Origin of the sequence: Rahnella selenatireducens, assembly GCF_046449555.1 — a bacterium.
Taxonomy (GTDB): Bacteria; Pseudomonadota; Gammaproteobacteria; order Enterobacterales; family Enterobacteriaceae; genus Rahnella; species Rahnella selenatireducens.
In genome coordinates, this window is record NZ_JBKEZJ010000004.1 from 57,672 (window position 1) to 288,357 (window position 230,686).

General features: G+C 52.8%; 201 protein-coding genes, 5 tRNA genes and 1 other annotated feature (2 of these 207 only partly in view). Of the genes, 115 read left to right on the plus strand and 91 right to left on the minus strand.

Annotated elements, in window-relative coordinates:
• The 3 genes from rnr to ACLBVC_RS08070 all read left to right on the plus strand — a co-directional run.
• A protein-coding gene (gene rnr / locus ACLBVC_RS08060; protein WP_218522147.1) for a ribonuclease R crosses the window boundary here: on the plus strand, window positions 1-2,199 show its 3' portion. Its footprint begins 300 nt before the window's first position; 2,199 of the gene's 2,499 nt are visible here — the last part of the coding sequence; the start codon falls outside the window, past its left edge; its stop codon occupies window positions 2,197-2,199.
• Between the two features lie 93 nt (window positions 2,200-2,292).
• Window positions 2,293-3,036, plus strand: coding sequence for a 23S rRNA (guanosine(2251)-2'-O)-methyltransferase RlmB (rlmB, locus tag ACLBVC_RS08065; protein ID WP_014411562.1), 744 nt, complete (start codon window positions 2,293-2,295; stop codon window positions 3,034-3,036).
• 138 nt (window positions 3,037-3,174) lie between these two features.
• Complete coding sequence (locus ACLBVC_RS08070; protein ID WP_410149188.1) at window positions 3,175-4,806, plus strand: isovaleryl-CoA dehydrogenase; 1,632 nt, start codon at window positions 3,175-3,177, stop codon at window positions 4,804-4,806.
• Here the strand turns inward: ACLBVC_RS08070 and bsmA are convergent, their stop codons facing one another.
• Both bsmA and ACLBVC_RS08080 read right to left on the minus strand, forming a co-directional pair.
• The gene (gene bsmA, locus ACLBVC_RS08075; RefSeq protein ID WP_410149189.1) at window positions 4,807-5,118 is read right to left on the minus strand and encodes a biofilm peroxide resistance protein BsmA; all 312 of its coding nucleotides are present in this window, start codon (window positions 5,116-5,118) and stop codon (window positions 4,807-4,809) included.
• Between the two features lie 94 nt (window positions 5,119-5,212).
• Window positions 5,213-7,162: a methyl-accepting chemotaxis protein gene (locus ACLBVC_RS08080; protein ID WP_410149190.1), complete on the minus strand. Its 1,950-nt coding sequence runs from the start codon at window positions 7,160-7,162 to the stop codon at window positions 5,213-5,215.
• Between the two features lie 281 nt (window positions 7,163-7,443).
• Between ACLBVC_RS08080 and yjfP the strand changes: the two genes are divergently transcribed.
• From yjfP to ACLBVC_RS08110, 6 genes are all read left to right on the plus strand, one after another.
• Complete coding sequence (gene yjfP, locus ACLBVC_RS08085) at window positions 7,444-8,193, plus strand: esterase (protein WP_410149191.1); 750 nt, start codon at window positions 7,444-7,446, stop codon at window positions 8,191-8,193.
• A 151-nt stretch (window positions 8,194-8,344) separates the two neighbouring features.
• Window positions 8,345-8,737, plus strand: a complete 393-nt coding sequence (gene rpsF / locus ACLBVC_RS08090; protein WP_013573776.1) for a 30S ribosomal protein S6 — start codon at window positions 8,345-8,347, stop codon at window positions 8,735-8,737.
• A 5-nt stretch (window positions 8,738-8,742) separates the two neighbouring features.
• Window positions 8,743-9,060 (plus strand): primosomal replication protein N, encoded by a 318-nt coding sequence (gene priB / locus ACLBVC_RS08095; protein ID WP_101078289.1) that lies wholly within the window; start codon window positions 8,743-8,745, stop codon window positions 9,058-9,060.
• Between the two features lie 4 nt (window positions 9,061-9,064).
• The gene (gene rpsR, locus ACLBVC_RS08100) at window positions 9,065-9,292 is read left to right on the plus strand and encodes a 30S ribosomal protein S18 (protein ID WP_002210155.1); all 228 of its coding nucleotides are present in this window, start codon (window positions 9,065-9,067) and stop codon (window positions 9,290-9,292) included.
• Window positions 9,293-9,331: 39 nt separating this feature from the next.
• Window positions 9,332-9,784 (plus strand): 50S ribosomal protein L9, encoded by a 453-nt coding sequence (gene rplI / locus ACLBVC_RS08105; protein WP_129954277.1) that lies wholly within the window; start codon window positions 9,332-9,334, stop codon window positions 9,782-9,784.
• A gap of 108 nt (window positions 9,785-9,892) precedes the next feature.
• Window positions 9,893-10,252 carry a DUF488 domain-containing protein gene (locus tag ACLBVC_RS08110; protein WP_410149192.1) on the plus strand — a complete coding sequence of 120 codons (360 nt, stop codon included), beginning with the start codon at window positions 9,893-9,895 and terminating at the stop codon, window positions 10,250-10,252.
• Here the strand turns inward: ACLBVC_RS08110 and ACLBVC_RS08115 are convergent.
• Window positions 10,249-10,956 carry an OapA family protein gene (locus ACLBVC_RS08115; protein WP_410149193.1) on the minus strand — a complete coding sequence of 236 codons (708 nt, stop codon included), beginning with the start codon at window positions 10,954-10,956 and terminating at the stop codon, window positions 10,249-10,251. The genes ACLBVC_RS08110 and ACLBVC_RS08115 overlap by 4 nt on opposite strands.
• 255 nt (window positions 10,957-11,211) lie before the next feature.
• Between ACLBVC_RS08115 and fklB the strand changes: the two genes are divergently transcribed.
• Window positions 11,212-11,832, plus strand: coding sequence for an FKBP-type peptidyl-prolyl cis-trans isomerase (gene fklB / locus ACLBVC_RS08120; RefSeq protein ID WP_410149194.1), 621 nt, complete (start codon window positions 11,212-11,214; stop codon window positions 11,830-11,832).
• A gap of 88 nt (window positions 11,833-11,920) precedes the next feature.
• On the opposite strand, the gene ytfE is transcribed toward fklB, so the two are convergent.
• Together ytfE and ACLBVC_RS08130 are read right to left on the minus strand one after the other, a co-directional pair.
• A complete protein-coding gene (ytfE, locus tag ACLBVC_RS08125) occupies window positions 11,921-12,586 on the minus strand; it encodes an iron-sulfur cluster repair protein YtfE (RefSeq protein ID WP_410149195.1) in 666 nt (221 codons plus the stop codon).
• 123 nt (window positions 12,587-12,709) lie between these two features.
• Window positions 12,710-14,659, minus strand: a complete 1,950-nt coding sequence (locus ACLBVC_RS08130) for a bifunctional 2',3'-cyclic-nucleotide 2'-phosphodiesterase/3'-nucleotidase (protein WP_410149196.1) — start codon at window positions 14,657-14,659, stop codon at window positions 12,710-12,712.
• 221 nt (window positions 14,660-14,880) lie between these two features.
• Here ACLBVC_RS08130 and cysQ point away from each other — a divergent pair, with 221 nt between their 5' ends.
• Window positions 14,881-15,627: a 3'(2'),5'-bisphosphate nucleotidase CysQ gene (cysQ, locus tag ACLBVC_RS08135; RefSeq protein WP_410149197.1), complete on the plus strand. Its 747-nt coding sequence runs from the start codon at window positions 14,881-14,883 to the stop codon at window positions 15,625-15,627.
• A gap of 35 nt (window positions 15,628-15,662) precedes the next feature.
• On the opposite strand, the gene ACLBVC_RS08140 is transcribed toward cysQ, so the two are convergent.
• The gene (locus tag ACLBVC_RS08140; RefSeq protein ID WP_410149198.1) at window positions 15,663-16,220 is read right to left on the minus strand and encodes a YtfJ family protein; all 558 of its coding nucleotides are present in this window, start codon (window positions 16,218-16,220) and stop codon (window positions 15,663-15,665) included.
• Between the two features lie 311 nt (window positions 16,221-16,531).
• Here ACLBVC_RS08140 and ACLBVC_RS08145 point away from each other — a divergent pair, with 311 nt between their 5' ends.
• Window positions 16,532-16,738 (plus strand): DUF1107 domain-containing protein, encoded by a 207-nt coding sequence (locus tag ACLBVC_RS08145; RefSeq protein WP_013573785.1) that lies wholly within the window; start codon window positions 16,532-16,534, stop codon window positions 16,736-16,738.
• Between the two features lie 105 nt (window positions 16,739-16,843).
• On the opposite strand, the gene ACLBVC_RS08150 is transcribed toward ACLBVC_RS08145, so the two are convergent.
• Both ACLBVC_RS08150 and msrA read right to left on the minus strand, forming a co-directional pair.
• Window positions 16,844-18,193, minus strand: coding sequence for a polyamine export protein PaeA (locus ACLBVC_RS08150; protein ID WP_410149199.1), 1,350 nt, complete (start codon window positions 18,191-18,193; stop codon window positions 16,844-16,846).
• Window positions 18,194-18,420: 227 nt separating this feature from the next.
• Complete coding sequence (msrA, locus tag ACLBVC_RS08155) at window positions 18,421-19,059, minus strand: peptide-methionine (S)-S-oxide reductase MsrA (protein ID WP_410149200.1); 639 nt, start codon at window positions 19,057-19,059, stop codon at window positions 18,421-18,423.
• 325 nt (window positions 19,060-19,384) lie between these two features.
• Between msrA and tamA the strand changes: the two genes are divergently transcribed.
• The 3 genes from tamA to ACLBVC_RS08170 are packed head-to-tail and all read left to right on the plus strand — an operon-like array spanning window position 19,385 to window position 25,261.
• A complete protein-coding gene (tamA, locus tag ACLBVC_RS08160) occupies window positions 19,385-21,064 on the plus strand; it encodes an autotransporter assembly complex protein TamA (RefSeq protein WP_229893307.1) in 1,680 nt (559 codons plus the stop codon).
• Window positions 21,061-24,876, plus strand: a complete 3,816-nt coding sequence (gene tamB / locus ACLBVC_RS08165) for an autotransporter assembly complex protein TamB (protein ID WP_410149201.1) — start codon at window positions 21,061-21,063, stop codon at window positions 24,874-24,876. Before tamA ends, tamB begins: the two co-directional genes overlap by 4 nt.
• A 31-nt stretch (window positions 24,877-24,907) precedes the next feature.
• Window positions 24,908-25,261 carry a gamma-glutamylcyclotransferase family protein gene (locus ACLBVC_RS08170; RefSeq protein WP_410149202.1) on the plus strand — a complete coding sequence of 118 codons (354 nt, stop codon included), beginning with the start codon at window positions 24,908-24,910 and terminating at the stop codon, window positions 25,259-25,261.
• A gap of 101 nt (window positions 25,262-25,362) precedes the next feature.
• Here ACLBVC_RS08170 and ppa read toward each other — a convergent pair whose 3' ends face one another.
• Window positions 25,363-25,893, minus strand: a complete 531-nt coding sequence (ppa, locus tag ACLBVC_RS08175) for an inorganic diphosphatase (RefSeq protein ID WP_152325307.1) — start codon at window positions 25,891-25,893, stop codon at window positions 25,363-25,365.
• Window positions 25,894-26,209: 316 nt separating this feature from the next.
• Here ppa and ACLBVC_RS08180 point away from each other — a divergent pair, with 316 nt between their 5' ends.
• The gene (locus ACLBVC_RS08180; RefSeq protein ID WP_410149203.1) at window positions 26,210-27,781 is read left to right on the plus strand and encodes a methyl-accepting chemotaxis protein; all 1,572 of its coding nucleotides are present in this window, start codon (window positions 26,210-26,212) and stop codon (window positions 27,779-27,781) included.
• Between the two features lie 128 nt (window positions 27,782-27,909).
• Here the strand turns inward: ACLBVC_RS08180 and fbp are convergent, their stop codons facing one another.
• Window positions 27,910-28,914, minus strand: a complete 1,005-nt coding sequence (gene fbp / locus ACLBVC_RS08185) for a class 1 fructose-bisphosphatase (protein ID WP_410149204.1) — start codon at window positions 28,912-28,914, stop codon at window positions 27,910-27,912.
• Window positions 28,915-29,082: 168 nt separating this feature from the next.
• Here fbp and mpl point away from each other — a divergent pair, with 168 nt between their 5' ends.
• Entirely contained in the window at window positions 29,083-30,468 is a 1,386-nt protein-coding gene (gene mpl, locus ACLBVC_RS08190; RefSeq protein ID WP_410149205.1) for a UDP-N-acetylmuramate:L-alanyl-gamma-D-glutamyl-meso-diaminopimelate ligase, read from the plus strand.
• A gap of 294 nt (window positions 30,469-30,762) precedes the next feature.
• On the opposite strand, the gene yhcN (ACLBVC_RS08195) is transcribed toward mpl, so the two are convergent.
• The 3 genes from yhcN (ACLBVC_RS08195) to argR all read right to left on the minus strand — a co-directional run bounded on the left by yhcN (ACLBVC_RS08195) (window position 30,763) and on the right by argR (window position 32,429).
• A complete protein-coding gene (gene yhcN / locus ACLBVC_RS08195) occupies window positions 30,763-31,026 on the minus strand; it encodes a peroxide/acid stress response protein YhcN (protein WP_104923507.1) in 264 nt (87 codons plus the stop codon).
• Between the two features lie 203 nt (window positions 31,027-31,229).
• Window positions 31,230-31,493 carry a peroxide/acid stress response protein YhcN gene (gene yhcN, locus ACLBVC_RS08200; protein ID WP_410149206.1) on the minus strand — a complete coding sequence of 88 codons (264 nt, stop codon included), beginning with the start codon at window positions 31,491-31,493 and terminating at the stop codon, window positions 31,230-31,232.
• 465 nt (window positions 31,494-31,958) lie between these two features.
• Complete coding sequence (argR, locus tag ACLBVC_RS08205; RefSeq protein ID WP_104923506.1) at window positions 31,959-32,429, minus strand: transcriptional regulator ArgR; 471 nt, start codon at window positions 32,427-32,429, stop codon at window positions 31,959-31,961.
• A gap of 465 nt (window positions 32,430-32,894) precedes the next feature.
• On the opposite strand from argR, the gene mdh reads away from it, so the two are divergent.
• Window positions 32,895-33,833 (plus strand): malate dehydrogenase, encoded by a 939-nt coding sequence (mdh, locus tag ACLBVC_RS08210; protein ID WP_410149207.1) that lies wholly within the window; start codon window positions 32,895-32,897, stop codon window positions 33,831-33,833.
• A 46-nt stretch (window positions 33,834-33,879) separates the two neighbouring features.
• On the opposite strand, the gene ACLBVC_RS08215 is transcribed toward mdh, so the two are convergent.
• Entirely contained in the window at window positions 33,880-34,149 is a 270-nt protein-coding gene (locus ACLBVC_RS08215; RefSeq protein WP_410149208.1) for a helix-turn-helix domain-containing protein, read from the minus strand.
• Between the two features lie 677 nt (window positions 34,150-34,826).
• Here ACLBVC_RS08215 and ACLBVC_RS08220 point away from each other — a divergent pair.
• On the plus strand, window positions 34,827-35,186 hold the full coding sequence (locus ACLBVC_RS08220) for a DNA-binding protein (RefSeq protein WP_410149209.1): 360 nt from the start codon (window positions 34,827-34,829) through the stop codon (window positions 35,184-35,186).
• A 48-nt stretch (window positions 35,187-35,234) separates the two neighbouring features.
• Here ACLBVC_RS08220 and ispB read toward each other — a convergent pair whose 3' ends face one another.
• Window positions 35,235-36,206, minus strand: coding sequence for an octaprenyl diphosphate synthase (gene ispB / locus ACLBVC_RS08225; protein WP_410149210.1), 972 nt, complete (start codon window positions 36,204-36,206; stop codon window positions 35,235-35,237).
• Window positions 36,207-36,465: 259 nt separating this feature from the next.
• On the opposite strand from ispB, the gene rplU reads away from it, so the two are divergent.
• The 4 genes from rplU (at window position 36,466) to cgtA (ending at window position 39,301) form a co-directional block, all read left to right on the plus strand.
• Window positions 36,466-36,777: a 50S ribosomal protein L21 gene (rplU, locus tag ACLBVC_RS08230; protein ID WP_013573804.1), complete on the plus strand. Its 312-nt coding sequence runs from the start codon at window positions 36,466-36,468 to the stop codon at window positions 36,775-36,777.
• Window positions 36,778-36,795: 18 nt separating this feature from the next.
• Window positions 36,796-37,053, plus strand: a complete 258-nt coding sequence (gene rpmA, locus ACLBVC_RS08235) for a 50S ribosomal protein L27 (protein ID WP_013573805.1) — start codon at window positions 36,796-36,798, stop codon at window positions 37,051-37,053.
• Window positions 37,054-37,138: 85 nt separating this feature from the next.
• Window positions 37,139-38,095, plus strand: coding sequence for a DMT family transporter (locus tag ACLBVC_RS08240; protein ID WP_410149211.1), 957 nt, complete (start codon window positions 37,139-37,141; stop codon window positions 38,093-38,095).
• 33 nt (window positions 38,096-38,128) lie between these two features.
• Window positions 38,129-39,301, plus strand: a complete 1,173-nt coding sequence (gene cgtA / locus ACLBVC_RS08245) for an Obg family GTPase CgtA (protein ID WP_101078313.1) — start codon at window positions 38,129-38,131, stop codon at window positions 39,299-39,301.
• A 70-nt stretch (window positions 39,302-39,371) separates the two neighbouring features.
• Here the strand turns inward: cgtA and pmrB are convergent, their stop codons facing one another.
• Genes pmrB through dacB form a run of 3 tightly spaced genes read right to left on the minus strand, consistent with a single transcriptional unit; the run spans window position 39,372 to window position 42,570 of the window.
• A complete protein-coding gene (pmrB, locus tag ACLBVC_RS08250; protein WP_410149212.1) occupies window positions 39,372-40,457 on the minus strand; it encodes a two-component system sensor histidine kinase PmrB in 1,086 nt (361 codons plus the stop codon).
• A complete protein-coding gene (gene pmrA / locus ACLBVC_RS08255) occupies window positions 40,454-41,116 on the minus strand; it encodes a two-component system response regulator PmrA (protein ID WP_410149213.1) in 663 nt (220 codons plus the stop codon). Before pmrA ends, pmrB begins: the two co-directional genes overlap by 4 nt.
• 20 nt (window positions 41,117-41,136) lie before the next feature.
• A complete protein-coding gene (gene dacB / locus ACLBVC_RS08260) occupies window positions 41,137-42,570 on the minus strand; it encodes a serine-type D-Ala-D-Ala carboxypeptidase (protein ID WP_410149214.1) in 1,434 nt (477 codons plus the stop codon).
• Between the two features lie 283 nt (window positions 42,571-42,853).
• Between dacB and greA the strand changes: the two genes are divergently transcribed.
• Complete coding sequence (greA, locus tag ACLBVC_RS08265; RefSeq protein ID WP_104923495.1) at window positions 42,854-43,330, plus strand: transcription elongation factor GreA; 477 nt, start codon at window positions 42,854-42,856, stop codon at window positions 43,328-43,330.
• Window positions 43,331-43,510: 180 nt separating this feature from the next.
• Here greA and yhbY read toward each other — a convergent pair whose 3' ends face one another.
• On the minus strand, window positions 43,511-43,807 hold the full coding sequence (yhbY, locus tag ACLBVC_RS08270; protein WP_095923662.1) for a ribosome assembly RNA-binding protein YhbY: 297 nt from the start codon (window positions 43,805-43,807) through the stop codon (window positions 43,511-43,513).
• Window positions 43,808-43,989: 182 nt separating this feature from the next.
• Between yhbY and rlmE the strand changes: the two genes are divergently transcribed.
• The 17 genes from rlmE to ACLBVC_RS08355 all read left to right on the plus strand — a co-directional run bounded on the left by rlmE (window position 43,990) and on the right by ACLBVC_RS08355 (window position 62,109).
• Entirely contained in the window at window positions 43,990-44,619 is a 630-nt protein-coding gene (gene rlmE / locus ACLBVC_RS08275) for a 23S rRNA (uridine(2552)-2'-O)-methyltransferase RlmE (protein ID WP_104923494.1), read from the plus strand.
• Between the two features lie 56 nt (window positions 44,620-44,675).
• Window positions 44,676-46,619, plus strand: coding sequence for an ATP-dependent zinc metalloprotease FtsH (gene ftsH / locus ACLBVC_RS08280; RefSeq protein WP_410149215.1), 1,944 nt, complete (start codon window positions 44,676-44,678; stop codon window positions 46,617-46,619).
• Between the two features lie 124 nt (window positions 46,620-46,743).
• Entirely contained in the window at window positions 46,744-47,583 is an 840-nt protein-coding gene (gene folP / locus ACLBVC_RS08285) for a dihydropteroate synthase (protein WP_410149216.1), read from the plus strand.
• A gap of 2 nt (window positions 47,584-47,585) precedes the next feature.
• Window positions 47,586-48,926 (plus strand): phosphoglucosamine mutase, encoded by a 1,341-nt coding sequence (glmM, locus tag ACLBVC_RS08290; protein ID WP_410149217.1) that lies wholly within the window; start codon window positions 47,586-47,588, stop codon window positions 48,924-48,926.
• Between the two features lie 259 nt (window positions 48,927-49,185).
• Entirely contained in the window at window positions 49,186-49,521 is a 336-nt protein-coding gene (gene secG, locus ACLBVC_RS08295) for a preprotein translocase subunit SecG (RefSeq protein ID WP_101078321.1), read from the plus strand.
• 84 nt (window positions 49,522-49,605) lie between these two features.
• Window positions 49,606-49,692, plus strand: a tRNA-Leu gene (locus tag ACLBVC_RS08300).
• A 59-nt stretch (window positions 49,693-49,751) separates the two neighbouring features.
• A tRNA-Met gene (locus tag ACLBVC_RS08305) sits at window positions 49,752-49,828 on the plus strand.
• 231 nt (window positions 49,829-50,059) lie between these two features.
• Window positions 50,060-50,512 (plus strand): ribosome maturation factor RimP, encoded by a 453-nt coding sequence (rimP, locus tag ACLBVC_RS08310; protein ID WP_157825410.1) that lies wholly within the window; start codon window positions 50,060-50,062, stop codon window positions 50,510-50,512.
• A gap of 23 nt (window positions 50,513-50,535) precedes the next feature.
• A complete protein-coding gene (nusA, locus tag ACLBVC_RS08315; protein ID WP_410149218.1) occupies window positions 50,536-52,044 on the plus strand; it encodes a transcription termination factor NusA in 1,509 nt (502 codons plus the stop codon).
• 24 nt (window positions 52,045-52,068) lie between these two features.
• Window positions 52,069-54,762 (plus strand): translation initiation factor IF-2, encoded by a 2,694-nt coding sequence (infB, locus tag ACLBVC_RS08320; protein WP_410149219.1) that lies wholly within the window; start codon window positions 52,069-52,071, stop codon window positions 54,760-54,762.
• Window positions 54,763-54,840: 78 nt separating this feature from the next.
• Entirely contained in the window at window positions 54,841-55,254 is a 414-nt protein-coding gene (gene rbfA, locus ACLBVC_RS08325; RefSeq protein ID WP_101078324.1) for a 30S ribosome-binding factor RbfA, read from the plus strand.
• Window positions 55,255-56,199: a tRNA pseudouridine(55) synthase TruB gene (truB, locus tag ACLBVC_RS08330; RefSeq protein WP_410149220.1), complete on the plus strand. Its 945-nt coding sequence runs from the start codon at window positions 55,255-55,257 to the stop codon at window positions 56,197-56,199.
• 122 nt (window positions 56,200-56,321) lie between these two features.
• Window positions 56,322-56,591 (plus strand): 30S ribosomal protein S15, encoded by a 270-nt coding sequence (gene rpsO, locus ACLBVC_RS08335; RefSeq protein WP_014333706.1) that lies wholly within the window; start codon window positions 56,322-56,324, stop codon window positions 56,589-56,591.
• A gap of 273 nt (window positions 56,592-56,864) precedes the next feature.
• The gene (gene pnp, locus ACLBVC_RS08340) at window positions 56,865-58,988 is read left to right on the plus strand and encodes a polyribonucleotide nucleotidyltransferase (RefSeq protein WP_410149221.1); all 2,124 of its coding nucleotides are present in this window, start codon (window positions 56,865-56,867) and stop codon (window positions 58,986-58,988) included.
• Between the two features lie 129 nt (window positions 58,989-59,117).
• The gene (gene nlpI / locus ACLBVC_RS08345) at window positions 59,118-60,002 is read left to right on the plus strand and encodes a lipoprotein NlpI (RefSeq protein ID WP_101078327.1); all 885 of its coding nucleotides are present in this window, start codon (window positions 59,118-59,120) and stop codon (window positions 60,000-60,002) included.
• A 120-nt stretch (window positions 60,003-60,122) separates the two neighbouring features.
• Window positions 60,123-60,197 (plus strand): protein YrbN, encoded by a 75-nt coding sequence (gene yrbN, locus ACLBVC_RS08350; protein ID WP_223499600.1) that lies wholly within the window; start codon window positions 60,123-60,125, stop codon window positions 60,195-60,197.
• Entirely contained in the window at window positions 60,187-62,109 is a 1,923-nt protein-coding gene (locus ACLBVC_RS08355) for a DEAD/DEAH family ATP-dependent RNA helicase (protein ID WP_101078328.1), read from the plus strand. Before yrbN ends, ACLBVC_RS08355 begins: the two co-directional genes overlap by 11 nt.
• A 90-nt stretch (window positions 62,110-62,199) precedes the next feature.
• Here ACLBVC_RS08355 and ACLBVC_RS08360 read toward each other — a convergent pair whose 3' ends face one another.
• Window positions 62,200-63,225: a luciferase-like monooxygenase gene (locus tag ACLBVC_RS08360; protein WP_410149222.1), complete on the minus strand. Its 1,026-nt coding sequence runs from the start codon at window positions 63,223-63,225 to the stop codon at window positions 62,200-62,202.
• 326 nt (window positions 63,226-63,551) lie between these two features.
• On the opposite strand from ACLBVC_RS08360, the gene ACLBVC_RS08365 reads away from it, so the two are divergent.
• From ACLBVC_RS08365 to ACLBVC_RS08375, 3 genes are read left to right on the plus strand one after another with little or no spacing between them, the layout of a single operon-like run.
• Window positions 63,552-64,526: an HlyD family secretion protein gene (locus ACLBVC_RS08365; protein WP_410149223.1), complete on the plus strand. Its 975-nt coding sequence runs from the start codon at window positions 63,552-63,554 to the stop codon at window positions 64,524-64,526.
• Entirely contained in the window at window positions 64,511-65,695 is a 1,185-nt protein-coding gene (locus ACLBVC_RS08370; protein ID WP_410149428.1) for an ABC transporter permease, read from the plus strand. The genes ACLBVC_RS08365 and ACLBVC_RS08370 overlap by 16 nt, the downstream gene beginning before the upstream one ends.
• A complete protein-coding gene (locus tag ACLBVC_RS08375) occupies window positions 65,692-66,855 on the plus strand; it encodes an ABC transporter permease (protein ID WP_410149224.1) in 1,164 nt (387 codons plus the stop codon). The genes ACLBVC_RS08370 and ACLBVC_RS08375 overlap by 4 nt, the downstream gene beginning before the upstream one ends.
• 58 nt (window positions 66,856-66,913) lie before the next feature.
• On the opposite strand, the gene ACLBVC_RS08380 is transcribed toward ACLBVC_RS08375, so the two are convergent.
• Both ACLBVC_RS08380 and ubiU read right to left on the minus strand, forming a co-directional pair.
• Window positions 66,914-67,792, minus strand: coding sequence for a U32 family peptidase (locus ACLBVC_RS08380; protein ID WP_410149225.1), 879 nt, complete (start codon window positions 67,790-67,792; stop codon window positions 66,914-66,916).
• Window positions 67,793-67,806: 14 nt separating this feature from the next.
• Complete coding sequence (ubiU, locus tag ACLBVC_RS08385; protein WP_410149226.1) at window positions 67,807-68,802, minus strand: ubiquinone anaerobic biosynthesis protein UbiU; 996 nt, start codon at window positions 68,800-68,802, stop codon at window positions 67,807-67,809.
• A 314-nt stretch (window positions 68,803-69,116) separates the two neighbouring features.
• Here ubiU and ubiT point away from each other — a divergent pair, with 314 nt between their 5' ends.
• On the plus strand, window positions 69,117-69,638 hold the full coding sequence (gene ubiT, locus ACLBVC_RS08390) for a ubiquinone anaerobic biosynthesis accessory factor UbiT (RefSeq protein WP_410149227.1): 522 nt from the start codon (window positions 69,117-69,119) through the stop codon (window positions 69,636-69,638).
• Window positions 69,632-70,135 (plus strand): GNAT family N-acetyltransferase, encoded by a 504-nt coding sequence (locus tag ACLBVC_RS08395; RefSeq protein ID WP_410149228.1) that lies wholly within the window; start codon window positions 69,632-69,634, stop codon window positions 70,133-70,135. The genes ubiT and ACLBVC_RS08395 overlap by 7 nt, the downstream gene beginning before the upstream one ends.
• A gap of 43 nt (window positions 70,136-70,178) precedes the next feature.
• Here the strand turns inward: ACLBVC_RS08395 and ACLBVC_RS08400 are convergent, their stop codons facing one another.
• The gene (locus ACLBVC_RS08400) at window positions 70,179-70,508 is read right to left on the minus strand and encodes a GIY-YIG nuclease family protein (RefSeq protein ID WP_410149229.1); all 330 of its coding nucleotides are present in this window, start codon (window positions 70,506-70,508) and stop codon (window positions 70,179-70,181) included.
• A 113-nt stretch (window positions 70,509-70,621) separates the two neighbouring features.
• On the opposite strand from ACLBVC_RS08400, the gene ACLBVC_RS08405 reads away from it, so the two are divergent.
• Complete coding sequence (locus ACLBVC_RS08405) at window positions 70,622-71,074, plus strand: YhbP family protein (protein ID WP_208951566.1); 453 nt, start codon at window positions 70,622-70,624, stop codon at window positions 71,072-71,074.
• Between the two features lie 99 nt (window positions 71,075-71,173).
• Complete coding sequence (locus tag ACLBVC_RS08410; protein WP_410149230.1) at window positions 71,174-71,815, plus strand: Rossmann-fold NAD(P)-binding domain-containing protein; 642 nt, start codon at window positions 71,174-71,176, stop codon at window positions 71,813-71,815.
• A gap of 85 nt (window positions 71,816-71,900) precedes the next feature.
• On the opposite strand, the gene ACLBVC_RS08415 is transcribed toward ACLBVC_RS08410, so the two are convergent.
• The 10 genes from ACLBVC_RS08415 to phnF form a co-directional block, all read right to left on the minus strand.
• Window positions 71,901-72,539 carry a DapH/DapD/GlmU-related protein gene (locus tag ACLBVC_RS08415; RefSeq protein WP_410149231.1) on the minus strand — a complete coding sequence of 213 codons (639 nt, stop codon included), beginning with the start codon at window positions 72,537-72,539 and terminating at the stop codon, window positions 71,901-71,903.
• 8 nt (window positions 72,540-72,547) lie between these two features.
• Complete coding sequence (gene phnN, locus ACLBVC_RS08420) at window positions 72,548-73,123, minus strand: ribose 1,5-bisphosphokinase (protein WP_410149232.1); 576 nt, start codon at window positions 73,121-73,123, stop codon at window positions 72,548-72,550.
• Window positions 73,124-73,229: 106 nt separating this feature from the next.
• On the minus strand, window positions 73,230-74,366 hold the full coding sequence (gene phnM / locus ACLBVC_RS08425) for an alpha-D-ribose 1-methylphosphonate 5-triphosphate diphosphatase (RefSeq protein ID WP_410149233.1): 1,137 nt from the start codon (window positions 74,364-74,366) through the stop codon (window positions 73,230-73,232).
• The gene (gene phnL, locus ACLBVC_RS08430) at window positions 74,363-75,070 is read right to left on the minus strand and encodes a phosphonate C-P lyase system protein PhnL (protein ID WP_410149234.1); all 708 of its coding nucleotides are present in this window, start codon (window positions 75,068-75,070) and stop codon (window positions 74,363-74,365) included. Before phnL ends, phnM begins: the two co-directional genes overlap by 4 nt.
• Before the next feature lie 28 nt (window positions 75,071-75,098).
• Window positions 75,099-75,890, minus strand: coding sequence for a phosphonate C-P lyase system protein PhnK (gene phnK / locus ACLBVC_RS08435; protein WP_101078348.1), 792 nt, complete (start codon window positions 75,888-75,890; stop codon window positions 75,099-75,101).
• Window positions 75,890-76,765, minus strand: coding sequence for an alpha-D-ribose 1-methylphosphonate 5-phosphate C-P-lyase PhnJ (locus tag ACLBVC_RS08440; protein WP_195823926.1), 876 nt, complete (start codon window positions 76,763-76,765; stop codon window positions 75,890-75,892). Before ACLBVC_RS08440 ends, phnK begins: the two co-directional genes overlap by 1 nt.
• A complete protein-coding gene (locus ACLBVC_RS08445; protein WP_195813616.1) occupies window positions 76,755-77,837 on the minus strand; it encodes a carbon-phosphorus lyase complex subunit PhnI in 1,083 nt (360 codons plus the stop codon). Before ACLBVC_RS08445 ends, ACLBVC_RS08440 begins: the two co-directional genes overlap by 11 nt.
• The gene (gene phnH, locus ACLBVC_RS08450) at window positions 77,837-78,418 is read right to left on the minus strand and encodes a phosphonate C-P lyase system protein PhnH (RefSeq protein WP_410149235.1); all 582 of its coding nucleotides are present in this window, start codon (window positions 78,416-78,418) and stop codon (window positions 77,837-77,839) included. The genes ACLBVC_RS08445 and phnH overlap by 1 nt, the downstream gene beginning before the upstream one ends.
• A 3-nt stretch (window positions 78,419-78,421) precedes the next feature.
• Complete coding sequence (gene phnG, locus ACLBVC_RS08455; protein WP_410149236.1) at window positions 78,422-78,865, minus strand: phosphonate C-P lyase system protein PhnG; 444 nt, start codon at window positions 78,863-78,865, stop codon at window positions 78,422-78,424.
• The gene (gene phnF, locus ACLBVC_RS08460) at window positions 78,866-79,591 is read right to left on the minus strand and encodes a phosphonate metabolism transcriptional regulator PhnF (RefSeq protein ID WP_195813618.1); all 726 of its coding nucleotides are present in this window, start codon (window positions 79,589-79,591) and stop codon (window positions 78,866-78,868) included. It lies immediately after the preceding gene.
• A gap of 266 nt (window positions 79,592-79,857) precedes the next feature.
• Between phnF and ACLBVC_RS08465 the strand changes: the two genes are divergently transcribed.
• Window positions 79,858-80,019 (plus strand): type II toxin-antitoxin system CcdA family antitoxin, encoded by a 162-nt coding sequence (locus ACLBVC_RS08465; RefSeq protein WP_410149237.1) that lies wholly within the window; start codon window positions 79,858-79,860, stop codon window positions 80,017-80,019.
• Window positions 80,019-80,333: a CcdB family protein gene (locus ACLBVC_RS08470; RefSeq protein ID WP_410149238.1), complete on the plus strand. Its 315-nt coding sequence runs from the start codon at window positions 80,019-80,021 to the stop codon at window positions 80,331-80,333. Before ACLBVC_RS08465 ends, ACLBVC_RS08470 begins: the two co-directional genes overlap by 1 nt.
• A 49-nt stretch (window positions 80,334-80,382) precedes the next feature.
• On the opposite strand, the gene nrdG is transcribed toward ACLBVC_RS08470, so the two are convergent.
• The 5 genes from nrdG to treR all read right to left on the minus strand — a co-directional run bounded on the left by nrdG (window position 80,383) and on the right by treR (window position 87,532).
• Window positions 80,383-80,847, minus strand: coding sequence for an anaerobic ribonucleoside-triphosphate reductase-activating protein (gene nrdG, locus ACLBVC_RS08475; protein WP_410149239.1), 465 nt, complete (start codon window positions 80,845-80,847; stop codon window positions 80,383-80,385).
• 4 nt (window positions 80,848-80,851) lie between these two features.
• Complete coding sequence (gene nrdD / locus ACLBVC_RS08480; protein WP_410149429.1) at window positions 80,852-82,990, minus strand: anaerobic ribonucleoside-triphosphate reductase; 2,139 nt, start codon at window positions 82,988-82,990, stop codon at window positions 80,852-80,854.
• Window positions 82,991-83,337: 347 nt separating this feature from the next.
• A complete protein-coding gene (gene treC / locus ACLBVC_RS08485; protein WP_410149240.1) occupies window positions 83,338-84,981 on the minus strand; it encodes an alpha,alpha-phosphotrehalase in 1,644 nt (547 codons plus the stop codon).
• Between the two features lie 26 nt (window positions 84,982-85,007).
• Window positions 85,008-86,426: a PTS trehalose transporter subunit IIBC gene (gene treB / locus ACLBVC_RS08490; protein ID WP_410149241.1), complete on the minus strand. Its 1,419-nt coding sequence runs from the start codon at window positions 86,424-86,426 to the stop codon at window positions 85,008-85,010.
• A gap of 155 nt (window positions 86,427-86,581) precedes the next feature.
• Window positions 86,582-87,532, minus strand: a complete 951-nt coding sequence (gene treR, locus ACLBVC_RS08495; RefSeq protein ID WP_410149242.1) for a trehalose operon repressor TreR — start codon at window positions 87,530-87,532, stop codon at window positions 86,582-86,584.
• A gap of 365 nt (window positions 87,533-87,897) precedes the next feature.
• Between treR and mgtA the strand changes: the two genes are divergently transcribed.
• Together mgtA and ACLBVC_RS08505 are read left to right on the plus strand one after the other, a co-directional pair.
• A complete protein-coding gene (mgtA, locus tag ACLBVC_RS08500) occupies window positions 87,898-90,600 on the plus strand; it encodes a magnesium-translocating P-type ATPase (RefSeq protein ID WP_410149243.1) in 2,703 nt (900 codons plus the stop codon).
• Window positions 90,601-90,732: 132 nt separating this feature from the next.
• Window positions 90,733-93,135 (plus strand): beta-N-acetylhexosaminidase, encoded by a 2,403-nt coding sequence (locus tag ACLBVC_RS08505; RefSeq protein WP_410149244.1) that lies wholly within the window; start codon window positions 90,733-90,735, stop codon window positions 93,133-93,135.
• 59 nt (window positions 93,136-93,194) lie between these two features.
• Here ACLBVC_RS08505 and ACLBVC_RS08510 read toward each other — a convergent pair whose 3' ends face one another.
• The 4 genes from ACLBVC_RS08510 to ACLBVC_RS08525 all read right to left on the minus strand — a co-directional run bounded on the left by ACLBVC_RS08510 (window position 93,195) and on the right by ACLBVC_RS08525 (window position 96,789).
• Entirely contained in the window at window positions 93,195-94,169 is a 975-nt protein-coding gene (locus tag ACLBVC_RS08510; protein ID WP_305079894.1) for a TerC family protein, read from the minus strand.
• 291 nt (window positions 94,170-94,460) lie between these two features.
• Window positions 94,461-95,207: a glutamine amidotransferase gene (locus ACLBVC_RS08515; RefSeq protein ID WP_410149245.1), complete on the minus strand. Its 747-nt coding sequence runs from the start codon at window positions 95,205-95,207 to the stop codon at window positions 94,461-94,463.
• Between the two features lie 56 nt (window positions 95,208-95,263).
• Entirely contained in the window at window positions 95,264-96,253 is a 990-nt protein-coding gene (locus tag ACLBVC_RS08520; RefSeq protein WP_410149246.1) for a Gfo/Idh/MocA family protein, read from the minus strand.
• A gap of 29 nt (window positions 96,254-96,282) precedes the next feature.
• Window positions 96,283-96,789, minus strand: coding sequence for a M48 metallopeptidase family protein (locus ACLBVC_RS08525; RefSeq protein WP_410149247.1), 507 nt, complete (start codon window positions 96,787-96,789; stop codon window positions 96,283-96,285).
• Window positions 96,790-96,960: 171 nt separating this feature from the next.
• On the opposite strand from ACLBVC_RS08525, the gene rlmG reads away from it, so the two are divergent.
• Window positions 96,961-98,112: a 23S rRNA (guanine(1835)-N(2))-methyltransferase RlmG gene (rlmG, locus tag ACLBVC_RS08530; RefSeq protein WP_410149248.1), complete on the plus strand. Its 1,152-nt coding sequence runs from the start codon at window positions 96,961-96,963 to the stop codon at window positions 98,110-98,112.
• 75 nt (window positions 98,113-98,187) lie between these two features.
• Here rlmG and ACLBVC_RS08535 read toward each other — a convergent pair whose 3' ends face one another.
• The gene (locus tag ACLBVC_RS08535) at window positions 98,188-100,224 is read right to left on the minus strand and encodes an oxidoreductase (RefSeq protein ID WP_410149249.1); all 2,037 of its coding nucleotides are present in this window, start codon (window positions 100,222-100,224) and stop codon (window positions 98,188-98,190) included.
• A 394-nt stretch (window positions 100,225-100,618) separates the two neighbouring features.
• Here ACLBVC_RS08535 and ACLBVC_RS08540 point away from each other — a divergent pair, with 394 nt between their 5' ends.
• Window positions 100,619-101,485, plus strand: coding sequence for a crotonase/enoyl-CoA hydratase family protein (locus ACLBVC_RS08540; protein WP_410149250.1), 867 nt, complete (start codon window positions 100,619-100,621; stop codon window positions 101,483-101,485).
• Window positions 101,486-101,514: 29 nt separating this feature from the next.
• Here ACLBVC_RS08540 and pdeR read toward each other — a convergent pair whose 3' ends face one another.
• From pdeR to malT, 4 genes are all read right to left on the minus strand, one after another.
• Entirely contained in the window at window positions 101,515-103,533 is a 2,019-nt protein-coding gene (gene pdeR, locus ACLBVC_RS08545) for a cyclic di-GMP phosphodiesterase (protein ID WP_410149251.1), read from the minus strand.
• 286 nt (window positions 103,534-103,819) lie between these two features.
• Complete coding sequence (bglX, locus tag ACLBVC_RS08550) at window positions 103,820-106,117, minus strand: beta-glucosidase BglX (RefSeq protein ID WP_410149252.1); 2,298 nt, start codon at window positions 106,115-106,117, stop codon at window positions 103,820-103,822.
• Window positions 106,118-106,497: 380 nt separating this feature from the next.
• Window positions 106,498-106,782, minus strand: coding sequence for a YjcB family protein (locus ACLBVC_RS08555; protein WP_152325242.1), 285 nt, complete (start codon window positions 106,780-106,782; stop codon window positions 106,498-106,500).
• Window positions 106,783-107,038: 256 nt separating this feature from the next.
• Window positions 107,039-109,765: an HTH-type transcriptional regulator MalT gene (malT, locus tag ACLBVC_RS08560; RefSeq protein ID WP_410149253.1), complete on the minus strand. Its 2,727-nt coding sequence runs from the start codon at window positions 109,763-109,765 to the stop codon at window positions 107,039-107,041.
• Between the two features lie 320 nt (window positions 109,766-110,085).
• On the opposite strand from malT, the gene malP reads away from it, so the two are divergent.
• The 3 genes from malP (at window position 110,086) to ACLBVC_RS08575 (ending at window position 116,420) form a co-directional block, all read left to right on the plus strand.
• Window positions 110,086-112,488 (plus strand): maltodextrin phosphorylase, encoded by a 2,403-nt coding sequence (gene malP, locus ACLBVC_RS08565; RefSeq protein WP_410149254.1) that lies wholly within the window; start codon window positions 110,086-110,088, stop codon window positions 112,486-112,488.
• Between the two features lie 9 nt (window positions 112,489-112,497).
• Window positions 112,498-114,585 (plus strand): 4-alpha-glucanotransferase, encoded by a 2,088-nt coding sequence (gene malQ, locus ACLBVC_RS08570; RefSeq protein ID WP_410149255.1) that lies wholly within the window; start codon window positions 112,498-112,500, stop codon window positions 114,583-114,585.
• Between the two features lie 698 nt (window positions 114,586-115,283).
• Window positions 115,284-116,420, plus strand: coding sequence for a porin (locus ACLBVC_RS08575; protein WP_410149256.1), 1,137 nt, complete (start codon window positions 115,284-115,286; stop codon window positions 116,418-116,420).
• Between the two features lie 71 nt (window positions 116,421-116,491).
• Here ACLBVC_RS08575 and ACLBVC_RS08580 read toward each other — a convergent pair whose 3' ends face one another.
• Window positions 116,492-116,707: a hypothetical protein gene (locus ACLBVC_RS08580; RefSeq protein WP_410149257.1), complete on the minus strand. Its 216-nt coding sequence runs from the start codon at window positions 116,705-116,707 to the stop codon at window positions 116,492-116,494.
• Window positions 116,708-117,204: 497 nt separating this feature from the next.
• Window positions 117,205-118,077 carry a phosphorothioated DNA-binding restriction endonuclease gene (locus ACLBVC_RS08585; RefSeq protein WP_410149430.1) on the minus strand — a complete coding sequence of 291 codons (873 nt, stop codon included), beginning with the start codon at window positions 118,075-118,077 and terminating at the stop codon, window positions 117,205-117,207.
• A 215-nt stretch (window positions 118,078-118,292) separates the two neighbouring features.
• Here ACLBVC_RS08585 and ACLBVC_RS08590 point away from each other — a divergent pair, with 215 nt between their 5' ends.
• Entirely contained in the window at window positions 118,293-119,126 is an 834-nt protein-coding gene (locus ACLBVC_RS08590; RefSeq protein WP_410149258.1) for an HNH endonuclease, read from the plus strand.
• 33 nt (window positions 119,127-119,159) lie between these two features.
• On the opposite strand, the gene alsS is transcribed toward ACLBVC_RS08590, so the two are convergent.
• Both alsS and budA read right to left on the minus strand, forming a co-directional pair.
• Window positions 119,160-120,836, minus strand: coding sequence for an acetolactate synthase AlsS (alsS, locus tag ACLBVC_RS08595; RefSeq protein WP_410149259.1), 1,677 nt, complete (start codon window positions 120,834-120,836; stop codon window positions 119,160-119,162).
• Between the two features lie 26 nt (window positions 120,837-120,862).
• Window positions 120,863-121,645 carry an acetolactate decarboxylase gene (budA, locus tag ACLBVC_RS08600; RefSeq protein ID WP_410149260.1) on the minus strand — a complete coding sequence of 261 codons (783 nt, stop codon included), beginning with the start codon at window positions 121,643-121,645 and terminating at the stop codon, window positions 120,863-120,865.
• A 103-nt stretch (window positions 121,646-121,748) separates the two neighbouring features.
• Here budA and ACLBVC_RS08605 point away from each other — a divergent pair, with 103 nt between their 5' ends.
• Window positions 121,749-122,621: a LysR family transcriptional regulator gene (locus ACLBVC_RS08605; RefSeq protein ID WP_410149261.1), complete on the plus strand. Its 873-nt coding sequence runs from the start codon at window positions 121,749-121,751 to the stop codon at window positions 122,619-122,621.
• 1 nt (window position 122,622) lies between these two features.
• Here ACLBVC_RS08605 and ACLBVC_RS08610 read toward each other — a convergent pair whose 3' ends face one another.
• The 3 genes from ACLBVC_RS08610 to ACLBVC_RS08620 are packed head-to-tail and all read right to left on the minus strand — an operon-like array spanning window position 122,623 to window position 124,943.
• Window positions 122,623-123,123 (minus strand): OmpA family protein, encoded by a 501-nt coding sequence (locus tag ACLBVC_RS08610; RefSeq protein WP_410149262.1) that lies wholly within the window; start codon window positions 123,121-123,123, stop codon window positions 122,623-122,625.
• 15 nt (window positions 123,124-123,138) lie between these two features.
• Window positions 123,139-124,419 carry a diguanylate cyclase domain-containing protein gene (locus tag ACLBVC_RS08615; RefSeq protein WP_410149263.1) on the minus strand — a complete coding sequence of 427 codons (1,281 nt, stop codon included), beginning with the start codon at window positions 124,417-124,419 and terminating at the stop codon, window positions 123,139-123,141.
• Between the two features lie 2 nt (window positions 124,420-124,421).
• A complete protein-coding gene (locus tag ACLBVC_RS08620) occupies window positions 124,422-124,943 on the minus strand; it encodes a YfiR family protein (RefSeq protein ID WP_410149431.1) in 522 nt (173 codons plus the stop codon).
• Between the two features lie 652 nt (window positions 124,944-125,595).
• Here ACLBVC_RS08620 and ACLBVC_RS08625 point away from each other — a divergent pair.
• The 4 genes from ACLBVC_RS08625 to ACLBVC_RS08640 all read left to right on the plus strand — a co-directional run bounded on the left by ACLBVC_RS08625 (window position 125,596) and on the right by ACLBVC_RS08640 (window position 132,637).
• Window positions 125,596-126,879 (plus strand): HAAAP family serine/threonine permease, encoded by a 1,284-nt coding sequence (locus tag ACLBVC_RS08625; RefSeq protein ID WP_410149264.1) that lies wholly within the window; start codon window positions 125,596-125,598, stop codon window positions 126,877-126,879.
• 109 nt (window positions 126,880-126,988) lie between these two features.
• Window positions 126,989-128,356 (plus strand): L-serine ammonia-lyase, encoded by a 1,368-nt coding sequence (locus ACLBVC_RS08630; RefSeq protein ID WP_410149265.1) that lies wholly within the window; start codon window positions 126,989-126,991, stop codon window positions 128,354-128,356.
• A 189-nt stretch (window positions 128,357-128,545) separates the two neighbouring features.
• Entirely contained in the window at window positions 128,546-130,198 is a 1,653-nt protein-coding gene (locus tag ACLBVC_RS08635; protein ID WP_410149266.1) for a dihydroxyacetone kinase subunit DhaK, read from the plus strand.
• 180 nt (window positions 130,199-130,378) lie between these two features.
• On the plus strand, window positions 130,379-132,637 hold the full coding sequence (locus ACLBVC_RS08640; RefSeq protein WP_410149267.1) for a YgiQ family radical SAM protein: 2,259 nt from the start codon (window positions 130,379-130,381) through the stop codon (window positions 132,635-132,637).
• Here ACLBVC_RS08640 and rhaM read toward each other — a convergent pair.
• The 5 genes from rhaM to rhaB form a co-directional block, all read right to left on the minus strand.
• Window positions 132,612-132,926 carry an L-rhamnose mutarotase gene (gene rhaM / locus ACLBVC_RS08645; protein WP_410149268.1) on the minus strand — a complete coding sequence of 105 codons (315 nt, stop codon included), beginning with the start codon at window positions 132,924-132,926 and terminating at the stop codon, window positions 132,612-132,614. The genes ACLBVC_RS08640 and rhaM overlap by 26 nt on opposite strands.
• Before the next feature lie 222 nt (window positions 132,927-133,148).
• Complete coding sequence (gene fucO / locus ACLBVC_RS08650; protein ID WP_410149269.1) at window positions 133,149-134,297, minus strand: lactaldehyde reductase; 1,149 nt, start codon at window positions 134,295-134,297, stop codon at window positions 133,149-133,151.
• 258 nt (window positions 134,298-134,555) lie between these two features.
• Window positions 134,556-135,380, minus strand: a complete 825-nt coding sequence (rhaD, locus tag ACLBVC_RS08655; protein WP_104923434.1) for a rhamnulose-1-phosphate aldolase — start codon at window positions 135,378-135,380, stop codon at window positions 134,556-134,558.
• A gap of 54 nt (window positions 135,381-135,434) precedes the next feature.
• Window positions 135,435-136,691, minus strand: a complete 1,257-nt coding sequence (locus ACLBVC_RS08660; RefSeq protein WP_410149270.1) for an L-rhamnose isomerase — start codon at window positions 136,689-136,691, stop codon at window positions 135,435-135,437.
• Window positions 136,688-138,172, minus strand: a complete 1,485-nt coding sequence (rhaB, locus tag ACLBVC_RS08665) for a rhamnulokinase (protein ID WP_410149271.1) — start codon at window positions 138,170-138,172, stop codon at window positions 136,688-136,690. The genes ACLBVC_RS08660 and rhaB overlap by 4 nt, the downstream gene beginning before the upstream one ends.
• Before the next feature lie 342 nt (window positions 138,173-138,514).
• On the opposite strand from rhaB, the gene rhaS reads away from it, so the two are divergent.
• On the plus strand, window positions 138,515-139,342 hold the full coding sequence (gene rhaS, locus ACLBVC_RS08670) for an HTH-type transcriptional activator RhaS (protein WP_410149272.1): 828 nt from the start codon (window positions 138,515-138,517) through the stop codon (window positions 139,340-139,342).
• 79 nt (window positions 139,343-139,421) lie between these two features.
• On the plus strand, window positions 139,422-140,303 hold the full coding sequence (gene rhaR, locus ACLBVC_RS08675) for an HTH-type transcriptional activator RhaR (RefSeq protein WP_410149273.1): 882 nt from the start codon (window positions 139,422-139,424) through the stop codon (window positions 140,301-140,303).
• 57 nt (window positions 140,304-140,360) lie between these two features.
• Here rhaR and rhaT read toward each other — a convergent pair whose 3' ends face one another.
• A complete protein-coding gene (gene rhaT, locus ACLBVC_RS08680; protein ID WP_410149274.1) occupies window positions 140,361-141,395 on the minus strand; it encodes an L-rhamnose/proton symporter RhaT in 1,035 nt (344 codons plus the stop codon).
• A 585-nt stretch (window positions 141,396-141,980) separates the two neighbouring features.
• The gene (locus tag ACLBVC_RS08685; protein WP_410149275.1) at window positions 141,981-143,075 is read right to left on the minus strand and encodes a GGDEF domain-containing protein; all 1,095 of its coding nucleotides are present in this window, start codon (window positions 143,073-143,075) and stop codon (window positions 141,981-141,983) included.
• A gap of 403 nt (window positions 143,076-143,478) precedes the next feature.
• Between ACLBVC_RS08685 and ACLBVC_RS08690 the strand changes: the two genes are divergently transcribed.
• The gene (locus ACLBVC_RS08690) at window positions 143,479-143,760 is read left to right on the plus strand and encodes a DUF1435 domain-containing protein (protein WP_410149276.1); all 282 of its coding nucleotides are present in this window, start codon (window positions 143,479-143,481) and stop codon (window positions 143,758-143,760) included.
• Between the two features lie 115 nt (window positions 143,761-143,875).
• Here the strand turns inward: ACLBVC_RS08690 and ACLBVC_RS08695 are convergent.
• The 4 genes from ACLBVC_RS08695 to ACLBVC_RS08710 all read right to left on the minus strand — a co-directional run bounded on the left by ACLBVC_RS08695 (window position 143,876) and on the right by ACLBVC_RS08710 (window position 145,340).
• Window positions 143,876-143,962, minus strand: a tRNA-Leu gene (locus tag ACLBVC_RS08695).
• Window positions 143,963-144,002: 40 nt separating this feature from the next.
• Window positions 144,003-144,088 (minus strand) — tRNA-Leu (locus ACLBVC_RS08700).
• A gap of 36 nt (window positions 144,089-144,124) precedes the next feature.
• Window positions 144,125-144,210 (minus strand) — tRNA-Leu (locus ACLBVC_RS08705).
• A gap of 191 nt (window positions 144,211-144,401) precedes the next feature.
• Window positions 144,402-145,340 (minus strand): LysR substrate-binding domain-containing protein, encoded by a 939-nt coding sequence (locus ACLBVC_RS08710; protein WP_410149277.1) that lies wholly within the window; start codon window positions 145,338-145,340, stop codon window positions 144,402-144,404.
• Between the two features lie 134 nt (window positions 145,341-145,474).
• Between ACLBVC_RS08710 and ACLBVC_RS08715 the strand changes: the two genes are divergently transcribed.
• The gene (locus ACLBVC_RS08715; RefSeq protein ID WP_410149278.1) at window positions 145,475-146,470 is read left to right on the plus strand and encodes an aldo/keto reductase; all 996 of its coding nucleotides are present in this window, start codon (window positions 145,475-145,477) and stop codon (window positions 146,468-146,470) included.
• A gap of 9 nt (window positions 146,471-146,479) precedes the next feature.
• On the opposite strand, the gene rsmC is transcribed toward ACLBVC_RS08715, so the two are convergent.
• Window positions 146,480-147,523, minus strand: coding sequence for a 16S rRNA (guanine(1207)-N(2))-methyltransferase RsmC (rsmC, locus tag ACLBVC_RS08720; protein WP_410149279.1), 1,044 nt, complete (start codon window positions 147,521-147,523; stop codon window positions 146,480-146,482).
• A gap of 114 nt (window positions 147,524-147,637) precedes the next feature.
• Between rsmC and ACLBVC_RS08725 the strand changes: the two genes are divergently transcribed.
• The 12 genes from ACLBVC_RS08725 (at window position 147,638) to yjjJ (ending at window position 160,304) form a co-directional block, all read left to right on the plus strand.
• Window positions 147,638-148,051, plus strand: a complete 414-nt coding sequence (locus ACLBVC_RS08725) for a DNA polymerase III subunit psi (RefSeq protein ID WP_410149280.1) — start codon at window positions 147,638-147,640, stop codon at window positions 148,049-148,051.
• Complete coding sequence (gene rimI / locus ACLBVC_RS08730; RefSeq protein ID WP_410149281.1) at window positions 148,020-148,463, plus strand: ribosomal protein S18-alanine N-acetyltransferase; 444 nt, start codon at window positions 148,020-148,022, stop codon at window positions 148,461-148,463. The genes ACLBVC_RS08725 and rimI overlap by 32 nt, the downstream gene beginning before the upstream one ends.
• Before the next feature lie 145 nt (window positions 148,464-148,608).
• Window positions 148,609-150,198 carry a peptide chain release factor 3 gene (gene prfC / locus ACLBVC_RS08735; protein WP_195813666.1) on the plus strand — a complete coding sequence of 530 codons (1,590 nt, stop codon included), beginning with the start codon at window positions 148,609-148,611 and terminating at the stop codon, window positions 150,196-150,198.
• A 420-nt stretch (window positions 150,199-150,618) separates the two neighbouring features.
• Window positions 150,619-151,209 (plus strand): molecular chaperone OsmY, encoded by a 591-nt coding sequence (osmY, locus tag ACLBVC_RS08740; RefSeq protein WP_410149282.1) that lies wholly within the window; start codon window positions 150,619-150,621, stop codon window positions 151,207-151,209.
• Between the two features lie 335 nt (window positions 151,210-151,544).
• Complete coding sequence (locus tag ACLBVC_RS08745) at window positions 151,545-151,706, plus strand: DUF1328 domain-containing protein (RefSeq protein ID WP_101075078.1); 162 nt, start codon at window positions 151,545-151,547, stop codon at window positions 151,704-151,706.
• Between the two features lie 327 nt (window positions 151,707-152,033).
• Entirely contained in the window at window positions 152,034-153,146 is a 1,113-nt protein-coding gene (locus ACLBVC_RS08750; RefSeq protein WP_410149432.1) for a patatin-like phospholipase family protein, read from the plus strand.
• Window positions 153,143-153,931 carry a TatD family hydrolase gene (locus ACLBVC_RS08755; protein ID WP_410149283.1) on the plus strand — a complete coding sequence of 263 codons (789 nt, stop codon included), beginning with the start codon at window positions 153,143-153,145 and terminating at the stop codon, window positions 153,929-153,931. Before ACLBVC_RS08750 ends, ACLBVC_RS08755 begins: the two co-directional genes overlap by 4 nt.
• Window positions 153,932-154,470: 539 nt before the next feature.
• On the plus strand, window positions 154,471-155,250 hold the full coding sequence (gene deoC / locus ACLBVC_RS08760) for a deoxyribose-phosphate aldolase (protein WP_410149284.1): 780 nt from the start codon (window positions 154,471-154,473) through the stop codon (window positions 155,248-155,250).
• A gap of 90 nt (window positions 155,251-155,340) precedes the next feature.
• Window positions 155,341-156,669, plus strand: coding sequence for a thymidine phosphorylase (gene deoA, locus ACLBVC_RS08765; protein WP_410149285.1), 1,329 nt, complete (start codon window positions 155,341-155,343; stop codon window positions 156,667-156,669).
• An 88-nt stretch (window positions 156,670-156,757) separates the two neighbouring features.
• A complete protein-coding gene (gene deoB / locus ACLBVC_RS08770; RefSeq protein WP_410149286.1) occupies window positions 156,758-157,981 on the plus strand; it encodes a phosphopentomutase in 1,224 nt (407 codons plus the stop codon).
• A gap of 83 nt (window positions 157,982-158,064) precedes the next feature.
• The gene (gene deoD / locus ACLBVC_RS08775; protein WP_101075083.1) at window positions 158,065-158,784 is read left to right on the plus strand and encodes a purine-nucleoside phosphorylase; all 720 of its coding nucleotides are present in this window, start codon (window positions 158,065-158,067) and stop codon (window positions 158,782-158,784) included.
• A 173-nt stretch (window positions 158,785-158,957) separates the two neighbouring features.
• A complete protein-coding gene (yjjJ, locus tag ACLBVC_RS08780; RefSeq protein ID WP_410149287.1) occupies window positions 158,958-160,304 on the plus strand; it encodes a type II toxin-antitoxin system HipA family toxin YjjJ in 1,347 nt (448 codons plus the stop codon).
• Window position 160,305: 1 nt separating this feature from the next.
• On the opposite strand, the gene ACLBVC_RS08785 is transcribed toward yjjJ, so the two are convergent.
• Window positions 160,306-161,094 carry a YtjB family periplasmic protein gene (locus ACLBVC_RS08785; protein WP_152325203.1) on the minus strand — a complete coding sequence of 263 codons (789 nt, stop codon included), beginning with the start codon at window positions 161,092-161,094 and terminating at the stop codon, window positions 160,306-160,308.
• A 150-nt stretch (window positions 161,095-161,244) separates the two neighbouring features.
• Between ACLBVC_RS08785 and serB the strand changes: the two genes are divergently transcribed.
• The 5 genes from serB (at window position 161,245) to ACLBVC_RS08810 (ending at window position 167,944) form a co-directional block, all read left to right on the plus strand.
• On the plus strand, window positions 161,245-162,210 hold the full coding sequence (serB, locus tag ACLBVC_RS08790) for a phosphoserine phosphatase (protein WP_410149288.1): 966 nt from the start codon (window positions 161,245-161,247) through the stop codon (window positions 162,208-162,210).
• 155 nt (window positions 162,211-162,365) lie between these two features.
• Complete coding sequence (gene radA, locus ACLBVC_RS08795; protein ID WP_101075087.1) at window positions 162,366-163,748, plus strand: DNA repair protein RadA; 1,383 nt, start codon at window positions 162,366-162,368, stop codon at window positions 163,746-163,748.
• Between the two features lie 85 nt (window positions 163,749-163,833).
• Complete coding sequence (gene nadR, locus ACLBVC_RS08800) at window positions 163,834-165,093, plus strand: multifunctional transcriptional regulator/nicotinamide-nucleotide adenylyltransferase/ribosylnicotinamide kinase NadR (RefSeq protein ID WP_410149289.1); 1,260 nt, start codon at window positions 163,834-163,836, stop codon at window positions 165,091-165,093.
• A 389-nt stretch (window positions 165,094-165,482) separates the two neighbouring features.
• Window positions 165,483-167,069 (plus strand): DUF3300 domain-containing protein, encoded by a 1,587-nt coding sequence (locus ACLBVC_RS08805; protein WP_410149290.1) that lies wholly within the window; start codon window positions 165,483-165,485, stop codon window positions 167,067-167,069.
• 17 nt (window positions 167,070-167,086) lie between these two features.
• Window positions 167,087-167,944 (plus strand): DUF2950 domain-containing protein, encoded by an 858-nt coding sequence (locus ACLBVC_RS08810; RefSeq protein WP_410149291.1) that lies wholly within the window; start codon window positions 167,087-167,089, stop codon window positions 167,942-167,944.
• 68 nt (window positions 167,945-168,012) lie between these two features.
• Here ACLBVC_RS08810 and ACLBVC_RS08815 read toward each other — a convergent pair whose 3' ends face one another.
• A complete protein-coding gene (locus ACLBVC_RS08815) occupies window positions 168,013-169,014 on the minus strand; it encodes a zinc-binding alcohol dehydrogenase family protein (RefSeq protein WP_410149292.1) in 1,002 nt (333 codons plus the stop codon).
• A gap of 99 nt (window positions 169,015-169,113) precedes the next feature.
• Here ACLBVC_RS08815 and ACLBVC_RS08820 point away from each other — a divergent pair, with 99 nt between their 5' ends.
• Window positions 169,114-170,025 carry a LysR family transcriptional regulator gene (locus tag ACLBVC_RS08820; RefSeq protein ID WP_410149293.1) on the plus strand — a complete coding sequence of 304 codons (912 nt, stop codon included), beginning with the start codon at window positions 169,114-169,116 and terminating at the stop codon, window positions 170,023-170,025.
• Between the two features lie 61 nt (window positions 170,026-170,086).
• Here the strand turns inward: ACLBVC_RS08820 and ettA are convergent, their stop codons facing one another.
• The 3 genes from ettA to ACLBVC_RS08835 form a co-directional block, all read right to left on the minus strand.
• Window positions 170,087-171,754 (minus strand): energy-dependent translational throttle protein EttA, encoded by a 1,668-nt coding sequence (gene ettA, locus ACLBVC_RS08825; RefSeq protein WP_410149294.1) that lies wholly within the window; start codon window positions 171,752-171,754, stop codon window positions 170,087-170,089.
• Window positions 171,755-171,972: 218 nt separating this feature from the next.
• The gene (rcsA, locus tag ACLBVC_RS08830) at window positions 171,973-172,671 is read right to left on the minus strand and encodes a transcriptional regulator RcsA (RefSeq protein ID WP_410149295.1); all 699 of its coding nucleotides are present in this window, start codon (window positions 172,669-172,671) and stop codon (window positions 171,973-171,975) included.
• Between the two features lie 339 nt (window positions 172,672-173,010).
• The gene (locus ACLBVC_RS08835) at window positions 173,011-175,749 is read right to left on the minus strand and encodes a cation-transporting P-type ATPase (protein ID WP_410149296.1); all 2,739 of its coding nucleotides are present in this window, start codon (window positions 175,747-175,749) and stop codon (window positions 173,011-173,013) included.
• 648 nt (window positions 175,750-176,397) lie between these two features.
• On the opposite strand from ACLBVC_RS08835, the gene sltY reads away from it, so the two are divergent.
• Both sltY and trpR read left to right on the plus strand, forming a co-directional pair.
• Window positions 176,398-178,317: a murein transglycosylase gene (gene sltY / locus ACLBVC_RS08840; protein WP_410149433.1), complete on the plus strand. Its 1,920-nt coding sequence runs from the start codon at window positions 176,398-176,400 to the stop codon at window positions 178,315-178,317.
• A gap of 56 nt (window positions 178,318-178,373) precedes the next feature.
• Window positions 178,374-178,709 (plus strand): trp operon repressor, encoded by a 336-nt coding sequence (trpR, locus tag ACLBVC_RS08845; protein WP_104923402.1) that lies wholly within the window; start codon window positions 178,374-178,376, stop codon window positions 178,707-178,709.
• 36 nt (window positions 178,710-178,745) lie between these two features.
• Here the strand turns inward: trpR and yjjX are convergent, their stop codons facing one another.
• Window positions 178,746-179,279 (minus strand): inosine/xanthosine triphosphatase, encoded by a 534-nt coding sequence (gene yjjX, locus ACLBVC_RS08850; protein ID WP_410149297.1) that lies wholly within the window; start codon window positions 179,277-179,279, stop codon window positions 178,746-178,748.
• Window positions 179,280-179,330: 51 nt separating this feature from the next.
• On the opposite strand from yjjX, the gene gpmB reads away from it, so the two are divergent.
• Window positions 179,331-179,978, plus strand: a complete 648-nt coding sequence (gene gpmB, locus ACLBVC_RS08855) for a 2,3-diphosphoglycerate-dependent phosphoglycerate mutase GpmB (RefSeq protein WP_410149298.1) — start codon at window positions 179,331-179,333, stop codon at window positions 179,976-179,978.
• A 12-nt stretch (window positions 179,979-179,990) separates the two neighbouring features.
• Here gpmB and robA read toward each other — a convergent pair whose 3' ends face one another.
• Window positions 179,991-180,854, minus strand: a complete 864-nt coding sequence (gene robA, locus ACLBVC_RS08860) for an MDR efflux pump AcrAB transcriptional activator RobA (RefSeq protein ID WP_410149299.1) — start codon at window positions 180,852-180,854, stop codon at window positions 179,991-179,993.
• A gap of 206 nt (window positions 180,855-181,060) precedes the next feature.
• Between robA and creA the strand changes: the two genes are divergently transcribed.
• Window positions 181,061-181,543, plus strand: a complete 483-nt coding sequence (gene creA, locus ACLBVC_RS08865; RefSeq protein WP_410149434.1) for a protein CreA — start codon at window positions 181,061-181,063, stop codon at window positions 181,541-181,543.
• Window positions 181,544-181,646: 103 nt separating this feature from the next.
• On the opposite strand, the gene arcA is transcribed toward creA, so the two are convergent.
• Window positions 181,647-182,363, minus strand: coding sequence for a two-component system response regulator ArcA (arcA, locus tag ACLBVC_RS08870; RefSeq protein ID WP_013577079.1), 717 nt, complete (start codon window positions 182,361-182,363; stop codon window positions 181,647-181,649).
• Window positions 182,364-183,028: 665 nt separating this feature from the next.
• Between arcA and ACLBVC_RS08875 the strand changes: the two genes are divergently transcribed.
• From ACLBVC_RS08875 to thrC, 5 genes are all read left to right on the plus strand, one after another.
• Entirely contained in the window at window positions 183,029-183,715 is a 687-nt protein-coding gene (locus tag ACLBVC_RS08875; RefSeq protein WP_410149300.1) for a tRNA/rRNA methyltransferase, read from the plus strand.
• A gap of 216 nt (window positions 183,716-183,931) precedes the next feature.
• Window positions 183,932-184,000: a thr operon leader peptide gene (gene thrL / locus ACLBVC_RS08880; RefSeq protein WP_071823645.1), complete on the plus strand. Its 69-nt coding sequence runs from the start codon at window positions 183,932-183,934 to the stop codon at window positions 183,998-184,000.
• Window positions 183,939-184,055: a sequence feature (Thr leader region), on the plus strand. Its footprint overlaps the gene before it by 62 nt.
• A 34-nt stretch (window positions 184,056-184,089) precedes the next feature.
• Complete coding sequence (thrA, locus tag ACLBVC_RS08885) at window positions 184,090-186,549, plus strand: bifunctional aspartate kinase/homoserine dehydrogenase I (protein ID WP_410149301.1); 2,460 nt, start codon at window positions 184,090-184,092, stop codon at window positions 186,547-186,549.
• 1 nt (window position 186,550) lies between these two features.
• A complete protein-coding gene (gene thrB / locus ACLBVC_RS08890) occupies window positions 186,551-187,480 on the plus strand; it encodes a homoserine kinase (protein ID WP_410149302.1) in 930 nt (309 codons plus the stop codon).
• A 24-nt stretch (window positions 187,481-187,504) separates the two neighbouring features.
• On the plus strand, window positions 187,505-188,794 hold the full coding sequence (gene thrC / locus ACLBVC_RS08895) for a threonine synthase (protein WP_195813688.1): 1,290 nt from the start codon (window positions 187,505-187,507) through the stop codon (window positions 188,792-188,794).
• A gap of 69 nt (window positions 188,795-188,863) precedes the next feature.
• Here the strand turns inward: thrC and yaaA are convergent, their stop codons facing one another.
• Together yaaA and ACLBVC_RS08905 are read right to left on the minus strand one after the other, a co-directional pair.
• A complete protein-coding gene (yaaA, locus tag ACLBVC_RS08900; RefSeq protein WP_410149303.1) occupies window positions 188,864-189,637 on the minus strand; it encodes a peroxide stress protein YaaA in 774 nt (257 codons plus the stop codon).
• A gap of 105 nt (window positions 189,638-189,742) precedes the next feature.
• Window positions 189,743-191,176 (minus strand): alanine/glycine:cation symporter family protein, encoded by a 1,434-nt coding sequence (locus ACLBVC_RS08905; protein WP_410149304.1) that lies wholly within the window; start codon window positions 191,174-191,176, stop codon window positions 189,743-189,745.
• A gap of 275 nt (window positions 191,177-191,451) precedes the next feature.
• Between ACLBVC_RS08905 and tal the strand changes: the two genes are divergently transcribed.
• The 3 genes from tal (at window position 191,452) to ACLBVC_RS08920 (ending at window position 194,570) form a co-directional block, all read left to right on the plus strand.
• Entirely contained in the window at window positions 191,452-192,405 is a 954-nt protein-coding gene (gene tal, locus ACLBVC_RS08910; protein WP_152325183.1) for a transaldolase, read from the plus strand.
• Window positions 192,406-192,530: 125 nt separating this feature from the next.
• Complete coding sequence (mog, locus tag ACLBVC_RS08915; protein WP_410149305.1) at window positions 192,531-193,118, plus strand: molybdopterin adenylyltransferase; 588 nt, start codon at window positions 192,531-192,533, stop codon at window positions 193,116-193,118.
• Window positions 193,119-193,247: 129 nt separating this feature from the next.
• The gene (locus ACLBVC_RS08920; RefSeq protein WP_410149306.1) at window positions 193,248-194,570 is read left to right on the plus strand and encodes an MFS transporter; all 1,323 of its coding nucleotides are present in this window, start codon (window positions 193,248-193,250) and stop codon (window positions 194,568-194,570) included.
• A 65-nt stretch (window positions 194,571-194,635) separates the two neighbouring features.
• Here the strand turns inward: ACLBVC_RS08920 and satP are convergent, their stop codons facing one another.
• A complete protein-coding gene (satP, locus tag ACLBVC_RS08925; RefSeq protein ID WP_410149307.1) occupies window positions 194,636-195,235 on the minus strand; it encodes an acetate uptake transporter in 600 nt (199 codons plus the stop codon).
• Window positions 195,236-195,554: 319 nt separating this feature from the next.
• On the opposite strand from satP, the gene dnaK reads away from it, so the two are divergent.
• From dnaK to nhaR, 4 genes are all read left to right on the plus strand, one after another.
• Window positions 195,555-197,456, plus strand: coding sequence for a molecular chaperone DnaK (gene dnaK / locus ACLBVC_RS08930; protein ID WP_195813692.1), 1,902 nt, complete (start codon window positions 195,555-195,557; stop codon window positions 197,454-197,456).
• A gap of 100 nt (window positions 197,457-197,556) precedes the next feature.
• Window positions 197,557-198,690, plus strand: coding sequence for a molecular chaperone DnaJ (dnaJ, locus tag ACLBVC_RS08935; protein ID WP_165058956.1), 1,134 nt, complete (start codon window positions 197,557-197,559; stop codon window positions 198,688-198,690).
• A 236-nt stretch (window positions 198,691-198,926) separates the two neighbouring features.
• The gene (nhaA, locus tag ACLBVC_RS08940) at window positions 198,927-200,105 is read left to right on the plus strand and encodes a Na+/H+ antiporter NhaA (RefSeq protein WP_410149308.1); all 1,179 of its coding nucleotides are present in this window, start codon (window positions 198,927-198,929) and stop codon (window positions 200,103-200,105) included.
• A gap of 66 nt (window positions 200,106-200,171) precedes the next feature.
• A complete protein-coding gene (nhaR, locus tag ACLBVC_RS08945) occupies window positions 200,172-201,059 on the plus strand; it encodes a transcriptional activator NhaR (protein ID WP_410149309.1) in 888 nt (295 codons plus the stop codon).
• Between the two features lie 81 nt (window positions 201,060-201,140).
• Here the strand turns inward: nhaR and rpsT are convergent, their stop codons facing one another.
• Window positions 201,141-201,404 carry a 30S ribosomal protein S20 gene (gene rpsT, locus ACLBVC_RS08950; protein ID WP_104923385.1) on the minus strand — a complete coding sequence of 88 codons (264 nt, stop codon included), beginning with the start codon at window positions 201,402-201,404 and terminating at the stop codon, window positions 201,141-201,143.
• A 439-nt stretch (window positions 201,405-201,843) separates the two neighbouring features.
• On the opposite strand from rpsT, the gene ribF reads away from it, so the two are divergent.
• From ribF to ACLBVC_RS08985, 7 genes are all read left to right on the plus strand, one after another.
• Window positions 201,844-202,782, plus strand: a complete 939-nt coding sequence (gene ribF, locus ACLBVC_RS08955) for a bifunctional riboflavin kinase/FAD synthetase (protein WP_410149310.1) — start codon at window positions 201,844-201,846, stop codon at window positions 202,780-202,782.
• 62 nt (window positions 202,783-202,844) lie between these two features.
• On the plus strand, window positions 202,845-205,661 hold the full coding sequence (gene ileS / locus ACLBVC_RS08960; RefSeq protein WP_410149311.1) for an isoleucine--tRNA ligase: 2,817 nt from the start codon (window positions 202,845-202,847) through the stop codon (window positions 205,659-205,661).
• A complete protein-coding gene (lspA, locus tag ACLBVC_RS08965) occupies window positions 205,661-206,167 on the plus strand; it encodes a signal peptidase II (RefSeq protein ID WP_104923382.1) in 507 nt (168 codons plus the stop codon). Before ileS ends, lspA begins: the two co-directional genes overlap by 1 nt.
• Before the next feature lie 5 nt (window positions 206,168-206,172).
• Complete coding sequence (gene fkpB, locus ACLBVC_RS08970; RefSeq protein ID WP_165059691.1) at window positions 206,173-206,643, plus strand: FKBP-type peptidyl-prolyl cis-trans isomerase; 471 nt, start codon at window positions 206,173-206,175, stop codon at window positions 206,641-206,643.
• Complete coding sequence (gene ispH, locus ACLBVC_RS08975) at window positions 206,624-207,577, plus strand: 4-hydroxy-3-methylbut-2-enyl diphosphate reductase (RefSeq protein WP_410149312.1); 954 nt, start codon at window positions 206,624-206,626, stop codon at window positions 207,575-207,577. The genes fkpB and ispH overlap by 20 nt, the downstream gene beginning before the upstream one ends.
• 136 nt (window positions 207,578-207,713) lie before the next feature.
• Window positions 207,714-208,277, plus strand: a complete 564-nt coding sequence (locus tag ACLBVC_RS08980) for a glucose-6-phosphate isomerase family protein (RefSeq protein WP_410149313.1) — start codon at window positions 207,714-207,716, stop codon at window positions 208,275-208,277.
• 49 nt (window positions 208,278-208,326) lie between these two features.
• Window positions 208,327-209,055 (plus strand): glucose-6-phosphate isomerase family protein, encoded by a 729-nt coding sequence (locus ACLBVC_RS08985; RefSeq protein WP_410149435.1) that lies wholly within the window; start codon window positions 208,327-208,329, stop codon window positions 209,053-209,055.
• Window positions 209,056-209,129: 74 nt separating this feature from the next.
• On the opposite strand, the gene ACLBVC_RS08990 is transcribed toward ACLBVC_RS08985, so the two are convergent.
• From ACLBVC_RS08990 to ACLBVC_RS09010, 5 genes are read right to left on the minus strand one after another with little or no spacing between them, the layout of a single operon-like run.
• Entirely contained in the window at window positions 209,130-209,951 is an 822-nt protein-coding gene (locus ACLBVC_RS08990) for a PTS system mannose/fructose/sorbose family transporter subunit IID (protein WP_410149314.1), read from the minus strand.
• Complete coding sequence (locus tag ACLBVC_RS08995; RefSeq protein WP_410149315.1) at window positions 209,951-210,748, minus strand: PTS mannose/fructose/sorbose/N-acetylgalactosamine transporter subunit IIC; 798 nt, start codon at window positions 210,746-210,748, stop codon at window positions 209,951-209,953. The genes ACLBVC_RS08990 and ACLBVC_RS08995 overlap by 1 nt, the downstream gene beginning before the upstream one ends.
• 12 nt (window positions 210,749-210,760) lie before the next feature.
• Complete coding sequence (locus tag ACLBVC_RS09000; protein WP_410149316.1) at window positions 210,761-211,255, minus strand: PTS system mannose/fructose/N-acetylgalactosamine-transporter subunit IIB; 495 nt, start codon at window positions 211,253-211,255, stop codon at window positions 210,761-210,763.
• Between the two features lie 9 nt (window positions 211,256-211,264).
• Window positions 211,265-211,693 (minus strand): PTS sugar transporter subunit IIA, encoded by a 429-nt coding sequence (locus ACLBVC_RS09005; RefSeq protein WP_410149317.1) that lies wholly within the window; start codon window positions 211,691-211,693, stop codon window positions 211,265-211,267.
• A gap of 2 nt (window positions 211,694-211,695) precedes the next feature.
• On the minus strand, window positions 211,696-213,456 hold the full coding sequence (locus ACLBVC_RS09010; protein WP_410149318.1) for a class I mannose-6-phosphate isomerase: 1,761 nt from the start codon (window positions 213,454-213,456) through the stop codon (window positions 211,696-211,698).
• Between the two features lie 225 nt (window positions 213,457-213,681).
• Between ACLBVC_RS09010 and ACLBVC_RS09015 the strand changes: the two genes are divergently transcribed.
• Complete coding sequence (locus ACLBVC_RS09015; RefSeq protein ID WP_410149319.1) at window positions 213,682-214,695, plus strand: LacI family DNA-binding transcriptional regulator; 1,014 nt, start codon at window positions 213,682-213,684, stop codon at window positions 214,693-214,695.
• Between the two features lie 21 nt (window positions 214,696-214,716).
• Here the strand turns inward: ACLBVC_RS09015 and ACLBVC_RS09020 are convergent, their stop codons facing one another.
• Complete coding sequence (locus ACLBVC_RS09020; protein ID WP_410149320.1) at window positions 214,717-215,583, minus strand: SMP-30/gluconolactonase/LRE family protein; 867 nt, start codon at window positions 215,581-215,583, stop codon at window positions 214,717-214,719.
• 159 nt (window positions 215,584-215,742) lie between these two features.
• A complete protein-coding gene (locus ACLBVC_RS09025) occupies window positions 215,743-216,888 on the minus strand; it encodes a porin (protein ID WP_410149321.1) in 1,146 nt (381 codons plus the stop codon).
• A 686-nt stretch (window positions 216,889-217,574) separates the two neighbouring features.
• Here ACLBVC_RS09025 and dapB point away from each other — a divergent pair.
• The 5 genes from dapB (at window position 217,575) to kefC (ending at window position 225,934) form a co-directional block, all read left to right on the plus strand.
• Window positions 217,575-218,396, plus strand: coding sequence for a 4-hydroxy-tetrahydrodipicolinate reductase (gene dapB / locus ACLBVC_RS09030; protein WP_410149322.1), 822 nt, complete (start codon window positions 217,575-217,577; stop codon window positions 218,394-218,396).
• A gap of 476 nt (window positions 218,397-218,872) precedes the next feature.
• Complete coding sequence (gene carA / locus ACLBVC_RS09035) at window positions 218,873-220,045, plus strand: glutamine-hydrolyzing carbamoyl-phosphate synthase small subunit (RefSeq protein ID WP_410149323.1); 1,173 nt, start codon at window positions 218,873-218,875, stop codon at window positions 220,043-220,045.
• 18 nt (window positions 220,046-220,063) lie between these two features.
• A complete protein-coding gene (gene carB / locus ACLBVC_RS09040) occupies window positions 220,064-223,288 on the plus strand; it encodes a carbamoyl-phosphate synthase large subunit (protein WP_410149324.1) in 3,225 nt (1,074 codons plus the stop codon).
• A 248-nt stretch (window positions 223,289-223,536) separates the two neighbouring features.
• Window positions 223,537-224,091: a glutathione-regulated potassium-efflux system oxidoreductase KefF gene (kefF, locus tag ACLBVC_RS09045; protein WP_410149325.1), complete on the plus strand. Its 555-nt coding sequence runs from the start codon at window positions 223,537-223,539 to the stop codon at window positions 224,089-224,091.
• On the plus strand, window positions 224,084-225,934 hold the full coding sequence (gene kefC / locus ACLBVC_RS09050; RefSeq protein ID WP_410149326.1) for a glutathione-regulated potassium-efflux system protein KefC: 1,851 nt from the start codon (window positions 224,084-224,086) through the stop codon (window positions 225,932-225,934). Before kefF ends, kefC begins: the two co-directional genes overlap by 8 nt.
• Window positions 225,935-225,991: 57 nt before the next feature.
• Here the strand turns inward: kefC and ACLBVC_RS09055 are convergent, their stop codons facing one another.
• Window positions 225,992-226,606 (minus strand): LysE family translocator, encoded by a 615-nt coding sequence (locus tag ACLBVC_RS09055; protein WP_410149327.1) that lies wholly within the window; start codon window positions 226,604-226,606, stop codon window positions 225,992-225,994.
• Window positions 226,607-227,023: 417 nt separating this feature from the next.
• Here ACLBVC_RS09055 and folA point away from each other — a divergent pair, with 417 nt between their 5' ends.
• Window positions 227,024-227,509 carry a type 3 dihydrofolate reductase gene (folA, locus tag ACLBVC_RS09060; protein WP_410149328.1) on the plus strand — a complete coding sequence of 162 codons (486 nt, stop codon included), beginning with the start codon at window positions 227,024-227,026 and terminating at the stop codon, window positions 227,507-227,509.
• A gap of 72 nt (window positions 227,510-227,581) precedes the next feature.
• On the opposite strand, the gene apaH is transcribed toward folA, so the two are convergent.
• The 5 genes in view from apaH to surA are tightly spaced (at most 5 nt apart) and all read right to left on the minus strand, a layout consistent with a single transcriptional unit that may run on beyond the window.
• On the minus strand, window positions 227,582-228,436 hold the full coding sequence (gene apaH, locus ACLBVC_RS09065; protein ID WP_410149329.1) for a bis(5'-nucleosyl)-tetraphosphatase (symmetrical) ApaH: 855 nt from the start codon (window positions 228,434-228,436) through the stop codon (window positions 227,582-227,584).
• Between the two features lie 5 nt (window positions 228,437-228,441).
• The gene (gene apaG / locus ACLBVC_RS09070) at window positions 228,442-228,819 is read right to left on the minus strand and encodes a Co2+/Mg2+ efflux protein ApaG (RefSeq protein ID WP_152325163.1); all 378 of its coding nucleotides are present in this window, start codon (window positions 228,817-228,819) and stop codon (window positions 228,442-228,444) included.
• A 4-nt stretch (window positions 228,820-228,823) separates the two neighbouring features.
• A complete protein-coding gene (rsmA, locus tag ACLBVC_RS09075) occupies window positions 228,824-229,651 on the minus strand; it encodes a 16S rRNA (adenine(1518)-N(6)/adenine(1519)-N(6))-dimethyltransferase RsmA (RefSeq protein WP_410149330.1) in 828 nt (275 codons plus the stop codon).
• 5 nt (window positions 229,652-229,656) lie between these two features.
• On the minus strand, window positions 229,657-230,664 hold the full coding sequence (gene pdxA / locus ACLBVC_RS09080; RefSeq protein WP_410149331.1) for a 4-hydroxythreonine-4-phosphate dehydrogenase PdxA: 1,008 nt from the start codon (window positions 230,662-230,664) through the stop codon (window positions 229,657-229,659).
• Window positions 230,654-230,686, minus strand: the final stretch of a protein-coding gene (gene surA / locus ACLBVC_RS09085) for a peptidylprolyl isomerase SurA (RefSeq protein ID WP_410149332.1). It continues 1,263 nt past the right edge of the window; 33 of the gene's 1,296 nt are visible here — the last part of the coding sequence; its start codon lies beyond the right edge, outside the window; its stop codon occupies window positions 230,654-230,656. The genes pdxA and surA overlap by 11 nt, the downstream gene beginning before the upstream one ends.

A 230,686-nucleotide genomic window follows, 5' to 3' on the forward strand; every position in this document is an offset into this window, starting at 1 on the left:
CTTGAAGGCGTTAAGAAAGACGACGTATACCTTTCTGCTGAACAAATGAAAATGTGCATCCACGGCGACGTGGTGCTTGCACAACCGGTCGGCACCGATCGTAAAGGCCGCCGTGAAGCGCGTATCGTGCGCGTTTTGGTGCCGAAAACCAGCCAGATTGTCGGTCGTTACTTTACCGATGCGGGCGCGGGTTTTGTCGTACCTGACGACAGCCGCCTGAGCTTCGATATTCTAATCCCGGCCGATGCTATCAACGGCGCGCGCATGGGTTACATGGTCGTGGTGGAACTGACACAACGTCCGACCCGCCGCACGAAAGCCGTCGGTAAAATCGTGGAAGTGCTGGGCGATAAAATGGGCACCAGCATGGCGGTGGATATCGCGCTGCGTACTCACGAAATCCCGCACGTCTGGCCGCCACAGGTTCTGAAACAGGTCGAAGACCTGAGTGAGCAGGTGCCGGAAGAAGCCAAAAAAGGCCGCGTCGATTTACGCAGCCTGCCGTTAGTCACTATCGATGGTGAAGACGCCCGTGACTTTGATGACGCCGTATACTGCGAGAAAAAACGCGGTGGCGGCTGGCGCTTATGGGTAGCTATCGCTGACGTGAGTTATTACGTTCGCCACGGCACGGCGCTGGACGACGAAGCACGCAGCCGCGCGACATCTGTTTACTTCCCGTCGCAGGTTGTCCCGATGCTGCCGGAAGTCTTGTCGAACGGCCTGTGCTCCCTGAACCCGCAGGTTGACCGCCTGTGTATGGTCTGTGAGATGACAATCTCGGCGCAGGGTAAGCTGACCAGCTCTAAATTCTACGAAGCGGTGATGAGTTCTCACGCGCGTCTTACGTACAACAAAGTCTGGCGCATCATCGAAGGCGATCCTGAGCTGCGCGAGCAGTACAGCCCGCTGGTTAAACATCTGCTTGAACTGCACACCATGTACAAAGTGCTGGATCAGGCACGTGCAGAACGCGGTGGCATTGCCTTTGAAACGGAAGAAGCGAAATTCATCTTCAACGCCGAGCGCCGTATCGAACGTGTCGAACCGACCGTCCGTAACGACGCGCACAAACTGATTGAAGAGTGCATGATCCTCGCGAATATCGCGGCGGCGCGTTTTGTTGAAAAACATAACGAACCGGCGTTGTTCCGTGTTCATGACCGTCCAAGCGACGACCATATCTCCGCGCTGCGAAGCGTGCTGGGTGAACTGGGTCTGGTCATGGGCGGCGGTCTGAAACCTGAGCCGAAAGATTATGCTCAGATTATGGATGAACTGGCGGATCGTCCTGACCGCGAAATGCTGCAAACGATGTTGCTGCGTTCGATGAAGCAGGCGATTTATGACCCGGAAAACCGCGGTCACTTTGGTCTGGCGTTGCAGTCCTACGGGCACTTTACGTCCCCAATCCGCCGTTATCCGGATCTGGCCTTGCACCGCGCCATCAAATATCTGCTGGCAAAAGAGCACGGCACTCTGAAAGACCGCTGGACGCCAACCGGCGGCTGGCACAGCGACTACGAAGACATGTTGCAGCTTGGCGAGCATTGTTCCATGGCAGAACGCCGTGCGGATGAAGCCACACGTAACGTGGCTGACTGGCTGAAATGTGACTTCATGCAAGATCACGTCGGCGAGGTCTTCACCGGCATTATCGCCAGCGTCACCGGCTTCGGTTTCTTCGTGCGCCTGAACGATTTGTTCATCGACGGTCTGGTGCATGTGTCCTCGCTGGACAACGATTACTACCGTTACGACAACATCGGGCAGCGCCTGGTGGGCGAATCTTCCGGCGCGGTTTATCGCCTGGGCGATACGGTAGAAATCCGCGTTGAAGCCGTACATATGGATGAGCGCAAAATCGATTTCGCACTGGTTTCCAGCACCCGTAAAGCACGCGGTGAAGGTAAAACAGCCCGCGATCGCGCTAAAAAAGGCGGCGAACGTTCGATGCGCTCTACTGCGCCTGCAAATGCAGGGCGTCGACGTACCGGCAAGAAAAACGTGAACTTCGAGCCGGACAGCGCATTCCGTAAAGACGACGCGAAACCTGCTAAGCCGAAGAAAGAAAAGGTCGTTGGTGCAGTCGGCAAAGACGGCAAACCGAAGAAAGCCAAAAAGCCTTCTGATAAAACGGCGAAAATCGCAGCGGCCACCAAAGCCAAGCGTGCGAAGAAAAAGTCGACTGACAGCTAATCCTTCCCGGCGATTCTTCTATGGTAGAATCGCCCCATAATCTTATTAAAATGCGGACAGCATGCTGCCCGCAAGTCTATTTTAAAGAGCATCATGAGCGAAATTATCTACGGTATTCATTCCGTTAAAGCCTTACTCGACAACGATCCGCAACGCTTTCTGGAAGTTTTCATCCTGAAAGGCCGTGACGACAAACGTCTGAAACCGCTGATCGACGAGCTGGAAGCCAGCGGCATTGTTATCCAGGTGGCGAGCCGCCAGTGGCTGGATGAGAAATCCGAAGGTGCCGTGCATCAGGGGATTATCGCCCGCGTGCGCGAAGGCCGTCAGTATCAGGAAAACGATCTGCCTGCGCTGCTGGAAAGCCTTGATTGCCCGTTCCTGCTGGTGCTGGATGGCGTAACCGATCCGCATAACCTCGGTGCCTGCCTGCGAACCGCTGATGCGGCTGGTGTTCATGCCGTAATCGTTCCGCGCGACCGTTCTGCAAAACTGAATGCGACAGCTAAAAAAGTCGCCAGCGGCGCGGCAGAAAATGTGCCGTTGATCAACGTGACCAATCTGGCCCGTACTTTACGCGTATTGCAGGAACATAACGTCTGGATCGTCGGCACGGCGGGCGAAGCGGATCATGACTTGTTCCAGAGCAAAATGACCGGCCCGATGGCGCTGGTGATGGGCGCAGAGGGCGAAGGTATGCGTCGTCTGACCCGCGAACATTGTGACGAACTGATTAGCATTCCGATGGCGGGCAGCGTGTCTTCCCTGAACGTATCCGTCGCGACCGGCGTTTGCCTGTTCGAGGCCGTACGCCAGCGTGGTCTGAAAAAAAGCTGATTTCAGTTTTCTGATTTCATGCCATAAAGCGGGAGCCTTCGGGCTCCCGTTTGCATTTCTGCCTTTGTGATCTGCGCGCCTGTTAATTCCCCGTTTTTTACCATACTGATACCTCATCCTTTTGAAAGGGAGCTGGCGATGAACTGGGAAACACACCGGGTGTTTAATCAGCCCAAGCCGCTGAGTAACAGCAACTTATTCCTCTCTGATACGCCGTTGCGCGAAGCCGTTTCACGCCAGCAGGCGGGCTGGGACAATGACGTTTTAGCCTCTTTAGGGCAACAACTGGGCTCCGCCGAATCGCTGGAACTCGGGCGGCTGGCAAATGCGAATCCGCCGGATCTTCTGCGCTATGACACCACCGGCGAAAGGCTTGATGATGTCCGCTTCCACCCTGCCTGGCACTTACTGATGCAGGGGCTGGTTGCCAACCGCGTGCACAATTTGCCGTGGCAGGAGGATGCGCGTATCGGTTCCGCCGTGGCGCGGGCGGCGCGATTCATCCTGCATGCGCAGGTCGAGGCCGGAACGCTTTGCCCGGTGACGATGACTTTCGGTTCAATTCCTCTTTTACAACAATATCTGCCTGCGGAATTTCGCAGCTGGCTGAAACCGCTGTTGTCTGACCGCTATGATCCACATTTGCAGCCCGGCGAACAGAAGAAAGGTGTGCTGATTGGTATGGGTATGACCGAAAAGCAGGGCGGTTCTGACGTGCTCAGCAACACGACGCGGGCAGTTGCGCTGGAAGGGCGTGGCAGCGGAAAACCGTATCATCTGACCGGCCACAAATGGTTTTTCTCGGTGCCGCAAAGCGATGCGCATCTTGTGCTGGCGCAGGCCGACGGTGGGCTTTCCTGCTTCTTTCTGCCACGGGTGCTGCCGGATGGCTCACGTAATGCCATCCACATTGAACGACTGAAAGACAAACTTGGTAACCGCTCGAACGCCAGCAGTGAAGTGGAGTTTCAGGATGCGACAGGCTGGCTGCTGGGCGAAGAAGGCGAAGGGATCCGCCATATCCTGAAAATGGGCGGACATACGCGTTTTGACTGCGCGCTGGGCAGCCACGCCATGATGCGCCGGGCTTTATCCGTAGCGTTGTATCACGCCTTCCAGCGGCAGGTTTTCGGCAAGCCGCTGATTCAACAGCCGCTGATGCGTCAGACGCTGAGCCGGATGGCCCTGCATCTGGAAGGGCAAACCATGCTACTGATGCGTCTGGGCGCTGCGACAGGTGCCCGCGATAATCCGGCTGAGCAGGTTTTGTGCCGCCTGCTGACGCCTGCTGCGAAGTTTGAAGTCTGTCGTCAGGGCATGCCTTTTGTGGCAGAAGCGATGGAGGCTTTAGGCGGGATCGGGTACTGCGAAGACAGCGAGTTACCGCGTTTGTATCGTGAAATGCCGGTGAACAGCATCTGGGAAGGCTCCGGGAACGTGATGTGTCTCGACGTGCTGAGAACCCTCAAAAAACTGCCTGCCAGCGGAGAAATGCTGCAACATCTGTTGCATCAGGCTCGCGGGCAAAACCGGATTTTTGACCGCGCTTCACGCCAGTTCCTGCAACGGCTGCGTTCACCGGAAGAAGCGCAGGGGCGCTGGCTGACCGGGCAAGTGTTTAACCTGCTGGCGGCCACGCAGATGCTGGAATTCGCATCGCCGCCCATGGCCGACGCGTGGTGCCGGATGGTGCTGGACTCGCGTGGAGACACGCTGCTGCCGGAGCGTCTGTGTCAGTTGTTGATCAATCGCGCAATCGGTGCTGAATAATTAGCGGTAAAGCGTGGCCTGAGAATACCAGCGGCCGGGCACAATGGTTTCGCTGTTAAACATGATGACGTAATAGTGCGCGCCCGCGGCATTGGCTTTGCGGCGGATTTCCGCTTCGACATCCATCGGGCTGCCAATGGCTTCGGCGGTAATGCTGCCGATTTTGGTCAGCGTTGATGTCTGGGCGCGGGTAATTTCCTGCGCTTTTGCCTTCGGCGCGGGGGGAGGAACGGGCGTTGTTTGCATGACGTTGCTGCAACCGCTGAGCGCAGCCAGCAACAGCAGCGCGGCGGAGATTCGGAGGGATTTCATCGTGATATCCGGTAAAAGGGCGATAGTCTGAGTGTAGCCCTTTCACCGGTGTGCTGGCGAGTCTGCGCGGTATTTATTGCCGCGCACGCACGTCTTATCTTTCGGAAATTTTAAACACGCTCACCAGTTGAGACAGGTGGCGCCCCTGTTCGCTGAGCGCCGCAGCGGTTTGGCGGGAATTTTCCACCAGTGTGGCGTTCTCCTGCGTCGCTTTACCAATCTGCATGATGGCAATATTGACCTGCGAAATCCCTGAAGACTGCTCGTGCGAAGCCACGTCAATGTCACTCATCAGTACTTTGACCTGACGGATCCCGGCAAGAATATCGCTCATATTGGCCTGCGTTTTGGCTGCGCTCTGATGGCCGTCTTCGACCTTGCTCAGGGAATCGGCGACCAGATTTTCAATCTCTTTCACTGCATTCGAACTGCGTTGTGCCAGCGCCCGGACTTCGGCGGCGACCACTGCAAATCCGCGCCCGTGTTCACCGGCTCTGGCGGCTTCCACGGCGGCGTTCAGCGCCAGAATGTTGGTCTGGAAAGCGATGCCTTCGATGACCGTGGTGATATCCGCGATGCGTGTTGAGGCATGTTTGATGGCTTCCATGCTTTCGACGGACTGATTCACCGCATCCACACCGACCGTGGCGGCTTTATCGGTTTGTTGCACCAGCTGCGTGGCCTGTGTGGCGTTGTCTGCGGTGTTCTGCACGGTGGCGGTAATTTGCTCCATACTGGCCGAGGTTTCTTCAAGACTGCTCGCCTGCGTGCCAATCTGCTGATTGATCTGATCGCTGTCGTGCGCCAGCCCGTGCGTACTGGTCATAATTTCAGAAGATACCTGGCGCACTTCGTCGACAATTTTCTCCAGACCGTGGCCGATACCGTCGATGGCGTGCATCAGAGCACCAATCTCATCGACGCGCTGCGTCTGCGCGCGGGCACGTAAATCACCGCTGGCATATTGCTGGGCAATCAGCACGGCGTCGCTGAGCGGGCGGCTGATCAGTTTTCGCGTCAGCCCGATAAAGAGCGCTGCGAACAACGCCAGCGCCAGAAGGCTGATCATCAGGAAGCGGTTACGCGTGCTGTTAACTTGTTCCATCAGACTGTCTTTGTCGGTACTGCCCACGACGACCCAATGCCACGCCGGGACATTCGCATAGACAATAAATTGCTGATGCTGGCTGGCCGGATCGGTGTACTCACGCTCTCCATGCGGTTGTGACATCACCTGCTGCAACTCGCCGTCCGGCCACGCCGGGGTTTTGCCTTCATCCGTGGAGTGCACCAGATACTTGCCGAGGTCTTTCCCCGGCGCGCTGTTGAGCACAAAGAAATAACCTTTCTCCCCGATGCGTTTGGATAAAATTTTGGAGCGCATATCCGCGTACTCCTGCGTGATATCCACACCGACGAACAAAATGCCAATCACGCTGCCCTGAGCGTCACGCACCGGCTGATATTTGGTGATGTATTTTTTGCCGAATAACGTCGCGAGGCCGCTGAAAGATTGTCCGGCCATAATCTGTGTATACGCCGGGCTGGTGTTGTCGAGCAGTGTCCCGATGGCACGGGTGCCATCCTGCTTTTTCAGCGAAGTCGTCACGCGGATAAAGTCGTCGCCGCGGCGGGCGAAAACCGTAGAGATCGCGCCGGTGCGTGCCAGAAAATCATCGGGGATCCGCGTATCAAGGTTCAGGGGATTGCCGCCTGCTTTAATGACGGGTGCAGACTCACTGCCGATCATCATCGGGCTGGCGGTATCCAGCTCGAAACTCTCCGGCAGAAAATGGCTGAACAGGCCCGTGTAGTTGTCCACTTCGGCATTCAGGCTGGCGTTATACATCTCAATCATGTCAACGACGCCGGTCACCTGTTCTGAAATGGCGTTAACGCCCAGTGTGTTGACCTGTCTGCCGGCAGAGTGTGTCAGTGACAAAGTGAAAATAATAAACAGGGTGCCGACCAGCAAAGAAGCGATGCTGGCCAGTTTTGCGCCAATGCTCCAGCGGCGAAATGCACGTTTTGATGCCGTTTTCATGGGGTTTTTCCATTTGCTTATGTAAGCGCACTAACGGCGGCAAACGGGAAAGGATTAATGCTCAAATGTAACCAGTTATTTCATTAAAAATTGATCTGAATCAATGAAATTATCCTCAATATGTGAATTTGAATTAGGTGGAAATGGCTGATTTTACTTTCACACGAGTAAATGGTTATAAATCATACGAAAAAGGTTGTGGCTGGCGGGTGGCAGGCCGGTAAAATGAAAAACAGACTGAAGCCAAACTCATTTGCCAGAAAGCGTAAAGGGAGTATCCGATGGTTGAGATGTACGAAGAAAATATTGACGGGATCCAGGTTATTCACGCCGTTCCTGCCGGGCAATATCAGCAGCAGCTCCCGACAATATTTTTCTATCACGGTTTTACCTCGTCGAAAGAAATTTACTCCTATTTTGGTTACACGCTGGCGAAGTCCGGTTTTCGCGTTATTTTGCCCGACGCCCGCCTTCATGGCGCACGCGCGGATGGCGATGAAGCCCGGCTGCTGGCGAATTTCTGGGGCATTTTGCAGGGCAACGTCGAAGAGTTGCCCGTGCTGAAAGATCACTTTGTCGGCAAAGGGCTGGCGAACCCTGAAAGATTGGGCGTCGGCGGCGTATCGATGGGCGGAATGACGACGATGGCCGCGCTGGTCAAATTCCCGTGGGTAAAAGTGGCGGCGAATCTGATGGGCTCCGGTTATTTTTCAAAATTATCGCACTCTCTTTTTCCGGCTTACGACACGCAAGACTCCGCGCAACGCGACGCGTTTGAACGCGAATTTTCACCGTTACTCAGCCTGGATTTCAGCGGAAAAGCGGCTTTAATAGCCGGTAAACCGTTGTTTGTCTGGCATGGCGAACAGGATGATGTCGTCCCGTTCGGCGAAAGTCAGCGCCTGTGGCAGGAACTCGCAGAGAATGGTGCGGATACGAACCTGACGTTCATTTCTGAAGCGGACGCAAAGCATAAAGTCTCGGTGAATGCGCTGGCGAAAAGTACGGCATTCTTCGCCGCAACGCTGTAGAGAAATTAATCTGCCTTTCTCCTTGAGTTTCCCACAGGCTGTACATATAATTGCGCGTCATTTTTTCGACCGCACAACAAACACGTTCCTTGCTTCCATGGGCCGCGGTTGACCCTGACAGGAGGCTGAATAATCCGTAAGGAGCAATTCGATGCGTCATTACGAAATCGTTTTTATGGTTCACCCTGACCAAAGCGAACAGGTTCCGGGCATGATCGAGCGTTACAGTGCAGTAATCACTAACGCTGCTGGTCAGATTCACCGTCTGGAAGACTGGGGCCGCCGTCAACTGGCTTACCCGATCAACAAACTGCACAAAGCTCACTACGTTCTGCTGAACGTTGAAGCTCCGCAGGAAGCGATCGATGAGCTGGAAACTAACTTCCGCTTCAACGACGCCGTTATCCGTAGCATGGTTATGCGTACTAAACACGCGGTAACTGAAGCATCTCCAATGGTTAAAGCAAAAGACGAACGTCGTGATCGCCGTGAAGACTTTGCTGAAGCTAACGATGATGCTGAAGCTGGGGATTCTGAAGAGTAATTGCCGTGACGGCGAATCGTCTGGTGTTGTCAGGCACTGTGTGCAAGACCCCCATTCGTAAAGTCAGTCCTTCGGGCATTCCTCACTGCCAGTTTGTGCTTGAGCACCGCTCGCAGCAGCAGGAAGCCGGATTTAGCCGACAAGCATGGTGCAGAATGCCCATCGTTGTCAGCGGACAAGCGTCACAAGCATTAACTCACAGTATAACGGTCGGCACGCAACTCACTGTTACCGGATTCATTAGTTGCCATCAAGGGCGCAATGGACTGAATAAAGTGGTGTTACATGCCGAGCAGATTGATTTGATAGATTCTGGAGACTAGCCTAATGGCACGTTATTTCCGTCGTCGCAAGTTCTGCCGTTTCACCGCGGAAGGCGTTGTAGAGATTGATTACAAAGACATCGCTACGCTGAAAAACTACATTACCGAAAGCGGTAAAATTGTCCCGAGCCGTATTACCGGTACTCGTGCAAAATACCAGCGTCAGCTCGCTCGTTGCATCAAGCGCGCACGCTACCTTTCTCTGTTGCCATACACTGATCGTCATCAGTAATCGGCAACTGTCAATTAACGACTCTGAGAGGATAAGGTAATGCAAGTTATTCTGCTTGATAAAGTAGCAAACCTGGGCAGCCTGGGTGATCAAGTTAACGTTAAAGCGGGCTACGCTCGTAACTTCCTGGTACCACAGGGCAAAGCTGTTCCTGCTACCAAGAAAAACGTTGAATTTTTCGAAGCACGCCGTGCAGAGCTGGAAGCTAAACTGGCTGACGTTCTGTCCGCTGCTGAAGCTCGCGCAACTAAAATCAACGAACTGGGTTCAGTAACCATCGCGTCTAAATCAGGCGACGAAGGCAAACTGTTCGGCTCTATCGGTACTCGCGATATCGCTGATGCAGTAACTGCTGCTGGTGTTGAAGTTGCTAAAAGCGAAGTTCGTTTGCCGAATGGCGTTCTGCGTACCACTGGTGAACACGAAGTTGAGTTCCAGGTACACAGCGACGTATTCGCTAAATTGAACGTAGTTGTGGTTGCTGAAGCGTAATAACGCTGCAGTTAACCTGTAAAACGCCGGCCTTGTGCCGGCGTTTTGCTTTTCTGCGTCCGGGAAAATACGCTTGCCTGAAAAGGCATTCATTCATGGAGCGATTCGATGGCAGACATTACTCTTCAGCGCGTTTACGATTTCCACGGTCCGGCACAGCAATATTGCTATCTGACGGATCGTTTATGGCCGCGGGGCATCAGCAAAGAAAGATTGCAGGGCGTTGTCTGGCTGAAAGAGGTGGCACCGGAAACTGAACTACGTCAGTGGTTTCATCATCATACCGATCAGTGGGACGCGTTCACCGCACGTTATCGTCAGCAGCTTGAAGCCAGTGAGCACTGGAAGGAATTGCTGGAGATAGTGCAGCAAGGCCATTCTCTGACCCTGCTGTTTGGCAGCAAAGACGTTCACCATAATCAGGCCGTCGTGCTGCGGGACTTTCTGTATGAAAAGCTGAACGCTTAACCGCCGCGCTGGAAACTGCCGTCCGGCTGACGCGTAAACGTCACCGTCACATTCTGATCTGTCGTCACCTGTAATGCGGTGACCACGCCCTGCGCATCACGCTGAATCTTCACCTGCTGACCCGTTTTGAGCGTGCTAAGCGGTTTATCAGCGCCTTCAACGCGCGCCATCGCGAAAACATCATTCACGGCCATATTATTATCGCGGAACAGCTGAGCCAGGGTCTGACCTGACTGAACCTGATAATTGCGCCAGGTGCTGGTGCTGTCGTTCACCTGCGGTTGTACCGGGTCCGGTTCCGCCATTTGCGTGGTCCGGCCCTGATCGTTACGCAAATCGGCCTGCATCGGAATGCTGGTCGGCTGCTGCGGTTGTGAAGGCGCGTAAGTATTTTCCGGCGTATAAGGCCAGAGCAGTGCCAGAAGGATCACCAGCATACTGATAATCATGCCACGGCGGTGAGCATAAGGCAGGGGCGACATCCAGTGGAAATCGTCGCTCATATGCCAGATTTTGCTGAGCAGCGTTTTGCTTTTCGTCACCGCAGAAGAAGCGCGACCGGTTTGCCCGACGTTTTCTTCCTCTTCGTTTTCAGTTTGCGCTGTCGTGTCTTGCATCGGCCTTTTCATAATGGCAATCCAGGATCTCAACATGGGTTGATAAATACGGACGGCTTTCCTTCTCCTGGGCGGGATTCTGCCCATGACAACCTCTCTTTTTCACTGTCGCAATTTCGACTGCCTGTTGCTGCCTAGTATAGCCGTTTAACTGCTTGATGCGGAAAGGGGCAAAGCATAAATATCACCCAAACGATGTGTTAAATAGCGGCAAATACGAAAAATTTATCGAAAAGTGGAAGGAACTGCGTCAGGCGTCAAGTTGCCTCACAGAGAATTTTACCCAAAAGCCTTGCACTGCTATGCTGCGCGTTCGACATTTTTAAGAGCTAAGGAAAATTCATGACTACCCCTTCATTTGACAGCGTAGAAGCGCAGGCAAGTTACGGTATCGGCCTGCAGGTCGGTCAACAGTTGCAGGAATCAGGTTTGCAGGGCTTAGAGCCTGACGCACTGCTGGCAGGCTTACGTGACGCGCTGGAAGGGAATACGCCAGCCGTTCCTGTTGATGTGGTTCACCGCGCACTGCGTGAAGTCCACGAACGTGCTGATGCTGTTCGTCGTGAACGTCAGGAAGCCCTGGCCGTTCAGGGTCAGGAATTCCTGGCTGCCAATGCACAGCGCGAAGGCGTAAGCAGCACCGAATCTGGTCTGCAATTCTCTGTGATTACTCAGGGCGAAGGCAATATCCCGGGTCGTCAGGACCGCGTACGTGTTCACTATACCGGTAAACTGATCGACGGCACTGTGTTCGACAGCTCCGTACAGCGTGGCGAGCCGGCTGAATTCCCGGTTAACGGCGTGATTGCTGGCTGGATTGAAGCACTGACTCTGATGCCTGTGGGTTCTAAATGGGAACTGTACATCCCTCATAACCTGGCTTACGGCGAACGTGGTGCGGGTGCTTCCATCCCTCCCTACAGCGCGCTGGTCTTTGAAGTTGAGCTGTTAGAAATTCTGTAATTCCTCGCGGAAACCAGAAACGAAAAGGGCGCATTTGCGCCCTTTTTCATCTTTGTCTTTTACGGACTGCCGCTTACGGAAAGCTGAATTATTCGCCGCGTAAAGCCCGTGGGAACAGCAGATTATTTTCCATATGGATATGTTCCATCAGGTCGGTAATGAACTCGTTAATCCCGGCGTACAGCGCACGCCAGGTGACACAGGCGCCTTCCGGCGGCGTCACGTTATTGGTCAGTCGTTTAATCTCTTCCAAAATATCGCCCGCATCATCATGCTCACGTTCCATCACTGAAATCGGACCGGCTGCCTGACGGCCCATTCCGCCGCGGATCATCGGGAACAGGATCTGTTCTTCTTTCATCATATGCTGAGTCAGTTCGTCGAGGATCAATTGCAGCTGGACCGCCAGACCGTGCGGGCAGGGCAGTTTGTCACCGTGAACGCGTTCGACTTTGTCCGCCATCAGCACCAGTTCCGGCAATTCCTGACGGTGACGATCGTGATAACGCGGAATAATGAAATCGATAATCTCCGCCAGTGGCGCGGTTTTCCAGTCGGTGGAAGTGTCCGGTTGTTGAGCAATTTCAGCAAGTTGCTGCTCAATCGCATCAATATCCAGTTCTTTTTTGGTTACGGCGCGCAGAAGCGTTTGTTTGCCACCACAGCAAAAATCCAGATCATAATGACGAAAAAGACGGGTTGCGCGCGGAATGGCAACGGCCAGAGCGCCAAGAGGTTGGTCGCGATAGTCCATGATGAAGCCTCGTTAAATGAAGGTGTCTATAACATGCATTATAAATACATGTTTAAGGCAGGGCTATAGCTCTAAGGAAGTACAGAAAGAAAAAACGCTCCCGGAGGAGCGTTGAGTCAAAGGCTATTTTTGCAAATCGACCTGATAAACCTCGAAGCCGATATCGTCCGTCCCTTTGGCGGTGACCGGATATTGTGCATGAGATTTTATGAAGGCCGCGGCTTTGTCGCCCGGGGATGTTTCGAAACGAATATCCAGCTGCTGCGGCGCTTTAATTGTTGCCAGCTTCCAGTTGTTGTCTGCCGTTGGCGTAACCGCACCGTGCTTTTTGGTTTCTGCGCTGATGTACGCGGCCACCACAGAACGGTTTTCATCCGGTGACGCGAAGGCAATATGTTTATCGCCGGTGCCCGCAAATTTTCCGCCGTACGCACGGTAGTTATTTGTGGCAACCAGGAAAGTCGCTTTCAGATCGATAGGCTTACCGTTAAACGTCAGGTTTTTAATGCGCTCAGCATCTTTGCTGATGAGCGTACATTCGCCGTCATATTTCGCCGGCTGGCTGATATCAATCTGATAATTCACGCCATCAATCACGTCGAAGTTATAGGTACGGAATCCGTCCCAGTTAATCAGCGACTGCGGCTTTGTGCTGTTCATATCAATCTGATTAAACTGCCCGGCAGAGCATTCCAGCCAGTCTTTCACTTCCTGTCCGGTGACTTTCATCACCACCAGCGTATTTGGATAAAGATACAAATCTGCGGCATTACGGAAAGTCAGTTCGCCTTTTTCCACTTCAACATAGCTGGCCGGATCGTTTTTACGCCCGCCCACTTTGAACGGTGCCGCAGCGGATAATACCGGCAGATTCGCTAAATCCGGATCGCCCTGAATGAAGTGTTCGGTATAGGCTTTTTGTGCATTGTTGACGATTTGCACTGTCGGATCGTCCTGTACCAGCGCCAGATAGCTATACATTTTATCGTTCGATTTGCCGATGGGCTTGCTGACAAATTCTCGTGTCGCGTCATGTGAAGGCGAGAGGACTTTCACCAGATCCTGATCTTCAGCGGCCAGCGATTTCTTCTGCGCTTTGTCATAAATCGGGCGCGCTTCTGCCTTTGCGGTTTCCACTTTCCAGCCGCCACCGTCGTTATTTAAGACCATATCGACTACGCCCAGATGGTCGCCCCACATGCCCGGCATCACTGCGGGAATGCCATTCAGCGTCCCCTGTTTTATGTCCGCGCCTTTGATATTGGCGAATTCTTCGCTCGGGAATACGGCGTGTGCGTGACCGAACATAATCGCGTCGATGCCTTTCACCTGGCTCAGATAATACACCGAGTTTTCGGCCAGGGTTTTGTACGGATCGCCGGACAGACCCGAATGGGGGATAGCGACAATGATGTCCGCGCCCTGTTTACGCATCTCCGGGATCCATTTTTTGGCGGTCTCTGTAATATCCTCAACGGTGACTTTGCCCTGCAAATTTGCTTTGTCCCAGACCATGATTTGCGGCGGAACAAAACCGATATAAGCGATACGCAGATTATGCGTTTTGCCGTCGCGATCTTTCACCGCGTTGTCGGTAATCAGGAAAGGTGTGAACAGCGGCTTGCCGGTTTTGTCGTCAATGACGTTGGCGTTTACGTACGGAAATTTCGCCCCGGCCAGCGCTTTTTTCAGGTAATCCAGGCCGTAGTTAAACTCGTGATTCCCCAGATTACCGACTGCGTAATCCAGCGTGTTCATGGCCAGATAAACGGGATGAACATCGCCCTGTTTCAGCCCTTTTGCTGCCATGTAGTCGCCCAGCGGGCTGCCCTGAATGATGTCGCCGTTATCGATTAACACGGAGTTCGTCACTTCGTTTCGCGCGGCGTGGATCAGGCTGGCGGTGCGCACCAGTCCAAATTTGTCCGTCGGTTTATCTTTGTAGTAATCGAAGTCCATCATGTTGCTGTGCAGGTCCGTGGTTTCCATGATGCGCAGATCCACCTGTGCCGCGCCCGCAGATGTTGCGACCAGCGTAGCCAACAGGGATAACGTCAGATGACGCTTATTCATTGCCTTGCCTCCAGAGAACGGGCGACGCCCGGAAAAAAAACCGGATATGTATCTCAAAATTTGCTGAGAATGTAATCAGTTGTCATAAATAAATGTGAGTTGTAACAACTTTATGACGCCTTAAAACCGTCAATACGCAGGCCCGGTAACATTACGGGATGGCTATTCACGGTAAAAAAAACTAGGCTTGAGAAATGAGAATCAAAGCATTGAGGTAAAAGATGTTAGAGCAAATTTGTCAGTTAGCGCGCGAGGCGGGCGACGCCATTATGGCAGTCTATGATGGCGAGCAGCCGCTCGATGCGCGTCATAAAAAAGATGATTCACCGGTCACGGCGGCTGACATTGCGGCGCATAACGTGATTAAGGCCGGTTTGCAAAAATTGGATCCGCAAACGCCGATGTTGTCGGAAGAGGATCCGCAAAGCTGGAGCGAGCGTCAGACATGGACGCGTTACTGGCTGGTCGATCCGCTGGACGGCACCAAAGAATTTCTGAAGCGTAACGGTGAATTCACTGTGAATATCGCGCTGATCGAAGACGGTGTTCCGGTGTTGGGTGTGGTGTATGTGCCGGTGACCCAAGTGATGTACAGCGCAGCCGAAGGTAAGGCGTGGAAGGAAGATCAAGGCGAGCGCCAGCAGATTCAGGTGCTCGAAGCGCATCCGCCGCTGGTGGTTGTGAGTCGCTCACATTTCAGTAATGACCCGGAATTGCAGGATTATCTGGCGCAGCTGGGCGAACATCAGACCGTGGCTATCGGCTCATCGCTGAAATTCTGTTTGGTGGCTGAGGGTTCTGCGCAGCTTTATCCACGCTTCGGGCCGACCAATATCTGGGATACTGGCGCCGGACACGCCGTGGCGCTGGCCGCCGGTGCGCAGGTGCATGACTGGAAAGGACAGACACTGACGTATACACCGCGTGAGTCTTTCCTGAATCCGGGCTTCCGGGTTTCTCTCTTCTGATATTAAAACCCCGGTTTCACGCCGGGGTTTCTTCATTACTCTTTCACCAGCTGAGCCACCAGCGTAATCACCTGCTGCACTTCCTGCGGTGTCAGTTGCCCGTCTTTGACAAATTTAATCACGCCGTTTTTATCCAGAACGACGACCGCTGAACTTTCCGGTTGCAGTTCCCATGCTTTTTTCACCACTCCGTTGCTGTCGACAATCACCTGTGACCACGGGAATTCCCGCTTGCCGCTTTCAATGCTTTTACGCACGAACAGGCCTGTGCCGATGATGGCGTCGTCAGTGTTAACGAGAGTGGTGGTCTGGTAACGATCATGCGGCAAATTTGCGGCGCGGATAGCGGTGATCAGCGGTTCATTGAGCGCTTTGGCACTGCTTCTGCCCGCCATGTGCTGCACGATGCGGACTTTGCCCGGCAATTTCGCGCTGTTCCATTTGCTGTAGCTGAACTGGTCATTGACGTCGTTGAGCTCGCCTTTATCGTCTACGCCGACGGGAGCCACGCGCTGTCCGATCGTGAGATTATGGGCAGAGGCAAAAAGCGAAAATGTCATAAAAGTGATCACTAAAAGACTTCTTAAAAGCATAGATTCTCCGGGGCGCAAAAGAACGGTCCACTCCATCATAGGGTCGCCCAAGTGGTCTGTCCTGTTGGGTTGTTAAATTTGTGTTGCAGGTTACAAAATTGCCACATAAAGCAGGGTTATACTGCCATTTAGCGTCAAGACTTAAGACAATACTGAAAAGCAATGTAAAAGCAGTTAAATATACTGGAAATACCTGACTGCCCTGCTATGTTATAGGTCTCTTCACTGCAATCGACCTTTTTCTGCCCCAGTATCTGTCGCCTTGCGACGTGGCTGATGCATGCAGTGATTTAACGGAGAAAAGTAGAAAAATGAGAATCTTCCAGCGTTACAATCCGATGAAAGTCGCAAAGTACGTCAAGACACTGTTTCGTGGGCGTTTGTATATTAAAGACGTCGGCGCGTTCGAGTTTGACCAAGGCAAAATTCTGTTGCCAAAGGTCCGGGATAAGCGCCATTTCAGCGTGATGTCTGAAGTTAACCGCCAGGTGACGCACCTGCAGGCGGAAATGGGCTGACAGCCCTGCGCGTTGTCGCTGCCGCTTTTTACGAGCAGCTTGCGCAAACAACAACGGCCCCTTTTGGGGCCGTTTGTCTTTTCAGAAAACGCAGAATGAATGACGTTACGCCTGTGCTTTCTTCTCGTCTTTAATTTCCTGCGGCGTTTTTGGCAGCAGCGGAGCAGCAGGCTGATCGACAATCCGGGTCACCAGCAGCTGATCGATTTTGTAGCTGTCGATATCCACGACTTCAAATTTATAGCCGGCGAATTTCACAAAATCCGTACGCTTTGGAATTTTACGCAACATAAACATCATGAAGCCGCCGATGGTTTCATAGTTGCCGGACTGCGGGAATTCTTCGATATGCAGCACGCGCATGACATCTTCAATCGGCGTACCGCCTTCAATCAGCCATGAATGCTCGTCACGGGCCACAATCTGTTCTTCCATGCCCTGACCGACAAGGTCGCCCATCAGCGTCGTCATCACATCATTGAGGGTGATAATGCCCACCACCAGCGCGTATTCGTTGAGGATCACCGCGAAATCTTCACCCGCCGCTTTGAAACTTTCCAGCGCTTCGGAAAGCGTCAGGGTATCCGGCACAATCAGTGCATTACGGATTTGCACGCCGCTGCTCAGCATCAGGCTCTGATTGCCCAGCACGCGGTTCAGTAAATCTTTGGAGTCGACGTAGCCGACGACCTGATCAATATGACCATCGCAGACCAGGAATTTGGAATGCGGATGCGTGGCGATTTTCTCTTTAATACTTTCTTCACTTTCGCGCAGGTCAAAATAGATTACGCTTTCACGCGAGGTCATGGACGACGGAACGGTACGCGATTCGAGTTCAAACACGTTTTCAATCAGCTCATGTTCCTGTTTACGCAGCACGCCCGCCAGCGCACCCGCTTCAAACACCGCATAAATGTCGTCAGTCGTAATGTCGTCATTACGCACCATCGGCAGTTTAAACAGACGGAAAATCATGTTCGCCATGCCGTTAAAGAACCAGACCATCGGGCGGCAAATCATCAGACAGAAACGCATCGGGTTGACTATACGGACGGCAACCGACTCAGGTGAAATCATACCGATGCGCTTCGGTGTAAGGTCAGCAAACAGAATAAACAGGCTGGTGACCAGTGCGAATGAGCAGATGAAACTGATTTGATCCGCCAGTTCAGGCGACATAAAGCGAACAAAGAAGGTCTGGAAAGCGGGGGAGAACGCGGCATCGCCGACGATACCACCGAGGATGGCGACGGCATTCAGGCCGATCTGAACTACCGTAAAGAACAGGCCAGGGGTTTCCTGTAATTTCATTACGCGTGCGGCATTGACGTCTCCTTCGTCTGCCAACTGTTTGAGTTTGATTTTGCGGGAAGCCGCCAGCGATATCTCTGACAGCGAGAAAAATGCACTGATCGCGATGAGTAAAAGAATCAGTAAAATACTGTTTAACATAATCTATCCGTTTAACACCGGGGTAAACCGGCAGGGAAAGGCTCTCATTATTTTTGTTGCTTAAAAGAACATCTTTTTAAATGAAGCCGTAAAAAGCAGTTCATAAGAAAAAGCGTAAGGATGAAAAACAAAGATAATTGCCAGAAATAGTTTTAAAGGGCCACATTTGTGACCCGCATAGTATAGCAGCAGCACTGAGACTGCCGCCAGCGCTTAAAAATCCCGCATTATTGCGGCGGTAAACAGACGCCGATGCCGCCTAATCCGCAATAGCCTTCCGGGTTTTTATACAGATATTGCTGATGATCGTCTTCTGCATAATAAAACGGCAGGGCTTCGGCAATTTCCGTGGTGATGGTGCGCTTATCGTTCGCGTCATCCATCGCCTGCTGGAAGCTCGCCAGACTGGCCAGCGCCTGATCCTGCTGGTCTGCGCTCAGCACATACAATGCAGAGCGATATTGTGTCCCGATATCGCCGCCCTGACGCATTCCCTGAGCCGGATCGTGATTTTCCCAGAAAATTTGCAGCAACTTCGTGTAGCTGATAACCGCCGGATCAAAAACCACGCGGACAACTTCGGCGTGGCCGGTCTGGCCGGTACACACTTCGCGGTAAGTCGGGTTCGGTGTGAAACCGCCGCTGTAACCGGAGGCTGTGCTGTAAACCCCATCCTGCTGCCAGAATAAACGCTCAACGCCCCAGAAACAGCCCATCGCAAAGATGGCGACTTCCATATTATCAGGCACATGCGTCATTGAATGACCGTTTACTGCGTGAATCGTTGCAACCGGCATCGGGGTTGTACGGCCAGGTAACGCATCCTCATGACTGACGGGCTGCGCTTTATCGGAAAGTTGCACCACGGAAAACTCCAGTTGTTGCTTTAATGAACAAGGTTTGTAACAAAAGGTCTGAGTGAATATCAGTGACCAACAGGCCACTCTTAGTTGTATCTGATTGCGTCTTTGCACACAATACGGGGAACGTTGCTTCGTCGTTGAACATTTTCAGGGGATTAGCACTAAAATGCTGTCATCTGACTTTGGAAAGATGAATCTGCCAGAAACGAGCAGAACTACCCCGACGGGTAACGAATTTTTTAACAGGAAAGCAAAATTAGCAGGAGTGCGTGTGCCACGATATCGTGAACTGGGTTTGTTATGTGTACTGCTGGCCCCCTCACTCTCCATGGCAGCGAAAGTGCGTTTGCAGCTGGAAGGCCTGGATGGCGATTTGGAAAGGAACGTTCGCGTTCGCTTATCTTCGATTCAAAGTGACGAAGTCGGGGCTAACGGGCGGTTTCGCGCACGTGTCAGCGCCGCCATTGAGCAGGGGTTGCGGCCATTAGGCTATTATTCGCCAACAATCGATTTCGATTACCGCGAAACCCCTCCGCCGGGCCGCCCGGTATTGATTGCCAAAGTGACACCGGGTACGCCGGTAAAAATCGCTGGCACGAATGTCGTCATTGAAGGGCAGGCAGCCAAAGATGATGAGTTTGAGAAACTGAAGAAAGAGCAGGTTCCTGCGGTAGGCACCATTCTGAACCACGGCACCTACGACAGTTTTAAAAGTTCTCTGACCGGCGAGGCCGTGCGCAAAGGGTACTTCGATGCCAATATGCGCAAAAGCCAGCTTGGCGTGATTGAAGATGAACACAAAGCGTTCTGGGATATCCAGTTCGACAGCGGTGACCGCTATCGCTTTGGCGGCGTTCATTATCAGGGCTCGCAAATCCGCGATGAATATCTGCAAAATCTGGTGCCATTTAAGCCGGGGGATTATTACACGTCTGCGCAACTGGCCGAGCTTAACCGCCGCCTGTCCGCTACCGGCTGGTTTAACTCAGTCGTTGTGTCACCAGATTTTACTGATGCCAAAGCCACAAAAACGCTGCCGCTGAATGCGCTGGTGTCACCGCGTACCGAAAATACGATTGAAACCGGTGTTGGCTTTTCCACGGATATCGGTCCGCGTCTGACGGCTAACTGGAAAAAACCGTGGGTTAACGATCGCGGTCAGAGCTTTGAAACCTCCACGACGCTTTCCGGCCCTGAACAGTCGCTGGATCTCAGCTATAAAATCCCGCTGCTGAAATCTCCGCTCGAACAGTATTACCTGGTTCAGGGCGGCTTCAAACGTGAAGACCTGAACGACACCAACTCCGATTCCACCACGGTGAATCTGGCCCGTTACTGGGATTTGTCCAGCGGCTGGCAGCACGCGGTTAACCTGCGCTGGAGCCTCGACCACTTTACCCAAGGTAGCGTCACCAACACGACGATGCTGATTTATCCGGGTGTGAGCCTGAACCGCACGCGTCAGCGCGGCGGACTAATGCCCACCTGGGGCGATTCCCAACGTTACTCTCTGGATGTCTCTGATACCACCTGGGGCTCGGATGTCGATTTCGCCGTGATTCAGGCGCAGAACGTCTGGATCCGCACGCTTGCTGAAAAACATCGCTTTGTTTTCCGCGGCAATCTGGGCTGGATTGAAACCAACGACTTCGAGCGCGTGCCGCCATCTCTGCGATTCTTCGCCGGTGGCGACCGCAGCATTCGCGGTTACAAATATAAATCTATTTCCCCGCGTGACGATGACGGCAAACTGACGGGCGCCTCGTATCTGGGCACCGGTTCGGTGGAATATCAGTACAACGTGACCGGAAAATGGTGGGGCGCGGTGTTTGTCGATTCCGGTGAAGCGGTGAACGACATTACGCAAAATGATTTCAAAACCGGTGCGGGCGTAGGCGTGCGCTGGGCTTCACCGATCGGCCCGGTGAAATTAGACGTTGCCGCTCCCGTTGGCGACAAAGATGAGCATGGATTGCAGTTCTACATCGGTTTAGGTCCGGAATTATGAGTTTATTTAAGAAAATCTGCCTGGGTTTCCTGATCTTCCTGCTGCTGATCATCAGTCTGGTGGCGTTTTTAGTCGGTACGCAAACCGGTCTGCATCTGATGATCAACGGCGCGAACCGCTTCGTGCCGGGGCTGAATATTGCCAGCACGGAAGGCGGATGGCGCGATCTGACCCTTAAAGGCGTGCATTACGAAATGCCGGGCGTTGACGTGAAAGCGGGAGAATTTCATCTTTCGCTCGATTTTTCGTGCCTGAAAAACAGCGCGCTGTGCGTTAACGCGCTCCGCGTTAAAGACGTTAATGTGGTGGTGAACACCAAAGAAATGACGCCGGCGGCAGAGCAACCTCAGCCAGAGAACAGCGAGCCGCTGACCAATCTCAGCACGCCTTATCCGATTACGCTGCGCGTGCTGACGCTGGACAATATCAACGTGACGCTCGATGACCGGGCGATTTCTCTGGCGTCATTCCGCACCGGCGCGCACTGGGAAGGGCGGGCGATTCAGCTGATGCCAACGCACATCGGCGGATTGCTGATTGCCTTGCCGAAAACGCCGGTCAATTCGTTACCAGAAGTTGTTCAGGCGGCCCAGGACAAAGCGGTCGAAAAGGCCACCGGAAAACCGGTAGAACCGGCCGTTGTGGTACCTGAAAAACCATTGGGTGAAACCTTACAGGAGCTGTTTGCCAAACCGCTGCTGCCTGAATTACCGGATTTCCGTCTGCCGGTTGATCTGGATATTCAGCAAATTCTCGGTGAAAACCTGCGTCTGACCGGTGACACCGATGTGCTCATCAACCGTTTTGAACTGAAAGCCAGTACGCAAAATCAGATCGTTAAGCTCGATAAATTGCAGGTGCGTTCGCCACAGGGTTCGCTGGACGGCATCGGGCAGGCAACGCTGAATCAAAACTGGCCGGTGAACATGACAGTTAACACCGCCGTGAATCTCGAACCGCTTAAAGGCGAGAAGATCAAACTTAAAATCGCCGGGGGCCTGCGCGACAAGCTCGATGTGGGACTGAACCTTTCCGGCCCGGTACGTGCTCAGCTGGCATTGCAGACTCAGCTGGCGGAAGCCGGACTGCCGCTGGATTTGAAACTCAGCAGCGATGCGTTGCAGTGGCCACTGACCGGCACCCCGCAGTATCAGGTGAAAGGCTTCAAAATGAATTTCAGCGGAAAAGCGACGGATTATGCGCTTTCGCTGCGTTCTGATTTCAAAGGCGATCAGATCCCGCCCGCCACACTGACCGTTGACGGTAAAGGCAATGTAGAGCAATTCAAACTCACGTTGCTTCGTCTGGCCGCGCTGGAAGGGAATACGGATCTGACCGGCGTGGTCGACTGGAGCAAAGCGATCAGCTGGAACAGCGAACTGAAACTGACGGGGATTAACACCGCCAGACAGTGGCCGGACTGGCCTGCGAAGTTGCAGGGTAAAATTACCACGCGCGGCAGCCTGTATGGCGGCACGTGGCAGATGCAGGTCCCGGTGCTGGATCTGACCGGTAACGTCAAAAAAAACGCGGTCAAAGCGCAGGGCAACGTGCGCGGAAACAGCTACGGCCAGTGGGATATCCCGCAGCTACACCTTGAACTGGGTCGTAATAATCTGGATGTTAAAGGTAAGCTCAGCGACACCTGGAATCTGGATGCCAAAGTGGATGCGCCGCATCTTGATGGCGCATTGCCGGGGCTGGGCGGCGTGATGAAAGGGATGCTGCAACTGCGCGGTGATCTGAAAGCGCCGAAGTTGCTGGCCGATCTGACTGCCACCGGCCTGAAATGGCAGGCGCTGACGGTGCGTCGCGTGGATGTGAAGGGTGACGTCAGCTCCACCGATCAGATTCAGGGCAATCTTGCTGTGCGCGTCCAGCAACTTAAGCAGGATGCGCTGGATATTTCGGATATCAATCTGGATGCTAAAGGCAATGAAAAGCAGCATCAGTTGACGCTGAAAATTGAGGGTAAACCGGTGTCGGGGCGTCTGGCGTTGACCGGCAGTTTTGACCGTGCAACCGAAGAATGGAAAGGCAATATCAACAATACGTCGTTTGATACGCCGGTCGGGCAATGGCGTCTAAACCGTTCTATTGCGCTGGATTATTTCAATAAAGAGCAGCGGGTCACCGTCGGGCCGCACTGCTGGCAGAATCCGAACGCGGATTTATGCGTGCCGAAAACTATTGATGCCGGTGCCAGCGGGCAGGCCAGCGTGGTGCTGAATCGCTTTGATCTGGCGATGATCAAACCTTTCCTCACTGACGATACGCAACTGAGCGGGACGTTCAGCGGGAAAGCCGACGTGAGCTGGAAAGCCGAAGGTGGTCTGCCGCAGGCCAGCGTTTCGCTGGTGGGTAAAGGCGTGAAAGTGCAGCAACTGGTGCAGGGAAATCCGCTGCCGGTAGCGTTCGATACGCTGAACCTGAATGCCGGGCTGAACAATGGCCGGGCAAATCTCGACTGGTTGATCAAAATTACCCACAACGGTCAGCTCGACGGCAATATCCAGATCGCCGATCCGCAAGGGAAACGTAATCTCAGCGGGAACGTGAATATCGCCCGTGTTTCTATGGCATTGCTGCAACCCGCACTGATGGATGGCGAGAAAGCTTCCGGTATCCTGAATGCGAATCTGCGGTTGGGCGGTGATGCGCAAAAACCGCAGGTCTTCGGCAAACTGGCGCTGACTGGCGTCGATTTCGACGGGCAATTTATGCCGTTTGATATCACGGATGCCAATATCAACATCAACTTCAACGGCATGTCGTCGATTATGGAAGGCGTCATCAAAACCGCTCAGGGCCAGCTGGAGTTGAATGGTAACGCTGACTGGAGTGAAATCAACGCGTGGCGCGCCCGTATTGCCGCGCGCGGGAATAAAGTCCGCGTTTCCGTGCCGCCGATGGTGCGGCTGGACGTTTCGCCGGATCTGGTATTTGACGCCACGCCGCAATTGTTCTCCCTCAACGGCACCGTCGATATTCCGTGGGCACGCATAACCGTTCAGGAACTGCCGGAAAGCGCCGTGGGCGTATCGTCGGATGAAGTGATGCTTAACGATCAGCGTCAGCCGATCGCACCGGTTTCGGCTTCGATTCCTATCAACAGCAATCTGATGGTCAATATCGGACCGGATGTGCGTCTGGACGCGTTTGGTCTGAAAGCCCGCCTCGAAGGTGCGCTGAAAGTCGCGCAGGATAGTCGCGGGTTGGGTCTGAACGGGCAAATCAATATTCCGTCCGGGCGTTTCCATGCGTACGGTCAGGATTTAATTGTGCGCAAAGGACAGCTGTTATTCTCCGGCCCGGCGGACCAGCCACTGCTGAATCTGGAAGCCATCCGTAACCCTGAAGCGACAGAAAATGACGTTGTGGCCGGATTACGCGTTACCGGCGAGGCCGATGCACCTAAACTTGAAATATTCTCAGATCCGGCGATGTCGCAGCAGGAAGCCTTGTCCTACCTGCTTCGCGGGCAAGGACTAGACAATTCTGGTGGTGACAGCGGTGCAATGACCTCAGCTCTTATCGGGTTAGGGGTTGCACAAAGTGGTAAACTTGTGGGTAAAATCGGCGAAGCGTTTGGCGTCAGCAATCTGGCGCTGGATACTCAGGGCGTGGGAGACAGTTCTCAGGTCGTGGTCAGTGGCTATGTTTTACCAGGTTTACAGGTGAAATATGGTGTCGGAATATTCGACTCGTTGGCAACCCTGACATTGCGCTATCGGTTGATGCCGAAGCTTTACCTGCAGGCTGTATCGGGCATCGATCAGGCATTGGATTTGCTCTATCAGTTTGAGTTTTAATTCATGTGACTTTTACTATACGAATATAAACATGCGAATAATTGTTTACGGTAGTCTGCGACGCAAGCAAGGCAACAGTCATTGGATGACGAATGCTCAATGGTTGGGTGACCATGAGTTGGAAGGATATGCGCTTTATAATCTGGGGCACTATCCGGCAGTCATTCCAGGGGACGGGAAGGTCTATTGCGAAGTTTACCGCATTAACTCGTCAATCATGGCTGAGTTGGATGAGCTGAAAAGTAATACGAAAGATTATCGTCGCGAGCTGATCTCGACGCCTTACGGCAGTGCCTGGATTTACCTCTACATTCGCTCACTGGATGGTGTGCCGAGAATTGAGGGTGGCGACTGGGTGAAGCGTAACGAACCGGTCAGCGATTAATCTGAGCAAGGTCGTCAGAAATAGTCGTTGCTAGCCAACGCTTTATACATAAAAAAACACCGTCCAGTGGACGGTGTTTTTTTTCGTGTCGCAGAAAACAATTACTTGTTTTTAGCGCGCTCGAAGGAGCTCACGATTTCAGCTTTTGCAGCAGCGGCGTCCGCCCAACCTTCAACTTTCACCCATTTGCCTTTTTCCAGCGCTTTGTATTGCTCGAAGAAGTGAGTGATCTGGCCGCGCAGCAGCTCTGGCAGGTCGTTCACATCTTTGATGTGATCGTATTCTTTGCTCAGTTTGGTGTGAGGAACCGCAACAACTTTCGCATCTTCACCAGATTCGTCAGTCATTTTCAGAACGCCAACCGGACGGCAGCGGATCACAGAACCTGGTTGCAGCGGGTATGGCGTTGGAACCAGTACATCAACCGGGTCGCCGTCCAGAGACAGGGTGTGGTTGATGTAACCGTAGTTCGCAGGGTAGAACATTGCGGTAGACATGAAACGGTCTACGAACAGTGCACCGGTGTCTTTATCAACTTCGTATTTGATAGGATCCGCGTTTGCCGGGATTTCGATAACAACGTAGATATCTTCTGGCAGTTCTTTGCCTGCCGGCACGTTCAGTAAGCTCATTGTTGGTTTCCTTCATTGAACCAGGAATAGAGTGCCGCACATTATAGCCAACTCTCCCGTGATTTCCCGCCCTTTTCGTCGTATCGCCTCCAGCTATTTTCCGGCATGACCTGCTGCTGAAGATCGGCAAAATCTGCAGAATCGGCAGTAAAAATTACGCATGCACCACTTAACCGTGTAACTGACTGTTTTTGCTTTTCTTATCAAGAGATTCAGGGGATTGCCGATAACAATATTCATACAAAAAATCAGGCAAACCTGATCCCTACCTCATTCGCAGTTTCTCCTTTTCACCTGAATAGCTGGATAACACCGTATGTTGAATAAGTTGAGCGTAAAAGCCGGTCTGATCGGCTTACTGGTCGTGATGACGTTGATTTTGCTGCTGGTAAGCTTCCTTGGCACTAATGCCATCCGGCAAAGTGCGACATCGCTACAAAAAATTAATCAGCTCCAGGGAGATGAACTGGGCTCACTGGCGGACAGTTACAGTTTCTCACTACGAACCCGCGTTGCCAGCGGCGTTGCTGTGCGTCAGCTCGAAATCGGCATGATGGATGACGCTAAATCCACCACCGACCGGATTGCGGGGTATATCAAACAGGCAGATACGGACATGGCAAAATTTGTCAATATTCTGGATGGCACGCCGCGCGGAAGGGATTTATCGGATGCGGTGAAAAAAACCTACGAGGCGTACAAAACTCACGGTCTGGTCCCGCTTCTGGCCGCACTCCAGGCGCAAAGTGCCGACGGTTATTACGACGTGCTGGAAAATAAAATCACCCCTTACAGCAATGCCTACGACAAAGCGCTGGCGGATTTTCGTGCCTACGCAACGGATAGCACCCGTCAGAGAATCGAACAGGCGCGTACCGACGCACGCATTCAGGTGACAGTGATTGTGATCGCTTTCCTTATTGCGCTGGCTATTGCATTGCTGGCCTGGTTTGCGTTGCAAAAAATTATTATGCATCCGTTGAAGTTCTCTATCGCACAGCTCGAATTCATCGCCAAAGGCGATCTGACGCATGACATTGATGACTCACAAAATAATGAAATGGGCCGCCTTCTGAAGGCCATGAAACAAATGCAGGATTCACTGGTGCTTTCTGTCGGGCGCGTTCGTGATGCTGGGAATCAGATTGACGTCGGTTCACGCGAACTGGCCGCCGGTAACGTTCATCTGGCGCAACGCACTGAAGAATCAGCCGCTTCTCTGGAAGAAACCGCCGCCAGTATGGAACAGCTTACGTCCACAGTTCGTATGAATGCGTCGAATTCCGAGCAGGCGAATCAGCTGGCGCAAAGCGTATCCGTGATTGCCGGTAAAGGAAGCGAAGTTGTCCATCAGGTGATGGATAAAATGCAGGGCATTACCGACAGTTCGAAACGTATTGGCGACATTATCAGCGTGATTGACGGCATTGCGTTCCAGACCAATATTCTGGCACTGAATGCCGCAGTGGAAGCAGCCCGCGCTGGTGAGCAGGGGCGTGGTTTTGCCGTTGTGGCCGGTGAAGTTCGCAGCCTGGCGCAGCGCAGTGCGCAATCTGCACGTGAAATCAAAGAGCTGATCGGTGATTCAGATAACCGCGTGTCGGAAGGTTCGGCGATGGTGAAATCAGCAGCGGAAACGATGACCGAAATTTCAAGTGAAGTGACGCGCGTTACCAGCCTGATGCGAGAAATTTCTATCGCGACGACTGAGCAGACGCACGGCATCGAGCAGGTTAACGTGGCGATTACGCAAATGGATCAGGTTGCACAGCAAAATGCGGCACTGGTAGAGCAAGCCACAGCGGCGACACGCTCATTGGAAGAGCAGGCTCAGCTGCTGGCGGAAAGCATGGCGGTGTTTAAGCTGAACCGGACTGAGCATTACTAATACGTCGAATCTGAAACGGATAATAATAAAAAGGTGGCTTAAATAAGCCACCTTTTTTGCGTTTTGGAAACGCTAAGTTACAGAGGTATCACGTTCATTCTTTGATGATTTTTGAGTCGGGTACCGGTTTATTCATCAGGGAATTGGGCGATAAAACGTTCTGCATCTTCAACCATTGAGCTGTTACCGACGAAGAACGGTGCGCGTTCGTGCAGTTTTTGCGGAATGATGTCCAGAATGCGGTTTTTACCGTCACTGGCTTTACCACCAGCCTGTTCGGCCAGGAACGCCATCGGGTTGCATTCGTACAACAAACGCAGTTTCCCGTTCGGATGGCTGGCCGTGCTTGGGTAAATATAGATGCCACCTTTAAGCAGGTTACGGTGAAAATCTGCAACCAGCGAACCGATGTAACGTGAGGTGTAAGGGCGTTGCGTCGCTTCATCCTGCTCCTGGCAATACTTAATGTATTTTTTAACGCCGAGAGGGAATTTGATGTAGTTGCCTTCGTTGATCGAGTACATGTTGCCCTTAGCAGGGAAACGGACTTTTTCGTGAGAGAGGCAGAATACACCGAGTGAAGGATCGTAAGTAAAGGCATGAACCCCTGCGCCGGTAGTGTAAACCAGCATGGTGGAAGAGCCGTAAACCACGTAACCTGCGGCAACCTGACGGTTACCCGGTTGCAGGAAGTCGGCTTCCGTCACAGGCTGGCCGAGCGGAGAAGTCCGACGGTAAATCGAGAAGATGGTCCCGACTGATACGTTCACGTCGATGTTTGAAGAGCCGTCCAGCGGATCCATCAAAATCACGTATTTTGCATTTTCAGCGCGTTCGCCTTCGAAAATGACAATTTCATCTTCTTCTTCAGACGCAATACCGGCAATTTCGCCACGCGCCTTCATTGCCGCTTTCAATTTTTCATTTGCGTACAGATCGAGCTTCATCTGTACTTCACCCTGCACATTTTCTGCACCGCTGGTGCCGAGAATGTCAACCAGACCCGCTTTATTGATATCGCGGTGAATGATTTTAGCGCCGAGTTTTATTGCTGACAGCAAGGCGGTGAGCTCACCGGTTGCATGAGGAAAGTCTTGCTGTTTTTCAACAATAAATTCGCCTAACGTTTTCATAACACGTTCCCTGAATCTAGGATGGATAACGGTTCGTTAATAAAACCTTCACAAGAGCATGGGCAGTTTAGCCCAACTATATGGACGAATCATAGGCAAATCCATTTCTTCTGAGCGATTCTGAGCGGTAGAATAGCGGCTGACTTAAAGGCATTAATGGAAAAATTTATGCGCATTCATATTCTTGGGATTTGCGGCACGTTTATGGGCGGGCTGGCGATGCTGGCACGTGCACAAGGGCATCAGGTAACCGGTTCGGACGACAACGTTTATCCACCGATGAGTACGCTGCTGGAAAATCAGGGGATCGAACTGATCCAGGGCTACGATCCGGCTCAGTTAGATCCTCAGCCAGATCTGGTGATTATCGGCAACGCGATGACGCGCGGAAATCCTTGCGTCGAAGCCGTGCTCGAACAGGGGATCCCTTATGTCTCCGGCCCGCAGTGGCTGCACGATCACGTTCTGCCGGGGCGGTGGGTCATTGCCGTAGCGGGGACGCACGGTAAAACGACGACAGCCGGGATGGTGACGTGGATCCTCGAAGCCTGTGGCTATGAGCCAGGCTACGTCATCGGTGGTGTGCCGGGGAACTTCGACGTTTCTGCACGTCTTGGAAACAGCCCGTTTATGGTTCTGGAAGCGGACGAATATGACTGCGCGTTCTTTGATAAGCGCTCCAAATTCGTTCACTACAGCCCGCGGACGCTGATCCTGAACAATCTCGAATTCGATCACGCGGATATTTTCGATGATCTGAAAGCAATCCAGAAACAATTCCACCACCTTGTTCGCCTGGTGCCGGGTAAAGGTAAAATTATCCTTCCTGAGCATGACACGCCGTTGAAACAAGTGATGGCGATGGGCTGCTGGAGCGAACAGGAATTTGCCGGTGAAGCAGAAAATTGCGCCTGGGATGCAAAAAAAATGACACCAGATGCCAGCTCTTTCGAGGTTTATCTTCATGGCGAAGTAGTCGGTCAGGTGAATTGGAATCTGGTGGGTGAACACAATATGCATAATGCGCTGATGGCGATTGCCGCAGCGCGTCATGTTGGCGTGAAGCCTGAAGATGCCTGCAAAGCGCTGGGTGATTTTATCAATGCCCGTCGCCGTCTTGAGCTGCGTGGCGTGGAAAATGGTGTCAGCGTGTATGACGATTTTGCGCATCACCCGACGGCTATTCTGGCCACACTTTCTGCATTGCGCAGCAAAGTGGGCGGTACTGCGCGCATTCTGGCTGTTCTCGAACCGCGCTCGAACACCATGAAAATGGGCATGAGCAAAAACGAACTGGCACCTTCTCTCGGTCGCGCCGATGAAGTGTTCCTGCTTCAGCCGCAGCATATTCCGTGGCAGGTTGCAGAAGTGGCAGAGCGCTGCATCCAGCCTGCACACTGGAGTGCGGACGTCGACTCACTGGTCGATATGGTGATCAAGGCTTCGCAGCCTGGCGATCATATTCTGGTGATGAGTAACGGCGGTTTTGGTGGCATTCACGGGAAATTGCTGACAGCGCTGACTGCTAAAGCGGAAGCCGCTCAGGAACAGTAATAGGCGCATCAGACGAACTGAAAGCACAGCGATTGCTGTGCTTTTTTTTGCCTGTTATTTGGCAATGTGGCGGTCTGCGGACAAAAAAAAAGCCCTCAAAATATTTGAGGGCCAAAGGGTGTCGTCGGACAGGACGACGAGGGTTACGTTAGCAAGAGAGCGACAGTGGCAATGTCTCCTCTCTTCCCAGCCTCAACAGCGCATGATTTTCGCTGGTAGGTGGCTGTTGAAACCCGGTAACGCTAATTCAAGTTTTCAGACAGTGGCTTTGTATCTGGGACTGACGCAGAAATTTTATTGATAAATCTCTGCGGTGGCGTGATAGGCACCGTCGTTATGCGCTTCGATCACACGGTAAGATTTTGCGCCCTTGCTGTCAGCTTTATCTGACAGTTGCTGGCGGATGTCTGTCGGAACGCCATTAACGCCGCTGACGCTGATAGTGCCCATTGGCTGAAGGTTTTCTGCCTGTTGGTTAGAAACCAGTTGTGCGGCAGACGCCCCGAAAGAAACAGCAGACAGCAGGCTAAGGGCGGCAATAGTGGTCATAATTTTCATGATAATTTCCTAATTTCATAGACGTTGATGCTAAAAATGAGAGAGCAACGTCGGTTGAGATTTGGATTCATCAGTTCTGGAATATCGGAGTCCGACAACGCGAAAAGCGTGGGGAAACATTGATGATGGCAGAGACAAATCCGTCTTGATTCGTTTTGCGCGGGTCTGAATCATTCAGACCCCTTCGCTTCATTTATCCGGGTTTATTGGTAAATTTCAGCGGTAGCGTGGTAGTTACCTTCTTCACGCACTTCGATAACACGAAATGCTTTAGCTCCTTTGGCATCCGCTTTATCAGACAGTGCCTGACGGATATCAGAAGGTGCGCCAGCAACGCCGCTTACGCTGATCATCCCGCGTGGCTGAAGATTTGCGGCCTGATCCTGAGTAACGGGTTGTGCTGCAAAAGCGCCGAATGACAGAGCAGAGAGAATGCTTAATGTTGCAAGTGTAGTTTTAACGTTCATTATTTTGGCCTCGTCGATTTTATTATGTTTCCAACAACTGGTGCTTCACACCACGGAAATGAGTATACATCTAGTCACTTAGAATATTAATAGTTTGCTAATAGTTATTTTGGTGGTTATGTGGGGGCTATTTGAATTTTTAATAACAAAAAGGAATAAAAATTGCGTGAAAATCGATCTTTTTGTGTTAATTTTTCGTAAAATCAACGGATTGAGCGAATTTGACTATTTGTGCTTAATTTTGCAGTCAATCACACCATGGAAATGTTTATGTGACAGGAAAGTGCTTCGTGTGAACAGAATTAACAGGGATAACGACCTGAGGCGTGTGTTTAAAAAGGCGGTACAACGTTAAAGAAGGGTAAGTGATAGACGGATAAGGAAATGCAGGCTGAGGCCAGAAATTGTTTTCTTCTGACCTCAGGCACAGAACTGAAGCAGGAAACAGCGCAACATATCGCCGTATCAGAGTTCTTGTTCAAACAAACTGAGGATTGCGTCGTGAAGCTGTCTGACACTGAATCCCCGTGCGGGCGTGGTAAAAATTGTGTCGTCGCCGGCAATGGTGCCTAGTATCCCCTCGGATTTGCCCAGAGAATCGAGCAGGCGCGCGATCAGCTGTGCCGCACCCGGACTGGTGCGGATAACGACGACGGCATCGTTATGGTCAATATCTAAGACCAAATTCTTCAGTGGGCTGGTCGTTGTCGGCACGCCGATTTCGGCAGGCAGGCAATAAACCATTTCCATCTTTGCGTTGCGGGTTCGCACCGCGCCGAATTTTGTCAGCATCCGTGAGACTTTTGACTGATTGATATTTTCGAAACCGTCTTCCTGAAGCGCGACGACAATTTCGCCCTGAGAACTGAATTTCTCTTCCTTCAACAGTGCTTTGAAGGCTTTGATCAAATCTTCCTGTTTAGCAGGATTACGCATTTTGCACCCTGGTCTCTGTATCATCGTTTCGTTGATTATGCAGATATTTGCATTTTTATGCAACACAGAGCCAGCAGGTAACCGCCAAATTATGCATTCAGACAGGAATGTCAGCGCCAGAGTATAAACAGGTGTGTCATGAATATGCCGAAATTGTGCATCGCAGTGTAATGAGTAGCCGGAATGTTGTTATACAGATGATCTCGATTCAGCTCTCACATTGAACTGAATTTAACCATTTTTTAACCTGGCGAGTTTTGCGGTGCTACTTTTAAGGTGTAGCTTTCCGATAAAAAGTCATAAAAGGCCGGAAAAAAGGCGCTAAGAAGTGTTTTTTTACTTTCTTAACGACCAGGCTCAGTTTTCCAGCAGCTGAGCGATTGTTTTTAGCTGTATAAGTGATTAAGGTCACACCCAAAATAATTCCACGACACTTATAAGTTAGTGATAAAAAAGGAGTATAGGATGAAAGTTGCAGTTCTAGGTGCTGCGGGCGGTATCGGTCAAGCCCTCGCGCTTCTGCTCAAGACCCAGCTACCTTCCGGTTCCGAACTGTCATTATATGATATCGCGCCTGTTACTCCGGGTGTCGCCGTCGATCTGAGCCATATCCCTACTGCTGTTAAAATCAAAGGTTTCTGCGGTGAAGACGCAACGCCAGCTCTGGAAGGTGCGGATATCGTTTTGATCTCTGCTGGTGTCGCGCGTAAACCGGGGATGGACCGCTCCGACCTCTTTAATGTGAACGCCGGTATTGTTCGTAATCTGATTCAGCAGGTTGCGAAAACGTGCCCGCAAGCGCTAATTGGCATTATCACCAATCCGGTCAATACGACGGTCGCCATCGCTGCCGAAGTCCTGAAAAATGCGGGCGTTTACGACAAAAATAAACTGTTCGGCGTGACGACACTCGATGCAATCCGCTCAAACACGTTTGTGGCTGAACTTAAAGGTAAGCACCCGGAAGAAATGGATATTCCCGTGATTGGTGGACACTCCGGTGTGACCATCCTTCCTTTACTGTCTCAGGTACCGGACGTGGCATTCAGTGACGATGAAATCGCTGCGCTGACCAAACGCATTCAGAATGCGGGAACTGAAGTGGTCGAAGCCAAAGCGGGTGGCGGTTCTGCGACTTTGTCTATGGGACAAGCGGCCGCACGCTTCGGACTTTCTCTGGTTCGCGCCTTGCAAGGTGAAAGCAACGTTGTTGAATGCGCCTATGTAGAAGGTAAGGGCGATTATGCCCGCTTCTTCGCACAACCTGTTCTGTTAGGGAAAAAGGGCATCACTGAGCTTATTGATATTGGCAAGCTCAGTGACTTTGAACAGCAATCACTGGATTCGATGCTGGATATCCTGCGTAAGGATATCGAACTGGGTGAAGACTTTATCAATCACTGATTAGCCCCATGTAAAGCCGCCGGGGCATCCGACGGCTTTCCCCATATCATTTGCTCTCATTAGGAATGCGACACCGACGCTCAATAATCTTAAATGTTGTGGCATCGAAGTAGCGGCTTGGCCAGATAATTGAAGGATGGATACCCAGCGCGCTGGCGATGAGGAGTTCTCCTTTTGGCCAGGGTCTGGAAAGTGCATTTGAAAGCGTCGAAGAGCTCAATCCGGCGGAGCGTGACACCGCGGCAAGTGTCGTCCCTTTCTTTCTCAGTGCTGCAATAATATCAGCCTGATGCCAGTCATCATTCCTTGTCATCATGGTATTTTCCTTATTTTTAAACCGTTTTTATAAGACTATTTTTGAAAACATATATTCAATGATTGTTTAGGCGTTTCCCAACCAATCTTATCAATGTTTCCTAAAAATATTTTATGCTCGGATTAAGAAAATACATTCTTATTAAAATTAAAACAAACAAGTAAATTCAGTTTGCTTTTTCTCTTTTCTAACCAATATCACCATATATTTTCAAATCATATAATACGAACGAGTTATTGAAGTGTTGATATTTTGAACCCATCTATAGATATTAGTGATTTGAAATAGGGATATAACGATCTGTGCTAATGATTTGAAGGGGTTAGGTTGGGTGTATGCACCAGTGATTTCATTTTACTCATTGTTTTATATGGATTTAATCTATAACCGGATATTTCAGTCAAGAATCTGATTACATAACTTTCTAAAAAATACTTTTAAGGGTGATATTCTGTTGTTGATAAACATAATTCATGGAAACAATGTCCCTCAACAGTAGACTCATTCCGAAAAATTGAATATCTTCTTTTCGTTAAATAGGCGTTTTCCTAAATGGTCTGTTTTAATACCTTATCTAAAATGGGCTCACGGTGATAAGGGAAAGCATCCGCATAATTCTCATGGATTTATAACAGCAACCTTTCTTATTGGATTATATGAGAAAGACAAGGATCGTTATGAAAAAAGAGTGGTTTGCAGCAAAGGAACTGACCGGAAAAGATGGCCTTCCTACATCAACACAGGGCGTGCATGGGATGGCCCGCAGATTATGCTGGATTAAACGGCGGCGGCGCGGAGTTCAGGGACGGGCAGTGGAATATCACATCGACAGCCTGCCGGGTAACACCGTTGCCAGTCTGGCGATGAATGAACATTCTGCTGAATATGTTTACACGTCACATCAGGATCCGCTGGCGATTTGGATCGAAAGTTATAAGCAACTCAAGGAGCCTGAGCGCGAAACGATGATCTCTTTTATCGTAAGGGAAGGGGTATCGGAATTACTAAGCAGGCTGCGTAAGTCTGACGATTCCTAGATTTGCGACGACTGACGCGCCTGTGCAGACAGGCACGTCAGGAAAACATCAAAAATCGCGTTTAACGGCCAGATGTGCCAAACCTTCCAGCGCGGAGCGATAGTCGGACTCAGGGAGAACCTGAAGTGCCTGAATCGCTTTATCCGCCTCTTCTTCAGCGCGCTGACGGGTATAAGCCAGAGATCCCCATTGATGCATGGCGGCTAAAACCGGTTCCAGCAAATGGCGCCCGTTGCCTTCTTCGATAGCTTTGCGGATCATTGCAGACTGTTCTGCATCACCGTGCTGCATCGCATGAAGAAGTGGCAAAGTCGGCTTGCCTTCATCGAGGTCGTCACCGGTATTTTTGCCAAGTGTTTCACCATCAGCGTCATAGTCGAGCAAATCGTCAATCAGCTGGAATGCCGTGCCCAAATAGCGACCATAATCTTGCAACGCCGTAATTTGCTCACTGCTCCCGCCCGCCAGCATGGCAGAAGATTGTGATGCGGCTTCGAACAGACGGGCGGTTTTGCTGTAAATGACCTGCATATAGCTTTCTTCGGTGATGTCGGGGTCATTGCAGTTAATGAGCTGCTGCACTTCTCCCTCGGCTATCACATTCACTGCTTTCGCCATCAGAGCCAGAACAGGCAGTGATTCCAAATCTGTCATCATCTGGAAAGCGCGGGTGTAGATAAAATCACCCACCAGCACGCTGGCGGCATTTCCGAAAGCGGCGTTAGCCGTTGCTTTTCCACGGCGCATGTCAGACTCATCAACCACGTCATCGTGCAACAAGGTGGCGGTATGAATAAACTCAATCAGAGCGGCGACTTTTATGTGTTTATCGCCGTCGTAGGATAGTGCTTTGGCTGCCAGTACTGCTATCATCGGGCGGATACGTTTGCCGCCGCCACTGATGATGTAATATCCCAGCTGATTGATGAGAGAAACCTCTGAATTCAACTGCTCAAGGATGGATGCGTTGACCGCAGCCATGTCATCCTGGGTAAGATCGATAATCTGTTCTAGGTTCATTGTGTTTTTTCGGCTGTTTTTCTCTTCGCCGCAATGAGGTCTGGCTCACATTGGCACATGGCGCTAACTGTAATGGGGATTGTACTTGAAAAACAGTGTAGATAAATGATATCGAAAGAACTGCGCTTTTTTTCTTCTTTTGTCGTCATTGTGCTCTTGTCTTATGCTGATTTTTTGCGTAGAATTCGCGCCCTATTGTGAATATTTATAGCGCCCTCTGGACTATACAAAGTTGAGTGCGCGGAAAGCGGAGTTTTATATGTACGCGGTTTTCCAAAGTGGTGGTAAACAACACCGTGTCAGCGAAGGGCAGACTATTCGCCTGGAGAAGCTGGACGTTGCAACTGGCGAAGCTATCGAGTTCGATCAGGTTCTGATGATTGCAAACGGTGAAGAAATCAACATCGGCCTGCCATTAGTTGCTGGCGGTGTAATCAAAGCTGAAGTCGTTGCTCACGGTCGTGGCGAAAAGGTCAAAATCGTTAAGTTTCGTCGTCGTAAACACTATCGTAAGCAGCAGGGCCACCGTCAGTGGTTCACTGACGTTAAAATCACCGGCATCAGCGCTTAAGATTAGGAGAGCGGAACAATGGCACACAAAAAGGCTGGCGGCTCCACACGTAACGGTCGCGATTCAGAAGCTAAACGTCTGGGCGTAAAACGCTTTGGCGGCGAAGCAGTACTGGCAGGCAGCATCATCGTTCGTCAGCGCGGCACCAAATTCCACGCTGGTATCAACGTGGGTTGCGGCAAAGACCACACTCTGTTTGCTTTGGCTGACGGTAAAGTCAAGTTCGAAGTTAAAGGCCCGAAAAACCGTAAGTACATCAGCATCGAAGCTGAATAAGTTTTTCGCGTCTTAGTAAATAGATGTAAGCCCCGCAATTCGTTGCGGGGCTTTTTACATTCTGGTTAGCCCATTCTGGCGGGATATGGACACAAAATCACAGGCATCTGTTGGTATTCTGTTGGCACTGATCACTGCCATGAGTTGGGGTTCTTTACCCATCGCTATGAAGCAGGTATTGGTGGTAATGGATCCCTTTACTGTGGTTTGGTATCGGTTTTCTCTGGCAGCAATTGTGCTGGGGTGCATTCTGGCTGTGAAGCGCAGATTGCCGCCCAGAACGATTTTTAATCGTCCACGCTGGCTGGTTTTAGTATTGATTGCCACGTGTGGATTGCTGGGGAATTTCGTTCTTTTTAGTTCTTCCCTGCAGTTCCTAAGCCCGACAGCCTCGCAGGTTATCGGCCAGCTTTCGCCGGTCGGTATGATGTTTGCGAGTGTGATTATCCTGAAAGAGAGGATGCGGATCACGCAAGTTATTGGCGCCAGTATGCTGATTTTCGGGCTGGTATTATTCTTTAATACCAGTCTGATCGAAATTTTTACCCGTCTTACAGATTACACGTTGGGTGTGATTTTTGGTGTCGGGGCAGCCTCGGTTTGGGTGATTTATGGTGTGGCACAGAAAGTATTACTGCGCCAACTCGCCTCACCGCAGATCCTGTTTTTGCTGTACACTTTATGTTCTATCGCATTGCTCCCGCTGGCCAGCCCGGCGGTGCTTTCACAGCTCAGCGGCTGGCAGTTTGCCTGTCTGTTGTTTTGCGGCGTGAATACCTTAGTAGGATATGGCGCCTTAGCGGAAGCGATGGCGAGATGGCAGGCGGCCCAGGTCAGTGCAATTGTGACGCTGACTCCGCTGTTTACCCTGCTATTTTCAGATTTACTGGCACTTGCCTGGCCTGACTTTTTTGCTGCACCCGTGCTCAATTTTATTGGTTATATCGGGGCAATTGTGGTGGTGGCGGGGGCAATGTTTTCCGCAGTTGGCCATCGCTGGTGGCCGCGTCGGACAGAGCAAAACCTGGTAGCTAAACACTAGCGGCCCGGCGAATGATTTACGGAGACGGTACAAATGAAGTTTGTTGATGAAGCCACGATTCTGGTTGTGGCCGGTGATGGCGGTAACGGATGCGTCAGCTTCCGCCGCGAAAAATATATCCCTCGTGGCGGGCCTGATGGCGGCGACGGCGGCGACGGCGGCGACGTTTATCTGCTTGCTGATGAAAACCTCAATACGCTGATCGATTTCCGCTTTGTGAAATCTTATCGTGCTGAGCGCGGTACTAACGGTCAAAGCAGCGACTGTACGGGGAAACGCGGTAAAGATATCACCATTAAAGTGCCTGTTGGAACGCGCGTTCTGGATCAGAGCACCGGCGAAGTTCTGGCCGATATGACCCAAAATGGTCAGATCAACATGGTCGCCAAAGGCGGTTTCCACGGTTTGGGTAATACCCGTTTCAAATCTTCCGTGAACCGTTCTCCGCGCCAGAAAACCATGGGCACCAAAGGTGAGGAGCGTGATATCGCTCTTGAGCTGATGTTATTAGCCGACGTGGGGATGTTGGGTCTGCCGAATGCGGGTAAATCCACATTTATCCGTTCAGTGTCTGCTGCAAAACCGAAAGTGGCTGACTATCCGTTTACGACTTTAGTTCCAAGCCTGGGCGTTGTGCGTATGGATCACGAGCAAAGCTTCGTGGTTGCCGACATCCCGGGTTTGATTGAAGGAGCTTCTGAAGGTGCCGGTCTCGGTATCCGCTTCCTGAAGCACCTTGAGCGTTGTCGTGTATTGCTGCACCTGATTGACATTGCTCCAATCGATGAATCTGATCCGGTCGAGAATGCTAAGGTTATTATCAACGAACTTAAACAATACAACGCCAAACTGGCCGAAAAGCCGCGTTGGTTAGTATTCAACAAAGTTGATCTGATCGAAAAAGAAGAAGCAGAAGCGCGTGCTAAAACGATCGCTGAGGCTTTAGGTTGGGAAGGTAATTACTACCTGATTTCTGCAGCGAACCGTGAAGGCGTTAACGCACTGTGTTGGGATGTGATGAAGTTCATCAATGAAAATCCTAAGCACATGGCCGTTGAAGCCGCTGTGCCAGAGAAAGTTGAGTTCATGTGGGATGATTATCACCGTGAACAACTGGCCGAAGTGGAATCTGAAGCTGACGACGACTGGGATGATGACTGGGATGAAGATGACGACGAAGGCGTCGAAATCATTTACGAACGTTAATTCCCTGTCCTGACCTTGTCATTAAAGTAAAAGGCTGCCTGTTCAGGGCAGCCTTTTTACTGCGCGCTTTTCAGAGGGGAGGGAGGGTTAATGAGGATTGAATTGCCACATCCGGTAACCAGCATTCCGCGCTGAGTCCTTTAGCGCCGCCACGGTTGCGGAGCGTAAGGGTACCACCGTGCAAATTCACAATGCGTATTACGATATTTAAGCCTAATCCGCTACCGCCATACCGTTGATCGCCCCGTTTAAAGGCTTGCGTCAGTTCGCTGGCTTTGGCTTCATCAATCCCGGGGCCTTCATCATCAACCTGTACCAGAAAGCCGTTATTTTGCGGCTCAATGACGATAGAGATCTCACTGTTTTCTGGTCCATACCGGTAAGCATTTTCCACCAGATTCCGTACCATTAGCCGGAGCAGTACCGCATCTCCCTGAATCTCCGCTCGCACCGGCGTCTGCACGAGCAGCCTTTGCTGACGATCGGTAAGCATCTCGCTCATCTCTTCCCGGAGAGGTTCGACGACGTGAGTCACCAGATCTACCTGCTGATATTCACCTTTTGCGAAATTTTGCCCGGCGCGCGAAAGCATCAGTAATTGTTCGATGGTATGCATCAACAGGTCGATGCGGCTTATCAGCGTATCGCTGCCGTCCACGCCATTTTTTTGCATGATTTCAAGGTGCAGACGGACACCCGCCAGCGGAGTCCTCAGCTCATGCGCAGCATCCGCAGTGAACAGCCGCTCCTGCTGAATAGTATTGGAAAGACGTGAAAATAGTTGATTGAGCGTATTAGTGACGGCCACAATTTCCCGTATCTCACTGTTCAGTGGCAGCGGCGTCAGGTTATCCGCGGAACGGGTTTCCAGACGCTTTTGCAACTGATTGAGTGGCCGTATAATCCAGCTGATAGCCCAGAAAGATAAAACCAGAGTAATCGTCATCATCAGCAAGGAAGGCGCAATCAGCGATGCGATAGCTTCTGCAATCTCTTTCTCTACGTGAGCATTGCGGACTTTTGCGGAAAGCGTGTCATTCACCAGCAGGTTTATCTGCTCCTGGCTTTCATGCCAGAGCCAGAAAACGCTGGTGAGCTGGGTGACGAAAAGGATCAGGGCCAGCATAACCAGCAGACGGCGGCGCATACTGGTCATGGTAAAACTTCCAGCCGATAACCAATGCCACGAACCGTGCGAATCACCTCTTTGCCCAATTTCCGCCGCAGATTATGCACATGAACTTCCAGCGTATTGGATCCCAAATCGTCCTGCCAGGTGTAGAGATCTTGCTGAAGCAATTCGCGATTGACGGTCTGCCCTGCACGCATCATCAGACGGGATAAAATAGCAAATTCTTTGGGTGTGACCTCCACCGGTGAATCGCCAAGATAGGCCTGTTGCGACGAAAGGTTGATGGTCAGGTTCCCGACAGATATCTGGTTGTCGCTCTGCCCCTGATAACGGCGGATGAGTGCTCGGACGCGGGCCTGCAATTCCACCAGGGCAAAAGGTTTGATCAGATAGTCATCGGCACCGGCATCGAGACCATCAACACGATCCTCCAGCGCATCGCGGGCCGTGAGAATCAGCACGGGGAGGGAAATATTTTGACGTCGCCACTGACGCAACAGCGTTGCGCCATCTTTATCCGGCAATCCTAAATCCAGGATCACCAGACTGTACTGGCTGGTTTGAATCAGACTTTGCGCTTCAGCGGCTGTAGAAGCGCAGTCGCAAACATAATTATCGCTGGTTAGTGCCAGAGATAATCCCTGCCGTAAAAGTTCATCATCTTCAACTATCAGCAGTTTCATCGTCTGGCACGACTCCGTGGTTAATTATTTTGGTAAATGTCCCTGTAGAGACGGCTCTCAAAGCGTACCAGCGGAGCACGCCGTGTACGCTGGTCTTCAGGCGGAACCGCGTAACCAGAGAGGAACTGGACAAATGCCATGCGCTGTCCGCTGGCTGTGGTAATAAAGCCTGCCAGGTTATAAACGCCAGCCAGTGAACCGGTTTTCGCCGAAACTTTGCCATCTACGCCTGCTTCATGAAGACCGCCGCGATATTGCAAGGTTCCATCATGTCCCGCTAATGGCAGCATAGAGATAAAGTCTAACTCTTTATCGTGCTGTGCGATGTATTGCAGTACCTGCATCATGGTAGAGGGCGACAATAAGTCGTGACGGGAAAGACCGGAGCCATCAACCTGAATTGAGTTACCCAAATCCACGCCTGCTTTCTGACGCAGAATCTGACGAACTGCATCAGAACCCGCACGCCAGGTTCCTGGAACGCCAAAGCGCTGATGACCGATTGTACGGAAAACAGTATCGGCGATCATGTTGTCGGATTTTTTCAGCATCTGATGCAGTAAATCATGCAACGGAGCGGACTGTGTTTGAGCGAGTACAGTTCCGGCAGGCGTTTGCTGAGTCTGGCGTTTTAACGTGCCATCAATTTGGATATCTGCTTGGAGCAATTCGTCTTTCAGAATTGCGCCCGCATAGCTGGCCCCATCCTGAATGGCGAAAGCCAAAGGTAGAGGCTCGCTGCGCTGGGTCAGACAACCTGTCAGGGTATAACGGTTAAACTCGCCCGGCACCACGTCCAGCTCGCAGTACTGAGCATCTGGCGAGCCTTTTGCCAGAGTGCGAACTTCGCTAAACATATGAACAGGGTAATAAGACGCTACGCGGATAAAAGCGTTTTCATCCGGTTTGGGTGCGCTATAAAGAGAAACGGAGAAACAGTTTCTGTCGACAATCGCAGCGGCCGGTGGTGCGCTGAAGCACTGTGTAATGTCGTTCCAGGGCCAGCCGGGCGCTTTATCATGGCTGGCAAACACAGACGTATTAATGACCACATCGCCACTGATCTCTTTGATGCCCTGTTTTTTTAATACAGCGACCATATTCCGAATATTCTGACGTTTCAGTGTCGGATCGCCGGAAAAACGAGCGACCAGATCACCTTTCAGAACGCCATCAGAAACGGAACCTGGAGTTTCGAGTGTGGTGGTGAAGCGGAAATCGGGTCCCAGTTGCAGCAAAGCCGCCAGCGCCGTGAGAATTTTCATCGTACTGGCAGGCAGGGCCATCTGCGAACCGTGATAATCAAGCACAGGAGCAGGGGCACCGATTTTCTGTACCAGCACAGCCAGATTCGTGCCGTCCGGCAGATATTCTGTGTAATTCTCGATCTGGGCCGCATTTGTATTCAGAACAAACGCGCATGCTAATCCACTGACAATTCGTAAAAAACGCATTATTTTGAGTAAAGGCTCTGGGTAACGGCAGGATAAAGTGGTGCCATACTACGATGCTACGAACCAAGGCGCAACGTGGCTGAAAGTAAACGATGATCCTCAGTGAACTCTACGTTAAAATACGAATCATAATGCAAAATGAATCCTGGCCTGGTGGTAACCCCGGGTAAGGTTTTTTTTGTTTTTCGCCAGAGAGAGTCGGTCAGAAGAGCTGGCTTAATTTCTTACCTGATTCAATCAGGACGGTGTTTACCGAAAGGACATAGTTAGAGGTAATAAATATATGAAACCGATTCCGATGACGTTGCGTGGCGCAGAAAGATTACGTGAAGAACTTGATCATCTGAAGGGCGTCCGTCGCCCGAAAATAATTGCAGATATTGCGACTGCGCGTGAACACGGCGATTTGAAAGAGAATGCTGAATACCACGCAGCCCGCGAGCAGCAGGGTTTTTGCGAAGGTCGTATTCAGGAAATCGAAGCCAAGCTTTCTAATGCTCAGGTTATTGATGTCACTAAGATGCCTGCAACCGGTCGTGTCATTTTTGGCGCTACCGTGAAAGTGCTCAATCTGGACACCGAAGAAGAGCAGACTTATCGCATTGTGGGCGATGACGAGGCTGATTTTAAGCAGAATCTGATTTCTGTGAACTCGCCGATTGCCCGCGGTTTGATTGGCAAAGAACAGGATGATGTGGTTGTTATCAAAACGCCTGGCGGTGATGTTGAGTTTGAAGTACTGAAGGTCGAATATCTCTAAAATCTGCATTAAAAAGGGCGAAACGCGTTGTTTCGCCCTGTAAATCTCACATTCATGCAGTGAATTGCTTCACAGTAAATTGAAAACTAAAGTAAAAAGGCCACCTAAGGCCTTTCCCTGAACGTGATTTCGTGGCACCTTTCCGAAAATCTTAAGCGCTTTTCGTTAAACCTTAACGGATTAACGCGGTAAGATAATTTTGCGGTCTTCGGTAGAAGGGCGATAAAGTACCAGCATATTGCCGATGACTTGCACATTACACGCCTTGGTTTCACGCACGATTGCGTCTACGATCAAGGTCTTCGTTTCGCGTTCTTCTGCCGCGACTTTTACCTTGATCAGCTCGTGATGCTGCAGCGCCTGTTCAATTTCGGCCAGCACGCCTTCTGTCAGGCCGTTGTTGCCCAGCATGACAACAGGTTTGAGTGGATGTGCCAGACCTTTCAGGTACTGTTTTTGTTTATTGTTAAGATTCATCGTCTTTTTTGCTTAAGTTGGGATTGAAAACGGGTCATTCTACCGCCATCTCATGTATATCACCAACTCGGACTGCTCCGGGAAGCGAATTATACTGACTTAGCCATAGACGCCATGATGCTAACAGCTTGTTCCAAAAGCTCTAACACAGGGTGGTTGGAAAACTATATGGTTACTAAATAATGTCTATTAAAAAGCGTTCTGCAAGTTCCACCCGTTGGCTGCAGGAACACTTTAGCGATAAATATGTGATTCAGGCTCAGAAAAAAGGTCTGCGGTCTCGCGCCTGGTTTAAGCTTGATGAAATACAGCAAAGCGATAAGCTGTTTAAACCCGGAATGACGATTGTGGATTTAGGCGCAGCGCCCGGCGGATGGTCACAGTTTGCCGCAACACTGATCGGTAGCAAAGGGCGTATCATTGCTCTTGACCTTTTACCTATGGATCCTATTGTTGGAGTCGATTTCCTACAGGGGGATTTTCGTGATGAATTAGTTCTCAAAGCGCTGCTTGAACGCGTGGGAGAAAACAAAGTTCAGGTGGTCATGTCTGATATGGCCCCGAATATGAGCGGTACTCCGGCAGTCGATATTCCAAAATCGATGTATCTGGTTGAGTTAGCACTGGATATGTGTCGGGATGTATTAGCACCAGGCGGAAGTTTCCTGGTTAAGGTGTTTCAGGGAGATGGCTTTGATGAATACCTGCGGGAAATTCGCTCCCTGTTTACGAAGGTGAAGATTCGTAAGCCAGACGCTTCCCGAGCACGTTCGCGAGAAGTGTACATCGTAGCGACAGGGCGGAAACTGTAGTTCCCTAACGCTGTTTGTTAACACAGTTGTAATATGAGGTTAATCCCTTGAGTGACATGGCGAAGAACCTGATCCTCTGGTTAGTCATCGCAGTTGTTTTGATGTCTGTATTTCAGAGTTTTGGGCCCAGCGAGTCGAATGGCAGTAAGGTGGATTACACGACCTTTACTACCGAAGTGGCCCAAGACCAGGTTCGTGAAGTACGTATCAACGGACGTGCGATTGACGTAATCAAAAAAGACAGCAGCAAATACACTACTTATATCCCGGTAAATGACCCTAAATTACTGGATACGCTGCTGAGCAAAAACGTGAAAGTTGTTGGCGAACCGCCTGAACAGCAGAGTTTCCTCGCAACTATCTTTATTTCATGGTTCCCGATGCTGCTCCTGATTGGCGTCTGGATATTCTTCATGCGACAAATGCAGGGTGGCGGTGGCAAAGGCGCAATGTCCTTTGGCAAAAGCAAAGCCCGCATGTTGACGGAAGACCAAATCAAAACCACATTCGCTGATGTTGCAGGTTGTGACGAAGCGAAGGAAGAAGTGAGCGAACTGGTAGATTACCTGCGCGAGCCGAGCCGTTTCCAGAAATTGGGCGGTAAAATTCCTAAAGGCGTTCTGATGGTCGGTCCTCCGGGTACCGGTAAAACCTTGCTGGCTAAGGCCATCGCAGGTGAAGCGAAAGTTCCATTCTTTACGATTTCGGGTTCTGACTTCGTCGAAATGTTCGTAGGTGTGGGTGCGTCTCGTGTACGTGACATGTTCGAACAGGCGAAGAAAGCCGCTCCATGTATCATCTTCATCGATGAAATTGACGCCGTTGGCCGTCAGCGTGGTGCAGGTTTAGGCGGTGGTCACGATGAACGTGAACAAACGCTGAACCAGATGTTGGTTGAGATGGATGGCTTCGAAGGTAACGAAGGTATCATTGTTATTGCCGCGACTAACCGTCCGGACGTTCTTGACCCGGCATTGCTGCGTCCAGGCCGTTTCGACCGTCAGGTTGTGGTTGGCTTGCCAGACGTTCGTGGCCGTGAACAGATTTTGAAAGTTCACATGCGTCGTGTTCCTTTAGCCACTGACGTTGATGCTTCCGTGATTGCACGTGGTACGCCTGGTTTCTCTGGTGCTGATCTGGCAAACCTGGTTAACGAAGCTGCGCTGTTCTCCGCACGTGGTAACAAACGTGTGGTGTCTATGGTTGAGTTCGAAAAAGCCAAAGACAAAATTATGATGGGTGCAGAACGTCGCTCCATGGTGATGACAGAATCGCAGAAAGAATCGACCGCGTATCACGAAGCAGGCCACGCCATTATTGGCCGTCTGGTTCCTGAACACGACCCGGTGCATAAAGTGACGATTATTCCTCGCGGACGTGCATTGGGTGTGACCTTCTTCCTGCCTGAAGGCGATGCTATCAGTGCCAGTCGTCAGAAACTCGAAAGCCAGATTTCTACCCTGTACGGTGGCCGTCTTGCTGAAGAGATCATCTACGGTGTGGAAAAAGTGTCTACCGGCGCGTCTAACGACATTAAAGTAGCAACGTCGATTGCGCGTAACATGGTTACGCAGTGGGGCTTCTCAGAGAAATTAGGTCCGTTGCTGTATGCGGAAGAAGAAGGCGAAGTCTTCCTCGGCCGTTCAGTGGCGAAAGCTAAGCATATGTCTGATGAAACTGCCCGCATCATCGATCAGGAAGTGAAATCACTGGTTGAACGTAACTATGTGCGTGCACGCACTTTGCTGATGGAAAACATGGATATACTTCATTCAATGAAAGATGCCCTGATGAAGTATGAAACCATCGATGCACCACAAATTGACGACCTGATGAACCGTACAGAAGTTCGCCCGCCAGCGGGTTGGGACGATGCAAACGGTAAAAACGGTAGCGGCAATTCTAACGACGGTGGCGCGCCAAAAGCCCCAACGCCAGTTGATGAACCTCGTACGCCAAATCCTGGCAACACGATGTTTGAGCAATTCAGCGGCAAATAAGCCTCTGGTTAGAAAATATTGTACAACTCTCAACCCCGGGCTTGCCCGGGGTTTTTTATGCGTGCATTCTTTCATCCGTAATTTAGATACTGCTACTACTGATTGACCAGAAGGGACATGACTTATGCACCTCACATCCAGAGAGTCAACGCTGGACCTTACTTTTCCCCAGGTTATGGGGATCCTGAACGTTACCCCTGATTCCTTTTCGGATGGTGGCCGCCATAACTCGCTGGAACTGGCCATCCGGCATGCGCAGATGATGGTGGATGCAGGCGCTACGCTCCTTGATATCGGCGGTGAATCAACGCGTCCGGGGGCTGCTGAGGTCAGTGAAGATGAAGAACTGGCCCGTGTGGTACCGGTCGTTGAGGCGATTGCCCGGCGTTTTGATGTCTGGATCTCCGTCGATACCTCAAAGGCTTCGGTGATCCGTGAATCGGCGAATGCAGGTATGCATCTGATTAATGATATTCGTTCGCTGCAGGAGCCTGGCGCATTGGCTGCTGCGGCGGAAACGGGTTTGCCAGTCTGTCTGATGCATATGCAGGGTGACCCGAAAACGATGCAGCATTCTCCTCACTACGGGGATGTGGTTGCCGAAGTCGAGCAGTATCTTGCCGGGCAAATTACACGTTGTGTGAACGCCGGTATTCCTAAAAATCAATTGTTACTCGACCCCGGCTTCGGTTTCGGTAAGAATCTGGAGCACAATTACCAGATGCTCTCCCGATTGTCAGAATTCCATCGCCTGGGATTACCACTTTTAGTGGGGATGTCGCGAAAATCTATGGTGGGACAACTTCTGCATGTGTCTCCTGAGAAGCGGGTGACCGGAAGTGTCGCCTGCGCTGTCATCGCGGCCATGAAGGGCGCTCAGATCATCCGGGTACATGATGTTAAAGAAACCGTCGAAGCGATGCGTATCGTCGAAGCCACTCTTTCTGCAAGGAATAATAAATAACTATGAGCAACCGTAAATACTTTGGGACAGACGGCATCCGTGGAAAAGTAGGCGATAGCCCGATCACACCTGATTTTGTTCTGAAACTCGGCTGGGCTGCCGGTAAAGTGCTGGCACGGCACGGTTCACGTAAAGTCATTATCGGCAAAGATACCCGCATTTCCGGTTATATGCTGGAATCTGCACTGGAAGCCGGGCTGGCTGCGGCCGGGCTTTCCGCGTCTTTCACCGGGCCAATGCCAACGCCTGCCGTGGCTTACCTCACCAGAACATTCCGGGCGGAAGCCGGGATTGTTATCTCTGCATCACATAACCCGTACTACGACAACGGGATTAAGTTCTTCACCATCGACGGGACAAAGCTACCGGATAATGTGGAAGAAGCGATTGAAGCAGAGCTCGAAAAGCCGCTGACCTGCGTAGAGTCCGCTGAGCTGGGCAAAGCCAGCCGCATTGTGGATGCTGCGGGCCGTTACATCGAATTCTGTAAAGGTACATTCCCGACCGAGCTGAGCCTGAATAGCCTGAAGATTGTGGTGGACTGCGCTAATGGTGCGACCTACCACATCGCGCCGAGCGTACTTCGCGAACTGGGCGCAAAAGTGATTGCTATCGGCTGTGAACCTGACGGTATGAACATCAATGAGGAATGCGGTGCGACAGATGTACGTCAGTTGCAAAAACGCGTTCTGGCAGAGAAAGCCGATCTCGGTCTGGCATTTGATGGCGACGGCGATCGCCTGATTATGGTCGATCACGAAGGCAATAAAGTGGATGGCGACCAGATCCTATACATCATTGCGCGCGAAGGTTTGCGTCAGGGTCAGTTGAAAGGCGGCGCTGTGGGCACTCTGATGAGCAATATGGGGCTGGAACTGGCACTCAAGCAACTGGGTATTCCTTTCACGCGTGCAAAAGTTGGCGACCGTTACGTGCTGGAAAAAATGCAGGAGAAAGGCTGGCGTATCGGCGCGGAAAACTCAGGTCACATTATCCTGCTGGACAAAACTACCACGGGTGACGGCATTGTGGCAGGTTTGCAAGTCCTTACCGCGATGGTTCGCAACCACATGAGCCTCCACGATCTTTGCAGCGGCATGAAATTGCTGCCGCAGATCTTAGTGAATGTGCGCTTTGCCGGTGAACATGATCCGCTGGAATCCGACGACGTTAAAAAAGTAACTGCTGAAGTTGAAAAAGAGCTGGGTGGCCGTGGTCGCGTACTATTACGTAAATCAGGCACTGAACCGTTGTTGCGCATTATGGTTGAAGGCGAAGATGCGACACTGGTCGAAAAACTGGCGAACCGTATCGCCGATGCAGTAAAAGCCGTGAAGCCGTAAGCCGATAAAAAACAGTAAATTTTCATTTATTATGCCGTCACTTTTATATCAGGGGGCGGCGTAAAATTAATCACTTTGGTTGTTTTGGTGGATATTTGACGTTTTTTTCCGCAAACGAACAATCTGATGAAAATTGCCCTTGCGCGGTAATACGGCTTTGGTTAGTATTCACACCCGCTTCAGTGGGTCCTTGAATGACCTGCTAAATTGGTGAGAAGCAATTGGCATGCGGTGAACCCGCGAGGATACAGGTACTACTATGTACGACGCTCTTCTGGTGATTTTCCTTATCGTGGCAATCGGCCTTGTGGCTTTGGTTATGCTGCAACAGGGTAAAGGCGCTGATATGGGAGCCTCTTTCGGAGCAGGTGCTTCTGGCACATTGTTCGGTTCGAGTGGTTCCGGTAACTTCATGACCCGCATGACAGGCATTTTGGCCGCATTGTTCTTTATCATTAGTTTGATTCTTGGGAACATGAGCACCAATAAAGGCCAAAAAGGTAGTGAGTGGGAAAACTTAAGTCAGCCAGCACAAACTGAGCAGACTACTGCACCGGCAGCTCCAGCAGCGCCTAACAGTGATGTTCCTCACTAAGCAGTAAACTTCTTATCAAAAGAAGCAGCGTTTTAAACAGTGGCTTGTGCTTGGACAGTATAAGCGATTGTGAAAAAAAAGAGTGCCGAGGTGGTGGAATTGGTAGACACGCTACCTTGAGGTGGTAGTGCCCGAATGGGCTTACGGGTTCAAGTCCCGTCCTCGGTACCAATCTTTATGATAACTTGCTTTTTAGCGGTTATCGGCGTAATATTTGCCACGTTTTCGGACGCGGGGTGGAGCAGCCTGGTAGCTCGTCGGGCTCATAACCCGAAGGTCGTCGGTTCAAATCCGGCCCCCGCAACCACTTTCCCTAAGTGTTTATTTCAAATAGACTTTCAGTATCTTCCTGTGATGTTCTGCAGTTCCAATTTGAAAGCTTCAATTTGAAAATAATACTTTGCGAAAGTTGTACCGAAGCCGCCTGTGCGGCAAATAGGGTCCAGTTACATAAAGCCCCGATTTATCGGGGTTTTTTGTTATTTGGCAACAGAATCACTGGGCTATTAAGCCCTTTTTTTATGTCTTGGGGGTGGGCTTGTCCACATTAGAACAAAAATTAACAGAGCTGATTTCAGCACCAGTCGAGGCACTTGGCTTTGAGCTGGTGGGCATCGAGTTCGTTCGGGCTCGCCAATCGACGTTGCGCATCTATATTGATAGTGACGCCGGGATCAATGTTGATGATTGTGCTGATGTCAGCCACCAGGTGAGCGCTGTGCTGGACGTAGAAGATCCAGTCACCGTCGCCTACAACCTGGAAGTTTCCTCTCCAGGCCTTGATCGTCCTATGTTCACCGCTGAACATTATCAACGTTTCCTCGGTGACGAAGTCAGCATTGTCCTGCGAATGGCTGTGCAGAACCGTCGCAAATGGCAGGGCATTATCAAAGCTGTCGAAGGCGAAATGATCACGGTGACAGTGGAAGGGAAAGATGAAGTGTTCGCACTGAGCAACATCCAGAAAGCGAACCTGGTACCCCACTTTTAAAGAGTTTGGAAGAGGCAACTAGGATGAACAAAGAGATTCTGGCTGTTGTAGAAGCAGTTTCTAATGAAAAATCCCTCCCGCGCGAGAAGATTTTTGAAGCGCTGGAAATTGCATTATCAACAGCGACCAAGAAAAAATACGAGCAGGAAATCGAAGTCCGCGTCAGCATTGACCGCAAAACCGGCGACTTCGATACCTTCCGTCGTTGGGTTGCAGTCGACGAAGTGACTCAACCAACGCGTGAGATCACCCTCGAGGCTGCACAATACGAAGATCCGTCGATTGAACTTGGCGGATACATCGAAGACCAGATTGAGTCGGTCACATTCGACCGCATCACCACGCAGACTGCTAAACAAGTTATCGTACAAAAAGTACGTGAAGCAGAACGCGCGATGGTGGTTGAGCAATTCCGCGAACAGCAGGGCGAAATCGTCACTGGTGTCGTTAAAAAAGTAAACCGCGATAGCATCGCTCTGGATTTAGGCAGCAACGCTGAAGCCGTTATCCTGCGTGAAGACATGCTTCCACGTGAAAACTTCCGCTCTGGCGACCGTATCCGTGGCGTGCTGTATGATGTTCGTCCGGAAGCGCGTGGTGCTCAGCTGTTCGTCAGCCGTTCGCGTAACGAAATGCTGATCGAACTCTTCCGCATCGAAGTACCAGAAATCGGTGAAGAGCTGATTGAGATTAAAGCGGCTGCTCGTGATCCGGGCTCCCGTGCAAAAATTGCAGTGAAAACCAACGATAAACGTATCGACCCGGTAGGTGCCTGTGTCGGTATGCGTGGCGCACGCGTTCAGGCCGTATCCAGTGAACTGGGCGGTGAACGCATTGATATCATCCTTTGGGATGACAATCCTGCGCAATTCGTAATCAACGCTATGGCGCCGGCAGATGTCGCTTCCATCGTCGTTGATGAAGATAAATGCACCATGGATATCGCCGTTGAAGCCAGCAATCTGGCACAGGCGATTGGCCGTAATGGTCAGAACGTGCGTTTGGCCTCCCAGTTGTTGAAACAGCATCGTGGTGATGACAAGTGGGAACTGAACGTGATGACAGCAGACGACCTGCAAGCCAAGCATCAGGCTGAGGCACACGCTGCGATTGATACCTTCACGAAATACCTGGCCATTGATGAAGATTTTGCCACGGTTCTGGTAGAAGAAGGTTTCTCTACGCTTGAAGAACTGGCTTACGTGCCAGTCAACGAACTGCTTGAAATCGACGGCCTGGATGAAGACACCGTGGACGCGCTGCGCGAACGTGCAAAAGAAGCGCTGACCACCATTGCTTTAGCCCAGGAAGAAAGTCTCGGTGATAAAAAGCCTGCTGATGATCTGCTGAACCTGGCGGGTCTGGAACGTAGCATGGCATTTAAACTGGCTGCCCTAGGGGTTTGTACGCTGGAAGATCTTGCCGAGCAGGGTGTCGACGATCTGGCTGATATTGAAGGTCTTACTGACGAGCGGGCTGGTGAACTTATCATGGCTGCGCGCAATATCTGCTGGTTTGGCGACAACGCGTAATAAACTGTAGCAGGAAGGAACAGCATGACAGATGTAACTGTAAAATCGCTGGCGGCAGAGATTCAGACCCCAGTAGATCGCCTGGTACAGCAATTTGCTGATGCAGGGATCTCGAAGTCTGAAGCTGACTCTGTGACCCAGCAAGAAAAAGAAACATTGTTGGCGCATCTGAATGGTGGAAACGCAGGTGCGACAAACAAACTGACGTTGCAACGCAAAACGCGTAGTACACTGAATATTCCGAGCACCGGCGGGAAGAGTAAATCGGTGCAAATCGAGGTCCGCAAGAAACGCACTTATGTTAAACGTGATATGACCGAGGCAGAAGTTGCCCAGGCCGAAGCGGAAGAGCAGGCGAAGCGTGACGCGGAAGAACAGGCACAGCGTGTAGCAGCAGAGCAAGCCCAGCGCGAAGCTCAGGAAAAAGCCAAGCGCGCCGCCGAAGAGCAAGCTAAACGTGAGGCCGCTGATAAAGCTAAGCGTGATGCAGCGGAAAAAGATAAAGTGACGAATCAACATACCGACGAAGTAACTAAACCAGCTCAGGCAGAGAAAGCACGCCGTGAAGCTGAAGCCGCAGAGCTGAAACGCAAAACGGAAGAAGAAGCCCAGCGTAAGCTTGAAGAAAACGCCAAGCGCATCGCAGAAGAAGCCCGTAAAATGGCTGACTCTGGTGTCTGGACTGAAACTGTCGCGCCAAGCGAATCAGAATCTGCTGACTATCATGTCACCACTTCTACCCATGCCCGTGCTGCTGAAGACGAGAATGACGCCAAAGTTGAAGGCGAACGTCGTAGCCGTACCCGCGGTGGCAAAGCGACTAAGCAGAAGAAAGGCAATAAACTGTCTGAATCTAAAGCTGATCGTGAAGAAGCGCGTGCCGTTGGCCGTAATGGTAAAGGCAAACGTAAGCCAAGCACGTTGCAACAGAGCTTCAACAAGCCGGTTGCTGCGGTGAACCGTGACGTTGTAGTGGGTGAAACCATTACCGTTGCTGAGCTGGCGAACAAAATGGCTGTTAAAGGTTCTCAGGTCATCAAGACGATGATGAAACTGGGTGCTATGGCGACCATCAACCAGGTTATTGATCAGGAAACTGCTCAGCTGGTTGCAGAAGAAATGGGCCACAAAGTTATCCTGCGTCGTGAAAACGAGCTGGAAGAAGCGCTGATGAGCGACCGTGATACGGGCGCATCTGCTGCCGCTGAGCCACGTGCTCCGGTGGTGACCATCATGGGCCACGTTGACCACGGTAAAACTTCCCTGCTTGACTACATTCGCTCAACGAAAGTTGCTGCGGGCGAAGCGGGTGGTATTACCCAGCACATTGGTGCTTACCACGTAGAAACTGAAAATGGCATGATCACCTTCCTGGATACTCCGGGACACGCCGCATTTACATCAATGCGTGCGCGTGGTGCTCAGGCAACGGACATCGTGGTTCTGGTTGTTTCTGCAGATGATGGCGTGATGCCACAAACGATTGAAGCTGTTCAGCATGCGAAAGCCGCTGGCGTGCCAATCGTTGTTGCAGTCAACAAAATTGATAAACCAGACTCAGATCCGGATCGCGTTCGTACAGAGCTTTCTCAGTACGGCGTTATGCCAGAAGAGTGGGGCGGTGAGTCTCAGTTCATCCACGTATCTGCGAAAGTAGGTACAGGTATCGACGACCTGCTGCAAGCTATCTTGCTGCAAGCTGAAGTTCTGGAACTGAAAGCCGTTCGTACCGGCATGGCGAGCGGTGTTGTGATCGAATCCTTCCTGGATAAAGGTCGTGGCCCGGTAGCAACGGTTCTGGTTCAGGAAGGTACGCTGAACAAAGGCGACATCATCCTGTGTGGCTTCGAATACGGCCGTGTCCGTGCGATGCGTGACGAAATGGGTCGTGACATTCTGTCAGCCGGTCCTTCTATTCCTGTCGAAGTGCTGGGTCTGTCCAGCGTTCCGGCTGCGGGTGACGAAGTGACGGTTGTTCGTGACGAGAAGAAAGCTCGTGAAGTTGCTCTGTATCGTCAGGGTAAATTCCGCGAAGTTAAACTGGCTCGTCAGCAGAAATCTAAACTGGAGAACATGTTCGCAAACATGACCGAAGGTGAAGTTTCTGAACTGAACATCGTTCTGAAATCTGACGTACAAGGTTCTTGCGAAGCGATTTCTGATGCATTGCAAAGCTTGTCTACCGACGAAGTGAAAGTCAAAATCGTAGGTATGGGCGTCGGTGGTATCACCGAAACTGATGCGACGCTGGCAGCCGCTTCCCGTGCGATCATTCTGGGCTTCAACGTCCGTGCAGATGCTTCTGCTCGCCGTGTAGTAGAAAGCGAAAGCCTGGATCTGCGTTACTATTCCGTTATCTATAACCTGATTGACGAAGTTAAGCAGGCGATGAGCGGTATGTTGGCGCCAGAGTACAAACAGCAAATTATCGGCCTGGCTGAAGTTCGTGACGTGTTCAAGTCACCTAAATTCGGCGCAATTGCAGGTTGTATGGTTACTGAAGGTATGATCAAGCGTAACAACCCAATCCGTGTACTGCGTGATAACGTGGTGATCTACGAAGGCGAGCTGGAATCCCTGCGTCGCTTCAAAGATGACGTTGCTGAAGTTCGTAACGGCATGGAATGTGGTATCGGCGTTAAGAACTACAACGATGTGCGTGCTGGTGATGTGATCGAAGTCTTCGAAATCATCGAGATCAAACGTACTATCGCTTAACGTTTGCGAAGTAGCTGACATCCAGATGGGGGCCTTGCGCCCCCTTATTTGTCTGGAGCAAGTGAGGAGAAAAGCATCATGGCAAAAGAATTTAGCCGTACTCAGCGCGTCTCTCAGGAGATGCAAAAAGAAATCGCTATCATTTTACAGCGCGAAGTCAAAGACCCGCGCGTAGGAATGGCGACGGTTTCAGGCGTTGAAGTTTCACGCGATCTGGCTTATGCCAAAGTCTTCGTGACCTTCCTGGACGTTCTGACGACCGACAATCACGATCCTGATCGTGTCAAAAATGGCATCAAGGCTTTGCAGGACGCATCCGGTTTCATCCGTACGCTAATTGGTAAAGCAATGCGTTTACGCGTCGTGCCGGAACTGACTTTCGCTTACGACAACTCTTTGGTTGAAGGTATGCGCATGTCAAACCTGGTCACCAACGTTGTGAAGAACGATGCTGAACGCCGTTCAGCTGCAGGCGATGACGAGGAAGTATAAATGAGTCGCCCACGTCGCCGCGGCCGTGACATTCACGGCGTTCTGCTACTGGACAAATCAATTGGCTTGTCGTCCAATGATGCTCTGCAAAAGGTTAAACGTCTCTATAACGCTAACCGCGCAGGGCATACCGGCGCGCTGGATCCTCTGGCTACCGGCATGTTGCCGTTGTGCTTAGGTGAAGCCACCAAGTTTTCCCGATTCCTGCTCGATTCCGACAAGCGTTATCGTGTTATTGCCCGTATGGGGCAGCGCACGGACACGTCTGACGCTGAAGGTGCCATCATTTCTGAACGTGAAGTGACCTTCAGTCAGCAGCAACTGGATGACGAACTCAACAGCTTCCGCGGGGAAACCCAGCAAATACCTTCCATGTATTCTGCACTGAAATACGAAGGGAAAAAGCTGTATGAGTACGCGCGCCAGGGCATTGAAGTCCCACGTGAATCGCGCAGCATCACAGTGTATGAACTGAAGTTCATTCGCTGGGAAGGTTTTGAAGTTGAGCTGGAAATTCACTGCTCAAAAGGTACTTACATCCGTACGATTGTCGATGATCTCGGCGAGAAGTTGGGGTGTGGTGCACACGTGACTTATCTGCGTCGTTTACAGGTCGCAACCTATCCTTCTGAGCGTATGGTCACCATGGAAAAACTCCATGAGTTGATTGCTCAGGCTGAAGAGCAGGGCATAGAGCCTCGTCTTTTGCTGGATCCGTTGTTGTTGCCGATTGACAGCGCATGTGAAGACTTCCCGGAAGTGAATCTGCTGCCCGTGGTGGCCGGATATGTTAAACAGGGTCAACCTGTTCAGGCATCTGGTGCGCCGGCGAGTGGCATGGTTCGCATCACTGAAGGCGAAGAACGTAAGTTTATTGGTGTGGGCGAAATAGATGATGATGGCCGCATTGCGCCGCGTCGTTTAGTTGTCGAATACACGGATTAAGCGCTCTCTGCTCACCTTGCGATCATATATAGCAAAGGGTAGAATAGCGCAGCTTATGCATTGGGTAGCTGAATTAGAGATCGGCTCCCGTTTAATTATCTATAATATTTTGGAGTAAGATTATGTCTCTAAGCGTTGAAGCTAAAGCTCAAATCGTTTCCGACTTCGGTCGTGGCACTAACGACAGTGGTTCTACCGAAGTTCAGGTTGCTCTGCTGACTGCTCAAATTAACCATCTGCAAGGTCACTTTGCAGAGCACAAAAAAGATCACCACAGCCGTCGTGGTCTGCTGCGTATGGTTTCTCAGCGTCGTAAACTGCTGGACTACCTGAAGCGTAAAGATGTAGCACGTTACACCAGCCTGATCGAACGTCTGGGTCTGCGTCGCTAATCAAGCGAGTTTCAGTGTAAAGGGGCCAATAGGCCCCTTTATTCTAGGAAGCATCAGCAAATCAGGTTACTGTATGGCTGCTGTTTCTATTGCTATTCTAAGAACATGAACTTCCGTTACAGATGTTTTCGCGCGGCTAATGAGAGACTTTATTGCCACACTGCCAGGCCAATAAGGATTGTCATTAGTCGCGAGAATGTAGTGAGAAGCTCGGATATTTATCGGTGTGAACTGCTGTCATAACAGCTGCGCGCCACAAACAAGGATATTACATTGCTTAATCCGACTATTCGTAAGTTCCAATACGGCCAGCACACCGTTACGCTGGAAACCGGCATGATGGCTCGTCAGGCTACTGCAGCTGTGATGGTTAGCATGGATGACACCGCGGTATTCGTTACCGTTGTTGGCCAGAAAAAAGCAAAACCAGGTCAGAGCTTCTTCCCGCTGACGGTTAACTATCAGGAGCGTACTTACGCTGCTGGTCGCATCCCGGGGAGTTTCTTCCGTCGTGAAGGCCGTCCAAGCGAAGGCGAAACACTGACTTCCCGTCTGATTGACCGTCCAATCCGTCCTCTGTTCCCGGAAGGTTTCCTGAACGAAGTTCAGGTTATCGCGACTGTGGTTTCCCTGAACCCACAAGTTAACCCGGACATCGTTGCGATGATCGGTGCATCTGCAGCCCTGAGCCTGTCTGGTATTCCATTCAGTGGCCCAATCGGTGCAGCTCGCGTAGGCTACATTAATGATCAGTACGTTCTGAACCCAACTGCCGATGAGCTGAAAACCAGCCGTCTGGATCTGGTTGTTGCGGGTACTCAGGGTGCTGTTCTGATGGTTGAATCAGAAGCTGAAGTGTTGAGCGAAGATCAGATGCTGGGCGCGGTTGTATTCGGCCATGACCAACAGCAAATCGTTATCGACAACATCAACGCTCTGGTTGCAGAAGCGGGCAAACCTAAATGGGAATGGCAGCCTGAAGTGGTTAACGCTGAGCTGCATGCTCGCGTTGCTGCGCTGTCTGAAACCCGCCTGGGTGATGCGTACCTGATCACTGATAAGCAAGATCGTTACGCTCAGATCAACGTCATCAAATCTGACGTTGTTCAGGCTCTGCAAGCTGAAGACGAATCTCTGGATGCGGGCGAAATCTCCGACATCTTGGGCAGCATCGAGAAGAACGTGGTTCGTAGCCGTGTTCTGCGTGGCGAGCCGCGTATCGATGGCCGTGAAAAAGACATGATCCGCGGTCTGGACGTGCGTACTGGCGTTCTGCCACGTACCCACGGTTCTGCGCTGTTCACCCGTGGTGAAACTCAGGCTCTGGTTACCGCAACTCTGGGTACTGCACGTGATGCGCAGAATCTGGATGAGCTGATGGGCGAGAAGACTGATAGCTTCCTGTTCCACTACAACTTCCCTCCGTACTCTGTGGGTGAAACAGGTATGGTTGGTTCGCCTAAACGTCGTGAGATTGGCCATGGCCGTCTTGCTAAACGTGGCGTGCTGGCAATGATGCCAAAACCAGAAGACTTCCCGTACACCGTACGTGTGGTTTCTGAAATCACTGAATCTAACGGTTCATCTTCAATGGCTTCTGTTTGTGGTGCTTCTCTGGCCCTGATGGATGCAGGTGTTCCGATTAAAGCCGCTGTTGCGGGTATCGCAATGGGTCTGGTGAAAGAAGACGACAGCTTTGTCGTTCTGTCCGACATTCTGGGTGACGAAGATCACCTGGGCGACATGGACTTCAAAGTGGCCGGTAGCCGCGACGGTATCACCGCGCTGCAGATGGACATTAAAATCGAAGGTATCACCCGCGAAATCATGCAGGTGGCTCTGAACCAGGCTAAGGGTGCGCGTCTGCACATTCTGGGCGTAATGGAACAGGCTATCAGCACACCACGTGGCGATATCTCTCAGTTTGCTCCACGCATCCACACCATCAAGATCAGTCCGGACAAAATCAAAGACGTGATCGGTAAAGGTGGTTCTGTGATCCGTGCTCTGACTGAAGAAACTGGCACCACTATCGAAATCGAAGATGACGGCACTGTGAAAATCGCAGCAACCGACGGCGAGAAAGCGAAATACGCTATCCGTCGTATCGAAGAGATCACTGCAGAAATCGAAGTGGGTCGTATCTATCAGGGTAAAGTGACCCGTATCGTAGACTTTGGCGCGTTTGTTGCCATCGGCGGCGGTAAAGAAGGTCTGGTTCACATCTCTCAAATCGCTGATAAGCGTGTTGAGAAAGTGACTGATTACCTGCAGATGGGCCAGGAAGTTCCGGTTAAAGTTCTGGAAGTTGACCGTCAGGGTCGTGTGCGTCTGAGCATCAAAGAAGCTACCGCACCCACTCAGGACGATACAACTGAGCAACCTGCAGCAGAATAAACTGTAACAGAAGTTTTACAGCTCCCTTCCAACTTGAAGGGAGCTGTTCGTCTCACGAACGTAGGATGCGTTTGTGTTAAGCAAGCGGATGACAGGACGTTCATCCAATGTTTGTCTCCGGGAGTAGAAATGAAGCCTTTCTTGCGCTGGTGTTATGTTGCGACAGCACTTATGTTGGCAGGATGCAGCAACCATGATTGGCGTAAAAATGAAGTTCTGGCGATTCCGTTGCAGCCGACGTTGCAGCAGGAAGTGATTCTGGCACGCATGGAACAAATACTTGCCAGCCGGTCATTGACTGATGATGAGAGAGCACAGCTATTATATGAGCGCGGTGTGCTGTATGATAGTCTCGGGCTAAGAGCACTGGCGCGAAATGATTTTTCACAAGCGCTGTCTATTCGTCCTGATATGCCAGAAGTTTTTAACTACCTGGGGATTTACCTAACGCAGGCAGGCAATTTCGATGCTGCCTATGAAGCGTTTGATTCTGTACTAGAGCTTGATCCAACTTACAACTACGCGCGTTTGAACCGAGGTATCGCACTGTATTACGGTGGCCGATTCTCGTTAGCGCAGGATGATCTGCAGGCGTTTTATCGAGACGATCCAAATGATCCCTTCCGTTCGTTATGGCTTTACCTTGCGGAGCGAGAAATCAATCCGAAGAATGCCGAAGTAGCGCTTCAACAGCGTTATGACAAAGCGGACAGAGGGCAATGGGGATGGAATATCGTCGAATTCTACCTGGGCAAGATCAGCGAATCTACGCTGATGGAACGCCTCAAGGCAGAAGCAACGGATAACACTTCGCTCGCTGAGCATCTCAGTGAAACTGACTTCTATTTAGGTAAGCATTACCTAAGTCTGGGGGACAAGAACAGCGCCGCGGCACTGTTCAAACTGACGGTAGCTAACAACGTTCATAACTTTGTTGAGCACCGCTATGCATTGTTGGAATTGGCGCTTTTGGGCCATGAGCAAGACGACCTATCAGAATCGGACCAGCAATAGCTGACGACACCAATCAGCCTTTTTAATCATGGTTTAACCATTTTTAAGCGCCTTAACGGGCGAGGGTTGCTTTGTTCGTTTTATAATCTAATTTGAGCCGGTTCACACTTTTCAATGAAAATGACTGAAAATTTTCTCGACGAGTTATGTAGACTGGCTGCCATTATTAATGAGGCACGTGTACATGACTACTGAGCTTGAAACCTCTTTTGCTGACCTGGGGCTGTCTGCTCCGATCATTTCTGCCCTGACTGATTTGGGCTACGAAAAACCATCACCAATCCAGGCTGAGTGTATTCCTCACCTGTTAAATGGCCGCGACGTTCTGGGTATGGCTCAGACTGGTTCCGGTAAAACTGCAGCGTTCTCTTTACCGCTGCTGCATAACATTGATGCTTCACTGAAAGCACCACAAATTCTTGTTCTGGCACCCACCCGCGAACTGGCGGTTCAGGTTGCTGAAGCAATGACTGATTTCTCTAAACATATGCATGGCGTGAATGTGGTTGCCCTTTATGGCGGCCAGCGCTATGACGTTCAGTTGCGCGCACTGCGTCAGGGTCCACAAGTTGTTGTAGGTACCCCGGGCCGTCTGCTGGACCACCTGAAACGCGGCACCCTGAACCTTTCTAACCTGAGCGGTCTGGTGCTGGACGAAGCTGATGAAATGCTGCGTATGGGCTTCATCGAAGACGTCGAAACTATCATGGCGCAGATCCCGGCTGAACATCAGACCGCGCTGTTCTCTGCAACCATGCCAGAAGCTATTCGTCGCATTACCCGTCGCTTCATGAAAGAGCCTCAGGAAGTGCGTATCCAGTCGAGCGTGACAACGCGTCCGGACATCAGCCAGAGCTACTGGTCTGTATACGGCCTGCGTAAAAACGAAGCGCTGGTTCGTTTCCTGGAAGCAGAAGATTTTGATGCGGCGATCATCTTCGTTCGTACTAAAAATGCGACGCTGGAAGTGGCAGAAGCACTGGAACGTAGCGGCTACAGCAGCGCTGCACTGAACGGTGACATGAACCAGGCCCTGCGTGAGCAGACTCTGGAACGTCTGAAAGATGGCCGTTTGGACATTCTGATTGCAACCGACGTGGCAGCACGTGGTCTCGACGTAGAACGTATCAGCCTGGTTGTTAACTACGACATCCCGATGGACTCAGAATCTTACGTTCACCGTATCGGCCGTACCGGCCGTGCAGGTCGTGCAGGTCGCGCATTGCTGTTCGTTGAGAACCGCGAACGTCGTCTGCTGCGCAACATTGAACGTACAATGAAGCTGACCATTCCAGAAGTTGAAATCCCAACTGCAGAAGTTCTGGGCGAACGTCGTCTGGCGAAGTTCGCAGCAAAAGTTCAGCAACAACTGGAAAGCAGCGATCTGGATCAGTACCGTGCTCTGCTGGCTAAACTGCAACCTGCAGAAGAGCTGGACATCGAAACGCTGGCCGCTGCACTGCTGAAAATGGCACAGGGCGAACGTCCTCTGATCGTTCCTGCTGATCAGCCGTTCAAAAGCCGTCCACCACGTCGTGAATTCGAAGATCGTGGCGACCGCGGTGACCGTGGCGATCGTCGTGACCGTCCGGCGCGTAACAGCGACCGCCCTGCACGTGATGGCGACAGCCCACGTCGTGAGCGTCGTGACGCTGGCGATATGGAACTGTATCGTATCGAAGTGGGTCGCGATGATGGCGTTGAAGTTCGTCACATCGTTGGCGCTATCGCTAACGAAGGTGATATCAGCAGCCGTTACATCGGTAACATCAAACTGTTCGGTACGCACTCCACTATCGAGTTGCCGAAGGGTATGCCGGGCGAGATCCTGTCTCACTTCACCCGTACCCGTATCCTGAACAAACCGATGAACATGCAGTTGATCGGTGATGCGCAGCCACAGGCTCCGCGTCGTGACCGTCCGGCTGGTGCGGGTGGTGAGCGTCGTGGTAACGGTGCTCCGCGTCCGTTCAATGGCGAACGTCGTGAAGGTGGCCGTGGTAACGGTGCTCCACGTTCTTTCAACGGCGACCGTCGTGAAGGTTCTTCAGCAGCTGGCGACCGTCGTCCGCCAAGCCGCGCACCACGTCGCACTACTGACGCATAATGATCTGACTTCAGTCCGCTGAACTTCAGATAATAAAAAACCAGCCTTTTAACGGGCTGGTTTTTTTTCGTCTGCCATTTACCGCAACGTTTATCCGATGCGCTGTTCTTTCGCCAAATCGCCCTGTAACTGAGAGACGATTTCGAATGAACGCAGGCGGGCTTCATGATTAAAAATTTGCCCGTTAATCATCAGCTCATCGGCTTCGGTTTCGCGCAAGATAGACTGCAATCCCTGACGAATCGACGCTTTATTGCCGATAACAGACATCCGCAGCGCATTATCCACGCCAAAGCGTTCTGACGCCGACCACAGGCTTTCAATGTTATCGACCGGGGCCGGTAATTTCCCCGGCATGCCGCGGCGTAAATTGATGAACTGCTGCTGGTTCGACGTAAACATCCGCTGCGCTTCTTCGTCGGTATCTGCGGCAATCGCATTGATACACACCATTGCATACGGCTTTTCAAGTTGCGCGGAAGGCTGGAATTTACTGCGATAAATCGCCAGCGCCTGATACAGCATGTCGGGCGCAAAGTGTGATGCAAAGGCAAACGGCAGACCCAGTGCGGCTGCGAGTTGCGCGCTGTAGAGGCTGGAACCCAGCAGCCAGATTGGCACATGCAGGCCCTGACCCGGAACCGCCTGAACGGCTTGCTGCGGCTGAACGTCGCCGAAATACATCTGCAATTCCTGAACATCCTGCGGGAAATTATCAATCTCTCCGGAAAGATGACGGCGCAGCGCAACCATTGTGCGCTGATCGGTTCCCGGTGCGCGGCCCAGGCCGAGATCAACACGGTTCGGATACAGCGTCGCCAGCGTCCCGAATTGTTCAGCAATCACCAGCGGCGAATGGTTTGGCAGCATCACGCCACCTGAGCCCACGCGGATCGTTTTCGTCCCGCCCGCAATATAACCCAGTAAAACGGACGTCGCCGCGCTCGCGATGCCGGTCATGTTGTGGTGTTCTGCCATCCAGTAGCGCTGATAGGCCCATTTCTCGGCGTTTTGCGCCAGACTCAGAGAACATTGAAAAGCCTTCGCCGGATCAGCACCTTGCGGGACGGGTGCCAGATCGAGCACGGAAAGGGGAACGGTGTTTTTATCAGACATAATCACGGCTCACTCGTTGATGAAGAGGAGGGAAAAGGGTGCATTCCGCTCATAATTAAACCGAGTATTACCCATTACGTGTTCATTGAATACGGCATTTGTGCCCTTAATTTCCGTTTAAACATGCTTAAATTGGATTTAACTCGCCTAAATTATAATTTTAGCCAATATGTTGTTTTGTGTTAAAAAGTCTCTGCTCATCCCGCTATGATCTCATTGAAGTCAAAAATGCGCCTGCAAAGGCGGCGAAAGCAGGCAGGGACAATGATGGAAGGGAAAACCAATGCCGGTCATTAATTCAGGCGAACAAAAAGGACGTGGTATCAATGAGTAAACGAATGTTATTAACCCTGCTGCTGGTGGCGGTTGCGGTTTCTTTGGCTGTTTTATTTCGTGCGCACAACGAAGATCTCCTTCTCCAGGGGGAAGTCGATGCGCCTGAAGTCATTGTCGCGTCGAAAGCCAAAGGCCGCGTGATTGAACGTCATGTCGAACGGGGCGATGACGTAAAAGCAGGGCAGTTGCTAATTACCCTCGACAGCCCGGAAATGTTGGCACAGCTCCGTGCGCTGGAAGCCGCACGCGATCAGGCCAAAGCCCAGCTCGAACTTTCAGTTAACGGGACGCGTGAAGAAAGCATCCGTAACCTGAAAGCGACGCTGGCGCAATCTCAGGCCGAATACGTCAATGCCCGCGATGAATACAACCGCAATGCGAAGATCGCCGGTAAAGGCTTTATCTCAGCCTCTGACTTAGAGGATTCACGCCGAGCGCGCGACAGCGCTTATGCGCAGGTTTTGGTCGCCAAAGCCAATCTTGACGAAGGCATTAATGGCGATCGCGTGGAGCAACGCGCAAGTTATGCGGCTCAGCTGCGTCAGGCGGAAGAAGATTTGCTGGAAGTGAAAGCCCAGACCGATGATTTACAGGTGAAAGCGCCGGTAGACGGCGAAGTCGGGCCGATCCCAGTGGAAGTCGGCGAGCTGCAAAGTGCGTCCAGCCCGTTGCTAACGTTAGTCCGTCTGCCTGATGCCTATTTCGTTTTTAACCTGCGTGAAGACATTCTGGCGGGTGTGCGCAAAGGCGACAAAGTGCAAATGCGCGTGCCTGCGCTGAATAATGAAATGATTGAAGCCGAAGTACGTTACATCGCGCCGCTCGGTGATTACGCCACCAAACGTGCAACGCGCGCGACCGGTGACTTCGATTTAAAAACCTTTGAAGTTCGTCTGTATCCCGCCAAACCGGTTCCCGGATTACGTCAGGGGATGAGCGCGCTTTGGCAATGGAAGTCGAAGTGAAGCCGGTTAAAGCGCCGCGCAGTGAAAGGATAAAAGCCGCATGGCGCTGTTTCAGTCGTGCTTTTACCCGCGAGGCAAATTACGCCTTTCGTAAACCGGTGATCCACTGGCTGTGCTGGATTTTCCCTTTACTCCTGTTCGGCCTGATCAGCAGCAACTTCTCTGAAGGCACTTTGTTGGATTTGCCCGTTTCGGTGGTGGATAACGATCACAGCACGCTGTCCAAAACGCTGACCCGCAAACTTGACGCAGGTTCTCATGCGCACGTTCAGGCATTTGAAGGCGGATTACCTGAAGCGGAATACCGTCTGCGCACCGCGCAGGATTATGCATTATTGTATATTCCGGTGAACTTTGAAGCGGACGTGCTGGCTGGTAAACAGCCGAGCGCGGTTCTGTATTACAACGCCCTGTTTTACGGTGCCGGGTTGTATTCCACGCAAGATTTCAGCGGGCTGATCACTGAGCTGAACACCAGCTACCGGTCGATTATCGCGACAGAAATCGGCAAAACGTTACCGTCACTGGCGAGCGTCGATCTCTCTTACGGCAGCCTGTTTAATGCCAGCGGCAGCTACATCTACTATCAGCAATTTGCCGCCACCATCCATCTTTTGCAGCTTTTCACCGTCACCTGCATGATTTACGTGATGGCGCGCAGTCAGGCACTGCTCAGTGCGCCGTCATTTACGCTGGCGCTGCTCGGGAAACTCGCGCCGTACACGCTGTGTTTCACCACCCTGCTGATGGTGGAAATCGCCATGCTCGTGGGTTTTTTCGACGCGCGGGTGAGCGGTAATCCCTTGTATATGCTGGTGATCGGCTTCTTTTATGTGATTGCCGCCCAAAGCCTGGGTCTGCTGCTATTTACCTTCACGAAAACGACTATCACCGCCTACACCATGATGGGGATTTTCGTCAGTATCGCGCTCACCTTTTCCGGTATGGCCGTTCCGGTGTTATCGATGCCGCTGCCAGCGCGCATTATTTCCGGTATCGAACCCCTGAGCTACGCGCTGGCGGCAATGTTTGACGTTTTCCTGCGTCAGGTATCGCTGCGGGGCATTCTGATGGTCTGCTGCATTCTGCTGATTTATCCGCTACTCACCGGTGTGCTGGTGCGCAAGCGTCTGTATATGCGCATGAAGCAACAGGAGCCAGGACAATGACCCGTCGCGAATGGTTCAAAACCTGGTGGGGAACCTTCAGCAAAGTGCTGACCGGTTTGCTCGATAAACCGATGTGGATGATGCTGTTGCTTTCGCTTTGTGTGATGAGCCTGGTTTACGCTAACCGTACCGTCTGGGATCTGCCGGTCGCCGTTATCGATCAGGATCACAGCACCGCCAGCCGCATGCTGACCCGTCAGCTGGACGCCACATCTAAAGTTGAAACTAATCACTACGATAATCTCGCCGATGCCGAACGCGATCTGGCGCTACGTAAATTGTTCGCGGTGATCATCATGCCGGTGGATCTGGAGAAAAAGATCCTCGCCGGTGAAAACATCGTGATCCCGGTTTATGGCGATGCGACCAACCGTCTGGCGAACGGGCAAATCCAGCAGGACGTACTCGCGGCGTATCAGGCGATCCTCACGCAATACAACACGGATTTACTGCTCAGCAGCGGCTTCAGCGAGCGGCAGGCCAGTGTGGTGTTGTCGCCGATAATCGGGCAGTCCCTGGCTGTCTTTAATCCCGGCATCAGCTTCGCGGCGATCATTTTCCCCGGCCTTCTGGTCATGTTATTGCAGCACTCACTGCTGATCGCCAGCGTGCGTGTCAGCATTGTGCTCAACAGCGGGCCTTCCGGAAAACCGGCAATACCGGCCTTTCTCGGCGGGATTTCTGCGCTGATCCCGGTCTGGTTATTCCTGTCGATTGTCCTGTTCGTCTTGTGGCCGTGGGTGTTGGGATACCGGCAGACGGCCAGCATTCCTGAAATTCTGCTGCTGACGTTCCCGTTTTTACTGGCCGTTCTCGGATTAGGTAAACTGGTCACGGAATGCCTGCGCAGCGTGGAACTGATCTACCTGACGCTGGCCTTTGTGACGACGCCGGTCTTTTACATTTCCGGCACTATCTGGCCGTTGCAGGCGATGCCCGCGTGGGTCAGGGCGATCTCTTCGATGCTGCCCTCGACCTGGGCGACCAAAGCGATTGCGGGGGTGAATCAAATGGGGCTGCCGTTTAAAGATGTAGGCGGCGACATCCTGATGCTTCTGCTTTTATGCGCGTTTTATACGTTCATTGGTATCGCTGTGGGGATGCTGCGCGACGGCGTGCGTCTGCGGGCGATGTTCAGACCAAAACACAGAAATTCATGATCAGAAAAGGGATATTACCGCAAAGTAATATCCCTTTTTCATACTGCCACTTTGACTTTTAGCGTCGCAGTTCTAGCCCGGCAATGCGCTGCCAATAGCCGTTACAGTCGGCTCTGTCTGTCAGCATTAGCGGATGCAAACCCCGTTCATTAGCGCGGAATTCCTCGAGAGTGGAAAGCGTCTCGTGAGTTTCCGGTGACAGCCGCACGATATCGACCAGCCCCTGCATCGACGTCAGTTCGTTACCCAGATTGTAGCAATAGCCACTTTGTGTCTGGATGCCGTTGAGGATAAACACCTGCTGATTTTCCTGCGACAGCATTTTCCGGCCCTGCGGATAATTGATGCAGCAGGTTTCGCATTCATCTTTCGCACGATTTTCCGAACGTGCCGTGAAACAGCGCGCGGAATAGGCTAGCGGCAGATGCCCGTAAGACAATACTTCCACTTCAAACTTATCCCGGATGCCCAGCTCCTGACACTGATTCAGCAGGTTCACCAGCCAGTCGCGGGAAAGCTCAACCGGCATACACCAGCGCACCATGCCTTGTTTTTGCAGCAGTTTCAGCGTAACAGCGTTATAGCAGTTCAGCGCGTGGCCGACGACAAACGGCAGCTTCCGGTCGGCCGCCATATTGACCGCGCCAAAATCGTTGGCTTCCAGCAGGAATTCGCCGTTCTCGACATAGCGTTTCAGCTCATTGAGTTCGGAAGGAGCCTGCAATAACGCCAGTGTGGAAATCACCACTTGTTTTCCGGCTGATGCCAGCTCACGGGCGACATCCATCCAGTCACTGACCTTCATTTCGCGACGTTTGGTACACACATTCTCGCCGAGATAAATGATGTCGGCGCTGCTGTTTGCCGCCGCCTGATAAAAGTCTTCAACCTGCGCTTTCGGCCAGTAATAAAGGATGGCTCCTAATGAATATTTCATAATGATCTCTTTAATTACTGCCATTTACGGTGATAGGCACCGAGTGTCGTTTGCGTACCCTCAGACATCGCGCCCAGCGCATTCATCCAGGCTTCGTCGGTTTTGTAGTTTTGCGGATCAGCCATGCAGCGGTCGATGGCCATGCGCCACACGCGCGCCACCTGGCTGACATACGCCGGGCTGCGCTGGCGCCCTTCGATTTTCACCGAGGCAATATTGGCGGCGAACAGCTCCGGCAGTAATTCCAGCGTATTCAGGCTGGTCGGCTCTTCCAGCGCGTGGTATTTCGCGCCATCCACCAGATACCGGCCTTTGCACAGCGTCGGATAACCGGCATTTTCGCCTTCGTCATAGCGGTCAATCAGCACGTCATTCAGACGGGATTCCATACCCTGCGCGGTTTGCTGCCATCGGACGAATCGTGCCGGAGAACAGGCTCCCACGGTATTGGGCGATTCACCGGTGAGATAGGAAGACAGATAACAGCGACCTTCGGCCATAATGCACAGGCTTCCGAACGCGAACACTTCCAGCGGCACGACGGTGGTGCGCGACAGCTGGCGCACCTGATGCATCGAAAGCACGCGAGGGAGTACCACGCGGGAAACGTCAAAATTGTTTTTGTAGAAACGGATCGCTTCGTCGTTGGTGGCGGAAGCCTGAACGGAGACGTGGCGCTCGACGTGAGGATATTTCGTCGCGGCGTAATCAAGCATGGCAATATCGGCGAGGATCAGCGCATCGGCACCGAGCTGTGCGGCCATATCGACGGCGCGTTCCCAGCGCTGATAGCCGTCAGGGTGCGCAAACGTATTGATGGCGATATGCAACTTACGGCGGTGACGGTGAACGTAATTTGCCGCCTCCTGCAATTTCTTCTCGGTGAAGTTCAGGCCTGCAAAGTGGCGGGCATTGGTGTCATCTTTCAGGCCGATATATACCGCATCAGCACCATTATCGATGGCCGCTTTTAGCGCAGGTAAATTCCCTGCCGGGCAAAGTAGCTCCATTCTCGTTCCTTACTGCAACCGCGCGCCGTGGCGAAAGGGTTGTGGGTGATGAAAAGCCAGTTGCCGACGTTATTCATTCATCAGTCAGGGCTTTGATTGGCGAACTATTTTAGAGAAGCTATAGATGCAATATTTTGATTTGAGGCAGTTTCTGGGGTGTTGAAGGGGCTGCAACCGTCGGGGAGGTTGTACGGGAGGTTTTTCTGTTGCAGTATTTATTGATGTAGACCGCTGAACGTTACGTGCGATGTGGCAAAATAGTACAAATAGTTTCCAAAAAATTGCCGAAAAAGTTACCGAAAGGAGTAGTGCCAGTGTTGCAAAAACTACGTGCACGTTTGGTTCGTCAGGGCCCCTCCCTGTTGAGTGTGCCTTTGAAATTCACGCCCTTTGCGCTACAGCGTCAGGTCTTGCAACAGGTACTGAGCGGGCAGCTTCGTCAGGCGCTGGCCGATGGCGAACTGGATTTCCTCGAAGGCCGCTGGCTTAAAATTGATGTCAGCGATCTCAGCCTGAGCTGGCTGATGTCAGTGGACGAAGGTAAGTTGATCGTTGCAGAAAAAGGCGACGCGGATGTCAGCTTTAGCGGCAACGCCAACGACCTGATTTTGATTGCTGCGCGGAAAGAAGATCCGGATACGCTGTTCTTCCAGCGTCGTCTGCGCATTGAAGGTGACACGGAACTCGGTCTGTATGTGAAGAATCTGATGGATTCTATCGATCTCGATACTATGCCGCTGCTGCTGAAAAAGGGTCTGCTGCGCCTGGCCGATTTCGTTGAAGCGGGACTGCAAGAGGACCGTGAGCCGAAAGCTCCGGTAGCTGAGCTATGCTAATTCGCACTGAAATTCCGGTAGATGCCGCGGGCATTGACCGTCTGTTGCGCCGCGCGTTTCCCGGCGGCGCCGAAGCCGATCTGGTGCAGCAACTGCGCGAAGATGGCCTGCTGACGCTGGGTGTTGTCGCCACCGACGACGAAGGCGGTGTGGTCGGTTATGTCGCCTTCAGCCCGGTTGATATTCAGGGCGAAGATCGCAACTGGGTCGCGCTGGCACCGCTGGCGGTTGACGAGTCTTTGCGTCGTCAGGGATTGGGCGAAAAGCTGGTTTACGAAGGGCTCGATTCCCTGAATGAATTTGGTTACGCCGCCGTCGTTGTGCTTGGTGACCCGGCGTATTACGGGCGTTTTGGTTTTAAACCGGCGGCAGTACATGATTTGCAGTGCCGCTGGCCGGACACCGAAGCGGCCTTCCAGCTCTTCACCTTATCTGACGATGCGCTCAAAGACGCCAGCGGTCAGGTAGAATTCTCCCCGCCGTTTGACCGGTTTTGATATTTAGCGGGTCTGACTTTTAACGGGTTTGGCTTCAGGCCCGTTAGTTTTCTTCCCGCGCCTCGTTTTCCTGACTCCCGCTATCCGGCAATTCAAAATAACGTTGCAGGGATACTGGCGCGGCTTTCACCAGAAATTCCTTCTGCACCTTGCTCAGCTTTTTCACCCGGATTTCCAGCCTCGAGGCCAGAGAACGATCCCCCGCTGCGCAATGGAACACCAGCTCCAGCTCGCCTTTTCCGCGTAATGCTTTCGCCCCTTTGCCTGCCTGATGCTGGCAAAGACGCCGCGTAACGTCGGTCGTGATGCCGGTATAAAGCATGCCGGTGGGTGTTCTCAACATGTATAAAAACCAACGGGGAGAAGTGGACATAGACGCATCGTATTTGGAAAAGTTTGCGTAAGTTTACCTGAACCGCACGGCAGAATGACGTAAAACATCGTTGTGTCACGGTACACTGCGGCAAAGACGACAAGGATCCTCCGATGAATAACCCCGACGACCTGAAACACATTCTCAAATTCCTGACCAAAAATCATGTGCTGGCGCTGTGTGCCGCCGCCGACGGCGAGATGTGGAGCGCTAACTGCTTTTACGTCACCGATGCTGAAACCCTGTCTTTGTATTTCATGACCGAACTGAAAACGCTGCACGGCACGCTGATGGCAAAATCGCCGCAGGTGGTGGGCACGATCGCGCCGCATCCAAAAACCATTGCGCTGATCAAAGGCATTCAGTATCGCGGTGAGGCGACGATCCTTTCCGGTGAAGAAGAGAGCCACGCGCGCCGCCTGTACTGCAAACATTTCCCGGTGGCGATCGCCATGAAAGCGCCGGTCTGGGCGCTGAAACTTAACAGCATCAAGATGACGGATAACGCCCTGGGATTTGGCAAAAAGCTGCTGTGGGATCGCGCGCTTTCTGATAAGCCTGAGTAACAGGAACTGTCTTATAGCGGGGAATTTACAATCGGGTAACACTTGAACTTATCTGTTTCTGAAATTCCGTGTAAACGCCGTTTTTTAAAAGGAAGTGATATGGCAAAAGTTCTTCTGCTGGGCGGAAGTGGTCTGATTGGGCGCGAGCTTTTGCGTCTGTTGCAACTGGATGCGCGCGTCAGCCGGATTGTTGCGCCGAGCCGCCGTCCGCTGCCGCCGGGCAATAAATTGATCAACCCGCTGGGGGAAAATCTCACGTCGCTGGTGGTCGCGCTGGATGAACCGATCGACCTGCTGTTTTGCTGCCTAGGCACCACGCGTAAACAGGCGGGCAGCGCGGAAGCGTTTCGTGCCGTGGATTACGATCTGGTGGTGGATTGCGCCAAAGCCGCGAAAGAACTGGGCGCGCGCCATTGTCTGGCGGTCAGTGCTAACGGCGCAGATGCGCATTCACGATTTCTCTATAACCGGACGAAAGGTGAAATGGAACAGGCGCTGATGCATCAGGGCTGGACGTTGCTGACGCTGGTCAGGCCGTCGTTACTGGTCGGTAAACGCCATCCGCCGCGCCTGCTCGAGCAACTCAGTGCGCCGCTGTTTAAACTCTTGCCGGGAAAATGGAAAGCCATCGATTCGGACGTTGTCGCCAGAGCCTTACAGGAGCAGGCGTTTAACGCAGGATTGGGCGGCGTGACCGTGCTGGAATCTGATCATATTGCCGCCAGCATTGAAGAACTTTAACCCGCGTTCTCTGCTGAACCGGATCCTTATGATAAGGTATCAGCAAAAAACGCGAATTTTGCCCCCGTGAGGATCATTCCGATCCTTACAGATATTTCTCCACAAACACCGGCAGATTGCGGAAGTCCGGCATTCTCTCTTTCAGCGTTTCGTGATCCCAGTTCCACCACTGGCTGTTCTCGATCTTTTCGATCATTGAATCTTCAAAACGCATGCCGATCTTTTTCGCGGCCACGCCCGCCACAATGGAATACGGCTCAACGTCTTTGGTCACCACGGCAGACGTCCCGATCACCGCACCGTTCCCGACGCTGACGCCTGGCATGATCACCGCGTTATGACCGATCCACACGTCATTGCCGACGGTAACGTGATGCTCACGGCGCCAGTCGAAGAAATCCTGATCGTCCTCACCCAACCCGTAAACCGAGCTGCGGTAGGTAAAATGATGCTGCGCAACGCGCTGATACGTCGGGTGATTGCCCGGATTGATCCGCACGTAGGTGGCAATCGACACAAACTTGCCGATGGTGGCGTAGAAGATCTGATTGTTGCCCGCCGTATACGAATAATCACCGATCTGCGTTTCTTCGATGATCGCGTTGTCGGCAATATGCACATATTGCCCAAGCTGCGAGCGGTTCAGTTTGACCTGCTGACCGATTTTAGGATGTGAATAATCCTGTTCTTCAGCTAAAGAAAACGGGGAAATGATGTCTGTCATAATCTCGCTCATGATGAAGTGACGGAATAAAAAGAGGCGCTGACCGGCAGCGAAAGAATGGCTAGCAAATGCCCTAACGTGTCCTGCAATGCACCGTCGTTATTCAGCCGGTGGCAGTTGGCGGGCAACGCGCTGTCATACACACTTGCACGCGCCAGACGACAGGCGATTTGCGCGGCATCTTCGCGTCCGCGCCGCAACAAACGTTCAGCCAGCACCTCGTCTGAAACCTGCAAACACACCGGCACCAGCCGCGGGCCGTAGCGCTGCTGCGCTTTCTCCAGATGCGCCCGCGAACCGTTGACCACCACGTGGCAACCGAGCTGCATCCAGGTGTCGATTTCAATTCCCACGCCGTACCGGCATTGATGCGCGTGCCATTCCAGCGCAAATAATCCGTGCTGGCGGCGTTGAATAAATTCGGCTTCGCTCAGCGCAATATGATTCTCAGAACCGGCGTCCGCGGCGCGTGTAATGTAGCGGTGCGCCACGGCGACATCCGCCGGTAAATGCTGGCGCAGCGCGTCCAGAAGACTGTCCTTTCCAGAACCTGAAGCACCCATCAGATAAAGTAAACGACTCATTTTGTCTCCTAACTGAGTAAGAACGCGATCAGCTCCCTTCCCTGCGAAGGGGAAGGAGCAGAAACATAAAGGCTTTCAGCAGGGTGCTGAGCAAGACTCTCATGCCCTAAAACACCTGTATGCCCTGACGCCAGACGTTTTGCACATAGTGGTGATCGCCATGCGCGCGTGCCAGAACCAGATCGGCGCGTTTGCCTTCGGCAATTTCCCCGCGATCCTGCAAGCCCAGCGCATTAGCCGGATTTCGCGTCACCAGCTTCACGGCCTGCGGCAAACTGAAGGCATTCGTTTCATCATTGGCGATGCGGAAAACGGCGTCCATCAGACTGGCGGGATAATAGTCAGAAGACAAAATATCCAGCAGACCCAGTGACGCCAGTTTATGCGCCGCCACGTTGCCGGAATGCGAGCCGCCGCGCACGATATTCGGCGCCCCCATCAGCACCGCCAGCCCGCTGGCGTGCGAGGCGCGTGCCGCTTCTTCGGTGGTCGGGAATTCTGCAATCACGCTGCCGAGCGCCAGAGATTCCTCAACGTGTGCCGCCGTGGCGTCATCGTGGCTGGCCAGAGAAATATTCCTGACGCGGCAATGGGCGGCAATCGCCTCGCGGTTTGGCTGTGCCCAGCGGCGCGACAGGGCGATTTGCTCTTCCTGATACGCGTCCATCTGCTCGTCGTTCATGTGATATTTGCCCTGATAATACTCGCGGTATTTCTGCGGCGTGGCGAACTGGCGCTGGCCCGGCGAGTGATCCATCAGGGAAACCAGCGAGAGAACTGACGTATCCATCAGCTTTTCGAACAGCGGCAACGTGGTGTCGTGCGGCAGCTCGCAGCGCAGATGCAGACGGTGTTCGGCGCGGTTCAGCCCGGCGTTCTGGCTGTTGACGATGGCGTCGATCATCTTTTGCAAATTCTCCAGACGATGCCCGCCGTCGCGCACATCGCCCACGGCCACAGCGTCCAGCACCGTGGTGATCCCGCTTGCCACCATCAGCGCGTCGTGGCTGCTCATGGCGGAATGCGCCGGCCAGTCCACTTTCGGGCGCGGCGTGAAGAACTTATCCAGATTATCAGTGTGCAGCTCGATCAATCCCGGCAGCAGCCAGCCGCCCTGAGCGTCCAGCGCCTGCGGCAACTGACTGCGTGTGTCGGCAAAAGTGGTGATCACGCCGTTGTGCATTTCCAGCGAGCCTTCGGCGACCTGATCGTCGAGAACCAGTTTGACGTTGTTGATGATCATGCGGACATCTCCGGGGCAGTTTCTGGGCTCATTGCATACAGGCGATCGGCGACGCGCTGGCGGACATCTTCGTCATGGAAAATCCCAACCACGGCGGCTCCGCGCGCTTTCGCCTGCTCAATCAGCGTGACGACGGCGGCGCGGTTAGTGGCATCCAGCGAGGCGGTCGGTTCATCAAGCAGCAGCACCGGATAATCGACCACGAAGCCGCGCGCGATATTCACGCGCTGCTGTTCGCCGCCCGAGAATGTTGATGGTGCGAGATGCCACAAACGTTCCGGCACATTCAGATGGTGCAGCAATGCGCTGGCGCGGACTTCGCTTTGTGCTTTATCCACGCCCAGTTCCAGCAGCGGTTGCATCACCAGATTCAGCGCGCTGATACGCGGGATCACGCGCAGAAACTGGCTGACCCAGCCGACGGTATGACGGCGAATGGACAGAATTTCGCGCGCTTCGGCGCTGACCATATCGATTTGCTGGCCCTGATGTTCGACCCAGATTTTGCCGCTGTCCGGCAGGTAATTACCGTACAGCGAGCGCAGTAACGTAGATTTTCCGCTGCCGGAATGGCCGTGCAGCACCACGCATTCTCCGGCTTTCACCTCCAGACTGGCGTGGCTGAACACCGGCAACCGCACGCCCTGCTGGTTGTGTAACACAAAAGTTTTACTGAGATTTTCGACCCTGAGCTTCGTCGTCATTTTGGTCACTCTTTCTCTGGAATAAGGGTTAAGACAACACGGAGGACACGAGCAGCTGCGTATACGGATGATGCGGATCGTCGAGTACGCGGTCGGTTAAACCACTTTCCACCACCTGGCCCTGTTTCATCACCAGCAAACGGTGCGCCAGCAGACGCGCGACGCCGAGATCATGGGTGACAATCACCACCGCCAGCTGCATTTCCACCACCAGCGTGCGCAGTAAATCCAGCAACCGCGCCTGCACCGACACATCAAGGCCGCCGGTCGGTTCATCCATAAACACCAGACGCGGATGCGTCACCAGATTGCGGGCGATTTGCAGACGTTGCTGCATCCCGCCGGAAAACGTGGTCGGCAGGTCATCGATGCGCGAAACCGGAATTTCCACGTCTTCCAGCCACTGGCTGGCTTTCTGGCGGATATTGCCGTAATGACGCTCACCGACTGCCATCAGGCGCTCGCCGATATTGCCCCCGGCTGAAACCTGGCGGCGCAGACCGTCCATCGGATGCTGATGCACCACGCCCCAGTCGGTGCGCAGAAGTCGGCGGCGGTCGCTTTCCGGCATGTCATACAAAGACTGCGCAGGCGTCTGGCCATTGTTGTAAATAACGTTGCCCTGCTGCGGCGCGAGGCGGGCGGAAATCGACTGCAACAGTGTGGTTTTGCCGGAACCGGATTCGCCGACAATGCCCAGCACTTCGCCCGGATACAGATTGAAAGACACATCGCTGAAGCCTTTTCCCGGCGCATACAAATGGGTCAGATTGTTCACCGACAACAGCGGCGCGGCGGCGAGATTTAATGGAGTGGTCATCAGCGGTTAACCTCGTTGGAAGCCTGTTGCTCAACTTGCTGAGCGCAAAAATCGGTGTCTGAGCACACGAACATCCGGTTGCCCACATCGTCGAGTACCACTTCGTCGAGATAGCTGTGATGCGACCCGCAGAGGGCGCAGGGTTCGTCCCATTGCTGCACGGTGAACGGGTGATCGTCGAAGTCCAGACTTTCCACTTTGGTGAACGGCGGCAGGGCGTAGATACGTTTTTCGCGTCCGGCACCGAACAGCTGCAAAGCCGGCATCATGTGCATTTTCGGGTTATCAAATTTCGGGATTGGCGACGGGTCCATTACGTAGCGATCGTTCACTTTCACCGGATACGCATAGGTCGTGGCGATATGGCCGAAGCGTGCGATGTCTTCATACAGTTTCACTTGCATCACGCCGTACTCTTCCAGCGCATGCATTTTGCGGGTCTCGGTTTCGCGCGGTTCGATAAAGCGCAGCGGTTCGGGGATCGGCACCTGAAAAATCAGGATCTGATCTTCCTGCAACGGCGTTTCCGGAATGCGGTGACGCGTCTGGATCAGGCTGGCATCCACGGTTTTCTCGGTGGTTTTCACCCCGGCGACGCTCTGGAAAAACTTGCGGATCGACACGGCGTTGGTGGTGTCGTCAGCGCCCTGATCAATCACTTTCAGCACATCTTTTTCACCGATTACACTGGCGGTGAGCTGGATCCCGCCGGTGCCCCAGCCGTAAGGCATCGGCATTTCACGCCCCGCGAACGGAACCTGATAACCGGGGATCGCCACGGCTTTCAGGATTCCGCGGCGGATCATGCGTTTGGTTTGCTCGTCGAGATAACCGTGGTTATAGCCGGTGAGCGTCTGAGCGGCATTATTGTTCATGGGCGGAATCCTGTTCTTTCGCAGCGCGCAGGCGCTTGAGCAATTCCAGTTCGGCCTGGAAATCGACGTAGTGCGGTAGCTTGAGGTGCGAAACGAAACCCGCCGCTTCGACGTTGTCTGCGTGAGATAAAACGAATTCTTCGTCCTGTGCAGGGCTGCTGATTTGCTCGCCGTATTCGCGGGTTTGCAGCGCACGGTCGACCAGCGACATCGACATGGCTTTACGTTCGGCGCGGCCAAACACCAGCCCGTAACCGCGGGTGAAATGCGGCGGTTTGTCTTCGGGGGCGACAAAACCGTTCACCATCTCGCATTCGGTCAGCAGGATTTCGCCGATATCAATCGCAAAACCCAGCTCTTCCGGCACGATTTCTACGGTCAGCCAGCCGGTACGGATTTCACCGGCAAACGGATGCGTGCGGCCATATCCGCGCTGCGTGGAATAACTCAGGGACAACAGAAAACCTTCGTCACCGCGGACCAGTTGCTGCAACCGCGCCGCGCGCGAAGCCGGATAGACCGGCGGCGTGCGGGTGATGTCTTCCGGCTCGGTGCCGTCGTCCTGTTCCTCAACCGCCAGCTGTTGTTGCGTCAGCAGGTCAAAAACGTGCCCGCAATTTTCCGGCTGAGGCTCGTCGGCAATGGGCGTAAACGGCGCTTCGCCTTCTGCCAGCAGGGCGAAATCCAGTAAACGGTGGGTGTAATCGTAGGTCGGCCCCAGCACCTGACCGCCCGGCAAATCCTTGTAGATGGCGGAAATACGGCGTTCGAGGCGCATCGCTTTGGTGTTCAGCGGTTCGCTGGTCGCCAGACGCGGCAACGTCGTGCGGTAAGCGCGCAGCAGAAAAATGGCTTCCACCAGATCGCCGCCGGACTGCTTAATCGCCAGCGCGGCCAGCTCGCGGTCGTAGATCCCGCCTTCGCTCATCACGCGGTCGACCGCCAGACCGAGCTGTTGCTCAATCTGTTCGCAGCCGAGTTCATTCACATCAGTATCGCCACGGCGTTCGTGCGCCAGCAGCTGATGGGCGGCGGCAATCGCCTTCTCACCCCCTTTAACGGCGACGTACATCAGCACACCTCCACGCGCGTAGTGCGCGGTACAGCAATCAGTTCTTCGCCGCAGGTGAACATAAAGTCCAGGCCGAGCGGGAAGCGGTGAGGGCGGTTGAGCAGGTAATCACGAACCGCGTCCGGTAGTTGTGGCGAAATCGTCCGGCTGCTCTCAATGCCCGGCCCGCGCAGACGCAGCGGCGTGCCGCCGGTCAGACCTTCTAGTTGAACAATTACGCTGGTCGCCAGCTCCGGCGACATTTCGTCACCGCAGGGGAAAGCCAGTAACGTCGTGCTGTCGAGCGCCGGATCCGCCAGCGCAAAGCTGACGGCAGAAGGAGAATCGGTCAGCACCGCGCCGGTGTGAAAACGCAGGTTTTTTCGCAGGATTTCATCGTTGAGCGAGGCGCTCAGCCACAGCGGGGTGTTCTGATCGATGAGCGTCAGTAACACACAGGCGCTGGCGGAGCCCAGTGCGCCGAAACCGGCCATCGCAGGTAACTGCACGCTGACGCCCGGTTCGCTTAACGCTTTGAGAATACGACGGAAACTGTATTGCGCATCGGCAACCGGATTTTGAAAACTGGCAACAAGTGACATGAATTATTCTCCGCGAACCAGAGTAAAGAAATCGACACGGCTGGCAGCTACCTCACGGGCGCGCTGCTGGCGACGTTCCTGTTGCAGCGCCGCCAGCGGGGCGATCACCCGCTTATGCAGCAGTTCGTCCATCCCCTGCATTTGCAGCAAAGCATCAATAACGGCGCACAGTTCGGCGTGGGCTTTATTGCGACCACTGACATAGCTGTAGCCATAGACGCCGCCGTCCATCTGCACCACGGCGCGGGTGACGGTCATATCGCCCATCACAAAACGTTTTCCGGTGCCGCCCATGCGGCCCTGAAGTTGTGTCAGGCCGGTTTCGGCGGGGCGGATACGTTCAAATTGCGGAGACAGATTCAGCGGTTGCCAGTGCGCGAGCAGCGCATCCGGGCGGCTGTGAGCCAGCACCGACATCCAGCGCTGGCGGGTTTGCAGGTGATCCATTCAGTGCTCCATGGTCAGTTCGATCATGTCGGCGCGTGTCAGGCTGACGGAATATTCCGCCACCTGATCGCTGCCTTCACAAATGTTCAGGGTGCGCACACACAGCAGCGGAGCCTGCGGCACGATTTCGAGTAATTTGCTTTCCTTCGCCAGCGCGCGGCGGGCGTTGATACGGGTGGTGCGGCGGCTGAGTTTTTGCTTAATTTCTTCGCGGATAAAATCGTGCAGCGAGCCGTTATGGAAGTTTTGCAGCGCAGGCCACCAGTCGAGATCAGGCAGATAATGGTCGATCACGCAGACCGGCACGCCGTTGACGCGGCGCAGCGTGCGCAGATGGATCACCGTGTCGCCTTCCTGACGCGATAACGCCGCCGCGACGTGATCGGTGGCCGGACGCAGCACCGCCAGCAAACGTTCGCTGGTCGGGTGACTGCCCTGATCCAGCAAGTTCTGGCTGAACCGTGCCTGCGAATGCAGCGGGTAATCGTAGGGGCGCATCAGCACCAGCGTGCCAATCCCCTGACGGCGTTGCAGCCAGCCGCGATCCACCAGCTCATCCACCGCGCGACGCAGCGTGTGGCGGTTGACCTTAAAGCGCTCGGCAAGCTGCTGTTCCGGCGGCAGATAATCCCCGCAGCGATAGCCGTTACGCAGTTCGTGTTCCAGTTCGGCAGCGATTTGCTGATAAACCGTGGTGTGACTGGTCGGATGTCTAGATAAGTTCATCACAATGAATACCTCGCACGGGAGAATCCGGCAGTGGCAGGGGATTTTTGAAGGAAATAAGAAGGCGACATGATGCAAACCTCAGTTCGGCGTTGGCATCATGTTGGCGAAACAAAGTGACAGTTGGGTGAAGGTCTGGTTGCAAAGAAGTGAAGATTTGGAAGATGTCTCGCAGGAATACACATCGGCGGTTTACGGCGTGAAAACGGAGGAATACACTTTTTTGGCCGTGCAACTTTTAACCGTTAATCATATAAGGATTATGTATGCCAGAAGCGAGAGCGATAGAATTCAATGAGTTACCTGTTCAGGTAATACCTGAAACCCCGGCGGAAATATGGGCGCAGGAGAACCGGAAAGGGATTGAGGCCATAAAGAAATATGCAGAGGAATATGGGGCTTTCTCTGACTATCAGCGCGCATTTTGATGGATCAGTACGCCATCTATGTAAACAAGGGCGGAGGAAAAGCAGCTTATCCATTTCTGCTGAATATTCATCATCCGTCAGCCGTGGGATATCACCATACGGTCATGGTGCCGCTGATTCCATTGACCCGGCTTATCGATTTTCCGCCTAAAAAGCTTTGTCCGTTGCTCAAAATCCAGCATCAGCATTATGTTGCGATGACGCACATGCTGGGAGGTGTTTCCCCGAAAGAAATCGGTGAGTGGATAAAACAGCTCGATGGTGAAATCTATGAAGTGAAAAACGCGTTTGATTTTCTGCTGAATGGAATTTAGAGAAAAGAGGGGAGTGATTTCCCCTCTGTAAGCTTTCATCTCAGGCGCTTTACCGTAAGTAATGAATCACCTGATTCCCGCTGCCGCGCCAGATCAGCGACGGGTCTTTCAGTTCCTGCACAAATTTGCCGTCCACCAGTACGTTGATGAGCGCCACCACGTCCTGCTGTTCTGGCGTCAGTTCCCCGAGCGTATAACCGGTCCACATCCACACGTCTTTGCCGGGACATTCTGCCTGTACGCGCAGCAACAGCTGGCGTACGGCAGACAGATTTTGCGGATGCAGCGGGTCGCCGCCGGAGAGTGTAAGCCCCTGGCGGGGAATGACCGTGTTTTGCAGGTCAGCGATAATCCGGTCTTCGTCTTCCGGCGTAAACGGCTTACCGGAGTCCACGCGCCAGGTGCTTTTGTTATAGCATCCGCGGCATTCGTGGACACAACCGGAAACGAACAGTACGCAGCGCGTTCCGGGTCCGTTGACCACATCCACTGAGTAATATTGATGAAAATTCACAACATTAACCCAGCTGTCCGTTACCCAAATGCTTCACGCGGCGCTTCACTTCTTCCTGCTTACCGGCGTTGAACGGACGGGCATCCGGGCTGCCGAGATAACCGCAGACGCGGCGGGTGACTGACACGCGTGAAGGCTCGTGGTTACCGCATTTCGGGCAGGTGAAGCCTTTGCTGGTGCACTCGAATTCACCGGTGTAGCCGCAGTCGTAGCACTCATCAATCGGCGTATTCGTGCCGTAATAAGGAACGCGGGTGTAGCTGTAATCCCAAACGTCTTCCAGTGCTTTCAGGTTGTGTTGCAGGTTCGGATACTCGCCATAGCAGATGAAACCGCCGTTGCTCAGTGGCGGATACGGCGCTTCGAAGTCGAGTTTTTCATACGGATTCACCTTCTTCTCCACGTCCAGATGGAAGCTGTTGGTGTAATAGCCTTTGTCGGTCACGCCCGCGACCAGGCCGAATTCGGCTTTATCGAGGCGGCAGAAACGGTCGCACAGGTTTTCGCTTGGCGTGCTGTACAGACTGAATCCGTAGCCGGTTTCGTCTTTCCAGCTTTCCGTGGCGGCTTTCAGACGGGCAACAATCGCCTCGGCTTTTTCACGCAGCTGGCTGGCGTCGAAGACGTGAGTCTGGTTGCCGAACAGCGCATTAATGGTTTCATGCACGCCGATATAACCCAAAGAAATCGATGCGCGGCCATTTTTGAAGATACCGGAAATATCGTCGTCGGCTTTCAGACGCACGCCGCACGCCCCTTCCATATACAGAATCGGTGCGACGCGCGCTTTGATGCCTTCCAGACGGGCAATGCGCGTCATCAGGGCTTTTTTCGCCAGCAGTAAACGTTCGTCGAGCAGGCTCCAGAACGTCGCTTCATCCTGTTTTGCCTCCAGCGCGATGCGCGGCAGGTTCAGGCTGATCACACCGATGTTGTTACGGCCTTCGTGGATCATCTCGCCGTTTTCTTCGTAAACGCCCAGGAAGCTGCGGCAGCCCATCGGCGTTTTGAAGGAGCCGGTGACTTTGACCACCTGATCGTAGTTCAGAATGTCCGGGTACATGCGTTTGCTGGCGCACTCAAGCGCCAGTTGCTTGATGTCGTAATTCGCGTCACCGGCTTTATGGTTCAGGCCTTCGCGGATAGCGAACACCAGTTTCGGGAACACGGCGGTTTTGCGGTTTTTGCCGAGCCCTGCAATGCGGTTGCGCAGAATCGACTGCTGGATCAGGCGTGACTCCCAGGACGTCCCGAGGCCGAAGCCGAAGGTGACAAATGGTGTCTGGCCATTGGCGGTGTGCAGCGTGTTGACTTCATATTCCAGCGACTGGAAGGCGTCATAACACTCTTTTTCGGTGCGGCTGTGCGCAAAGGCTTCGACGTCAGCGACCTGCCATTCCAGCGCGATGGCGCGGTGTTTTTCAAAGCTGGACGTGACGAACGGTGCCAGCACTTCGTCGATGCGGTTAATGGTGGTGCCGCCGTAGATGTGGCTGGCGACCTGCGCGATGATTTGCGCGGTGACTGCTGTGGCGGTGGAAATTGACTTCGGCGTGTCAATTTCGGCATTACCCATTTTGAAACCGTGATTCAGCATACCTTTCAGGTCGATCAGCATACAGTTGAACATCGGGAAGAACGGCGAGTAATCCAGATCGTGGTAATGGATTTCACCGCGCTCATGCGCCAGCACCACGTCACGCGGCAAAATGTGTTGTTTGGCATAATGCTTGGCGACGATACCGGCCAGCAAATCGCGCTGCGTCGGGATCACTTTACTGTCTTTATTGGCGTTTTCGTTGAGCAGCGCCATATTGCTTTGCTCAACCAGACCACGGATTTCCTGATTCAGGCGTCCACGCATTTCGCGTTTTACGTCGCGGTCATGGCGGTATTCGATATAGGCGCGCGCCAGTTTTTTATGCGGGCCGGCCATCAGCTGGTTTTCGACGGCGTCCTGGATTTCATGGATATCGACGCGGGCCTGGTCTTGCAGATTTTCAGCGACAACGCGGGCGACCTGCTCACAGTAACCGATGCTGTCGATACCGGCGGCGGCGGCGGCGCGTTGCACCGCTTGTTTGATCAGAACTTCATCGAAAGGGACCTGACAACCATCCCGCTTGATCACGATGGGTTGCATTTTGTTGTTGGATTTTGCGGGTACGGATTCCAGTCTGTCTGCCTTCACAATGACACTCCTTTTACGCTCATTCCCGCGCCCCGCAAGGCTTACAGGCCGATTGTGGGGATTTTGCGAGAAATCGCTACATATTGGGTTGGGTGTGTACTATACACACTAGATGTAGGATCTGCGCGAGCGTTAATTGTCATTTTATTGACCTGAAACAAAGAATTTTTTCGTCGGAAGAATAGGTGAACAAATGTTAATTCTGGCCTGTTTTTTGCGTATTGTTTTTTAAGGAGATGCATAAAAAACAAACGGGTCAGCCACTGATGTGACTAACCCGACAGATGTGAAAATTCAGATTATTCGAGAAATTGCCAGCGGCATTCGTAAGGACGAAGGCTGCCTGAAACCGGTGCATCGCCATAGTTGCTCAGCAGCGTTTTACCTCCAAAATCGGGCAGACCGGCGGCCTGATTTTCACCGCTCAGATTTGCCATCACCTGCAACGTTTGCCCGTTTGCGTTACGCTGGTAACACCACAACTGCGGGTGTTCCGGCAACAGATCCTGATAATCCCCGTGAGTCAGCACCGGCACGGTTTTGCGTAGCTGAATCAGTTGCTGATAAAGATAAAACACAGAGTTTTTATCCGCCAGCGCCTGTTCGGCGTTGATGTCTTTTACGTTATGGCTGACCGAAATCCACGGTGTACCGGTGGTGAAACCGCCCTGATCGCCATCGTTCCATTGCATCGGCGTCCGGCTGTTATCACGGGATTTTCGCGCCAGGATCCGCAGCAGTTCTTCGTTGCTGCGCCCGTCGGATTTCAGTTCGGCAAACATGTTCAGGCTTTCCACATCGCGGTATTGCTCAAGATGTTTAAAGCCCGGATTGGTCATGCCGATCTCTTCGCCCTGGTAAATGTACGGCGTGCCCTGTAAACCGTGCAGCACCATCGCCAGCATTTTCGCGGACGTTTCGCGCAGCGCGCCTTCATCACCAAAGCGCGAGACAATCCGCGGCTGATCGTGATTACACCAGAACAGCGCGTTCCAGGCGTGGCCGTGCATTCCCTGTTGCCACTCGTGGAAAATCTGTTTGAGTTGCACGAAATCCGGTGGCGCGTCCGTCCATTTTTCACCGTTCGGATAATCGACTTTCAGGTGATGGAAGTTAAATGTCATCGACAATTCGCTGCCGTCGTTGGCGGCGTAGCGGCGGCAATGCTCCAGTTTGGTCGATGACATTTCACCGACCGTCATCAGCCCGAGGGGTTTGAAAACGTCACGGCTAAATTCTTGCAGGAATTCGTGAATGCGCGGGCCGTCGGTGTAAAAACGGCGGCCATCGCCGCTGTCGTCCGCCGGGAAATCCTGCTGTTTGGACACCAGATTGATCACATCCAGACGCAAACCGTCGACGCCCTTATCGGCCCAGAACTGGCAGACTTTTTTCAGCGCCTCGCGCACCGGCGGGTATTCCCAGTTGAGATCCGCCTGCTCGGTGGCGAACAGGTGCAGGTAATATTGCCCGCTGTTTTCGTGCCACGCCCACGCGCCGCCGCCAAATTTAGAGCGCCAGTTATTCGGCGGCCCGCCTTCCGGCGCACTGTCGCGCCAGATGTAAAACGGACGGAAAACACTGGCCGGATCCTGCGACTGGCGGAACCATTCGTGGTGCGTCGACGTGTGGTTAAACACCATGTCCATGACGATGCGGATGCCACGCTGATGCGCCTCGCGGGTCAGGCGCTCGAAATCTTCCAGCGTGCCGTAAGCCGGGTCAATCGCGCAGTAATCGGCTACGTCATAGCCGTTATCAATCTGCGGCGACAGGTACATCGGCGTCAGCCACAGCGCATCAACGCCCAGCGTTTTCAGATAATCCAGGCGCTGCGTGATGCCGTTAATATCGCCGGTGCCGCTGCCCGTGGTGTCCTGAAAACTCTTCGGGTAAATCTGGTAAATCACGCCGTTTTTCCACCACGGCAATTCGCTGCTCATCGCATTTTCCTTATTCAACATCTGTATCACACCACTGACAGTTCGCCACGGCGGGCTTTACGCTGATAAACCAGCACGGTCAGAATGATTGGGATCACAATCGCCACCAGCATCGCGAGCGCGTAGATACTCCAGAACTGCGGTTTGATGGATAAAATGCCCGGCAGGCCACCGACGCCGATGCCGTTTGCCGTCACGCCAAACAGGCCGCAGATAAGTCCTGCGAAAGCTGAGCCGATCATCGCGCAGAGCATCGGGAAACGGTATTTCAGGTTGATCCCGTACATCGCCGGTTCGGTCACGCCGAGGAAGGCTGAGATGGCGGCAGGCACGGAAATCTCCCGTTCGTTATGTTTACGGCTGACGATAATGACGCCGACTACGGCCGCGGCCTGCGCAATGTTAGACAGGGCGATCAGCGGCCAGACCGGAGTACCGCCGGTGCTCTGCACCATCTGCATGTCGATGGCGAGCGTGGTCTGATGCACGCCGGTAATCACCAGCGGCGCATACAGGAAGCCAAACAGCGCGGCACCGACTGGCGCGAGGCTGCCGGTCATCACGAATTTCACCGCAAAGGCCACGCCGTCGCCGATCATGCGGCCAAACGGCCCGATCAACGTGTGCGCCAGGAAGACGGCAACAATCAGCGACGTGACCGGCACAATCACCAGATACAGGTAATTCGGCACGATGCGCTTCAGGCCATTTTCAATCATCGCCAGCGCCATACCGGCGAGAACGGAAGGAATAACCTGCGCCTGATAACCGACTTTTTCGATGGTGAACCAGCCGAAATTCCACACTTCCGGAATTTGCTGGCCGAGGTTGTAGGAGTTCATCAGTTGCGGGGAAACCAGCGTGATCCCTAACACGATACCGAGAATTTCTGTTCCACCCATTTTCTTCACGGTGGACCAGCACACGGCCACCGGCAGGAACATAAACACCGCTTCGCCCAGCAACCACAGGAAGTCGTAAATGGATTGCCAGAGCGGGTGCATTTGCGCCAGCGTCTGTCCGCCGCTCATCGGAATGTCACCGATGACGTTGCGGAAACCGAGGATCAGACCGCCGCTGATCAGCGCCGGTAACAGAGGGAAGAAGATTTCAGCGAAATGCGAAATGCTGCGTTCGAACCAGCTCATATTCTGGCGTGCGGCCACTTTCGCCTGCTCTTTACCGGCTTCACTTTTGCCGGTGCTGGCGATCAGCGCCTTGTAGTAATCGTCCACTTCCGGGCCGATAACCACCTGAAACTGACCGGCGTTGGTGAAACAACCTTTTACCATCGGCAGGGTTTCTAGGCCCTTCGGGTCAGCTTTGGACGGATCATTGAGGACAAAACGAAGACGCGTGATGCAGTGAGTCACCATGGCGATATTGTCACTGCCGCCCACGAGGGCGATCAGCTGATCAACATCCTGTTGTTTTACCTTACTCATAGGAGGTGGCCTTTTTTAGGTATGCGTAAATTTGTTGTTGAGGTAGGGAACGGTTCAAGCATAGCGAAGCCGCTGGGAACTTGTCCGGGAACGTTCCCGGTTTTGCCGGGACGATCACAAAGTTTCTGTTATTCAGAAAATTGAAGAGGGGAAAATCAGACGGCGAGCTGGCCGGGAATAATCAGCTGTTGCAGCGTCGCGGAACCGTCGAGTTGCGCCAGAAGCTGCTTCGCGGCGGCTTCTCCGCCTGCGCCATAGCCGAGTTCAACCGACAGGGATTGCGGAAACAGAAAGTGCAGCAACGGGTTATTCCCGATACCGCAAACCTGTACGTCGCGGATTTGCTGCTGTTGCAGATATTTCTGCGCGCCAATCGCAATGGTGTCGGAGGCGCAAATCACCGCCTGAATATTGCGACCGAGCAACTGCGGGATCAGCTCAAAACCGCTCTGGTAGGTGAGTTCGCCCAGCGCAATGTGCGGTGTGAGGTGGTGTTCCTGACAAAAGGTCCGGTACGCCTCGCTGCGGCGTTGCCCAGTGGTGGTGTCGTGCGGCGAAACGCCGATAAAGCCAACCGACCGGATTTCCTGCGCCAGCAATTTTTGCATCAGCAGTTGCACCGCGCCTGCATCGTCGTAGCAGACCGAAGATAAACCCGGCATATCGCGCGCCAGCATCACCAGCTTATCTTTCCACGGCGTCAACATTTGCGCCGACAATCCGGTAAAACCAAACAACACCACGCCGTCGATATTACGCTGCTTCAGCACCTGCAAATGCTCTTTCACGCGTTCGGCGCTGAACTGACTTTCCAGCACAATCGGATCGTAACCCTGCTGATAAAACAACGGCAGCATGGCGCGCACCGCCTGATTCTCAGAAGGGGAATCCAGACGCGACACGATAATCGCTACAATTTTGTCGCTGAAGCCGCGCATGGCGCGTGCCGATTTTGACGGGCTGAAATGCTCCTGCTCAATCACCTGCAACACGCGCTCACGCGTTTGCGGGCTGACATTGCCTTCATTATTGAGCACACGCGATACCGTGGATTTTCCGACGCCGCTCAGGCGGGCAATGTCATTGATGGTCAGGCGATTTTGCATAGTTATTTTGTATGGTTGTTTGATGAATGATTAATAACTTGATCAGGTTTAATTTTGGTTGCAGTTCACCGGCGTATACTGCGCGAATTATCGAAGGTATATCCACTTATTCCTGATTACCCTAACGGATTTTCCTGCCCGACGGCTATGAATTTCCAAACTGTTCCTTACCGGAGGTGAAAACCTGATGGAACCCGACCCCAACTCTGTAGGTCCGTTGTGATCCGGTAAGCACCCGCCTTTTGCTGCTGCTTGCCGTGACGTTATCTGGTGAGCAGTGGTGCACGCTTTTTCGTTCGCCCTGTTTTTAGAAATCCTTTTGCCATGCTTATGGCGGCTTAGCCGTGGGCGCAACAAAGGTGCGAATGATGTTCAAAAATATAACTTCCCGGCTGCTCGATGCGCTCAGCCGCAACCTTCCGCGTCGTTTAGTTCGTCGCGACCCGATGCTCGAAACCGTTCCGGGCCGTGCCGCACAGGCGGTGCCTGCGGCGATGGCAGCGCATTGTCAGGCCTGTGCTCGTGCGACAGAAGACCAGCTTTACCTGCAATTTGACAGCCATCCTGAAGGGCTGACGGAGCAGGAAGCTGAGGCGATCCGCGAAGTCTCCGGCCTGAATCAGACCGGCGATCAGCAACCTGCGCCGTGGTGGCTTCACCTGTGGCACTGCTACCGCAACCCGTTCAATTTGCTGCTGACCGTCCTCGGCATGGTGTCTTACGCCACCGACGATCTGACCGCCGCGCTGGTCATCGGCGCGATGGTGTTTATCTCGACGTTCATGCACTTCATTCAGGAAGCGCGTTCCAACAAAGCGGCCGATGCGCTGAAAGCGATGGTCAGTAACACCGCGACCGTGCTGCGCAGTGACGCGCAAACCGGCCGCAGTGAAACGGTCGAAATTGCCATCAGCCAGCTGGTGCCGGGCGATCTGATTAAGCTGTCGGCGGGCGATATGATCCCGGCGGATTTGCGTATTGTCTCCGCCAAGGATCTGTTTATCAGCCAGGCGGCGCTGACCGGCGAATCCCTGCCGGTTGAAAAACATGCCGGCGAAAAGAAACCCATTGCTAACGATCCGCTTGAACTGAATACCCTGTGCTTTATGGGTACTAATGTGGTGAGCGGAACGGCAATCGCGATGGTGATTGCGACCGGCAACAAAACCTGGTTTGGCCAGCTTGCCGAACGCGTGGTGCAGGAAGATACCCAGCCGAATGCTTTCCAGGCAGGCATCAGTAAAGTCAGCTGGCTGCTGATCCGCTTTATGATGGTGATGACGCCCGTCGTTCTGGTGATCAACGGCTACACCAAAGGCGACTGGTGGGAAGCAGCGCTGTTTGCGCTGTCCGTCGCGGTCGGGCTGACACCGGAAATGCTGCCGATGATTGTGACGTCCACGCTGGCCAAAGGGGCGGTGAAACTGTCGCGCCAGAAAGTCATCGTCAAACGTCTGGACGCGATCCAGAACTTCGGTGCGATGGACATTCTCTGTACCGACAAAACCGGCACGCTGACGCAGGATAAAATCGTCCTCGAACGCCACACTGACGTGCTCGGCGTGACCAGCGATGACGTGCTGCATCTGGCGTGGCTGAACAGCCATTATCAGACCGGCCTGAAAAACCTGCTTGATGTCGCCGTGCTGGAAGCCGGTGATGCCAGTCAGGCGCACAATTCCCTGAAAGTTGATGAAATCCCATTTGATTTCGATCGCCGCCGGATGTCCGTGGTGGTGGCAGAAAACGACCAGAACCACCGCCTGATCTGTAAAGGCGCGCTGGAAGAAATGCTGTCGATTTGTACGCTGGTGCAGCTCAACGGTGAGATTGTTCCGCTGACCGATGTGCTCCTCGGGCGCATTCGCCGCATCACCGACGACCTCAATCAGCAGGGGCTGCGCGTGGTCGCGGTGGCGCACAAAGTGATGCCTTCCCGCACGCAAGGCTACGGTGTGACGGACGAATCCAGCCTGATTCTGGCCGGGTATATCGCGTTCCTCGATCCGCCAAAAGAGAGCACCGCACCGGCGCTGGAAGCCCTGCAACGCAAAGGCGTGACCGTCAAAATTCTCACCGGCGACAATCCGCTGGTGGCGCGTAAAGTCTGCAAAGACGTCGGCTTGAAGGCGGATAACGTGCTAATTGGCAGCGACATCGACGAACTCGACGACGTACAGCTGCTGCACGTTGCCCGCGAAACCACGGTATTCGCCAAACTCACGCCGATGCACAAAGAACGCATCGTGCGCGTGCTGCGCGGCGAAGGGCACGTAGTCGGATTTATGGGCGACGGCATCAACGACGCCCCGGCGCTGCGTGCGGCGGATATCGGTATTTCCGTAGATTCTGCGGTGGATATCGCCAAAGAGGCCGCCGATATTATCCTGCTGGAAAAAAGCCTGATGGTGCTGGAGCAGGGCGTGACGGAAGGGCGCAGAACGTTTGCCAACATGCTGAAATACATAAAAATGACCGCCAGTTCCAACTTCGGTAACGTCTTCAGCGTGCTGGTCGCCAGTGCCTTCCTGCCGTTCCTGCCGATGTTGCCGCTGCACCTGTTAATCCAGAACCTGATTTACGATGTGTCTCAGGTGGCGATCCCGTTTGATAACGTCGATGAAGAACAGCTGGCAAAACCGCAGCGCTGGAACGCCGGGGATATCGGGCGCTTTATGGTGTTCTTCGGGCCGATCAGCTCCGTATTCGACATCCTGACATTCAGCCTGATGTGGTGGGTGTTTAAAGCCAATACCGTCGAAGCGCAGACGCTGTTCCAGTCCGGCTGGTTCATCGAAGGGCTGCTGTCGCAGACGCTGATTGTCCACATGATCCGCACGCGTAAAGTGCCGTTCATCCAGAGCCGCGCGTCCTGGCCGCTGTGCATCATGACGCTGATGGTGGTGATTACCGGTATCGCGCTGATCTACTCGCCGGTCGCCGGATTCCTGCAATTGCAGGCGCTGCCTCTGAGCTACTTCCCATGGCTCATTGCGATCCTGGCCGGTTATATGGTGCTGACGCAGTGCGTGAAAGGCTGGTTTGTACGCCGCTACGGCTGGCAGTAAAACCTGAGCGGTAGCCGGAAGACGGTGATTGTTAACGCAGTCACCGTCTTTTTTTTAGCCGTCGTCTATAGTTATTCCTTTACGTTTCAGCGGGCTATGAGGGCCAGCTTTTATCTTTGAGGAATTTCACCAATGTTATTGCCTTTTCGCCGTACCCTTCTCGTAACTTCATTATTTCTGAACGCCTCCGCTTTCGCTGCTCCGGCAGGGGATCTGCCGCTGATGCCGTGGCCGCAGCAGGTAGAAATGACCTCGCCTGCGGGCAAATACGTGCTTAACGATGCGCTACTAATTCAGGTTAAAGGCGACGCACTGATGCCGGAAGTAAACCACTGGCGTGAGCGTCTGGCGCAGCAAACCGGCTGGTATCTGTTGCCGCAAAATACCGGCAGCGCGGGCGAACATCCCGCCATTAACATTGAGATCAAACAAAAAGTTGCCCCGCAGCCGATGCCGGACAGCGACGAAAGTTACCAGTTAACCGTGACGCCGCAGGGGGCGACGCTCACCGCCAATACCCGTTTCGGCGCGATGCGCAGCATGGAAACGCTGCTACAGCTGGTGCAGAACGACGGTGAAAATACGTTTATTCCGCTGGTTACCGTTCACGATCAGCCGCGCTTTGCCTGGCGTGGCGTTCTGCTCGACTCCGCCCGTCATTTCCTGCCGATCGCGGATATCAAACGCCAGCTCGATGGCATGGCGGCGGCAAAATTTAACGTCCTGCACTGGCATCTGAGTGACGATCAGGGCTGGCGGTTCGAATCGCAGAAGTATCCAAAATTGCAGGAACTGGCCAGTGACGGGCAGTTTTATAACGTCGCGCAGATGAAAGACGTAGTGGCTTACGCCACACAGCTTGGGATCCGCGTGGTGCCGGAAATCGACATGCCGGGGCACGCGTCGGCGATTGCGGTGGCGTATCCTGAACTGCTCAGCGCACCGGGGCCTTACAAAATGGAACGATCCTGGGGCGTGCATGAACCGACGCTCGATCCGTCCAATGAAAAAGTCTATGCCTTTGCGGATGCCATCGTCGGCGAACTGACGCAGATCTTCCCCGATCCGTATCTGCATATCGGTGGTGACGAAGTGGACGCCACGCAGTGGAAAACGGCCAAACCGATCCAGGCATTTATGAAAGAAAAAGGCATCGCTGATACGCACGCGTTGCAGGCGTATTTCAACACCAGACTCCAGACGATCCTGCACCAGCATCAGCGCAAAATGGTCGGCTGGGACGAAATCTTCCATCCGGATCTGCCGCACGACATTGTGATCCAGTCGTGGCAGGGCCCGGATTCCCTCGGAGCCAGCGCGCAGAAAGGCTATCAGGGCATTTTATCCACCGGTTTCTATCTCGACCAGCCGCACAGCGCCGCGTATCACTATCGCAATGAAATTCTGCCGCAGCCGCCGGGCGTGGATCAGAACGTTGCCAGCGGTGAAAAAGCACAAAGCTGGAAATTCAATATGCCGCGCCTGAAAGGCAAACCGGTGGACGGCAGCTTTACGCTGATTGAAGGCAAAAGCGGCTGGCGCGGATTTATTGATTTCACCGGAAAAACCCGCCGTGCGGTGCGCGATATTGTCTGGCAGGACGACGGCAAAGTCAGTTTTGCCGTCGATACCTGGATGGGCGACACGCGCCCGGTGCTGACCTTGAAAGACGGTAAGTTCGACGGCTATTTTATTATCGGCAACGCGCGTTATCCGGTGACCGGTGCTCCGCTCAGCACCGTGCCGGACGGCCTGACGCCGGTGGTGCCAGACGCTGAAAATATGAAAAATATTCTCGGTGGCGAAGCGGCGCTGTGGCAGGAAAACATCACGTCGCAAATCCTTGACCTGAAACTCTGGCCGCGTGGGTTTGTGGTCGCAGAACGCCTGTGGTCGGCACAGGACGTCAAAGATACCGGCAACATGTATCAGCGGCTGGCGAAAATCGACGCCTGGTCGGTGGTGTCGGTCGGGCTGCAACAACACGCCGAAACGGCGCGGCTGATGACGCGGCTTTCCAACAGTACGGACATTGCACCGTTGCTGAGTTTCTCGACCGCGCTCGAACCGGCGCAGTATTACACCCGTCAGCACATCAAATTCCAGGCCGGACATTACACGCAGGCTGAACCGCTGAACCGTCTGGCGGATGCATTACCGGCGGAAAGCAATGCGGTACGCGAGTTCGCCGGGCAGATCGAAACGCTGCTGGCGGATCCGAAAAATCCGCAGGCGGCGCAGGCGGCACGCGGGCAGTTAGAGAACTGGCAGCGCAGCGCGGAACAGGTAAAACCGGTGCTGGCGCAAAACTCAGTGCTCAGACCATTGCAGCCGGTGGCGGAACAGCTGGGTGCGCTGTCTTCGCAAGCGCTGGTCTGGCTGGAGAAACTCCAAAAAGGGGAAACGCTGAGTGCGCAGGAACGCCAGCAGGCGCAGGTCGCGCTGGACGAGGCCGCCAAAGTGCAGGATGAGCTGGTGCTGGCGGTGGTGTATCCGCTGGAGAAATTACTGGGCGGGGTGCAGGTTCAGAAGTAATCCCATAAAAAAGCGCGACCGGTGAAGCGGCCGCGCTTTTGTTTTATTCCGCCTTAATCTTACGACTGCGCTTTGTTTTTACGGTCGTTACGACGGTTTACCCAGGTGTTGATGAGCAGGGTGATAATCAGAATCGACGCGATCACACCGAGCGAAATCCCTACCGGAATGTGGAACACGTCGAGTAGCAGCATCTTGATACCGATGAAGATAAGGATCACCGCCAGACCGTATTTCAGCATGGAGAAACGTTCCGCCACGCCCGCCAGCAGGAAGTACATCGCACGCAGGCCGAGGATCGCGAACAGGTTAGACGTCAGCACGATGAACGGGTCAGTGGTCACGGCGAAGATGGCCGGAATACTGTCGACCGCGAAAATCACGTCGCTGAGTTCAACCATAATCAGCACCAGCAGCAGCGGTGTGGCGAACAAGATACCGTTGCGGCGTACGAAGAATTTCTCGCCCTGCAAATCGTCGGTCATGCGCATTTTGCTGCGCAGCCAGCGGATCATCGGTTTTTCGCCCACTTCGCCGTCATCGTCTTTCGCCAGCGCCATCTTGATACCGGTGAACAGCAGGAACGCGCCGAACACGTACAGGATCCAGCTAAATTGCCCGACCAGCCAGCTGCCCGCGAAAATCATACCGGTACGCAGGACGATTGCGCCGAGCACGCCGTAAACCAGCACGCGGCGTTGCAGATTGGCCGGAATTGAGAAGTAGCTGAATAGAATCAGCCAGACGAAGACGTTATCGACCGCCAGCGCTTTTTCCAGCAGATAACCGGTCAGGAACATGGTCGCTTTGGCGTCCGCCACTTCACGGCCAAACTCGCCGTTGAGATACCACCAGAAGCCGAAATTAAATAACAGCGACAGGCCAATCCACACCAGCGACCACATCGCGGCGCTTTTCATGGTCATGGTTTGCGCGCCTTTGCGGCCCTGCAACAGCAGGTCAAAGGCGAGCATAATAATCACTACCACGGCAAAAGAGCCCCAGAGAATCGGGTTGCCTACGGAGTTCATCATCGGTTTATCCTCGAAAAAACATCAAAAAAAAACGGCCAGCGTCGGAAGACGTTAGCCGCTCATTTTTTGAGCTGTGAGCAAACCTCGCCTTCCGGCAAGGTCTCACTTACAAAGATATTCATCTTGTGAATGCATATCTTTGCCTCGGTAACCGGGTTGCTGAGACGGCGCTTAAGCGCGGGTCCAGACACCGTAATGACGATTATCCGACGAAGAAGTTACTCCCCTTTGCGATCCGGAAAATAATACAAAATGTATCCGCTGTCAAACATTCAGAAACATTATGGCTCATTATCCCGCCAGCGCCACCCGCTTGCCGAGTGCGCTGACGAACGCCAGCAACAGCCCGCGGCTGAGCGGTGTTTCGCTAAGGTGCTGAGCCTGACCGGCAAAGTCGACGCTGTCGTCTTCGGCAATCGATCCGAGCCATGACAGATACGTTTTCATCACCGCCAGACTGAATTCCGGATGGAATTGCGTGCTCACCGCGTTCGGCCCGTACCGCAGGATCTGATGCGGATCGTGCAGCGTTTTGGCTAAAACGGTGGCCGTCGCCGGCGGCGTGATGACGGTTTGCAGATGGATCAGGTTCGCCGCAAACTGCGCCGGAAGCTGTGAAACCAGCGGATCGAGATGTCCGGCGGGCGTCAGCGTGACTTCGTGCGTGCCGACTTCAATGCCCTGCGGATGGTAATCCACTTCACCACCCAGCGCGTAAGCCATCAGCTGATGGCCGTAACAGGCGCCGAACATCGGTAATTCCTGCAACATGCCCAGACGCACCCAGTCGGCGGCTTCTTCACTCCACGCCAGATGTTCCGTCACCATACTGCGCGAACCGGTAATAATGGCACCGCAGTAATTTTCCGGCGGCAGCGGGCGCTCACCGGCCTGTAAATCCACAATCACGACCTGCCGCGGATCGATATCGCCCTGACGGATAAACATCTGCGGGAAATTATCGTGTGCGCGGCGGATAGGGTCAGGCGCGTGGCCGGTCTGCAAAATCAACAACGGTTTCTGGCCGGGTGTAGTCATCTGTTACTCCCAATTAATAAAATCCCAATTAACGATAATTTCCGTACTGGCAGAGATTAAGCAGGCTGCTGGTCGGCAGGGAACACCACGCCGGTCTGACGACGGATTTCCGTCAGCACTTTGGCGGTGATGCGCGATACTTCCAGCCCCGGGTGCGCGACAAACTGGTTATCCACCAGAATCGCAAAAGTTTCCGCTTCATACAGCATGGTATTGATGTGTTGTGGCTGTGTCAGATCCAGCTTCTGGCCGCCGCGTGGCATCAGGCTGAGCGTCTGGCACTCAGACAGTTTTTCCATCTGCAACGTCCCTTCTTCGCCCTGAATTTCACTCGGCAAAAGGGAATCGCTGATTTTGGAGTGGTTAATCACCACTTCGAAATCATCCGCATAAGACAAAATCACCGTGCCCTGACCGTCGACGCCGCTTTCCAGCAGGACGGCGGTAGCGGTCACAGATTCCGGCTCGCCGAAAAGCGAAATGGCGCTCGCCAGGCAGTAATAACCAATATCCATAATCGACCCGTTAGAAAACGCCGGGTTGAAAGTATTCGGGTTTTCACCGGCCAGATAGCGCGGATAACGTGATGAATACTGGCAGTAATTCAGGATGGCTTTGCGCAGCGTACCGATACGGCTGAGCGCGCCTTTCATGTGCAGGAAATTCGGCAGATAGGCTGTTTTAAACGCCTCAAACAGTACGACGTTATTGTCTTTCGCGCAGGCAATCAGGCTTTCGGCTTCTGCCAGATTGGAGGCCAGCGGTTTCTCGCAAATGACGTGTTTTTTATGGCTGAGAAACAGCAGAGATTGCGGGCAGTGCAGGGAATTCGGGCTGGCGATATACACCGCATCAATGAGATCGGACGCGGCCATTTCCTCAAGGGAATCAAAATAATGATCGACCGGATAATCCTCGCCGAGCTTTTTCGCGCCTTCCAGCGTGCGGGAGTAAATCGCGGTCAGCTTCATTTTACCGCTCTCGTGCGCGGCATCGATAAAACGCTGGGTGATCCAGTTGGTGCCAATTACCGCAAAGCGAATCATGAGGGATCCCTATAGTTGGTCGTTAATTATTATTGGTACAACTTGCCGAATATTTCCAGATGCGTCAGGTACATGCGCGTATCAAATTCTAACTGATGATAGTCCGGCGTCATGTGGCAGCAAAGGCTGTAGAACGCTTTGTTATGTTCTTTTTCTTTCAGGTGCGCGAGTTCGTGAACCACGATCATTTTTAGGAAAGCTTCCGGCGCGCTTTTAAAGACGGTGGCGACGCGGATTTCTGCTTTGGCTTTCAGCTTGCCGCCCTGAATGCGGGAAATTGCGGTGTGCAGCCCCAGCGCGTGTTTCATCACGTGGATTTTGTTGTCATAAGCCACTTTACTTAACGGCGATGAACTTCGTAAAAACTGGTTTTTCAGGTCGAGCGTATACTGATAGAGCGATTTATCGGTGGTCAGCGCGTGCGGCTCGGGATAGCGCGACAGCAACACGTTACCTAAACGTTCCTGTTGGATTAACTGGCGCACCTGAACCTGAAGTTGCTCGGGATAGCCTTGCAGATAGGTCAATTCAGGCATAACTGTTTGCTTTGTCTCTTATTGCCGGGGAAAAGGTGCCGGATCGTTAAGCGTGGTTTTTGGAGCGATCGCTGGGATCAGGCAGATAAACCCCTTTTTAACTGAAAAAACATTTTACTGATAGCCCAAATTAGGGGATAAACAGCGCAAATTGAATATTGAGGAGAGCCAATGAGCCAATTCGAACTCGAAGTGGGTGGACAGTTACTGCAACTGAACCTGGAACGTTATCCGCAGGATGAAGCGGCAACGCAGTTGCAGGCATGGGAAGCGGCCGATGAATATCTGCTGCAAACCCTGAACACCGACGCGCTCAACGGTCGTCCGCTGCTGATTTTCAACGATGCTTTTGGCACGCTGGCCTGTGCGTTGCAGGAATTCAATCCGACCAGTATTAATGACTCGTTCATGAGCCAGCTGGCGATGCGTCATAACCTGCGCGATAACGGTTTTGACGAAGACAGCGTGGCGGCGCAAAGCAGCCTCGTGCCGTTGCCGATCAACCCGGGTCTGGTCGTGATTAAAGTGCCAAAAACGCTGGCGCTGCTGGAACAACAACTGCTGGCGCTGCGCGAAGTGGTGACGGCGGATACGCAGATTATCGCCGGTGCGAAAGCCCGTGATATTCACACCTCGACGCTGCAACTGTTCGAGAAAATCCTCGGCCCGACCAAAACCAGTCTGGCGTGGAAAAAAGCGCGTCTGATCCATTGTGAAGCCACATTGCCCGCTCAGTCGGCAGAACCGGTGATTGCCGAATGGGCGCTGGACGACAGCGAATTCCGTATATCCAACCATGCGAACGTGTTCTCACGCGGCGGGCTGGATATCGGCGCGCGCTTCTTTATGCAGCATTTGCCGGAAGGCATCGAAGGCCGCATGGCAGATCTGGGCTGCGGCAACGGCGTGATCGGCATGACCGCGCTGGCGCTGAATCCGGATGCTGAAATGCTGTTTGTCGATGAGTCTTACATGGCGGTGGAATCAAGCCGTCTGAACGTTGAAAACAACTTGCCGCAAGATCTGAACCGCTGTCATTTCGAAGTGAACAACATGCTGGCAGGCGTTGAACGTGAAACGCTGCACGCCGTGCTGTGTAACCCGCCGTTCCATCAGGGCACGGTCATCAGCGATGACACCGCGTGGCGCATGTTCTGCGACGCCAAACGTTGTCTGCAAACCGGCGGCGAACTGCGTATCGTCGGCAACCGTCATCTGGATTACTACCAGAAACTGCGTCGCCTGTTCGGCAACTGCACAACCATTGCCACTAACCAGAAGTTTATGATCCTGCGCGCGGTAAAAACGGCGGCTCAGCACTGATTTAAGCCAGCACCTATGAAAAAGCCGCTCTCGCGGCTTTTTTTTCGTCTGGCTTTTTTTCGACTGAATAGTCCCTCAGATCTCCAGCGCCAGTTTTGTTCCCTGACCGATGGCGCGCCGTGCATCCAGCTCTACCGCGACGTCTGCGCCGCCGATAAGATGCACGGTTTTTCCAGCGTCCAGCAACGGCTGATACAGCGTGCGCTGCGGTTCCTGTCCGGCGCAGATAATAATGTTATCCACTTCCAGACACACCGGCTCGCCGTTCATGATGAGGTGCAAACCCGCGTCATCAATGCGTTCGTAACTGACGCCGCTTTGCATTTTTACGCCGCGCTGTAACAGGCTGGCACGGTGGATCCAGCCGGTAGTTTTGCCCAGCCCGGCACCCACTTTGGTGGATTTACGTTGCAGCAAAACGATATCGCGTGCGGCAGATTCCGGCTGCGCGCCTTGTGGCGCAAGGCCGCCCCGGTGCGTGAATGTCTGGTCAATGCCCCATTCATGGCTAAATGCGCTGCTATTGAGGCTCGATGACGGGCCGTTGTGGATAAGGTATTCGGCGGTATCAAAACCAATCCCGCCTGCGCCGATAATCGCCACCCGCTGGCCGACCGGTTTTTTATCGCGCAGGACGTCGAGATACGTCAGTACGCGCGGATGGTTGATCCCCGGAATGTCCGGCAGGCGCGGCGAAATCCCGCAGGCGAGGATCACTTCGTCATAGCCGTTCAGCTGGCTGGCATTGACGATTTCACCGAGGCGCAACGTCACGCCGAGCAGGGCAAGCTGGCGTGAGTAGTAGCGCAGCGTCTGATAAAACTCTTCTTTGCCGGGGATTTGTTTGGCGACGTTAAACTGCCCGCCGATTTCGGTATTGGCGTCAAACAGCGTGACATGATGCCCGCGGCTGGCGGCGGTTGTTGCAAAGGCCAGACCGGCCGGGCCCGAGCCGACCACGGCCAGGCGTTTGAAATGCTGTGCACGCACGACCGGCATTAATGTTTCGTGGCAGGCGCGTGGATTAACCAGGCAGGACGTTACTTCGCCGGCAAAAATCTGATCCAGACAGGCCTGATTGCAACCGATGCAGGTGTTGATTTCGTCCGCACGGCCTTGTGCGGCTTTCTCGACAAACGCCGGATCGGCGAGGAACGGGCGCGCCATCGACACCATATCCGCGCAGCCTTCGGCGAGAATTTTCTCCGCGACGTCAGGGTCGTTGATGCGGTTAGTGGTGATGAGCGGGATGCTGACTTTGCCCATGAGTTTTTGTGTCACCCAGCTGAATGCGCCGCGCGGCACCATCGTGGCGATGGTCGGAATGCGCGCCTCGTGCCAGCCGATGCCGGTATTGATAATGCTGGCACCGGCCTGTTCGATAAGCTGCGCCAGCATTTCGACTTCGTGCCAGTCCGAGCCTTCCTCAACCAAATCCAGCATCGATAAGCGGTAAATAATGATGAATTCCTCACCGCAAATCTGACGCACGCGGCGGACGGCTTCTGTCGCAAAACGCATTCTGTTTTCCACACTGCCACCCCAGCGGTCGGTGCGGTGATTGGTGCGCGCCGTCAGAAACTGATTAATCAGATAGCCTTCTGAACCCATGATTTCCACGCCGTCGTAACCCGATTCTTTCGCCAGACTGGCGCAACGGGCGAAATCTTCCAGCGTCGATTCAATTTCGTCTTCGCTCAGGGCATGTGGCGTAAAGCGGTTAATCGGCGCCTGAAGGGCGGAAGGCGCGACCGGATGCGGCTGATAGCTGTAACGTCCGGCATGCAAGATTTGCAGAGCAATTTTACCGCCCGCGTTGTGAACTGCCTGCGTCACCACGCGGTGATGCTGGATGTGTTCCTGCTCCGCCAGAACCGAACCGCCGTGATAAACGACGCCCTGCGCATTCGGCGAAATCCCGCCGGTAACAATCAGCCCGACGCCCGCCGCCGCGCGTTCGGCATAAAAGGCCGCCAGACGCTCCGGCCCGTCTTCCAGCTCTTCAAGTCCGGTGTGCATGGATCCCATCAGCACGCGGTTTTTCAACTGCGTAAAACCTAAATCCAGGGGCGCCAGCAGGTGCGGATAAAACGGCAACGCGCGTTCAGTCATGGAGTTCTCTTAAGTGGTCGGATGAGATAATCTCAATTTAGCGTCTGGCAGGAGAATTGGAAAGTTAGCACGCAATGATTGTGACTGGCGTCACTGTAGGGGATCCCTGAGCGTTAATTAACTATTACGCATATTATTAAGGGCGGTTCTTTAATTAGGATGTTTATTTACCGAAGAGGCAAGCATCAAGTAGTAGCAGATAAAATAATTATTTCTTTGTTTTTACACAATATTGATTATATGCAGGTTGTTTATTTTTAACATTTTTTTCCTGAATCGATACGGCTAGGATTATTTTTATAAAAGAATCTCGAATCGATTCAGTTCGGGTTAGAGCTGGACTAGGCTGGAGCTGCTTCACCCTAAAACTTCATTCCTAACCTGGATATATACTATGAATCTTATTGACCATACAGCCTGCCGCCCGTTTACAGAAGCCGGGCATTTGTCCCAGATTGCAGCCTATTATGAAGAAGGCCGTAATGTCATGTGGATGATGCTCAGGTCTTATCCACGTCCTTGTTTTAATCAGGAGCTCATTGAAGACATCATGACGCTGACCTACGCCGCGAAGGCGTCGGGGCTGCGTTTTGATTTTTGGGTGACAGGATCGCTTGTGCCCAATATGTACAATGTGGGCGGTGACCTGAGTTTCTTTGTTGAATCCATCATCAATAACAAACGTGAGGCCTTACGTTCGTATGCACGAGCTTGTGTTGACTGCGTACACGCGGCGGCGCGGGGGTTTGATGTCGGTGCAATCAGTTTGTCGATGATCGAAGGCACCGCACTGGGCGGCGGATTCGAAGCGGCGCTGGCGCACCATTACGTCCTTGCACAAAACACCGCGCGCATGGGGTTTCCCGAAATTGCGTTCAACCTGTTCCCGGGAATGGGCGGTTATTCTCTGGTATCACGTAAAGCCGGAATGAAACTGGCGGAAGAGCTGATTTCCACCGGTGAATCGCATACGGCGGAGTGGTTCGAGGCCCGCGGGCTGGTAGATGTGTTGTTCCAGCCTGGCGAAGCTTTCAATGCCACGCGTACTTTTATGGATGTCCTGCGACCTAAACTCAATGGGATCCGGGCGATGATCCGCGCGCGTCAGCGCGTGCTGCAGCTGTCCCGCTCAGAACTGATGGATATTACGGAAGATTGGGTGGACGCCGCATTTACGCTGGAGGAGAAGGATCTGAGTTATATGGAGCGTCTTGTGATGCTGCAAAACCGGCATACCGCATCACTGCGTAAAACCGGCTAGCAGCAGGCAGAAACAGCCCGTCACTGGCGCTATTTCTGTTTTGCTTTATGTTTAAAAACATTGGGTGAAGCAACTATTTTTTCCTCAAGCCAGTGCTCCAGCTCAATTGCGGGCATTGGCTTGGCGTAAAGAAAGCCCTGTTTGCTGTCCACTCCGATTTCGTCGACCAGTTTTTCTTCTTCTTTAGTTTCCACACCTTCTGCGACCACCGTCAGTTGCAGCGTTTTTGCGACCGCAACGATGGCCCGAACCAGCGCCTGTGAGACCGGGTTGTCATTAATTCCGCGAATAAAACTCTGATCAAGCTTGATACAGTCGAGGGGAATACGTGCCAGTTGCGACAGTGACGAATAACCAGTGCCGAAATCATCCAGATGCACCTGCGCACCCAGTTTGTGTAACTGATTAATCATGACGACGGCGGCACTTTCATCTTCTACCAGGCAACTTTCCGTCAGCTCGAAATCAAGCAAGCAGCCTTTCATTCCGGATTTTTTCATCGCATCGGACAGCGTGGTAATGAAGGAACCGTTATTGAGCTGTCGCCCGGAAAGGTTGACGGCAACGCGCAGATTCAGGCCTTTTTTCTGCCATTCCGTCGCCTGACGGGTCGCGGTTTCAATCACCCATTTTCCGATAGGCGTGATCAGGCCAGACTCTTCGGCATAAGGTATAAAGCTTTGCGGCTGGATCAGCCCGCGCTCCGGCGATTCCCAGCGCAGCAACGCTTCAACGCTTTGCACGGTGCCGTACAAAGACACTTTCGGCTGATAGTGCAAAACCAGCTGATCTTTCTCGGCCAGCGCTTTGCGTAAATGCGTATCCAGCCACATGTATTCCGCGGCTTTCTGGTTCATTTCCTGCGAGAAAACGCAGTGTGCGTTTTTACCTTTTTCTTTCGCCACATACATTGCAGTATCGGCGTTTTGTAACAGCGTATCGCCGTCTGTGCCGTGTTCCGGGCAAATTGCAATGCCGCCGGAACAGCCGGTGTAGACTTCGATCAGCCCGATGCGGAACGGTAAGCCCAGACGGCGCAGCACGCGCTGGCTCAGTGCTTCGAGCGTGTCGATCTCGGCATGCGTACTGAGAATAATGAATTCATCGCCGCCTAAACGCGCGAGCTTATCGTTGGGCGACAGGCAATCCTGAATGGCATCTGAAACCGCGCGCAGCAGGTGATCGCCAAACATGTGCCCGTAGGCGTCGTTAACCTTTTTGAAGTTATCCAGATCCAGATAAATCAGGCCGACTTTACTCTCGCCGCGTTCTTTCAGCGCTTTCGCCAGAGATTCCTGTAAGGCGTTACGGTTGGCAAAGCCGGTGACCAAATCAGTGTTGGCCAGAACGCGCAGCCGCTCCTGCGCCTTGCGTTCATCGGTTATGTCGGAGCCGGAGCAAATCAGATATTTTTGCTGTTTGCCGCTGCCGCTGTGAACAAATTTGTTGCGGAACAGGAACAGCCGCTGGCCTTTTACCGTGTTGATCCAGCGCTCGACTTCATAGGATTGCTGATGCTGAAAAAAGCCGTTGATGTTCTGGCGCGACGCCAGCCCTTCTTCCATTGACATAAACAGATCATAGGCGCTGCGCCCGATGACGTCTTCTTCGCGCAGGCCGGTATATTCTTCGCTTAAGCGGTTAAAACGATGGATTTTGCCTTCCTGATCGATAATTACGATGACCGAATTGGCCTCAGACACCACCTGCTCGGCGAACGTCAGGCCGACTTCCAGATCGTGCGCGACAGATTCCGTATCCTGATACGCCGAAGCTGTGCCGGCCCAGGCTTTGCTGTCGATTTTTCGCCCCACCAGATACAGGCGAACGGGGGATCCGAACAGCGTGATATCCAGTGTAAAACTTGAGGTGATCCCGGTCAGTTGTCTGATTTTCCCGGCCTGCCATTGCGTCAGGGAAATCGCGACGTTGACGATGCCTTTCTCAGCGGAGAGCTCCAATGCATTGCTGTCGGAACCCAACCGCCAGTAGGGGCGGGGTGTGCCGAAATGTAGGTACAAAATGGAGGCATCTTGAGAATCGACCATGAAATGTTTCTCCGCAAAGAACGCTATACGCCGCCAGTGTGGCGACAGGGCAACAGTCAGCACAGACGGAGCTTACTCTGTTCAGCACATTCGCAACGCTCCGCAACAAGCGGATAAAGGGCGAGAAGGCGTAACACATTGAATTTAAGGTTAGCAACTGTCGGTTAGATATCCAGTCGCAAGGCAGAAATTACTGCTCAGAGCGGGCGGGCGCCGTTACCGGTAACCCGCCTGTGAGAGACTCAATTTCAGACTGCACGCCGGGCTCCAAACTGAGCCCGGAAAATCATTTCAGCAGGAAGCTGCTTTGTTTCACATCCTGTGAATCTAAGCCTACGAATACGTTGAATTTTCCGGGTTCAGAGGCCCATTTCAACTTGTCGTTGAAGAAACGTAAATCCTTTTCATTGATAACAAATGTAACGGTTTTCTCTTCACCCGGCTGCAGCGTGATTTTTTCAAAATTCTTCAGCTCTTTGACCGGACGGCTGACCGAGGCCGCCACGTCCTGAAGATACAGCTGAACCACCGTTGCGCCGCTGACTTTACCGGTGTTTTTCACCGTTACGCTGGCGGTAAGCGGGTGTTTGGCATCCATGGTGGTGGAAGACAAACTCACGTCAGACACGCTGAAACGGGTGTAGCTCAGGCCATAGCCAAACGGGAACAGCGGGCCATTGGTGATATCAAAATAGCGGGTGGTGTATTTGTCCGGATGCTGCGGATTAAACGGACGGCCGGTATTCAGGAAGCTGTAATACAACGGAATCTGGCCGACAGCGCGCGGGAAGGTCATTGGCAGCTTACCGGACGGGTTGTAATCACCAAACAGAACGTCGGCAATAGCATGGCCGCCTTCGGTGCCACTGAACCAGGTTTCCAGCATCGCATCAGAGATTTCGTTTTCCCACGTCAGTGTCAGCGGACGGCCATTCATCAGCACGATAACCAGCGGTTTTCCGGTGGCTTTCAGCGCTTTCAGCAGGTCGCGCTGGCTTTGCGGGATATTCAGCTCAGAACGGCTGGACGCTTCGTGCGCCATGCCCTGAGCTTCACCGACCACGGCCACCACGACATCGGCTTTCTCAGCAGTTTTTACCGCTTCGTCGATCATGTCCTGTGGTTTTCTCGGGTCGTTGATCACCTGTTTTTCGTATGAATTGAGGAAATCGACCATCGCCTGATCGTCGGTGACATTGGCTCCGCGTGCGTACAGCACCGTGCCTTTATCGCCGAGCACGTCTTTCATACCCTGCAATACGGTGACGGCCTGAGCGGCTTTACCGGCGGCAGACCAGCTGCCCATCACGTCACGTTTGCTGTCAGCCAGCGCACCGACCACGGCGATGGTGCCTTTCTTCGCCAGCGGTAAGGTCTGGTTGTCATTTTTCAGCAGAACCAGAGAAGTGCGTGCGACTTCGCGCGCCTCGGTGCGGTGCAGGCGGGTTTCTGCATTGGTGTCAGCCGGGTCGCTCGAGGCCGGGCCTAAATGGCGGTACTCATCAACAAACAGACCCATGTCCCATTTGGCAGCCAGTACGTCACGTACCGCGCGATCAATATCCTGCTGGCTGACCAGTCCGTCGGAGAGTAATCCTTTGAGATACTTACCGTACAAGTTGTCGGCCATGTCCATATCCACGCCCGCTTTCAGCGCCATCGCGGCGGCCTGACGATCGTCTTCGGCCACGCCATGTTTCACCAGCCCGCCAATCGCGCCATGATCGCTGACGGTCAGGCCTTTAAACTGCCAGTCGTCGCGCAGAATGTCTTTCAGCAGCCAGATATTGGAGGTCGCGGGGATCCCGTTAACGCTGTTGAGCGCAACCATTACACCACCGGCACCAGCATCAATTGCGGCTTTGTAAGGCGGCATGTAATCGTTGAACATGCGGGTCAGGCTCATATCGACGGTGTTGTACTCACGGCCACCTTCAACCGCGCCGTACAACGCGTAGTGTTTCACGTTGGCCATGACTGCGTCGGGCGCAGACGGGTCTTTGCCCTGGAAGCCGGTGACCATTTCGTGCGCGAGGCGTGAGGTCAGATAGGTGTCTTCGCCAAAGCCTTCGGAAACACGGCCCCAGCGCGGATCACGGGTGATATCTACCATCGGCGCGAAGGTCATGTTCAGGCCATCGGCGGCAGTTTCCACGGCAGCGATATGTGCGCTGGTGAAGACGGCCTGCATATCCCAGCTGGCCGCGAGGCCGAGGCTTATCGGAAAAATCGTGCGCTGTCCATGGACAACGTCATACGCATAAAAAGGAGGAATTTTCAGGCGGCTGTTTTTAACTTCATCCTGCATACGGCGAATATCTGGCTTCGTGACTGTATTAAATACCCCGCCAACTTTACCAGCCTTGATGTCCGCCATGATGGCTTCTTTTTGATAATCCGGGCCAACGGTGACCAGATTCAGCTGACCAATTTTTTCATCAAGGGTCATTTTTTTCATCAGATCGGCAATGAACGCGTTGCGTTCTTTTACCTGATCCTGCGGGATACCCGTTGTTTCAACGGCGAGTGACGAGGCAGAGCTTACCAGTAACACTAACGCGCCAAGCACGTGATGCGTATTCATCGGAATTCCTTCAGCCATAAGCAGGGGTGCCAAAATAGTGAAAATTCAGCAGCCTGAAGCAAACAAAACAATGATCATTCTGGGAAAAGTATAGTGTGAGAATCTAATACGACCGTTCAACTATTAGCAATGAATAGTTTAGGGCGTTCGCACATTATCTTTTTATCCTTCGGGACAGTGCGCAATTTACAGGTAATCAGGCAGATAGGTACAAAAAGACAGTCGATGCATCCCGCAAATTTTCAAATTTAGGATTAGATGAGGGAACGGCGCGCAAATAAGCAACAAAATCGCGGCGGGGTGAAAGAAAAGTCGCAATAAAAGGGGCAGAACCGGAAGTTCTGCCCCTTAAAATCATCATGGCCGATAAGAGAATAAGATTAATAGTAGTAAGACATATCGGTCGGGGTTTTACTCATGACGTCGAAGAACACCTCTTTCGTCGTGGACCAGAACTGAGCAATCGCCACGGCGTTATAGCTCATTCCCATCAGGCTCATCACGAAGAAACAGGTGACGGTCAGGCCAATACCGCTGCAAACAAACGCCATGGTATTCCGGCTGGACTGGCGACAAACAATATTAAGCTGACTGGTGCAGAACATTAAAAAGGCGCTCAGCAGTTCCCAGCGCATCATGATAAATCCGGCAGTTAACGTACCCATCGATAAAAATCCTTACTCACTACAGCCGTTTGCACGAAGCCAGACCAGCCTGAAGGCTGTCACCGCGGGTTGGCAATGGGCTTTACTGAAGAAAATGGTGAAATTGAAAAGTGTGACAACGGTCACATTATATCACCGGATTTTCGTTGTGAGCAAAAAATGTTCGCCTGTAGTAATGCGAAATAGGCATAACACACCGCCAGAAATAGCCGGTATGTTATGAAAAAGAATGGTGAAAAGAGGGTATGACGTGATTTCAGGCGCCGTAGCCCATGACTTGCAGCAGATGCTGCGCCTGCTGAACGGCTTCCTGACGGTGGGCGACGCCCAGTTTTTGGTACAAATTGCGGATATGTGTTTTGATGGTGGTCGAGGCAACGTCCAGCTCGCCGGCAATCTGATCATTGCTGTAGCCGGAATAAATTAGCCCGAGCACCTGCCATTCACGCTGGGTCAGCGGGCTGGTGCGGATAAGCTCCGGCACCTGCGGATGGGTCAGCAATTTATTCACGAAGCCTTCGTCGAAGTGCGCAAATTTATGGCGATGGTGCTGATTAATTTCCCGCAGAATTTGCTGCGCGCGACGCTGTTCCAGCTCCGGCAGCAGATTGAGCTGTATCAGCTGACGCAACTGCTGCGCCATCATTTCCCCTTCAATCACGAAATGGCTGACAAACCCGGTGCGGTTCGCCAGTCCGAGCGCTTCAATTAACACGCGCTGCGCGTCACTTTTGCGGCCGGTCTGCCAGTAAAGCAGGTTACTCAGCAGCAGGTTACGGTTCAGATCGCTGGTCAGACGTAGCTGACGCGCGGTCTGATTCAGTTCGTCGAGCACCACTTCGGCTTCATCAAACTGTTCGAGCAAGATCTGCATGCGGGCAATATTGCGCCACTGTCCCTGCTGGAAATGGTTATCCGCCATGTCCGGTTTACGCGCCTGTTGCAGCCACTGCCGCGCCGCGGATTTATCCCCGATCATCTGCCAGTAAATGACCCGTGGCTTATCGGTATTGGTCATCCAGTCGATGTGGTACTGCCCGGTTTTGAGCAGACTTTCACAGCGTTGCAAATGGTGATGTGCATTGTCGAGCTGGCCGCGTGCCAGCGAGCATTTCGCCAGCATCGCCAGACACTGTAACTGTTGCTGTGGCTGGAAGTTAGTCAGCACGTCCAGCCCCTGACGCGCCGCGTCTTCGGCATCATCCAGACGGGACCACGACCACAACAATTGCGAACGCAGACGCAGTAAAAATTCATGCATCGGCAGCTGTTCAAGATGCTGTTCGCGCACCAGCTCAAAGGCGCGATCCTGCATTTCAAATGCGGCCTGTAAAAAGCCCTGAGCAATCAGAATTTCGCTCTGTTGCAGCAGCGCCCATAAGGCGTAGTGATAGGCCTCGTAGCGTCGCGCGATTTGCTCGGTTTGTTGCATCAGCGGCAGCGCACGGGTTAAATCGCCTTTGCAGTGCTGGATTTCACCGGTCACCGACGTGGCAACAATGCGGCTGTAATAGCTTTCATACGGAAGGAAACGCAGGGCGTCGGCGGCCAGTTTTTCAGCTTCATCCTGACGGCCATCATTGATCGCCACCTGCGCACGCAGGGCATCAAATTCTGCCGTCAGATCCTGTTCCATCACGATATTGCGTTGCTGCATTTCGCTTTCAGCACGCGCCAGCAGCGCTTCCACTTCGGCATAACGGTGCTGACTTTGTGCCAGCCAGGCCTGCAACAGCACCAGTTTTGGATTCTGAATCAGTCGGTCGTAAGGCAGCGCGGCGAGGCACTCTTCCAGCAACGCCAGTTCGCTCTGATTAAACAGCGCCCAGGCATGTTGCAGCAGAATGTCGCGCAGCATATCGGTGTCTTCTGCGCCCAGCGCATGATGAATCGCTTCGGCCGGGAAGCCCTGTGCCAGCCAGCCTTCAGCGGCGGCGCGGTGAATTTGTGGCAGCTCGGTCGCCAGTTCCCACTGACAGCGCTGACGCAAAAACGTGGCAAACAGCGGGTGGAAGTTAAACCATTCGCCGGTGTCATCCATACGGTGAATAAACAGCCCCTGACGCTCCAGCTCTTCCAGCCGTTGCTGACCGTTGTCGCCCCCGGTCAGACGCACAATCAGGGCATCATTCATCGAACGCAGCAACGAACAGCGCAGCAGAAAATCACGGGTTGGCACATCAACGCGATCCAGCACTTCGTCCACCAGATACTCTGATAAATGGCTGGCGTTCAGACCGGCCAGTTTGCGCGCGGATTGCTGCGTCGATTGTTGCGAAGAGGTGGTCGACTGGCGCGCCGAAAGTGCAATCAGCTGCAAGGCCGTGGCCCAGCCTGCGACGTCATCGCACAGGCGACTGCTGTCGGCCTGATCAATCGGATCTTTAAGACGGTTGTCGAAAAACTGCTGAGTTTCCGGATGCGTAAACGCCAGGTGTGAGGCGTTGAGTTCGAGCAGTTGCTCGCGCACGCGCATATTGGCGATGCCCAGCGGCGGCAGGGTACGCGAAAGCACAACCAGCGAAATATTTTCCGGCTGATGGCGCAGAAAGAAACGCATCCCTTCGTGGATGGCGTCGTTGGAAATGAGGTGATAATCGTCGATCACCAGCAAAAGCGGACGGTGCCAGTCGGAAAGCTCAACAAACACCTGAGCAAACAGCGCGGACAAACTCGCGTACTGATGCTTCTGGCTCAGCGCCTCACTTTTGACGCAATGACCGCCGCAGGCGTGCTGCACGGCGGCAATCAGATAGCTGGCAAAACGCTCGGGCTGATTATCGCTTTCATCCAGAGAGTACCAGCCGAGATCGCTTTTTCCCGCGGCCCAGTGCGCCACCAGCGTCGTTTTTCCATAGCCTGCCGGGCTGGCGACCAGGGTCAGACGGTAATTTGGCGCAGTCGCCAGCTTTGTCAGCAGACGATCGCGAACCACTGTATTTTGCTGCCGCACCGGGCGGCTCAATTTCGAAGGGATCAGCATTTTTTACGATTCTTTTGACGGTGAACAGAGGGGAGATCTTTATTTCACAGCGTGTAATTAATCACTTTTTCTAAAGTCCTCCTTTGAAACATTGATTGCAAGAATGTTACGTTTTTACATGTCGTTAAGTTGCTCTGCATCACACTTCTTAATACAAATTTTCAGCCCTTCCCTCTGAGCGCCCGTCTCATCCGGCTACGCCCCGTTTCTCCTCCCTGCCTAATCTTTAGCGGGATGATGCTGCTCTTCGGGAGAAGCTTCAGCATAGTGATTATCGACCCAAAACTTTTCCCACAAATTCCCGGATAAAGAGGCATGTGATGCAGGTGACTTTGGATAAGACGCAGTTTTTAGCCGCGCTAAAACGCCAGTGGCAGGGATTCGGTTTACAGCAGGCGCAGGACATGACGCCACATCAGTGGTGGCAGGCCACCAGCGGTGCGCTGTCAGAACAACTCAGCGCACAACCCGCGCCGGCAGCCACAAAGCATCCGCAGCGGCACGTCAATTACATCTCGATGGAGTTTCTGATCGGGCGTCTGACCGCGAACAACCTGATCAACCTCGGCTGGTACGAGACGGTGCAACAGGCGCTGAAAGAGCAGGGCGTTGAACTGGCGGATGTGCTGGAACAGGAAACCGATCCGGCGCTGGGCAACGGCGGCCTGGGGCGTCTGGCGGCCTGTTTCCTCGATTCGATGGCGACCGTCGGGCAACCGGCGACCGGCTACGGCCTGAACTACCAGTATGGCTTATTCCGTCAGTCATTCAGCGAAGGCCAGCAGCAGGAAGCGCCGGATAACTGGCACCGTGAAAGCTACCCGTGGTTTACCCACAACAGCGCGTTGTCCGTGGACGTTCAGTTTGGCGGCAAGCTGGTGAAAAATGAGCAGGGTACCGAGCAATGGCACCCGGCGTTTTCCCTGCGCGGCGAAGCCTGGGATTTGCCGGTGGTTGGCTATAAGAATGGCGTCACGCAGCCGCTGCGTTTGTGGCAGGCGACCGACGTGCATCCGTTTGACCTGACCCTATTTAACGACGGTGAATTCCTTAAAGCGGAACAGAAAGGCATCGATGCCGCTAAACTGACCAAAGTGCTGTATCCGAATGACAACCACGACGCGGGTAAGCGCCTGCGCCTGATGCAACAGTATTTCCAGTGCGCGTGCTCGGTGGCCGATATTCTGCGCCGCCACCATTTCCTGGGCCGCAAAATTCAGGATCTGCCTAAGTTCGAAGTGATTCAGCTAAACGACACACATCCGACGATCGCAATCCCTGAACTGCTGCGCATTTTGCTGGATGAACATCAGCTGGACTGGGACGCCGCATGGGCGATCACCAGCCAGACGTTCGCTTACACCAACCACACGCTGATGCCGGAAGCGCTGGAATGCTGGGATGAAAAACTGGTTCGCAGCCTGTTGCCTCGCCACTTCTCGCTGATCAAAACCATTAACGCGCGCTTTAAAAAAGTGGTCGAAAAACAGTGGCCGGGCGACAAAGCGGTATGGGAAAAACTTTCAGTTCATCAGAACAAACAGGTGCGCATGGCGAATCTGTGCGTGGTGAGCGGCTTTGCGGTGAACGGCGTTGCAGCGCTGCATTCCGAGCTGGTGGTCAAAGACCTGTTCCCGGAATATCACCAACTGTGGCCGAACAAATTCCACAACGTGACCAACGGCATCACGCCGCGCCGCTGGGTAAAACAGTGTAATCCGGCGCTGTCGGCGCTTATCGATGACACCCTGAAAACTGAATGGGTCAACAATCTGGACGCGCTGAAAGGGCTGGAAAGCTCCTCTGACGATGCGGCATTCTGCCAGCGTTATCAGCAAATTAAGCGCGAAAACAAGGTGCGTCTGGCGGATTACGTCAAACACACGATGGGCCTGACGCTGAACCCGGACGCGATTTTCGACGTGCAGATCAAGCGTCTGCACGAGTACAAACGCCAGCATCTGAACCTGCTGCACATTCTTTCGCTATACCGCCAACTGCGTGATAACCCGGAAATGGATAGGGTGCCTCGTGTGTTCCTGTTCGGCGCGAAAGCAGCACCGGGTTATTACCTGGCGAAAAACATTATCTACGCCATCAATCAGGTGGCTGAAAAAGTGAATAACGATCCGCTGGTGCGTGACCGCATCAAAGTGGTGTTTATCCCGGATTACCGCGTGTCGGTGGCGGAGCTGATGATCCCTGCGGCAGACGTTTCTGAGCAGATTTCTACTGCCGGGAAAGAAGCTTCCGGCACCGGCAACATGAAGCTGGCGCTGAATGGCGCAATGACCGTTGGCACGCTCGACGGCGCAAACGTCGAGATTGCGGAACAGGTCGGCGAAGAGAATATTTTCATCTTCGGCAATACCGTCGATCAGGTGAAAGCATTGCAGGCCAAAGGCTACGATCCACTTAAAATCCGTAAGAAAGATAAGCATCTGGATAAAATTCTTAAAGAGCTGGAAAGCGGCTTCTTCAGCAACGGCGATAAACAGGCGTTCAGCCTGATGCTCGACAGCCTGCTCGGTGGCGGTGACCCGTATCTGGTGCTGGCGGACTTCGCGGATTACTGCGCGGCACAGCAAAAAGTCGATGCCCTGTACCGCGATCAGGACGCGTGGACGCGCAAAACTATTCTCAATACTGCCCGCGTCGGGATGTTCAGTTCCGACCGATCGATTCGCGATTATCAGCAGCGGATCTGGCAGGCGAAACGTTAAGGAGCCCGCATGGAGAACAAAGTACTGGAGCAGGCCGCCAGGGAGGCGGGTATTTCCTCTGGTTTCATTAATGCACATGGCAAGCAGCAGGCTATCGCGCCGGAAACCAAGCGCGAACTGTTGTCGGCCATGGGCTGGAAGGCCGGGCATCGTCTGGCAGTCACACCGGTTCCGCCGGTCAAAGTCTTTGTCTCCGGCAGCCGTCTGGCGCTGCCGGTCAGCGGAGAAGGTGAATTCGGCTGGACGTTGCGGCTGGAAAGCGGCGCAACGCAACAGGGGCGGATCAGCGGCAAAATGACGCTGGCGCTGCCGGGGAAAATTCCCGCCGGTTATCACCAGCTGACGCTGACGCAGGACGCACAGCAGTGGGATTGCCGGGTGATTGTCGCCCCGAAACGCTGCTACGAACCGGACGCCTTGCTGGCCGGTAAAAAACTGTGGGGCGCCTGCGTGCAGCTTTATACACTGCGCTCGGAAAACAACTGGGGCATCGGCGATTTCGGTGATCTCAACCTGATGCTGGAAAACGTCGCGCAGCGCGGCGGCGCTTTTGTCGGGCTTAATCCGATTCATGCGCTGTATCCGGCAAACCCGGTGGCGGCCAGCCCGTACAGCCCGTCTTCGCGCCGCTGGCTGAACGTCATTTATATCGACGTCGGCGCCGTAGAGGATTTTAAGCAGAGTCCGGAAGCCCAAATCTGGTGGAGCCAGCCGCTGACGCAGCAGCGTTTGCAGGCCGTTCGCGCCAGTGAATGGGTGGATTACGCGGAAGTCATGCCGCTGAAACTCGAAGGTTTACGGCTGGCGTATACGCATTTTCGTGGTCGCAAAACGCAGGATCCGCAGGTGAAATCGCTGGCCAGTTTCGTGAAACAGGGCGGCGAAAGCCTGTATTTGCAGGCGGCGTTTGATGCGCTGTATGAACATCTGGCGAAAGAAACGGATGTCGCGCTTGGCTGGAACCGCTGGCCGGAAAAATATCACGATGCCCGTGGCCCGGCTGTTCGTGCATTCTGCGAGCAACACGCTGAAGATGTGGAGTTTTATCTGTGGCTGCAATGGCTGGCGGAAATCCAGTTCGAAAACTGTTATCGCACCAGCCAGCAGCAGGACATGCCGATGGGGTTATACCGCGATTTAGCGGTGGGCGTCGTCGAAGGCGGTTCTGAAACCTGGGGCGACGGCGAGCTGTATTGCCTGAAAGCCTCGGTCGGCGCGCCGCCGGACATTCTCGGACCGCTTGGCCAGAACTGGGATCTGCGCCCGATGGATCCGCATGTGATGGTGAAGCGCGGCTATCAGCCGTTTATCGATTTGCTGCGTTCGAACATGACCAGTTGCGGCGCATTGCGTATCGATCATGTGATGACGCTGCTGCGTTTGTGGTGGATACCGGCCGGAGAAACGGCGGATAAAGGCGCGTATGTACAATATCCGGTGGACGATCTGCTGGCGATTCTGGCGCTGGAAAGCCAGCGTCACCGTTGCATGGTTATCGGCGAAGATCTGGGCACCGTGCCGGTGGAGATCGTCAGCAAGCTGCGCGAAGGCGGTGTGTATTCCTACAAAGTGCTGTATTTCGAGCGCGATGAGGAAAACAACTTCCGTGCGCCGCAGTCGTACCCGGTTCAGGCGATGGCAACCATTACCACGCACGATCTGCCGACGCTACGCGGTTACTGGCAAAGCGACGACCTGGCGCTCGGTAAAACGCTCGGGCTGTACCGTGACGACGACGTTTTACAGGAACTCTACGCCGACCGCGCGCGTGCGCGTCAGGGGCTGCTCGACGGGTTGCATCATTACGACTGCATCCCGAAGAAAACCGGACACAAAGCTGCATTAATGGAAATGACGCCGGTGCTCAACCGCGGCTTGCAACGCTATGTCGCCGACAGCGCCTGTGCATTACTCGGCCTGCAACCGGAAGACTGGCTCGACATGGACGCGCCGGTCAACGTACCCGGCACCAGCGATGAATACCCGAACTGGCGCCGTAAACTTTCCTGCACTCTTGAAGAAATGTTTGCCGACGAGCAGGTGAATAAACTCATCAAAGACCTCGATAAGCGACGCCGGAAAGTGTCGGTGAGCTGAAAACAACGAAAGCGAGAAAAGGGTTTCTGCCGGTACGGGGGAACCCTTTTTTGTGTTTTGAACCTTATTTATCAGGCCTGCCTGAAATCTCCGCTTATCTCAGTGAAAACCCTGCATTTCCCTTATCAAAAAGAGATTAAAGAAATAAAAAATGAAATTGATTAATAAATAACAGGCTCTGCAAAATATTATTTTGTCAGCAGGGATTATAACGGTGATCACAATAATGATATAGAGTGGTTATAACGTAATGTAATTGTCACGCAGGCATGATTTAATTATACCCGTCATACTTCAAGCTGCTTATGCGTTGGCTGCACCCGCTCACCCCAGTCACTTACTTGAGTAAGCTCCTGGGGATTCACGTCTTTGCCGCCTTCAAGCAACTTGAATTATTTTGGGTATATAGGTGCTTTTTTTACGCGATAATTGTTATCAAATATTTCTGTTTAAAACTGTATTACATTTACATTTGATGGTATTACAAACAATCTGCGCGTTAATTAATCTTTAATATACATTTTGTTTTTCATTTTTACATTTAAAAATAACAATGTCGAATTATTAAGCCGCATATATCTTTTTCTTATAGGGAACTTTCTGAATTTTCACTTTGTCACCCGTCTTACCTATGTTAATTATTTATACGCGGCGCAAGACCGCTCACACATCACATAAATAATAATGACAGGGTAATAATGAACAATTTAAAAGCGTCAATGTTAATTGGCGGTGTCGTGCTGTCGGCTTTATCGGCAAGTGCGCAGGCCGAGATTACTGTTTTAGATAAAAATCCTCAGAGTAATTCTTTGCTGGCACCGTTAAGTTTACAGGTGGGTGGTAGTATCCGTCCTGAGTGGATTTTCAATAACGGCGAAGAGCCCGGCTATTATAAAAATGGTCATGACGGCGGCACGCGTTTCCGTTTCCGTGGTGATTATAAACTGACGCAAGACACCTCCATCATCGCTTACTACGAGCTGGGTGTGGACATGGCGCACCTGCTGGGCATGGACGGACACTATGAAGAAGGTGCGCGCCGTGATACTCAGCGGCAGTTATATGCCGGGTTTAAAGACGACCGTTACGGCACATTAACTTACGGCCACCAGTACGGGATTTATTATTCCGTCGTCGGGATTAAAAGCGACGTCTGGGATAACGATGGTCACGCGGGCGGTACAGGTATTGGTATAAACGGCAACTACGACGGTGCTAATAAACCGAAGAACAGCATTAAATATACCAACGACTTTGGCCCTCTGACGTTATATGCAAACTATTTACTGCCGGAAGATGAAATTCAGGCGGGTGAAGGTCAGCATTATCGTCGTAATAATGGCGGCGGTTTAGGTTTCGATTATAAGCTGACCAAAGATTTAGTCTGGAGCGCAGCCTATAGCGTAACCGACGCGACGGTTAAAGATAATCAATACAATGAAAAAGATTATCACCAGCAGCTTTCGGGTACGGCGTTAACCTGGCAGCCGGGTAACTGGTATATCGTCGGAACCGGCAGTTATTACAAAGACTTTGTGCCAAGCACGCGCGCCAATCCGGTGGATCATTACTTTGCGGGCAGCGGCTACGGCGTTGAAGGTTTCGTCGGTTATACCTTTAACATCGACAAACCGTTCCTGAAATCTATTCAACCTTACGTCGCAGCCGATTCCCTGCAACTGAAAGGCGGCGAAGATTTCCATGCAAACCACACCTATTTTGGTGCCGGCACCACGATCGGTTACGGCCTGTCAGTGTATGTGGAACGTACACTGGCGCATTCTACCGACGGCGAACCGGATCAGACCTGGGTTACCGTGTTCTACGATTTCTAATGACCGATTGCCTCGTATTTCAATTGCCAGCGCCGAAATGCGCTGGCTTTTTTATGCCCTGAATCCCAGCGTTATGCCGCCAGCGGCCCTTCCTCTACAGCGATGTCATCATCGGTAAACGGAAGTTCCAATGCCAGATTCAGCACCTCTAATCGCTCACAAAGAATAAAGCCCAGCAAGTCTTTGGCCTGCGCGTTATCCAGCGTCACGATCGCATAAGCCAGTGCGCGGCATTGATCGACGATCTCTTCGAGTTCCAGCTGTGTATTGTCATAAAGGTCAGACATGGGCTGCCTCCTGTGCGGAGGTGTTGAGCAGAGCGGTAGTATAAAATTCCATTTTAATTCTCCAGCTGATAGTTGATTAACTACCTCCAGAGACGCTAATCCCGATGGTGGTAGCTCAAACAGCGTTAGCGTTCCGGCCAGTCTGGAATCCGGTGCCTCCTGAGAAGCCACTGCCTGAGCCACCATAATTTGGGTGAGTGCAGACCGTACCACATTTACTCTATTTTCATAGAGTTGATGGCACCAAACTGGGACAGAACGCTAATTCTGACTGCGGTTTTTGCCGCAGTGAGGAAAGACTACATCTTGGGGATTTATACAGTAAGAAGAATTTTTAGGCAGTTTTCATTCTTGCGAGATGTCTTGGAAAAGGGATGTAAATGAGATGAAATCCAAAGGCTCAAATGGCAATGAACCGTCTAATAATTGCTTCTGTCGTCGTTTGAATACATTGATCAACGATGAGAAAAGAGGTGAAAGAATTATTTAAATTACACTCAAATACGAAATACTTCTCCGCGATGCCAATGCACGAACTGCTCAAGTGGATAATCTTCTTTATTCCTTGGAAGTAAAATTGAGCGCCCTTCAAAATCCCAAAAAAGTTTATCAATTATCGGGCTACCATTCACTCCAGTAGAAATAAGCACTTTCATATTTTCATCAATTCCTATTACTCCCATGTCGAAGGCTGAGTGATGTAATGAACATAGAGCGAGTCCGTTAACCGTAATACATGGGCCTCCATATTGTTTCCATTTGATATGTGCAGCCTCTAAACCGACGGGAGTGCTGTCGTGTCGTAAATTATATCCACAAATTGCACATTGATAATTGTAGGCGCGCAAAATAGTTTGTCTAAAATGAGGGTCGCGTGTTTTGCTGATATCCTCAATAAATAAGTCTAAACGATTGGCGACTAATTCTTGAACGCTCTCGGGAAATTGCTCACGTAATATTTGCAAGGCCAATTTGTTAACCAATAATGGCTCTCGATGCAACAATTCAAAAGCATCTTCATCAAAACCTCCCATAACATCACGTTCAATAATTTCACGCTTTGGAGGTTCTTTGCTGCCTTTTTGGGGAGAACATAGATCGGCATTTTTTAACTCCCAGAAACCGTCTCCTTGTAAACGCCAAAAGGGCATAGTCGGGTAATGTTCTCGACGTTGTGGGCCAAAACTCTGAAGCAGATCTAACAATGGCCGATGAATTTCATTCCCGTAGTGAAATAATCTGTCATGCCCTTTTTTATATTCTGATAAAACATAGAGAAGTAACAAAGGCTTATGCGGTGCTCGTTGATCGCCTTTGCGCCAAACAGTCAAATTAGAGATTGCAGTTTGCAGCGTTTTACTGTTGAGCATGTAACTGTTCTCTCTAACAATTTCATTCATTGCGCACATGCTCGCAAAATCCAGCGACCAGAACAAGTGGCTCTTTCATGCCTAAATCCATCATTTCTCGTATTTATTTATCCTTTTTTGTGTTCAAACCATCCAAAATCCAAATGCATCAGTTGTAAGCAATCAAGATCGTCTTATACTTTCAACCTATTGATTCAACTAACAGGTATCAGTAGATGGCAGACGAGGACATATGTGTTGTGCTTACGGAGAATGATGTTTCTCAATGGGACGATGAAACGGGCAGGGTTTATCATTTTCCAAAGCAATATCAAAAATCTATAAGCCCTGGGATGCGGTTTGTTTATTACAAAGGGAAATTGAAATCAGAGAACAAGCAGTATTCCTCCCTGCGTTTATCTGATTCCCCGCATTACTTTGGTATTGGACGGATCAGCAAAATAGAGCCTGATGATGCAGGTAACCTGAACGCTATCCTGACAGATTTCCAAAAATTTGAGCACGCGGTTCTGGCAAAAAAGGATGATGGTTATTACGAGGAAATTCCTGACAGTAAGAAATCTAACTATTGGCGTTCAAGTGTCCGCCCTATATCAGCAGAAATATTCGCAGATATTGCTGTCGCTGCCGCATTAACAGAACCACGCCACATCATCGGTGATATCAAAAACGAAGATGTTTATATTGAAGATGAAACTGACGAAGAGTCTCTGATTTCTTATCAGGAAGGGAAAAAGACTTCCAAGTTTGTCACGACTTATGAAAGAGACCAGAAGCTAAAAAAACTGGCTAAAGCACTTCACGGTACAACCTGCTTTGCCTGCGGTTTCAATTTCGGTGAGTTCTACGGTGAATATGCTAAGGATTTTATCCATATTCATCACGTAGTACCGGTATCCGAATTTGGCGGCTCAAAGAATGTCGATCCAAAAAAAGATCTTGTGCCGGTTTGCGCTAACTGTCATGGGATCATTCATCGTAAAAAAGACCGAACGCTGTCTATTGATGAATTAAAAGCTATGATCGCCGCGAGCAAAAAAACGCCCTAACAAGGGCGTTTCTCCTCAGCGCATTATTCCCCCCTAAAACATCGCCCCCATCTCGAGCTGTCCCATCAGCAACGCATTGTCACTGTAGTCCACCGGGACGGCGACGACGGCGGGGCCTTGTACGTCCATCGCGGCTCGGAGGGTGCTTTCCAGGGTTTCGGCGGAGGTGACGGCGAAACCTTTCGCGCCGAACGCGTCGGCGTAGGCTTTGAAATCAATCGGGCCGAACTGGATGCCGGAGGTGCGCTGGTATTTTTTCTCCTCCTGGATGGCGACCATGTTGTACGCCTCATCCACCCAGATGATGTGCAGCAAATTCACGCCCAGCCGGACGGCGGTTTCCAGTTCCATGCTCGATTGCATAAAGCCGCCGTCGCCGGAAACGGACACCACTTTGCGGCCGGGATCGACCAGCGCCGCGCCAATCGCCCACGGCAGCGCGACGCCCATGGTTTGCTGGCCGTTGGAGATCAGCACCTGACGCGCGCGGAAGCTGTAAAGGTAACGGGCGATCCAGATGTGGAAACTGCCCATATCGACGCATAACGTGACGTCGCTGTTGACGATGTCCTGCATCGCGCGCACCAGCCGCAGCGGGTGGATGGCGAACTGGTTCAGGCTCCGGCCTTTTTGATCCAGCAGCTCGCGTTGCTGGCGGCGGTCTTCAAGAATCGCGATGGACGAGGTGCTCAGCACGAAATGCTGCTGGATTTGTTCGGTCAGCAGGTCGAGCGTATCGGCGATGTCACCTACGAGTTCGACATCCGGCAGATATTCGCTGTCTGTTTCGGCGGGCATCACGTCGATATGCACCAGTTCGGCATTCTCATTATTCCACTGCGCGGGTTCGTACTCGACCGGGCTGTAGCCGATGGTGATCACTAAATCGGCATTGCGCAGCAGGCGGTCACCGGCCTGATTATTGAATAGCCCCACGCGCCCGGCGAACCGGTGGAATGACGCCTGATCGATAACGCCGGCGGCCTGATAAGTACTGGTGACCGGCAAATCGCTTTTATGCAGCAGACGGCGGATGGCCGCCGCATTACGCGGCTGGCTGGCCATCAGACCGAGCAGCAGAACCGGGTTTTTAGCCTGTTTTAACAGACGCGCGACCTGCAAAATGGCGTCGTGCGGCGCGCTGCCCAGAACGGGCGGTTGTGATGTCAGCAGTTTGCCGCTGGCGGGTTCGTTGACGATGTCCATCGGCAGGCTGATGAACGCCGCACCCGGACGCCCGAATTCGGCAGCGCGAAAGCCGTTTGCCATCACTTCGGCCAGCGCGGAAGAGGAGGTCACTTCCGCAGAATATTTGGTTACCGGGCGGAACATCGCGACGGTATCCATCGTCTGGTGAACCTGTTTTACGTGGTCGGCACGTTTTACCGCGCCGCCGAGTGCGACCAGCGGATCGCCTTCAGATGTCGCCGTGGCGACGCCGGTGATGAGGTTCGAGCAGCCGGGACCAGACGTCACCAGCGCTACGCCCGCTTTGCCGGTCAGACGGCCAACGGCACCGGCCATAAAGGCGGCGTTGGCTTCATGGCGGACCGGGATGGTGATGATGGAGGAGTCGATCAGCGAATCGAAAACGCGGTCGATTTTTGCGCCGGGAATGCCGAATACGTGTTTTACGCCCTGCGCTTCAAGCTGAGCGACCACCAGATCTGCGCCGCATTTCCATTCGATTTTAGGGTCTGATTTTTTCATGGTGTTTTCCTTTTACCTGCGGGCTGTTAACTCTCAACGGACTGAATTGCATCGTTTAAATCATCGGGATTTAAGTCGGCATGCAGGAAATCGCTGTCCTGCGGGAAGTCGATCAGCAGCTTTTCAACGGTGCCGAACGTCAGCACGCCGCTTTCAACCAGATAATCCAGAACGTGGCCGCCGCTGCTACGTTCCTGATTAATAAAGTGTTCGTGATAGCCCGCCACATTGATGCCCTGCATATACGCCGGGGTCAGAAAACCAATCAGCACGCCCTGGCTATGCTCGATATGAAAGGTTGGCTGAGCCTCGATGGCTTCCAGCATCGGTTTATACGGGCGCTTTTGTTCCGGCACGGTGCGCGTCTCCACGCGGCTGAATTCACCGTCGATGCGCAGCGCACAGAAGGTGTTCTGGCTGGCCACGGCGCGGTCGATCACCTGATGGATCTGCTCGCGGGTATGTGGTTTTTCAATCAGGTATTCATTCGTAGGATTAAAGAATGTCATCACCGCAAACGGCGTTTTTTGTTCGGGCAGGGCGCGCCGTGCGCTGCCGTCGCCGCGCAACTGGAAAATATTGCTGTTAAAAGCAATCAGTTCTCCGTCGAGATGGTTAAAGGTGCCGAGGCCAAAATCGCCGTGTTCCAGCAGGTCGGCCATGGTGGTTTCGCCTTCGTAGACGCCGCTGAGCAGGGCGCTCATCAGGGATGACTGGTATAAAACGCGGTCGGGATGTCGCTGGTTAAACGCCGAGGCAGTGCGGGAAAATTCGGCGACGCAGGAACAGGGATCAGAATGGGTTTTCATGCAGGAAGCTCCGGTCGAATGATTAATTTATCTGATTAAAGGTTGACTCGATTCAGCCCGAAGTTCCAATATGACGAGGTGTTCACTTTGAGACGTTTTTGATATGGAACTTCGTCATCTGCGCTATTTTGTCGCGGTCGCTGAGACGGGCCACTTCACCCGTGCTGCTGAACAACTGGGCATTTCCCAGCCTCCTCTGAGCCAGCAAATCCAGCGGCTTGAACATGAAATCGGAACCCCTTTACTCAAGCGTCTGACCCGTGGCGTCGAGCTGACCGAAGCCGGAAAAGTGCTCTACGACGACGCCCTGACCATCATTAAACTCACCGATGCTGCCTTTGAAAGAACCCGTGCCGTAGCGCGCGGAATCAACGGGACATTGCGTATCGGCTTCGCCACATCGACGGCATTTAACCCGCAGGTTTTTGCGCTGCTGCACCGCTTTCGGGATAAATATCCGGGCATCGTGCTGGAGCCGCAGGAAAAGGATATGGCGGGTCTGATGACTGCAATGGCCGAGGGGGCGCTGGACGCGGCGTTTATCCGCCTGCCTTGCGAGCGCAGCAAAGACTTCAGTTTTAAAGTGCTGGATATCGAAGAAATGATGGTGGCGCTGCCGAAAAAGCATCCGCTCAGCCAGGAGAAAGAGGTGCGTCTGGCGGCGCTGCGCCACGATACGCTGATCACTTTTCCGCGGGATTTATCGCCGGGGTTGTACGACGCGGTGACGCAGGCGTGTGAAGAGGTCGGTTTTACGCCGCGCTACGGGCAGCAATGTCCGCAAATTACGTCGGCGCTGAGCATGGTGGCAACAGGGTTTGGTTATGCGCTGGTGCCGGCGTCGCTCAGTAAGATTGATGAGACTAACGTACGATGTCTGCCCCTGGCAGGGCAGACATTAACCACGCAGATAGCGCTGGCCTGGCGACGTACGGATAACTGCAAGGCCGCGCTGCATCTGGTGGGATTACTTTAAATTACACCACGATAATCACAGAAACCCGGCGGTTCTGCGCACGCCCGGCCTGCGTTTTATTGCTGGCAACCGGCTGGCTCTGGCCTAATCCACGGGTATGGATATTGGCGCGCGGCATTCCGGCGTCGGCAAAGGCAGCGGCAACGGTATTGGCGCGGCGCAGCGACAGGTCATTGTTGTAACTGGCATCGCCGTAGTTATCGGTATGGCCGTCGAGATTTACTTTATTCAGGCCGACGTGCAGAAGTTCGCTCGCCAGTTTTTCCACCGACTGCTTACTTTCTGCGGAAAGTTTGTCCTGATTATTGCCAAACAGAACTTTGGCATCCAGGCCCAGTTCCCAACCGGCATCCGTTTGGGTGAAGCCATTTTTTTGCAGAACCGCGATTTGTTCCGGGGTGAGTCCGGTCACCGGTTTGGCCTGACAGGCCGCCAGGAAAATAATGCAAAGTGCCATTCCGGCATACTGGCACCAGGTTTTGAAACGATTGTTATTATGCATGTGTGTTAACTCCTTTTAGTCTTTCATCACGACAGGAAGCGGCATTCCAGAAGAAACATGCCAGCAACTGCCGGATATCTTTTTCGAGCGATACATCGCTTCGTCGGCTTTTTCGAGCAGTTCTTTCGCGCTGTTCGCCTGCGAAGGCGACAACGCAATACCGATACTCAGGGAAACATCCAGTGTCTTGTTATTGAGCAGGATCACCGGTGTTTTCATGATGTCGACAATCCGCTCGGCGAAGGCCACGGCTTCCGCCGTGGAAATCATCGGATCGAGCAGGATAGCAAACTCATCGCCCCCCAGACGCGCCAGCACATCGCCCTGACGCAGCGTTTTTGCCAGCCGTTCGCCGATCACCATCAGCACACGGTCCCCGGCGGCATGCCCCAGCGTGTCATTGATCTCTTTAAAGTTATCGACATCAATAAACAGCAGGGCCAGCGACAGAGGCGGACGCATCGGGTTGAAGCACTGATTTAGGGTATCAATAAAGAACGCGCGATTATGCAGACCCGTCAATCCATCGTGCAACGCTTTTTGTGTCAGCGAACTGTTTTCGTTGCGCATGTGGTTTTCCCAGGCTTCCAGCTCGGTCAGCAGGCTGTTGAAGTCCTGGCTCAGCGTATGCAGCTCGACAATCGGGGCGGAAGGCACGCGCAGATTGAAAGAGCGGTTAGCGCTCACTTCGTGCGTAACGTGCGTTATGTGGCCGAGCGCATCGACAATCCCTTTTTGCATCCGGCGCGAAAAATACAGCGCGACCAGCGCCGTCAGCACGAGACAACCCATCAGGCTCAGCACGGTTTCCAGCAGGAAACCAATCAGGCTGGTGCCGTTACCGGCCAGCCAGATTGTGCCGATGACGGAACCGGAGTGGATCACCTGCGTGGTAATCGGCTCCGGGAACGCCAAATGTCCGACAAACTGGCCGAGCTTGTCCCAGTTGCTGTTGATCGGGCGCTGCCACTCTGTGAATGTCGCACCGGCAGGCGTCAGGATTTTCGCCTGCGTGAAATCACCGCGTTTGGCGATGAACTCCAGCGAGTCGTGAGCGGCCGCCGGATCATTAAAGACCAGCGCCGCTTCCGTAGTGTAGCCAATCGCCCGCGCCGTCAGCTCAAGGTTGCTTTGGGCATGCGAACGCAAAGCGATTAGGGCCAGCAGGGTGAGTAAAAAGCCTGCCAGACCGATCGCCGTGACAATAACAATCACATGGATTCTGTTCAGTGCGGCGCTCAACGTCGTGCGCGGGCTCTGCTGTTCTGTGTCAGGAACAGGAATTTTATTTTCCATGGTCACTCCTTTTCCCTGGCAAGTTGTAATACGGCGGGATTAACCCGTACGCCGCTGCGGGACAGCGTATCCAGATTCAATTTAAAACCGGTGTGTTCTGCTGTAATCACCAGACAAAATGCGTTCAGTAATGCGCAGGCATCATCCTGTTCGCCAATGGTCAAAATCGAATGCCCTTCCAGGCGCTGGTGTAAGTCCGCCTGCTGACTGGCTGTCGTGCTGCCGGAATAAATGGCGTTGCATTCCGACGCCAGTAGCGGGCTGTCTATCGGAAGGGTTAAAACCTTGAGGGATCTGCCGGAAAATGCGCTGCCGTCCGGCGTTAATTGCGAGGCATATTTTACCGGTGGAATGATGCACAGCGTCAGCGCCGAAGAGGCGGTGCCGTCAGGCCAGCGCGAATAGCTGAGAATGCCGTTGACCGTCTGCGCGACGGCGGCGTTCGTGGCTGCGTCTCCGGTTTCTGCCACGCTGGGGGTGAGCGGAATAACCAGAAGCAATGTCAGCAGCGCAAAGCCAGTCACAGCCTTCAAAAAACGGCGGGAATGAGTCTTCACTGACAGGCAAAAAAGAGTTCGGGCTTTTCCCATTGAGTCGCTCAGCGTTTTCTTCCGGTTGAAATTATTTCTCCGGAATAAGAATAACTTTATCGGCATAACTTCTGAAAGCGTCAATAAGAAATTTTTCATCTTGTAACGCCCTGCGCGTTGTTTCGAATTTTTTACACAAGGCCGGAAAACGGCACATCCTGAAGCAGGGGTAATGATTTTGGTTTGAAAGTTGTTTGTTTTTTAGTCAGGTCGGGGCGACCTGAAACGGCGATAAATAATACACTTTGCTGGCAATTCAACCGTTATTTAAATAATAGTCACGGGGATAACAAAATATGACAAAAAATAAATGTTATCAGAATCACTATTTGATGAATTTAAATTGCAGGAAATGTTAATGATTTTGAATTTAAAGGAATATCAGGCGGAAATATTTAGTTATTCGTGATCATGATCTCAAAGCCAGGTTGTTCACCAGATTTTTATGCTGCTGATAGGTATCATACCCGCATTAATGGTATGTTTTATCCGTCAGGATGGTTTTTTCGATGACGGGTGCAGTAAAAAAACATCAACCATTCCTGGGGAAAACGGAATTATTTTTATAATTAGGTACTGAGGAATCATGGATAATACAACAATCGGGACGCTGTCTAAAAAATCGGTAAGTTCCTGGCGTAAAACTGACACCATGTGGATGTTAGGTCTCTACGGAACGGCAATTGGTGCAGGCGTTTTATTTCTTCCTATTAATGCAGGGATTGGCGGTTTAATTCCGTTAATCATCATGGCAATTCTTGCCTTCCCAATGACTTTCTTCGCTCACCGCGGATTAACACGATTTGTATTATCCGGTAAGAATGCGGGCGAAGATATTACGGAAGTTGTTGAAGAGCATTTCGGTATTTCAGCCGGTAAGTTAATTACCCTGCTTTATTTCTTTGCCATCTATCCCATTCTTTTAGTTTACAGCGTGGCCATTACCAATACGGTTGAGAGTTTTATTACTCACCAGATGCATATGAATGCGCCACCGCGTGCGTTGCTGTCATTAATCCTGATCCTCGGCTTAATGACGCTGGTACATTTCGGGCAGGATATGATCGTGAAAGCGATGAGCATTCTGGTCTTCCCGTTTGTTGCCGTGCTGATGGCGCTGGCGCTGTACCTTATTCCTAACTGGAATACGTCGGTATTTGAAAACGTGTCTCTGTCCGGTAACGGCGTAGGTCACGGCATGCTGATGACGCTGTGGCTGGTCATTCCGGTGATGGTGTTCTCCTTCAACCATTCCCCGATCATCTCTTCTTTTGCTGTCGCAAAACGTAAAGAGTATGGCGAAGACGCTGAGAAAAAATGTTCACGCATTCTGGCATTTAGCCACATCATGATGGTGCTGACGGTGATGTTTTTCGTCTTCAGCTGCGTCCTGAGCCTGTCTCCTGAAAACCTGATGGAAGCGAAAGCACAGAACGTTTCCATTCTGTCTTATTTAGCTAACCATTTCTCTAACCCGGTGATTGCTTATATCGCGCCATTTATTGCCTTTATTGCGATTACTAAATCTTTCCTCGGCCATTATCTGGGCGCACGTGAAGGTTTCAACGGTATGGTAATTAAATCCCTGCGCAGTAAAGGAAAATCAATTCCTCTGCCAGCGCTGAACCGTTATACCGGAATCTTCATGTTATTAACCACCTGGTTAGTCGCAACGCTGAACCCAAGTATTTTAGGCATGATTGAAACACTGGGCGGCCCGATTATTGCGATGCTGTTATTCCTGATGCCGATGTATGCCATTCGCAAAGTTCCCGCGATGAAAAAATACAGCGGTCATATCAGTAACGCATTCGTGGTTATTATGGGTCTGATTGCCATGTCTGCCATTGTATTTAGTCTGATGGGTTAATAAGTTAACAGTAATAATCGGTGAGCGGATGTTATTCCGCTCACTGCGTCTGTTTTATCCACCGTCATCTTTATTTATCCCTTTACCCTATTCAGACATGGAGTCCACCGTGATCAGCGTCTTCGATATTTTCAAAATTGGTATTGGTCCTTCCAGTTCGCATACTGTCGGCCCGATGAAAGCCGGGAAAATATTCACTGATGAACTTATCTCTTCAGGCCATATTGACCAGACAACGCGCGTCGTTGTGGATGTTTACGGATCGTTATCGTTGACCGGCAAAGGTCATCATACTGATTTGGCTATCATTATGGGGCTGGCCGGCAATATGCCGGATGACGTTGATATCGATGCGATCCCCGGTTTTATACACCAGGTGGAAACTTCCGGTCGTCTGATGCTGGGTAAAGGGGTGAAAGAAGTGGATTTCCCGGCCGGTTGCGGCATGAATTTCCATACCAGCAATCTGCCGTTGCATGAAAATGGCATGTCCATCAGCGCTTTTAATCGTGATGAGTTGCTGTATACCCGGACTTACTATTCTATTGGCGGCGGTTTTATTGTCGAAGCCAGCAAATTTGGCGTGCAGGACGAAAACCCTGTCTTGCGTCCGTACCCGTTCCGTTCGGCCAGCGATCTGCAAAAACATTGCACGGAAACCGGCCTTTCATTGTCAGCGCTGATGCTGAAAAACGAACTGGCGGGGCATACCCGTACAGAAATCAGCGATCACTTTGCGGCTATCTGGAACGTGATGAGCGAAGGGATCACCCGCGGTATTCATACGGAAGGGTTATTACCCGGTCCGATGAAAATCAACCGTCGCGCGGCGGCTTTGCGTCGTATTTTGGTCACGCAGGATAAAAATAACGTCGATCCGATGGGCGTCGTTGACTGGATCAACATGTACGCCATGGCGGTGAATGAAGAAAATGCCGCTGGTGGCCGCGTGGTGACTGCGCCGACCAACGGCGCGTGCGGAATTATTCCGGCCGTTCTGACGTACTACGATCAGTTTATCCGCCCGATCAGCCCCGATTCTTACAGCCGTTTCTTCCTCGCGTCCGGCGCAGTCGGCATTCTGTTCAAAATGAATGCGTCGATTTCCGGTGCTGAAGTCGGTTGTCAGGGCGAAGTCGGCGTGGCCTGTTCGATGGCGGCGGCGGGTCTGACTGAATTGCTGGGCGGAAGTACCGCGCAGGTCTTTATGGCGGCAGAAATCGCGATGGAACATCATCTCGGGCTGACTTGCGATCCGCTGGCCGGACAGGTTCAGGTGCCGTGCATTGAGCGAAATGCGATTTCAGCAGTGAAAGCCGTTAACGCCTCGCGCATGGCGTTGCGCCGCACCAGCGAACCGCGCGTTTGCCTCGATAAAGTCATCGAAACCATGTACGAAACCGGCAAAGACATGAACTCGAAGTACCGTGAAACGTCCACCGGCGGTCTGGCGATTAAAGTCTTAGCCTGTAACTAAATACCTGTCACCCTTCGCACTGCCTCTGCGTTGGCTTAAGGTATTTCCCGGCTTTACCTCATTTCTGAAAAGGCGGGAAACCGCCTTTCCCGCTCCCTTCGCGCATTTTCCCTGTGTTATGTTTTGGGTTATCTATACTTTTTCATTACTTCTACACACTTGGAAAACAGTTAAAAGGAAAAGCTCTGCATGTCTAAATTTTTTATGAATGACCGCAAGACTCTGATTAACGATGTGATCGAAGGGGTGATCCTGACCTCTCCCTACAAAAATCTGGCGAAGCTGGACGTTGATCCGGCAATCCGCGTGGTCGTGCGGCGCGACTGGGATAAGAAAAAAGTCGCGCTGATTTCCGGCGGCGGTTCCGGACATGAACCGGCACATGTCGGTTTTGTCGGTAAAGGGATGCTGACGGCGGCGGTGTGCGGAGAAGTGTTTGCTTCCCCGAGCGTTGATGCGGTACTCAACGCCATTGTTGCGGTGACCGGAAAATCGGGCTGCCTGCTGATCGTCAAAAACTACACCGGCGACCGTCTCAACTTTGGCCTTGCGGCAGAAAAAGCCAAAGGCATGGGATACAACGTCGAACTGGTGATGGTGTCTGATGACATTTCCCTGCCGGATAACAAACAGCCGCGCGGCATCGCGGGCACGGCGCTGGTCCACAAGATTGCTGGTTATGCGGCCGAGCAGGGAAAATCTCTGAAAGAAGTGACCAAAATTGCCCAACAGGCCATTGATGCGACGGCCAGTATCGGCGTGGCTGCCGCCGGCTGTAACCTGCCCGGCGGCGGGGAAGATGAAGAAGAACAGCGCATCGAGTCCGGTCACGTTGAGTTGGGTTTGGGCATTCACGGCGAACCGGGCGTGTCGACCATGAAAACCCAGAACAGCAAAAAAGTGATTGATACGCTGGTCGGAAAACTTCAGGAACATGTGAAGAAAAGCGACAAACTGGCGGTGCTGGTCAACAACCTCGGTGGCGTTTCGCCGCTGGAGATGAATCAGCTGACCAAAGAGTTGGTGCATTCTGCACTCGGTGGTTCAATCCGCTATCTGATTGGCCCGGCGTCGCTGGTCAGCGCGCTGGATATGAAAGGTTTCTCGCTCTCGGTGATTGCGCTGAAAGGCGGCATCGAAGAAGCATTGCTGGCAGAGGTTGAAGCATCCGGCTGGCAGCCGCTGGTGAAACTGGAAAAGCTGGCGACTAAAAAAGGCAAGAAAATCAGCGAGAAGAAAGTCGCGAAAGCCTCATCTAACGCGGTGGTCGGCAAAATTGTCGAAACCATCACGCAGACGCTTTCTGATCTCGAAGATGAACTGAACAAGCTGGATGCCAAAGTGGGTGATGGCGATACCGGTTCAACGTTTGCCAGCGGTGCGCGGGATATTCAGAAGCAGAACAAAGGCAAAAAACTTCCGCTGAACAATGTGGCCGATCTTCTCGGCGTCGTCGGCGATCGTCTGGCCGTCGTGATGGGCGGATCCAGCGGTGTACTGATGTCGATCTTCTTCACGGCGGCGGGCAAAAAAGTGGCGGAAGGCGACAAATTGCCAAAAGCGCTGCTGTTTGGCCTGGAGCGGATGAAACATTATGGCGGCGCTGATCTTGGCGATCGCACCATGATCGACGCGCTGCAACCTGCGCTGGAAGCATTAGGCAAAAAAGATGCGCTGAAGGGCGCCGCCAAAGCCGCTGCCAAGGGCGCAAAAGACACCGCCAGCATGAAGAAAGCCAATGCCGGTCGCTCTTCATATCTCAGCAGCAACAGCCTGAAAGGCGTGAAAGATCCGGGTGCGGTCGCCGTCGAAAAAGTGTTCGAGGCACTGGCGAAGAAATAACGTTGTCATTGCGTTGAGAAGTCATAAAAACGAAAGGCCTGCGGGGAAACCGGCAGGCCTTTTTTTGTTCACAAAACAAAAACTGATCTAAATCAAATTTGAGTGATTTGACCGCCCGTCGAAATTGTAGCCCCCGTATAATTTGCGGCCAATTATTTGCCGTCGAACGAAGAACCTTCTATGCCAATCAGCCTGATCCAACCCGATCGCACATTGTTTTCTTACCCGCGCTACTGGGCCGAATGTTACGGCACAGCGCCGTTTTTCCCGATGACCCGGGCGGAAATGGATGAACTTGGCTGGGACAGTTGCGATGTGATCGTGGTGACCGGCGATGCGTATGTCGATCACCCGAGTTTCGGGATGGCGATCATCGGCCGCATGCTGGAAGCGCAGGGGTTCCGCGTGGGGATCATCGCGCAGCCGGACTGGACTAATAAAGACGATTTTATGCGGCTCGGGAAGCCGAATCTGTTTTACGGCGTAACCGCCGGAAATATGGATTCAATGATCAACCGTTATACCGCTGACCGGAAATTGCGCCACGACGATGCATACACACCGGGCAATGTTGGCGGCAAACGCCCCGACCGCGCGACGCTGGTGTACACGCAGCGCTGCAAAGAAGCCTACAGCGACGTGCCGGTTGTCCTCGGTGGCATCGAAGCCAGTTTACGACGTATCGCGCATTACGATTACTGGTCCGATACCGTGCGCCGTTCGGTGCTGGTGGATTCCAAAGCTGACATGCTGATTTACGGCAACGGCGAGCGACCTCTGGTGGAAGTGGCGCACCGGCTGGCGGCGGGGGAGTCGATTGCAGATATTCACGATGTACGTAATACCGCCGTGATGCGCAAAACCGCGCTGATTGGCTGGAGTGGAGTGGACTCCACGCGGCTCGATAAACCCGGTAAAATTCAACCGATCATGAATCCGTATGGCGAGGATTTGCCGTGCTCAGAAGGGGAACTCCCTGCGCCGGATGCACCGCAGCCGATTACCGTTCGTGCGCCAAAACCGAAGCCGTGGGAGAAAACCTACGTTCTGTTGCCGTCGTTCGAAAAAGTGAAGGGCGACAAAGTGTTGTACGCCCATACCTCGCGTATTTTGCACCACGAAACCAATCCGGGTTGTGCGCGGGCGCTGATGCAAAAACACGGCGATCGCTATGTGTGGATTAATCCTCCGGCGATCCCGCTGTCCACGGAAGAAATGGACGAAGTGTTTGGCCTGCCGTTCCAGCGTGTTCCACATCCGTCATACGGCAAATCCACGATCCCGGCGTATGACATGATCCGTTTTTCGATCAACATCATGCGTGGTTGCTACGGCGGTTGCGCATTTTGTTCGATCACCGAACATGAAGGGCGGATCATTCAGAGCCGTTCGGAAGAGTCGATTGTCCGCGAAATCGAAGAGATCCGCGACAGCGTGCCCGGCTTTACCGGCGTGATTTCCGATCTTGGTGGCCCGACCGCCAACATGTATATGCTGCGCTGCCAGTCGCCAAAAGCGGAGCAAAGCTGCCGCCGCGCCTCCTGCGTGTATCCTGAGATCTGTACGCACATGGACACCAACCATGAGCCGACCATCAATCTTTATCGCCGCACCCGCAGCCTGAAAGGCATCAAGAAAATCCTGATCGCCTCCGGCGTGCGTTACGATCTGGCGGTGGAAGATCCGCGTTATATCAAGGAACTGGCCGAACATCACGTCGGCGGCTATCTAAAAATTGCGCCGGAACACACCGAAACCGGACCGTTGTCGAAAATGATGAAACCGGGAATGGGCAGCTATTACCGGTTCAAAGAGCTGTTCGACAGCTATTCCAAACAGGCCGGAAAAGAGCAGTATCTGATCCCGTATTTCATCTCCGCCCATCCGGGGACGCGCACGGAAGATATGATCAATCTGGCGCTGTGGCTGAAGAAGAACCGTTTCCGGCTGGATCAGGTGCAGAACTTTTATCCGTCACCGCTCGCCAGCGCGACCACCATGTATTACAGCGGTAAAAACCCGCTCGGCAAAGTGGATTACAAAAGTGAGGACGTGGTGGTGCCGAAAGGCGATCGTCAGCGTCGTTTGCATAAAGCATTGCTGCGCTACCACGATCCGGTGAACTGGCCGGTGATCCGCGAAGCGCTGACGGCGATGGGTATGCGTCGCCTGATCGGTATCCGCCCGGATTGCCTGGTGCCTCCGGACGGCTTTGATCCGAAATTTACGCCATCACGGTCCGGGAAAGACAAACCGGCCGCGACGCGTTTCACCGGATCGAAAGCGCAGAATCCGGCAACCGGAAAAAGCAAATCTACCGAATTCCGTGCAGGAAAAAAACCGGCGGCGGCCAGACCGGCTCAGGGTAAAAACGGTCAGTCTGCCGCGCAGGGAAAAAGCGGGGAACAGCGGGTTAATCGAGGTAAAAGACCGGCTTAAGATCGCTGCTGACCGGGCTGTTATCGGCATTGGCAGGCATCACGTCTGCCATATGCTTCCACCATTGCTGGCAGATTTCTGTCTTCGCCACGGCGTTCCATCTTTCTTCTGATTCAATCTCCACATACCCGAACAGCAGGTTGCGTTTTTCATCGAGAAAAATGCTGTAGTGGTGCGCGCCGTGCGCTTTCAGGGTCTCCGCCAGTTCCGGCCAGATAGGCGAATGCCGCCGCTGATATTCCGCATGCGCATTCGGGTTGACCTGCATAACGAAGGATTTACGGATCATGTCTGCTCCAGGGAGATTCTTGTAGGTGGAGGGGAAGCTCCTCCCCCTGCGAAGGGGGAGGACGGGAGGGGGTTTTAAGGGCAAAAACCGGGTCTAAGCACGCTTCAACTCATTGATTTTTATTTGATACCCCACCCAACCCTCCCCTTCGCAGGGGAGGGAGCTGACCGAGATTTTTTTGTGTTTCGTTTTTCTCCGCCCCTCTCAGGGGGAGGAGCAAGGTCACATCGCTTTCAGATACAGTTCGCGCACTTCTTCGCGCGTTGCGGTTCTTGGATTGCACGGCGCGCAAGGGTCAGCCAGCGCTTTGTCGAGCCAGCCTTCGATGTCGGCTTCGACTATGCCTAATGCTTTAAATCCTGATGGAATTCCCACTCTCGCCGACAAATCACGGATCGCTTTAATCGCCGCAATGCTGGCCTGCGTTTCGCTGATGCCCTGGGTATTCACGCCCATGGCGCGTGCGATATCGGCAAAACGGTGCGGGGCGGAGGCACGGTTAAATTCTTCCACGACCGGCAGCAGAATGGCATTACACACGCCGTGCGGCAGATTGTGCGTCGCACCCGGTTGATGCGCCAGCGCATGCACTAATCCCAGCCCGGCGCTGTTAAACGCCATTCCGGCCAGATATTGTCCCTGCGCCATTTTTTCACGCGCTTCCATATTATCGCCATGATCCACCGCTTCTGGCAGCCATCGGGTGATGGTTGAGATCGCCGCCAGCGCCGTCGGATCGGTCAGCGGATGCGCGCCGACAGAAACATAGGCTTCGATGGCGTGCGTCAGGGCGTCCATACCGGTGGCCGCAGTGACGTCTGCGGGGATCTTCAGCATAATCGAGGGGTCGTCCACCGCGATATCCGGGATCAGATTCGCATCGATGATGACTTCTTTCACCTGACGCTGGCTGTCGATGATCACCGCATTACTGGTGAGTTCCGCAGCGGTACCGGCCGTGGTGTTAACCGCCACCAGAAATACGCCCGGTTTCGTCACTTTGCCGAAGCCGGAATAAATCGTCACCGGCCCCGGATTGGCTGTCAGAATTTTGATGCCTTTTGCGGTATCAATCGGGCTGCCACCGCCGAAACCAATCAGGTAATCGCAATGATTTTCCTGATACTGACGGAAACCTTCGTCGACGTGTGCGGAAGTCGGATTAGGCACCACGCCGCCGTATAACGCATACGGCAGTCCTGCGGTTTTCAGTGCGGAGAACAGGCCATCGAGGAGACCTAACTCGACCAGCTGACCGTCGGTGACGATCAATGCTTTGCCCGGTTGTTTTGTCGCCAGCATCGCAACCATATCGCTGATCGCGCCCTGGCCGTGGAGGCTGATTTTAGGTAATGCCAACATAAAGCTCATATAAAATCCCTCTCATTTTCCCGTCGTACCCCGGGCTGCAGATGCGTTGGCTGCACTTAAGGATCCGAATCACTGACTCCTGTCAGCTCATCGGGATCCTGGCGTTGGCCGCCTTCCTGCAACCCGGATTACTCAGGGAAAGGTTAATTGATTCGTGTCCTGCGATGTTCGTTTGCGGTCATCGCCGGTCCCGGCGACAGGAAACTTTCCGTCGTTCCTGTGCCGGGTTTTTAATAAGTTGCAGCCTTAATGGCCGGTTCAGGCCTTTAAAGCGGCCTCAAAAGGTGTGACGTCAAAACGTTTAGCCAGCGCAATCAGCTCGTCGGTTTGGATCGTCTGTTTCATGCCACCCATCGAAATCACTTTCACCAGTATTTCCGCTGATTTTTCAGCGGTGTCGATCAGACCAAAGGCGTCATCAAGTGTCGGACCGCAGCCGAAGATCCCGTGGAATGCCCACAACACCAGGCTGTGATGTTGCATCCGGTCGGAAGTGGCTGCGCCAATGCCGTCGGTGCCCGGCACCATCCACGGCACAATGCCCACGCCGTCCGGGAAGACCACCAGACATTCGGTGCTGCATTCCCACAGCTTGCGGGTGATTTTCGCGCTGTCGAGTTCGAGCACGTAGGTGAGTGCAATCAGGTTGGTGGCGTGGCAGTGCATGATCACGCGATCCTGTCCGTGAGTGACGCGTTTACGCACGGCGTGAGATTGCAGATGCGACGCGAGTTCAGACGTTGGCAGGCCGCCCGCGGTCAGGCCCCAGAGGATTTTGTAGCTGGCGCCTTTGTCATCGAGCTGAATGACGGTCAGCGCTTCGGCAGGGGCGAGCTGCACGTTGCGGAAGAATTTGCCGGAGCCGGTCACAATGAAATATTCGTTAGCCAGATCCGGCGCGTGCTGGGTCAGTTCAACCTGACGCGGCTGAGCATAAAAATCATTTTTGTACGGTGCCACATCTTCCGGCAGCAGACGCATACTGACGTTGCCGCCGTTGCGCTCATCCCAGCCTTTCAGCCACATATCGGTGGTCGCTTTGACCATGCCCTGTACAAACCACGCGCTAAATAATGTTTTCATCAGTTCTTTCCTGCGAATAAGGTGAATGCTTTTAAGCCATAAATTCTTCGATAATCAGCGTTTTGCCAGCACGCTGGTTTCGTAATGACGAACGGTATCCAGCCACTGACCGCCGACCGGTACGTCGTGGCGCTGGCAATACATGTCCCAGACGGCCTGCCACGGCAGCGATTTTTGTTCTTCCAGCAGGGCCAGACGGGCGGTGTAATCGCCTTTGACTTCCAGTTTTTTCAGCAAGTCGGTCGGTTCCAGCAGCGCTTTCAGCAAGGCTTTTTTCATGTTGCGCGTGCCGATGACCCAGGCGGCGATGCGGTTGATAGAGGCGTCGAAGAAATCCAGCCCGATATGCACGCGGTTGAACAGGTTATGGCGCACAATTTCGCTGGCGATGGCCTGCGTTTCGTCATCCAGCAGCACGACGTGGTCGCTGTCCCAGCGCACCGGACGGCTGACGTGCAGCAGCAGGCGCGGCACATACAACATCGCCGCCGAGATTTTGTCGGAGATCACTTCGGTCGGATGGAAATGCCCGGCATCGAGGCACAGCGCGGTGCCGCGGCTGGCGGCGTAGCCCAGATAGAATTCGTTGGAGCCGACGGTGTAGCTTTCAGAGCCGATGCCGAAAAGTTTGCTTTCGACGGCGTCGATGTGCTCGGTGATATCAAACTTCTCGGCAATCACTTCGTCGAGCGCACTCATCAGGCGCTGGCGCGGTGCCAGACGATCCACGGTGACATCTTTCATGCCGTCCGGAACCCAGATATTCATGACGGAAGGTGTGCCCAGCGCACGGCCAAAGGAGGCGGAAACGCGGCGGCTGGCCTGGCAATGTTCAATCCAGAACTGGCGGATTTCCGGGTTGGCGCTGGAGAGCGTGAAGCCATCCGCACTCATCGGATGCGAGAAACAGGACGGGTTAAAATCCAGACCCAGTTTGTTTTTCTTCGCCCAGTCTACCCAGGCGGTAAAATGTTTTGGTTCGATTTCATTGCGCGGAACCGGTTTATCGGATTCCAGATAAATAGCGTGCAGGTTCAGACGATTAGGTCCGGGGATCATTGAGATCGCCAGTTCTAAATCCGCCCGCAGTTGCTGTGCATTTCGCGCTTTGCCCGGGTAATTCCCGGTCGCCTGAATACCGCCGGTCAGCCCGCCTTCCGGATTTTCAAAACCCGCGACGTCATCCCCCTGCCAGCAATGAATTGAAACCGGCAAGGTATCGAGTTGTTTAATTGCGGCTTCGGCATCAATGCCCAGTTGGGCAAAACGTTCTTTAGCAAGCGTCCATGCGTTGTCGATAGATGAAGTCATACTGCGAGCTCCTCATTGGCGTGACAGAGCGCCTGGAATCGGCGCCAGTGAATTGGGAAATCCTCGTGAATACGGGGGAGGTAATGGCGTTGCTCGAAATTCGTGGCGACAATGCGACGAAATTCAGCGGCGTCTTTTACGGCATCAAGGGCCATCAGCTGGCAGCCGATATTGCCAAGCGTGGAGGCTTCAACCGGCCCGGCGCTGACGTTTACTTCGCAGGTGTCGGCGCAAAGCTGGTTCAGGAACTGGTTCTGACTGCCACCACCGACAATGTGTATGTCGCGAAGCGGTTCGCCTTGCAGCGTCGCCAGTTGCACGGAAACCTGCCGGTAAAGCATGGCGAGGCTGTCGAAAATGCAACGCGCCAGTTCAGCCGGTGAGTTTGGAACTGCTTCTCCCGCCTGTTCGCAGGCTTCGCGGATGGCGGCGACCATCGACGGCGGATTAATAAAGCGCTCTTCGTTAGGGTTAATCAGATAGGTGAACGGCGGGACGTTTTTGGCCAGCGTAATTAATGAAGGCAGATCCTGAACATTCAGTTCGCGGCAGACGCGCTGGAACAGCCATAGCCCCATGATATTGCTCAGTACGCGATAGCTGCCGTTGATGCCGCCTTCATTGGTGACATTATCGTGCAGCGCGCCGGCGTGATTGAACGCTTTCGGGCTTTCGATGCCCATCAGCGACCAGGTGCCGGAGCTGATATAGGCGCTGTGTGTGCCAGTGAGCGGAGCTGCGACGACTGCGCTGGCGGTGTCATGCGTGGCGACACTGAAAACGGGCACACTGCGGCCGCGCGGGCTGTGCCACAGGCCGGGAGAATGGCCGGGCTGGCTCGGTTTTGTCAGCCAGTGGCGCGGAACACCCGCCAGTTTCAGCAGATCTTCATCCCAGTCGCCGGTGGCAATATTCAGCATCTGCGTGGTGCTGGCGTTGGTGTATTCCTGATTCAGTTTTCCGGTGAGACGGTAAAGGAAATAATCCGGGATCATCAGCAGATGCGCGGCTTTCTTCACGACCTCAGGCTGTTGTTCGCTCAATGCCCGCAACTGGTACAGCGTATTGAACGGCATAAACTGGATACCGGTTTTCTGATAAATCGCTTCGCGGCTCAGTTGTTGTTCCATGCGTGCCATCACGCCTTCGGTGCGGTTGTCACGGTAGGAAACGGGCTGCCCCACGCGATGGCCCTGCTCATCAATCAGGACAAAATCCACGCCCCAGGTATCAATGCCGATACCGTCGAGCTGAATGCCGGATGCATCCAGACGGTTCAGCCCTTCGAGAATGTGTTTCTCCAGCACATCGAGATCCCAGGTTTCGTGACCGTCAATGTGAATCAGGTTATTGGGAAAACGGTGAATTTCTTTCAGCGTCAGCGTTGCTGCCGGGTCTGCATCGTGGCGTGTAAACGTCGCCAGCATTACCCGGCCGCTGGAAGCGCCGAGGTCAATAGCGGCAAGATGGTGAGTTCTCATAGCGGCCATTCCTTATTGAATATGCGGCCAGTGTAGGGGAGGCGTTGCGGGGTCACCTTCCGGTGATTGCCACCGGTTTTGACGGGATGGCAGCATTAAAAAGGTAGATGCGAGGCAGATCACAGATCAGCCGAAAGCTGCCTCTGGCGAGGTTTTGCAAACGGGGATGCGAGCGGGGCGGGCGACTGTGATCTTCGCCGCAGATCTGTTGCGTGATGGGGTGAATCTTAAAAATCTGACCGTTTATGACGTTTTTCACGCCGCCGTTTGAAGGTAAGAACGGCACGCGCAGGGTAGGGTTGTTTTCCGAAGCATCATGATTTCCTGAAACGGAGGCGATAAATGACGTTACTGAAGGGTGATGATTATTTTGCGGCACCTGAGCTGACTGTGACGGTTGAGCGACGTCTTCCGCAAGACGTTTTCCCGGAGCATTACCACGATTTCCACGAGATTATGCTGGTGGAAAGCGGATCGGGCGTGCACATCTTTAATGACAATCCGTATACCCTGACCGCCGGAACGGTGTGTTTTGTCCGTGCCAGCGATCATCATCTGTTTGAAAACGTGGATAACCTGCGGCTAACGAATGTACTTTTCCGTTCGCCAAAAGCGTTTCGCTTTATTCAGGACGTCGGCCATTTTCTGCCGCAGGAGCATCACTACCAGTCGCAGATCCACTGGCAGCTCAGCCCGTGCGTGCTGCATCAGGTTCTGCACTGTATCGCGCAGCTTGAATCACTGCCCGCCAGCGTGGAAATGGAACATATCGCCACGCGTGAAAGTCTGTTCCTACAGTTGTTGATCCTGCTTTATCAGGACTGTTTCCAGCCACAATTGCGAGATACCTCGGAAAACAGGGTTAACCAACTTTTGCAATGGCTCCAGTCACATTACAGTGAGGACGTTAACTGGACCGAGGCCGCCGAACGTTTTTCGCTGGCGCTGCGTACACTGCACCGGCAGATGAAGCATTACACCGGCATGACGCCTCAGCGATATCTTAACCGCCTGCGCTTGCTGGAAGCCCGCCGTCGTTTACACCACAGCGATCAGAGCATTACGGATATCGCTTATGCTTGCGGGTTCAGTGACAGTAACCATTTCTCGACGCAGTTCCGTCGGGAATTTTCGGTGTCGCCAAAACTCATGCGTGATCAGCTACGTTAAGCGGTGCCTCTTGTGCGTTCAGGTTTTTGCCTGAGCCGCCTCGTTTATCTTGCCGTCAAACGGGTATGGGATTGCTGCTATGTCTTTAAGACTCAATAAAAATGACCTCTTTCTGACCGGGATGAACTCGGTCGTGGTAGAAGAGCGCCATCCGCAGGCGGATTTCCCGACCCATGACCATGATTTCGATGAACTGGTGATCGTCTGGCGTGGTAACGGCATGCATATCTGGAACGATATTCCCTATCCCATTACCTGCGGCGACCTGTTTTACATCAACGCCAGAGATCGGCACAGCTATGAATCGGCCAATGAACTGGCGCTTGATAATGTGCTGTTTTGCCGCGAACGTTTCCGGCTGGAAGCTGACTGGGCGCAATTATTGCCGGGCGAAAATGCCAGCCAGGAACAGCGTTACTGGCGGCTGAGCACGCTCGGGATGTCCGTTTTGCGCGATAAAGTGGATGAGCTGGCGAAGGAATGTATGAAATCCGAGCCGCTGTCTGTTCAGTTGAGTGAGGCGTTGCTGATGCAACTGGCGCTGCTTTTGCTGCGCTTCCGGCACCGTCCGGACAGCGGCGCGTTGCCCGACGCACATCAGCTGGATTTATTGCTTATGGCGCTGCGGGCAGGCATTGCCGAACCGTTCAATCTGGAGACGTTTTGTCAGCAACATCAGCTGAATCCCCGCAGTCTGCGGACGTTATTCAAGCAACATACCGGGCTGAGTGTGATGAGTTATTTGCGCCAGCTCAGGTTGTGCCGGGCGATGAGCCTGCTGCGTTATGGCAACATGGCGATTGGTGACGTGGCCGCCGAATGCGGCTTTGACGACAGTAATTATTTTTCCGTGGTGTTTAACCGTGCCTACGGTGTTTCGCCAAGGGATTACCGGCAGCGGTTTATTGCTCAGGCGAAAAAGGCGCCGCCACGGCCTTTCCCGCTTATTACGGCAGACTGATAACGGCAGGTTCTTAACGGCAAAGCAGGCCCTGCCGTTAAGTGACAAAAACCGAAATCAGAGAGCCATTCCCAGCCCGACGATATTGGCGGCCAGAATAATCACCAGTGCGCCGAGGCAAAGAATGCGCACCGGTTTTCTGCCAACGCCCGCCCATTCTTTCAGAACCAGACCGATGAGCCCGCCGCAAAGCACGTAGAAACTCATGTGCAACATCCAGCTCATATAGTCGTATTCGATGGGAATGCTCGCGTGTCCCCAGGCGTAAAAGAAGAACTGCAGATACCACATGGTACCGCCCAGGATGGAGAACAGGATATTGGCCACCAGCAGGGATTTCGCCACGGACATGTCCGCCCTGAGCGAAAGGTTTTTTCGCGTCGCGAGGCGAATGATGCAGAAACCAAGGTTAACGATAGCGCCGCCGCCCATGATCACCACATAACTCGGCAGCGCCACGTAAAGCGGGTCGATGCCCTGCGCGCGTGCCGCTTCGTGCATGGGTACCGCTGCGCTCATCGCAAATGACATCCCGGCGGAGAAAATCCCGCACATCACCGCCAGAATCAGCCCTTTTTTCAGATTAAATTCTTCCGCCTGAATCCCCAGTGCTTTCTCTTTCAGATAACCGGCGTAACTGACAATCGCCACGCCAATCACCGCCACCAGCACGCCGAGCAGCGTTAACCGGCCACCGGCGGTACCGAACAACATACCGATTTTGCCTTGCAGAACCGGTGTCATGAGCGTACCGATTATCAGGGTGATCCCGATAGCGATACCTATTCCCAGCGACATCCCGAGATAGCGCATTGTTAGCCCGTAATTGATGTTCCCGATCCCCCACATTGCGCCGAACAGGAAGACCGGCAGCAGGGTAGCAAAGCTGAACGAGCCGTAATACGCCCAGAAATCGGGCAGAAGTACGTAGCTCACCGCCCACGGTAAAATAATCCAGGAAAAGAAGCCGCCCAGCGACCACATGGTCTCCCAGGACCAACTTTTCACTTGCTTGAAAGGTGCATAGAAGCACGCTGCGCTGGCGGCTCCTATCAGATGCCAGATAATCCCTAAAACTATCGAACTGTTCATACACTGGACCTTTTTGTTATGTAGAGAAACAAAGTTGTGACGAGGTAAATAAACCGGCCATAACACGCTGATCCGTCAGAAGTCAGTACGGCGGGTGGGCAGTAGTGTAAGAAGTGTTCGATCTGGCAGCCTTCCGGTCAGTGCCACAGGGAAATCGCCTTTGGCACTCGCCGGAAGATGGCAGTGAGTGAGTTCACAGATTTGGAAGTGGGCCGAATAATGGCGTTAAAACAATAAAATAGACGAGTTTGGCAACATAAGATATGGACGCACGAAAGGTGAGGTACGTCCTGCACGGTCTGAGGATGACCGCGATTAGGATTATTGTTATCTACCTTATTTTTGAGGGGATTTGAAGGGGGGTGTTTTATTTAAGCAGACCAGTCAATTCGGCGGGTAACATTCAAAAAGTTAAACATGCCGTTTAACTTTCAGCCTGAACCATTAATCAGGCCGAAAGTTGAATGATTATGCAGTGATAATGAATGAGCGCGCTTTTGTATCCAATATGCCTGCCGCATAATTATCGCTGGCAAGAATAATAACAATAAGCGCATTGTTATCGATGTTACTTTTTAACAATAATCAGGCTAATTTTTCTTCAGCGATTTCCTGATGCTCATTATTTTCTTCCCAGGCATAAAATATTTTATTACGCCCGCTGTTTTTGGCTTTATACAGTGAGGCATCAGCCTGACCCAAAGCACTAATAAAATCGCCTTCTTCCAGCGCGGCCAGCCCCGCACTCACCGTGACGTGTGTGGAGACCTGTACGTTAAACAAATGCGGGATATTCAGTCCCAGAACCTTATTCTGGATTCGTTCAGCCATGCGAGTCGCGTGTTCCTGCTTAACGTTGGACATCAGTACCAGAAACTCTTCTCCGCCGTAACGAACGACCACATCCCGTGAACGCACGGCGTCACGTATTGCCGCAGATACACGCACCAGAGCCTGATCGCCCATGCTGTGGCCGTAGTTGTCGTTGTAAGCTTTGAAGTGATCGATATCGAGCAGCATCACGTAATGACCGGAGGCCTGATTAAAAAGAGTTTCCAGCTTGTTTTGCAGGCCACGGCGATTATACAGGCCGGTAAGGGGATCAAGCATACTGAGATCGCTGAACTTTTCCCTTTCGCTGTAGAGGTTTGACACCATTCTGCGCGTGAATTCATCGCTGCGTTTGAGCATCAGGTGGTGCAGCCACAGCCCGATCAGCGGCAGCATGACGGTGAACAGGATATGCCCGATATGCTTAAAGTCGTCCAAAAAAATGACGCAAAGAGTGGAAGGTACTGCATGCAGGCAAAATGCCAGGAAATTATCTGACAAAGCGATGGCGCTGATAAAGAATATACTGAGTAAACTGATGACCAGATAATTTTTATCTGTTTGGCCGACTTCTTCAAATCGCAATGCTATTTGCCAGGCCCATAGCAGACCGACAATGACAGAACACATATTCAGATGTGCTGAGTAATTTTTCTTACTGAAATAAGAAAATATTAACCCGCCGCAACAAAGTGTAAAAATCACGACCAGTGGGAATGGGATAGCGACGGCATTATCGGGGGGATAAACCATAGAAAATAGCGCAGTGGCACTGTTTAAAAAAAAGAATAGGAGCATCGCCAGCCGATGTTTGCTTCTCAGCAGTTCATCATAGGAATGAGATATCATCAAATTTACTCTATTTAGCGTGTGTTGTTCTGAATAGATAAAGACTCTTATCGCCCTATACCGCGTGCTTATTCCATTAAGACAAGTTCCATGCAGGCAGGCTAATAGTTCTAATGGGAAATTATTAGAATTCTATAAATATAGTTTTTAGAGTGACTATTGTAAAAAATTTAATTAACTGTGTTTCACTAATTTGATTTAGCGTTTCTAAAATTAGCACTTTTGTACGCAGGTGTCACCCAAACGGAGGGCAAGACTGAAAATATCCGCGCAGACTGAAAGATAAATGCAGACGTGCTGTCAGACAGACGTTATGTCGTCTGATTTATTGCGTGGATGACTGGTAAATGAGAAAAAATCCTATATGATATTGGTTCTCATTATCAGTGTTTGGAGCAGGGTTATGATACCGGCAATTGTCATGGCATGTGGGATCTGGGCAGTTGTATGGATGTTGGGCAGGCGTCTTACCAGCGGCTGGGGCGTTTTACTGCCGTGTGCGCTGATGCCTTTACTGGCACTGGCGCATATGACGCTGGATCAGCTGCGTGTTCTGGTTGTGGTCGCGATGCTGGTGACGCTGGTCATGCTGTTCCACCGGACGCTGCGCCATTATCTGCTGTTACCTTCGTTCATGGCGCTGGCAGGCGGGCTTGCGGCAGTGACGTTGAATTTTAGTTTGTGATAAATCGGGAGTATGAGTATGAGAAACAGGAAAAGCAGTCATGCTAAGGGGATTTTTTACTTTTTGAAATCTAAGGCGTTAATACAGGAAGGGAAAACCGAAGAACAGAATCATGTGGTGCGAAGAGAGGGACTTGAACCCTCACGTCCGTAAGAACACTAACACCTGAAGCTAGCGCGTCTACCAATTCCGCCACCTTCGCACAGATGAATTCTGCTTACTGCTGATTTATATCACCGGAGTGGTGCGAAGGGAGGGACTCGAACCCTCACATCCGAAGGACACTAACACCTGAAGCTAGCGCGTCTACCAATTCCGCCACCATCGCGTACCGTGCCGTGCAATATAAATCTTGTGATTGTTTTGGTGCGAAGGGAGGGACTCGAACCCTCACATCCAAAGGACACTAACACCTGAAGCTAGCGCGTCTACCAATTCCGCCACCATCGCGAACCAATTGATTACTGTGTTGACGTCATCGAAATGTCATCAGCAAGTAACACAACCACGGGGGCGAATTCTAGAGATTTTCCCACAGGCGTCAACTGTTATTTCCCCCATTTCGGACGGTTGATGTAAAAAACAACATATTCGCGGTGAATGGGTCAATCTGCCAGAATGATTCCAGGTTAATTGATGGTTTAATCAGCCATTTTTCTATTAATGACAGACGGCGCCACTAACGCATCAGGCTGCGAAAAGAGCGCAATCAGCCAGTCAAGAAACACCCGAATCCGGGGAGCAAGAAAACGTCCCGGCGGATACATGATGTACAGCGGCATCGGCGGCGGCGTCAAATCGGACAAGACTTCCACCAGTTCTCCCCGTTCCAGTTCCTCCGCAATTGCCAGCCTTGATGCCTGAATCAGGCCAAAGCCCGCTTTTGCCGCGGCCACGTAGGCATCCGCGCCACTGACCGCCAGCGTGCTGTGCAACGGGATTTTTTCGACCGTGCCGCCGGTGACAAATTCCAGGTGTGATTCCGGCTGCTGGTGCGCGAAAAAATAGCCAATGGCGTGATGTCTATTGAAATCATCCCGTGTTTTTGGAACGCCGAATTTCGTGAAATATTCCGGGGACGCGCAGGTGATTTGTTCAAGATTGGCCAGATGCCGCGATTGCAGATTTTCATCTTCAGATGGCCACGCACGAATCACGCAATCCACCCCCTGATCGAGCAGATTGACTGAGTTGTCATTGGCGCTGACGCTCAGGGTGATATGCGGGTAGCGTTCATAAAATGTCTGTAACGCCGGAATTACCATCACGCGTGCCAGCGAATGCGGCATATCTATCCTGACCACGCCGGTTGGCTGATTTTTATGATGCGCAAAAAGCGTATTCGCTTCTTCCAGCGCCGCGAGCAATTGCAGGCAGCGCTGGTAGTAAATTTTGCCTTCATCAGTAATTTTTACCTGACGCGTGGTGCGCAAAAACAGGCGAACGCCCAGCCGCTGTTCGAGCCGTTTCAGCGTCGTGCTGACCGTTGCGCGCGGTAAATCAAGGTCTTCCGCCGCGCGGCTAAAACTCTCCAGTTCGGCGATACGGATGAAAATTTTCATTGCCTGTATCTGATCCATTTTGATTCTCCGCAGGCACTCACGATTGTTTGCGATTTATGAACAGTGTTGCACGTTTTGCATGATTTATCTTATCCACAATAACAACCACACTTCCTCCCGTTACTTACTCTTCATGTCTCGAGGGAATCTTAATGAAACAACGTCAGCTTGGAAAAATGGGTCCGATGGTGTCAGCGCTCGGTTTGGGTTGCATGGGCATGAGCGATTTCTACACCACCGGTCAGGATGAAAAAGAGTCGATGGCGACGCTGGAACGTGCGCTGGAACTGGGCGTCACGATGTTTGATACCGCCGACGTTTACGGCCCGCATACCAATGAAGAACTGCTGGGACGTTTTCTGAAAGGGCGTCGCGATAAAGTTTTCCTGGCCACCAAATTCGGCATCGTGCGTGACCTCGCGAACCCGCACGCACGCGCCACCAACGGACATCCGGATTATGTCCGTCAATCCGTTGAAGGCAGCCTGAAGCGTCTGGGGACGGATGTTATCGATCTCTATTATCAGCACCGCCCTGACCCGTCTGTTCCCGTTGAGGAAACTATGGGCGCGCTGGCGGATCTGGTTCAGGAAGGAAAGATCCGTTACATCGGGCTGAGCGAAGTGTCTGTCAGCCTGCTGGAGCGTGCGCACAAAGAGCATCCGGTTACCGCGCTGCAAACGGAATATTCGCTGTGGTCGCGGGATGTGGAAGCCGAAATTTTGCCGGCGTGCGAACGCCTTGGCATTGGTTTTGTGCCGTACAGCCCGCTGGGACGCGGTTTTCTGACCGGACAAATCCGTTCAATGGATGATCTTGAGCCTGACGATTACCGTCGCTTCAGCCCGCGTTTCGAAGGTGAAAACTTTGCGAAGAATCTGCAACTGGCGGAAAAAATCGGTGAACTGGCGCAGGAAAAAGGGGTGAAACCGTCGCAGCTGGCGCTGGCGTGGGTGCTATCGCGTAACGATAATCTGGTGCCAATCCCTGGCACCAAACGTCGTCATTATCTTGAGGAAAACATCGCCGCGCTTGATGTCTCCCTGAGTGAAGCCGAAATCGCGGCGATCGAAGCAGTGTTTCCTTTCCACGTTGCGGCGGGTGAACGTTACAACGCAGAAATGATGCGTATCCTCAGCGAGCAGTAAAACGACGGATTAACGCTTTTTCTTTGGATCACGCGGCGGACGGCCACGTACTGCTTTGTACACTTTGAAGCGGCCATTTTGTGCCAGTACTTCATGGCTGCCAAACGTGTCATCCAGCAACGCGGCGTACGGCAGGAAAGCGTTAGCCACAATGCGCAGTTCGCCGCCGATATTCAGATGGCTGACCGCGCCACGGATCAGCTGCTCAGCCGCCGTCAGGCTGGTTTGCAGACCTTCGTGGAATGGCGGGTTGGAGATGATCATGTCAAAACGACCGGCAATGTCGGAATAGACGTTGCTGGCGATCACTTCGCCCGGTAAATCATTGGCGGCCAGTGTGGCGCGGCTGGCTTCGATAGCAGCTGCGCTCACATCGCTCAGCGTCACTTTCATTTTTGGTGAATACATTGCCAGAACGGATGCCAGAACGCCGGAACCACAAGCTACATCCAGCACTTTTCCCTTGATCGGCTCTTCGAAGCTGTTGATCAGCAACAGGCTTCCGCTGTCCAGACCTTCACGGCTGAATACGCCCGGCAGGGTTTTGATGGTCACTTCTTCGACCCTGTACTCATCCCACCAGCCCTCTGCATCAAATTCAGGCTGTTTTTCCAGGCGCCCGTGATACAGACCGCAACGGCGCGCGCTGTCGATTTTGCTCAGTTCGCACAGGCCTTCAAGCGTAGTTTCCGCACTGCGAACACCGCTGCGGTTTTCGCCGATGACAAAAACGTCGATACCGACAGGCAATTGTGAGAGCAGGTTGAAGAGCTGGAATTTGGCTTCCAGCTTGCTCTTCGGCCAGTAATACACCAGCACATCGCAAGGCGCGATCAGGTCGGCGTCGGCCAGTAAGCCGAACTGGACGTTGTCGCCCAGCGTTTTGCTGAGCATCTGCCAGTGGTGGTACATATTGGTGTGAACGCGGACTTCTTCGGCATCGAGTTCAGCAGGCAGGTTATCTTGTAAGTCGCCGGCAAACAGGACGCGGCGGCCTTCAAATTCTTCGCTATGGCGCAGTATGACTTCGCTGGCCGGAGTTAATGCAGACATCAGGGTGTGGCTCCTCAGGAATGTAACGCGCGATTATAGAGGTTTATTGGCGCATGTTCGATGTGTTTGCTAGCATAGCCGGGCTTTTCGCTATTCAACGGGCAGGGATCAGGCATGGCATCCAGACGAGACACACTGTTACAACAGCTGGGCATTACCCAGTGGACGCTGCGCCGGCCTGCAGTTTTGCAGGGTGAAGTCGCCGTCAGCCTGCCTGCGGATACAAAATTATTGATTGTCGCCGACGTGCCGCCCGCAGAAGATGATCCGCTGGTACGCGATGTGCTGCGCAGTCTGGCGCTGGCTGAACCACAGGTTTATCGCCTGACGCCGGAACAGGTAACGATGTTGCCGGAAGAAACCCGCTGCAATATCTGGCGACTGGGTTTAAGCGAACCGCTTACGCTCGCCGGTACGCAGTTATCCAGCCCGGCTCTCGCCGAGCTTTATCAAGACGCCAGCGCGAAACGCGCACTCTGGCAGCAGATCTGTGAAAATGAACAACATTTCTATCCTGACGCCCGCTGATCTTCCCTGCGCATTTGAAATTGAACAGGCCAGCCACGCCTTCCCGTGGACGGAAAAAACGCTCGCCAGCAATCAGGGCGAACGCTATCTGAATCTCAAAATCATGCACAACGACGTGATGGCAGGTTTTGCTATTACGCAAATCGTTCTTGATGAAGCCACGCTGTTCAATATCGCCATCGATCCGGCATTTCAGCGTCAGGGCTTAGGCCGGGCCTTGCTGGAAGACGTCATCCAACAGATTGAGAAAAAAGACGTTTTCACGCTCTGGCTGGAAGTTCGCGCCTCCAACGCCAAAGCCATCGCGTTATACGAAAGCCTGGGCTTTAACGAAGTCTCCGTCCGCCGTAACTATTATCCCGCTGCACAAGGCCGCGAAGACGCCATCATGATGGCGCTGCCGCTGGGCTAGCGCACAAAAAAACCATTGATTGCCCATCCCGTCTAAATCAGTGAAAATAGTCGGCTATAACTTTTATTACCGCTTTGCCTGACGTCACCTTCTGACGTGATGTGAATCCCGATGCAGGGCGGACCAACCGCAGAAACGTGAAAACATGTCTCCAAGTGAATACGCCCTTGAAGTGGCTAAGCGCCGCACATTTGCCATCATCTCTCACCCCGATGCCGGTAAAACCACTATTACTGAAAAAGTTCTGTTATTTGGACAGGCAATCCAGACCGCCGGTACGGTAAAAGGCCGTGGCTCAAGCCATCACGCCAAATCCGACTGGATGGAAATGGAAAAACAACGTGGTATTTCCATCACCACGTCCGTGATGCAGTTTCCGTATAAACAGTGTCTGGTCAACCTGCTCGATACCCCGGGGCACGAAGACTTCTCCGAAGATACTTACCGTACCCTGACCGCCGTTGACTGCTGTCTGATGGTGATCGACGCCGCGAAAGGTGTTGAAGACCGGACCCGTAAACTGATGGAAGTTACCCGTCTGCGTGATACGCCAATCCTGACTTTCATGAACAAACTCGACCGTGACATCCGTGACCCGATGGAAGTGATGGACGAAGTTGAGCGCGAACTGAAAATCGCCTGCTCGCCAATTACCTGGCCGATCGGTTGCGGTAAATTGTTCAAAGGTGTTTATCACCTTTATAAAGACGAAGTTTATCTGTATCAGACCGGTAAAGGTCACACCATTCAGGAAGTCCGCGTGGTGAAAGGTCTGGATAACCCGGAACTGGACGCTGCCGTTGGCGAAGATCTGGCGATGCAGTTGCGTGAAGAGCTGGAACTGGTTCAGGGCGCGTCCCATGAATTTGACCATGAAGCGTTCCTGCAGGGCGAACTGACGCCAGTCTTCTTCGGTACCGCACTGGGTAACTTCGGTGTTGACCATATGCTTGACGGTCTGGTGGATTGGGCGCCTGCGCCGATGCCACGTAAAACCGACTTGCGTGAAGTGAAAGCCGACGACGAGAAATTCACCGGTTTCGTATTTAAAATTCAGGCCAACATGGACCCGAAACATCGCGACCGCGTGGCGTTTATGCGTGTTGTTTCCGGTAAGTACGAAAAAGGCATGAAACTGCGTCAGGTGCGTACCGGCAAAGACGTCGTGATTTCCGATGCACTGACCTTTATGGCCGGTGACCGTTCCCACGTTGAAGAAGCGTATCCGGGCGACATCATCGGTCTGCATAACCACGGTACCATTCAGATTGGCGACACCTTTACGCAGGGTGAGAACATGAAGTTCACCGGCATCCCTAACTTTGCCCCTGAACTGTTCCGTCGTATCCGTCTGCGTGATCCGCTGAAACAGAAACAGCTGCTGAAAGGGTTGGTTCAGCTGTCAGAAGAAGGCGCGGTTCAGGTCTTCCGTCCGATCTCCAACAACGATTTAATCGTCGGTGCGGTCGGTGTTCTTCAGTTTGAAGTAGTCGTGGCGCGTCTTAAAAGCGAATACAACGTGGAAGCGATTTACGAGTCAGTGAACGTTTCAACGGCGCGCTGGGTAGAATGCAGCGACGTGAAGAAATTCGAAGAATTTAAACGTAAGAATGAAACTAACCTGGCGCTCGATGGCGGCGATAATCTGGCGTATATCGCTCCAACCATGGTGAATCTGAACCTGGCTTCAGAGCGTTATCCGGAAGTGAAATTCCGTAAAACCCGCGAGCATTAATTCTGCTTCGCGTGGCTTTTGATGAAAAAGACGGCAATCTGGCCGTCTTTTTTTTCGCCTTTTGCCATTCTGCGCAATTTTCCCCTGTTCAATTTCTCCTCTCTTTGCCCGAAAAACGGGCAGAATTCGCGTGAAGTCCTAAGACTTGTCTGCATTCGCGGGCGTATCCGGCGATCTTCCTACTAATTTGATCATTCTTGACTATATTAAATGTGTGTTCAGGAAATGATGGCTTAAAGCACTGTCTTAAAGTCACGATGCAGAGTGTTATATCGCTTGGCGATTAAAAGCCAGAATAAAACGACGTACTCTGCTTCTCCTGACGTGAAAACAGCAGCAATACAAATTGTTAGGAGACGTCACCAAGACTGTGACGTGAAGGGCCCCGATTGAGGCTCACAAACTGAAAGGAAGAAATCGATGAAAAACTCTAAATTTGCCTATTCAATGATGGCCGTAGTTCTGGGTACCGCGCTGATGAGCGGTAGTGCACTGGCTGCAACTACCACGGATAGCGCAGGTGCAAAAATCGATAGCTCCATGAAGAAAGTTGATAACTACATGGGCGACAGCGCCATCACAGCAAAAGTGAAAAGTGCTTTGGTGGATGATAAAGCCATCAAAAGCAGCGACATTTCGGTGACCACAAACTCTGGCGTCGTGACGCTGAGCGGTTTTGTGGGTTCACAAGCCGAAGCAGAGCAAGCTGTTGCGGCAGCGACAAAAGTTGAAGGCGTGAAATCAGTCAGTGACAAACTGCACACCAAAGACAGCAAAGATCAGAGTGTAAAAGGCTACGCGGGTGATACTGCGACCACGGCTTCGGTAAAAGCGAAACTGCTGGCTGACGATATCGTCCCTTCACGTAACGTGAAAGTGGAAACCACTGATGGCGTCGTCCAGCTTTCCGGTTCAGTAAAAGATCAGGCGCAGTCTGACCGTGCTGAAAGTGTGGCTAAAACCGTTGATGGCGTAAAAAGCGTCAAAAACGACCTGAAAGTCGCACCATAATTTTTCTGAGTCAAAGGTGCCAGTCCCGGCGGGTCAGGCACCGTTTTATGAATAACGCATAACAATATTTTGTGTTGCCCGCTGAATATCGGGTCGTGTAGACCATGTGGATCACCTTTGTCCGTTTATTTATACAAAGCTTTGTACAAATAAATCGATGCCGGAGACGCTAACACTTTAATTTTTCGACTACCTTTAATAGGTAATGTGTTGGGTTATCAGGCGCTGAGCCGATAAAAAAGGCGTCAGAAAGATAAACGTTTCACAGTGACAATGGCCCGAAGCGGGGCACCACCTTTAAACTGGCAAAGTGAAAATAGGGTAAGGAGAAGCTTATGTTTCGTTGGGGCATTATTTTTCTAATCATCGCGTTGATCGCGGCAGCACTCGGTTTCGGTGGATTAGCGGGTACCGCGGCATGGGCTGCAAAAATCGTCTTCGTCGTCGGTATTATCTTGTTCCTCATCAGCTTGTTTACCGGCCGCAAGAGACTCTGACGCTGTAACGCAGTAAAGCGATAACGGTTTAAAATATCACTCTCGCCCCCTTCTTTGAACGCACTGCTAAAGGCCGTGTTTTGAAAGAAGGGGGCGAGACTTTTTTTGGATTTTGTTCAGGCAGATACGTATTTCGTTAACAGGAAGTAACGATTTTATCGGCCAATTCAGGTAAGTAATTCACGCAAAACGAGAAGTCGGGGTATGCTCAGAAAGGAGGCCGGAAAAAGGCCAATCGTGTAATGCCGATTTTGCGAGGATAGCGCGTTGGGATACAGAATACCTGTCACGCTGGGGAACATAGAACCACTGGCGTACAAGCCTTATATGCCGGGGAAAATCGCCCTGGTGTGTGAAGGAGGAGGACAGAGAGGCATTTTTACCGCCGGCGTTTTGGACGAATTCCAGCGGGCTCGTTTTAATCCTTTTGATCTCTATCTGGGCACGTCAGCAGGCGCACAAAACCTTTCCGCGTTTGTGTGCGGCCAGCCCGGTTATGCCCGAAGAGTGATCACCCGTTACACCACCAGCCCGGACTTTTTCAATCCCCTGCGCTTTGTGCGCGGCGGGCATCTTATCGATCTTGACTGGCTGGTCGATCAAACATCGAAAAACATGCCGCTGGCGATGGAAAGTGCAGAAAAACTGCTGATCGACGGCCGCGAGTTTCTGATGTGCGCTTGCCGCAGCGATGATTACACCGCCAACTACTTTGCGCCGACGCGTGAAAACTGGCTGCCGGTGATTAAGGCCTCCAGCGCGATCCCCGGTTTCTACCGCATGGGCGTGGATCTGGATGGCATCAGCTATCAGGATGGCGGGATCAGCGATGCGATCCCGGTCGAGGAAGCCTACCGCCGCGGTGCAGACACCATTGTGGTGATCCGCACTGTGCCTTCGGCGATGTTCTACACGCCGCAGTGGATGAAACGGATGGAGCAGTGGCTGAGTGAAAGCAGCCTGCAACAGCTGGTGCGCATGATGCAGCATCACGAAGAAAGCTATCACCGGATTCAGCAATTCATTGAAAATCCGCCGGATGACGTGCGTATTTTCGAAATTTTCCCGCCTAAACCTTTAGCCAGCCATGCGTTGGGCAGTCGTCTTCCGGCGCTGAATCAGGATTATCATCTCGGCCGTCGTTGCGGGCGTTATTTCCTTTCGGCTGCCGCGCACTGGCTTTTGCCGCGTGAAAATGAGCGGCCTTATCCGCAGATCACTCCGCGCGTGACCCGGCCCAAAAGTGTTGTTGTCCCGCAGGACGAACCGGAGAATGTGATCCCGCTGGCCGCTGCCAGCAGCACAATCGAACAGATTATTCTCGATCCCGCCGTGCTGACGGATATGGTCACTGATGGCGGCGTAGTCCGTCCGGCGGCAATGAGCGACAATGCGCCGCCTGAGAGCCATTATCCGGCCAGCGAAGGTGACAAGCTGTGAGTTACACATTTATCGATACACACTGCCACTTCGATTTCCCGCCTTTCACCGGTGCGGAAGCGGAAAGCCTGCATCTCGCCGGTGAATCGGGCATCCGCGAAATTATCGTGCCAGCCGTCACGGCAGATCGCTTTCTCGGCATTCTCGCGCTTGCCAAAAACTATCCACAGATCCACGCCGCGCTGGGGCTGCATCCTTTATACATCGCGCAGCATAAAGAACAGGATCTCGAATTGCTCGAAGCGTTTCTCAGCCATCGGGATGCGCGGCTGGTCGCAGTGGGGGAGATTGGGCTGGATTTATACATGGAATCCCCGATGTTTGAACAACAACAGCGGTTGCTTAAAGCTCAGTTTTCCCTGGCAAAAAAAGAAAATCTGCCGGTCATTTTGCATTCACGTCGCAGCCACGATCAGCTCGCTGCGATGTTACGGCAGGCGAAACTGCCCGCGACCGGCGTGGTACACGGTTTTGCCGGAAGCCTTTCTCAGGCGCAGGCGTTTATCAAACTCGGTTATGCGATAGGCGTCGGCGGAACGATAAGTTACGAACGTGCGCAGAAAACCCGCCAGGTGATGGCGCAATTGCCACTCTCTTCTTTATTACTGGAAACCGATGCGCCGGACATGCCGTTGCAGGGTTTTCAGGGGCAGCCCAACCGGCCGGAACGCGCTGCGGCGGTGTTTGATGTGTTATGCGAATTGCGGACGGAATCTGCGCAAGAAATCGCCAACACACTGCTCGCCAATACCCGACGGGTTTTTCAGCTATCTGCACTGCAGTAATTCGGTTTGTTTTTTTTGTGATTTAAATAACATTATTGCTCACCCGCATTTCTTGCTACCTGTGCATTCTCAGCTGTGATGCAATTTATGTTCTCTTTAAAATGTTATTATTATAACATTGCCTGCAAGATCGCCAGTCGGCGTTCTCTGTATATCCGCCAAAACTTCGTTTGTCATGAATCGGGTATACACTCTTATCTGGATTAGACACTGAGCATAACGCCGTTAAAATGTGACTTGAGTCTCATTTTAATAAGCAACGTTGCAAACGGTTTTCATTTTGTGTGAAATACTGCACACAGGAACCTGATGTGACGTGTTCAAATAGTCACAATGAATTGGCATCAGCCAATCCAAGCGCGGTGAGAAGGATCTCAGTTGCCACGTAAGCCACAGGGTTTACGCACGCTATCTTCATGGAACCAAGTCCGCTCGCCAACGTGCAGAATTCTTTCCCCGATGTTAACCGTCGGAATGAATTCATGACTGTATGCTCAGTTCTGGCCGGTCGCTGGAATTGAAAATTGTTGGAGAGTTATATGACCGATTTAACCGCCGCAGCGCAACGTGCGCTGAACCTGATGGATTTAACCACGCTGAACGAAGACGACACCGATGCAAAAGTGATCGCGCTTTGTCACCAGGCAAAAAGCCCGGCAGGTAACACCGCTGCAGTCTGTATTTATCCTCGTTTTATCCCGATTGCGCGTAAAACTCTGCGTGAGCAAGGGACGCCAGATATCCGTATCGCCACCGTCACGAACTTCCCGCACGGTAATGACGATCTTGAAATCGCGCTGGCAGAAACCCGCGCCGCCATTGCTTACGGTGCCGACGAAGTTGACGTGGTATTCCCATACCGCGCACTGATCGCAGGTAACGAGCAAATCGGTTTTGAGATGGTTAAACAGTGCAAAGAAGCCTGTGCAGCCGCGAACGTTCTGCTGAAAGTGATCATCGAAACCGGTGAGCTGAAACAGGACGCGCTGATCCGCAAAGCCTCCGAAATTGCTATCAAAGCAGGCGCTGATTTCATCAAAACCTCAACCGGCAAAGTGCCTGAAAACGCAACATTACACAGTGCTGAACTGATGATGAGCGTGATTGCTGAGATGGGCGTGGGCAAAGACGTTGGTTTCAAACCGGCCGGTGGCGTGAAAACCGCTGAAGACGCTGCGCAATATCTGGCACTGGCTGACCGCTTGCTGGGCCGCGAATGGGCTGATGCACGTCACTTCCGTTTTGGCGCTTCAAGCCTGCTGGCAAGCCTGCTGACCACTCTGGGTCACGCTGGCCAGAAAGCCACCAGCAGCTATTAATCACCGATACACGAATTTTGCCGCGGCGCTGTTTAACAGCGCCCGGTATTCGCGTCCGTATGCGGCGCTCAGCTTAAGCAGGGGGATACCTTGTTTCTCGCACAAGAAATTATTCGAAAAAAACGTGATGGCCAGCCTTTAAGCGACGAAGAAATTCGTTTCTTTGTGAACGGTATTCGCGACAGTCAGGTTTCAGAAGGTCAGATTGCTGCACTGGCAATGACCATATATTTCAATGATATGACTATGAAAGAGCGCGTTTCGCTGACCATGGCGATGCGCGATTCCGGCACCGTGCTGGACTGGAAAAGCCTCAACCTGAACGGCCCTATTGTGGATAAACATTCCACCGGCGGCGTGGGTGACGTGACTTCCCTGATGTTAGGTCCGATGGTCGCTGCGTGCGGCGGTTATGTGCCGATGATTTCCGGCCGCGGGCTGGGTCATACCGGCGGTACGCTGGACAAACTCGAAGCCATTCCGGGCTTTGATATTTTCCCGGACGACAGCCGTTTCCGCAGCATTATTCAGGATGTCGGTGTGGCGATTATCGGCCAGACCAGCTCGCTGGCACCGGCAGACAAACGTTTCTACGCAACGCGTGATATTACCGCGACCGTGGATTCTATCCCGCTGATTACCGCGTCAATCCTCGCCAAAAAACTGGCAGAAGGGCTGGACGCGCTGGTCATGGACGTCAAAGTGGGCTCCGGCGCGTTTATGCCGACCTACCAGCTTTCAGAAGATCTGGCACAGGCGATTGTGGATGTGGCAAATGGCGCGGGTTGCAAAACCACGGCGCTGCTCACCGACATGAACCAGGTGCTGGCGTCCAGCGCCGGTAACGCAGTCGAAGTGCGCGAAGCCGTTCGCTTCCTGACCGGCGAATACCGCAATCCGCGCCTGCTCGAAGTCACGATGGCGCTGTGTGTGGAAATGTTGCTGTCCGGCGGACTGGCAAAAGACGACGCAGATGCCCGCAGCAAATTGCAGGCCGTTCTCGACAACGGCAAAGCGGCCGAAGTCTTTGGTCGCATGATTGCGGCGCAAAAAGGCCCGACCGATTTCATCGAACATTACGACCGTTATCTGCAACAGGCCACACTGACCAAGCCGGTGTATGCCGAAACTCAGGGCATTGTCAGTGCGATGGATACGCGTGCGCTGGGCATGGCCGTAGTTTCACTGGGTGGCGGTCGCCGCCGCGCCAGCGATGCTATCGACTACAGCGTCGGTCTGACCCACATGGCTCAGTTGGGGCAGCAGGTGGATACCCGCCAGCCGCTGGCGATGATCCATGCCAACAGCGAAGCGGCCTGGCAGCAGGCAGCGGAAGAAGTGCGGGCTGCCATTGTCCTGAGTGACAAAGCGCCGGAAAGCACGCCGGTGGTGTATCGCCGAATCGGCGGCAACGCTTGATTTCAGGCTAAATCGCCCCCATTTAAGAATGATCAGGTGCGCGGCAGTTCCGCGTGACCCAATGCGTAACCATTCGCAGGAGAGCAAAATGAAACGTACATTTATCATGGTGTTAGACTCATTCGGTATCGGTGCCAGTGAAGATGCCGAGCGCTTTGGCGATGCCGGTTCTGACACGCTGGGCCATATCGCTGCTGCCTGCGCGCGTGGCGAAGCCGACAAAGGCCGCAAAGGGCCGCTGAATCTGCCGAACCTGACCCGTCTTGGGCTGGCGAAAGCCGCTGAAGAATCCACCGGCAAAATCCCGGATGGCATGGACGGTAATTCTGAAATTACCGGCGCTTATGCTTACGCGAGCGAACTTTCCTCCGGTAAAGACACGCCGTCAGGCCACTGGGAAATCGCCGGTGTGCCTGTGTTGTTCGACTGGGGTTATTTCAGCGACACCACCAACAGCTTCCCGCAGGAATTGCTGGATAAACTGGTGAAACGCGCCAACCTGCCAGGTTATCTCGGTAACTGCCACTCTTCCGGTACTGTCGTGCTGGACGATTTAGGCGAAGAACACATGAAAACCGGCAAGCCGATTTTCTACACCTCTGCGGACTCCGTTTTCCAGATTGCCTGCCACGAAGAAACTTTCGGGCTTGAACGCCTGTACGAACTGTGCGAAATCGCCCGTGAAGAACTGACTGAAGGCGGCTACAACATTGGCCGTGTTATCGCGCGTCCGTTTATCGGCGACAAAGCCGGCCACTTCGAACGTACCGGTAACCGTCATGATTTAGCGGTAGAACCACCTGCACCGACTATCCTGAAAAAACTGGTCGATGAGAAAAACGGCCACGTGGTTTCCGTCGGTAAAATCGCGGATATCTATGCGCAGGTCGGTATCACCAAAAAAGTGAAAGCCACCGGGCTGGACGCGCTGTTTGACGCGACCATCAAAGAGATGAAAGAAGCGGGCGATAAAACCATTGTCTTCACCAACTTTGTTGATTTCGACTCTTCTTACGGGCACCGCCGTGATGTTCCAGGTTATGCCGCTGCGCTTGAGCTGTTCGACCGCCGCCTGCCGGAACTGCTGGAACTGGTAAAAGAAGACGACATCATCATCTTCACCGCTGACCACGGTTGCGACCCGACATGGCGCGGCACAGACCATACCCGTGAGCACATTCCGGTGTTAATCTATGGCCCGAAAGTAAAACCGGGCTCGCTGGGCCACCGCGAAACCTTCGCGGACATCGGGCAGACGGTTGCGAAATACTTCGATCTCACGCCGATGGATTACGGTAAACCTATGCTGTAACGATTAGAATGCGCGGCCAGTAAAGCTTACTGGCCGCGTTTTTATTATGAACATGACACCTCGCAGAATTAAGGAATAAGAAGATGGCAACTCCACACATTAATGCTGAAATGGGCGACTTCGCTGACGTAGTGCTGATGCCGGGCGATCCGCTGCGTGCCAAGCACATCGCAGAAACTTTCCTTCAGGACGTTAAGCAGGTGAATGACGTGCGTGGGATGCTGGGCTTCACCGGTACTTACAAAGGCCGTAAAATCTCCGTCATGGGCCACGGCATGGGCATTCCTTCCTGCTCAATTTATGCCAAAGAGCTGATCACTGAATTCGGCGTCAAAAAAATCATCCGTGTGGGTTCCTGCGGTGCAGTGCGCGAAGATATCAAACTGCGCGACATCGTTATTGGTATGGGTGCCTGCACCGATTCCAAAGTTAACCGCATGCGTTTTAAAGATCACGATTACGCGGCTATCGCAGACTATGACATGGTGCGTAACGCGGCAGATGCAGCGAAAGCCAAAGGCATCAACGCGCGCGTCGGTAACATTTTCTCCGCTGACCTGTTCTACACGCCAGACCCGCAAATGTTCGACGTAATGGAAAAATACGGCATTCTGGGTGTAGAAATGGAAGCCGCCGGTATCTACGGCGTGGCAGCTGAATTCGGCGCAAAAGCGCTGACCATCTGTACTGTTTCCGACCATATCCGTACTCACGAACAAACCACCGCCGCTGAACGTCAGACGACTTTCAACGACATGATCGAAATCGCTCTGGAATCCGTACTGCTGGGCGACAAAGAATAAATTCTGCTGATTTTGCAGAAGTGAAAACGGGCGCCAAAAGGCGCCCGTTTTGCTATGCGTTTTTGTGACATATTTTGATGGTTTAAATTTATATCCTTAGGATATATAGCTTTATATTAATTTGTTATCTATGCTATTAGCTATGCATTTACCTATTCATCGCTGAGTCAATCATGCCAGATCTTGTGGATTTACTTCGTCAGGGCAGCCTGACGGCGAAAGAGATCACAGAACAGTTTCAAATCAATCAGTCAACGCTTTCAAGGCGACTGACTAAAATCCCTGAGATCGTGAAAATCGGGCGAAGCCGCTCGACTCGCTATATATTGCCGCGCCCGCTGGATAACCAGTGGCGCTTTCCGCTATATCAGATTAATGAAGCCGGAAATGCAGAAAAGATGGGCACACTTTATTCCATCTGGCCAGGTGAAAGCTGTGCGGTAGAAACTGCCAGCGGCCAAAGCCTGATTTACGATGGTCTGCCGTGGTTTCTTACAGATATGCGTCCGCAAGGTTTTTTGGGGCGTGCCTGGGGGCGTGATATTAATGCCGCGCTGCATTTCCCTGATGACATCAAAAAGTGGACGGAATCGCAGACGCTGGTCGCTCTGGCGAGAGCGGGTGACAAAAACGTCGGTAATTTTATTGTTGGCGATATGGCCTATCAGAAATGGTTCCAGAAACACGAAGAAATCCCCGTTCCTGAGATAGATAAAATTCAGGTCTATGAGCGGCTGGCACGCAGAAGTCTCGCCGGAGAAGAAATCGGTTCATCGGCGGGCGGTGAGCAGCCAAAATTTAGCTGTTACGCAGAACAGGCAGATTGCAGTGCCTCTCAGGTTTTAGTGAAATTTTCGCCTCCGGCAGAGAATGAAAACGCCCAACGCTGGGGAGATCTGTTGCGCGCAGAAGCTCACGCATTGTGGGTATTAAATGATGCGGGCATTGAGGCGGCGGTTGCGGAAATTTTTACAGGCGGCTGTCAGGAGGTTTTCCTTCAGGTCGGGCGTTTTGACCGGGTGGGGGAGCGCGGTCGTCGCGGTTTGGTTTCACTGGAAGCCGTTGCTGCTGAATTTGGCGGGGGAAATGGAAACTGGTTTTTGACCGCCCAGCAGTTACGCCGGAACAAGATTATTACTGCACAAACGCTGGATAAAATTGAGCAGATTTATGCCTTCGGCAAACTGATTGCCAACAGTGATATGCACCAGGGAAATCTGTCGTTCATCGATCCGGTCATTGATCCCTTAAAACAGGCGCTTTCGATATCGCCGGTTTATGACATGTTACCGATGGCCTTTGCACCGACCAATGCGGGCGTGATGCGGCGCGAAACCATGACGCTGAATCTCGATCCGCTCGTATCTAAAGAGAAGTGGTTGGATGCGCAAGCCTGGGCGCTGACATTCTGGGAAAACGTGGCAGACGATATCGCGATAAGTACTGAATTCCGCCAGCTGGCCAGCGGAATGCGGGCTCAGGTGGCGGCGCTAACGGCGCAGATTCAGCGGCTGGCCTGAATCATTTAGGCCGGCTGCGTTTAAGACTGCGGTAAGCGGCCTGAGCGGCTTCTTTGGTTTGTGCTTCTGTTGCCGGTTTTGCCTCGGCAACTTCGGCTTCCGGTTCAGGAATATTTAGCACCGGCGGCGGGCCGAATTCGTCCGTTTCCTCTTCCTGCTCGTCGTCTTCTTTCACCGGTTTACTGGCGGTCAGCAGGAACGGCGATTGCTGCCAGCGCGAACGGCGGCCCTGCAACAACGTACGTGCCAGAATGATCCCGACACCCAATGCTGCAAGCATCATCAGACGCAGCAGATTGGTGGTGTTATCGACCTGCTTGGATTCCGTTGCCAGAACATGCGTATCGAGCGTGATGCGTAAAAATCCGCTCGGACCATTTTTATCTTCTATCGGTACCACAATCTGGTGATTGAAGTAGCTGCCTGCGCGTTTGCCATCAAGCGATAGCCGGTCGCGAACCGGCACCTGCTCGCCCGCATGGGCTACCAGAGAGCCGTCTGATTCATAAACGCTGGCATCAAGAATGCGACTGCCATCGGTAAGCTGACTCAAAATAGTGGAAATTTGCGCGATATCAGCGCCATCATTGTCGCTGTCCATCAGCGGCGCGAGGGAAAATGCCACCTGCTTCGCGAGTGTTTGGGCAAGTTGCTCCACCTGAGTGGAACGTGCCAGTTGATGTCCCAGGCTGAAATAGGATGCGCCTTGCATCAGAATGACTAATAACGCCAGGCTTATCAGTACGATAGCGGCGCGATGCAGGCGAAATTTGAGTTTGGCCTTGGCCATTCTGTTTCCTTGCGATTTTCGATGACTTTAATGTTGCCAGAAGCGGTGACGATAGGGTAGCTTGATGCCTCGTTTTACCCGGCGTTACCTCTGCCTTTTCACTCGTTTTACGAACCGTCGTTTATAACAAAACAATCTACCGGAGCCATCATGCCAAACAGTCTGACCTATTGCGATCTTCCTGCGGAGATCCACCAATGGCCGGGACTTCCCCTTTCACTGAGCGGTGACGAAGTGATGCCGCTCGATTACCGGGCGGGACACACCGGATGGCTGCTCTATGGTAGAAAACTGGATAAAACGAGCATTACGCTTTTCCAGCGCCGCTTAGGCCGTGCTCTGGTGATTGTCAGTGCATGGGCAGTAGAAGGTTATCAGGTTGTTCGTCTGGCGGGTTCACTGACCTCCGACGCACAAGTTCTTGCCGAATCTTTTGAATTCGATGTCGCCCAGTTGGGTAAAGTGCCTTACCTGCGAACGCCTGGCCTGCTGGTTATGGACATGGATTCTACCGCGATTGAGATTGAATGCATCGACGAAATTGCCAAACTGGCGGGCGTCGGTGTGCAGGTTGCCGAAGTCACCGAACGTGCGATGCGAGGCGAGCTGGATTTTTCCGCCAGCCTGCGCCAGCGCGTTGCGACGCTCAAAGATGCCGATGCCGGGATCCTTGAGCAGGTGCGCCAGACATTACCGCTGATGCCGGGCCTGACCGTGATGGTTCAGCGCTTGCAGGAAGCGGGCTGGCACGTGGCGATTGCGTCCGGGGGGTTCACGTATTACGCCGAATATCTGCGTGATCAACTGAATCTGGTCGACGTGGCGGCGAATGAGCTGGAAGTCCGCGACGGTAAGCTGACCGGACGCGTGATCGGGCCGATTGTCGATGCCCAATACAAAGCGGATTCGCTGCTTAAACTGGCGGAAAAACTGGGCATTTCTCAGGAACAAACTATCGCAATCGGCGATGGCGCCAATGATCTCAAAATGATGGCCGTTGCCGGGATGGGCATTGCTTATCACGCGAAACCGAAAGTGTATGAACAGGCTGCCGTTTGCATCCGTCATGCCGATTTACTCGGTGTTTTATGCATCCTGAGCGGTAGTCAGGCTTAATACCCGTCATACTTCAGATTGCCTCAGTGTTGGCTACGTTCGCTCACCCGAATCACTTACCTGTGTAAGCTCATCGGGATTCGTTCTCTTGCCGCCTTGGTGCAACCCGAATTGTTTGAGGTATCAATTACTATTAATGTTCAAAGAGGTAAGTTGTGGCGAAAGCAGCAAAACGTGCATTTGTGTGTAATGAATGTGGCGCAGATTATCCGCGCTGGCAGGGGCAGTGCAGTGCGTGTCAGGCCTGGAACAGCATTACTGAAATCCGTTTAGCGGCTTCCCCAACTGTGGCGCGTAACGAGCGACTGACCGGTTACGCGGGTGATGCAGGCGTCAGCCGTGTACAAAAACTCTCTGATATCAGCCTCGATGAACTTCCGCGTTTCAGCACCGGTTTCAAGGAATTCGACCGCGTGCTGGGCGGCGGCGTGGTGCCCGGCAGTGCGATTCTTATCGGCGGTAATCCGGGCGCAGGCAAAAGTACGTTGTTGCTGCAAATTTTGTGTCACCTCAGCGAAAACATGAAAACCCTGTATGTCACCGGGGAAGAATCACTGCAACAGGTGGCGATGCGCGCACACCGTCTGGGTTTACCGACGTCGAACATGAACATGTTGTCGGAAACCAGCATCGAACAAATCTGCGAAATCGCCGACAAAGAACAGCCGAAACTGATGGTGATCGACTCCATTCAGGTGATGCATATGGCGGACATTCAGTCATCGCCGGGCACGGTCGCACAGGTGCGCGAAACTGCCGCCTATCTCACCCGTTTTGCGAAAACGCGCGGTGTGGCGATTGTTATGGTCGGCCACGTCACCAAAGACGGATCGCTGGCCGGGCCGAAAGTGCTCGAACACTGCATCGACTGTTCCGTTCTGCTCGACGGTGATGCCGATTCCCGTTTCCGTACTTTACGTAGTCATAAAAACCGCTTCGGTGCCGTGAATGAACTGGGCGTATTCGCCATGACCGAACAGGGCCTGCGCGAAGTCAGTAATCCGTCGGCCATTTTCCTGAGCCGTGGCGATGAAATTACGTCAGGCAGTTCGGTGATGGTGCTGTGGGAAGGGACGCGGCCCTTGCTGGTCGAAGTACAGGCGCTGGTGGATCACTCGATGATGGGCAATCCACGTCGCGTAGCCGTCGGGCTTGAGCAAAACCGGCTGGCGATCCTGCTGGCGGTTTTGCACCGTCACGGCGGTTTGCAGATGGCGGATCAGGACGTGTTCGTTAACGTTGTGGGCGGCGTGAAAGTGACGGAAACTAGCGCCGATCTCGCGCTGTTGCTGTCCCTGGTATCCAGCCTGCGCGATCGCCCGTTACCACAAGACTTGGTGGTGTTTGGCGAAGTGGGATTGGCAGGGGAAATCCGCCCGGTACCCAGCGGTCAGGAACGTATCACCGAAGCGGCAAAGCACGGATTTAAGCGTGCTATTGTGCCGCACGCCAATGTGCCAAAAAAAGCCCCTGCCGGAATGCAGGTGTTTGGTGTCAAAAAACTGGCTGATGCGCTGGCAATCCTCGACGATTTGTAACGGTTGCCTGGTGTCAATTAAGCCTGCCTTTGTGCTATTTTGGGTTTAGCTATTTTGTTTAGTACAGCAAACCTGGGGACAAGGCATGTCACAGTTCGACTATCTAAAAACCGCGATAAAACAACAGGGACGCACGCTGCAACAGGTGGCCGAGGCCAGCGGGATGACCAAGGGTTATCTCAGCCAGTTGTTGAATGCAAAGATAAAAAGCCCCAGCGCTCAAAAGCTGGAGGCGCTGCATCGCTTCCTTGATCTTGAGTTTCCCCGCCGCGAAAAGAATATCGGCGTGGTGTTTGGTAAGTTTTATCCGCTGCACACCGGCCATATTTATCTGATTCAGCGCGCCTGTAGTCAGGTCGATGAACTCCATATCATCATGGGCTATGACGAGCCCCGCGACCGCGAGTTATTCGAAAACAGCTCGATGTCCCAGCAGCCGACGGTCAGTGACCGTCTGCGCTGGTTATTGCAGACGTTCAAATACCAGAAAAACATCCGTATCCATGCCTTCAATGAAGAAGGGATGGAGCCGTATCCGCACGGCTGGGATGTCTGGGGACGCGGCATTAAAGAGTTCATGAGCCAGAAAGGTATTGAGCCGAATACCATTTATTCCAGCGAAGAAGGTGACGCGCCGCAGTACCGCGAACATCTCGGGATTGAAACCGTGCTGATCGACCCGAAACGCTCCTTTATGAATATCAGCGGCCGCCAGATACGTCAGGATCCTTTCCGCTACTGGGATTATATTCCGACGGAAGTGAAGCCGTTCTTCGTGCGCACCGTGGCGATTCTGGGCGGCGAATCCAGCGGGAAATCGACGCTGGTCAATAAATTAGCCAACATTTTCAACACCACCAGCGCCTGGGAATATGGTCGTGATTACGTCTTCTCCCATCTCGGTGGTGATGAAATGGCGCTGCAATATTCCGACTACGATAAAATCGCACTCGGTCAGGCGCAGTACATTGATTTTGCGGTAAAATATGCCAATAAAGTCGCGTTTATTGATACCGATTTTCTGACGACGCAGGCATTTTGTAAAAAGTACGAAGGGCGCGAGCATCCCTTCGTTCAGGCGCTGATGGACGAATACAAATTCGATCTGGTGATTTTGCTGGAAAATAACACGCCGTGGGTGGCGGATGGCCTGCGCAGTCTGGGCAGTACGACCGACCGCATGTCATTCCAGAACCTGCTTATCGATATGCTGGAACAGAACAATGTGGATTATGTTCACGTTGAATCTTCAGATTACGATCAGCGTTTTCTCGAGTGCGTGGATTTGGTGAAAAATATGCTGGCTGCCGATACCAGCCGGTTGAACGCTCCCAACGTGAACTGACCGTTTTTCACGAAAAACTCAGGCGCCTGTTTTACGCAACAGGCGCTTTTTTTATGCCTGCTATTTTTACCCTTCAACGGCCAGATCCTTATTAATTATTCTTGGCGTGAATGATTTTCATTTTTGTATTTTATATAATTATTAATGAATTCATCTGATTGCATGATTTACGCTTTTTAATTAATTCAGCTTGTAACAGCCTTAATTAAAAAATGTAATAGTATCAATATTTTAAACGGTTCAGTGTTAACCGGGTTTTTATTACGCATTTTATGCGTAAATCTCATTTGCGAAATAAAAATAGAGTGGCGTCCGTTGAGTTTTATTTGTCCGATTATACTCATTCATTGTGCCTCTCATTCCGGCTGAGGCTTTTTAAGGTGATCCGAATGAATTTGTCATTCAAACCCTGGGGTATCGCAGTCGTGTGCAGCGCAGGGGCTTTTGCTCTTGCGAGCGTGATATTTATGCAAGGCTGGTTTCCGGTGCGCAGTCAGGCCGAAACCACCGTTCAGACCGCACCGCCTGCAACGCCCGCACCCGTTGCGGCACCTGTTGTTGCCGTTCCTCCACCTGTCACACCCGTTACACCTCCAGCTTTTACACAAGCTCAGCTCGATCAGTGGGTTGCGCCCGTGGCGCTTTATCCTGACAGCCTGCTTTCTCAGGTTCTGATGGCATCCACGTATCCGACCAACGTCATTCAGGCCGTACAATGGTCGCGCGATCATCCGCAAAGTCAGGGGGATCCTGCGGTGAAAGCCGTGGCGAATGAACCCTGGGATCCGAGTGTGAAATCTCTGGTGGCGTTTCCGCAATTGCTGGCGCTGATGGGCGAGGATCCGGCATGGGTACAAAATCTGGGGGACGCATTTCTGGCACAGCCCGGTGACGTGATGGACACCGTGCAGAAATTCCGTCAGGTCGCGCAAAAGAGCGGAGCGCTGAAAAGTACGCCGCAGCAGAAAGTGATGGTGAAACCGGTGGCGCAGAGCAGCCACACAACCGTCGTTAATGCACAGCCCGCGCAGCAGACCATTATTATTGAATCCGCCGACCCGCAGGTGGTTTACGTGCCGAGCTATAACCCGAACGTGGTTTATGGCGCATGGCCGACACCGGCTTACCCGCCGGTTTATCTGCCGCCGCCGCCGGGTCAGCAGTTTGTGAACGGCGTGGCGTCCGGCATCGGTTTTGGCGTTGGTGTCGCGGCAACCTACGCGATTTTCGGCAATATCGACTGGGACGATGATCATCATCACGACGATTACGACCACCATGACGATCATCATGACGACGGGCACCACGGCGGTTCATCTAATAATTACGTCAACGTAAACGTCAATAATTACAACCGGATATCCGGAAATAACAACAACGTGGTAAACCATTCAGGCTCTGCCGCTACGCAAGGCTGGCAGCATAATCCGGCCTTCAATGCAGGTGTTCCCAATAGCAGAGCAAACCTGGGCGGCGCGACGCAAAATCAGGCGCTGAATAATGTGGCGCAGCGTAATAATTATCGGGGTTTTGACGGCAACCCTGGCGTACAAAATAACCTGAGCGGGCAGACGCTGGATCAGCGACGTCAGCAGGCCGCTTCTGTGATGAATAACCATCAGGGAAACTTGTCAGGTGCAACGCATTCCGCGCCGGGCGTGGGTTCTGCAAACCGCACCGCCGGGAATTGGGAGAATCATCAGGCATCCGGTCGTCAGTTGTCGCAGCAGCATCAGGCGCTTAACAGGCAACAGAATGGCAATCAGAATGCCCTGCGCGGCGGAAATCAGCAGCAAAGGCAGAATTTCCATCAGGCGAGTAATATGCCGCGCAGCACGGCATTCAGCGGGAATTCGAGCCGTGCGCCGTCATGGCAACAACAGCAGGCGCGCGGAAATCAGAGCCGCCGGCAGATGCAAAACTTCCAGCACGCACGTCCGGCGAACGCGGAACCGGTTCATTTCCACCGCCGCTAGGCTTACGAGGAAACGTCATGAAGACATTACGTAACATTGTGATTTGCACCAGCCTGTTTGCCCTGCCTTTGACGGGGTTTGCGCAGCAGGCATTTTCCCGCCCGGAGTTGGCGGCGCAGGCGCTGGTAAATGCAACGCAGACGCATGATGATAAGGCGCTGGGGAAAATTCTCGGCAGCGACTGGCAGGTTTATCTGCCGAAAAAAGATGTCGACCCTGATGAAGTGGCGCGCTTTCTGCGTGACTGGACTGTCAGCCACAAAATTGCCGAACAGGGCGATATTGCGCATCTGAACGTCGGGCAAGAAAACTGGCAACTGCCGATCCCGATGAAACGCACGGCGCAAGGCTGGGAGTTTGATATGGTGGCGGGCGCGGCGGAAATTGAAACCCGCACCATTGGTCGTAACGAACTGTCGGCCATGCAGGCAGTTTCGGCTTACGCAGACGCACAACATGAATATCAGCTCGGCGCAGGGCAATTTGCTCAGAAGATTATCAGCACTGACGGGCAGCACGACGGACTGTACTGGCCGGTTAAAGAGGGTGACGCACCAAGCCCGCTCGGGCCTGCTTTCGGTCAGGATCAGCCCGGCACCGATTATCACGGCTACTACTATCGCATTCTCACCGCGCAGGGCGGGAACGCCAGCGGCGGGGCGCACAGTTACATCGAAAACGGAAAAATGACCCAGGGATTTGCGCTTATCGCGTGGCCGGTCTCTTACGGGCATACCGGTATCACCAGTTTTATGATTAACCAGCAAGGCGATGTGTATCAGCAGGATTTAGGAACCGACACCGATGCTGTGGCGCGGGCGCTGACGACGTTTGATCCGGATGCGAAGTGGCAAAAGGTTGACGACGGCGAATAGCCACAATGCAGGACAAAAAAAGAACCCCGCCATGAAAATCGCGGGGTTTTTACTTTTTACAAAAGGGATCAGAAGGCGACGACGACTTTGCCCTGCATGTGACCGTCCAGCACTTTCGTATGAGCCGCTTCGATGCTTTCTACGGTCAGGCCGAGCAGGGTTTCGCTCAGCGTGGTGGTAACTTTGCCTTCATCCACCAGTGCGGCGACTTGTTTCAGGATTTCGCCCTGCTGCGCGATATCCGGCGTAGTGAACATGCTGCGGGTGTACATCAGTTCCCAGTGCAGCGCGGCGCTTTTCAGCTTCAGCTTGTTCATATCCAGCGGATGTTCGTTCTCAACGATCGTACAGATGTGGCCCATTGGCGCAATCAGATCGGTAATCGCGTCCCAGTGACCGTCGGTGTCATTCAGGCACAGGATGAAATCCACCTGTTTGATGTCGTGTTTCGCCAGCTCACCTTTAAGATCTTTGTAGCTCACAGTCAGATCGGCACCGCGGTCAAGGCACCATTGTGCGGATTCCGGGCGGGAAGCGGTCGCAATGACTTTCACTTTGCTTTGCAGTGCAGCAAACGGGATCGCCAGCGAACCGACACCACCGGCACCACCGATAATCAGCAGCGTTTTGTCGTCCGAAGCCTCCTGAATTTTCAGGTGTTCGAACAGAGCTTCCCAGGCCGTCAGCGTGGTCAGCGGCATTGCGGCGGCCTGCGCCCAGTTCAGGGATTTCGGTTTCACGGAAACAATGCGTGAGTCGATGAGCTGCTCGGAAGCGTTACTGCCGGAACGGGTGATGTCACCGGCGTACCAGACTTCGTCGCCCGCTTTGAAGTTTTTCACCGCGCTGCCCACGGCTTTCACAATTCCGCTGGCATCCCAGCCCAGAATTTTCGGTGCGTCCAGGCCGCTTTTCTGCACGCCTTTGTGCACTTTGGTGTCGACCGGGTTAATCGAAACGGCTTTCACTTCCACCAGCAGGTCATTTTCGCCTGGTACAGGTTGTGGCAGTTCGATGGCGATAAAACGTGATGGTTCTTTTGGATTGACGGCAATCGCTTTAACAGACATAAAAATTCCTCCATTGGGTATTCAGAGAGTCTAGTCCTCTGGCGGCAGCCTGATAAGATGGACAATAACTAACAAAGTGTTCGGCTAAGGTGAACAATCGTGTTTAAACAATTGCAGGATATGGCGCTGTTTGCTCTGGTCGCGGAATGCGGCAGTTTTACACAGGCGGCCAGCCGCGCTGGTTTGCCGAAATCCAGCGTCAGCCAGCGGATAAGCCAGCTGGAAAAATCCGTTGGCCTGCGGTTACTGAACCGCACCACGCGCCAGCTCAATCTGACGTTTGCCGGGGAACGCTATCTGATCCACTGTCAGGAAATGATGCAGGCCAGCGAGCGGGCGGAACTGGCGATCCGCCGCTTGCGCGATGACCCGAGCGGACGTTTGCGCATCACCAGCCCGGCGGGGCTGGGTGCCACGTTACTGGCGCGGGTAAACGTCGAGTTTCAGAAGCGATATCCTGACGTTTCGCTGGAAGTGTCGGTGTCTGACGCGCTGGTGGATCTGGTACAGGAAGGTTTTGATATCGCGCTGCGCACCGGCAAGCCCCAGGATTCCTCACTGATTGGCCGCGAACTGGGCCACAGCCCGCGCTATCTTCTGGCTTCGCCTGATTATCTGGCGCAGCATCCGCTGATCGAATCGCCTCAGCAATTAGCCTCGCATCACTGCATTGCGCACCGGGCTTGGTCGGAATGGGTGCTGCATCGCGGCGAAACGTATCATCGCTGGCTGCTGCCTTCAGCGCATACCACCGACAATCTGCTGTATGCGCGGGAATGCGTGCTGGCGGGCGCGGGCATCACGTTGTTACCGGCGTTTTTGTGTCATGACGAAGTGGCCGCCGGTACGCTGGTTAGGGTATTGCCGGAGTGGGAAGCGGAAGGTAACGATCTGTATCTGGTGTACCCGGGGCGGAAACTGAATTCTCCGGCACTGGCCTGTTTTATTGATTTTATGCTGGAAGAATATGGCTTTGCAAAGAATTACAGTGAAGCGCTGGCAGGGGAATAAGGGGCAAATCTGCTCATAAAAAAAGGCCCGTTTCCGGGCCTCCGTTCGTTCAAAAAGACGATTACTTGATCATCTTTTTGTACTTGATGCGCTTCGGCTCTAACGCTTCGGCACCTAAAGTACGTTTTTTGTATTCTTCGTATTCGGTAAAGTTACCTTCGAAGAATTCAACTTTACCTTCATCCTGATAATCGAGGATGTGGGTCGCGATACGGTCGAGGAACCAGCGGTCATGGGAAATGACCATGGCGCAGCCCGGGAATTCCAACAAGGCGTTTTCCAGTGCGCGCAGGGTTTCGATGTCGAGGTCATTGGTCGGTTCATCGAGCAGCAGCATGTTACCGCCAACCTGCAGCAGTTTTGCCAGATGCAGACGACCGCGCTCACCACCGGACAACTCACCGACGCGTTTGCCCTGATCAACCCCTTTGAAGTTGAAACGGCCCACGTACGCGCGGCTTGGCATTTCGGTAGTGCCGATACGCATGATGTCCTGACCACCGGACACTTCTTCCCACACGGTTTTGCTGTTATCCATTGAGTCACGGAACTGATCAACGGACGCCAGTTTCACGGTATCGCCCAGCTCAATCGTGCCGCCGTTCGCTTCTTCCTGACCGGACATCATGCGGAACAACGTGGATTTACCGGCACCGTTCGGGCCGATAATGCCGACGATAGCGCCTTTAGGCACCGAGAAGGACAAGTCGTCAATCAGAACGCGATCGCCGTAAGATTTGCTCAGGTTCTTCACTTCAACGACTTTGTCGCCCAGGCGTGGACCCGGTGGAATGAACAGTTCGTTGGTTTCGTTACGTTTCTGGTATTCGGTATTGTTCAGCTCTTCGAAGCGTGCCAGACGGGCCTTGCCTTTAGACTGACGGCCTTTAGCGCCCTGACGAACCCATTCCAGCTCTTTCTCAATAGATTTACGGCGGGCCGCTTCGGAAGAAGCTTCCTGCGCCAGACGTTCATCTTTTTGTTCCAGCCAGGTGGAATAGTTACCTTCCCACGGAATACCTTCGCCGCGGTCAAGCTCAAGGATCCAACCGGCGACGTTATCGAGGAAGTAACGGTCGTGGGTAATCGCCACAACGGTTCCTTCGAAATCGTGCAGGAAGCGTTCCAGCCAGGCTACAGATTCAGCATCCAGGTGGTTGGTCGGTTCGTCGAGCAGCAGCATGTCGGGTTTTTCGAGCAGCAGGCGACATAGCGCCACACGGCGACGTTCACCACCGGACAGGTTAGCCACTTTCGCATCCCAGTCTGGCAGGCGCAGCGCATCGGCGGCACGTTCCAGCTGGCTGTTCAGGTTGTGCCCGTCGTGAGCCTGAATGATTTCTTCCAGCTTGCCCTGTTCAGCGGCCAGTTTGTCGAAATTCGCTTCCGGCTCGGCGTACAGCGCATAAACTTCATCAAGGCGTTTGAGTGCGCCAACCACTTCAGAAACGGCTTCTTCCACGGATTCACGCACGGTGTGTTCCAGGTTCAGCTGTGGTTCCTGCGGCAGATAACCGATTTTCAGATCAGGCTGCGGGCGTGCTTCGCCTTCGATATCGGTGTCGATACCGGCCATGATGCGCAGAAGGGTAGATTTACCTGAACCGTTCAGACCCAGAACACCAATTTTGGCACCGGGGAAGAAACTCAGGGAGATGTTCTTAAGAATATGACGCTTCGGCGGAACAACTTTGCCGAGGCGGTGCATGGAATATACGTATTGAGCCACGTTGTTTTGAGCCTCTTTCTCTGCGGGCCGCACGTACAGGCCGGAACAGTATCACTGACCCGGCAGGCGCTGCGGCGAATTAAAGTCAGCCCCGCCTGACTGCGGCATGACTGATAAGGGTTCCGACCGGGAAGTTTAGCGTGTTTCACTCGTGTTCCCAACCATCAGGTTCACAGTAAGGGAAGAATGTTGCTGGCCGGATGCAGAGAAGTTACCGGTCAGCCAAAAGGAACGGTGAATTCATCTGGTTCGCCGGTGAGGCGGATAGGTTGGGTTCTGCCGACAAACATGCCGGTAGTCAAAATATCTGTGAGCTTAACAACATGATAAATAGCCTGTTTATTCTGTGTTTTGACTTTGCGCTTAATGTTGCCTTTGTGGGACGCCACCGTTTTCTGCTTGATGTTCAGATTTTGGGAAATGTTTTGCGTGTTAAGGCCCGACATCCACATTTTCAGAATGCTCGACTCGGTACGGCTCAGGCTGACCGGCGTGAGATCCAGCGGTTGCTCCGTTTCAACTTCTGGCTCGGCTTCTGTGAAACGTGACAGTTGCAGATTATGCGCGATCAGCTGGTAAATCGTGGTGGTGCGAATCGACTTTGAAATGATAATGATGTTTTTCCGGATCGGCACATAGTTCTGATAATTCAGGTTTTCTTTAGAAATAAAAACAAAGAACAGCGTACCGGGATGCGCGTTGATCACTTCCCTTAACGCGTGACCGGAATGTGCATCACTGACGAAGCAGTCTTCGTTTACAAAGATGATTTCAGGCCTCAGGGAATTGCATGCGGCTTGCAGTTCGTTGATGTCCTTAAGCGAAAGAATGTCTTTCGGGTGTTGTCCGTTAAGTTGCAAGAGTGAATGCAATGCCAGCTGCGTGTAAAAGCACTTATCTACAATGAGCGATGACATCGTAAGTTACCTATTTTTTGGCTCTATGTTTTTCTGCAGGCGCAGAGAGCTCGTTTTTATAAAGGCGGCCGGTTTTTCAACGCAACCGTATTGCGATAGGGCGTATCCCCGGGAAATTGCCTGACGGCGGCAAAATATGACTTTGCTGTGTGACGGGAGAACCCTTACGAAGAGTAATAAGGCGGGGAGAGTTTGATGTAAATCAGCAGAACCGGCTTTGGGACGTTTTGTGAGATCTTTGAGACGAAATGAGGGCGATGCGCGTTAAAGTTTTAGAATTGTGATGTTTTTATTGAAAAAACCGGGCTACAGAAAGTAGCCCGGTAAGCGGCAAACTTGCTACCCTTTTTTACGAATGAAGCGGTTCACCAGCCATTTCTCGATTTCGACAATCACGAAGATCATTGCACCGACCAGCAGGGTAATGCCCCAGAATTTCAGCGGCAGCGGTACGGTGCCAAACAGGTGGTTCATCACTGGCAGATAAATCAGCGCCAATTGCAGGACCAGCAGTACGCCGGAGACAATCCACAGGCCTTTGTTGACGAACACTTCGCGGCTCAGCGGGAAGCGGTCCATCACGCGGCAGTTAAACATGTAAACCCACTGCGCGGTGACCAGCGTTTGCAGCAAAACGGTACGAATCAACTCACTGCTGTAGCCGAGCGGTTGCATCCAGGCTTCAAGAATGAAGGCGCTACAGGCAATCAGAATACCGACGAACGCGATACGCCAGACGGCATGCAGGTCTAAAACATGCTGGCCCGGCTCACGTGGACGACGGCGCATCATGCCTTTTTCAGCAGGCTCGAAGGCCAGACCGAATGACAGCGTGGTCGACGTCGCCATGTTCATCCACAAGATCTGCACCGGCGTCAGCGGGATCACCGCGCCGGCCAGAATCGCCAGGATAATCAGCAGCCCCTGCGCGAGGTTAGTCGGCAGAATAAACAGAATGGTTTTCTTCAGGTTGTCGTAAACACGACGGCCTTCTTTCACCGCGCTGGCGATGGTCGCGAAGTTGTCATCCGTCAGCACCATATCGGCAGCTTCTTTGGTCACTTCAGTGCCTTTGATGCCCATCGCGATGCCGACGTCAGCCTGTTTCAGCGCGGGCGCATCGTTCACGCCGTCGCCGGTCATGCCGACCACTTCACCGTTTTCCTGCAACGCTTTTACCAGACGCAACTTATGCTCCGGGCTGGTACGGGCGAAAATATCGAACTGGCTGGCAGCGATCGCCAGCTCCGCGTCGTCCATGTGCTCAAGCTCGTTACCGGTGATGGAATCCCCGCTGTTGCCAATACCTAACATTTTGCCGATGGCCATCGCCGTTTCCTGATGGTCACCGGTGATCATTTTCACGCGGATCCCGGCCTGCTGACATTGCGCAATCGCATCAATGGCTTCAGGGCGTGGCGGATCCATCATTCCTGCGATACCGGCGAAGACCAGGCCTTGCTGCAGATCGGCATGGCTCAGGTCACCGTTTATTTCCGGCTCATCCCTGAACGCGGCGGCAACCATACGCAGGCCCTGACGGGCGTAGCGTGCCATCTCTTCTTCCCAGTATTCGCGGCGGAAAGGCTGCACACCGTTTTCGGTCAGCTCAAATGTCGCCAGCGAGAACAGGACGTCTGGCGCACCGGTCACAAAGAGCTGTGTTTTGCCGTTTATGCGCTGCAACGTAGACATGTATTTGTGTTTGGAATCGAACGGGATTTTATCCAGAGATTCGACTTTACCGGTGTTCAGCGTGCATTTCGCCGCCAGCACTTTTAGCGCGCCGGAGGTTGGCCCGCCGGTAATGCCCCAGTGGCCTTTGTCGTCCTGAATCAGCTGACTGTCGTTACATATATCGACCGCCGTGATGAAGGTGTTCAGCACCGGCGTATTGATGACATCAATTTGTTGCTGCGTCGTGGCGTCTGTAATCCGGCCTCTCGGCTGGTAGCTTTCACCTTCCACGGTATAAGCGCGGTCTGCCAGAATCACCGCTTTAACGGTCATTTCATTCATGGTCAGCGTACCGGTTTTATCCGAGCAGATGACGGTCATTGAACCCAGCGTTTCAACGGTCGGTAGCTTACGGATAATCGCGTTATTACGCGCCATCGACTGAACGCCGAGAGACAAAATAATCGAGATGATGGCCGGTAAACCTTCCGGCACGGAGGCTACCGCGAGGCTTATCAGCGACAGCAACAGTTCGCTGAGCGGCATGTCGCGCAGGATAAAGGCGAAGACAAACAGGAACGCCATCATCAGCAGAATCAGGGCAAAAATGCCTTTACCCAGCTTGTCGATTTGCTGCAACAGCGGGGTGCGCTGCGGTTCAATCGACGACATCATCTGGTTGATATGGCCCAGTTCGGTGTCTTTACCAGTGGCATATACCACACCGGTGGCCGTACCGCCGCTGATCATCGTGCCCGAGAACAGCAGGTTGTGACGGTCGCCAATCATGACTTCATCGTCGATAGTACTGGCTGTTTTGGTGACGACGGTCGATTCGCCGGTCAGGATGGCTTCTTCAACCTGCAGGTTGTGTGCGCTGACGATACGCAGGTCTGCCGGGATTTTATCGCCGGGGCGAAGCTGAACGATATCGCCGGGAACCAGTTGATCGGCATTGATGGTCTGGATCTGTCCGTCGCGGATCACAACCGCCTGACTGGACAGCATATTCTGAATGCTTTTAAGCGATTTCTCGGCGCTATTTTCTTGCAGAAAACCGATCATGGCATTAATGACGGCAACGCCCAGGATCACCAGCGTATCTACCCAGTGGCCCATCGCACCGGTCACGACCGCAGCCGCCAGCAGGATATAAATCAGGACGTCATTGAAATGCGCGAGGAAGCGCATCAGGGCGCTTTTGGTTTGTTTTTCCGGTAAGGCATTCGGACCAAATTCTTTCAGGCGCTCAGCGGCAACCTGCGGATTCAGACCGGCTTCGCTGGTTTCCAGACGCGACATGGCGTCGTTACCACTAATCTGATACCAGTTTTTGTTTTCTGCCGCCGCTGAAGAAGAGGGGCTGGCATTGGTTTTGACAGATGATGATGAGTGAGTCATATACTTTTCCATAAGCGATGAATAAGAATGCTTGCACGTGATTAAATTAAGCGTGTAATTACTACGGGTATTCAAATCGGTTTGAGAATATGAAACGATAATAATCAATTACGCGAAAATAAAATTGATCTGAACCAATAAAGACTTTTATAACGATATAAATAATATAATTTTTCAATGAAAACATTGTGTTAATCAAGTTAGGAATATCGGTATTATTTACTACTCATTTAGGTTTTGTTTAGGGTTTAAATATCACGGTAAATTAGCGTAAATAAAGATAAGTTTTGTCAGCGTATTTATTCAGATTCTCATTGTAAGGGTGCTATCTATTTGGGTTCTCTCAAATACCCGGCCTTTATCGCGGTAATAATATCGGTATTTTCGCTTATTCACCTGCTACGTTGTGTTACGTAAAATAAGCGCGCGGTTCTCTGGTAACGGCTTTGCGCATGCCTCACACTGTGTAAAGTTTGTGATGCTGTTCCCGCATGACTTCAATTTTAAAAATGAATCGATTAGCGTAGTGACTGTCTACAGAACAAAGAACAGTTCTTACATCAAAAACAGCACGTCTGTAGGGCAATATCTGTGCAGCTGGCACAGCAGGAAAGACAACCCGTGAGGATAAAGGCAAGTATGGTCAAGGTGGACAAATGGCACGCTCTGGCAATGAGCGTAATGCTGGTGACGGCATCGGGTGTGGCGAAAGCGGATTCGCTGGATTCGCAACGTCAGCACTACATGCAGATTAAACAGGCGTGGGATAACAATCAGATGGATGTCGTTGGCCAGCTGATGCCCACGCTCGAAGACTATCCTCTTTATCCTTATCTCGAATACCGCCAGCTAACGCAGGATCTGGGTGAGGCGACACCGGCGCAGGTCAATGCCTTTGTAAAAGCGAACCCGACGCTGCCGCCCGCGCGTTCCCTGCCCGCACGCTTTGTGAATGAACTGGCGCGTCGTCAGGACTGGAACAGTTTGCTGTCTTTCAGCCCGCAGCCGCCTAAACCGGTCGCTGCCCGCTGTAACTATTACTATGCCAAATGGGCCACCGGCGATCAGAAAACCGCCTTTGATGGCGCGAAAGAAATCTGGCTAACTGGCACGTCGCTGCCCAATACCTGCGATAAATTATTCTCCGTCTGGCAGGGCGCAGGCAATCAGACGGCACTGACGACGCTGCAACGTATTGGTCTGGCGATGAAAACCGGGAATACCAGTCTGGTGAGTTATCTGGCGAAGCAGTTGCCGCCGGATTATCAGACCATGCGCGACGCGCTGGTTGACCTGCAAAACAACCCGAACACGATTGAAAGCTTTGCGCGCAACGTCGGGCCGACGGACTTCACCCGTAATGCCACCAGCATTACATTCGCCCGCATTGCCCGCGATGATTCGGAAAACGCGCGTTCGATGATCCCGGTTCTGGCCCGTTTGCAGAAGATGAGTGACAGCGATCGCCTTGAGCTGGAAGAAGCCGTTGCCTGGCGTTATATGGGCAGCGATGCCACGCCGGAACAGGCCGCATGGCGCGATAACGTGATTCTGCGCAGCCATTCCACCACACTGGTTGAACGTCGGATCCGCATGGCGCTGGCCGCCGGTGACCGTCAGAGCCTGAGTCAGTGGCTGGAACGTTTGCCTTCGGATGCTTTGCAGCAGGACGAATGGCAATACTGGCGTGCGTCGGTCATGATCGACAAAGGGCAACGTTCGCAGGGCGAAGCGATGCTGCGCACATTAATGCAAGGGCGCGGTTTCTATCCGATGGCGGCGGCGCAAAAGCTGAATGTTGCGTATTCGATGCAAATTTCTGTGGCGACAAAACCGGACGCCAGCATAGCGGCATTACCGGAAGTGGCCCGCGTACGTGAACTGATGTACTGGCAGATGGACAATCTGGCGCGCACCGAATGGAGCTATCTGGTGAGCAGCCGCAGTTCGGCGCAGCAATCCGCGCTGGCGCGTTATGCCTTCGAGCAAAAATGGCCGGATCTGAGCGTACAGGCCACGATAACCGGCAAGCTGTGGGATTATCTCGAAGAACGTTTCCCGCTGGCATGGCCGGATGAATTCCGCCGTGCGACCAACGATAAAGGCATCACCCAAAGCTACGCGATGGCGATTGCCCGTCAGGAAAGCGCATGGAATCCGAAAGCGCGTTCTCCGGTGGGCGCGGCGGGCCTGATGCAAGTTATGCCTGCGACGGCGCAGCATACGGTGGATATGTTCGGTTTGCAGGGTTACAGCAATCCGGCGCAGTTGCTGGATCCGCAGATGAATATCACCATCGGCACCAGCTATCTTGAATACGTCTACCAGATGTTTGGCCGCAACCGTATTTTATCCAGCGCCGCCTATAACGCCGGTCCGTCGCGGGTGAATACCTGGCTGGGAACCAGCGCGGGCAGGGTGGACTCCGTTGCATTTATCGAAAGTATCCCTTTCTCTGAAACGCGCCGATATGTTAAAAATGTGTTGGCTTATGATGCGTTTTATCGCTATTTTTTACATCAACCGGCCAAAATTTTGACGGATGCCGAATGGCAGAGGCGTTACTGATTTTCGGGCGTTTATGTTAAGCTGCTGTACTAGTTCAATAGTATGGCAGCCCCCACATGACGCAACGAACACTCACTGACCCTGCTCTTTCCCAACAAGGCAATGAGGACTGGCAGTGCTTTCTGGCACTGCTACAGCAATCTTTTGCTGAAAATCTGCATCAGGATTTGTTGCAACTGCTTCTGACGCCCGATGAACGTGCGGCGCTGGGAACGCGGGTGCGCATTATTCAGGAACTGATGCGGGGAGAAATGAGTCAACGGGAGCTGAAAAGCCAGCTGGGTGCCGGCATCGCGACGATAACCCGGGGTTCCAATGGCCTGAAAACGGCACCGGCGGAACTGAAGGAATGGTTGGGTGAGCAGTTACTGTCAGAAAAAACGGACGACTGATGCGTCCGTTTTCGTTTTAATTTCAGGTCTTAAAACTCAGTGCGTCTGCGCGCGAGTCTGATACACCGGATTATGGAACGGCGCTAGAGCCAGAACCAGCGCCTGATGATAAACACTGGTGCGCGTCAGTTTACCCGCCGTAAAAATGCCAATCGCGCCGCCTTTACGTTTAACTTCCGCAATACCGGTCAGCTTCTCCATCTCATCTCCCAATTCGCTGCCCTGATTGATTCCCTGTAAAATAATTTCAGGTAACATCAGGCTCGCAGAGCGGGATTCGCCTCGCTGGTGCATATTCTCAATCACCATCCAGGCGAACGTCATATTGTCTTCGATACCGGCTTCCACGCCGACCCAGAAGTCCGCTTCCGGGCGAACCTGACGCGCACCAATCACGCGATGACGCGCACCGGTACGGGTTTCATTACTGCCGATGGGCTGATTTGGAACACCACTATCGACGTCAACGCCTTCAATGTGAAACGCCTCTGCGCCGAAAATGTCTTCAAAAGCCATGGCGATAGCTTTGATCTTTGCCGGGTTAGTGGTTGCAGCGACAACATGGTACATAGAGTTCTGGCATCCTTTAGCAAATTTCACGCAGTATAACGGAAAACACACATGTTACAGGTATATCTCGTCCGTCACGGCGAAACAGAATGGAACGCAGCGCGTCGTATTCAGGGGCAGTCAGACAGCCCTCTGACGGCTAAAGGTCTTTATCAGGCCCGTCAGGTTGCTGAGCGCGTGCGTAACGAAGGGATCACTCACGTTATCACCAGTGATTTAGGGCGAACCCGTCACACGGCGCAGATTATCGCTGACGCCTGCGGCTGTGAAGTGATCAATGAGCCGCGTCTGCGCGAACTGCACATGGGCGTGCTGGAAGAACGTATTCTGGATGGCCTGACCGAACAGGAAGAAATCTGGCGTAAACAGATGGTCGATGGCTCGCCGCAAGGGCGCATTCCCGAAGGTGAAACCATGACGGAGCTGGCTTCGCGTATGCGTGCTGCGCTCGATCACTGCCTGCAACTGCCGCCGGGCAGCAAACCACTGCTGGTTAGCCACGGCATTGCGCTGGGGTGTCTGATCAGTACGATTTTGGGATTGCCGGCGTATGCAGAACGTCGTCTTCGCCTGCGAAACTGTTCGTTGTCGCGCGTGGATCATCAGCAAAGTGCGTGGCTGGCGAATGGCTGGATTGTGGAAACGGCGGGCGATGTATCACATCTGGATCTGCCCGCATTAGACGAGTTACAGCGCTAACACCAGAAGGTGTTAGCGGCGGATTGGGATCAGGTAATCACACTGTATTTCTGATGGCGCAGTGCCGGGAGCACGACCATTAGTGTAGAAGCGTTCGATATCCTGTCCCTTTCTGCGGGTCAATTTCAGCGTTGGAAGACAGGTGCTGTACAATGTCAGAATAAACTCCTGCAAATGCTCAGGCGTACCATTGTAGTGGAACATGGCATACTCACCTTCCTGCAACACAATCGGCTGACCTTCAACATTTTCAGGCAGATGCGCAGGCTCAAGCGCGGTCGTGTAAAGGACTTCCTGTTCGTCATCTTTTTCCTGGCTTGGACGTGAATGGTGCAGGCCATAGAGTATCGGTGGCAGCGTTTTCGCTTCACCAATATATTGACGCCAGAAATGGCGGCGCATTTCGTTACGGTACGTGGTGATTTGCTCCAGCGTACAGGCGTAACTTTGCGTCATGCCGATCAGATGCTGTTCAGGCAGGGCGATATATTCCGGCTGAGGCAGAATAAACGCACCCAGACGAATAGGCGGGCAGATCCCGAAGGAATGCCAGTCTTCAGCACGACGATACAGTGCCGGAGTTTGAGCAAATTGCTTTTTGAATGCCCGCGTAAACGTTTGTTGAGAGTCAAAACGGTACTGAAGGGCGATATCTAAAATGGGGCGACTGGTGAGGCGCAAAGCGACGGCGGCTTTAGAAAGACGGCGTGCGCGAATATAAGCACCGATTGCGTTGTTTGTGACATCTTTAAACATTCGCTGCAGGTGCCACTTGGAATAGCCGGCCTTGGCTGCGACATTGTCGAGTGACAAGGGCTGGTCTAAATGGGTTTCTAACCAGCTAAGAAGGTCACGAATGATTCCTGCTTGATCCATAGATCGTCCTCGTTGAGCTAAGATAATTCACAGAATGTTGCGCGCATAATAGCAACTTTTTACTGATAAGACTTCCTAAGAATTTTTTGGCTATCTGTGCTATTTGCAGGTGTTACAGAGTATTTCATTCAGAAACTGTGAATGCACGCTTTCCGAATGGGGTTTCTTTAGAAAACAACGTCATGCTCATGACGTGGAGTAACTTAATGAAAAAGTGTTGGATTTTTGTATTTGGGATGTTTGTTTTTTGTTCCGGGGCGGCGCATGCTGAGGAAGTCGGGTCGGTCGATACGGTTTTCAAATTGTTCGGACCGGACCATAAAATCGTCGTCGAGGCCTTTGATGATCCTGATATTAAAAATGTAACGTGTTATATCAGTCGCGCGAAAACCGGCGGGATTAAAGGCGGATTAGGGCTGGCAGAAGACACGTCCGATGCGGCGATTTCCTGCCAGCAGGTCGGCCCGATTGAACTGAGCGATAAGATTAAACAAGGCAAAGACAAGGGAACGGTGGTGTTTCAGAAACGGACGTCCCTGGTGTTTAAAAAGCTTCAGGTCGTGCGCTTCTACGATGAAAAACGCAATGCGCTTATCTATATGAGTTATTCAGATAAAGTGGTAGATGGGTCACCTAAAAATGCGCTGAGTGCTGTACCGATCATTCCGTGGGCGCATACGGCACCGTAAACTTTCTGCGGTCTGTCACGCGATCCCTAAAATAAAAGGCCAGCTTTCGCTGGCCTTTGACGTTTTGTTGCATCGTCTACAGAGCGGTTGGCAACCTTCTGTATTAGTCTTCCAGATCACCACAGAAACGGTAACCTTCGCCATGAATGGTCGCGATGATTTCCGGAGTATCTGGTGTCGCTTCGAAATGTTTACGAATGCGGCGGATAGTGACGTCAACCGTGCGGTCATGCGGCTTCAGCTCGCGACCGGTCATTTTCTTCAGCAGGTCGCCACGGGTTTGGATTTTGCCCGGGTTTTCGCAGAAGTGCAGCATCGCGCGGAATTCGCTACGCGGTAATTTGTATTGTTCGCCCTGCGGGCTGATCAGTGAACGGCTGTTGATGTCCAGTTCCCAACCATTGAATTTGTAGCTTTCGACCAGACGACGTTCTTCACCGGTCGTGCCCAGGTTCATCGTGCGGGATAACAGATTGCGTGCGCGGATAGTCAGCTCGCGCGGATTGAATGGCTTAGTGATGTAATCATCAGCGCCGATTTCCAGACCCAGGATTTTGTCGACTTCGTTGTCGCGGCCCGTCAGGAACATCAGTGCAACGCTGGCTTGTTCACGTAATTCGCGTGCCAGCAGCAGGCCATTTTTGCCTGGCAGGTTGATATCCATGATAACCAGATTGATGTCATTTTCGGACAGAATGTGGTGCATTTCAGCGCCATCATTGGCTTCATGTACCATGTAGCCTTCTGCTTCAAAAATGCTCTTTAACGTATTACGTGTCACTAACTCGTCTTCGACGATCAGAATGTGAGGGGTCTGCATGATTGCTACCTAAGATTGCCAACAAATAGAAAATAGGAGTACAGAAGTCCTTGTTATCCCAATGAATTTTGATGCCTTATTGGCCATCTCACTCGTTACATGACTAAAGTACGTAAACGCGTTCTCGATGCAATTTCCATCAACGGCAACAACATCGCAAGCTCGGTCAGGGATTCCACTTTCTGCAGTTCCACGGGGTCCTAAAGCGGCGAACATCCTAACCCTATTAACAGCAATATAACAGCGAGTGCCGAAATTACCACCCAACAAAATTACGGTTTGTTGACATATATCAAGTTCAATTGTAGCACGGTAACAGAACAGTGAAAAACACTTACAAGAATGCACGCTTGAGTCACATTTCGGCCTTTATTGTACACGATTCAGCAATTCATCTAGCAACGAAAGATAAATGCAAAATCTGCATGTGTCGTTATTATATATCCATATGAAAAATAATGATAAATTTTTCTTTAAAGTTCGCTTAACCGCGACAGCACCTTTTTTTCCTATCGGGTAAGCTTTTCCGATAAAATAAAAGAATATATTGAGCCGACTGTTAAGTTCTTGTGAAGAATATAAGCGATGAATAGTTTTGGGATCGGATAAAATTTCATCGCTGAAAAACGGGCGGCAATTTCATTCACTCTTTGCAGAGGCGCGACATGCAACTTCATATTATTTTAGTTTCTCCGGCCCGACCGGAAAATGTCGGCGCGGCTGCCCGAGCAATGAAAACGATGGGCTTCGCGTCATTGCGCATTGTCGACAGCGAGGCGCACCTTAAGCCGGAAGCTGGCTGGGTTGCGCACGGCTCGCAGGAGATCCTCCAAAATGCGCGGCATTTCAATACGCTCGCCGAAGCGCTGACCGACATTGATTTTACCGTCGCCACCACCGCACGTAGCCGCGCGCGTTTTCACTATTACTGCACGCCGCAGGAATTGCAGGTTCAGCTCGAAGAGAAGAGCGACTGGGTAAACCACGCGGCGCTGGTGTTCGGGCGCGAAGATTCCGGGCTGACGAATGAAGAGCTGGAACTTGCCGATGTTCTGACCGGCGTTCCGATGGTGGCGGATTACCCGTCGCTGAATCTGGGCCAGGCGGTGATGGTTTTCTGCTATCAGCTGTCGGCGCTGAATCAGGTGACGTCGGCGAAAGCGGAAAATGCGCAGGAAGGGCAGTTGTCTGCGCTGCGTGGCAGAGTGGATCGTTTACTGGAAAATGTCGGTGCCGGAGACGACCATAAACTGTCCGACTGGTTGCATCAGAGGCTCGGTCTTTTGCAGAAGCGTGACGCCGCAATGCTACATACTTTGCTGCATGACATCGAAAAAAAGCTGACCCAATGATCTGACGGGAATATCCGCTTCACTGGTATGATCTTCGGTGTGAAGGAAACAGACCTGCGGATAACACTGGAAATGTTTTTAAAGGCAGCTCATTATCCATTTAATTCTGTCCGTGATTAACCGGGCAAAAACAGAAAAAAATTGACTTATTGTGCCTTATGCTTTAGCTAATAGAGGCAGACAGAGTACAAACCTAAAGACAGACAGAAAAATAAAATGCGAATCATCAGCCTGAACACAACAATTATTACCACCACCGATACCACAGGTAACGGGGCGGGCTGACGCGTACAGGAAAAAGAAAAAAAGCCCGCACCTAAACAGTGCGGGCTTTTTTTTTACATTTAAACGAGAGCTTCAGGAGAGAACCAGAAATGCGAGTGTTGAAATTTGGCGGGACCTCGGTAGCAAACGCAGAACGCTTCTTGCGGGTTGCGGACATTATGGAAAGCAATGCGCGTCAGGGACAGGTCGCGACGGTATTATCCGCGCCTGCCAAAATTACCAACTATCTGGTTGCCATGATTGAACGGACTGTCGCCGGACAGGACATCAAGACCATCATGAGCGACGCAGAAAACATTTTTGGTCAGCTGATTACCGGTCTGGCGGCACAACAGCCGGGCTTTGATTTGCCGAAAGTGAAAGCTTTTGTCGATCAGGAATTCGCACAGCTTAAACAGTTGCTGCACGGCATCGCGCTGCTGGGGCAATGCCCGGACAGCGTGAACGCCTCAATCATCTGTCGTGGCGAAAAGCTCTCTATCGCCATTATGGAAGCCGTTTTCCTCGCGAAAGGGTTTGGCGTCACCGTCATTAACCCGGTCGAAAAGCTGCTGGCTCAGGGCCACTATCTTGAATCCACTGTCGATATCAACGAATCCACCCGCCGTATTGCCGCCAGCGCCATTCCTGCCGATCACATTGTGCTGATGGCCGGTTTCACCGCGGGCAACGAGAAGGGTGAACTGGTTGTGCTGGGGCGTAACGGCTCCGACTATTCTGCGGCCGTGCTGGCAGCGTGCTTACGCGCTGATTGCTGCGAGATCTGGACTGACGTCGACGGCGTCTATACCTGTGACCCGCGTACTGTGCCTGATGCCCGTTTGCTGAAATCAATGTCGTATCAGGAAGCGATGGAGTTGTCGTACTTCGGCGCGAAAGTGCTTCACCCGCGCACCATCCTGCCGATTGCTCAGTTCCAGATCCCTTGCCTGATTAAAAACACCACGAACCCGCAGGCGCCGGGCACTCTGATTGGCAGCGAAAGCCTCGGCGACAATACGCCGGTCAAAGGCATCACCAACCTGAATAATATGGCGATGATCAACGTCTCCGGTCCGGGGATGAAAGGGATGATCGGCATGGCGGCGCGCGTTTTTGCCGTGATGTCGCGTTCCGGGATTTCCGTTGTGCTGATCACCCAGTCTTCGTCTGAATACAGCATCAGCTTCTGCGTGCCGCAAAGTGAGCTGGTTCGCGCACGTAAGGCGCTGGAAGATGAGTTCTATCTTGAGCTGAAAGATGGCCTGCTTGAGCCGCTGGACGTCATGGAAAAACTGGCCGTAATTTCTGTGGTCGGCGACGGCATGCGTACACTGCGCGGCATTTCGGCGAAATTCTTCTCCGCACTGGCGCGTGCCAATATCAATATCGTCGCCATCGCGCAGGGTTCTTCTGAGCGTTCCATTTCCGTTGTGGTGAATAACGACGATGCCACTACTGGTGTCCGCGTGAGCCACCAGATGTTGTTCAACACCGATCAGGTTATCGAAGTCTTTCTGATTGGCGTCGGCGGTGTCGGCGGGGCGTTGATCGAACAGATCCGCCGTCAGCAGGCCTGGCTGAAAACCAAACATATCGATCTGCGCGTTTGCGGCATCGCCAATTCCCGCGCGTTGCTTACCAACGTTCACGGCATTCCGTTGGATTCCTGGCAGGACGAACTGGGCGCGGCGAAAGAACCTCTGAATCTGGGCCGTCTGATCCGGCTGGTGAAGGAATACCATCTGCTGAACCCGGTGATTGTTGACTGTACGTCCAGCCAGGAAGTGGCGGACCAATATGCCGATTTCCTGGCTGACGGTTTCCACGTCGTCACGCCGAACAAAAAGGCCAATACCTCATCGATGAATTATTACCATCAGCTGCGTAAAGCGGCAGATGGTTCACGTCGCAAATTCCTGTACGACACCAACGTCGGCGCCGGTTTGCCGGTTATCGAGAACCTGCAAAACCTGCTGAATGCGGGCGATGAACTGCTGCGTTTCTCCGGGATCCTCTCCGGATCGCTGTCCTTCATTTTCGGTAAGCTGGACGAAGGCATGTCACTGTCTGCCGCCACCTTGCAGGCGCGCGATATGGGCTACACCGAGCCGGATCCGCGTGACGATTTGTCGGGGATGGACGTCGCCCGTAAGTTGCTTATTCTGGCGCGTGAAGCCGGTTATAAGCTGGAATTGTCGGATATCGACGTGGAATCTGTTTTGCCTGCATCCTTTGATTCCTCAGGCAACGTGAATGAGTTTGTGTCACGACTGCCGGAACTGGATGCCGAATTTGCTCGGCGCGTTGCAGATGCAACAGCAGCAGGTAAAGTATTGCGCTACGTCGGCGCTATCGAAGAAGGGCGTTGCAAGGTAAAAATCGACGCCGTCGATGGTAATGACCCGCTTTATAAAGTAAAAAATGGTGAGAATGCGCTGGCGTTTTACAGCCGCTATTATCAGCCGTTACCGCTGGTGTTACGCGGTTATGGTGCCGGTAATGATGTGACGGCGGCGGGTGTGTTTGCCGATCTTTTGAGAACGCTGTCATGGAAGTTAGGAGTTTAATATGGTTAAGGTGTATGCCCCGGCTTCAATTGGAAACGTCAGCGTAGGTTTCGACGTTCTGGGCGCAGCAGTGTCTCCGGTAGATGGCACGCTTCTGGGGGATTGCGTATCAGTAGAAGCTGCCACAACATTCAGCCTGAAAAACGAAGGCAAGTTTGTTTCCAAACTGCCTGACCGGATGGAAGACAACATCGTTTATCACTGCTGGCAGCGTTTTTGTCAGGAAATCGGCAAAGATGTGCCGGTGTCCATGACGCTTGAAAAAAATATGCCGATCGGTTCCGGGCTGGGTTCAAGCGCTTGTTCGGTGGTTGCCGGTCTGATGGCAATGAACGAATTCTGCGGCAAGCCGCTCAGCGACAACAAAATGCTGGAGCTGATGGGCGAGCTGGAAGGGCGGATTTCCGGCAGTGTGCATTTTGATAACGTCGCACCATGCTATCTGGGCGGTATCCAGCTGATGCTCGAGGAGCTGGATATCATCAGCCAGAATGTGCCAAGTTTTGACGACTGGCTGTGGGTGATGGCGTATCCCGGCATCAAAGTCTCGACGGCGGAAGCGCGTGCGATTTTACCTGCGCAGTATCGCCGCCAGGATTGCATCAGCCACGGGCGTTATCTGGCGGGCTTTATTCATGCGTGCCATACACAGCAACCGGCGCTGGCCGCGAAGCTGATGAAAGATGTGATCGCCGAACCTTACCGTACACGTCTTCTGCCGGGTTTTGCCGAAGCACGCAGCGCGGCCGAAGAAATCGGTGCGCTGGCTTGCGGGATTTCCGGTTCCGGCCCGACGCTGTTTGCCGTCTGCAATGACAGCGCAACGGCGAAACGTATGGCTGACTGGTTGCAGACGCACTATCTGCAAAATGACGAAGGCTTTGTTCATATTTGTCGTCTGGATACCGCTGGCGCGCGGGTATTGAGATAACTCGATAATCGACTGGGATAACTAATGAAACTGTACAACCTGAAGGATCACAACGAGCAAGTAAGTTTTGCGCAGGCCGTCAAACAAGGTCTGGGCAAACAACAGGGATTATTCTTCCCGCTCGACCTGCCGGAGTTTGAGCTGACTGAAATTGACCGCCTGCTGGATCTGGATTTCGTCACCCGCAGCACGCGCATTCTTTCTGCTTTCATCGGCGATGAAATTCCTGAAGATGAATTGCATCAGCGCGTGAAAAACGCGTTTGCCTTCCCGGCGCCGGTCGCAAAAGTGGAAGACGATATTGCCTGTCTGGAGCTGTTCCACGGCCCGACCCTGGCATTCAAAGATTTCGGTGGCCGCTTTATGGCGCAGATCCTGACTCAGGTATCAGGCGACCAGCCGGTCACGATCCTGACCGCAACATCCGGTGATACCGGTGCTGCTGTGGCGCACGCTTTCCACGGTCTGAAAAATGTTCGTGTAGTGATTTTGTATCCGCGCGGCAAAATCAGCCCGCTTCAGGAAAAACTGTTCTGTACTCTCGGTGGCAATATTCACACCGTGGCTATCGATGGCGATTTCGATGCCTGTCAGGCGCTGGTCAAACAGGCGTTTGATGATGAAGAACTGAAACATGCGCTGAAGCTGAACTCCGCGAACTCCATCAACATCAGCCGTCTGCTGGCGCAGATTTGCTATTACTTTGAAGCCGTGGCGCAACTGCCGCAGGAAGCCCGCAATCAGCTGGTCGTTTCTGTGCCAAGCGGTAACTTTGGTGACCTGACCGCCGGTTTGCTGGCGAAATCTCTCGGTCTGCCGGTGAAGCGTTTCATCGCTGCCACCAACGCCAATGACACCGTGCCGCGTTTCCTGAGCAATGGCGAATGGGAACCGAAGAAAACCGTTGCGACATTGTCGAACGCCATGGACGTCAGCCAGCCTAACAACTGGCCGCGTGTTGAAGAACTGTATCGCCGTAAAATCTGGCAGCTGAAAGATCTCGGTTTTGGTGCGGTCAGCGATGACACCACGGAAGACGCGATGCGCGAGCTGGCGAATATCGGTTACATCTCTGAACCGCATGCCGCGATTGCTTACCGCGTTCTGCGTGACCAGTTGCAACCGGGCGAATTCGGTCTTTTCATCGGCACGGCGCATCCGGCGAAGTTCAAAGAAAGCGTGGAAGCGATTTTGGATCAGGATATCGGCTTGCCGAAAGAACTGGCGGATCGCGCTGACCTGCCACTGTTGTCGCACAATCTGCCGGCAGACTTCAGCGAAATGCGCGCATTCCTGATGGCATTGCCTGAATAGAGTCTGCGGCATTCTGAAATGCAAAAAGCCCTCTTCGTGAGGGCTTTTTTACAGACTCAGAAAGGGAAATCAGCGTTCAGGGCGGGTAAAGACCAGCTCGTTGCCCTGCGAACGTGATTCGTCAAAGGCATAACCTTCCAGATTGAAATCCTGCAATTGTTTCGCCTTATCCAGACGTTCTTTGATGATAAAGCGGCTCATCAGCCCGCGCGCTTTCTTCGCGTAGAAGCTGATGACTTTGTATTTGCCATTTTTCTCATCAAGGAAAACAGGTTTGATGATTTCGCCATCCAGCAGTTTAGGTTTTACCGCTTTGAAATATTCGTCGGACGCCAGATTCACCAGCACCTTGCTTTTCTGTTCGCTCAGCAGATGGTTGAGTTTTTCGGTCAGCAACTCGCCCCAGAAGGCATAAAGATTGGCACCCTGCGGATTTTCCAGGCGGATACCCATTTCCAGGCGATACGGCATCATCAGATCCAGCGGACGAAGAAGTCCGTACAAACCCGATAATATCCGCAGATGTTTCTGGGCAAAATCGAAATCTTTTTCGCTGAAGTCGTCGGCTTGTAAGCCGGTATAAACGTCACCTTTGAACGCCAGTAATGCCTGACGTGCATTTTCCGGCGTGAAATCCGGCTGCCAGTCATTGAAGCGCTCGGCGTTCAGATGGGCCAGTTTATCGCTGATCCCCATCAGTGAAGAGATCTGCGCAGGCGACATTTTACGCGCCACGGTGATCAGTTGAGCCGATTTATCCAGCAACTCAGGTTGGGTATAGCGCGTTGTCGCAAGCGGGCTTTCGTAATCGAGCGTTTTGGCAGGTGAAATAATAGTCAGCATAGTCTCGTCCGTTGGTCAGTGACGCTTCAAATTTGGGATTTTTTCGTTGTACCACTGTAGCAAAAAAGGGGCTGCGGGGGAGCCATGATATCGATAGGTAAAAGCTTATCTGTCTGCGCCGTGACGGTTTTTGTCCCAAATTCCCGGTTCCAACTGGCCTCGCAATTCCGGGAAATGGTCGGGATTAAACACCGGTATTTTCCCCATTTGCTGCTGGCGCTCATAGTCTTTCACCACTTTGACCGCCACGCCTGAAAGCAGCAGCAATGCGGTCAGGTTCAGTATCGCCATCAACGCCATAAAGATATCCGCCAGTTTCCAGACGATATGCAGTTCCATGAGACAGCCGCAGAACACCATCCCGATGACCATCAGGCGAAAAATCAGTAATTTATACGGTGCGGAGCTGTGAACGAAACTCAGGTTATTTTCGGCATAAGCGTAGTTGCCTGAGATTGACGTAAAGGCGAAGGAAAATACCAGCACGGCCAGCGCGATATGGCTCCAACCGCCCGTCGCAGGCGTGATGGCTTGCTGCAATAAGCGGATACCAAATGGCGCGTCCGGATGATCAAGCACGCCGGAGGTCAGCACAATCAGCGCCGTGGCGGTGCAAATCACCACGGTATCGATAAAGACGGCAAACATCTGGTTGAAACCCATGGTGGCGGGGTGGCTGACCGACGCCATCGCCGCCGCATTTGGTGAGGAACCGACACCCGCTTCACTGGCAAAAACGCCGCGCTGCATTCCCTGAGTGATGGCCTGCGTGATGCCATAAGCCACCGCGCCGGAGGCGGCTTCCTGCAGGCCGAAAGCACTTTTGAAGACCAGTGCGATCACCTGCGGCAATTTCTCTATGTTATGGCCGATGACCCAGACCGCCAGCAGCAGGTACAGAAAAGCCATCAGCGGAACCAGCCATTTTGAAAGCCAGATAACAGAGCGGATGCCGCCAAAAATCATTACGGCGGTCAGTGTGGCCAAAATACTGGCGGTGGTGAGAGGGGAAACATGCAGCAAATGATAAGAGGCCTGCGCAATGGAATTGGCCTGTAACGCACTGAAAATAAAGCCGCAGGAGATAACCATCAGAAAGGAAAACAGAATGCCCATCCAGCGCATGCCCAATCCTTTCTCCATGTAGTCCGCCGGGCCGCCGCGAAATTTACCGCGTTCGCCCACGCCTTTGTATATCTGCGCCAGCGTGTTCTCAATCAGCGCTGTCGCCATGCTGAAAACCGCAATGACCCACATCCAGAAAATTGCGCCTGGCCCGCCGAGGGTTATGGCTATCGCGACGCCGGTCAGGTTACCGGTACCAATACGTGAGGATAAACTGAGGCACAGCGTGCCCCAGCCTGACATTCCCCGCGCATCGCGGCCAGACTTAAAGAGGGCAGGGGAGAACAGATGCCTGAAACGGCGAAACTGGATGAAACTCAGGCGAATGGTGAGGTAAATGCCAGTGCCAAACAGCAGGTAAATCAGGATGGAACTCCAGAGAATGGTGTCAAAAAAATCCAGCAGATCATTCATGAATTATCCTTGGTTGATTAACCCTTCATTTTTTTAGTTGTTCGCGCAGAGGGCTATGACCACTTTGGTTGGCTAACATACCTTTTTTCTTGAAACGGGGACATATGCGAATTGGCTGATTTTGTGTGTTTTGGAAGGTGAGAAATCCATAGATGTTCGTAGCCGAGCATGCCGCGATAAGCGCCTTGCGCGTGGCTTTTTGCATGTTATCATCAGCCAAAGGCAAGGCATGAAAATGCCTATACGAAAACGTCCAAACGATGAGATATGCCAAAATGACCGATAAACTGACTTCCCTACGCCAAATGACTCAGGTTGTTGCTGACACCGGAGATATCGCGGCAATGAAGTTGTACCAGCCGCAGGATGCGACCACTAACCCGTCACTGATCCTCAGCGCTGCGCAAATTCCTGAATACCGTAAACTGATCGACGAAGCAATCGCCTGGGCACGTGACCAGAGCAGCGATCACGATCAGCAGATTACTGATGCAGCTGACAAACTGGCAGTGAACATCGGTCTGGAAATCCTGAAATTGGTCCCGGGCCGTATTTCGACTGAAGTTGACGCACGTCTGTCTTACGACACAGACGCGAGCGTGGCGAAAGCGAAACGCCTGATCAAACTCTACAACGATGCGGGCATCAGTAACGACCGTATCCTGATCAAACTGGCTTCTACCTGGCAGGGTATCCGCGCAGCGGAAAAACTGGAAAAAGAAGGCATCAACTGTAACCTGACGCTGCTGTTCTCCTTCGCTCAGGCGCGTGCATGTGCAGAAGCCGGTGTGTTCCTGATTTCTCCATTCGTTGGCCGTATCCTCGACTGGTACAAAGCCAATGGCGACAAAAAAGAGTTCGCACCGAATGAAGATCCGGGCGTTGTGTCCGTGACCGAAATCTACGAATACTACAAACAACACGGCTACGAAACTGTCGTGATGGGCGCAAGCTTCCGTAACATTGGCGAAATCATCGAACTGGCTGGCTGTGACCGTCTGACCATCGCACCTGCACTTCTGAAAGAGCTGGCAGAAAGCGAAGGTCCGCTGGAACGCAAATTGTCCTTCTCCGGCGAAACCAAACCACGTCCTGCGCCACTGACTGAAGCTCAGTTCTACTGGGACCACAACCAGGATCCAATGGCGATCGACAAACTGGCAGATGGCATCCGTAAGTTTGCAATCGATCAGGGCAAACTGGAAAAAATGATTTCTGACCTGCTGTAATCAGCGCTCAGCTTTCGACAAAAAGCGGCTAATCAGCCGCTTTTTTTGTGCCTGCGATAAAACCCCCGCGCCGTTATCGATATAATGAGGCTTATTGAAAGCAGATATTGTCACGGAGAAATGGCATGGATAAATTGCGAATTGGTCTGGTATCAGTGTCAGACCGTGCGTCGGGTGGGGTGTATCAGGACAAAGGTATTCCGGCGCTGGAAGAATGGCTGGAGAAAGCGCTCCTCACGCCCTTCAAGTTGGAAACCCGGCTTATTCCGGATGAACAACCTCTGATTGAACAGGCGATCAGCGAGCTGGTCGATGAAAGCGGTTGTCATCTGGTGCTGACCACTGGCGGAACCGGCCCGGCGCGTCGTGATGTGACACCGGACGCCACGCTGGCGATCGCCGATCGTGAGATGCCGGGTTTTGGTGAACAGATGCGTCAGATCAGCCTGCACTTTGTCCCGACGGCAATTTTATCGCGTCAGGTCGGCGTGATCCGCAAACAGGCGCTGATCCTCAACTTACCAGGCCAGCCCAAATCCATTCAGGAAACGCTGGAAGGTCTGAAAGACGCGGAGGGCAAAGTGATCGTTTCCGGTATTTTCGCCAGCGTGCCTTACTGCATCCAGTTGCTCGACGGGCCGTATATTGAAACGCACGACCATGTTGTAGCAGCTTTTCGTCCAAAAAGTGCCCGCCGCGACACAAAAAACTGAATACGCTGAGTTTTTGAAATAAGATTCAGGCGCTCTGGTGTGAAAAATATTTGCCGCTATAGTAATAATTACTTTACAGAAAGCGGCAAAAACCGTTTCCATTTTCACTCTGGCGTCACACGGACTCTTATGCAACACGCACAATCGCGCCGGTTGGACCGGCAGGACTTCAAAACGCTTTCCCTGGCTGCGCTGGGCGGTGCCCTCGAATTCTACGATTTCATCATTTTCGTCTTTTTCGCTGCGGTTATTGGCGATCTTTTCTTCCCGGCTGATATGCCCGACTGGTTGCGTCAGGTGCAGACGTTCGGCATTTTTGCCGCCGGGTATCTGGCGCGTCCGCTGGGCGGCATTATCATGGCGCACTTTGGAGATCTTGTTGGCCGCAAACGGATGTTCAGCCTGAGTATTCTGCTGATGGCGTTACCGACGCTGGCGATGGGGCTCCTGCCGACCTATTCCTCGATTGGTATTGCCGCACCGTTATTGCTTTTACTGATGCGTATTTTGCAGGGCGCAGCGATCGGCGGCGAAGTGCCGGGAGCCTGGGTTTTTGTGGCGGAACACGTTCCGCGTAACCGCATTGGTTTTGCCTGCGGAACGCTGACTGCCGGGCTGACAATGGGTATCCTGCTGGGTTCTCTTGTGGCAACTTTACTGAACACCAGTATGACATCCGCTACGATCAGCCAATATGGCTGGCGCATTCCGTTCTTTATCGGCGGAGTTTTCGGGTTAATCGCCCTGTATCTGCGCCGCTGGTTGCAGGAAACGCCAGTCTTTATCGAGATGAAAGCCCACAAAGCGCTGGCAGAAGAATTGCCGCTGAAGGCCGTTGTCGCCAATCATAAAAAAGAAATCGTGGTGTCGATGCTGATGACCTGGCTGTTGTCCGCGGGGATCGTAGTCGTCATTCTGATGACACCGACGTGGCTGCAAAAACAGTTTGGCATTCCGGCTGCAGCGGCTTTGCAGGCAAACTGCCTCGCCACCGTTGCGCTGATGTTTGGCTGCATTATTTCGGGCAGCTTTGTGGATCGTCTGGGTGCCAGTAAGACATTTATTATCGGCAGCCTGTTCCTCGGTATTTGCAGCTGGTCTTTCTATCACATGGTTGCAGCTGATCCGTCTGTACTGATGGTGATGTACGCGCTGGCAGGTTTAAGCGTGGGTGTGGTTGGCGCGGTGCCGTATGTGATGGTGCGGGCATTCCCGGCCGAAGTACGCTTTACCGGGATTTCTTTCTCTTACAATGTGGCTTACGCCATTTTTGGTGGCCTGACGCCGGTGTTCGTGACGCTTATCATGCGTCTGACACCAATGGCACCGGCATATTATGTGCTGGCATTGTCGGTGATTGGTTTACTGACCGGTGTCTATCTCAGTCGTGATCTGAACAGTGAAACCGCCCGCGAAGCTGAATTTGCAGAGCGCGCCGCTTCCGGCCAGTAAGTTTCCGTTTCTTACATCAAAAAAAGCCCCGGATGAACGGGGCTTTTTGTCTGAAACGCTGTGCGTTATGCTGTCACCGCATTCACATCGCGAGCGTGGCTTTTCGGTTCGCCAATCGGCAAAACGGAGCGGCCATACTGTTCATTCAGCACTTCGGCCATCGCCAGATAAATCGCGCTGGCGCCACAGAAGATACCTTCAAAGCCTGCAAAATGCAGAACTGCCGTATTGCCGGTCATGTTGCCGAAACACAGCAGGGCAAACAAAATGGTCAGGCTGCCGAAAACGACCTGTAAACCACGGTTTGCTTTCAACGTGCCAAAAAACATGAAGAGAGTGAACACGCCCCAGATACCCAGATAAGCGCCCAGAAAACTTTCGCTGCTGGCATCGGCCATGCCCATGCGTGGCAGCATCAGAATACCGACCAGGCTCAGCCAGAACGCACCGTAGGAGGTGAACGCCGTGGTACCGAAGGTATTCCCTTTTTTAAATTCCATCATCCCTGCAAGAATTTGAATCAAACCACCATAAAAAATGCCCATGCTGACAATAACAGCGGTCAGCGGGAAAAAGCCTGCGTTGTGTAAATTCAATAAGATAGTAGTCATACCAAATCCCATTAACCCGAGCGGGCCTGGATTTGCCAACGTTTTGGTCTGCATAGATCCTCTGTATCAGAATTATTATTAATTGATAATCGGGGGAAGAAACGCTTGGGAAATGGGTAAAAAAGCCGCATATCTTTGGAAGCGCGCGGCATCATAAGGAGGGTTGCGTCAGTAAACATTGATCTGGCGTAACAGCAATTGAAGATTTTTTTTCACTTTGCCCCTTGATGCTGAGCGTCATGGCCCCATCTTATCCTCAACCGCAGTTGTTACCGTCGGTAAAACCGTAATATGGGGCTGTTGAAATCGAAAAGATCGTCCTCATATACAGTAGCAACCTGAACGAATATGAATTTAAGTGGAGACGTTTTAGATGGGTAAAATTATTGGGATCGACCTGGGCACCACCAACTCTTGTGTAGCTATCATGGATGGCACGACTGCTCGTGTACTGGAGAATGCTGAAGGCGACCGCACCACTCCTTCCATCATCGCTTATGCGGCAGATGGCGAGACTCTGGTAGGTTCTCCGGCTAAACGTCAGGCAGTGACCAACCCGCAGAACACCTTGTTTGCGATCAAACGCCTGATTGGCCGTCGCTTCCAGGATGAAGAAGTACAACGCGATAAAGGCATCATGCCTTACCAGATCGTAGGCTCCGACAACGGCGACGCCTGGATCGACATTAAAGGTCAGAAAATTGCACCTCCGCAGATCTCTGCAGAAGTGTTGAAGAAAATGAAGAAAACTGCTGAAGATTATCTGGGCGAACCAGTAACTGAAGCTGTTATCACCGTACCTGCATACTTCAACGATGCTCAGCGTCAGGCAACTAAAGACGCCGGCCGTATCGCAGGTCTGGAAGTAAAACGTATCATCAACGAACCAACCGCTGCGGCACTGGCTTACGGCCTGGATCGCGAAATCGGTAACCGCACTATCGCGGTATACGACCTCGGTGGTGGTACTTTCGATATCTCTATTATCGAAATCGACGAAGTTGACGGTGAAAAAACCTTCGAAGTTCTGGCAACCAACGGTGATACTCACCTCGGTGGTGAAGACTTCGACAGCCGTCTGATCAACTATCTGGTTGAAGAGTTTAAGAAAGAACAAGGTATGGATCTGCGTAATGATCCGCTGGCAATGCAACGTCTGAAAGAAGCGGCTGAAAAAGCGAAGATTGAACTGTCTTCTGCTCAGCAGACCGACGTTAACCTGCCGTATATCACTGCGGATGCAACCGGTCCAAAACACATGAATATCAAAGTGACCCGTGCAAAACTGGAATCTTTGGTGGAAGACCTGGTTAACCGTTGTATTGAACCACTGAAAGTGGCTCTGAAAGACGCAGGCCTGTCTGTATCTGACGTTCAGGACGTGATCCTGGTCGGTGGTCAGACGCGTATGCCAATGGTTCAGAAGAAAGTGGCTGAATTCTTTGGTAAAGAACCACGTAAAGACGTGAACCCGGACGAAGCTGTGGCAATCGGTGCAGCAGTTCAGGGTGGTGTGTTGGCGGGTGATGTTAAAGACGTTCTGTTGCTGGACGTGACTCCGTTGTCTCTGGGTATCGAAACCATGGGCAGCGTGATGACTCCGCTCATCACCAAAAACACCACTATCCCGACGAAACACAGCCAGGTGTTCTCTACTGCGGAAGACAACCAGTCTGCAGTAACCATCCATGTGTTGCAGGGTGAGCGTAAACGTTCAAGTGATAACAAATCTCTGGGTCAGTTCAACCTGGACGGTATTCAGGCAGCGCCACGCGGTCAGGCACAAATCGAAGTGACCTTCGACCTTGACGCCGACGGTATCCTGCATGTGTCTGCGAAAGACAAAAATACCGGCCGTGAGCAGAAGATCACCATCAAGGCATCTTCTGGTCTGACGGAAGAAGAGATCCAGCAAATGGTCAACGATGCTGAAGCGAATGCTGAAGCTGACCGTAAGTTTGAAGAACTGGTTCAGACCCGCAACCAGGCGGACCACCTGATCCACGGAACCCGTAAGCAACTGGAAGAAGCCGGCGACAAACTGCCAGCTGAAGACAAAACTGCTGTTGAAGAAGCCCTGAAAGCACTGGAAGTTTCTGCTAAAGGTGAAGACAAGGCTGATATCGAAGCGAAAATCCAGGCGCTGGTTCAGGTTTCCGGCAAACTGATGGAAATGGCTCAGCAGCAAGGCCAGACCGAAGGCAGCGATGACAGCGCGAAGAAAGATGACGACGTTGTTGATGCTGAATTCGAAGAAGTTAAAGACAAGAAATAATCGCCCTTTAGCGGGCACAGTAAGAATTCATTACTGAAAACCAGCACGGGCGTCGAGGAAACTCTACGCCCGTGCACGCATGTTGAGGGCAGGAAAAAGCATGGCGAAGCAAGATTATTACGAGCTGTTGGGCGTTTCTAAAACGGCCGATGAGCGCGAAATCAAAAAGGCCTACAAGCGCCTGGCGATGAAGCATCACCCTGACCGTAATCAGGGCGATAAAGAGTCTGAAAGCAAATTTAAAGAAATTAAAGAAGCTTACGAAATTCTGACCGATGCGCAAAAGCGTGCGGCCTATGACCAGTACGGTCATGCAGCCTTTGAACAGGGCGGCATGGGCGGTGGAGGTGGTTACGGCGGCGGCGGTGCAGATTTCAGCGACATCTTTGGTGACGTCTTTGGCGACATCTTTGGCGGCGGTCGCCGTCAGCGTGCCAGCCGGGGTTCAGATCTGCGTTACAACATGGATCTGACTCTGGAAGAGGCCGTTCGTGGTGTCACCAAAGAAATCCGCATCCCGACACTGGATGAATGTGACGTTTGCCACGGCAGCGGCGCGAAAGCGGGTAGCTCACCAACGACCTGCCCAACCTGTCACGGTGCGGGCCAGGTGCAGATGCGTCAGGGTTTCTTTACTGTGCAGCAGGCGTGTCCGACCTGTCAGGGACGCGGTAAAGTTATCAAAGATCCGTGCAACAAATGCCACGGTCATGGCCGCGTAGAACGTTCGAAAACGCTGTCCGTGAAAATTCCTGCGGGTGTAGATACCGGCGACCGTATTCGTCTGGAAGGTGAAGGCGAAGCGGGCGAGCATGGCGCACCGTCAGGCGATCTGTACGTTCAGGTTCAGGTCAAAGCGCACAAAATCTTTGAGCGCGAAGGCAACAACCTGTACTGCGAAGTGCCAATCAACTTTGCGATGGCTGCACTGGGTGGCGAAATTGAGGTTCCTACGCTTGATGGACGCGTGAGCCTGAAGATCCCAGCCGAAACGCAAACCGGCAAGATGTTCCGTATGCGCGGGCGTGGTGTGAAATCCGTACGAGGCGGCGCGCAGGGCGACTTAATGTGCCGTGTTGTAGTCGAAACACCGGTCAGCCTGAGCGAAAAGCAAAAACAATTGCTGCGTGATCTGGAAGAAAGCTTTGGTGGCGTATCGGGCGAAAAAAATAGCCCGCGCTCTAAAAGCTTTCTGGACGGCGTGAAAAAGTTTTTCGATGATCTGACACGTTAACCGGTTCCTGCGAAAAGGAACGGTAATCCAGACAAATCCCCGGCAGCAATTCGCGCCGGGGATTTTTTTATGGGATTTTTTAAAAAAACGGTGAAAGCGGCGAATAAATAATTCGCAAAAACCGAGGTATACTCCAGAAATAAACGAGTTTTTACGAAGTGAATCACTGCGTACAATTCGCGCACCCCATTGTGGCGTCCCGTTTTCAGCCACGCTTAATTAACAGGAGAGTCAGAATGTCGAATTTAATTCGTCGTTTTTTGCGTATGGAAGCTGCGGGCGGAATTGTGCTCATCATTGCCGCCTTCGTGGCACTGGTTATGGCAAACAGCCCGTTGCAGGGCGCTTATCAGGCGTTTTTAGATATTCCGGTCACGCTGCGCTTTTCTGAATTGCTGATCGACAAACCGCTTTTGCTGTGGATTAACGACGGTCTGATGGCGGTGTTTTTCCTGATGATTGGTCTGGAAGTTAAGCGGGAGATGTGTGAAGGCGCTCTGGCCAATCGCGAGCAGGCGCTGTTCCCGGCGATCGCCGCGCTGGGCGGTATGATCGTTCCGGCGCTGATTTATTTGCTGTTCAACGGCAATGACGAAATTGCGCGTCAGGGCTGGGCAATTCCGGCTGCAACGGATATTGCTTTTGCATTGGGTGTTATGGCGCTGTTGGGATCACGCGTACCGACCGGGCTGAAAGTTTTCCTGCTGGCACTGGCCATCATTGATGATCTGGGTGCCATCGTGATTATCGCGCTGTTCTACAGCCATGATATTTCGATGATGGCGCTGGGGTTGTCGGCAATTTGTATCGCCGCACTGGCCTGCCTGAACTGGCGCGGGGTCAAAAAACTGACGCCTTACCTGCTGATTGGCGCAATTTTCTGGGTATGCGTTCTGCAATCAGGTATCCATGCGACATTAGCGGGCGTGATCCTTGGCTTCCTGATCCCGCTGAATACCAAAGATAATAAGGCTGCACCCGCACGCCGCCTGGAGCACGGTATTCATCCGTACGTTGCCTGGTTTATTTTGCCAATTTTTGCTTTTGCGAATGCGGGGATTTCTTTGCAGGGCGTGACGGCTTCCGGGGCATTTTCCCTGCTGCCGATGGGGATTGCGGCGGGCCTGCTGCTGGGTAAACCGCTGGGCATCATGTTGTTCAGCAGTGTAGCACTCAAATTGGGCATCACCCGTTTACCGTCAGGGATTTCATTCGGCCAGATTTCAGCTGTTTCCGTGCTGTGCGGTATTGGCTTCACCATGTCGATTTTCATTGGTTCACTGGCCTTCACCCTGCGGGATCCGGCACTGCTGACTTACGCGAAAATGGGCATCCTGATGGGGTCAGTGGCTTCGGCGCTGTTGGGATATGTGCTGTTGAGCCGTGCTTTACCAAAGAAAGTTGTTAAACATTGACCGACAGGTTGCGCGCTGTGTCGCGTAACCTGATAGCAATCTCGTGCTTCAGAAAAGGATGAAAACATGCCTCATATTAATTACAACCATTTGTATTATTTTTGGCACGTGTGTAAATCAGGTTCTGTTGTGGGAGCCGCCGAGGCGTTGTATCTGACCCCGCAGACAATCACCGGCCAGATTAAATCACTGGAAGAAAGGCTCGGCGGAAAACTTTTTAAGCGGCAAGGGCGCGGGCTGATACCTTCAGAGCTGGGTCAGCTGGTCTATCGCTATGCGGACAAAATGTTCACCCTCAGTCAGGAAATGCTGGATATCGTGAATTACCGCAAAGAGTCGAGCCTGCTATTTGATGTGGGTGTTGCGGATGCGTTGTCCAAACGTCTGGTCAGTCGTGTGCTGGAAGCCGCCGTCCCTGAAAATGCACAAATTCATTTACGCTGTTTTGAATCGACGCATGAAATGCTGCTCGAACAGCTGAGTTTGCATAAGTTGGATATGATTCTCTCCGACTGTCCGGTGGATTCTACACAGCAGGAAGGGTTATTTTCAGTCAAACTGGGTGAAAGCCCGATCAGCTTCTTCTGCTGCAAGCCGCTGGATGGCGTAGATTTTCCTGCCTGCCTTGAGCAACGACCGCTGCTTATTCCTGGCCGCCGTTCGATGTTAGGGCGTAAATTGCTGAACTGGTTTACGACGCAGGGGCTGAACGTCAATATCCTCGGGGAATTCGATGACGCGGCGCTGATGAAAGCATTTGGAATGAACAACGATGCCATTTTTGTCGCACCGGCTATCTACTCCTCGACGGAGTTTCAGGACGAGAAAATTGAAGAAGTCGGGCGGGTAGAAGGGATCATGGAAGAGTACTACGTGATTTTTGCGGAAAGAATGATCCAACATCCTTCCGTACAGCGGATTTGCCACACTGACTTTTCGGCGCTATTTAGCTGAATCCTGAAACGACTCAAATTTAAGATATAAAAAAACCGGCCTGGGCCGGTTTTTTTATCAAAGCATTTCAGCGTAATGCGATTATTGCATTGCGTTGATTTGCGCAGTCAGGTTTGACTTATGACGCGCTGCTTTGTTTTTGTGGATCAGGCCTTTGCAAGACTGACGGTCCACAATTGGTTGCATTTCGTTAAATGCATTTTGTGCAGCAGTTTTGTCGCCTGCTGCGATAGCCGCGTGTACCTTTTTGATAAAGGTACGCATCATTGAACGACGGCTCGCGTTGTGCTTACGGCGTTTTTCTGACTGTACGGCGCGTTTCTTAGCTGATTTGATATTAGCCAAGGCCAACTCCCAAATATTTTTCTATTGATGAACAATTCAAAGGCCGAGGAATATGCCTTTTCGGTCTTCTTTTGTCAACGGATTTGTGCAAATAAGCGGCGCTTTTAAGCGTAAACTTTAACCGTCGCTTGTTACGTTGTGATGGCGCAGGATTTTAACAGCTTCCGGCATCGGAATACAGTCTTTCGCGAGAAAAATCGACAGGAGAGTGTACAAACTGCCCACTGCGGCCATTAACGCCTTGTTTATGCGAAAAGTCACGCATTCCCTGTATGCAACGAAAGATTTTCATCGCCACTCGTCCATTTGAACCGCAATATCTGCCGTATGCAAGGGAGAATGGTGTGATCCTGTGAATCGCTGGTTAACCTTGGAGGCTGTACAAGGTATAATCCGCCGATTTCCATCTTTATGAGTCAGCATTGGATTTGAGCCAGCTATGGAGCTAATTCGCGGAATACACAATATTCGAGCACGTCATCATGGATGTGTGCTGACTATTGGCAATTTTGATGGTGTACACCGTGGTCATCAGGCCCTGATCAAACAGCTAAAGCTGGAAGGTCAACGTCTGGGGCTGCCGGTGATGGTAATGATTTTTGAGCCACAGCCGCTGGAACTGTTCGCCGGTGATAAAGCACCTGCACGCTTGACCAGTTTGCGTGACAAAGCAAAATATCTGGCCGAGTGTGGGGTAGATTATCTGTTATGCGTACGCTTCGAACCCCGGTTCGCCGCGCATATTGCACAGGAATTTATCTCTAAATTGCTGGTGGAGAAACTGGGCGTCAGATTCCTGACGGTCGGGGATGATTTCCGCTTCGGCGCGCGCCGTTTGGGAGATTTTGAGCTGTTACAGAAAGCCGGTGAAGAATATGGCTTCGAAGTGATCAGCACACAAACCTTCCGCGAAGGCGGCAATCGCATCAGCAGCACCGCAATTCGCGATGCGCTGCGTGATGACGATCTGGCGCTGGCCGAAAATTTACTGGGCCATCCGTTCAGTATCTCCGGCCGTGTTGTTCACGGCGATAAACTGGGGCGTACCATCGGTTTTCCAACGGCCAACGTGCCGCTGAAACGTGTGGTTTCACCTGTGCGCGGTGTTTATGCTGTGGACGTTTTAGGCCTCGGGCCTGAGCCTTTGCCGGGCGTGGCGAACATTGGTATACGCCCGACGGTCGGCGGTGTGCGCAAGCAGTTGGAAGTGCACCTTCTCGACACCACATTAGATCTATACGGGCGCCACATTGACGTGGTGCTTCGCGCAAAATTGCGCAACGAACAGCGTTTTTCCTCGCTTGATGCTTTAAAGCAACAAATTGCGAACGATGAGGTGACGGCCCGGGAATTCTTTGGGTTAAAGACACTACGCTAAACATGTACTGCCAGGCGTGTAACAAAGCCTGGAATCCAGCCGAAAAACGGAACCGAGAATCTATGAGTGACTACAAGAACACCCTGAATTTGCCGGAAACAGGGTTCCCGATGCGTGGCGATCTGGCCAAGCGTGAACCTGACATGCTGAAAAATTGGTATGACCAGGATCTGTACGGGATTATTCGTGCTGCCAAGAAAGGCAAAAAAACCTTTATTTTGCATGACGGCCCTCCGTATGCGAACGGCAGCATTCACATTGGTCACTCAGTAAATAAAATTCTCAAAGACATGATTATCAAGTCCAAAGGGCTTGCGGGCTTCGATGCGCCGTATGTTCCGGGCTGGGATTGTCATGGTCTGCCGATTGAGCTGAAAGTTGAACAACTGATCGGCAAGCCGGGTGAGAAAGTGACGGCGGCTGAGTTCCGAGAAGCGTGCCGTAAATATGCCGCAGAGCAGGTTGAAGGCCAGAAGAAAGACTTCATCCGTCTGGGCGTGTTGGGCGACTGGGATCACCCGTACCTGACCATGGACTTCAAAACTGAAGCCAACATCATCCGTGCGCTGGGTAAAATCATTGGTAACGGTCATCTGCATAAAGGTGCGAAGCCTGTTCACTGGTGTACAGATTGCGGCTCTTCACTGGCGGAAGCGGAAGTTGAGTATTACGACAAAACGTCCCCGTCTATCGACGTAATGTTTAACGCCACTGACGCAGCGGCTGTGGCAGAGAAATTCGGTGCGGCTTCCTTTAATGGCCCGATCTCTCTGGTTATCTGGACCACCACACCATGGACCATGCCTGCAAACCGCGCAATTTCCCTGAATCCTGAATTCTCTTATCAGCTGGTTCAGGTTGAAGGTCAGTGTCTGATTCTGGCAACCGATCTGGTTGAAAGCGTCATGAAACGCGCCGATATCGCAGAATGGACTGTGCTGGGCGAATGCAAAGGTGCAGATCTTGAATTACTGCGCTTCAAACACCCGTTCCTGGGTTTCGACGTTCCGGCTATTTTGGGCGAACACGTGACGCTCGACGCCGGTACGGGTGCTGTACATACCGCGCCGGGTCACGGCCCTGATGACTTTGTTATCGGCCAAAAATACGGCCTCGAAGTGGCTAACCCGGTTGGCCCGAACGGTTGCTATCTGCCGGGCACCTACCCGACACTGGACGGAAAATTTGTCTTTAAAGCCAATGATTTAATCGTCGAGCTGCTGCGTGAAAAAGGCGCATTGCTGCACGTCGAGAAAATCACGCATAGCTACCCTTGCTGCTGGCGTCACAAAACGCCAATCATCTTCCGCGCAACGCCACAATGGTTCATTAGCATGGATCAGAAAGGCCTGCGTAAGCAGTCACTGGAAGAGATCAAAGGCGTTCAGTGGATCCCTGACTGGGGTCAGGCGCGTATTGAAAACATGGTCGCTAACCGTCCTGACTGGTGTATCTCCCGTCAGCGTACCTGGGGCGTACCGATGTCACTGTTTGTCCACAAAGACACTGAGCAACTGCACCCGCGCAGCCTTGAGCTGATGGAAGAAGTGGCAAAACGTGTTGAAGCCGACGGCATTCAAGCGTGGTGGGATCTGAACCCTGAAGATATTCTGGGCGCGGATGCGGCAGATTACGTTAAAGTGCCCGATACGCTGGACGTGTGGTTCGACTCCGGTTCTACGCATTCTTCCGTCGTGGATGTGCGTCCTGAGTTCAACGGCCATTCTCCGGATCTGTATCTGGAAGGCTCCGACCAGCATCGCGGCTGGTTCATGTCTTCACTGATGATTTCGACAGCCATGAAAGGCAAAGCGCCTTACAAACAAGTTCTGACGCACGGTTTCACCGTGGATGGTCAGGGCCGTAAAATGTCCAAATCCATCGGTAACACCATCGCGCCTCAGGACGTGATGAATAAGCTGGGTGGCGACATCCTGCGTCTGTGGGTCGCCTCAACGGATTACACCGGTGAAATCGCCGTGTCCGACGAAATCCTCAAACGCGCCGCAGATTCTTACCGTCGTATCCGTAACACCGCGCGCTTCCTGCTGGCGAACCTTAACGGTTTCGATCCGGCGCTGCACAGCGTGGCTCCGGAAGACATGGTTGTTCTGGATCGCTGGGCCGTTGGCCGCGCGAAAGCGGCACAAGAAGAAATTATTGCCGCGTATGAAGCCTATGATTTCCACGGTGTGGTTCAGCGTCTGATGCAGTTCTGTTCTATCGAGATGGGTTCTTTCTATCTGGATATCATCAAAGATCGCCAGTACACAGCAAAAAGCGACAGCATTGCACGTCGCAGCTGTCAGACCGCGCTGTATTACATCAGCGAAGCACTGGTTCGCTGGATGGCGCCGATCATGTCCTTCACTGCTGATGAAATCTGGGCTGAATTGCCGGGCCAGCGTGAGAAATTCGTCTTTACCGAAGAATGGTTTGACGGTCTGTTTGGCCTGACCGGTAACGAATCCATGAACGATGCGTTCTGGGATGAGCTGCTGAAAGTCCGTGGAGAAGTGAACAAGGTGATTGAACAGGCGCGTGCCGATAAACGTCTGGGCGGTTCTCTGGAAGCGGCGGTCACGCTGTATGCCGATGACGCTCTGGCGGCCGATCTGCGCTCACTGGGCAATGAACTGCGCTTCGTTCTGCTGACTTCCGGCGCTAAAGTGGCGGCGCTTTCAGAAGCTGACGGATCCGCTCAGCCAAGTGAATTGCTCAAAGGCCTGAAAATTGGTCTGGCAAAAGCAGAAGGCGACAAGTGCCCACGCTGCTGGCATTACACCACTGACGTCGGCCAGAACGCGGAACACAGCGAACTCTGTGGCCGCTGTGTGACCAACATTGCCGGCGACGGCGAAGAGCGTAAGTTTGCATAATGAGTAAATCGATCTGTTCCACCGGACTCCGCTGGCTCTGGCTGGCGGTCGTGGTCATCATCGTGGATCTGGGCAGTAAGTTCCTCATCATGGGGAACTTCCAGCTTGGCGAATCCATGCCACTGATCCCGTATTTAAACTTGTTCTATGCGCAAAACCACGGGGCAGCGTTTAGCTTCCTGGCGGATAAAGGCGGCTGGCAGCGCTGGTTCTTTGCTGTGATTGCACTGGCCATCGTCGTGGCGCTGGTCGTAATGATGTACCGCGGCACCGCTAAGCAAAAACTCAATAACATCGCGTTTGCGATGATTATCGGCGGGGCGTTAGGTAATTTGTTCGACCGCCTGTATCACGGTTTTGTGGTCGACTTTATCGACTTCTATGTCGGTAACTGGCATTTCGCGACGTTCAATCTGGCTGACAGCTTTATTTGCGTCGGCGCAGCGCTGGTCGTGCTGGAAGGTTTTCTGGCAAAACCGAAAGAAGCGGAAAAGAGCAAAGGATAAGTATGATGTCTCAACAGGTGAAACATGACAGCGCCGTGCTGGTGCATTTTACGTTGAAACTGGAAGACGGTTCGACGGCAGAATCAACCCGCGCGAATGGCAAACCCGCGCTGTTTCGCCTTGGCGATGGCAGCTTGTCTGACGCGCTGGAGAATCAGCTGTTAGGTCTGACGGTGGGCGACAAGCGCGCTTTTACCCTTGCACCTGAATCGGCTTTCGGCGGCAAAAGCCCCGATCTGGTTCAGTTCTTTTCGCGCCGTGATTTCCAGGAAACAGGTGTGCCGGATGTAGGCACGATTATGCTGTTTTCCGGGCGTGACGGCAGCGAAATGCCGGGCGTGGTGCGTGAGGTGACGGAAGATTCTATCACTGTAGATTTCAACCATCCGCTGGCGGGCCAGCATATCGATTTTGATATTGAAGTGCTGGAAATCGATCCGCAACTGGAGGAGAAGCATGCAGATATTGCTGGCTAATCCGCGAGGATTTTGTGCGGGCGTTGACCGTGCAATCAGCATCGTAGAACGCGCGCTGGAAATTTACGGCGCGCCGATTTACGTTCGTCATGAAGTCGTACATAACCGCTATGTGGTTGACAGTCTGCGCCAACGCGGGGCGATTTTTATCGAGCAAATCAGTGAAGTACCTGATGGCTCGATTCTGATTTTCTCCGCTCATGGTGTATCTCAGGCCGTTCGTGCAGAAGCAAAAGCGCGTGATCTGACCATGCTGTTTGACGCCACTTGCCCGCTCGTGACTAAAGTGCATATGGAAGTTGCGCGTGCCAGCCGTAAGGGCACCGAAGCGATTCTGATTGGTCACGCAGGACACCCGGAAGTCGAAGGCACAATGGGCCAGTACAGTAACCCGAAAGGGGGAATGTATCTGGTTGAGGCGCCGGAGGATGTCTATAAATTGCAGGTGAAAGACGAAAATAACCTGTGCTTTATGACGCAAACCACGCTTTCTGTTGATGATACTTCTGCCGTGATTGACGCGCTTCGCGAGCGTTTCCCGAAGATTATCGGGCCGCGTAAAGACGATATTTGCTATGCGACGACCAACCGTCAGGAAGCCGTGCGTACGCTGGCCGATGGCGCGGATGTTGTGCTGGTTGTCGGGTCAAAGAACTCTTCCAACTCCAACCGTCTGGCTGAACTGGCGCAGCGCGTCGGTGTGCCTTCCTACCTGATCGACTCTGCGGCAGATATTCAGGAAAGCTGGCTGAAAAATGCGAAAAGCATTGGTGTGACAGCAGGTGCTTCAGCACCGGATATTCTGGTGCAGGACGTGATCAGCAAGCTGAAAGCATTTGGTGGCCTCGATGTGATTAACATCGAAGGGCGCGAAGAAAATATTGTCTTCGAAGTGCCGAAAGAACTGCGTGTGGATATCAAACAGATCGATTAGCCATTTCTGAGGGGCAGCAGTTTTACTCAATGGGATGTCCTTAACCGGCATCCCATTTTTGATTTCGGCGTATAGAGATTAATCGATTAACCGCTTATACTGAACCCGTCTGTTTTTCCTTGGGCGGAGTTTACAGATGAGTATTAATCCATGCATACCACCACGGGTTGACTTGCTGACCGGGCGTTTCAGTGCCCCAAACGTTGAGCGTAAATCAACCTGTATCCGCGATCTTTCCGGCGTATTTCGTGATGAGTCTGCACGTCAGGGATTACCCGATGACCTCGCGGTCTATCAGGTTGAAATGCTGGCGTCTCCGTTGCAGGAGGGTGAACTCCACACCGGCACCACGCATCTGATGCCCGGTAAAGTGGGCGACGAGTTTTTTATGACGCGTGGGCATTTTCACCAGCGCCGCGAGCAGGCTGAATTCTATTTTGGCCTGCGCGGGCGCGGAATTTTGTTGCTGCAATCTGAAAGCGGCGCGGCGCATGCGGAACACGTTTTTGCCGGCAGCGTTCACCATATTCCTTCTGATACCGCCCACCGGCTGGTGAATACCGGTACTGATATTCTCTCCGCTTTAGCTGTCTGGCCTGCAGTGGCAGGGCATGACTATCAGGCTCTGCAAGCCGATGGCTTCCGTCTGCGCGTTTATGATCGCGATGGCGAAGTGTCTCTGGAGGCTGCCCGTGTCTGACTCTGCTGTCTGTGATTTCGGGTTGCCACTGACGATCACCCGTCAGCCTATGGGATTTACTTATCATCAGGATGTGACCGGTCCAATCCCGGAGGTACGAACGCTGGATCAAATCCGCCCCTCTCTGCGTGATCCGCAATGTGACGGGCCGGATCAGGTCTATGCGATTGCAATGGATGTCGCCCGCAAGGTTCATCATCATGAACTGCAAACGCGAATGTTGCTGTTTGGCGTGGTGACCTATGCTTCGGGGCGTTTGGGGGATGAGCCGGTTCGCAGTCAGGGACATGTTCATCGCATCAGCCAGCACAGCGGGTGGTCGCCGCCGGAACTGTATGAAATCTGGCAGGGAAAAGCGGTGATTTATATGCAGGAATACGTTGAGCAGGAACCGGGGCGATGTTTCGCTGTTCATGCCGGGCCGGGAGATAAAGTGCTGGTGCCACCGGGCTGGGCGCATGCCACCATTTCAGCCGACCCGAATATACCGCTGACCTTTGCTGCGTGGTGCGATCGTGAATACGGATTCGAATATGACGCCGTGCGCGAACGGAATGGGCTGGCCTGGTATCCGCTGCTCCAGGGGGATCACATCACCTGGCAGCAAAACCCTCACTATTCCCCTGCGCGGTTGTATGCGACGTACCCAAGGCAATATGTTGAGTTCGGCATTACCGGTGAGCCTTTATATCGTCAGTTTGAACAGGATCCTGAACGCTTTCAGTTTATTTCTGATCCTGGCAGCGTGGCCGATAAATGGGTGAACTTTGTGCCTTAGTGCTGCGTAACGCCATAAAAACGGGCGACTGATTGAGTCGCCCGTTTTGTCACATATCAGGTGCGATGCTAAGACTAACCGAATACACCAAAGGCTACGCCAATCGCGGCCAGCACCAGCAAACTGAGCATCGCTTTTACCGGCGATAATCCCCGTTTGGCCATAAAGTACCAAACGCCCATCACCACTAATAAAGGCATGAGCTGAGGGAAAATCCCATCGAGCATCTGCTGAACGTGGATGTTCACACCATCTTTAGTGACGAACTCTAATCCGGTCCCGAGTTTTACATAACTCGCTGCCACGCCACCCATCACAAATACGCCTAAGAGTGACAGTGCTTCACGCAGCCTGGTCGACTTACTGCTCACCAGTACTTCGACTGACCCCGATCCCATCCGGTAGCCTTTCATGAACAACCAGTAAGAGCCGCAGATCATGATGGCGTTGAAGGAGATAATATAAAACAGCGGCCCGATAATGCTGCCACCCGCCGCCAGCGCCATGCCGATACTGAGCAGGATCGGGATCAGCATTCCTGGGATCATTGAGTCACCAATACCTGCAATCGGCCCCATCAATCCTACTTTCAGCGTGTTAATTGCTTCACCATCGATAGGTTCGCCGTTCGCTTTTTTTTCTTCCAACCCGACGACCATCCCGTTCACGATAGCGCCAATTTGTGGCTCGGTATTATAGAAAGATGCGTGGCGGCGCATTGCTTCAATACGTTGCCGGGGATCGCGGTACAATTTTTTGATAGCGGGCATCATCCCGAGACAAAAACCGAAAGACTCCAGACGCTCAAAACTCATCGAAGAAAGGTTGTACATCATCCATGCCCGCCAGCAGCGGCGCAGATCTTTCTTATCGAGTGAAACCGGTGTGGTGTTCATCAGAATTCGTCCTCATCATCAGCGGGCGTCGGCGAAGCGGATGCGCTGACCGGCTCAGGCTTGTAGTTGTAGTGAATCAAAGAGAGCAGCGCGCCCACGATCACCAGCGCTACCATGTTCAGATGCAAAAAGACGATGCAGATGAAACCGACCAGAAAGTAGATCCACAGCGTATAGCTTTTGATGATCTGCTTGAGCAGGATCGCGATACCTACTGCGGGTAAAATGCCGCCGACCACGCTCATGGTCTTGATGATGATTTCAGGCAGGCTGTCCATGAAGGCGCTGATGTACTGCGCACCGAAAAACACGGCAATAAACGTGGGGATGAATCGCAGCAGGAAGTGAGTGATTTGCGGCCCGATCGCGCTGTTAAAATAGACGCCGCGCTCATCCCCTTTTTCTAAAGAGACATCTGCGCGGTGATTCCAGTACGAGTTCAGCACCATCATGACGTTAAATAAAATCGTGCCTGCAATGCCGATAGTTGCCGCCAGCGCGACGGCGACGTCGGTGCCTTTACCGGATAAGATCCCGAGGGCAATCGCCGGAAATGCAACGAAGTTAAGATCCGAAGGCATAGAACCGCCGGGCGTTACCATGGCGATATACACGGCCTGCACGGCGACGCCGATGATAATTCCGGTCGTGACATCACCCAGGATAAAACCGACCAGCATGCCAGAGACTAACGGGCGGGTGAGGGTGTACCAGCCGCCAGTCAGCCCGAGTAACCAGGGTGTGCTGAGTGCGCCGAGATAGCAAAGTATCCCGATAAGCGTTGCTTCAAACCACATAAGTTGCCTCTTTTAGTTGAGTTTTTTTTGAGCATCTTGCCATTGATAAAAGCTGCCATCCGGCACTAAACGAAATTCAATCCGATACCCGAGATTGCTGAGAAAATTAAAGGCATCTATTTCTTCAGCATTAACCGACTGATTTGGGCCAATCACGACGGTATGACTGCGTGAACTCATCGGCCCTACATTGATTTTCTGATTCAGATTGCTGAGATCGATACCCGCCTCAATCAGCCTGCGCAGTGTTACAGGGGATTTGCCAATGACGAAATAGCGCTTCTCGCTGGCGATCACCTTAGGCAATTTTTCAATCGCTGTTTCCACGTCGAACAACCAGACTTTGGTGTCAGAGACCGCGCCTTTCATCACTGAAGAGAGCAGAGGATCGGCGGCAACATCATCATCAATCGCTACGATGCCATCGCAAGGTAACTCCCTGGCCCAGCGCGTAACCAACTGCCCATGAATAACCCGATCGTCAATGCGTACAAAAGAGAGTGCCATGATGACTCCTTAAAATTCTTCGTCTGGTTCGGTGTGAGGGGGACGGGCATAGATCATGGATCCTGCCGCCTGAGCGACCAGCGTTTTGGCGACGCTATGCACATCGGTCTCCTCCAGGAAATCCATGCTCATCAGCAGCATAGGAAAGTTAACGCCACAAATAACAGCAACGGGTTTCACGACATCGGGAGAAAATGAATGGCAACAGGCAATGTTAAAAGGTGTGCCAGACTGCATATCACACAGCACCAGTATGCCGTCGGCATGCTCGCTTTGTTTTGTGATTTCCTGAGCAAATTCCAGCCTGAACGCGTCAATGCCGTCTTCATTGCGCAGGCTGACAAACGTGGTTTGAGCCAGCTCGCCATAGACCATTTGTGCGCTGTCCAGCAGACCTTCAGCAAACTTTCCGTGGGTGGCCAGCAGAATATGAATCATGGTTAACCCCTTACCCAGGCCTTAAGCGTGGCCAGTGTTTTACCGCTGGTATGAGCCGGGCGAATGCGGTATTTCCCGACAGCAGCAGGAATAATAAAGGTTTCTGCATAATGCACGGTGAAGGGTGCAAAACGGTTGTCCGGGCTTTCCACCACAGCTTCATCGCCTTCCACCAGGTTCAGCACATTCACGCGGCCTTCAGTATCATGATCAACGGCTTTACTAAACCAGTGACGGCGGGTCTCAATAAACTCACGCTCATGTAAGCCTGTACGTTCTTCGTGCCAGCCATCGCCGCGACACAAAGGTTCAACCCGGTTGATCAGATGCGACTCGACCCAGGCAGTATCACGCGTCCAGTCGATGACCCGCTCGCCATGCTCAAGATGAACCGGGCGGGGAAGCCCATCCAGCCCAACACGACCCCAGTCCCACAATTTGAACGTGAAGATATAAGGGGTTGCGCTGACCTCCAACACCATGGTGCCCGCTCCTGAGCAGTGAACGGTTCCGGCGGGAATGAGAAAGTGATCGTGCGCTTTGGCGGGAAAGCGGTTGATGAATTTCTCATCATCGAAGGTTTTTTGACCGCGCTGCGCTGAGGCCAGATCGTCCAGCATTTCCTGTGGTTCAGTACCGGTTTTGGTCCCCAGATAGACCTGGGCACCGGGCTCGGCGGCGAGAATGTAATAGCTCTCATCCTGCGTGTAGTGCATCCCGAAGGTTTGCTGAATATATTCGGTCAGCGGATGCACCTGGCAACTGAGATTCTGGCCGCCAATGGTATCGAGAAAATCAAAGCGAATCGGGAATTCCGCGCCAAAACGGGCGTGGACTTTTTCTCCTAATAAAGGCTGAGGATAAAGCAGGACCAGATCCTGAGAGGGGATCTCAACCCGAACGTTGCCGAACCGCATTAGCAGGCTGTTTTCCTCGGGCACGCAATCAAAACACCATGCGTAGTTCGGGGCTTTCGGGTCGAGATCGAAGTGGTGTTTCATCCATTGGCCGCCCCATACGCCGGGGTCAAAAAAAGGCACCACGCGAAACGGCCGGGTCGTGGTCTGTTGCAGACCGTCGCGAAAGGCTTCACCGGTCACCAGCGCGGGATGTTGTGACTGATTGGTGTCGAGAATGAAATCGGCGCATTTCAGCAGCGGAGTTTTGTGACGATCAAACACGCGCCATTCGACAAAAAAGGCGCGCTTGTAGCGACGCAGCAGATCTTCGCTGACGTTATTGATTCCCCAGTTACCCAGCTCTCCGCGGCGAAAACGTTGCTGAATTTCCCAACGGGCCATATCGGCATACACCAGGATATCACCGCGGGTGATCAATGCTGCGCCGGGGCCGAATACTACCGTCAGCCCTTTTTCTGCCTGAATTTTTTCCTGTAACTCGCTGATTTTTTCTTCATGAAAAAACTCATGCAACTGGTGGCATGACATCACGCCAAAGACGCGATCGTCTGTCAGGTTTCGTTTAATCAGTGCATGTACGTCGGTTTCGGTTCGCTTCGCCTGTGAGGCATCAATGATGAGTGACACCGGCAATTTTTCTATCAACTGATGGCATAGCTCAGTCAGGTCAACGCCCGGATAGCAGTCGATCACCAGGACTGTGCTGGCTGGTGAACGGTTGGCGATCTGCTGCGCGAGCGTGTGGCAGATTGCCTCCCAGCCTCGCCAGGCAGCATGGTCATAACCCTTAACGCAAATCTCTGGGGATTTATCATAAGAGGTGGAAGATAGTGGTAATGACATGGCCAGCTTTCCCCTTTTGTGTTGTATTTTTCATCAGTTCTGACACAAAGATTAATCGATTAACCGAATGATCTGCTAGTATGCTTAACGAGATTAACCTCATGAAAATGGATAAAATCGGTTATATACCGCCTCTGCTGTGAGAGCGCTCACGAAAATAAATGATTAGAGGGACAATTTTAGGTTAATCGATTTATCTTACTGGCAATCACCTGGGAGAAGCTGATGGCAACGATCACTCTGGCGGATGTCGCCGCCCATGCGCATGTCTCGACGGCAACGGTATCACTGGTATTGCGTAATCAGGGGCGCATCTCGGATCCGACGCGTAAACGCGTATTGGCCTCGCTCGAGCAGCTGGGCTACGTTTACAACCAGACGGCTGCCAATCTGCGCAACCGCAGCAGCAATCAGGTGGGGCTGCTGTTGCATGACATCACCAATCCGTTTTATGCGGAGATGACTGCCGGGCTAAGCGATGAGATGGAGCGCCATCAGATGATGCTGTTCCTGGCGAATACCGCCGAGTCGGCTGAAAGGCAACAGCGATTTGTGGATTCCCTGATGCAAAATAGCGCCAGCGGCATGGTGATGTGTGCAGCCAAGCAAACCCCGACGTTATTTTATGAAAGCCTTAAGCGACGGCAGATCCCGGTGATTATGGCGGTGCGCCCGCCGGCCGACAGCGGGTTTGATTATGTAGGGACGGATAACTTTCTCGGCATTCAGCTTGCTACCCAGCACTTGCTCAATCAGGGGCATCGCCATATTGCGTTTATCGGCGGGCAGGAAGGGTCATCCACGCGTGCGCAACGTCTCGGCGGGTACAGCAGTAAATTACTGGAAAATCATATTCCCGTGCGCAGCGAATGGATTGTCAGCTGTGAGGCCACGCAAAGTTCGGGGGCGCACGCGTGCAATGAGCTATTGGCCGCGTTTCCGCAAATCACCGCGGCTGTGTGCTATCAGGATATTGTGGCGTTAGGCGTGATGCTGGCACTGCGGCAAAAAGATAAAGTGATTGGCCGGGATTTTGCGCTGGTGGGTTTTGACGATATTTCAGAAGCCTCGCTGGTGCAGCCCGCACTGACGACGGTTTCTGTTGCAGCCCGAGAAATTGGCCGTAAAGCGGGGGAGTTGCTGTTTAGCCGCATTCAGGGAAATGATGAGCCACCAAAACGTATAATATTGCCGCCCTCGCTGGTGATCCGGGAGTCCTGCGGGGCGGCAAGAATTTAGCGACTGAAAGATACCCTAAAATTACAGGAAAAAGAGATTCTGCGGCGCGCCGACGGTCGTAGTTTTAGCGTGCAGTAACGCTCCTTCGAGCGCGTGCGGGGCATCAAGGTTTTTACGGGCCGAGGTGATAAATATCTCGGTCATATCCGGGCCACCAAATGTACAGCAACTTGGCTGCGTGACGGGCAGCGTCAGGGTGTCCAGCGTCAGCAGTTCGCCCTGATTAATCTGCTGGCGTAACAGACATTTTGAGCCCCAGCAGGCGGTGATGAGCCAGCCGTTTTGCGTCAGCGCCGAGCCGTCAGGGATTTTATCGCCGGAGGAGAAACAGGAAATTTTCAGAGGATTAATGCGCCGGGCATTAGCGGAATAAAAGCGGTTTTTCCGGCTGTCTGCAAACCAGACTTTGCCTTCATACCAGACCAGCGTATTGGTCGTCCCCACGTTATCGAGCATAATTTCAGGCTTTTCATCCCCGACCTCAAAGCGGTACCAAGCCCCGGTCATCTTTTCTTCTTCAATATCCATCGTGCCAAACCAAAGTGAGCCATCGGGTGCGACAGCGGCTTCGTTGGGGCGCGTGCCTTCCGCACCGGGATAATCGCAGAGTTTTTGCCGGGTTTGAGATTCATAATCGTAAAGATGAACACCGTCCTGAGAAACCAGCAAAAAGACGTTACGCTTTTGCGTTAACAATACGGCGCTGGTCAGGGAAGGGAGTTCGTGAATTTCAGTCTGGCCGGAGGCAGGCCAGTAACGTAATACGCGCCGAGCCAGGATATCGACCCACAATAATGACTGGGTGCGCTGGCACCAGACGGGAGTTTCACCCAATTCGGCTCGATAGTCGCCAATGGCAGTTATGTCGGACCGGAAAAATGCTGACATCGCAAAGCTCTCCTGCTGGCTGCAAAGTGGATATAGCGAAAAACTGTCTTTATTCAGTCTAGACTGGCTTTGCCCGCAGGGATTAAGAATGGTGTAAAAAGAAAGGGCCAGCCCGTCAATAAGACGTAAAGCTGGCCCCAAAAGTTCAATCATTCAGACTTAGAAGTCGTATCTCAGACGGATCAGGTTCATATCGCCGAGGTTATCGGTAGATGAAGTGAACACATGTTCGTAATCAACACGGAAGCCGTAATCGAGCTGGAAGGACACACCCAGACCGTTATCGATGCGCTGATAGTTACGGCCAGTTACATAGGTCAGACGGTCACCCATGAAGTATGGCTGAATGGTTTTCACAGCGAACTGGTTGATTGGGAAAGCGTAACCCAGGAAGTATTCCAGACCGTAGGCATCGCCTGCGAAGAAGTGATCTTCGGTTTTCAGGCCGGTGGTCAGGAAGTCATGGTAATAACCGCCACCGAAGGACGCTGTCCAGTTGCCCGGTTTCCAGCTCAGAGCGGTACCGACGATGCTCTGGTTATAGTCTTTGGAAGTGTTGTTATTCGGGTTTTTCATTTCTGCGTCGGTGTAGTTGTACGCAGTACCCCATGTCAGTTCTTTGGTGATGTGGTAATCCACACCGACAGAACCGCCACCATTACGTTTGTAACGCAGGCTGTTTTTACCGGTCAGCAAATCGTTATCTGAGAACAGGTAAGATGCATACACATCGGCATCGCCGAAGGTGTTTTTATATTTCAGCATTTTACGTGAGCGGTAAGAACCATCGTAGTCGCCGTTAACACCGTTGCCTGGTGCCTGGGCGAGCATGTCGTAATCCCAGATATCGGTTTTTGCACCAACAACATCATAATAGACGCTGTTCTGTTGGCCGAATGTCAGCTGACCGTAGGTTTTGCTTTTCAGACCGGTGTACAGCATACGGCGAGTGGTGTTATGTGCGCCGGCAGCGTGGTGATTATCCCAGCCAGTCAGCGCAGGAATATTCACACCCAGCTCGTAGTAGTTAATCCAGCTGATGTCATCAAACAGATAGTAATCAGTGGAGAAACGGAAACGTGTACCGCCATCAAAACCGTTGGTTTTGTAGTTTTTAACGCCGTTCTGGAACTGGAACTGCGGACGAATACTCCCGCCAACCTGGAATTGCAGGCGGCTCAGCGGATCGTTTGGCTGTGGGTCTTGTTTAATCAGTGTGATTTCTGCGTGTGAAGCAAAAGAAGCCAGACCAAACAGCAGGCCTGCGGTCGCCACTTGCGTGACTTTGTTAAGTTTGAATTTCATGTTAAGTCCCTGCGCCAATATACTTATCCGAATAAACCGGGAGTGGATTGGCGATGTATTTTTATTTTTTCCCCTTACCGGTAACTGTCTGGTCAGGGTGAAGACGCGCCTCATGAAGCCAGGCTACTTATTTTAACGTTCCTAAAATCAAATTTAGGTGGTTAAAGTTAGGTTGCTATTTATTATCACAATCATTGATTTTATCAATATTATTTCGTCGAATATAATAAAAATTTCATGTTTTAGATCTAAGAAAAGGCGAGTTTGTTCTTTTATTTGTCTTAGGTGGCGGGGAGATACCATGGTGATTATTACTAATTTGAACTATTCCCGCGGCGCAGGAATGCTGTAATAAAGAGGGGAGTTCATTGAGTTCTCAGGCAAGCCGGGTAGGGAACGGCATTAGGTGAAGAACCGATGTCAGACGTTTATGCATCAAAGTGAATGATTATGCGAAGTGCCCGGATGAAGAATTTTAAAGCGTATTTTCTCAATCAGTTCCGCTTTTACGAACCCTTTAACACAAAATCTTAGATTGCGTAACCTGAAAACAGATGGCTTTTACTGATGTTAACGGACCTGTATCATAATTTTCTAATTATGAGGCAATTTTGCTGGCTACCCGATAACAGGGTGGCTAACCTGATTCTGTTTTACGGCAGAACCCCTATATAAAGAGAGTATTTATGAGTAACGCTGATATTCGCATGGCCATCGTTGGCGCAGGTGGTCGTATGGGCAGACAGCTGATCCAGGCCGTTTCTGAAGCCGAAGGCGTAGTGCTCGGCGCGGCACTGGAGCGTCCGGGTTCTACGCTTGTCGGTGCAGATGCCGGAGAACTGGCGGGGATCGGAAATGCAGGTGTCAAAGTGAATGACTGCCTGAATACCGTCGCGAATGACTTCGATGTGCTGATTGATTTCACCCGCCCGGAAGGCACACTGGCGCACCTGGCTTTTTGCCAGAAACACCATAAAGGTATGATTATTGGCACTACGGGCTTCGATGACGCCGGTAAGGCCGCAATTAAGCAGGCTTCAGAAAGTATTCCTGTGGTTTTTGCCGCTAACTTTAGCGTGGGCGTGAACGTCGTGCTTAAGTTGCTGGAAAAAGCCGCGAAGGTAATGGGCGATTATACGGATATCGAAATTGTGGAAGCGCATCACCGCCACAAAGTGGATGCGCCTTCCGGTACCGCGCTGGCAATGGGCGAGGCGATTGCTGATGCGCTGGGCCGTGATCTGAAAGACTGCGCAGTGTATGCCCGCGAAGGACATACCGGCGAACGTGATCCGAAAAGCATCGGTTTTGCGACCATCCGCGCCGGGGATATTGTCGGTGAACATACCGCGATGTTTGCAGATATCGGCGAGCGCGTTGAGATTACGCACAAGGCTTCCAGCCGTATGACATTTGCAAATGGCGCAGTTCGTGCAGGGAAATGGCTTTCTTCGCATAAAAACGGACTTTATGACATGCGGGATGTGCTCGGATTAGATGATTTATAGAATTTGATTTAGATGTGATGTGGTTGTTTTGGTCATAATCTTTTGATAAAAGGGCAGTTCCTTGATTGCCCTTCTCTTTTTTTTATAAAAAACCTGTTTTACTTTTTATTTTGTTCCTAATTGCTATTTTTATTGATCTTCCTCCGTAACATACCTCCTGGCGTATGCTTTTTAAACAACTTGCCTCCTGCGTTTTGTAATAATCTCGTTTATATCACCCATTTCCAGACATCCCCTTCCGCAAACGGTTACTATACTGACTTGAGCTATGTTTTTATGGCAGTAAGCAGGCCTTTTCGCTGAGTTGTGCAAAAAACAGAGAAATATTGGTGCTTTTAGTAGACAAACCCCATCGCCCTCTCTAAAATGCCGCCGTTTGCCAAAAATTGGCTTTGGGAGCGATTTTTGCATTGATTTAGATCGTGTTATCTGAATTAATATGCAGATATTGTGATTTATTATTCTTGGAGGATGCTTTGATAAAGTCAGCGCTATTGGTTCTGGAAGACGGAACCCAATTCCACGGTCGGGCCATCGGGGCAGAAGGGTCGGCAGTGGGGGAAGTGGTCTTCAATACGTCGATGACCGGTTATCAAGAAATCCTCACTGATCCTTCCTATTCCCGCCAAATTGTCACTCTCACTTATCCCCATATCGGTAATGTCGGCACCAATGCCGCTGATGAAGAATCCTCCGCAGTACACGCTCAAGGTCTGGTCATTCGCGATTTACCTCTGATTGCCAGCAACTACCGCAGTGAAGAAAACCTCTCTGATTACCTTAAGCGCCATAACATCGTGGCCATCGCCGATATTGATACCCGTAAACTGACCCGCCTGCTTCGCGAAAAAGGTGCGCAAAATGGCTGCATCATCGCGGGCGATTCACCGGATGCTCAGCTGGCGCTGCAAAAAGCCCAAGCGTTCCCGGGGCTGAAAGGGATGGATCTGGCAAAAGAAGTGACGACGGCGGAATCTTACAGCTGGCAGCAAGGTAGCTGGACGCTGGAAGGCGAGTTGCCGGAAGCGAAGAAAAATGAAGAACTGCCGTTCCACGTTGTGGCCTATGATTACGGTGCGAAACGCAACATCCTGCGCATGTTGGTGGATCGCGGTTGCCGCCTGACGGTGGTTCCGGCGCAAACTCCGGCTGCCGACGTGCTGAAACTCAATCCGGACGGCATCTTCCTGTCCAACGGCCCGGGTGACCCTGAGCCTTGTGATTACGCTATCGCCGCGATTAAAACTTTCCTCGAAACCGACATTCCGGTATTCGGCATCTGCCTCGGCCATCAGTTACTGGCGCTGGCCAGCGGCGCGAAAACGCTGAAAATGAAACTCGGCCATCACGGCGGTAACCACCCGGTAAAAGATATCGATAACAACGTAGTGATGATTACGGCGCAGAACCACGGCTTTGCGGTGGATGAAAATAATCTGCCAGCCAACCTGCGTGTGACGCACAAATCGTTGTTTGACCACACCGTTCAGGGCATTCACCGCACCGATAAAGCGGCGTTCAGCTTCCAGGGACACCCTGAAGCCAGCCCGGGCCCGCACGATGCGGCGCCATTGTTCGACCATTTCATCGAACTGATTAACGCTTACCGCGCTTCTCATAACAACAACGCCACTCTTATAAGCAAATAAATCAGGAGCGAATAAAAAATGCCAAAACGTACAGACATAAAAAGCATCCTGATCCTGGGCGCAGGCCCGATTGTTATCGGCCAGGCGTGTGAGTTTGACTACTCCGGCGCACAGGCGTGTAAAGCGCTGCGTGAAGAGGGGTACCGCGTCATTCTGGTGAACTCGAACCCGGCAACGATTATGACCGACCCGGAAATGGCCGATGCGACGTACATCGAGCCGATTCACTGGGAAGTTGTGCGCAAAATTATTGAGAAAGAGCGTCCGGATGCTGTGCTGCCTACCATGGGTGGTCAGACTGCACTGAACTGCGCACTGGAACTGGAACGTCAGGGCGTGCTGGCAGAATTCGGCGTGACCATGATTGGCGCGACCGCAGACGCCATTGATAAAGCCGAAGACCGTCGCCGTTTCGATATCGCGATGAAGAAAATCGGCCTTGATACCGCTCGTTCAGGCATTGCGCATACCATGGAAGAAGCGCTGGTTATCGCGGCTGACGTCGGTTTCCCGTGCATCATTCGCCCTTCATTCACCATGGGCGGCACCGGTGGCGGTATCGCGTACAACCGTGAAGAGTTCGAAGAGATTTGCGAACGCGGCCTGGATCTTTCCCCAACCAAAGAACTGCTGATTGATGAGTCGCTGATTGGCTGGAAAGAGTACGAGATGGAAGTGGTGCGTGATAAAAACGACAACTGCATCATCGTCTGCTCAATCGAAAACTTCGATGCGATGGGCATTCACACTGGTGACTCCATCACCGTTGCGCCCGCGCAAACCCTGACCGACAAAGAATACCAAATCATGCGTAACGCCTCGATGGCGGTACTGCGTGAAATCGGCGTAGAAACCGGCGGTTCAAACGTCCAGTTCTCGGTGAACCCGAAAAATGGTCGTCTGATTGTCATCGAAATGAACCCGCGCGTTTCCCGTTCATCAGCACTGGCCTCTAAAGCGACCGGCTTCCCGATTGCAAAAGTCGCTGCGAAACTGGCGGTGGGTTACACCCTCGATGAACTGATGAACGACATCACCGGCGGCAAAACGCCTGCGTCGTTCGAACCGTCCATCGACTACGTTGTGACGAAAATCCCACGTTTCAACTTCGAGAAATTTGCCGGTGCAAACGACCGTCTGACCACGCAGATGAAATCCGTCGGCGAAGTGATGGCGATTGGCCGCACGCAGCAGGAATCCCTGCAAAAAGCGCTGCGCGGTCTGGAAGTGGGCGCAAGCGGCTTTGACCCGAAAGTGAGCCTGGACGACCCGGAAGCGCTGACGAAAATCCGCCGCGAGCTGAAAGAAGCAGGCGCGGAGCGTATCTGGTACATCGCTGACGCTTTCCGCGCCGGGATGTCCGTTGACGGTATCTTCAACCTGACCAACGTTGACCGCTGGTTCCTGGTGCAGATTGAAGAGCTGGTGAAACTGGAAAATGAAGTCGCCGAAGGCGGTTTCAACATCCTGACGCCGGAATACCTGCGCATGCTCAAACGCAAAGGCTTTGCTGACCTGCGTCTGGCTAAACTTGTTGGCGTATCCGAAAGCGAAGTGCGCAAACTGCGCCATAAATACAATCTGCACCCGGTTTACAAACGAGTGGATACCTGTGCGGCAGAATTCTCGACTGACACGGCGTACATGTACTCCACGTACGAAGAAGAATGCGAATCCAACCCGACTAACGACAAGCCAAAAATCATGGTGCTGGGCGGCGGTCCGAACCGTATCGGTCAGGGGATTGAGTTCGACTACTGCTGCGTACACGCCTCACTGGCGCTGCGTGAAGACGGTTACGAAACCATCATGGTCAACTGTAACCCTGAAACAGTTTCTACCGACTACGACACGTCCGACCGTCTGTACTTCGAATCTGTGACGCTGGAAGACGTGCTGGAAATCGTCCGCATTGAGCAGCCGAAAGGCGTTATCGTGCAGTACGGCGGCCAGACTCCGCTGAAACTGGCGCGTGAACTCGAAGCCGCTGGCGTGCCAATTATCGGCACCAGCCCGGACGCCATTGACCGCGCTGAAGACCGCGAACGTTTCCAGCAGGCGGTTAACCGTCTGGGTCTGAAACAACCGGCTAACGCCACGGTAGCGACCATCGAACAGGCTGTCGAAAAAGCAGCAGGCATCGGTTATCCGCTGGTGGTTCGTCCGTCATATGTTCTGGGCGGTCGCGCAATGGAAATCGTGTACGACGAAATCGACCTGCGCCGTTACTTCCAGAATGCGGTCAGCGTGTCCAACGATGCGCCGGTATTGCTCGACCGTTTCCTGGATGACGCTGTTGAAGTGGACGTCGATGCAATCTGCGACGGCGAGCGCGTGCTGATTGGCGGCATCATGGAACACATTGAGCAGGCTGGCGTTCACTCCGGTGACTCCGCATGTTCTCTGCCTTGTTACACGCTGAGCCAGGAAATTCAGGATGTGATGCGTCAGCAGGTCGAGAAACTGGCCTTCGAGCTGAGCGTGCGCGGCCTGATGAACGTCCAGTTCGCGGTGAAAAACAACGAAGTCTACCTGATTGAAGTCAACCCGCGCGCCGCACGTACCGTCCCGTTCGTGTCTAAAGCGACCGGTGTGGCACTGGCGAAAGTGGCCGCCCGCGTCATGGCGGGTCAGACGCTGGCGCAGCAAGGCGTGACCGAAGAAGTCATTCCGCCTTACTACTCCGTCAAAGAAGTGGTGTTGCCGTTCAACAAATTCCCTGGCGTTGACCCGATTCTCGGGCCGGAAATGCGTTCTACCGGTGAAGTCATGGGCGTTGGCCGCACCTTCGCAGAAGCATTCGCGAAAGCGCAGCTGGGCAGCAACTCCGGCATGAAGAAAGCCGGTCGCGCGCTGTTGTCTGTGCGTGAGGGCGACAAAGGCCGCGTCGTGGATTTGGCCGCGAAACTGCTGAAACGCGGCTTCGAGCTGGATGCGACGCACGGGACTGCCGTTGTGCTGGGCGAAGCCGGGATTAACCCGCGCCTGGTCAACAAGGTGCATGAAGGTCGTCCGCACATTCAGGACCGTATTAAAAACGGCGAGTATGTGTACATCGTCAACACCACGGCGGGCCGTCAGGCGATTGAAGACTCCAAGCTGATCCGCCGCAGTGCGCTGCAATATAAAGTGCATTACGACACCACGCTGAACGGCGGTTTTGCCACAGCGATGGCACTGTCTTCTGACCCGACAGAGCAGGTGACGTCGGTGCAGGAAATGCACGCGAAAATCAAAGGTTAATGGCATAATTGGTTAGCAAAAGGCGTGGCGAAAGCTGCGCCTTTTTCTTTTATACCCGTCATACTCCAATTCGCAGATGCGTTGGCTGCATTCAGTCACCCGAATCACTTACCTGAGTAAGCTCATCGGGATTCCATCACTTGCCGCCTTCCTGCGAACCGAATTATTTGGGTATAACGTATGGGCTTTTTTCCAGAAAGCTAAAAATTGCGTATGCTGAAGTAAATGAAATAAGACAAGAGACCTGCATGATATTAATAATTTACGCCCATCCTTATCCGCGCCATTCGCGGGCCAACCAGGGACTGCTCTCGGCTGTATCAGATTTACCCAACGTCGAAGTCCGTTCACTTTACGACCTGTACCCCGATTTCAATATCGACATAGACGCCGAACAGAAAGCCGTCGAGCGCGCCGATCTGGTGGTTTTCCAGCATCCGATCCAGTGGTACGGCCTGCCGCCGCTGATGAAATTATGGATAGATAAAGTGCTGGAGCATGGCTGGGCATATGGTCACGAAGGCAACGCGCTTAACGGAAAACATTGCCTGTGGGCGGTGACGACCGGCGGCAATGAACATCACTTCGAGCTGGGCGATCACCCGAATTTCGATGTTCTTGCGCAGCCGTTACAGGCGACGGCGGTTTACTGCGGCATGCACTGGCTGCCGTACTTTGCGGTACATAACACGTTCATTTGCGACGAAGTGGCGCTGAAAGCAGCCGGTGAAGAATACCGTCAACGCCTGACAGACTGCCTGAGCCTGAAAGAAGGCTGCCCGCCGGAGGTGAATCATGGATAATCATAACCTGATGATTGAGGGGCTGATTTATCTTGGCTCCGCGGCGCTGTTTGTGCCGATAGCTGTCCGACTCGGGCTCGGCTCTGTGCTGGGCTATCTGATCGCAGGGTGCATTATCGGACCCTGGGGATTGAAACTGGTTTCAGACGCCGAGTCGATTTTGACGTTTGCAGAAATCGGTGTGGTTCTGATGCTGTTTGTGATCGGTCTTGAACTGGATCCGAAACGGTTGTGGACGATGCGCGCCTCCGTTTTTGGCGGCGGCAGTATTCAGATGGCCGGTTGCGGTATCGTACTCAGCGCGTTTTGTTACTTCCTCGGTCTGGACTGGAAAATTGCCTTGCTGATTGGCCTGACGCTGGCGCTGTCTTCCACCGCGATTGCCATGCAGGCAATGAGCGAACGCAGCCTGACGCCGTCACCGATTGGCCGCAGCGCGTTTGCCGTGCTGTTATTCCAGGATATTGCGGCGATCCCACTGGTGGCGATGATCCCGCTTCTTGCCAGCACCGGCGAAGCCACAACGCTTCTGAGCTTTGGTCTGTCGGCAGCAAAAGTGGCCGGTGCGCTGGTGCTGGTGGTATTGCTCGGACGTTACGTCACGCGGCCTTTACTGCACTTTGTTGCCCGTTCCGGCATGCGCGAAGTGTTCAGCGCCGTGGCACTTTTCCTGGTGTTCGGTTTCGGTATTCTGCTGGAAATGGCCGGTATGTCGATGGCGATGGGCGCGTTTCTGGCGGGTGTATTGCTGGCGAGTTCGGAATACCGTCACGCGCTGGAAAGCGATATTCAGCCGTTCAAAGGTTTGCTGCTTGGCCTGTTCTTTATCGGCGTCGGGATGTCTATCGACTTCGGTACGCTGGTACATCAGCCGTTGCTGATCGCCACCTTGCTGGTGGGTTTTATGGCGCTTAAAGCGGCGATGTTGTGGCTGATTGCGCCGTGGCTGGGTGTACCGAAAAAACAGCGTGGTCTTTTTGCGATCTTAATCGGGCAGGGCAGTGAATTCGCCTTCGTGATTTTCAGTGCTGCGAAAATGGCTGGCGTGATGCCTGACGAATGGTCGAAAGCGCTGACGCTCGCCGTTGCGCTTTCAATGGCCGTAACGCCGCTGCTGCTGGTCATTGCGAACCGTATGGAGCGTAATGCGCCGAAAGATGACCGTCCGCAGGACACCATTGACGAAGAAAATGCGCAGGTCATTATCGCCGGATTCGGTCGTTTTGGTCAGATTGCCGGTCGTTTACTGCTGGCCAATAATGTTCATACCGTCGTTCTGGACCACGATCCGGATCATATCGAAACGCTGCGTAAATTCGGCACCAAAGTGTTTTACGGTGACGCGACCCGTGTGGATTTACTCGAATCGGCAGGCGCGGCGCAGGCCAAAGTACTGATTAACGCCATCGATGACGTTGAAGCCAACCTGCAACTGACGGCGCTGGCGAAAGAACATTTTCCGAACCTGAAAGTGATTGCGCGTGCCCGTGACGTTGACCACTGGTATCAGTTGCGTCAGTTGGGCGTGGAAGCGCCGGAGCGTGAATTGTTTGAAGGCTCCCTGCGCGTGGGGCGTGACGTGTTGGAAGAACTTGGGCTGGATGCGTATGAAGCGCGTGAAAAAGCTGATTTGTTCCGTCGCTATAACCTGAAAATGCTCGAAGCCACTATCGAGAATTACGAAGACACTGAATTCCGTATCGCCAGTATGCAACGTGCGAAGGACATGCTGACCGCGGCTATCGAGCAGGATCAGGAGCGTTTGTCATCGGTTCAGTCTGGCTGGCGCGGGAGTATTGATGGTAAAGCGCCGGAAAAGGATGTGATAGAAGCGAAAGGATAAACTCTGAGGAATCAGAGGGAGAACAGAAAGCCGGCACAGATTTGCCGGCTTTTTTGATCAGCTCAGCGCAACTTTAATGCCCAAACCAATCAGCACGCCGCCCAGCAATTTATCGATAATCTTCTGCGCTTTCGCCAGACCCCGGCGAACCGGCGCGCTTTGGATTAATAGCGCCAGCGAAGGCCACCAGATCACGGATAAGCTGACAATAATCGACGCGTACCATAGCTTTTCGCCAAGAGTCGAGTTGATCTGCAAGACCTGCGTAAACATGGCCAGGAAAAACAGCGTGGCTTTTGGGTTCAGCAGATTACACAAATAACCCTGAACGAATGCAGTACGCAGTTTGACCTGCTGCGGTTCCAGCCCGTCAAGATTCATTTTGCTGTTGCTGCGCGAGAACAATGCCTGAATGCCGACCCAGATCAGGTAGGCTGCGCCGACGTATTTCAGCAAATTAAACAGCCACGGCGTGGTAGTGATGACCACCGCCAGACCGGCCACGCAGTACGACATGTGCGTGATGACGCCACAAATGACCCCGAGTGACGTCATGAGTGCCGCGATGCGCGGGTAGCGGGCCGCATTTTTGATGACCAGAAAGAAATCGGGGCCGGGAGAAAGCATGCCGAGGAACGCAATACTGGCAACAAAAAGGGTGGTTTCAAGCATGGAAATAACCGTCGTTAATGTTCAGAACAAAATAAAGGCCGCATGATACGCCAATCCTCGGCAAGATAAATCACTCATATGGCTTTTTTTGCCAGACTGACATTTCGGTTGATGGTGGAAAGGGCTCTGACTGTACCGTAATCGGCCCGGTGTGTAAGCGCAGTTGTACAAGCCCTTACAGAGCGGCGAAACGGCAGATCGCGTTTCCAGCATTTTCGGCTGAATAATTGTAATTTCTTCCGATTTTCGCCGCCCTTTCAGACCTGAAACTGGCACGTCAGGCGGGTAAAATCCCGCCAGGGTAAGAGCGCTCTTATATCTTTGTAAAGCGTGAGTCTCCCTATCGACGGTTGATTGGGCTTTCCGTATAGTGTGGGCTCTTTTTTTGAGTCTCTTTAATCAACACAGGGCTTCATAATGATTATCAGCCTGATCGCCGCACTGGCGACCGATCGCGTTATTGGCATGGAAAACGCAATGCCTTGGCATTTACCCGGTGATCTGGCCTGGTTTAAGCGTAATACGCTCAATAAACCTGTCATCATGGGGCGCAAGACGTTCGAGTCGATTGGGCGCCCGTTACCCGGCCGGCTGAACATCGTCATCAGCTCAAAGCCTGGTGAGCACGACGGCGTGACCTGGGTGACGTCTGTGGATGCCGCACTGGCCGCCGCCGGTGATGTGGAAGAAGTGATGGTGATGGGCGGTGGCCGCGTATACGAGCAATTATTGCCAAAAGCGAACCGTTTATATCTGACCCACATTGATGCGGAAGTGGAAGGGGATACGCATTTCCCTGACTATGAGCCGGATGACTGGGAAAGCACTTTCAGCGAATTCCACGACGCTGATGAGCAAAACTCCCACGGCTACTGCTTCGAAATTCTTGACCGCCGTGCCTGATTTTTCGGGCTGACGTGTAAAGCAAAAAGGCACCTTTCAGGGGTGCCTTTTGTCCTTTATCCCGCCGAAAAACTACAGCGCTTTCGGCAGGTCAGATTGCTCTTTTTCTTTATGACGGTTCGACGGCTGGGTGAAATAGGTTTTATCTTCCCAGCGCAACATCGTTAAATCCCCGCCCCAGCAACAACCGGTGTCCAGCGCGTAAATACCTTCCGGTGCGCCTTTTCCTTCCAGCGATGCCCAGTGACCAAACGCAATGCTGTAACCCGCTTCCTGCACCGGGCCCGGAATATCAAACCAGGGTTTGAGGGGTCTTGGCGCGTTCTCCGGCACATCTTTGCAAATCATATCCAGCTGTCCGTTCGGGAAACAGAAGCGCATGCGGGTGAACGCATTGGTACTGAATCGCAAACGCGCCAGACCGCTGAGCTCCGGGTGCCAGTTATTCGGCATGTCGCCGTACATGGCATCGAGAAACAGCGGATAAGTGTCGCTGCTCAGCACGGCTTCGACTTCACGGGCGCACATTTTTGCAGTGTCGAGATCCCACTGCGGCGTGATCCCGGCGTGAGCCATCACCAGTTTCAAATCTTCATCTACCTGCAATACCGGCTGACGACGTAACCAGTTGATCAGTTCATCGGCATCTTCTGCTTCAAGTAACGGCGTAATGCGATCTTTCGGCTTGTTAAAGCTTATACCCGCGTAAACTGCCAGCAGATGTAAATCGTGATTACCGAGCACCATTCGCACGCAATCGCCCAAACCACTGACAAAACGCAGGACTTCAACAGAAGCCGGCCCGCGCGCGACAAGATCGCCCGTCAGCCAGAGAACATCATTTTGCGGATCAAAATCCACCTGCGCCAATAGCGCCTTGAGTTCATCGATGCAGCCGTGAACATCACCAATAAGATATGTCGACATGTGGATTAATTTATCAGCGTAGGGATGGCGAGGCGGAAGACCGGGATCGGCACGCGGAAGCTTTCACCGTCGTGCGCGACCATTTCGTAATGGCCTTCCATCGTGCCCAGTGGCGTTTCTAAAACAGCGCCACTGGTGTAGTGGAATTCGTTGCCGGGCAGGATCAGCGGTTGTTCTCCGATAACCCCTTCGCCCTGAACTTCGGTCTGGCGGCCGTTACTGTTGGTGATCAGCCAGTAGCGGCGAAGCAGTTGTACATTAAAACGCCCCAGATTGCGGATCGTGATGGTGTAGGCGAAAACAAAACGTTCTTCTTCCGGTATCGACTGTGACTCAACGTAGATACTTTGCACCTGAACACAAACACGGGGCGAATTAAGCATAACGCTACTCCTGAGGTTCCGGGGTTTTAGGCCGTGTGGATAACCAGTTAGCCAGTTTACAGTATTGCTCAACCGAAATATTTTCAGCACGCATGCTGAGATCTAAGCCCAGCGCCGTCATTTGCTCAGGAGTGAACAGATGGCCGAGGCTGTTACGCACAGTCTTACGACGCTGATTGAACGCGTCGGTAGTCAGGCGGCTCAGAATGCGGATATCAGAAACCGGATAAGGGATCACGTCATGCGGCACTAAACGCACCACGGCGGATTCCACTTTTGGCGCCGGTGTAAAGGATTCCGGCGGCACTTCCAGTACCGGGATAACGTTGCAGTAATACTGCGCCATCACCGTTAAACGACCATACGCTTTGCTGTTCGGGCCTGCAACCAGGCGGTTCACCACTTCCTTCTGCAACATGAAATGCATGTCTTTGATGGCGTTGGTGTAAGTGAACAGATGGAACATCAGCGGCGTGGAAATGTTATACGGCAGGTTGCCGAATACGCGCAGCGGCTGGCCAAGTTCTTCGGAGAGCTCGCCAAAATTGATTTTCATGGCATCAGACTGAATGACGCGCAGCTTGCCCTGAAACTTCGGATTGTTTTCCAGACGTGTAGCCAGATCGCGGTCGAGTTCGATGACTGTCATGCTGTCCAGACGTGAAGCGACGGGCTCAGTTAATGCAGCCAGGCCAGGACCGATTTCGACGACGGATTCGCCCGGCATAGGATGAATGGCCGACACGATGCTATCGATAACAAATTGATCGGTTAAGAAGTTTTGCCCAAAACGTTTACGGGCAAAGTGACCTTGGTGGACTCTACTATTCATTGTTGTTATTTATCGTTGCTGTTATTTGCCATACGAATGGCGAGATTTATTGCTGTCTTGAAACTGCCTGCATCGGCGGTGCCGGTTGCAGCGAGTTCAAGGGCGGTGCCGTGATCAACGGAGGTCCGGATAAAGGGAAGGCCCAGCGTGATATTCACGGCGCGACCGAATCCCTGATATTTTAGCACCGGAAGGCCCTGATCGTGATACATCGATAAAACAGCATCGGCGTGTTGCAGATATTTAGGCTGGAATAACGTATCAGCGGGCAGCGGACCGATAAGATGCATGCCCTGCTGGCGCAGTTCTTCCAGCGCAGGAATGATGATGTCTATTTCTTCATGACCCATATGACCGCCTTCACCGGCGTGCGGATTCAGACCACACACGTAGATTTGCGGCTCGGCGATGCCGAATTTGGTTCTCAGGTCATGATTCAAAATGGTGATGACTTCGTGCAGACATTCGCGCGTGATCGCACCCGGTACGGCTAACAGCGGTAAATGCGTGGTCGCCAGCGCGACGCGCAGTTCTTCCGTTGCCAGCATCATCACAACACGGGTGCAATGGCTGCGGTCAGCAAAGAATTCAGTATGGCCGATGAACGGGATACCGGCATCGTTAATGATGCTCTTTTGCACAGGGCCGGTAATCAACGCGGCAAACTCGCCGCTGATTGCGCCGTCGCAGGCGCGTGACAGCGTTTCAACGACATAGTGGCTGTTGGCGACATCCAGTTTACCGGGCGTGACAGGCACCGCCGTGGTAATCGGTAAAACCGTTAATGTCCCCGCAGCCTGAGGTTCTGCCGGGCTGTCTTTCTGGTACTCGCGCAACTGGATCTTCAGACCCAGTTTTTCAGCGCGTTCAAGCAGCAGGGCCGGATCGGCACACACCACAAGCTCAACAGGCCATGACTGCTGAGCCAGCGCCAGTACCAGGTCCGGCCCAACCCCGGCAGGTTCGCCGGGGGTGATGACGACAGATTTTGTTGTCAGCGTTTTATTGTCCATTACCGTCCATAATTTTCACGTA

Excerpts from the sequence above, each read along its gene's own strand:
- rlmB (WP_014411562.1), top strand. The coding sequence starts at position 2,293 with ATGAGCGAAATTATCTACGGTATTCATTCCGTTAAAGCCTTACTCGAC.
- ACLBVC_RS08070 (WP_410149188.1), top strand. The coding sequence starts at position 3,175 with ATGAACTGGGAAACACACCGGGTGTTTAATCAGCCCAAGCCGCTGAGT.
- bsmA (WP_410149189.1), bottom strand. The coding sequence starts at position 5,118 with ATGAAATCCCTCCGAATCTCCGCCGCGCTGCTGTTGCTGGCTGCGCTC.
- ACLBVC_RS08080 (WP_410149190.1), bottom strand. The coding sequence starts at position 7,162 with ATGAAAACGGCATCAAAACGTGCATTTCGCCGCTGGAGCATTGGCGCA.
- yjfP (WP_410149191.1), top strand. The coding sequence starts at position 7,444 with ATGGTTGAGATGTACGAAGAAAATATTGACGGGATCCAGGTTATTCAC.
- rpsF (WP_013573776.1), top strand. The coding sequence starts at position 8,345 with ATGCGTCATTACGAAATCGTTTTTATGGTTCACCCTGACCAAAGCGAA.
- rpsR (WP_002210155.1), top strand. The coding sequence starts at position 9,065 with ATGGCACGTTATTTCCGTCGTCGCAAGTTCTGCCGTTTCACCGCGGAA.
- rplI (WP_129954277.1), top strand. The coding sequence starts at position 9,332 with ATGCAAGTTATTCTGCTTGATAAAGTAGCAAACCTGGGCAGCCTGGGT.
- ACLBVC_RS08110 (WP_410149192.1), top strand. The coding sequence starts at position 9,893 with ATGGCAGACATTACTCTTCAGCGCGTTTACGATTTCCACGGTCCGGCA.
- ACLBVC_RS08115 (WP_410149193.1), bottom strand. The coding sequence starts at position 10,956 with ATGGGCAGAATCCCGCCCAGGAGAAGGAAAGCCGTCCGTATTTATCAA.
- fklB (WP_410149194.1), top strand. The coding sequence starts at position 11,212 with ATGACTACCCCTTCATTTGACAGCGTAGAAGCGCAGGCAAGTTACGGT.
- ytfE (WP_410149195.1), bottom strand. The coding sequence starts at position 12,586 with ATGGACTATCGCGACCAACCTCTTGGCGCTCTGGCCGTTGCCATTCCG.
- ACLBVC_RS08130 (WP_410149196.1), bottom strand. The coding sequence starts at position 14,659 with ATGAATAAGCGTCATCTGACGTTATCCCTGTTGGCTACGCTGGTCGCA.
- cysQ (WP_410149197.1), top strand. The coding sequence starts at position 14,881 with ATGTTAGAGCAAATTTGTCAGTTAGCGCGCGAGGCGGGCGACGCCATT.
- ACLBVC_RS08140 (WP_410149198.1), bottom strand. The coding sequence starts at position 16,220 with ATGCTTTTAAGAAGTCTTTTAGTGATCACTTTTATGACATTTTCGCTT.
- ACLBVC_RS08145 (WP_013573785.1), top strand. The coding sequence starts at position 16,532 with ATGAGAATCTTCCAGCGTTACAATCCGATGAAAGTCGCAAAGTACGTC.
- ACLBVC_RS08150 (WP_410149199.1), bottom strand. The coding sequence starts at position 18,193 with ATGTTAAACAGTATTTTACTGATTCTTTTACTCATCGCGATCAGTGCA.
- tamA (WP_229893307.1), top strand. The coding sequence starts at position 19,385 with ATGGCAGCGAAAGTGCGTTTGCAGCTGGAAGGCCTGGATGGCGATTTG.
- tamB (WP_410149201.1), top strand. The coding sequence starts at position 21,061 with ATGAGTTTATTTAAGAAAATCTGCCTGGGTTTCCTGATCTTCCTGCTG.
- ACLBVC_RS08170 (WP_410149202.1), top strand. The coding sequence starts at position 24,908 with ATGCGAATAATTGTTTACGGTAGTCTGCGACGCAAGCAAGGCAACAGT.
- ppa (WP_152325307.1), bottom strand. The coding sequence starts at position 25,893 with ATGAGCTTACTGAACGTGCCGGCAGGCAAAGAACTGCCAGAAGATATC.
- ACLBVC_RS08180 (WP_410149203.1), top strand. The coding sequence starts at position 26,210 with ATGTTGAATAAGTTGAGCGTAAAAGCCGGTCTGATCGGCTTACTGGTC.
- fbp (WP_410149204.1), bottom strand. The coding sequence starts at position 28,914 with ATGAAAACGTTAGGCGAATTTATTGTTGAAAAACAGCAAGACTTTCCT.
- mpl (WP_410149205.1), top strand. The coding sequence starts at position 29,083 with ATGCGCATTCATATTCTTGGGATTTGCGGCACGTTTATGGGCGGGCTG.
- yhcN (WP_104923507.1), bottom strand. The coding sequence starts at position 31,026 with ATGAAAATTATGACCACTATTGCCGCCCTTAGCCTGCTGTCTGCTGTT.
- yhcN (WP_410149206.1), bottom strand. The coding sequence starts at position 31,493 with ATGAACGTTAAAACTACACTTGCAACATTAAGCATTCTCTCTGCTCTG.
- argR (WP_104923506.1), bottom strand. The coding sequence starts at position 32,429 with ATGCGTAATCCTGCTAAACAGGAAGATTTGATCAAAGCCTTCAAAGCA.
- mdh (WP_410149207.1), top strand. The coding sequence starts at position 32,895 with ATGAAAGTTGCAGTTCTAGGTGCTGCGGGCGGTATCGGTCAAGCCCTC.
- ACLBVC_RS08215 (WP_410149208.1), bottom strand. The coding sequence starts at position 34,149 with ATGATGACAAGGAATGATGACTGGCATCAGGCTGATATTATTGCAGCA.
- ACLBVC_RS08220 (WP_410149209.1), top strand. The coding sequence starts at position 34,827 with ATGAAAAAAGAGTGGTTTGCAGCAAAGGAACTGACCGGAAAAGATGGC.
- ispB (WP_410149210.1), bottom strand. The coding sequence starts at position 36,206 with ATGAACCTAGAACAGATTATCGATCTTACCCAGGATGACATGGCTGCG.
- rplU (WP_013573804.1), top strand. The coding sequence starts at position 36,466 with ATGTACGCGGTTTTCCAAAGTGGTGGTAAACAACACCGTGTCAGCGAA.
- rpmA (WP_013573805.1), top strand. The coding sequence starts at position 36,796 with ATGGCACACAAAAAGGCTGGCGGCTCCACACGTAACGGTCGCGATTCA.
- ACLBVC_RS08240 (WP_410149211.1), top strand. The coding sequence starts at position 37,139 with ATGGACACAAAATCACAGGCATCTGTTGGTATTCTGTTGGCACTGATC.
- cgtA (WP_101078313.1), top strand. The coding sequence starts at position 38,129 with ATGAAGTTTGTTGATGAAGCCACGATTCTGGTTGTGGCCGGTGATGGC.
- pmrB (WP_410149212.1), bottom strand. The coding sequence starts at position 40,457 with ATGACCAGTATGCGCCGCCGTCTGCTGGTTATGCTGGCCCTGATCCTT.
- pmrA (WP_410149213.1), bottom strand. The coding sequence starts at position 41,116 with ATGAAACTGCTGATAGTTGAAGATGATGAACTTTTACGGCAGGGATTA.
- dacB (WP_410149214.1), bottom strand. The coding sequence starts at position 42,570 with ATGCGTTTTTTACGAATTGTCAGTGGATTAGCATGCGCGTTTGTTCTG.
- greA (WP_104923495.1), top strand. The coding sequence starts at position 42,854 with ATGAAACCGATTCCGATGACGTTGCGTGGCGCAGAAAGATTACGTGAA.
- yhbY (WP_095923662.1), bottom strand. The coding sequence starts at position 43,807 with ATGAATCTTAACAATAAACAAAAACAGTACCTGAAAGGTCTGGCACAT.
- rlmE (WP_104923494.1), top strand. The coding sequence starts at position 43,990 with ATGTCTATTAAAAAGCGTTCTGCAAGTTCCACCCGTTGGCTGCAGGAA.
- ftsH (WP_410149215.1), top strand. The coding sequence starts at position 44,676 with ATGGCGAAGAACCTGATCCTCTGGTTAGTCATCGCAGTTGTTTTGATG.
- folP (WP_410149216.1), top strand. The coding sequence starts at position 46,744 with ATGCACCTCACATCCAGAGAGTCAACGCTGGACCTTACTTTTCCCCAG.
- glmM (WP_410149217.1), top strand. The coding sequence starts at position 47,586 with ATGAGCAACCGTAAATACTTTGGGACAGACGGCATCCGTGGAAAAGTA.
- secG (WP_101078321.1), top strand. The coding sequence starts at position 49,186 with ATGTACGACGCTCTTCTGGTGATTTTCCTTATCGTGGCAATCGGCCTT.
- nusA (WP_410149218.1), top strand. The coding sequence starts at position 50,536 with ATGAACAAAGAGATTCTGGCTGTTGTAGAAGCAGTTTCTAATGAAAAA.
- infB (WP_410149219.1), top strand. The coding sequence starts at position 52,069 with ATGACAGATGTAACTGTAAAATCGCTGGCGGCAGAGATTCAGACCCCA.
- rbfA (WP_101078324.1), top strand. The coding sequence starts at position 54,841 with ATGGCAAAAGAATTTAGCCGTACTCAGCGCGTCTCTCAGGAGATGCAA.
- truB (WP_410149220.1), top strand. The coding sequence starts at position 55,255 with ATGAGTCGCCCACGTCGCCGCGGCCGTGACATTCACGGCGTTCTGCTA.
- rpsO (WP_014333706.1), top strand. The coding sequence starts at position 56,322 with ATGTCTCTAAGCGTTGAAGCTAAAGCTCAAATCGTTTCCGACTTCGGT.
- nlpI (WP_101078327.1), top strand. The coding sequence starts at position 59,118 with ATGAAGCCTTTCTTGCGCTGGTGTTATGTTGCGACAGCACTTATGTTG.
- ACLBVC_RS08355 (WP_101078328.1), top strand. The coding sequence starts at position 60,187 with ATGACTACTGAGCTTGAAACCTCTTTTGCTGACCTGGGGCTGTCTGCT.
- ACLBVC_RS08360 (WP_410149222.1), bottom strand. The coding sequence starts at position 63,225 with ATGTCTGATAAAAACACCGTTCCCCTTTCCGTGCTCGATCTGGCACCC.
- ACLBVC_RS08365 (WP_410149223.1), top strand. The coding sequence starts at position 63,552 with ATGAGTAAACGAATGTTATTAACCCTGCTGCTGGTGGCGGTTGCGGTT.
- ACLBVC_RS08370 (WP_410149428.1), top strand. The coding sequence starts at position 64,511 with ATGGAAGTCGAAGTGAAGCCGGTTAAAGCGCCGCGCAGTGAAAGGATA.
- ACLBVC_RS08375 (WP_410149224.1), top strand. The coding sequence starts at position 65,692 with ATGACCCGTCGCGAATGGTTCAAAACCTGGTGGGGAACCTTCAGCAAA.
- ACLBVC_RS08380 (WP_410149225.1), bottom strand. The coding sequence starts at position 67,792 with ATGAAATATTCATTAGGAGCCATCCTTTATTACTGGCCGAAAGCGCAG.
- ubiU (WP_410149226.1), bottom strand. The coding sequence starts at position 68,802 with ATGGAGCTACTTTGCCCGGCAGGGAATTTACCTGCGCTAAAAGCGGCC.
- ACLBVC_RS08395 (WP_410149228.1), top strand. The coding sequence starts at position 69,632 with ATGCTAATTCGCACTGAAATTCCGGTAGATGCCGCGGGCATTGACCGT.
- ACLBVC_RS08400 (WP_410149229.1), bottom strand. The coding sequence starts at position 70,508 with ATGTCCACTTCTCCCCGTTGGTTTTTATACATGTTGAGAACACCCACC.
- ACLBVC_RS08405 (WP_208951566.1), top strand. The coding sequence starts at position 70,622 with ATGAATAACCCCGACGACCTGAAACACATTCTCAAATTCCTGACCAAA.
- ACLBVC_RS08410 (WP_410149230.1), top strand. The coding sequence starts at position 71,174 with ATGGCAAAAGTTCTTCTGCTGGGCGGAAGTGGTCTGATTGGGCGCGAG.
- ACLBVC_RS08415 (WP_410149231.1), bottom strand. The coding sequence starts at position 72,539 with ATGACAGACATCATTTCCCCGTTTTCTTTAGCTGAAGAACAGGATTAT.
- phnN (WP_410149232.1), bottom strand. The coding sequence starts at position 73,123 with ATGAGTCGTTTACTTTATCTGATGGGTGCTTCAGGTTCTGGAAAGGAC.
- phnM (WP_410149233.1), bottom strand. The coding sequence starts at position 74,366 with ATGATCATCAACAACGTCAAACTGGTTCTCGACGATCAGGTCGCCGAA.
- phnL (WP_410149234.1), bottom strand. The coding sequence starts at position 75,070 with ATGACGACGAAGCTCAGGGTCGAAAATCTCAGTAAAACTTTTGTGTTA.
- phnK (WP_101078348.1), bottom strand. The coding sequence starts at position 75,890 with ATGACCACTCCATTAAATCTCGCCGCCGCGCCGCTGTTGTCGGTGAAC.
- ACLBVC_RS08440 (WP_195823926.1), bottom strand. The coding sequence starts at position 76,765 with ATGAACAATAATGCCGCTCAGACGCTCACCGGCTATAACCACGGTTAT.
- ACLBVC_RS08445 (WP_195813616.1), bottom strand. The coding sequence starts at position 77,837 with ATGTACGTCGCCGTTAAAGGGGGTGAGAAGGCGATTGCCGCCGCCCAT.
- phnH (WP_410149235.1), bottom strand. The coding sequence starts at position 78,418 with ATGTCACTTGTTGCCAGTTTTCAAAATCCGGTTGCCGATGCGCAATAC.
- phnG (WP_410149236.1), bottom strand. The coding sequence starts at position 78,865 with ATGGATCACCTGCAAACCCGCCAGCGCTGGATGTCGGTGCTGGCTCAC.
- phnF (WP_195813618.1), bottom strand. The coding sequence starts at position 79,591 with ATGAACTTATCTAGACATCCGACCAGTCACACCACGGTTTATCAGCAA.
- ACLBVC_RS08465 (WP_410149237.1), top strand. The coding sequence starts at position 79,858 with ATGCCAGAAGCGAGAGCGATAGAATTCAATGAGTTACCTGTTCAGGTA.
- ACLBVC_RS08470 (WP_410149238.1), top strand. The coding sequence starts at position 80,019 with ATGGATCAGTACGCCATCTATGTAAACAAGGGCGGAGGAAAAGCAGCT.
- nrdD (WP_410149429.1), bottom strand. The coding sequence starts at position 82,990 with ATGCAACCCATCGTGATCAAGCGGGATGGTTGTCAGGTCCCTTTCGAT.
- treC (WP_410149240.1), bottom strand. The coding sequence starts at position 84,981 with ATGAGCAGCGAATTGCCGTGGTGGAAAAACGGCGTGATTTACCAGATT.
- treB (WP_410149241.1), bottom strand. The coding sequence starts at position 86,426 with ATGAGTAAGGTAAAACAACAGGATGTTGATCAGCTGATCGCCCTCGTG.
- treR (WP_410149242.1), bottom strand. The coding sequence starts at position 87,532 with ATGCAAAATCGCCTGACCATCAATGACATTGCCCGCCTGAGCGGCGTC.
- mgtA (WP_410149243.1), top strand. The coding sequence starts at position 87,898 with ATGATGTTCAAAAATATAACTTCCCGGCTGCTCGATGCGCTCAGCCGC.
- ACLBVC_RS08505 (WP_410149244.1), top strand. The coding sequence starts at position 90,733 with ATGTTATTGCCTTTTCGCCGTACCCTTCTCGTAACTTCATTATTTCTG.
- ACLBVC_RS08510 (WP_305079894.1), bottom strand. The coding sequence starts at position 94,169 with ATGATGAACTCCGTAGGCAACCCGATTCTCTGGGGCTCTTTTGCCGTG.
- ACLBVC_RS08515 (WP_410149245.1), bottom strand. The coding sequence starts at position 95,207 with ATGACTACACCCGGCCAGAAACCGTTGTTGATTTTGCAGACCGGCCAC.
- ACLBVC_RS08520 (WP_410149246.1), bottom strand. The coding sequence starts at position 96,253 with ATGATTCGCTTTGCGGTAATTGGCACCAACTGGATCACCCAGCGTTTT.
- ACLBVC_RS08525 (WP_410149247.1), bottom strand. The coding sequence starts at position 96,789 with ATGCCTGAATTGACCTATCTGCAAGGCTATCCCGAGCAACTTCAGGTT.
- rlmG (WP_410149248.1), top strand. The coding sequence starts at position 96,961 with ATGAGCCAATTCGAACTCGAAGTGGGTGGACAGTTACTGCAACTGAAC.
- ACLBVC_RS08535 (WP_410149249.1), bottom strand. The coding sequence starts at position 100,224 with ATGACTGAACGCGCGTTGCCGTTTTATCCGCACCTGCTGGCGCCCCTG.
- ACLBVC_RS08540 (WP_410149250.1), top strand. The coding sequence starts at position 100,619 with ATGAATCTTATTGACCATACAGCCTGCCGCCCGTTTACAGAAGCCGGG.
- pdeR (WP_410149251.1), bottom strand. The coding sequence starts at position 103,533 with ATGGTCGATTCTCAAGATGCCTCCATTTTGTACCTACATTTCGGCACA.
- bglX (WP_410149252.1), bottom strand. The coding sequence starts at position 106,117 with ATGAATACGCATCACGTGCTTGGCGCGTTAGTGTTACTGGTAAGCTCT.
- ACLBVC_RS08555 (WP_152325242.1), bottom strand. The coding sequence starts at position 106,782 with ATGGGTACGTTAACTGCCGGATTTATCATGATGCGCTGGGAACTGCTG.
- malT (WP_410149253.1), bottom strand. The coding sequence starts at position 109,765 with ATGCTGATCCCTTCGAAATTGAGCCGCCCGGTGCGGCAGCAAAATACA.
- malP (WP_410149254.1), top strand. The coding sequence starts at position 110,086 with ATGCAGGTGACTTTGGATAAGACGCAGTTTTTAGCCGCGCTAAAACGC.
- malQ (WP_410149255.1), top strand. The coding sequence starts at position 112,498 with ATGGAGAACAAAGTACTGGAGCAGGCCGCCAGGGAGGCGGGTATTTCC.
- ACLBVC_RS08575 (WP_410149256.1), top strand. The coding sequence starts at position 115,284 with ATGAACAATTTAAAAGCGTCAATGTTAATTGGCGGTGTCGTGCTGTCG.
- ACLBVC_RS08580 (WP_410149257.1), bottom strand. The coding sequence starts at position 116,707 with ATGTCTGACCTTTATGACAATACACAGCTGGAACTCGAAGAGATCGTC.
- ACLBVC_RS08585 (WP_410149430.1), bottom strand. The coding sequence starts at position 118,077 with ATGCTCAACAGTAAAACGCTGCAAACTGCAATCTCTAATTTGACTGTT.
- ACLBVC_RS08590 (WP_410149258.1), top strand. The coding sequence starts at position 118,293 with ATGGCAGACGAGGACATATGTGTTGTGCTTACGGAGAATGATGTTTCT.
- alsS (WP_410149259.1), bottom strand. The coding sequence starts at position 120,836 with ATGAAAAAATCAGACCCTAAAATCGAATGGAAATGCGGCGCAGATCTG.
- budA (WP_410149260.1), bottom strand. The coding sequence starts at position 121,645 with ATGAAAACCCATTCTGATCCCTGTTCCTGCGTCGCCGAATTTTCCCGC.
- ACLBVC_RS08605 (WP_410149261.1), top strand. The coding sequence starts at position 121,749 with ATGGAACTTCGTCATCTGCGCTATTTTGTCGCGGTCGCTGAGACGGGC.
- ACLBVC_RS08610 (WP_410149262.1), bottom strand. The coding sequence starts at position 123,123 with ATGCATAATAACAATCGTTTCAAAACCTGGTGCCAGTATGCCGGAATG.
- ACLBVC_RS08615 (WP_410149263.1), bottom strand. The coding sequence starts at position 124,419 with ATGGAAAATAAAATTCCTGTTCCTGACACAGAACAGCAGAGCCCGCGC.
- ACLBVC_RS08625 (WP_410149264.1), top strand. The coding sequence starts at position 125,596 with ATGGATAATACAACAATCGGGACGCTGTCTAAAAAATCGGTAAGTTCC.
- ACLBVC_RS08635 (WP_410149266.1), top strand. The coding sequence starts at position 128,546 with ATGTCTAAATTTTTTATGAATGACCGCAAGACTCTGATTAACGATGTG.
- ACLBVC_RS08640 (WP_410149267.1), top strand. The coding sequence starts at position 130,379 with ATGCCAATCAGCCTGATCCAACCCGATCGCACATTGTTTTCTTACCCG.
- rhaM (WP_410149268.1), bottom strand. The coding sequence starts at position 132,926 with ATGATCCGTAAATCCTTCGTTATGCAGGTCAACCCGAATGCGCATGCG.
- fucO (WP_410149269.1), bottom strand. The coding sequence starts at position 134,297 with ATGAGCTTTATGTTGGCATTACCTAAAATCAGCCTCCACGGCCAGGGC.
- rhaD (WP_104923434.1), bottom strand. The coding sequence starts at position 135,380 with ATGAAAACATTATTTAGCGCGTGGTTTGTACAGGGCATGGTCAAAGCG.
- ACLBVC_RS08660 (WP_410149270.1), bottom strand. The coding sequence starts at position 136,691 with ATGACTTCATCTATCGACAACGCATGGACGCTTGCTAAAGAACGTTTT.
- rhaB (WP_410149271.1), bottom strand. The coding sequence starts at position 138,172 with ATGAGAACTCACCATCTTGCCGCTATTGACCTCGGCGCTTCCAGCGGC.
- rhaS (WP_410149272.1), top strand. The coding sequence starts at position 138,515 with ATGACGTTACTGAAGGGTGATGATTATTTTGCGGCACCTGAGCTGACT.
- rhaR (WP_410149273.1), top strand. The coding sequence starts at position 139,422 with ATGTCTTTAAGACTCAATAAAAATGACCTCTTTCTGACCGGGATGAAC.
- rhaT (WP_410149274.1), bottom strand. The coding sequence starts at position 141,395 with ATGAACAGTTCGATAGTTTTAGGGATTATCTGGCATCTGATAGGAGCC.
- ACLBVC_RS08685 (WP_410149275.1), bottom strand. The coding sequence starts at position 143,075 with ATGATATCTCATTCCTATGATGAACTGCTGAGAAGCAAACATCGGCTG.
- ACLBVC_RS08690 (WP_410149276.1), top strand. The coding sequence starts at position 143,479 with ATGATACCGGCAATTGTCATGGCATGTGGGATCTGGGCAGTTGTATGG.
- ACLBVC_RS08710 (WP_410149277.1), bottom strand. The coding sequence starts at position 145,340 with ATGGATCAGATACAGGCAATGAAAATTTTCATCCGTATCGCCGAACTG.
- ACLBVC_RS08715 (WP_410149278.1), top strand. The coding sequence starts at position 145,475 with ATGAAACAACGTCAGCTTGGAAAAATGGGTCCGATGGTGTCAGCGCTC.
- rsmC (WP_410149279.1), bottom strand. The coding sequence starts at position 147,523 with ATGTCTGCATTAACTCCGGCCAGCGAAGTCATACTGCGCCATAGCGAA.
- ACLBVC_RS08725 (WP_410149280.1), top strand. The coding sequence starts at position 147,638 with ATGGCATCCAGACGAGACACACTGTTACAACAGCTGGGCATTACCCAG.
- rimI (WP_410149281.1), top strand. The coding sequence starts at position 148,020 with ATGAACAACATTTCTATCCTGACGCCCGCTGATCTTCCCTGCGCATTT.
- prfC (WP_195813666.1), top strand. The coding sequence starts at position 148,609 with ATGTCTCCAAGTGAATACGCCCTTGAAGTGGCTAAGCGCCGCACATTT.
- osmY (WP_410149282.1), top strand. The coding sequence starts at position 150,619 with ATGAAAAACTCTAAATTTGCCTATTCAATGATGGCCGTAGTTCTGGGT.
- ACLBVC_RS08745 (WP_101075078.1), top strand. The coding sequence starts at position 151,545 with ATGTTTCGTTGGGGCATTATTTTTCTAATCATCGCGTTGATCGCGGCA.
- ACLBVC_RS08750 (WP_410149432.1), top strand. The coding sequence starts at position 152,034 with ATGCCGGGGAAAATCGCCCTGGTGTGTGAAGGAGGAGGACAGAGAGGC.
- deoC (WP_410149284.1), top strand. The coding sequence starts at position 154,471 with ATGACCGATTTAACCGCCGCAGCGCAACGTGCGCTGAACCTGATGGAT.
- deoB (WP_410149286.1), top strand. The coding sequence starts at position 156,758 with ATGAAACGTACATTTATCATGGTGTTAGACTCATTCGGTATCGGTGCC.
- deoD (WP_101075083.1), top strand. The coding sequence starts at position 158,065 with ATGGCAACTCCACACATTAATGCTGAAATGGGCGACTTCGCTGACGTA.
- yjjJ (WP_410149287.1), top strand. The coding sequence starts at position 158,958 with ATGCCAGATCTTGTGGATTTACTTCGTCAGGGCAGCCTGACGGCGAAA.
- ACLBVC_RS08785 (WP_152325203.1), bottom strand. The coding sequence starts at position 161,094 with ATGGCCAAGGCCAAACTCAAATTTCGCCTGCATCGCGCCGCTATCGTA.
- serB (WP_410149288.1), top strand. The coding sequence starts at position 161,245 with ATGCCAAACAGTCTGACCTATTGCGATCTTCCTGCGGAGATCCACCAA.
- nadR (WP_410149289.1), top strand. The coding sequence starts at position 163,834 with ATGTCACAGTTCGACTATCTAAAAACCGCGATAAAACAACAGGGACGC.
- ACLBVC_RS08805 (WP_410149290.1), top strand. The coding sequence starts at position 165,483 with ATGAATTTGTCATTCAAACCCTGGGGTATCGCAGTCGTGTGCAGCGCA.
- ACLBVC_RS08810 (WP_410149291.1), top strand. The coding sequence starts at position 167,087 with ATGAAGACATTACGTAACATTGTGATTTGCACCAGCCTGTTTGCCCTG.
- ACLBVC_RS08815 (WP_410149292.1), bottom strand. The coding sequence starts at position 169,014 with ATGTCTGTTAAAGCGATTGCCGTCAATCCAAAAGAACCATCACGTTTT.
- rcsA (WP_410149295.1), bottom strand. The coding sequence starts at position 172,671 with ATGTCATCGCTCATTGTAGATAAGTGCTTTTACACGCAGCTGGCATTG.
- ACLBVC_RS08835 (WP_410149296.1), bottom strand. The coding sequence starts at position 175,749 with ATGACTCACTCATCATCATCTGTCAAAACCAATGCCAGCCCCTCTTCT.
- trpR (WP_104923402.1), top strand. The coding sequence starts at position 178,374 with ATGACGCAACGAACACTCACTGACCCTGCTCTTTCCCAACAAGGCAAT.
- yjjX (WP_410149297.1), bottom strand. The coding sequence starts at position 179,279 with ATGTACCATGTTGTCGCTGCAACCACTAACCCGGCAAAGATCAAAGCT.
- gpmB (WP_410149298.1), top strand. The coding sequence starts at position 179,331 with ATGTTACAGGTATATCTCGTCCGTCACGGCGAAACAGAATGGAACGCA.
- robA (WP_410149299.1), bottom strand. The coding sequence starts at position 180,854 with ATGGATCAAGCAGGAATCATTCGTGACCTTCTTAGCTGGTTAGAAACC.
- creA (WP_410149434.1), top strand. The coding sequence starts at position 181,061 with ATGAAAAAGTGTTGGATTTTTGTATTTGGGATGTTTGTTTTTTGTTCC.
- arcA (WP_013577079.1), bottom strand. The coding sequence starts at position 182,363 with ATGCAGACCCCTCACATTCTGATCGTCGAAGACGAGTTAGTGACACGT.
- ACLBVC_RS08875 (WP_410149300.1), top strand. The coding sequence starts at position 183,029 with ATGCAACTTCATATTATTTTAGTTTCTCCGGCCCGACCGGAAAATGTC.
- thrA (WP_410149301.1), top strand. The coding sequence starts at position 184,090 with ATGCGAGTGTTGAAATTTGGCGGGACCTCGGTAGCAAACGCAGAACGC.
- thrB (WP_410149302.1), top strand. The coding sequence starts at position 186,551 with ATGGTTAAGGTGTATGCCCCGGCTTCAATTGGAAACGTCAGCGTAGGT.
- thrC (WP_195813688.1), top strand. The coding sequence starts at position 187,505 with ATGAAACTGTACAACCTGAAGGATCACAACGAGCAAGTAAGTTTTGCG.
- yaaA (WP_410149303.1), bottom strand. The coding sequence starts at position 189,637 with ATGCTGACTATTATTTCACCTGCCAAAACGCTCGATTACGAAAGCCCG.
- ACLBVC_RS08905 (WP_410149304.1), bottom strand. The coding sequence starts at position 191,176 with ATGAATGATCTGCTGGATTTTTTTGACACCATTCTCTGGAGTTCCATC.
- tal (WP_152325183.1), top strand. The coding sequence starts at position 191,452 with ATGACCGATAAACTGACTTCCCTACGCCAAATGACTCAGGTTGTTGCT.
- mog (WP_410149305.1), top strand. The coding sequence starts at position 192,531 with ATGGATAAATTGCGAATTGGTCTGGTATCAGTGTCAGACCGTGCGTCG.
- ACLBVC_RS08920 (WP_410149306.1), top strand. The coding sequence starts at position 193,248 with ATGCAACACGCACAATCGCGCCGGTTGGACCGGCAGGACTTCAAAACG.
- satP (WP_410149307.1), bottom strand. The coding sequence starts at position 195,235 with ATGCAGACCAAAACGTTGGCAAATCCAGGCCCGCTCGGGTTAATGGGA.
- dnaK (WP_195813692.1), top strand. The coding sequence starts at position 195,555 with ATGGGTAAAATTATTGGGATCGACCTGGGCACCACCAACTCTTGTGTA.
- dnaJ (WP_165058956.1), top strand. The coding sequence starts at position 197,557 with ATGGCGAAGCAAGATTATTACGAGCTGTTGGGCGTTTCTAAAACGGCC.
- nhaA (WP_410149308.1), top strand. The coding sequence starts at position 198,927 with ATGTCGAATTTAATTCGTCGTTTTTTGCGTATGGAAGCTGCGGGCGGA.
- nhaR (WP_410149309.1), top strand. The coding sequence starts at position 200,172 with ATGCCTCATATTAATTACAACCATTTGTATTATTTTTGGCACGTGTGT.
- ribF (WP_410149310.1), top strand. The coding sequence starts at position 201,844 with ATGGAGCTAATTCGCGGAATACACAATATTCGAGCACGTCATCATGGA.
- ileS (WP_410149311.1), top strand. The coding sequence starts at position 202,845 with ATGAGTGACTACAAGAACACCCTGAATTTGCCGGAAACAGGGTTCCCG.
- lspA (WP_104923382.1), top strand. The coding sequence starts at position 205,661 with ATGAGTAAATCGATCTGTTCCACCGGACTCCGCTGGCTCTGGCTGGCG.
- fkpB (WP_165059691.1), top strand. The coding sequence starts at position 206,173 with ATGTCTCAACAGGTGAAACATGACAGCGCCGTGCTGGTGCATTTTACG.
- ispH (WP_410149312.1), top strand. The coding sequence starts at position 206,624 with ATGCAGATATTGCTGGCTAATCCGCGAGGATTTTGTGCGGGCGTTGAC.
- ACLBVC_RS08980 (WP_410149313.1), top strand. The coding sequence starts at position 207,714 with ATGAGTATTAATCCATGCATACCACCACGGGTTGACTTGCTGACCGGG.
- ACLBVC_RS08985 (WP_410149435.1), top strand. The coding sequence starts at position 208,327 with ATGGGATTTACTTATCATCAGGATGTGACCGGTCCAATCCCGGAGGTA.
- ACLBVC_RS08990 (WP_410149314.1), bottom strand. The coding sequence starts at position 209,951 with ATGAACACCACACCGGTTTCACTCGATAAGAAAGATCTGCGCCGCTGC.
- ACLBVC_RS08995 (WP_410149315.1), bottom strand. The coding sequence starts at position 210,748 with ATGTGGTTTGAAGCAACGCTTATCGGGATACTTTGCTATCTCGGCGCA.
- ACLBVC_RS09000 (WP_410149316.1), bottom strand. The coding sequence starts at position 211,255 with ATGGCACTCTCTTTTGTACGCATTGACGATCGGGTTATTCATGGGCAG.
- ACLBVC_RS09005 (WP_410149317.1), bottom strand. The coding sequence starts at position 211,693 with ATGATTCATATTCTGCTGGCCACCCACGGAAAGTTTGCTGAAGGTCTG.
- ACLBVC_RS09010 (WP_410149318.1), bottom strand. The coding sequence starts at position 213,456 with ATGTCATTACCACTATCTTCCACCTCTTATGATAAATCCCCAGAGATT.
- ACLBVC_RS09015 (WP_410149319.1), top strand. The coding sequence starts at position 213,682 with ATGGCAACGATCACTCTGGCGGATGTCGCCGCCCATGCGCATGTCTCG.
- ACLBVC_RS09020 (WP_410149320.1), bottom strand. The coding sequence starts at position 215,583 with ATGTCAGCATTTTTCCGGTCCGACATAACTGCCATTGGCGACTATCGA.
- ACLBVC_RS09025 (WP_410149321.1), bottom strand. The coding sequence starts at position 216,888 with ATGAAATTCAAACTTAACAAAGTCACGCAAGTGGCGACCGCAGGCCTG.
- dapB (WP_410149322.1), top strand. The coding sequence starts at position 217,575 with ATGAGTAACGCTGATATTCGCATGGCCATCGTTGGCGCAGGTGGTCGT.
- carB (WP_410149324.1), top strand. The coding sequence starts at position 220,064 with ATGCCAAAACGTACAGACATAAAAAGCATCCTGATCCTGGGCGCAGGC.
- kefF (WP_410149325.1), top strand. The coding sequence starts at position 223,537 with ATGATATTAATAATTTACGCCCATCCTTATCCGCGCCATTCGCGGGCC.
- kefC (WP_410149326.1), top strand. The coding sequence starts at position 224,084 with ATGGATAATCATAACCTGATGATTGAGGGGCTGATTTATCTTGGCTCC.
- ACLBVC_RS09055 (WP_410149327.1), bottom strand. The coding sequence starts at position 226,606 with ATGCTTGAAACCACCCTTTTTGTTGCCAGTATTGCGTTCCTCGGCATG.
- folA (WP_410149328.1), top strand. The coding sequence starts at position 227,024 with ATGATTATCAGCCTGATCGCCGCACTGGCGACCGATCGCGTTATTGGC.
- apaH (WP_410149329.1), bottom strand. The coding sequence starts at position 228,436 with ATGTCGACATATCTTATTGGTGATGTTCACGGCTGCATCGATGAACTC.
- apaG (WP_152325163.1), bottom strand. The coding sequence starts at position 228,819 with ATGCTTAATTCGCCCCGTGTTTGTGTTCAGGTGCAAAGTATCTACGTT.
- rsmA (WP_410149330.1), bottom strand. The coding sequence starts at position 229,651 with ATGAATAGTAGAGTCCACCAAGGTCACTTTGCCCGTAAACGTTTTGGG.
- pdxA (WP_410149331.1), bottom strand. The coding sequence starts at position 230,664 with ATGGACAATAAAACGCTGACAACAAAATCTGTCGTCATCACCCCCGGC.